Source organism: Shewanella mytili, from assembly GCF_046765975.1.
In the GTDB taxonomy this organism is placed as follows: Bacteria; Pseudomonadota; Gammaproteobacteria; order Enterobacterales; family Shewanellaceae; genus Shewanella; species Shewanella mytili.
The window spans coordinates 1-206,098 of record NZ_JBKOUD010000005.1 but is presented as its reverse complement, the minus strand read 5'-3'; the positions used below and the strand labels follow the sequence as shown (position 1 = coordinate 206,098).

At 51.8% G+C, this 206,098-nt stretch carries 158 protein-coding genes, 3 tRNA genes, 2 other RNA genes and 4 pseudogenes; 52 read left to right on the top strand and 115 right to left on the bottom strand.

Annotation, left to right across the window (positions count from 1 at the left end):
* Positions 1 to 158, bottom strand: a 158-nt coding sequence (locus ACIDEJ_RS07530; protein ID WP_411987472.1) for a transposase, incomplete at its 3' end; no start/stop codon positions are given.
* A 73-nt stretch (positions 159 to 231) separates the two neighbouring features.
* On the opposite strand from ACIDEJ_RS07530, the pseudogene ACIDEJ_RS07525 reads away from it, so the two are divergent.
* Positions 232 to 597, top strand: a pseudogene (locus ACIDEJ_RS07525) (integrase core domain-containing protein); the annotation flags it as partial.
* Between the two features lie 562 nt (positions 598 to 1,159).
* On the opposite strand, the gene ACIDEJ_RS07520 reads toward ACIDEJ_RS07525, so the two are convergent.
* The 13 genes and pseudogenes from ACIDEJ_RS07520 to ACIDEJ_RS07460 all read right to left on the bottom strand — a co-directional run bounded on the left by ACIDEJ_RS07520 (position 1,160) and on the right by ACIDEJ_RS07460 (position 24,291).
* On the bottom strand, positions 1,160 to 7,834 hold the full coding sequence (locus ACIDEJ_RS07520; protein WP_411987466.1) for an FG-GAP-like repeat-containing protein: 6,675 nt from the start codon (positions 7,832 to 7,834) through the stop codon (positions 1,160 to 1,162).
* A 197-nt stretch (positions 7,835 to 8,031) separates the two neighbouring features.
* Positions 8,032 to 8,628 (bottom strand): tyrosine-type recombinase/integrase, encoded by a 597-nt coding sequence (locus ACIDEJ_RS07515; protein WP_011790002.1) that lies wholly within the window; start codon positions 8,626 to 8,628, stop codon positions 8,032 to 8,034.
* A 469-nt stretch (positions 8,629 to 9,097) separates the two neighbouring features.
* Positions 9,098 to 10,070 (bottom strand): annotated as a pseudogene (locus tag ACIDEJ_RS07510) (IS5 family transposase).
* A 407-nt stretch (positions 10,071 to 10,477) separates the two neighbouring features.
* Positions 10,478 to 11,722 carry a tetratricopeptide repeat protein gene (locus ACIDEJ_RS07505; RefSeq protein WP_411987465.1) on the bottom strand — a complete coding sequence of 415 codons (1,245 nt, stop codon included), beginning with the start codon at positions 11,720 to 11,722 and terminating at the stop codon, positions 10,478 to 10,480.
* 1 nt (position 11,723) lies between these two features.
* Positions 11,724 to 12,341 carry an energy transducer TonB gene (locus ACIDEJ_RS07500; RefSeq protein ID WP_411987464.1) on the bottom strand — a complete coding sequence of 206 codons (618 nt, stop codon included), beginning with the start codon at positions 12,339 to 12,341 and terminating at the stop codon, positions 11,724 to 11,726.
* Between the two features lies 1 nt (position 12,342).
* Positions 12,343 to 12,747 (bottom strand): ExbD/TolR family protein, encoded by a 405-nt coding sequence (locus ACIDEJ_RS07495; RefSeq protein ID WP_411987463.1) that lies wholly within the window; start codon positions 12,745 to 12,747, stop codon positions 12,343 to 12,345.
* Between the two features lie 13 nt (positions 12,748 to 12,760).
* Positions 12,761 to 13,288 (bottom strand): MotA/TolQ/ExbB proton channel family protein, encoded by a 528-nt coding sequence (locus ACIDEJ_RS07490; protein WP_411987462.1) that lies wholly within the window; start codon positions 13,286 to 13,288, stop codon positions 12,761 to 12,763.
* Positions 13,288 to 14,643: a MotA/TolQ/ExbB proton channel family protein gene (locus tag ACIDEJ_RS07485; RefSeq protein WP_411987461.1), complete on the bottom strand. Its 1,356-nt coding sequence runs from the start codon at positions 14,641 to 14,643 to the stop codon at positions 13,288 to 13,290. The genes ACIDEJ_RS07490 and ACIDEJ_RS07485 overlap by 1 nt, the downstream gene beginning before the upstream one ends.
* Positions 14,643 to 15,425: a DUF3450 domain-containing protein gene (locus ACIDEJ_RS07480; RefSeq protein WP_411987460.1), complete on the bottom strand. Its 783-nt coding sequence runs from the start codon at positions 15,423 to 15,425 to the stop codon at positions 14,643 to 14,645. Before ACIDEJ_RS07480 ends, ACIDEJ_RS07485 begins: the two co-directional genes overlap by 1 nt.
* Positions 15,426 to 15,880: 455 nt before the next feature.
* Positions 15,881 to 17,821 carry an alpha/beta hydrolase family protein gene (locus tag ACIDEJ_RS07475; protein ID WP_411987459.1) on the bottom strand — a complete coding sequence of 647 codons (1,941 nt, stop codon included), beginning with the start codon at positions 17,819 to 17,821 and terminating at the stop codon, positions 15,881 to 15,883.
* 19 nt (positions 17,822 to 17,840) lie between these two features.
* Positions 17,841 to 18,806 carry a class I SAM-dependent methyltransferase gene (locus ACIDEJ_RS07470; RefSeq protein WP_411987458.1) on the bottom strand — a complete coding sequence of 322 codons (966 nt, stop codon included), beginning with the start codon at positions 18,804 to 18,806 and terminating at the stop codon, positions 17,841 to 17,843.
* 46 nt (positions 18,807 to 18,852) lie between these two features.
* Positions 18,853 to 21,510, bottom strand: a complete 2,658-nt coding sequence (locus ACIDEJ_RS07465) for a TonB-dependent receptor plug domain-containing protein (protein WP_411987457.1) — start codon at positions 21,508 to 21,510, stop codon at positions 18,853 to 18,855.
* A gap of 420 nt (positions 21,511 to 21,930) precedes the next feature.
* The gene (locus tag ACIDEJ_RS07460) at positions 21,931 to 24,291 is read right to left on the bottom strand and encodes a DNA polymerase II (protein ID WP_411987456.1); all 2,361 of its coding nucleotides are present in this window, start codon (positions 24,289 to 24,291) and stop codon (positions 21,931 to 21,933) included.
* 84 nt (positions 24,292 to 24,375) lie between these two features.
* On the opposite strand from ACIDEJ_RS07460, the gene dinG reads away from it, so the two are divergent.
* The 5 genes from dinG to ACIDEJ_RS07435 all read left to right on the top strand — a co-directional run bounded on the left by dinG (position 24,376) and on the right by ACIDEJ_RS07435 (position 29,178).
* Positions 24,376 to 26,448: an ATP-dependent DNA helicase DinG gene (gene dinG / locus ACIDEJ_RS07455; RefSeq protein ID WP_411987455.1), complete on the top strand. Its 2,073-nt coding sequence runs from the start codon at positions 24,376 to 24,378 to the stop codon at positions 26,446 to 26,448.
* 12 nt (positions 26,449 to 26,460) lie between these two features.
* Positions 26,461 to 27,231 (top strand): sulfite exporter TauE/SafE family protein, encoded by a 771-nt coding sequence (locus ACIDEJ_RS07450; protein ID WP_411987454.1) that lies wholly within the window; start codon positions 26,461 to 26,463, stop codon positions 27,229 to 27,231.
* Entirely contained in the window at positions 27,228 to 27,890 is a 663-nt protein-coding gene (locus ACIDEJ_RS07445; RefSeq protein ID WP_411987453.1) for a primosomal replication protein, read from the top strand. Before ACIDEJ_RS07450 ends, ACIDEJ_RS07445 begins: the two co-directional genes overlap by 4 nt.
* A 9-nt stretch (positions 27,891 to 27,899) precedes the next feature.
* On the top strand, positions 27,900 to 28,568 hold the full coding sequence (locus ACIDEJ_RS07440; RefSeq protein ID WP_411987452.1) for a DUF2057 domain-containing protein: 669 nt from the start codon (positions 27,900 to 27,902) through the stop codon (positions 28,566 to 28,568).
* 328 nt (positions 28,569 to 28,896) lie between these two features.
* A complete protein-coding gene (locus ACIDEJ_RS07435) occupies positions 28,897 to 29,178 on the top strand; it encodes a late competence development ComFB family protein (protein ID WP_411987451.1) in 282 nt (93 codons plus the stop codon).
* A 99-nt stretch (positions 29,179 to 29,277) separates the two neighbouring features.
* Here ACIDEJ_RS07435 and ffs read toward each other — a convergent pair.
* The 7 genes from ffs to pspA all read right to left on the bottom strand — a co-directional run bounded on the left by ffs (position 29,278) and on the right by pspA (position 33,867).
* Positions 29,278 to 29,375: signal recognition particle sRNA small type (gene ffs / locus ACIDEJ_RS07430), an RNA gene on the bottom strand.
* Positions 29,376 to 29,538: 163 nt separating this feature from the next.
* Positions 29,539 to 29,847: a ComEA family DNA-binding protein gene (locus tag ACIDEJ_RS07425; RefSeq protein WP_411987450.1), complete on the bottom strand. Its 309-nt coding sequence runs from the start codon at positions 29,845 to 29,847 to the stop codon at positions 29,539 to 29,541.
* 110 nt (positions 29,848 to 29,957) lie between these two features.
* A complete protein-coding gene (locus ACIDEJ_RS07420; RefSeq protein WP_411987449.1) occupies positions 29,958 to 31,073 on the bottom strand; it encodes a TIGR01620 family protein in 1,116 nt (371 codons plus the stop codon).
* The gene (locus ACIDEJ_RS07415) at positions 31,070 to 32,491 is read right to left on the bottom strand and encodes a YcjX family GTP-binding protein (protein WP_411987448.1); all 1,422 of its coding nucleotides are present in this window, start codon (positions 32,489 to 32,491) and stop codon (positions 31,070 to 31,072) included. The genes ACIDEJ_RS07420 and ACIDEJ_RS07415 overlap by 4 nt, the downstream gene beginning before the upstream one ends.
* Before the next feature lie 55 nt (positions 32,492 to 32,546).
* Positions 32,547 to 32,936, bottom strand: a complete 390-nt coding sequence (gene pspC / locus ACIDEJ_RS07410; protein ID WP_411987447.1) for an envelope stress response membrane protein PspC — start codon at positions 32,934 to 32,936, stop codon at positions 32,547 to 32,549.
* Positions 32,926 to 33,162, bottom strand: coding sequence for an envelope stress response membrane protein PspB (gene pspB, locus ACIDEJ_RS07405; RefSeq protein ID WP_411987446.1), 237 nt, complete (start codon positions 33,160 to 33,162; stop codon positions 32,926 to 32,928). Before pspB ends, pspC begins: the two co-directional genes overlap by 11 nt.
* A 21-nt stretch (positions 33,163 to 33,183) precedes the next feature.
* The gene (gene pspA / locus ACIDEJ_RS07400; protein ID WP_411987445.1) at positions 33,184 to 33,867 is read right to left on the bottom strand and encodes a phage shock protein PspA; all 684 of its coding nucleotides are present in this window, start codon (positions 33,865 to 33,867) and stop codon (positions 33,184 to 33,186) included.
* A gap of 178 nt (positions 33,868 to 34,045) precedes the next feature.
* Here pspA and pspF point away from each other — a divergent pair, with 178 nt between their 5' ends.
* The 8 genes from pspF to ung all read left to right on the top strand — a co-directional run bounded on the left by pspF (position 34,046) and on the right by ung (position 42,737).
* Positions 34,046 to 35,116 carry a phage shock protein operon transcriptional activator gene (gene pspF, locus ACIDEJ_RS07395; RefSeq protein WP_411987444.1) on the top strand — a complete coding sequence of 357 codons (1,071 nt, stop codon included), beginning with the start codon at positions 34,046 to 34,048 and terminating at the stop codon, positions 35,114 to 35,116.
* A 195-nt stretch (positions 35,117 to 35,311) separates the two neighbouring features.
* Positions 35,312 to 36,889, top strand: a complete 1,578-nt coding sequence (locus tag ACIDEJ_RS07390; protein WP_411987443.1) for an ABC transporter substrate-binding protein — start codon at positions 35,312 to 35,314, stop codon at positions 36,887 to 36,889.
* A complete protein-coding gene (locus tag ACIDEJ_RS07385; protein WP_411987442.1) occupies positions 36,889 to 37,920 on the top strand; it encodes an ABC transporter permease subunit in 1,032 nt (343 codons plus the stop codon). Before ACIDEJ_RS07390 ends, ACIDEJ_RS07385 begins: the two co-directional genes overlap by 1 nt.
* Entirely contained in the window at positions 37,907 to 38,797 is an 891-nt protein-coding gene (locus ACIDEJ_RS07380; protein ID WP_411987441.1) for an ABC transporter permease subunit, read from the top strand. The genes ACIDEJ_RS07385 and ACIDEJ_RS07380 overlap by 14 nt, the downstream gene beginning before the upstream one ends.
* 2 nt (positions 38,798 to 38,799) lie before the next feature.
* Entirely contained in the window at positions 38,800 to 39,807 is a 1,008-nt protein-coding gene (locus ACIDEJ_RS07375; RefSeq protein ID WP_411987440.1) for an oligopeptide/dipeptide ABC transporter ATP-binding protein, read from the top strand.
* Positions 39,791 to 40,576, top strand: a complete 786-nt coding sequence (locus ACIDEJ_RS07370; protein ID WP_411987439.1) for a peptide ABC transporter ATP-binding protein — start codon at positions 39,791 to 39,793, stop codon at positions 40,574 to 40,576. Before ACIDEJ_RS07375 ends, ACIDEJ_RS07370 begins: the two co-directional genes overlap by 17 nt.
* Positions 40,577 to 40,685: 109 nt before the next feature.
* Positions 40,686 to 41,888: an enoyl-ACP reductase FabV gene (gene fabV / locus ACIDEJ_RS07365; RefSeq protein WP_411987438.1), complete on the top strand. Its 1,203-nt coding sequence runs from the start codon at positions 40,686 to 40,688 to the stop codon at positions 41,886 to 41,888.
* 174 nt (positions 41,889 to 42,062) lie between these two features.
* Entirely contained in the window at positions 42,063 to 42,737 is a 675-nt protein-coding gene (ung, locus tag ACIDEJ_RS07360) for a uracil-DNA glycosylase (protein WP_411987437.1), read from the top strand.
* A gap of 182 nt (positions 42,738 to 42,919) precedes the next feature.
* Here ung and ACIDEJ_RS07355 read toward each other — a convergent pair whose 3' ends face one another.
* The 9 genes from ACIDEJ_RS07355 to ACIDEJ_RS07315 all read right to left on the bottom strand — a co-directional run bounded on the left by ACIDEJ_RS07355 (position 42,920) and on the right by ACIDEJ_RS07315 (position 51,935).
* Positions 42,920 to 44,773 carry a SurA N-terminal domain-containing protein gene (locus tag ACIDEJ_RS07355; RefSeq protein ID WP_411987436.1) on the bottom strand — a complete coding sequence of 618 codons (1,854 nt, stop codon included), beginning with the start codon at positions 44,771 to 44,773 and terminating at the stop codon, positions 42,920 to 42,922.
* A 211-nt stretch (positions 44,774 to 44,984) separates the two neighbouring features.
* Complete coding sequence (hupB, locus tag ACIDEJ_RS07350; protein ID WP_411987435.1) at positions 44,985 to 45,257, bottom strand: nucleoid-associated protein HU-beta; 273 nt, start codon at positions 45,255 to 45,257, stop codon at positions 44,985 to 44,987.
* 258 nt (positions 45,258 to 45,515) lie between these two features.
* Positions 45,516 to 47,873 carry an endopeptidase La gene (gene lon / locus ACIDEJ_RS07345; RefSeq protein ID WP_411987434.1) on the bottom strand — a complete coding sequence of 786 codons (2,358 nt, stop codon included), beginning with the start codon at positions 47,871 to 47,873 and terminating at the stop codon, positions 45,516 to 45,518.
* A 123-nt stretch (positions 47,874 to 47,996) separates the two neighbouring features.
* Entirely contained in the window at positions 47,997 to 49,277 is a 1,281-nt protein-coding gene (gene clpX / locus ACIDEJ_RS07340) for an ATP-dependent protease ATP-binding subunit ClpX (RefSeq protein WP_411987433.1), read from the bottom strand.
* A 101-nt stretch (positions 49,278 to 49,378) separates the two neighbouring features.
* Positions 49,379 to 49,990, bottom strand: coding sequence for an ATP-dependent Clp endopeptidase proteolytic subunit ClpP (gene clpP, locus ACIDEJ_RS07335; protein WP_411987432.1), 612 nt, complete (start codon positions 49,988 to 49,990; stop codon positions 49,379 to 49,381).
* A gap of 90 nt (positions 49,991 to 50,080) precedes the next feature.
* Positions 50,081 to 51,385, bottom strand: coding sequence for a trigger factor (tig, locus tag ACIDEJ_RS07330; RefSeq protein ID WP_411987431.1), 1,305 nt, complete (start codon positions 51,383 to 51,385; stop codon positions 50,081 to 50,083).
* 244 nt (positions 51,386 to 51,629) lie between these two features.
* Positions 51,630 to 51,705: transfer RNA gene (locus ACIDEJ_RS07325), tRNA-His, on the bottom strand.
* A 9-nt stretch (positions 51,706 to 51,714) separates the two neighbouring features.
* Positions 51,715 to 51,791 (bottom strand) — tRNA-Arg (locus ACIDEJ_RS07320).
* 67 nt (positions 51,792 to 51,858) lie between these two features.
* Positions 51,859 to 51,935 (bottom strand) — tRNA-Pro (locus tag ACIDEJ_RS07315).
* A gap of 289 nt (positions 51,936 to 52,224) precedes the next feature.
* Between ACIDEJ_RS07315 and folD the strand changes: the two genes are divergently transcribed.
* The gene (gene folD, locus ACIDEJ_RS07310) at positions 52,225 to 53,082 is read left to right on the top strand and encodes a bifunctional methylenetetrahydrofolate dehydrogenase/methenyltetrahydrofolate cyclohydrolase FolD (protein ID WP_411987430.1); all 858 of its coding nucleotides are present in this window, start codon (positions 52,225 to 52,227) and stop codon (positions 53,080 to 53,082) included.
* A gap of 96 nt (positions 53,083 to 53,178) precedes the next feature.
* On the opposite strand, the gene cysS is transcribed toward folD, so the two are convergent.
* Positions 53,179 to 54,558 carry a cysteine--tRNA ligase gene (cysS, locus tag ACIDEJ_RS07305; protein WP_411987429.1) on the bottom strand — a complete coding sequence of 460 codons (1,380 nt, stop codon included), beginning with the start codon at positions 54,556 to 54,558 and terminating at the stop codon, positions 53,179 to 53,181.
* Positions 54,559 to 54,699: 141 nt separating this feature from the next.
* On the opposite strand from cysS, the gene ACIDEJ_RS07300 reads away from it, so the two are divergent.
* Both ACIDEJ_RS07300 and ACIDEJ_RS07295 read left to right on the top strand, forming a co-directional pair.
* Positions 54,700 to 55,194, top strand: coding sequence for a peptidylprolyl isomerase (locus ACIDEJ_RS07300; protein WP_411987428.1), 495 nt, complete (start codon positions 54,700 to 54,702; stop codon positions 55,192 to 55,194).
* Positions 55,195 to 55,200: 6 nt separating this feature from the next.
* Positions 55,201 to 55,914, top strand: a complete 714-nt coding sequence (locus ACIDEJ_RS07295) for a UDP-2,3-diacylglucosamine diphosphatase (protein WP_411987427.1) — start codon at positions 55,201 to 55,203, stop codon at positions 55,912 to 55,914.
* A gap of 21 nt (positions 55,915 to 55,935) precedes the next feature.
* Here the strand turns inward: ACIDEJ_RS07295 and miaE are convergent, their stop codons facing one another.
* Entirely contained in the window at positions 55,936 to 56,898 is a 963-nt protein-coding gene (gene miaE / locus ACIDEJ_RS07290; protein WP_411987426.1) for a tRNA isopentenyl-2-thiomethyl-A-37 hydroxylase MiaE, read from the bottom strand.
* A gap of 1,087 nt (positions 56,899 to 57,985) precedes the next feature.
* On the opposite strand from miaE, the gene ACIDEJ_RS07285 reads away from it, so the two are divergent.
* Entirely contained in the window at positions 57,986 to 60,838 is a 2,853-nt protein-coding gene (locus ACIDEJ_RS07285; protein WP_411987425.1) for a TonB-dependent receptor domain-containing protein, read from the top strand.
* Between the two features lie 620 nt (positions 60,839 to 61,458).
* Here ACIDEJ_RS07285 and ACIDEJ_RS07280 read toward each other — a convergent pair.
* From ACIDEJ_RS07280 to ACIDEJ_RS07245, 8 genes are all read right to left on the bottom strand, one after another.
* Complete coding sequence (locus ACIDEJ_RS07280) at positions 61,459 to 63,015, bottom strand: peptide MFS transporter (RefSeq protein ID WP_411987424.1); 1,557 nt, start codon at positions 63,013 to 63,015, stop codon at positions 61,459 to 61,461.
* Positions 63,016 to 63,238: 223 nt separating this feature from the next.
* Complete coding sequence (locus ACIDEJ_RS07275) at positions 63,239 to 63,598, bottom strand: YajD family HNH nuclease (protein WP_411987423.1); 360 nt, start codon at positions 63,596 to 63,598, stop codon at positions 63,239 to 63,241.
* Positions 63,599 to 63,634: 36 nt separating this feature from the next.
* A complete protein-coding gene (locus ACIDEJ_RS07270; protein ID WP_411987422.1) occupies positions 63,635 to 65,602 on the bottom strand; it encodes a BCCT family transporter in 1,968 nt (655 codons plus the stop codon).
* 301 nt (positions 65,603 to 65,903) lie between these two features.
* A complete protein-coding gene (locus tag ACIDEJ_RS07265; RefSeq protein WP_411987421.1) occupies positions 65,904 to 66,539 on the bottom strand; it encodes a DUF502 domain-containing protein in 636 nt (211 codons plus the stop codon).
* Between the two features lie 154 nt (positions 66,540 to 66,693).
* Entirely contained in the window at positions 66,694 to 67,395 is a 702-nt protein-coding gene (phoU, locus tag ACIDEJ_RS07260) for a phosphate signaling complex protein PhoU (RefSeq protein WP_411987420.1), read from the bottom strand.
* A 28-nt stretch (positions 67,396 to 67,423) separates the two neighbouring features.
* Positions 67,424 to 68,245, bottom strand: a complete 822-nt coding sequence (gene pstB, locus ACIDEJ_RS07255; protein WP_411987419.1) for a phosphate ABC transporter ATP-binding protein PstB — start codon at positions 68,243 to 68,245, stop codon at positions 67,424 to 67,426.
* A gap of 32 nt (positions 68,246 to 68,277) precedes the next feature.
* Entirely contained in the window at positions 68,278 to 69,933 is a 1,656-nt protein-coding gene (gene pstA, locus ACIDEJ_RS07250) for a phosphate ABC transporter permease PstA (protein WP_411987418.1), read from the bottom strand.
* A 38-nt stretch (positions 69,934 to 69,971) separates the two neighbouring features.
* Positions 69,972 to 72,224: an ABC transporter permease subunit gene (locus tag ACIDEJ_RS07245; RefSeq protein ID WP_411987417.1), complete on the bottom strand. Its 2,253-nt coding sequence runs from the start codon at positions 72,222 to 72,224 to the stop codon at positions 69,972 to 69,974.
* Between the two features lie 188 nt (positions 72,225 to 72,412).
* On the opposite strand from ACIDEJ_RS07245, the gene ACIDEJ_RS07240 reads away from it, so the two are divergent.
* The 5 genes from ACIDEJ_RS07240 (at position 72,413) to ACIDEJ_RS07220 (ending at position 76,964) form a co-directional block, all read left to right on the top strand.
* Positions 72,413 to 72,916 carry a glycine cleavage system transcriptional repressor gene (locus ACIDEJ_RS07240; protein ID WP_411987416.1) on the top strand — a complete coding sequence of 168 codons (504 nt, stop codon included), beginning with the start codon at positions 72,413 to 72,415 and terminating at the stop codon, positions 72,914 to 72,916.
* 80 nt (positions 72,917 to 72,996) lie between these two features.
* The gene (locus ACIDEJ_RS07235) at positions 72,997 to 73,812 is read left to right on the top strand and encodes a DUF2797 domain-containing protein (protein WP_411987415.1); all 816 of its coding nucleotides are present in this window, start codon (positions 72,997 to 72,999) and stop codon (positions 73,810 to 73,812) included.
* Positions 73,813 to 73,985: 173 nt separating this feature from the next.
* Complete coding sequence (locus ACIDEJ_RS07230) at positions 73,986 to 75,665, top strand: carbon starvation CstA family protein (RefSeq protein WP_411987414.1); 1,680 nt, start codon at positions 73,986 to 73,988, stop codon at positions 75,663 to 75,665.
* Complete coding sequence (locus ACIDEJ_RS07225) at positions 75,665 to 75,937, top strand: cory-CC-star protein (protein WP_411987413.1); 273 nt, start codon at positions 75,665 to 75,667, stop codon at positions 75,935 to 75,937. The genes ACIDEJ_RS07230 and ACIDEJ_RS07225 overlap by 1 nt, the downstream gene beginning before the upstream one ends.
* A gap of 19 nt (positions 75,938 to 75,956) precedes the next feature.
* Complete coding sequence (locus tag ACIDEJ_RS07220) at positions 75,957 to 76,964, top strand: ArsA family ATPase (protein WP_411987412.1); 1,008 nt, start codon at positions 75,957 to 75,959, stop codon at positions 76,962 to 76,964.
* A 99-nt stretch (positions 76,965 to 77,063) separates the two neighbouring features.
* Here ACIDEJ_RS07220 and ACIDEJ_RS07215 read toward each other — a convergent pair whose 3' ends face one another.
* The 3 genes and pseudogenes from ACIDEJ_RS07215 to ACIDEJ_RS07205 all read right to left on the bottom strand — a co-directional run.
* Positions 77,064 to 78,656 carry an ABC-F family ATPase gene (locus tag ACIDEJ_RS07215; protein WP_411987411.1) on the bottom strand — a complete coding sequence of 531 codons (1,593 nt, stop codon included), beginning with the start codon at positions 78,654 to 78,656 and terminating at the stop codon, positions 77,064 to 77,066.
* A gap of 173 nt (positions 78,657 to 78,829) precedes the next feature.
* Positions 78,830 to 81,055, bottom strand: coding sequence for a heavy metal translocating P-type ATPase (locus tag ACIDEJ_RS07210; protein WP_411987471.1), 2,226 nt, complete (start codon positions 81,053 to 81,055; stop codon positions 78,830 to 78,832).
* A gap of 153 nt (positions 81,056 to 81,208) precedes the next feature.
* Positions 81,209 to 81,607: pseudogene (locus ACIDEJ_RS07205) on the bottom strand (heavy-metal-associated domain-containing protein); the annotation flags it as partial.
* Positions 81,608 to 81,745: 138 nt separating this feature from the next.
* On the opposite strand from ACIDEJ_RS07205, the gene cueR reads away from it, so the two are divergent.
* Positions 81,746 to 82,147, top strand: coding sequence for a Cu(I)-responsive transcriptional regulator (cueR, locus tag ACIDEJ_RS07200; RefSeq protein WP_411987410.1), 402 nt, complete (start codon positions 81,746 to 81,748; stop codon positions 82,145 to 82,147).
* Here the strand turns inward: cueR and ACIDEJ_RS07195 are convergent.
* The 10 genes from ACIDEJ_RS07195 to metA all read right to left on the bottom strand — a co-directional run bounded on the left by ACIDEJ_RS07195 (position 82,144) and on the right by metA (position 93,551).
* Positions 82,144 to 84,201, bottom strand: a complete 2,058-nt coding sequence (locus tag ACIDEJ_RS07195; RefSeq protein WP_411987470.1) for a S9 family peptidase — start codon at positions 84,199 to 84,201, stop codon at positions 82,144 to 82,146. The two genes, cueR and ACIDEJ_RS07195, sit on opposite strands and share 4 nt — an antisense overlap.
* Before the next feature lie 45 nt (positions 84,202 to 84,246).
* Complete coding sequence (locus tag ACIDEJ_RS07190) at positions 84,247 to 84,453, bottom strand: hypothetical protein (RefSeq protein WP_411987409.1); 207 nt, start codon at positions 84,451 to 84,453, stop codon at positions 84,247 to 84,249.
* A gap of 262 nt (positions 84,454 to 84,715) precedes the next feature.
* Positions 84,716 to 85,471: an SDR family oxidoreductase gene (locus tag ACIDEJ_RS07185; RefSeq protein WP_411987408.1), complete on the bottom strand. Its 756-nt coding sequence runs from the start codon at positions 85,469 to 85,471 to the stop codon at positions 84,716 to 84,718.
* A gap of 16 nt (positions 85,472 to 85,487) precedes the next feature.
* Positions 85,488 to 86,390, bottom strand: coding sequence for a 3-hydroxyisobutyrate dehydrogenase (gene mmsB, locus ACIDEJ_RS07180; RefSeq protein ID WP_411987407.1), 903 nt, complete (start codon positions 86,388 to 86,390; stop codon positions 85,488 to 85,490).
* 30 nt (positions 86,391 to 86,420) lie between these two features.
* The gene (locus ACIDEJ_RS07175; RefSeq protein WP_411987406.1) at positions 86,421 to 87,530 is read right to left on the bottom strand and encodes an enoyl-CoA hydratase/isomerase family protein; all 1,110 of its coding nucleotides are present in this window, start codon (positions 87,528 to 87,530) and stop codon (positions 86,421 to 86,423) included.
* A gap of 11 nt (positions 87,531 to 87,541) precedes the next feature.
* Entirely contained in the window at positions 87,542 to 88,315 is a 774-nt protein-coding gene (locus ACIDEJ_RS07170; RefSeq protein WP_411987405.1) for an enoyl-CoA hydratase, read from the bottom strand.
* An 11-nt stretch (positions 88,316 to 88,326) separates the two neighbouring features.
* The gene (locus ACIDEJ_RS07165) at positions 88,327 to 89,484 is read right to left on the bottom strand and encodes an acyl-CoA dehydrogenase family protein (protein WP_411987404.1); all 1,158 of its coding nucleotides are present in this window, start codon (positions 89,482 to 89,484) and stop codon (positions 88,327 to 88,329) included.
* Positions 89,485 to 89,573: 89 nt separating this feature from the next.
* On the bottom strand, positions 89,574 to 91,070 hold the full coding sequence (locus ACIDEJ_RS07160) for a CoA-acylating methylmalonate-semialdehyde dehydrogenase (RefSeq protein WP_411987403.1): 1,497 nt from the start codon (positions 91,068 to 91,070) through the stop codon (positions 89,574 to 89,576).
* A gap of 29 nt (positions 91,071 to 91,099) precedes the next feature.
* A complete protein-coding gene (locus ACIDEJ_RS07155; RefSeq protein ID WP_411987402.1) occupies positions 91,100 to 92,287 on the bottom strand; it encodes a thiolase family protein in 1,188 nt (395 codons plus the stop codon).
* Positions 92,288 to 92,600: 313 nt separating this feature from the next.
* Positions 92,601 to 93,551 carry a homoserine O-succinyltransferase MetA gene (metA, locus tag ACIDEJ_RS07150; RefSeq protein ID WP_411987401.1) on the bottom strand — a complete coding sequence of 317 codons (951 nt, stop codon included), beginning with the start codon at positions 93,549 to 93,551 and terminating at the stop codon, positions 92,601 to 92,603.
* A gap of 217 nt (positions 93,552 to 93,768) precedes the next feature.
* Here metA and ACIDEJ_RS07145 point away from each other — a divergent pair, with 217 nt between their 5' ends.
* Positions 93,769 to 94,506 (top strand): SDR family NAD(P)-dependent oxidoreductase, encoded by a 738-nt coding sequence (locus tag ACIDEJ_RS07145; protein ID WP_411987400.1) that lies wholly within the window; start codon positions 93,769 to 93,771, stop codon positions 94,504 to 94,506.
* Positions 94,507 to 94,569: 63 nt separating this feature from the next.
* Here ACIDEJ_RS07145 and ompW read toward each other — a convergent pair whose 3' ends face one another.
* The 5 genes from ompW to purL all read right to left on the bottom strand — a co-directional run bounded on the left by ompW (position 94,570) and on the right by purL (position 103,653).
* Positions 94,570 to 95,208 (bottom strand): outer membrane protein OmpW, encoded by a 639-nt coding sequence (ompW, locus tag ACIDEJ_RS07140; protein WP_411987399.1) that lies wholly within the window; start codon positions 95,206 to 95,208, stop codon positions 94,570 to 94,572.
* Positions 95,209 to 95,754: 546 nt separating this feature from the next.
* Positions 95,755 to 95,868 (bottom strand): cytochrome bd-I oxidase subunit CydX, encoded by a 114-nt coding sequence (cydX, locus tag ACIDEJ_RS07135; protein WP_411987398.1) that lies wholly within the window; start codon positions 95,866 to 95,868, stop codon positions 95,755 to 95,757.
* A 12-nt stretch (positions 95,869 to 95,880) separates the two neighbouring features.
* Entirely contained in the window at positions 95,881 to 97,041 is a 1,161-nt protein-coding gene (gene cydB / locus ACIDEJ_RS07130; protein WP_411987397.1) for a cytochrome d ubiquinol oxidase subunit II, read from the bottom strand.
* A gap of 16 nt (positions 97,042 to 97,057) precedes the next feature.
* Positions 97,058 to 98,632, bottom strand: a complete 1,575-nt coding sequence (locus ACIDEJ_RS07125) for a cytochrome ubiquinol oxidase subunit I (protein WP_411987396.1) — start codon at positions 98,630 to 98,632, stop codon at positions 97,058 to 97,060.
* Between the two features lie 1,139 nt (positions 98,633 to 99,771).
* Positions 99,772 to 103,653 (bottom strand): phosphoribosylformylglycinamidine synthase, encoded by a 3,882-nt coding sequence (gene purL / locus ACIDEJ_RS07120; RefSeq protein WP_411987469.1) that lies wholly within the window; start codon positions 103,651 to 103,653, stop codon positions 99,772 to 99,774.
* 294 nt (positions 103,654 to 103,947) lie between these two features.
* Between purL and mltF the strand changes: the two genes are divergently transcribed.
* Positions 103,948 to 105,399 (top strand): membrane-bound lytic murein transglycosylase MltF, encoded by a 1,452-nt coding sequence (gene mltF, locus ACIDEJ_RS07115; protein ID WP_411987395.1) that lies wholly within the window; start codon positions 103,948 to 103,950, stop codon positions 105,397 to 105,399.
* 199 nt (positions 105,400 to 105,598) lie between these two features.
* On the opposite strand, the gene tadA is transcribed toward mltF, so the two are convergent.
* A complete protein-coding gene (gene tadA / locus ACIDEJ_RS07110; RefSeq protein WP_411987394.1) occupies positions 105,599 to 106,105 on the bottom strand; it encodes a tRNA adenosine(34) deaminase TadA in 507 nt (168 codons plus the stop codon).
* A gap of 328 nt (positions 106,106 to 106,433) precedes the next feature.
* On the opposite strand from tadA, the gene ACIDEJ_RS07105 reads away from it, so the two are divergent.
* Positions 106,434 to 107,120 (top strand): hypothetical protein, encoded by a 687-nt coding sequence (locus ACIDEJ_RS07105; protein ID WP_411987393.1) that lies wholly within the window; start codon positions 106,434 to 106,436, stop codon positions 107,118 to 107,120.
* Between the two features lie 111 nt (positions 107,121 to 107,231).
* On the opposite strand, the gene ACIDEJ_RS07100 is transcribed toward ACIDEJ_RS07105, so the two are convergent.
* Entirely contained in the window at positions 107,232 to 107,744 is a 513-nt protein-coding gene (locus ACIDEJ_RS07100; RefSeq protein ID WP_411987392.1) for a hypothetical protein, read from the bottom strand.
* A 662-nt stretch (positions 107,745 to 108,406) separates the two neighbouring features.
* Here ACIDEJ_RS07100 and ACIDEJ_RS07095 point away from each other — a divergent pair.
* Together ACIDEJ_RS07095 and ACIDEJ_RS07090 are read left to right on the top strand one after the other, a co-directional pair.
* Positions 108,407 to 108,952 carry a hypothetical protein gene (locus ACIDEJ_RS07095; protein ID WP_411987391.1) on the top strand — a complete coding sequence of 182 codons (546 nt, stop codon included), beginning with the start codon at positions 108,407 to 108,409 and terminating at the stop codon, positions 108,950 to 108,952.
* Positions 108,953 to 109,030: 78 nt separating this feature from the next.
* Complete coding sequence (locus tag ACIDEJ_RS07090; protein WP_411987390.1) at positions 109,031 to 110,386, top strand: AAA family ATPase; 1,356 nt, start codon at positions 109,031 to 109,033, stop codon at positions 110,384 to 110,386.
* Between the two features lie 272 nt (positions 110,387 to 110,658).
* On the opposite strand, the gene guaA is transcribed toward ACIDEJ_RS07090, so the two are convergent.
* Complete coding sequence (gene guaA, locus ACIDEJ_RS07085; RefSeq protein ID WP_411987389.1) at positions 110,659 to 112,236, bottom strand: glutamine-hydrolyzing GMP synthase; 1,578 nt, start codon at positions 112,234 to 112,236, stop codon at positions 110,659 to 110,661.
* Positions 112,237 to 112,326: 90 nt separating this feature from the next.
* Entirely contained in the window at positions 112,327 to 113,793 is a 1,467-nt protein-coding gene (gene guaB, locus ACIDEJ_RS07080; protein ID WP_411987388.1) for an IMP dehydrogenase, read from the bottom strand.
* 122 nt (positions 113,794 to 113,915) lie between these two features.
* On the opposite strand from guaB, the gene xseA reads away from it, so the two are divergent.
* Positions 113,916 to 115,259, top strand: a complete 1,344-nt coding sequence (xseA, locus tag ACIDEJ_RS07075) for an exodeoxyribonuclease VII large subunit (RefSeq protein ID WP_411987387.1) — start codon at positions 113,916 to 113,918, stop codon at positions 115,257 to 115,259.
* A gap of 146 nt (positions 115,260 to 115,405) precedes the next feature.
* On the opposite strand, the gene sucD is transcribed toward xseA, so the two are convergent.
* The 8 genes from sucD to sdhC all read right to left on the bottom strand — a co-directional run bounded on the left by sucD (position 115,406) and on the right by sdhC (position 124,982).
* On the bottom strand, positions 115,406 to 116,278 hold the full coding sequence (gene sucD / locus ACIDEJ_RS07070; protein WP_411987386.1) for a succinate--CoA ligase subunit alpha: 873 nt from the start codon (positions 116,276 to 116,278) through the stop codon (positions 115,406 to 115,408).
* On the bottom strand, positions 116,278 to 117,444 hold the full coding sequence (sucC, locus tag ACIDEJ_RS07065; protein ID WP_411987385.1) for an ADP-forming succinate--CoA ligase subunit beta: 1,167 nt from the start codon (positions 117,442 to 117,444) through the stop codon (positions 116,278 to 116,280). The genes sucD and sucC overlap by 1 nt, the downstream gene beginning before the upstream one ends.
* 79 nt (positions 117,445 to 117,523) lie before the next feature.
* On the bottom strand, positions 117,524 to 118,717 hold the full coding sequence (gene odhB, locus ACIDEJ_RS07060) for a 2-oxoglutarate dehydrogenase complex dihydrolipoyllysine-residue succinyltransferase (RefSeq protein WP_411987384.1): 1,194 nt from the start codon (positions 118,715 to 118,717) through the stop codon (positions 117,524 to 117,526).
* A gap of 26 nt (positions 118,718 to 118,743) precedes the next feature.
* On the bottom strand, positions 118,744 to 121,566 hold the full coding sequence (sucA, locus tag ACIDEJ_RS07055) for a 2-oxoglutarate dehydrogenase E1 component (RefSeq protein ID WP_411987383.1): 2,823 nt from the start codon (positions 121,564 to 121,566) through the stop codon (positions 118,744 to 118,746).
* Between the two features lie 189 nt (positions 121,567 to 121,755).
* Positions 121,756 to 122,463 carry a succinate dehydrogenase iron-sulfur subunit gene (locus ACIDEJ_RS07050; protein WP_411987382.1) on the bottom strand — a complete coding sequence of 236 codons (708 nt, stop codon included), beginning with the start codon at positions 122,461 to 122,463 and terminating at the stop codon, positions 121,756 to 121,758.
* A 12-nt stretch (positions 122,464 to 122,475) separates the two neighbouring features.
* Positions 122,476 to 124,245 (bottom strand): succinate dehydrogenase flavoprotein subunit, encoded by a 1,770-nt coding sequence (sdhA, locus tag ACIDEJ_RS07045; RefSeq protein ID WP_411987381.1) that lies wholly within the window; start codon positions 124,243 to 124,245, stop codon positions 122,476 to 122,478.
* Positions 124,246 to 124,593, bottom strand: a complete 348-nt coding sequence (gene sdhD / locus ACIDEJ_RS07040) for a succinate dehydrogenase, hydrophobic membrane anchor protein (RefSeq protein WP_411987380.1) — start codon at positions 124,591 to 124,593, stop codon at positions 124,246 to 124,248. It abuts the gene before it with no gap.
* On the bottom strand, positions 124,587 to 124,982 hold the full coding sequence (gene sdhC, locus ACIDEJ_RS07035; RefSeq protein ID WP_411987379.1) for a succinate dehydrogenase cytochrome b556 subunit: 396 nt from the start codon (positions 124,980 to 124,982) through the stop codon (positions 124,587 to 124,589). Before sdhC ends, sdhD begins: the two co-directional genes overlap by 7 nt.
* Positions 124,983 to 125,391: 409 nt before the next feature.
* Between sdhC and ACIDEJ_RS07030 the strand changes: the two genes are divergently transcribed.
* The 4 genes from ACIDEJ_RS07030 to ACIDEJ_RS07015 all read left to right on the top strand — a co-directional run bounded on the left by ACIDEJ_RS07030 (position 125,392) and on the right by ACIDEJ_RS07015 (position 134,359).
* The gene (locus ACIDEJ_RS07030) at positions 125,392 to 126,678 is read left to right on the top strand and encodes a citrate synthase (RefSeq protein ID WP_411987378.1); all 1,287 of its coding nucleotides are present in this window, start codon (positions 125,392 to 125,394) and stop codon (positions 126,676 to 126,678) included.
* 288 nt (positions 126,679 to 126,966) lie between these two features.
* The gene (locus ACIDEJ_RS07025) at positions 126,967 to 128,028 is read left to right on the top strand and encodes an efflux RND transporter periplasmic adaptor subunit (RefSeq protein ID WP_411987377.1); all 1,062 of its coding nucleotides are present in this window, start codon (positions 126,967 to 126,969) and stop codon (positions 128,026 to 128,028) included.
* 17 nt (positions 128,029 to 128,045) lie between these two features.
* Positions 128,046 to 131,321, top strand: coding sequence for an efflux RND transporter permease subunit (locus tag ACIDEJ_RS07020; RefSeq protein ID WP_411987376.1), 3,276 nt, complete (start codon positions 128,046 to 128,048; stop codon positions 131,319 to 131,321).
* On the top strand, positions 131,318 to 134,359 hold the full coding sequence (locus tag ACIDEJ_RS07015) for an efflux RND transporter permease subunit (RefSeq protein WP_411987375.1): 3,042 nt from the start codon (positions 131,318 to 131,320) through the stop codon (positions 134,357 to 134,359). Before ACIDEJ_RS07020 ends, ACIDEJ_RS07015 begins: the two co-directional genes overlap by 4 nt.
* A gap of 74 nt (positions 134,360 to 134,433) precedes the next feature.
* Here ACIDEJ_RS07015 and ACIDEJ_RS07010 read toward each other — a convergent pair whose 3' ends face one another.
* From ACIDEJ_RS07010 to ACIDEJ_RS06995, 4 genes are read right to left on the bottom strand one after another with little or no spacing between them, the layout of a single operon-like run.
* Positions 134,434 to 134,616 (bottom strand): Trm112 family protein, encoded by a 183-nt coding sequence (locus tag ACIDEJ_RS07010; RefSeq protein ID WP_411987374.1) that lies wholly within the window; start codon positions 134,614 to 134,616, stop codon positions 134,434 to 134,436.
* Between the two features lie 17 nt (positions 134,617 to 134,633).
* Positions 134,634 to 135,629, bottom strand: coding sequence for a tetraacyldisaccharide 4'-kinase (gene lpxK / locus ACIDEJ_RS07005; protein ID WP_411987373.1), 996 nt, complete (start codon positions 135,627 to 135,629; stop codon positions 134,634 to 134,636).
* A gap of 5 nt (positions 135,630 to 135,634) precedes the next feature.
* Positions 135,635 to 137,437 (bottom strand): lipid A export permease/ATP-binding protein MsbA, encoded by a 1,803-nt coding sequence (gene msbA, locus ACIDEJ_RS07000; protein WP_411987372.1) that lies wholly within the window; start codon positions 137,435 to 137,437, stop codon positions 135,635 to 135,637.
* A 39-nt stretch (positions 137,438 to 137,476) separates the two neighbouring features.
* Complete coding sequence (locus tag ACIDEJ_RS06995) at positions 137,477 to 139,858, bottom strand: DNA internalization-related competence protein ComEC/Rec2 (protein ID WP_411987371.1); 2,382 nt, start codon at positions 139,856 to 139,858, stop codon at positions 137,477 to 137,479.
* Positions 139,859 to 139,887: 29 nt separating this feature from the next.
* Here ACIDEJ_RS06995 and ACIDEJ_RS06990 point away from each other — a divergent pair, with 29 nt between their 5' ends.
* Positions 139,888 to 140,397, top strand: coding sequence for a DUF2062 domain-containing protein (locus ACIDEJ_RS06990; protein WP_411987370.1), 510 nt, complete (start codon positions 139,888 to 139,890; stop codon positions 140,395 to 140,397).
* 69 nt (positions 140,398 to 140,466) lie between these two features.
* Here the strand turns inward: ACIDEJ_RS06990 and lolE are convergent, their stop codons facing one another.
* From lolE to ACIDEJ_RS06975, 3 genes are read right to left on the bottom strand one after another with little or no spacing between them, the layout of a single operon-like run.
* Positions 140,467 to 141,720, bottom strand: coding sequence for a lipoprotein-releasing ABC transporter permease subunit LolE (gene lolE / locus ACIDEJ_RS06985; protein ID WP_411987369.1), 1,254 nt, complete (start codon positions 141,718 to 141,720; stop codon positions 140,467 to 140,469).
* The gene (gene lolD, locus ACIDEJ_RS06980; protein ID WP_411987368.1) at positions 141,717 to 142,436 is read right to left on the bottom strand and encodes a lipoprotein-releasing ABC transporter ATP-binding protein LolD; all 720 of its coding nucleotides are present in this window, start codon (positions 142,434 to 142,436) and stop codon (positions 141,717 to 141,719) included. The genes lolE and lolD overlap by 4 nt, the downstream gene beginning before the upstream one ends.
* The gene (locus ACIDEJ_RS06975) at positions 142,429 to 143,661 is read right to left on the bottom strand and encodes a lipoprotein-releasing ABC transporter permease subunit (protein ID WP_411987367.1); all 1,233 of its coding nucleotides are present in this window, start codon (positions 143,659 to 143,661) and stop codon (positions 142,429 to 142,431) included. Before ACIDEJ_RS06975 ends, lolD begins: the two co-directional genes overlap by 8 nt.
* Positions 143,662 to 143,777: 116 nt before the next feature.
* On the opposite strand from ACIDEJ_RS06975, the gene ACIDEJ_RS06970 reads away from it, so the two are divergent.
* From ACIDEJ_RS06970 to ACIDEJ_RS06960, 3 genes are all read left to right on the top strand, one after another.
* The gene (locus tag ACIDEJ_RS06970; RefSeq protein ID WP_411987366.1) at positions 143,778 to 144,350 is read left to right on the top strand and encodes a hypothetical protein; all 573 of its coding nucleotides are present in this window, start codon (positions 143,778 to 143,780) and stop codon (positions 144,348 to 144,350) included.
* A gap of 74 nt (positions 144,351 to 144,424) precedes the next feature.
* On the top strand, positions 144,425 to 147,889 hold the full coding sequence (gene mfd / locus ACIDEJ_RS06965; protein ID WP_411987365.1) for a transcription-repair coupling factor: 3,465 nt from the start codon (positions 144,425 to 144,427) through the stop codon (positions 147,887 to 147,889).
* Positions 147,889 to 148,872, top strand: a complete 984-nt coding sequence (locus ACIDEJ_RS06960; RefSeq protein ID WP_411987364.1) for a peptidoglycan binding protein CsiV — start codon at positions 147,889 to 147,891, stop codon at positions 148,870 to 148,872. Before mfd ends, ACIDEJ_RS06960 begins: the two co-directional genes overlap by 1 nt.
* A 6-nt stretch (positions 148,873 to 148,878) precedes the next feature.
* Here the strand turns inward: ACIDEJ_RS06960 and ACIDEJ_RS06955 are convergent, their stop codons facing one another.
* From ACIDEJ_RS06955 to nagZ, 3 genes are all read right to left on the bottom strand, one after another.
* Entirely contained in the window at positions 148,879 to 149,151 is a 273-nt protein-coding gene (locus ACIDEJ_RS06955) for an acylphosphatase (protein WP_411987363.1), read from the bottom strand.
* Positions 149,152 to 149,296: 145 nt separating this feature from the next.
* Positions 149,297 to 149,839 carry an alpha/beta hydrolase YcfP gene (gene ycfP, locus ACIDEJ_RS06950; protein ID WP_411987362.1) on the bottom strand — a complete coding sequence of 181 codons (543 nt, stop codon included), beginning with the start codon at positions 149,837 to 149,839 and terminating at the stop codon, positions 149,297 to 149,299.
* A gap of 79 nt (positions 149,840 to 149,918) precedes the next feature.
* Positions 149,919 to 150,923, bottom strand: coding sequence for a beta-N-acetylhexosaminidase (gene nagZ, locus ACIDEJ_RS06945; protein WP_411987361.1), 1,005 nt, complete (start codon positions 150,921 to 150,923; stop codon positions 149,919 to 149,921).
* Positions 150,924 to 151,209: 286 nt separating this feature from the next.
* Here nagZ and ACIDEJ_RS06940 point away from each other — a divergent pair, with 286 nt between their 5' ends.
* Positions 151,210 to 152,586 (top strand): L-serine ammonia-lyase, encoded by a 1,377-nt coding sequence (locus ACIDEJ_RS06940; protein ID WP_411987360.1) that lies wholly within the window; start codon positions 151,210 to 151,212, stop codon positions 152,584 to 152,586.
* 136 nt (positions 152,587 to 152,722) lie between these two features.
* On the opposite strand, the gene cysB is transcribed toward ACIDEJ_RS06940, so the two are convergent.
* Positions 152,723 to 153,697, bottom strand: coding sequence for an HTH-type transcriptional regulator CysB (gene cysB, locus ACIDEJ_RS06935; protein WP_411987359.1), 975 nt, complete (start codon positions 153,695 to 153,697; stop codon positions 152,723 to 152,725).
* A 226-nt stretch (positions 153,698 to 153,923) separates the two neighbouring features.
* Here cysB and ACIDEJ_RS06930 point away from each other — a divergent pair, with 226 nt between their 5' ends.
* Positions 153,924 to 154,700, top strand: a complete 777-nt coding sequence (locus ACIDEJ_RS06930; RefSeq protein WP_411987358.1) for a hypothetical protein — start codon at positions 153,924 to 153,926, stop codon at positions 154,698 to 154,700.
* 297 nt (positions 154,701 to 154,997) lie between these two features.
* Here ACIDEJ_RS06930 and ACIDEJ_RS06925 read toward each other — a convergent pair whose 3' ends face one another.
* The 3 genes from ACIDEJ_RS06925 to htpX all read right to left on the bottom strand — a co-directional run bounded on the left by ACIDEJ_RS06925 (position 154,998) and on the right by htpX (position 157,002).
* Positions 154,998 to 155,345, bottom strand: a complete 348-nt coding sequence (locus tag ACIDEJ_RS06925) for a hypothetical protein (RefSeq protein WP_411987357.1) — start codon at positions 155,343 to 155,345, stop codon at positions 154,998 to 155,000.
* 123 nt (positions 155,346 to 155,468) lie between these two features.
* Positions 155,469 to 155,819, bottom strand: a complete 351-nt coding sequence (gene cctA / locus ACIDEJ_RS06920; protein ID WP_411987356.1) for a tetraheme c-type cytochrome CctA — start codon at positions 155,817 to 155,819, stop codon at positions 155,469 to 155,471.
* 316 nt (positions 155,820 to 156,135) lie between these two features.
* A complete protein-coding gene (gene htpX, locus ACIDEJ_RS06915; RefSeq protein ID WP_411987355.1) occupies positions 156,136 to 157,002 on the bottom strand; it encodes a protease HtpX in 867 nt (288 codons plus the stop codon).
* A gap of 274 nt (positions 157,003 to 157,276) precedes the next feature.
* On the opposite strand from htpX, the gene pepE reads away from it, so the two are divergent.
* The gene (gene pepE / locus ACIDEJ_RS06910) at positions 157,277 to 157,996 is read left to right on the top strand and encodes a dipeptidase PepE (RefSeq protein ID WP_411987354.1); all 720 of its coding nucleotides are present in this window, start codon (positions 157,277 to 157,279) and stop codon (positions 157,994 to 157,996) included.
* 92 nt (positions 157,997 to 158,088) lie between these two features.
* On the opposite strand, the gene bioD is transcribed toward pepE, so the two are convergent.
* Genes bioD through bioB form a run of 4 tightly spaced genes read right to left on the bottom strand, consistent with a single transcriptional unit; the run spans position 158,089 to position 161,752 of the window.
* Positions 158,089 to 158,772: a dethiobiotin synthase gene (bioD, locus tag ACIDEJ_RS06905; protein ID WP_411987468.1), complete on the bottom strand. Its 684-nt coding sequence runs from the start codon at positions 158,770 to 158,772 to the stop codon at positions 158,089 to 158,091.
* 30 nt (positions 158,773 to 158,802) lie between these two features.
* Positions 158,803 to 159,531, bottom strand: coding sequence for a methyltransferase domain-containing protein (locus tag ACIDEJ_RS06900; RefSeq protein ID WP_411987353.1), 729 nt, complete (start codon positions 159,529 to 159,531; stop codon positions 158,803 to 158,805).
* Positions 159,521 to 160,666 (bottom strand): aminotransferase class I/II-fold pyridoxal phosphate-dependent enzyme, encoded by a 1,146-nt coding sequence (locus tag ACIDEJ_RS06895; RefSeq protein WP_411987352.1) that lies wholly within the window; start codon positions 160,664 to 160,666, stop codon positions 159,521 to 159,523. Before ACIDEJ_RS06895 ends, ACIDEJ_RS06900 begins: the two co-directional genes overlap by 11 nt.
* Positions 160,667 to 160,687: 21 nt before the next feature.
* On the bottom strand, positions 160,688 to 161,752 hold the full coding sequence (gene bioB, locus ACIDEJ_RS06890) for a biotin synthase BioB (RefSeq protein WP_411987351.1): 1,065 nt from the start codon (positions 161,750 to 161,752) through the stop codon (positions 160,688 to 160,690).
* Positions 161,753 to 161,885: 133 nt separating this feature from the next.
* Between bioB and bioA the strand changes: the two genes are divergently transcribed.
* Entirely contained in the window at positions 161,886 to 163,202 is a 1,317-nt protein-coding gene (gene bioA, locus ACIDEJ_RS06885) for an adenosylmethionine--8-amino-7-oxononanoate transaminase (protein WP_411987350.1), read from the top strand.
* A 179-nt stretch (positions 163,203 to 163,381) separates the two neighbouring features.
* Here the strand turns inward: bioA and ACIDEJ_RS06880 are convergent, their stop codons facing one another.
* Positions 163,382 to 165,295: a multiheme c-type cytochrome gene (locus ACIDEJ_RS06880; RefSeq protein ID WP_411987349.1), complete on the bottom strand. Its 1,914-nt coding sequence runs from the start codon at positions 165,293 to 165,295 to the stop codon at positions 163,382 to 163,384.
* A 466-nt stretch (positions 165,296 to 165,761) separates the two neighbouring features.
* A complete protein-coding gene (gene cobB / locus ACIDEJ_RS06875) occupies positions 165,762 to 166,481 on the bottom strand; it encodes a Sir2 family NAD+-dependent deacetylase (protein WP_411987348.1) in 720 nt (239 codons plus the stop codon).
* A 252-nt stretch (positions 166,482 to 166,733) separates the two neighbouring features.
* Here cobB and fur point away from each other — a divergent pair, with 252 nt between their 5' ends.
* Positions 166,734 to 167,165 carry a ferric iron uptake transcriptional regulator gene (fur, locus tag ACIDEJ_RS06870; RefSeq protein WP_411987347.1) on the top strand — a complete coding sequence of 144 codons (432 nt, stop codon included), beginning with the start codon at positions 166,734 to 166,736 and terminating at the stop codon, positions 167,163 to 167,165.
* Positions 167,166 to 167,338: 173 nt separating this feature from the next.
* Here the strand turns inward: fur and der are convergent, their stop codons facing one another.
* The 8 genes from der to ACIDEJ_RS06830 all read right to left on the bottom strand — a co-directional run bounded on the left by der (position 167,339) and on the right by ACIDEJ_RS06830 (position 176,207).
* Positions 167,339 to 168,805, bottom strand: a complete 1,467-nt coding sequence (der, locus tag ACIDEJ_RS06865) for a ribosome biogenesis GTPase Der (RefSeq protein WP_411987346.1) — start codon at positions 168,803 to 168,805, stop codon at positions 167,339 to 167,341.
* Positions 168,806 to 168,885: 80 nt separating this feature from the next.
* Positions 168,886 to 170,073: an outer membrane protein assembly factor BamB gene (gene bamB / locus ACIDEJ_RS06860; RefSeq protein WP_411987345.1), complete on the bottom strand. Its 1,188-nt coding sequence runs from the start codon at positions 170,071 to 170,073 to the stop codon at positions 168,886 to 168,888.
* 11 nt (positions 170,074 to 170,084) lie between these two features.
* Positions 170,085 to 170,705, bottom strand: coding sequence for a YfgM family protein (locus tag ACIDEJ_RS06855; protein ID WP_411987344.1), 621 nt, complete (start codon positions 170,703 to 170,705; stop codon positions 170,085 to 170,087).
* Positions 170,706 to 170,720: 15 nt separating this feature from the next.
* Positions 170,721 to 172,001: a histidine--tRNA ligase gene (gene hisS, locus ACIDEJ_RS06850; RefSeq protein WP_411987343.1), complete on the bottom strand. Its 1,281-nt coding sequence runs from the start codon at positions 171,999 to 172,001 to the stop codon at positions 170,721 to 170,723.
* A gap of 106 nt (positions 172,002 to 172,107) precedes the next feature.
* A complete protein-coding gene (gene ispG / locus ACIDEJ_RS06845) occupies positions 172,108 to 173,220 on the bottom strand; it encodes a flavodoxin-dependent (E)-4-hydroxy-3-methylbut-2-enyl-diphosphate synthase (protein ID WP_411987342.1) in 1,113 nt (370 codons plus the stop codon).
* A gap of 61 nt (positions 173,221 to 173,281) precedes the next feature.
* Positions 173,282 to 174,268 (bottom strand): cytoskeleton protein RodZ, encoded by a 987-nt coding sequence (gene rodZ, locus ACIDEJ_RS06840; protein WP_411987341.1) that lies wholly within the window; start codon positions 174,266 to 174,268, stop codon positions 173,282 to 173,284.
* The gene (gene pilW / locus ACIDEJ_RS06835) at positions 174,268 to 175,053 is read right to left on the bottom strand and encodes a type IV pilus biogenesis/stability protein PilW (RefSeq protein ID WP_411987340.1); all 786 of its coding nucleotides are present in this window, start codon (positions 175,051 to 175,053) and stop codon (positions 174,268 to 174,270) included. Before pilW ends, rodZ begins: the two co-directional genes overlap by 1 nt.
* A 32-nt stretch (positions 175,054 to 175,085) precedes the next feature.
* Entirely contained in the window at positions 175,086 to 176,207 is a 1,122-nt protein-coding gene (locus tag ACIDEJ_RS06830) for a bifunctional tRNA (adenosine(37)-C2)-methyltransferase TrmG/ribosomal RNA large subunit methyltransferase RlmN (protein ID WP_411987339.1), read from the bottom strand.
* 214 nt (positions 176,208 to 176,421) lie between these two features.
* Here ACIDEJ_RS06830 and ACIDEJ_RS06825 point away from each other — a divergent pair, with 214 nt between their 5' ends.
* Together ACIDEJ_RS06825 and ACIDEJ_RS06820 are read left to right on the top strand one after the other, a co-directional pair.
* Positions 176,422 to 177,489 (top strand): CNNM domain-containing protein, encoded by a 1,068-nt coding sequence (locus ACIDEJ_RS06825; RefSeq protein WP_411987338.1) that lies wholly within the window; start codon positions 176,422 to 176,424, stop codon positions 177,487 to 177,489.
* Positions 177,490 to 177,600: 111 nt separating this feature from the next.
* A complete protein-coding gene (locus ACIDEJ_RS06820; RefSeq protein ID WP_411987337.1) occupies positions 177,601 to 179,346 on the top strand; it encodes a bifunctional metallophosphatase/5'-nucleotidase in 1,746 nt (581 codons plus the stop codon).
* 65 nt (positions 179,347 to 179,411) lie between these two features.
* On the opposite strand, the gene ACIDEJ_RS06815 is transcribed toward ACIDEJ_RS06820, so the two are convergent.
* The 5 genes from ACIDEJ_RS06815 to ACIDEJ_RS06795 form a co-directional block, all read right to left on the bottom strand.
* On the bottom strand, positions 179,412 to 179,936 hold the full coding sequence (locus ACIDEJ_RS06815) for a GNAT family N-acetyltransferase (RefSeq protein WP_411987336.1): 525 nt from the start codon (positions 179,934 to 179,936) through the stop codon (positions 179,412 to 179,414).
* A gap of 180 nt (positions 179,937 to 180,116) precedes the next feature.
* Complete coding sequence (locus tag ACIDEJ_RS06810) at positions 180,117 to 181,406, bottom strand: c-type cytochrome (RefSeq protein ID WP_411987335.1); 1,290 nt, start codon at positions 181,404 to 181,406, stop codon at positions 180,117 to 180,119.
* Between the two features lie 10 nt (positions 181,407 to 181,416).
* Positions 181,417 to 183,189: a GMC family oxidoreductase gene (locus ACIDEJ_RS06805; protein WP_411987334.1), complete on the bottom strand. Its 1,773-nt coding sequence runs from the start codon at positions 183,187 to 183,189 to the stop codon at positions 181,417 to 181,419.
* A gap of 4 nt (positions 183,190 to 183,193) precedes the next feature.
* Entirely contained in the window at positions 183,194 to 183,901 is a 708-nt protein-coding gene (locus ACIDEJ_RS06800) for a gluconate 2-dehydrogenase subunit 3 family protein (protein WP_411987333.1), read from the bottom strand.
* A gap of 808 nt (positions 183,902 to 184,709) precedes the next feature.
* On the bottom strand, positions 184,710 to 185,660 hold the full coding sequence (locus tag ACIDEJ_RS06795) for an IS30 family transposase (RefSeq protein WP_411987332.1): 951 nt from the start codon (positions 185,658 to 185,660) through the stop codon (positions 184,710 to 184,712).
* A 131-nt stretch (positions 185,661 to 185,791) separates the two neighbouring features.
* Between ACIDEJ_RS06795 and ACIDEJ_RS06790 the strand changes: the two genes are divergently transcribed.
* Entirely contained in the window at positions 185,792 to 189,706 is a 3,915-nt protein-coding gene (locus ACIDEJ_RS06790; protein ID WP_411987331.1) for a hypothetical protein, read from the top strand.
* A 385-nt stretch (positions 189,707 to 190,091) separates the two neighbouring features.
* On the opposite strand, the gene ACIDEJ_RS06785 is transcribed toward ACIDEJ_RS06790, so the two are convergent.
* Both ACIDEJ_RS06785 and ACIDEJ_RS06780 read right to left on the bottom strand, forming a co-directional pair.
* On the bottom strand, positions 190,092 to 190,394 hold the full coding sequence (locus ACIDEJ_RS06785) for an NrfJ (protein ID WP_411987330.1): 303 nt from the start codon (positions 190,392 to 190,394) through the stop codon (positions 190,092 to 190,094).
* A 103-nt stretch (positions 190,395 to 190,497) separates the two neighbouring features.
* Complete coding sequence (locus ACIDEJ_RS06780) at positions 190,498 to 190,713, bottom strand: DUF3820 family protein (RefSeq protein WP_411987329.1); 216 nt, start codon at positions 190,711 to 190,713, stop codon at positions 190,498 to 190,500.
* Positions 190,714 to 191,153: 440 nt separating this feature from the next.
* Here ACIDEJ_RS06780 and ACIDEJ_RS06775 point away from each other — a divergent pair, with 440 nt between their 5' ends.
* The 3 genes from ACIDEJ_RS06775 (at position 191,154) to ACIDEJ_RS06765 (ending at position 192,945) form a co-directional block, all read left to right on the top strand.
* The gene (locus tag ACIDEJ_RS06775) at positions 191,154 to 191,897 is read left to right on the top strand and encodes an AAA family ATPase (RefSeq protein WP_411987328.1); all 744 of its coding nucleotides are present in this window, start codon (positions 191,154 to 191,156) and stop codon (positions 191,895 to 191,897) included.
* Between the two features lie 13 nt (positions 191,898 to 191,910).
* A complete protein-coding gene (locus ACIDEJ_RS06770; protein WP_411987327.1) occupies positions 191,911 to 192,252 on the top strand; it encodes a hypothetical protein in 342 nt (113 codons plus the stop codon).
* Between the two features lie 168 nt (positions 192,253 to 192,420).
* Positions 192,421 to 192,945, top strand: coding sequence for a nuclear transport factor 2 family protein (locus ACIDEJ_RS06765; RefSeq protein WP_411987326.1), 525 nt, complete (start codon positions 192,421 to 192,423; stop codon positions 192,943 to 192,945).
* Here the strand turns inward: ACIDEJ_RS06765 and ACIDEJ_RS06760 are convergent.
* The 7 genes from ACIDEJ_RS06760 to ACIDEJ_RS06730 form a co-directional block, all read right to left on the bottom strand.
* A complete protein-coding gene (locus tag ACIDEJ_RS06760) occupies positions 192,932 to 194,305 on the bottom strand; it encodes an HDOD domain-containing protein (RefSeq protein WP_411987467.1) in 1,374 nt (457 codons plus the stop codon). The two genes, ACIDEJ_RS06765 and ACIDEJ_RS06760, sit on opposite strands and share 14 nt — an antisense overlap.
* 226 nt (positions 194,306 to 194,531) lie before the next feature.
* Complete coding sequence (aceA, locus tag ACIDEJ_RS06755) at positions 194,532 to 195,854, bottom strand: isocitrate lyase (RefSeq protein WP_411987325.1); 1,323 nt, start codon at positions 195,852 to 195,854, stop codon at positions 194,532 to 194,534.
* Positions 195,855 to 195,920: 66 nt separating this feature from the next.
* A complete protein-coding gene (gene aceB / locus ACIDEJ_RS06750) occupies positions 195,921 to 197,555 on the bottom strand; it encodes a malate synthase A (RefSeq protein WP_411987324.1) in 1,635 nt (544 codons plus the stop codon).
* A 630-nt stretch (positions 197,556 to 198,185) separates the two neighbouring features.
* Entirely contained in the window at positions 198,186 to 199,958 is a 1,773-nt protein-coding gene (locus ACIDEJ_RS06745) for a monovalent cation:proton antiporter-2 (CPA2) family protein (RefSeq protein WP_411987323.1), read from the bottom strand.
* Positions 199,959 to 200,195: 237 nt separating this feature from the next.
* Positions 200,196 to 201,977, bottom strand: a complete 1,782-nt coding sequence (locus ACIDEJ_RS06740; protein WP_411987322.1) for a tetratricopeptide repeat-containing diguanylate cyclase — start codon at positions 201,975 to 201,977, stop codon at positions 200,196 to 200,198.
* Positions 201,961 to 202,173, bottom strand: coding sequence for a hypothetical protein (locus ACIDEJ_RS06735; protein ID WP_411987321.1), 213 nt, complete (start codon positions 202,171 to 202,173; stop codon positions 201,961 to 201,963). The genes ACIDEJ_RS06740 and ACIDEJ_RS06735 overlap by 17 nt, the downstream gene beginning before the upstream one ends.
* Positions 202,174 to 202,192: 19 nt before the next feature.
* Positions 202,193 to 202,990 (bottom strand): SAM-dependent methyltransferase, encoded by a 798-nt coding sequence (locus ACIDEJ_RS06730; RefSeq protein ID WP_411987320.1) that lies wholly within the window; start codon positions 202,988 to 202,990, stop codon positions 202,193 to 202,195.
* Positions 202,991 to 203,278: 288 nt separating this feature from the next.
* Between ACIDEJ_RS06730 and ACIDEJ_RS06725 the strand changes: the two genes are divergently transcribed.
* Positions 203,279 to 203,695, top strand: a complete 417-nt coding sequence (locus ACIDEJ_RS06725; RefSeq protein WP_411987319.1) for an outer membrane protein assembly factor BamE — start codon at positions 203,279 to 203,281, stop codon at positions 203,693 to 203,695.
* A 63-nt stretch (positions 203,696 to 203,758) separates the two neighbouring features.
* On the opposite strand, the gene ACIDEJ_RS06720 is transcribed toward ACIDEJ_RS06725, so the two are convergent.
* The gene (locus ACIDEJ_RS06720) at positions 203,759 to 204,094 is read right to left on the bottom strand and encodes an RnfH family protein (protein WP_411987318.1); all 336 of its coding nucleotides are present in this window, start codon (positions 204,092 to 204,094) and stop codon (positions 203,759 to 203,761) included.
* A complete protein-coding gene (locus tag ACIDEJ_RS06715) occupies positions 204,084 to 204,521 on the bottom strand; it encodes an SRPBCC family protein (RefSeq protein ID WP_411987317.1) in 438 nt (145 codons plus the stop codon). The genes ACIDEJ_RS06720 and ACIDEJ_RS06715 overlap by 11 nt, the downstream gene beginning before the upstream one ends.
* A gap of 199 nt (positions 204,522 to 204,720) precedes the next feature.
* On the opposite strand from ACIDEJ_RS06715, the gene smpB reads away from it, so the two are divergent.
* Positions 204,721 to 205,203 carry an SsrA-binding protein SmpB gene (gene smpB / locus ACIDEJ_RS06710; protein WP_411987316.1) on the top strand — a complete coding sequence of 161 codons (483 nt, stop codon included), beginning with the start codon at positions 204,721 to 204,723 and terminating at the stop codon, positions 205,201 to 205,203.
* 104 nt (positions 205,204 to 205,307) lie between these two features.
* Positions 205,308 to 205,662, top strand: a transfer-messenger RNA (tmRNA) gene (gene ssrA, locus ACIDEJ_RS06705).
* A 263-nt stretch (positions 205,663 to 205,925) separates the two neighbouring features.
* Here the strand turns inward: ssrA and ACIDEJ_RS06700 are convergent.
* Positions 205,926 to 206,098, bottom strand: a pseudogene (locus ACIDEJ_RS06700) (IS3 family transposase); the annotation flags it as partial.

Here is a 206,098-nt window from a genome sequence, read left to right as displayed (position 1 = left end):
CGTTCTTCTCGCAATTGTTTAACCCATTTGCCCAGAGTTGAATAACCAACTCCCATGGCTTCGGCCGCTTCTCTATTCGTATAACCTTGGTCAACAACCAGTTGTGCTGTTTCCAGTCTGAATTCAGGGCTGAAATTCGGGCCTTGTTTCTTTGTCATTTTGTCACCTAACTTTCTAATGCCGCCATCATAGCAGCTCTAATTAGATGGCCAAATTCAGTATGCCACTACAGTTCAAGATATTTTGGTTGAAAGCATGGAACAGCGCTTCGGAGATGTCCGAGAGTTGCCACATACCGTTGAATGGTTAACCGATAATGGCAGTTGTTATATCGCCGATGAAACACGGCAGTTTGCCAAATCACTTGGTTTTAAGGTGTGCACGACGCCAGTTAGAAGCCCGCAAAGCAACGGCATGGCAGAAGCTTTCGTGAAGACGTTCAAACGAGATTATGTATACCTGAATGACCGTCTAGATGCAGCTACAGTGCTTGTAAAGCTCGCCGAATGGTTTGACGATTACAACAATTACCACCCACACAGTGGATTGAAAATGATGTCACCTAGAGAGTATCGAGCTCTTAAAGTGGCGAGTTAAGCTGTCCGTTTTAGTGGGGGCAACTACATTCAGGTTCTCCGTAACTTTCGAGATTATAACCCAAAGCGGGAATGTTTTGGAGATGGTGAAGATTGCTAGTAATGCTGAAGTAGGTGTGAAGTTGTGATGATGTAAATATTGAAACGGGTGAAAATGATCAAATTACCAGCTTTGCTGGTAATTTGATCATTTTTAAATATTTGAAGGTTATGGAGATGTAAAGGACTCTATCACCTCAGACTTTGTGAAGTTTTTTTGCCCATCCACATACAGATAAATTATGATTGCAGAATCTACCTGCTTGTTACTCGATGTGTCCCTGATGATGCACTGGTATCGATTCGCATACTTATCATAGGTAAACATTATCTTGTTTTCCTTTAAAAAGGACTCTATTTCTGCGCTTGAATCACCCAGCGTAAGATGTTCTTTTATTAACTTTTCAACCTGTGCGGTGGTCACTTGGTCATCTCCCTTGCAAGAAGTCAGTAGTAGACAAACAGTGATGATGCAGCCAAGCAAGCGGTGTCTTATATTACACATATCTTATCCTTTTCAATTGCTACTTTAAGTACGACAATTTTTTCGTATCAGCCCTTCCAGATTCCCATCCGGGCGACCACACTTTAGGTGTTGGCCTTTTAAACCCAAGGCTTTCAACAAACGTAAAGGCATAAGAATTACTGTTAAAACTCGGCTTGTAGGGAATTGAGTTGCTATTCGTTACTTTGGCAAATTCATGCATTCGAGAAACAGCTTCAGCAAATGTTATCTTTATTTTACCAACATGTTGCGTCGTATGGACCTTATCAGGGCTATCTCGGAAAGTCTTATCGTAAACACCCGATTCTGCCCTTATAGTCCCAAGACCCACTCCTGAACCGCCCTCATCAGTTTTAAACAAGCTAGGCCCTGCGCGAGTGGCGTATTGCTCTCCTGTTAAAGGGTCGGTAACTATAACCAGAGCATGATTGGTTCCCATTCCGACAGGAGTATCTGTATAACCTAACGAGATGTTAACCGACTGGCTTGAAGGGGTGCATGCTGCACCTCCCCCAACACAGGCGGTTTCGGTTCCATTGAACTCTACCGCTTCTCTATTTGTGGAGTCGACTGAAGGATTGTTTCCTCCACTGGTACCACTGCCCCAACTCTTATTCGCATTCTGCTTCGGAGAACCTATAGCCTCGGTTTTTTGTGTGCCTTTTGCTAAGCTCGATTGCCGATTTGAACCATTACCGCTTATATCGTAAATGACTGTCCAGCCTGAGCCACGGCCACTGCCGTCCATTCGCCTCTTTTTCTCTTCTGGCTTAGGACATCCATTGATGTTATTAGGGCATTCGGCATAATACCCCGTTGGGTCTATGCCTGCGAGGGGGTTGTTCATAATGTAGCTGTAGGGGTTGACACTCTGGGTTGAGGTCGGACTCTGTATAAACGGGTCCACGCTCATAAATCTGCCAAGGTTGTAGTCGTAAATCCGCCCGTTCATATGAATTAACTGCTGTTCATTCAGGTGCTCGTGGTTGGTGAAGCCGCGGCGGTTTTTATTGTTGATATCCAAATCCTGCAGCTTTGATTGCAGTGTATTTTTATTCGCCATATCAGTACGATGCCCACCGCCTGTCGATGCGGTTCGACCAAAGGGGTCAAAATAGCGTTGACTAACGATATTGCCATTTTGGTCCGCTAGAGTAGTGGCACTGCCCAATCTGTCTTTGAGGGTAAATTGCAGTAAATGACCACGCTGTGGGGTATAACTGAGTACCGCGATATCATCAAGGTAGGCACGCCAACTGCCATCACTGTCGGCTTCGTAGTACTTATCGACATAATAGGTAGTTGTCGTCGTGTTACCAACAGTGCGGTTTTGCTTGGCGCGAATATTATCGCTGCCATAGACAAAGCTTGTGGTGGCCCCACGGCCAGAGACACTCAAGGGTTTATCCATGGCGTTGTAGGTCATGGATAAGCCATCACCCACACGTAAATTACCGCGATTATCGTATTGAAAACTCACCGTCGTGCCATTGAGTTTAGTTAGCTGACATACGGCATTGGGGCCGGCATTATTGCCCGCAGCACAGCTGGCGCTGCCGCCATAACGGTAGGCCGTGGTGCTATTGGCGCTGTAGTCGGTTTTCTTAAGGAAGTTACCGACCTTATCGTAGGCATAGTTAACCGTGGCGCTAAAGGTCGGGTTGGTATTGTTAAACTGATACTCCGTTAGGCGATTAAGTGTGTCATAACGGTAGCTTTTGTTGAGCCCTGTGACGCCATTACGCTCACTGATGAGGTTCATAAACTCATCATAGCCGTCATAGTAGTGCGCATGAATCCGCCCCAGCGGGCCATCCACTTCGACACTTGCCATGGTGCCTTCGCTGTAATAGCTACGAGATTCTGACATCGCCCGGTTAGCAAGGTCTGCGCCCGTGATATGGCCCGCTTCATCCATGGCAGTGATGTGACGATACACATAGCCAGAGGCAGCATTACTGGTCTGCTCAAGGTAACCGTAATCGTTATAGACATATTTGAGGGTTAAGCCGTTCGGATACTCCATGGCTTTTGGTCTGCCATAGAAGCCATCGTACTGATGCTTAACTGTGCGACTAGTGCTATCGACTGTGACCGTGGTTTGTGCCAGTTGCAGTGCAGTTGTGTAGGCATAAGTGCGAGCGACGCCGTTTTCAGTTTCAGAAGTGAGTAAGCCTTGTTTGAGCGTGTCCCACACAAAGGTCGCTGTACTTGGTGCACTGCCGCCCGTGGTGGTTTTACTGGTGACACGCCCCAGCACATCCAGTACATAGGTCTGTACCACGCCATTGGCATCGGTTTGCTTATCCAGTTCGCCTACACTGTTGTAACCGAAGACTGTGGTGCCCTGGTTAGGGTCGATAACTTGGGTTTTATGGCCAAAACCGTTGTAAGTTGCTTTGATATCACTATTGTTAGCATCGCGGATAACTAACGGTCTGCCCGCGCTATCGTAGGCAAAGCGGTTAGTCCCATTTTGGGCATCCACCGTTTCATACAGCCAGCCTTGACTGCCATAGGTACGTGACATCAAGCGTCCTTCGACATTGATATCCGTGGTTAACCCGTTATAGGTGTATAGGGACTCTAGCCCACCGGAGCGCCCATTAGGAATTGTGCGTCTGCCGGGTCTATCGAGTGCGTCAAAATCACTGAACTCGGTATAGTCTGCCGCCGTGCCGTTACCATAGGGCGTCGATTCTCGGATTAAGCGCCCAAGTGCATCATAATGCTTATCCTGATACTGATACCCCCCATCAAAGCCTTGGGTTGCCGTGCGCAGTAAGCGACCTTGACCGTCAACATATTGCTCCGTTTCGGGGATACCGGCACCACTGGTGCGGGTCATCACCACAGGAATATTGTCGTTGTCCTGCGGCGGATTATTGCCCTCATTGGCGAGTAAATAGCGCAAATAGCGGGTTGGGCTACCCGTCTGTTTAACCTGCACCGGACGACCAATACCATCGTACTCGGTTTGAGTGATGATATTGTTGGGCGCTATCACTTTGGTGGGGAGTCCTAGCCCCATATCGTATTCGGTTGTGGTGATATGGCCCTTGGCATTGGTGACCTTGTAAGGCAGATAGCCATCGTCAGCCTGAGTTGTACCGTCTTTGGTGTAAGTAAAGCTGGTTTGCCTTGCCGGCAAGGAGCTGCACGTACTGCTTTGCCCTGTGGTTTTAGTCCACAGTGGCAGACCGTAACTGTTTAATCCAGTTTCTTCGATGCGATTGCAACTGCTATTACTGGCGGTATAGGTCATCTTGATGGGGAGGCGATGCACACTATCCCAGGTACTGACCGTTTGCAATTGCCACTGCGCTTTATCCATCGTGCCAACCGGGTCGTCCCCCCAGTTACGCTGCGCAGCATTGTGGGTCGTGCGTGTCCAGTTGAACTTATTCAGCCACCAGTTATTCACATCAACGGCAAAGCTGGTTTCAATCATACTGCTGTAAGTGTTGGCTTGCCCTTTAATGTAATCAGTCACGGTTTGAGTTTGCTTACTAATATTGCCCCATGCGTCCACATCACTAGGATTGACTTGGGTTTCGGTCTTGGACAGGGGTATCCCCTGTAAATCCCACCGCTGCTTCACCGCAGACACAGGGTAAACCCACTGCGTCCCTGTTGGAGTGGTGACTAAGGTGTCATAGTCAATCTGCTCGCGGACCAACGGTGTCTGCTTACAAGCATATTCCGGTTCACTACTGAGGCACACTCGAGACTCTTGCAGTTTTCCGGTTAAAGGAAATAATTGATGGTATTCGTGAATGCTGCGCAGGCCGCGGTCAACATCATCGGCAATGATGGCTCGAAACCCTTGAAAGCCTCTGCCTGCGCGATTATAGATGGCCTCTCTATAGTGGTATTGCGTCTGCCGCGTGCCTCCGCGCCCGTTATCACTAAAGCTGTCGCTCACCACATACATCGATGACGTAAAGTAAAAATGCGTTCTGCTTGGGTCGTTATCAATATACCGCTCTGAGGGGACTTGATAAAACGGCGTACTCTCAATGCGCCCTGTGAGCACCCGCGACAAAGGGGCGTAATCCCATCGATAGGATTTGCCGAGACCATCTTGGACTTCATACACAGTATCAACTAACTTGCCGCGGTCTGTCCCTTCGCCCGCCTGATTGTATTGCTCAAAATACCCACCGGCATAGGGTGGCGAACCGCTCGCAAAGTACATCGACAAGTTCGCATAATAGTAAGGTTGGCCCGCGACATTGATGTACTGGCCCCTACCTGCGATTTGGTTGTAGTTAGTTATCATTTGATAACTAAAATCAGCAAAACCATTGTTATCAATATCGTTAATCATCAAGCCGAGTGAACGGTCACCGTTTCGAATAAATAACGACTGGATGGGCGCATAAACCACATTGGGTATTTCGCGACCGATAGTGGCGCCTACACTACTGTCTTTAAAATCGAGTACCGTCCAATGAAAGCGCCTAGCGTCATAGCGAGACCAGTCAATGTCAATTTCAAGCCATGGATGGCTACTCAAGTTGACTTCACTGCGGTGCAAATCATCGTTGCAAACCGTGACATGATAGGGCTCTTGCGAGCCACTATTGCTAGGATTACCTGAAAATCTCACGCACACATTGTCTTGACTGTGCGTGGCAACCAGCAGTTCATCCACGCCGTCACTGTCAATATCGGCAACGCGCAGCCCGCCCCAGCGTGATTGTATTCGTGTGGTGCCATTTTGGTAGGCTTGGTAGGCATGAATACCCGTCCCTGTTCCTAAGCTGCGTTCTGGAGAAAAGGTGCGATTACCGCGATTTTCCCGTACCTGCCAACTGAAGCTGCTGCCCACTTGTAGTGCGCGAATATAATCAGATAAACCATCACCATTGATATCAGCAAACACATACTCATTGTTAACATGATTGGTGGGTAGTCCTAGCGTTGCACTGGATACCGCGGTCCCAAGGGTTAACAAGCCGCTGGATGAAATACTGCCAAACTGGACACTGATTTGCTCGGAGGCGTTAGCAAGACGCAAGGTCTTGACCACATCCATCACACCATCACCGTCCATATCCATATAGCGTATCTGCTCAAGATAGCTCTTGCCCTCATAGGTTGTCTTGCTGCGCGTTGTGAGTAAGTGAGGGCCTGAAAAACTCGGTGTCACTCCACCTTGATGTTGGTAGTAATAAACCTTGTGGTCAGCCCCGATAAAGGCAAAATCTTGCTGACCATCACCATTCAAATCTAAAATCTGTAGCGTGGCCCCTACACCAGAGGGGTTAGTCCAAAAGGCGCTCGGCAGTATGACATTCGTGGGAATGAGGGGTTGCGGGACTAAGTCCTGGTTAAATTGGAACAGGCTTACTTGCCCACTTGTGCGATTGACGATGAAAAAATCACTAATGCCATCACCATTCAGGTCTCCTTGTGGGTAATAAAAGATACCGTTAGCAATATCACTTGACTGCGCCGAGGCGTCATAGGCTAGGGTGTAATCACCACTCGCTTGTCGTTGGTAAATCTTCACCAAATAGCTGATTAATTTATCTGTCCTATCGTATTGCGCACTCAGGTGAACGAGCTCTTGAATACCATCACCGTTTAAATCCATCTGACGCGTCTGGTCGTGGCGACCATTACCCGCGACAGGGCTGATAACGCGATGGGCACTACTGCTGGAATCCCGGCTATCCCACGCTAACAGCGGGGCGTAGCTCCGTAAATCCGTTGCGGCTTTACACTGACCTTGGTAACACTCTTTTATTGATTGCAGCAACGAGCGTTGAGTGTGTGAACTCGTGTCATACGCCAATTCATATCGGCGTAGTGGGATACTATCTAGCTGTGACTCAATCGCCTTAAGGCGTAGGGTGGAGCGGATAAGTCCGCCGGCGAGATAATGGCGAGCTTGGTCTGGCCGCGTTTCATACTGAAATGCCACTTTGCGATTACCGACACTTGACTGATACCCGGTGTAATCAATCGCGCTGAGTACATACTCACCACTGCCTGCATTGAGATAGGTATAAGTGAGGGTGTTGCCCGCACGGTCTTGTTGTTTATTGATGGCCCACGTCATGGGTAACGTGTGCCCTAGGGCAATATGCCGACTGTCGGTTGTCCCGCCATAAGTTGCCACGATATTGTCTTTACGCTCGACGACAAAGTAGGTTGTTGCACTGGTTAACGCGCCGTATTGGGTGACTCTGACAAATTGATCTAACTCGGTACGATATTGCGCGCCTGATGTGCCATATTGGCCACTGACAGCCATTAACTTTTGCCCATCGAGACACAAACGGTCGCTGGCGCTCATGATAACTGCACGACTCTGCCCCTCTTGAGCAACCGTGGTATCACAACGGTGCAACGCAGAACCCGCCGTCACTGACCAGCCTACACCCGCAATCCCCGGTCCCGAGCGTGAGGAATAATCAAGACTCACCGCTGGCTGCATCCCATTGCGCCCAGGTGGAATGTCGATAGGCACAGAAAAAACAGCGGCGCCACCGGAGACGCTCGCCTGCCCATTAACCGCCGACGCTCGAAAATCAATGGTCTCAGAAGGCGCGCGGTCACTGCCGCCTGCATCAGCAACCGTCACCCGCGATAGGTTTTTCCAATCACTGCCAAGCGCAGGTAAGCTAACTGCGAATAAGGCTATAAAAATAGTAAAAACTGATTTACGTCGCTGTGGCAACATGGCATTCCTTTGGATTAAGTTTTCTTTTTTGTCAAATCAAAATACAAAAATGAATACATGATTGCAACACATCAAAAACAAACAACTAACTTAAGTGTTTGCGAATCAAAGTTGCAATGGGGCTGACTTCGGTAAATTGGGGATGTTTTTTGAAAACCAAGGCAATGGTGCTGAATATGGCCACTGCCTTTATCCATTTATACCTCAATGGATTCCGATATGCGCAGTGCATCTTCAATCTCAACACCTAAATAGCGGACGGTGTTATCTAACTTGACATGGCCAAGTAATATTTGAATAGCTCGAATATCTTTTGTTCTACGGTAAATCAGCGTGGCTTTGGTTCGGCGCAGTGAATGCGTGCCGTACAATTCACTATTTTGGCCTAACTGACGCGCCCAGTTTTTGACTATCGCGCGGTAATAGCTATAACTCATCGGTTGATGAGCACACCTTGGGCTGGGAAATAAGTAATCCTCTGCGATGAGCCGCTTTTCAAGTAACCAAGAAGTCAAACAATGTTGGGTTGGTGGTGTAATTTCAAACTGCACTTCACGGTGGGTTTTACGTTGCGTTAAGCGCACGCGCGGATTAATGATGCCTGCTGAGGTAATGTCTTGAACTTTCAAATGCAGTAAGTCACAAGCGCGCAATTTTGAATCAATCGCTAAATTAAGTAACGCTAACTCTGCAATATTATGCTCTAACTCTAACCGAGTGCGAATGCGCCAAATCTCTTCCAATTTAAAAGGTCGTTTTTGTCCCATGGGATGACCTTTATTCCAAGCGTCCATACAAACCTCCTCAGGTTGTGATGAATAGACACTTAAATTTTAGGAAACGGTGCGCTTAATTGGACACATATGGATTATAAAATCTCATGCATAAATGAAATTAAAGCGGTGTCTAAAAATGGAGTGCTGAATTGCTTTGGGCATTTTCGATTTAGAAATGGCAGCTGTGGGATAACAAAATAGTTCTAAAGTAAATCAGCTGTTACGCCCGATTCTTTGCCTCTGCCTTCACAAAAAATGACAATTTAGTTCTAAATTAAATCAGTTCAACTCAAAACAGATGAGCTAAATTTATGACAAAAAAGTTCTAAAATGAACACTAAGGAAACTGCGAACAAGTCCTGCAATTTAGGTATCGAGCGAGGTTTTGAGCGGCCCGCCTGATTTTTGAACGCTAAGTGTTCAATTTTAGCCAACATACTGCCGTTTTACGCCGAATTTCGACCTAATTCCAAGCTGTTCCCGGATTTCAGACAGATCTTGGCTGTCGTCGTAACATCTGGTCTACTTTAAACAGGTTCGCCAAGGTGAATAGCATGGCTAACTGTGAGTCATTTTTCGTCAGCCCTTTATAGCGTGCTTTGATAAAGCCGAACTGACATTTGATGATCCGGAACGGGTGTTCTACCTTCGCCCGAATACTGGCTTTTAAATACTCGATGTTGATAGCGGTTTTATTCTTGCGGGGATGCTTCTTCAGCACCCGAACTTTGCCGGGACGCTCTGCTATCAGCCATTCCACATTAGTATCTTTCAGCTCTTCGCGTTTTTCCGCGCCTTGATAACCAGCATCACCAGAGATGAATTCCTCGTCGCCATGCAACAGATTTTTCAACTGGTTCAAGTCATGTTCATTGGCGGCGGTTGTCACCAGCGTATGGGTGAGGCCACTCTTTGCATCCACGCCAATGTGAGCTTTCATACCGAAGTGCCATTCATTGCCTTTTTTAGTCGGGTCACGTTCATTCTTTTTATTTTTAGTGGAGCTGGGTGCTTGAATAATCGTTGCATCTACCAATGTTCCTTGCGTCATCATCACACCGCAATCCGACAGCCATTGATTGACCGTTTGGAATAACTTACGAGTGAGTTTGTGTTTTTCCAGCAAGTGCCGGAAATTCATAATGGTAGTGCGGTCAGGAATGGCTTTATCCAGTGACAGTTGTGCAAACTGACGCATCGAAGCAATCTCGTAAAGCGCATCTTCCATCGCCTCATCACTCAGACTGTACCATTGCTGCATACATACAGTGAATGCGGAACATCGTTTCTAGTGGATACGGACGACGACCATTGCCCGCTTTTGGATAAAAGGGCTCAATCACTTCCTGCAGTTGAGTCCATGGTAACAGGTTGTCCATCCGAGATAAGAAAATCTCTTTACGGGTCTGGCGGCGCTTGCTGGAAAACTCACTATCGGCAAAAGTTAACTGTTGGCTCATGGGCGGTAATGGCTGTGATTTACTATGTAGCTATGATCTCACATCAGGGACTTATTCGCATCTTCCCTAACAAGGTTTTGTCCAGAAACGTGTTTCAGCGGGTGGTCAAGAAAAATCATAAATGCCTAGCGAGTAGTGAGCTGTGCGAGCGTAAGGAGTGGCTTTATTATTTTACTTTACCATCACTTCCCTTAAATACCCTTTTGGCAGGGTGATGGTTTCACGCAGTGATGCCATCGCCTTGCTAAGCCTTCAGGGATAAAAAGCGTACACACCAATATACATAGTATGTACGCTTTACATATCAACAAGAAGTGTTGCCAGTAAAGGGCTGTCACTCACTCACGCGCAAATAGACATGGTTTTTACTGTATACTCCTTTCGGGGCTTTTTGAGGTCAATCGCATTTACAACGAAACGTTATGAATGCGCGCCTTGTCTTTAATATAGGCAATATAGTTGTTGGCACTCTTGGCGGTTTTTTTATCCTTGGCAGCAAGCCCGGCATAACGATATGCCTGCTTGTACTGCTTCAGGCTCAAGTATGACAACATCAGCTCGTACTGCGCTTCACCGGGATTGTCCAGACCTGATTTCAATGCCTGTTCAAACACGGGAATAGATGCCTTGTATTTCTGCTGCATGGACAACAACCGCCCCTGCTTCAAATACAATTTGCCGTCATTTGCCATTGCCGCTGCCTGACCATAATAATCGGCCGCTTTTTTCAGCTCTTTCGCCTGATGGAAAAAGCCGGCAATCATGTTCAGGTGTTTTTCATCCTTGGGGATCAAGCCACTCTTGATATGCTTTTCAAAAATGACCGCACCGCGATACGGCGCCCCTTTAGATGACAACAACTGACACAGACGTATGATGTTATCCGGTTTTTCCAAGAAACCGCCTTCGTAGGCAATTTCATAGGTGGCCAGAGAACGATCATAATCTTCCGTTAACAGATAAAGCTGGGCCAACTGGATCCACAAACGTTTATCTTCGGGAAACAGCGGCACCATGGTTTCCAGTACCCCAACAGCTTTTTTGTACTGTTTCAAGTTAAACAGTGACTGAAATTTCAGCTGATACAGACCTTTGTCCGGTTTTTCCATCAAGGAAATACCTTCATCCACGGTCTTGAGTACATTGTCCCATTGCTGCATTTCTGTGTAGGCAATCGCCATGCGACGGTATACAACCGCATCTTTTTTACAGGTGAAAGCCATCCATTTACGATAATAGACAATGGCTTCCTTGAATTTCTTTTCCTGCAATAACAGATCGGAGTACAACCGCAAGGTAGAGGCATGATCAACGCCACCGAGTACATCAGCATCCACCGCCACTTTCAGGAACTTGATGGCTTTATCCATCTGCCCTTTTTCAGCGTAGAAGTTACCCAGCATGCGATCGACATACGCTTTGTCAAATTCGCCGCGTGGAGATGCTTCCAGCAAAATGGCAATGGCATCATCCAGCTTGCTGGCCTGATAGGCTTCAAAAGCCTTCTGTACTTTTCGTGCCGATGATTCACCCACAGCCTTGGACTGCCTTAAATCAATGGGGCACTTTTCTGCTGCAACAGCGGTATTCATCACCACACTGCCAGAAAATGTCAGCAATAAAGCTGCAGCAAGTTTTGTGACTTTATGCATCTTAGTTGCCTCCATTCAGTTTAAAGTCCAACTGAACTTTCTGACCAGGTTGTCTACGTGGCTTGCCGTCAACAATCTTTGGTTTGTATTTCCACTTCCTCAGCGCGCGAATCGCTTCACGGTCAAAGATGCGCTTAGGTTCTGCCGCTATCACTTTTACATCATCCACACTACCGGTTTCTGTAATGGTGAAACTCAACTGAACCCAACCCTCTTTGCCATCACGAGCTGCGGCAACAGGATACTGTGGTTCGATACGCACAATAGGTGTGGCATCGCCATCACGAGTCATCATGTTACCCAGCTTGAAGCCTGTGCTCGCTGGGCCAGAAGCTACCGAGCCAAAACTGAAACTCATAGAAGTATCAATGTTGGACGAACTATCAGGTGGAATCTCTTCCATCTGAGGCGGTTGCTCTGGTGGTGGTGGTGGTTTAGGGGTTTCTCTGACCTTCTTCTGCGCCTGTGAGTCCTGCTTATCCATTGTGATCTCAATGACCGGCGAGTCAGTGGAGGTTTCAGCGCGCTTAGCGCCTCCACCCACCAGAGTAGCCATAAACCAAAACAGACCAAATGTAACAGCAGCACCAATAAGTATCGATACTAGTGCTCTAAACATATCAGTCTTTCCCCGCAGATACCGAGATCTTGTCTACGCCAGCGGCTTTGACCTGATCCATGACCCGAATAACCAAACCATGTTTGGCTTCTTTGTCAGCCTGGATCAATACCGCAGCTTCTGGCGCTTCTGCCAGCATACGTTCAACGTTTGCTGACACCCGTTCAATATCAACCTGCCGGTTTTCCATCATGATCAGACCAGTTTTGCTGATGCCGATAAAGATGTTAGCCGAAGGTTTAGATGTCGCATGTGCCGCTTCAGGCTTGTTGTACTCCAATCCTGACGGTTTCACAAACGACGTAGTCACAATGAAGAAGATCAACATAATGAACACGATGTCGAGCATCGGGGTCATATCGATCTGTGCTTCTTCATCCACACTGGAATGTTTCTTACGTGCCATGTTCAATCTCTCTCTAGTGCTGAGGCAGTCTGTCTTTCAACTTTTCCATACGGATTTTCATCTTGGCATCGAGACGAGTGCTAAAAAACACCCCAGACAACGCTGCTACCATTCCCGCCATTGTCGGCATGGTGGCTAATGAAATACCCGCAGCCATCAGACGAGCATTACTCGTCCCCTGAACTGCCATCACGTCGAACACTGATACCATCCCAGTAACCGTACCTAACAGCCCGATCATCGGACAGATAGCGACCAAGGTCTTAATAATCAGCATACGAGCAGTCATCTCTTGACTTGCCTGGGACACCCAGGCTTCACGGATGCGGTGTGCATACCAAGAGTGTCTATCTTCTCTGGCATTCCATGTGGCAATGATCTGCTTATGAGCTTTCGGCGCTACCCAATTCACATACCAGTAGCGTTCAAGCATCAATACCCACATGAGAAACAGCACCGCGGCTACCAGCCAGAGAATATCTCCCCCGGCAGCCATGAAGCCCCTGACGGATGCCCAAATGTCCATCAGGTATAGCATCATCAGTCAGCCCTCTTCTCTGCGTGTTCAGCAATCAAACCAGCACTTTGTTCTTCAAGGATTTGAACCACGGATTTACTACGTGCAACCACAATGGCATGTACCAGCATCAGTGGCAGTGCCGCAATCAGACCCTGCACGGTAGTGACCAATGCCATGGAAATACCACCGGCCATCAGTTTTGGATCGCCAGTACCAAACAGCTGAATGGTTTGGAAGGTTGCAATCATACCGGTTACCGTACCCAACAGACCCATCATAGGCGCGATGGCGGCCATCACTTTAATGATGGAGATGCGGGCTTCCAGTGCTGGCGTTTCTTTCAGGATGGCTTCATCCAGTTTCAGTTCCAGCGTTTCTACATCGATATCCTTGTTATCGAAGTAAACTTTCAGCACGCGACCCAGCGGGTTATTACCGGGTTTATCAATGTGTTTTGCCTGAGATTTCACTTTTGCGGCAACGATGGTCAAGGTGATCAAGCGCTCAAGAGAGATCAACAGACCCAGAGCCAGAATCCCCATGATGATGTAACCAATCACGCCACCGGCTTCGATACGGTCTTCAATGCTGGCTTTCTGGGTGAAGATGTTCAGCAGTGCACCACGACCCGGATCGATATAGACCTTGGCAGCACCAGAAGCGGTGTTCTCGAAGGAGGCAGCGGCACTTACCATGTAACCTTCAGGCTGCTGTGACAGTTCCTGAATCAAGTTCAGATTGGAATTCCACACCACATATTTGCCATCGGCAATCAGGTTGAAGGCACCGATACGGGTAATGGCGGTGTTGTGCACATTGCCATCGATATCGGTTACGGAAGCATCAAACTTCACAACCTTACCGCTTTGGTTCATTTCAAACAGTTCTTCTTCCCAGAACTTTTCCAGTTCTTCGATTTTCGGCAACTGTTTGCGTGAACCCAGATCAGAGATGAATTTGTCACGGCCAGGATACTGTGCACTCACATTGGAGTTGATCAGTTTGCCGGCGAAATCACCCGCTTCGCCTTTGACCACACCAAACATTTCACCCAAGTCACCTTGAGCTGTTTTCAGGTCATCTTCCAACTGGGCGATTTTGTGCTCGTTGTCGGTGAAACGCTGGTTTAAATCTTCACCGCGTTTTTTCTCTGCGGCCAACGCATTTTTTTCACGTTGCAACAGTGCGGCTTTATCACCACGTTCGGCACGGAATTCAGCTTCACGCTGAGTATTAACCTTACCCTGAGCGGCTCTTTCAGTTTTGATTTGTTGCAGCAACTGATCAATGGTTTTAGGGGCGTCAGCAGCGCTAACCATACCAGAGGCCAGGGAGAAACTTGCAGCAACCAGCGCTGTAGTGATTAACTTCTTCATTATTTAGCAGCCTCCGCAGCTGGAATTGGTAACGCAAACAGATCCATTGCCCCTTGTTTACGGGCAATACGAATGCCTTTGGTGATGTCACGCAGATAGCTGTCGTCCAGCTTTTCCCAAGCTTTGGTTTCAGCGTTGTACATCCAGGCAGTTTTCTGATCCAGACTCTGTGCATACAGAGCCACACGTCCCAAACGGAAGAAGTCAACCAGCACTTCTTTGCCATCCAGATTCAGCTTGCCGGTTTCCACATCCACGAAGTTACCGTAATCACGTTCGATGCTGTAAGCATCCAGGATCATACGGAATTTTTCTGCGAGGGTAACATCGGCGCTGTTAAGCAGGTTTTTGAGGTTTTCCACACGTTCGTGGCGATCTTCGGTTCTGAAAGGAAGATCTAACGCAACAAACTTCTCCAGTGCGCTCACCATTTTGAACATCAAAGGCACAACACCCTGACGCAGTTTGTCTACGCCATTAATGTCATCCTGAATACCTTTCATGGTGCTTTCCTGGTCTGCAACCAGGGTCGCCAGATAATCGTTATAGGCTTTCAGCGATTCTCTTTGATCTGCCACGCCAGAGTACTCAAACAGCATGTCTTGAGCCTGATCGAAATATTTATCGATCTTATTCTGAGACGCTGCTGCATCTGTATGTACCTTTACGGCTGCTTTTTGGGCATCGGCAAGAGGATCGGCAACAACGAAGTTGCTACTCGCTAACGCCAGCGCGCCAACAAGCGCAGAAGCGATTTTGGTTCTATTGCTTACCTTGGACATAGTTCCCAACCAATTTGAAGTGAATAAATAGGTCAACTTATCGACAATTATTGCTTTTATCCAGCGTTTGTCATCTATAAGTACATCTTTCTCTTGTGATTGTTAGATTTTCTTCCCTTTCTGTACCCCAATAAAGGCACAGATCCGCTGGAATCATTTCATAAAATGTTGACTGGTGTCAACAATCCTAACGGCAAGAAATCACGGAAAAGTGACACCCTATAAACCACTGGTAACGTCCTCAAAAAACCGGCTTTAGTGGCAGTAATGACCTTTAATTAGGCAAGAAACCGCATACACTTAGCGGTTACGCGCTGACCCTAAAACACGATACGTGCCCCTCAGCCGCTGATCTCAACAAAAACCGTGCTTTATTGTTCACATAAAAAAACAGCCAGACTAAAAACGAATGGCTGTTTTTTATTATAAACTTAATGATTTACAGTATGTTACTACTACTTCCCACCGATATTATCATCAATGAATTTTATCATTTTATTGTAGAGTTCCACTTTGTTCTTCATATGGTAGTAACCGTGTCCTTCAGGTTTTACCATCCATTGGAACTGCTTGCCGTTTTTCTCCAGGGCCGCTTTCATCCGTTCACCATGCACAAGTGTCACCCGCACATCATCCGCACCATGGGCAAGAAACACCGGCACTTTAATTTTATCGGCATTATGAACCGGTGAGATGGATTTCAAATACGCTTCCCCGACCCCAATACTACTTTCCAGGTAATGTGTTATCGAGTCATTCCTGCTGGCATCAGAGCCGTCACCATTGAAAAAGATTGTCATGTCGTAAGCACCAACATAACCTACGCTGCAACGGTACAGATCAGGCTCCTTAATGACCCCCCACAATGCGGCATAGCCACCATAGCTTCCGCCGTAAATGCAAATGCGGTTCGGATCGGCAATCCCTTGTGAAATGGCCCATTTAGTGGCATCAGTGACATCGTCCTGCATGGCCTTGCCCCACTGCAGTCGTCCCAGTTTTTCAAAATCTTCACCGAAACCGCCTGACCCACGATAATTGACCTGTAATGTGGCGTATCCGTGGCTGGCAAAAAACTGTGTTTCAGGATTAAAGCCCCATTCATCATAAACACCAAAAGGGCCACCATGGACATTGACAATCAAGGGTAGGTTTTTGTTTTGCCCCTGAGGTAGGGTCAGCCAACCTTTCAGCGGTACACCATCTCTGGCAGTTAACGCAACGGGAAGCATGGGTACCAAATCCGATTTTTTCAATTCAGGTAACGCTGCCGCCATGAATCTTGCACTTTTTTTCTCTTTATCATAGAGGAAAAATGTGCCCGGATTGCGATCACTGTACACTTTGAATATTGATAATTTTTTATCTTTAGAATGGGACTGGAAATATACCATTTCGCCTGGAAATGACTTTTTCAACCCCGCTAATAACAAAGCATCAGGAGAGTCTGGCGTAATGTAGTCATACTCCAATGGTGAGGTGAGATAACTTATTGCAAGTAACTCCCTGTCTGCGCCGAAAAATTGATTTACAATGTCTGATGCTTCACCACGTGCTAACAATGTAATCTTTTTATTTTCATAGTTGTATGAAAACAAGCCTGCTTTATCATTGTCTTCGGGACTGACATCAAAGTTAGACGTAAAGTACGCTTTTGTATTATCGGCAGAAAACCCTACAGGAGAAACATCAGGATTTTCACGTTGGGAAGGCAAAGACAGCTTTTCCCAAGCATCTCCATTTTTCAGATGAATATAAACTTTATTTTCTTTTAATTTTTCATCTTCTTCAACTTCCACGGCCAAACGCAGCTTTCCTGTGTTATCGGCCAAGAAGCTGGCTAATTTCCCTTTAGGCTGATCGTTGGAAAAATATTCTTCCCCTCGATTAATGTCAAAGGAAAAGACCCTGGCGCCATTTTTTTCAGCCCAATGCCACTTTTCAATCAAAATCTTATTTTTGTCATCTGGCAACAAGCTGATGATACGATAGGTCGAGCGACCGGATTTCAACAATAAGTCCCGCTTTGTCCCATCAATATTGGCCGCATACAAATCTCTGGCATTCCCATTAAAACTAATAAGATGCCCTTTTACTTCGGCCACTTCCATCAATACACGCTTATCATTTGCCCAATAAAAGTTCACAACATGCTGATTTTCGCCAAATGTAAAACTGCTTAATATTTTAGATGTCTTGAGGCTCATGACAGCCAATCTTACTTCAGAGTCACTTTCAAATGTAAAAGCTATGTTTTCTCCATTAGGAGAAAGCTTCATCACTTTTACCTGAGCACTGGCAAAGATTTTTTCTACCGGTAACTCTGCCGCCTTCAGCGTTGTATGCGCACTAAAGACAAACATGCACATTAATAAGTATAAGACTTTAAACTTCATAACCTGATCTCACTTATTGTTAAGACAATTTAATTGCAATCATTGCAATGCCTACTTGATTACCATCCATATACATAGGTGTGAATGACACCTCAAATCCATTTGCCATTAAGGCCACCCTTAGTGCTGTCACTTTGCGATGATCCATTGAAGCATGAATTTGATCTTTTAATCTATGCCGATAAAGTGTTAAATCATGGAAATATTGCGCACAACAACGATGGCTGTCTTGCGAAACCCGATACAGGAATGGTGTTATTTTTGATAAGAAACTGTCAAACCATAACCTTTCATTAGAGTCACTAAAATGGTCAATATCATGTTTAGCGGTATCCAAGAGTTGCTTATTCAACGTTTGAAATAACGCATCATCATGAATGCTTCCACCTTTTCCCAAAAGGTCACGAGCATGCGCCAACAAAGCCATACACTGTGTATGAAAACCGTTTTTAGCAAACAGATGCTCAAGTACTCTTAAGCCCGCCTTTGAATCTTTTACAATCACGGAATCAGTATGATGCATTAAGGCGCATAAACGCCCACCGGCTTTCAATACTCTTGCACACTCAATCAGTGAACGATTTAACTCACTGTACTCCAAACCGTATTGGCTAATCAAAAGATCCGCTGATGCATCATCAAAGGGCATGTTTTCTATAAATGTATTACTGTGGAATGCTATGTTGGCCAGCGCATCTGCAACAGATGAAGGAAAGGATGTCAAACGACCAGCCACACCAACATCAGATGCATCTACTGCATGAATATTGAAATTATAACGATGTGACACCCCATATTGATATGCCAATACGGCTAGTGCGCCATTACCCGATGCTAAATCGATGATTGTAGAATGTTGGGGGGTATCTTTTAATATTCGCTCCCAAAAATGCAAAATATCTCCCTGATAGTTTGTTGAATATTCACCTTCTGCAAAACTATTCAAGGCATTTGTCGTATTCCAATAACGCGTCCAATGTTCCATATAAAAATAAAGCGGGGTTACCCCCGCTTTTTTCTAACCAATTATCTTAGAATTTCTGAGTGTAACGTACGTAGGTTTGACGTCCCCAACCATTATACAGGTTGTAGTTATATTCACGTCCGTCATAACCAATCAACTGAGGTTGTTTCTCAAATGCGTTTTCAGCACCGACAGACAACTTGCCATCCCAAGGAGTGTTGTAGGTCAACTGAATGTCATGAGTGACATAAGTACCGATATGCCCTTCCTGTTTACCATCAACCACATCTTCGTACTGATCGCCAATCAGGTTGACGTTCCAAGCAATATCAAAGTCGCTGATGGTGTAAACGTTACCAAAGGTCACACGGTGCTGTGGTACACCTGGGTCTTCCACCAAGTCACGGCCGCCGTCAATGCTGTAGTCCAGCATGTAACTGATCTGCAGTGTCTGGTGCAATGCGCCAAACTCATTAAAGTCAAAACTGGTTCTGGCATTGAAATCTAGACCGGAAGTTTCCAGCGTACCTTCGTTACCATAACCGGTGAGGATCTTATCAATACCACCATTGGCACGACGTGTAATACCCAAACCAGTAGGGATAGGATCCCCGGCTTCTTCACGGTCCAACAAATTCTGGGCGCTGAAGAAAGCAATACGGTTGTCTACTTTGATGTTGTAATAATCAACGGCAAAGTTGAACCATTCTGCTGGCTGATACGCAATACCGGCAGCGATTTGAGTAGAACTTTCTGATTCCAAATCCGGGTTGGCAATACGATATGCATCAATCTGAATACCGTTACTTGGGCAGCCATCGGTATAGCCAAACAGTGCACAAGTTGCTGGGTCATCAACAGAGTCAGCAGAGAAGGATGTTTTCTGAGTCAGAATATCCAATGTTGGCGCACGGAAGCCTTTACCGTAAGAAGCACGCAGTACCAAGCCATCTAATGGTTCATAACGTACAGAGACTTTTGGCGAGAAATCTGAACCATAGTCAGAGTACTTGTCGTAACGCCCTGCCAAAGACAGTTCCAAATCTTCCAGTACGGGTACCAGGAACTCGAAGTAAGCAGCTTTCACGTTACGATCGCCACCGGCAGAGTTACCGGAAGAGCCCCCCACCAAACCGGCTTCAGACTGTGCATCGTAAGTATCGATATAGGTTTCTTTACGATACTCGCCACCCACAAAGCCCTGAACCATGCCTGCTGGCAGTTCAAACACATCAAATGAAGCATTGGCGTACGCTTCATCAATATTGAACTCGCCAATACGCACTGTGGTGATGGATGAACCTTTGAGCACATCATCAGGGTTGGAGCTTGGATTCTGAATGTCATACCCATAACGGCAATTAGTCGCATCGAATGAACCATCAGCACAATAACCGGGGTTAAATTCGTCCACATAACGCCATGCAGTACCCGCCGCCAGATAACCGCTACCGTTTTCTACGGTTTTGTTACGCACACGACGAGCACCGGTTTCAACTTCAACATTACCGATCATACCGCTGACACCCAGCAGGAAGTCGATATTTTCATTGTTTACAGTGTTATCACGGTTACCCAAAGCCGCAAAGCGGTGGAACATATAAACACCCTGCTGCGCACCAATTGCTGGATCATAAGTTACCGCATTGGGATTATTCGCATCATAGAACCAAGCGTTAGGGTTGGTTGGGTTGTTATAACTATTCTCATCAATGGCATAGCCTTGATAGTAGTTGGTATCAGGTACAGGCGCGTAACGACCAAAAGACTTGGTCTTGGCCACACTGGCATTGGAGAAAATCTTCCAGTCATCATTAATTTGATGCTCGGCCTTCAAGAACAATGACTGGTTTTCTGTAGAAGCTTCATTCGCATTGGTCGCATTGTAGTTAAAAGTACATGCGCCAGAGTCAGTCAAATTGTAATTATCTTCGGTACAACCACCAGGAATAGATGTGTAGTTATTGCTGAAATCACTATACAAGAAGTTGTTACCATAGATAGATGCACCAGGTTCTGTCCATGGATAGTCACGTGCATAAACAATATCGCGTTTGTTCCAAGACACACCACCCAACAGACGAGTAGTGTCACCGGAAGAACCAAACAGCACGCTACCGGCACTGGTATCGCCACCATCAGCAGGAATGCTTGGGCTACCTTTGGTCAAACTGATCTGGGCACCGTTAAAGTCTTTACGGGTAATAACGTTAACCACACCGCCAATGGCATCAGAGCCGTAGATTGCAGAGGCGCCATCTGTCAGAATTTCAATACGCTCAACCGCGCCCAATGGGATGGCGTTCAAATCCTGGCTAGAACCGGTAGAAGGTGACATGGTCAAACGCTTGCCATCAACCAAGATCAAGGTACGGCTTGCACCCAGACCACGCAGGTCAAGAGATGCGGTACCCTGAGCACTAGAACCTGACTGAGGACGGAAAGAACCGGTACTGTTGAAAGTGGTATTACGTAACAAATCAGTTACAGAAGTCTGACCAGACATGTCAATGGCATCACGGTCAATCACGGTTACTGGCACAGAGCCTTCCAAATCCGTACGTTTGATGCGAGAGCCTGTGACTTCAATGCGTTCAACTTTGGCTTGCTTATCCTTATCGGTATCATCAGCTGCCGCGGCAAAACCGCTGGCAAAAACACCCGTTACCACGCTACCCAACAATGCGAACCGTATTGATTTCGCAAGGATACTTCTGTTGTTCATACTATTCTCCCTTCACGTTTTTCACTTTTTATAGCCGCAGAGATGCCCGCGAACTTGTTATACAAAACGATAAAACACCCAAACCCTCGACGGATGTTCCTCTTTTCACAGAAATAAAATCACATTGAGAACATTTTATCAACGCAAATAAAACATCAACCAACAATTAATGACAATAAAAAAACATTGAGGAAACGATGATTGTGGAACCAAAGTCACTAAAAAGTAAAAAAAAGTGATTTTTTATTCTGTTTTTCATCATTTAACAGAAAAAAAAACCAAATATTGTTGTTTTTCTCCATTGAACACACCAAAAGCGTCTGCGCAAAAAACAAACTGACGATCACACTTTTAGGTGCATACACCCGAAGAAAAGTTAATAACAGGTAAATTTGGTCAAGGAATTAGGCAAAACGCCCACTAAATTAGCGATATCTGCTTTATGGCAATCTGTTCAAAGGATAATTGCAGTTGCGTGAGTACCGGCTCGGCGACCGGCCGGATCTGTTTTTCAAGATAATATTGATAGTCTGGCGTCCCATGGGATAGCAAGACGGGTTCAGGGCCATTGGAAGTGATCACGTATTCAATCCGTGCGCCCTTTTTCCCGTAGTCAGGATTTTGCAAGCCCGTGATCAGGCGTTGTGCCGCTTTTACGTGGGGAGCATGAGCTTTGTACGCCGCTAAGGCTCGGCGCAACCGCTTGCTGAAAACCAACTCCCCATCCAAGGCGCCTTGTTGTAGCAATGTGATCTGGGTTGTCAGGTATGCCTTTACGTCACCTCCATTGAACAGACGCTGATACAGCTCATACTGAATGCGTTTTGCCAATGGGCTCCAGTCACTGCGCACCTGCTCCATGCCCTTGAATACCAGCTGCAATGTGCCATCGGCTTGAGGTATCGCCCCCACATAACGTTTTTTGGAGCCTTGAGCAGAGCCTCTTAAGGTAGGCATTAGAAAATGTTGGTAATGATTGTCAAACTCCAGCTCAAGAGCACTCTCCAGCGCAAAGTGTTGCTGGATGTACTGCTGCCAACGTTCAGTGATGTTAGCCGCCAATGCTCGGCCAAAGGCCTCCGGATTTTGGATGTCATGTTGTTTTCCCAGCCACACGAATGTGGAATCCGTATCGCCATAAATCACACACAACCCCTGCGCCTCTATCCACGCTTTTGTCTGCTGCATAATCCAGTGTCCACGCATGGTGATGGAGCTGGCAAGCCTGGCATCATGGAACACGCAGCCCCGCGAGCCCAACACTCCATAGAGGGAGTTCATAATGATCTTGATGGCCTGAGACAGGGGAGCATCCGCTTGCTGTTTGGCCTGCTCTCGTGCTTCTGCCAGTTTTGCCACCAGCGTAGGCAGGATATGCCCGGTTCTGGAAAATTGCGCCCCCAGATAGCCAGGTACAGTGCGGTTTTCCGGTTGTTGTCTCCCTAATACCAATCCCAGCGGATCGATGAGGAATGTGCGGATAATGGACGGATAAAGGCTTTTGAAATCAAGCACGATAATATCGCGGTACAAACCGGGAACAGAATCCATCACGTAACCGCCGGGGCTTTCCAGCCCGTCACTTAATGGCGCGGCAGGTGCCACATACCCTGCCCGGTGCAAATGCGGCAGATACAGGTGATTAAAGGCCGCCACCGAGGCCCCTACCCGGCCAAACTCCAATCCGGTCAGTTGAGCCCTGGCAATGGCAAACGCCAAAAGATGGGTCCTTTGGAAAATGTCCCAAACCAAACGGCAATCTTGCAGGTTGTATTGGGCAAGCGCTAATTTATCCTCCTGGAACAGGCGGGTAATTTCGTCAAGGCGGTTGTTTGCATCATGGATAAGCTTGCCCTCTGACAACAGCTGTTGCGCCACATATTGCAGGGTATAACGCTCAAACTTGTAAAAAGCGGCTTTAAGCCAGTCGATACCATCCAACACCACGATGCCCGGCAACAGCAGCGTTTCCGGGCGGAATTTATCTGCCACGAGCCATGCCAGCAAGGCTCCATTTCTGCCGATGGCTGCGGGGATCCGGTGCCATGCAAACCGTTTTGAAAGCAATGCCAAATCAAAGGTCACCACTGACCAGCCCAGCAGCACATCCGGTTGCCAGCCGGCAAACCAGTCAACAACCGCCAACAACAACTGCCGTTCATCTGCCACCCATTCAATCCATGCGGTTTCAGGCTGGCAGGCGCCCACCATGAACACTTTACGTAAAAGCGTGCCCTGTTCATCCTCGCCATAGAGGCCGACTGAATACAGCTCGCCATCGGCGCTGCACTCCACATCAAGGGATACCACCCGCAATGGCACATCCGCCAATACGGCTGAGCGCGCTTTGCTGGCCACAAAGCGGGTTTGCGCGTCATCGGCAAACACGCCCTGAAACTCTACGTCCAGCGCAATAAAACGCTCAATCAGATAACGTTGATGGGGGCGAATGTCGGCCTCATGAAGGGCGATGTGCCGTGCGTTGGCCCATGTCTGCAATTGCCTGAAAAGTTTGCGATTATGGCAATACACCGCCGCCATGGGCTGCTGCTGAAAATCCTGCAGTGAAAGATTGCGCCATACAATGGCCGGAAAACGCTGACACAGCTGGGTTTGGGCAGACTGGGGCACAAATGCCATTTGGGCCACGTCCGGCATATCCACGGTGACCGGGCCATCAGGGGTTTTCAAACAATAACGCAGACACATGCCGGTGTCGGATGTTAAGGTTTGTCGGGTCAGTATTCTGCCTTTCACTGTGGTGCAGCCGCTGCTCGGCATGAAATGTATCCCCTGACATTAAAGGTTTATTAGCATAAGAAATTACTGTTAATATATACAGGACTATTTTTCAGGTTCCCACGCATGTTAACTGCCCAGACAAAAACACAGATCCGCGATACGTATAAAGCGATCTCCACCGCCCTGCCCAATTTTCGCTCCCGCCGGGAACAAAACTACATGGTGGCCGAGATTTCTAAAACGCTGGCTGGGGAATATGATAAGCAACGCCGCATCATTGCCATTGAAGCCGGCACCGGCATCGGCAAATCCCTTGCCTACATCCTCGGTACCATTCCGTTGGCGTTGGCATCTCAAAAAAAGGTGTGCATCTCCACCGCTACCGTTGCCTTGCAAGAGCAGCTGCTGCATAAAGATCTGCCCTTTTTCTTGCAACACTCCGGGATAGATTTCCGCTTTGGGCTGGTAAAAGGCCGGCAACGCTACGTGTGTTTGGCCAAGCTGGAGATGCTCATTGGTGAAAGCAACAGTAACCAAATGGCCATGTGGCAAACCAAACCGGATCAATCGCAGATTGAGACGTTACAAAAGTTGCTGGATGATTATCGTGCCGGGCGCTGGAATGGGGAACTCGATAGCCTGGATACGCCACTGCCGGATCACCTGTGGCAACAAATCGCCTCCGACAAGCACAGCTGTCACAAACAGTTGGCCAACCACGCCAATTGCCCCTTCCATAAAGCCAGGGAAGCCCTGGATGACTGGGATGTGCTGATTGCCAACCACAGCCTGTTGCTGGCGGATTTGGAACTGGGGGGAGGCGTCATTCTGCCAGAACCTGAAAGCCTCTTTTACGTTATCGATGAAGCCCATCACCTGCCCATTGTGGCCCGGGATTTTTCCAGTGCCCAGGCAACGGTTCGTGGCGCGGCCGACTGGCTCGACAAAGTCGGCAAGCTCGCCGGCAAACTCCAGGCACAGCTGAAAAGCAATCATATCATCGCACCGGCCCAAGCCATGCTGGATCGGGTAGAAGAGTTGACTTCACTGCTTAACAGCGTGGCGCATTTTTGTGAAACCCAACCCAAGTTTTTTGCCAACGAAGAGCATCGCTGGCGTTTTGAACACGGCAAATTACCCGGGCCGCTGCTGATCCTTGCCGAAAACCTGAGCACGGCCTCAGGCGATGCCGTCAAACAGTTCAACAAAATGCAGCTGTTGCTCAATGAAAGCGTCAAGGACGGTGAACTGCCCAAACATCAAGCGGAAGCATTGCTCACCGAGTGCGGCTTCATGCAGCAGCGGCTCGAAAACCTCCATAAGCTCTGGAAAATGATGGCCCGGGAAGATAATCCCAAAGGTGCCCCCCTGGCCCGCTGGATAGAAGCCTTTACCGGCAAGCAAGGGGATTACCTGTGCAGCGCATCGCCCATTGAAGTGGGTTTTATGCTGGAAAAAATGCTGTGGGAAAAAGCCGCCGGGGTGGTACTGTGCAGTGCCACCCTCCGGGCATTGAACAGCTTTGAACATTTCACCTATCAGGTGGGGCTGTCATTACACGATGGCAGCCGTTATCTGGCGCTGCAGTCTCCTTTTGACTTTGCCCATAACGCCACGCTGTTTCTGCCCCAGATGCAAACAGAACCCGCGGATGATGCCTATACCAATGAACTGGCCACACAAATCAAAGCACTGGTTGAAGATGAACAAGCCACCTTGGTGCTGTTTGCCTCTTATTGGCAAATGGAGAAAGTGGCCGAGCTGCTCACCGACAAACTGGCTGTTGCCCCATTAATCCAAGGCTCGGCGCCCCGCCAGCTGTTACTGAACACTCACAAGCAGCGCTGTGATGACGGACAGCCCAGCATCCTGTTTGGCACCGGCAGTTTTTCTGAAGGCCTTGACTTGCCGGGTGATTACCTAACCAACCTGATTGTCACCAAACTGCCCTTTGCCGTACCGACCTCCCCCGTGGAGCAAGCCCATTCTGAATATATCAAGCTCAAAGGGGGCAATCCGTTTCTACAATTGACCATCCCGGACGCCAGTCGCAAACTCATCCAAAGCTGCGGCCGTTTATTACGCAAGGAAGATGATTATGGACGCATCACCATTTTGGATCGCCGCCTGGTGAGCAAACGCTATGGTAAAGCCCTGCTGGATGCCTTACCCCCCTTTCGCCGCGTCATTGAATAAAACAGGATGATTGTGGACATCATGACAAATGCCGACAGCTGGTTATTGCTGGCAGGGGTAGGATTAATTGCCGGGTTCATTGATGCGGTAGTCGGCGGCGGCGGATTATTATCCATTCCGGCGTTACTCACATTAGGCATGCCACCGCACCTGGCACTAGGCACCAACAAACTGGCGGCATGCTTTGGCTCTTCCACGGCAACGTACACTTACTACAAAAAGCACCTGTTGCAACCCGGCTTATGGCGCTCCTGTTTTATCAGCACCGCCATTGGCGCACTGGGTGGCAGCGTGCTGGTATATCTTGTCGACACCCACTGGCTGGAAAAACTGCTGCCATTATTGATTATTACCATGGCGCTCTACAGCTTGGTCAACAAGCAGGCATTGCAAGACCCGGTTACCCCGGCACAAAAGCCTCCCAAGCGCACCCATAAAATATGGCAAGGGTTGATACTGGGCGGTTACGACGGCTTTGCCGGCCCGGGCATCGGTGCCATCTGGATAGTCAGTGCCAAAGCGCTGCATAAATTGTCATTTTTGAAAAGTTGCGCCCTATCCCGCGCCATGACCTTTACCAGCAACACCACGGCATTGATGGTTTTTTTACTTTTGGGGCAAGTGGATTGGGCGATTGGCATCCTTTTAGGCGTCAGCATGATGCTGGGATCTTTTATCGGGGCTCATTCCGCCATCCGCTTTGGGTTACCCTTTATCAGACCGCTATTTATCACCATGGTGGTGGCAATAGCGTTACACCTTACATGGAATGCCTGGTTATGAACCAACAACAGCTCATTGCCAAACTGCGCATGCAGTTACAACTGCTGGAACAACAGGTACTGCAGCACGATGCCTCGCTGGCAGCCCGGGAACAAAAACTGCTGGCCCACACTGAACGTTTCAACGATGAGCTGTTTCATCAGCACGGTGCCAAACTTGCTCCCTGCGTGCAGCAACTGCGAGACTCCATCAACCAGTTAGAACGGCAATTACAGCGGCAGATATCGGCGGCAACCGTGACCAAGACCTGCGAAAAAATCCAGGACAGGTTTGTGGCCCTCAAGCGTGCCATGGCCACCACCAACATAGACGTGAAAGAACAACAAGCCCAAAAACTGCAAAAACAGCGTTATTTCCGGCAAAAGCAATCCCAACGCCATCAACAAAGCGGGTTTAGCTGGATAGCCAACCAGGTGATGCAAAGCAGCCATCGACTGTACCAGGAACTGGACAAGCACCTGAATTGGGAGAAAAAAATTTTATTAAAGATCGAACAATTGCAATATCAACTAGATACCTGTCATAGTACTGCAAAAATTGCGATTCAGAATGACCTGCTTTCAATGCACCGCCGTTTAGGAAAATGCCGACAGGCCATCAGTTATATTGAGGATCGCATTCAAGTGTTTGAACATCCGCAGCAAAATAACCGTCGTTAAGGAGCCCCAATGAAATCAACCGTAACCGCTTCAGCGCTGTTTGCGCTTCTTAGCTCGTCTTCTGTATTTGCAGCCAACCTCAATATTCCCATGTCGTTCGAATATCTGGCCGTGGACGGGCAAGAGGTGGAAACCAATAACTTTACCCACAAAGCCAACCTGCCACTGACCGAAGGTGAGCATAAAATTGCCGTACGCTACAGCGACATGTATGAAGATGACATCAGCGACAGCCCTAACTTTGCCACATCGTCACCTTTGATTGTCACCCTGAATGTCAGCGGCGATCATCAATACCTGCTGGCGCCCAAAAGTGACGTGATAGATCCCAAAGGTTACGCTAAAGCCCCTGAAATCGTCATTACCCGAAAAGATGGCGGCAATGTGCATTACAGCGTTACTCATACCCAGCTCAAGGAAACCTCACTGGTAAGCAAGCTGTTTGGCAACGATAACGGCGTAAATTTGGATGAAGCCACCGCAGCGGTAACCGCCGATAAAGCCATTCCCAGTGCGCCAGCCCAAAAAGCAACCGCGGTAGAAACCATGACAGCGCCAGCACCGGCCAACACCGCAGACAGCAGCGCCCATGCCAAGCAGATGCTGCAATACTGGTGGATGAATGCTGATGAAGCCACCCGCAAAGAGTTCATGAGCTGGGCCATTAAACAGCTGTAACCCCGTTCAGTACCCCCCATAACGCCAGCCTGTCGGTTGGCGTTTTTTATTCAATTTCGTTCGTCATGCGCTTCATCATTTGATAGTGCGGCCACTCCCCATTTGAGCCAAAGATTACCAAGGCCAAATGACAACGCTTAGATGGCAATCCTTTTCATGAGGGGCATTAATCAGAAGGATGCCTGCCAAGAGGCTTTGCCCACACTGACAATCAGGCAGAGTTGGCATCTGCCTCCTACACTGGATGGATACCCCAGTTAAAACCAGGAGCCGGTGCATTCCCGATTAACCGGCACAGCGAACGCTTATCCTTTAAGGAGTATGCCCCATGCAACTGGATATTCGTAACTACTATGAAATATTACTCATGGAAATCTTGTCTGATGAAGGACTGCTCAATGAACTGCCGGAAAATTATGTGGCCGATCTTGCCTGCATAACCCTCAACCAGGTGCCGCCCCGTTATATCCATCATCTTGTGGATACCTACTTTTACGAAGATGCCCAAGAGCAAGAGCAGATGCGCCGTGAATTATATCTGGCACTGGAAAAATCCCGCGCTTTTCTCAAATCAAAACTGCCCGCCAGCGATAATGAAACCACGTCTTAAGGCTGCTTTATGCGTGACACAAGTAAAATCCGTTTATTGATAACTGACTGACGACAAACGAAAGAAAATAGAAAGGGACAAGGAAGATTTTTGGAGGTTCCCCCAGAGCCGACACCCCGGCACATGAGTCGCTTGCTGCGGTTGCTTCCTTCCGGACCTGGCCGAGTTCACAAGTTATCATTGCGGGGGGACCCTGGGGTCACCATTGACTTGCAATATCATTGCAACGGCATTAATTATCCCCGAAGGATTATAAGGGATCAAGGAGAAATGCCACTCTGAAGGAAGTAACCAACGCAACTGCGCATTTGATAAACAAAAAAGTCCGCAAAACGGACTTTTCACCAACAACCATCAACACTATAGCGATAGCATCCCGGCATTTTTTTCCAGCAATTTGGGGCCAATGCCCTTCACTTTGGTCAGTTCTTCCAGCGAGGTGAACTTGCCATTGGCTTCGCGGTATTCCACTATCGCCTGGGCTTTTGCCTCACCAATGCCGTTCAGCATCTGCAGTTCTGCCGCCGTAGCGGTATTGATGTTGATTTTCTGCATGTGCATTTGCTGCATGCCCATGTCGGTTTTGGCCGGCTCGGCAACAGCAAGGGTACTCCATGCAGGTAATAACAGCGCTGCCGCCATGGCCATGGCTTTGAGGTAATGTTTCATAACTCTCTCCTTTTTCTTCCTGATAATGAGCCCGACTCCCTTACATCCTTGGCTCTGGAAAAAGTGTAGTTAATGCTTAAAAATTAGCCAAACCTGAAATATAGCCTGATTCATTCCCCTTTATCATCGGTGCCAGCCGTTTGTTTGGCCTGTTGACGCAGTTGCTGAAGCTCCTGCAATAAGGCTTTATGGATCCCGGATAACCTGGGACGCGACTGTTCATCAAATGCGAGGGGGCGGCACAAGGACATGGCCTGATAGCCCAATCTGGCAGTTAATAATCCGGCACCCAGCCCCTGGCCAAGACGAGCCGACAGCTTGCCGGTAAGCTCCACGGACAGCAGCTGATGGCCAATATCCAACGCCAGCTCCGTTGTGCCGGCATATACAATGTTAAGCATGATGCCACGCAGTAACCGGATACGGCTCCAATACCCCAGTTTGATGCCATAACATGCAGCAATCTGGCTGATCATTTTTTGGTGACGCCATAGCACCAATGCCATATCCAGTACGGCAAACGGGCTGATGGCCAACAGCAAGGCTGATTCTGCTGCAAAATGGCGCACAATTTTTTTAGCGGCGGCATCCTGTTGCCGCAGAACCAAGGACTCAAACAAACGCACCTGCTCTGCATCATTTTGCTCGGCAGATAATGCCTGCTCCAATCGGCGGATGGCCGCTGTGGCTGAAGCCGGCATGGCAGCAGTAATATTGCGAATGAAAGGCGTGGCCTCCCCCATCTGCATACTGCCCAGCAAACGCTCCCCCTGCACCCTGGCATCTTCCATCTGCCGCAATTTTTTGAGTTGCCTAAATTCCACCCAGCACGCTTGCCCGGCCCAGACCAGCACCAGGGCTATCACTGCGCTGTAAAAGCCAAAAAGCCATGGGCTTTGTTGCCAGGCATCTGCCAATGCCAAACCGGTTTGCAATAACGCGGCAGCCACTAGCCCCGATAATGCCCACTTGGCCAGGCTTGATATTCTTTTGGGACGCAGCAGTGCCCCTAATGACACCTCATTGGCATCATGCTCCCGGGCCAATTTGGCTTCAATTTCGGCGTCGCTGGTGTCTGATAATAAAGAGGGTGCCGGCGCTTCAAATTGCACGGCCGTGGTTGCGTGATATTCCCGAAAAGGTTTCAGCTTGTCGGTATTGTCCTCTGACAGCCGCGCTCCATTTACGGCGTCATCATCAACACCTTTGGCCACATGGCGACTCATTGCAGTTTGTCTCCCAGTAAAAAGTCCAGCAGATGATCCAGACGAATGTGCTCAAACCCCTGTGCCGCAGCAAGATCAGGCGGCGCAAAATCACAAAACTGAAACCCTTGCTTGGTCCAGAAATCAGCATCGGGTAGTTGTCTGGGTACTTGTCCGGGATAAAGGGTTACCGGTTGCCTATCCTGCAGACGGAGCCCCGTTACCACTTCCTGGGCACCGTACTGGGCATCATTCACCATGCCCGGGCGGGTAGCGCGAATGGCACTGACCGCCATGGTTTCCACCAGGCATCCGCTGCTGTCGGCAAAATGCCGCCCCGGTGCCAGCATGGCGTTGAGCAGCGCCAGTACGTTGCCTTGCTGATCCCGGGTAATCTGATCCACTTTACTGGCCGCAAACAATAAGCGATCAATTTTCGGCGCAAACAAGCGCCGCAACAAATTGCTGTTACCAAAGCGAAAACTCTGGGTGATGGCATTGAGCGCTTTGGTCATGTCCTCAAACTGTGCCTTGCCCCGGTTAAGTGCCGTAAAGCAGTCCACCAGCACCAGTTGCCGATCAAACCCGGCAAAATAATCAAAATAAAAAGGCCGCACCACTTTGGCCACGTATTCCCGGTAACGGTGCTCCAGTACCCGATAAATGCTATGGCGTGAATAATCGCCAAGTGCCGCATGCTGCGCTGGCGGCAACGGGAAAAAACTGAGAATGGGAGCACCCGCCAAATCACCTGGCAACAGCATCCGTCCTGGCTGCACCAGATAAAAGCCCTGTTTTTGTACCATGTCCTGCAACAGTTGCTGATAACTGGCGGCAATATCCGCCAGTTGTTCATCACTGGCATCCGCAGACGGCGTTAATGCCGCCACTTTGGCTGCAAACGGGCTGAAAAAAGGCGATTGTTTAAAATTATCAATAGCCTGCCAGATCCCGTCGCACCATTGCTGATAGGTTTGTTCCAGCATGGGCAAATCCAGCAGCCATTCACCGGGGTAATCCACAATATCCAGTAATAACCTGGCACTGCGGGCATCCAGCAGTTTGGCCCTGATACCGTTGACGGGACGATACTGGATGGCTAAACGCAGTTCGCTGATATTGGTGGTGGACGTGGGCCATTGTGGCGGATTTCCCCGCAAGGTGGCCAAAGCATTTTCATAGCCGAAACTCGCCAGTTGCAGATCCGGCTGCAGCACCCGCTTGCTTTGCAGCAATCGCTGCTCCCGGCACACGGTAAACAGGGGTAACTGGCCATTACTATCAGGGGTGATGCTTAACAGCTTATTGATAAGCGCGGTGATAAATGCGGTTTTGCCGGCACCGGACAATCCGGTAACGGCCAAGCGCAGATGTTGGTCAGCAGCGCGGTAGCTTAACTCCAGTGCCTTGTGTTTCAGTTGTTGCCAGTGGTCTGTCATAATGCCCCGATAACAAACACCAATAACAAAAGGGTGGCTTGGCCACCCATGAGGATTACAGGTTATTAATCTGACGCTTCAGTTCAAACTGTTCTGAGGTGACATAGGTTTCCAAATCTCTCAATTTGGTTTCCAGCGTGGTAAAACGCCGTTGCAAATCCCTTAACGCCTGTGTTGCCGGTTCCCCTGCCTGCCAGACCTTTTTCTTGATGCCGATTTCCCGGTCATCGGTGGCGATGTTTTGCGGTTTTTTATCGAGGATCATCCACAATGCCACATAAGCCACCACCACGACCGCCGAAGCCCCCAGTAAAAAGAACGAGACCACCGCCACCCGTACCAGCCAGGTTTCCAGATTGAAGTAGTCGGCAATACCGGCACACACACCGGCGAGTTTGCCATTGCGCGGATCCCGGTACAGTGTTTTTTTGTCTTTATCTGTCATGACGTTGCCTCCACTCCGGTGACTCGGCATCCAAAATGGACTCAAGCGTGTCAATCCGCTGGCTCATTTTGTCAGCCTTGTCAATCAGCTCATTAAGCTGCTTGAACTCTTCATCAGACAATCCCTGCCCTATCTGGCGCTTGCTGCGATAATGAAGAATCAACCAGATGGGCGCCACAAATATGATGAACAGTATCAGTGGTGCCATCAACAGATCCATATCCATAATTCACCTCAGCGTTAATCGTTATTCTTTGGATTGACTGGTTTTGCCTTTGATTTTGGCTTTCAATGCCGCCAGTTCTTCGCTGACTTCATCATCCGCTTTCAACGCGGCAAACTCCTCATCCAGACTGTTTTTCTTACCGCCTAACTCGTAAGCTTCCACTTCGGCTTCCAGCCCTTCAATGCGACGCTCATACTGCTCGAATTTCAGCATGGCATTGTCGATTTTGCTGGAGTCCAGCTGTTTTTTGACTTCCAGTCGTGAAGAGGCCGATTGCTTGCGGATGATGATGGTTTTCTGCCGCGCCTTGGCATCCGCCAGTTTTTCCTGCAGCTGTGCCACTTCCTCTTTCAAGCGGGCGATGTGCTCTTCAACCACCTCCAGCTCATGGGCCAGGCTCTCAACGGTAGCCGCCACTTTTTGTTTTTCAATCAGCGCGGCCTTAGCCAAATCTTCCCGTTCCTTGGTAAGCGCCAGTTCAGCTTTGTCCTGCCAATCACGCACCTGTGCCTGCATTTTGGCAATCCGGCGCTGCAGCTCTTTTTTCTCAGCCAACACTTTGGCAGAGGTGGAGCGCACTTCCACCAATGTATCTTCCATTTCCTGAATAATCAGGCGTACCATTTTTTCCGGGTCTTCGGCCTTGTCCAACAGGGCACTGATGTTGGAATTAATGATATCAGCGAAACGCGTAAAAATTCCCATAATCCTGTCCTCAAAAATAATTGCGAGTTGCATGTCTCATAATACAGATATCGTGCCAACTCTTGTATATCATTATTTATCAATCAGTTAAGTGGTTTAAAAGTTTTTCTTTATTTCTTTTTGGTTCCCACATATCATGATTTTCACCACTTATTAGCGTTAAAGACTAACAATTACCGTGAACAGTTCCTATCAACAAGACAATCTCATCGGCCAGTCTAATGCTTTTTTAGAAGTGTTGGAGCATGTATCTCAACTTGCCCCGTTATCAAAACCGGTGTTGATTATCGGTGAACGCGGCACGGGTAAAGAGCTGATTGCTGAACGCCTGCATTTTTTGTCCCAACGCTGGGAGCAGAATTTCGTGAAACTCAACTGCTCCTCCTTAAGTGAGAATTTACTTGAAAGTGAACTGTTTGGCCATGAGGCCGGTGCATTTACCGGCGCCCGCGCCCGCCATGAAGGGCGCTTTGAACGGGCCGATGGCGGTACGCTGTTTCTTGACGAGCTGGCCAATACCTCCGGACTCATCCAGGAGAAATTACTGCGCGTCATTGAATACGGGGAATATGAACGCGTAGGCGGCAGCAAAACCCTGAAGGCGGACGTGCGGCTTATCTGCGCCGCCAATGAAGATTTACCCTCCCTGGCAGAGGCCGGAGAGTTTCGCGCCGACTTACTGGATCGTCTGGCGTTTGATGTGGTCACCCTGCCACCGCTGCGCTACCGCCAAGAGGATATTCTGCCCTTGGCTGAGCATTTTGCCTTGGGGATGGCAAAACAGCTCAAGTTAACGCTATTTCCGGGCTTTACCAACAGTGCAGTGCACACCCTGCTGCACTATCAGTGGCCGGGCAACATCCGTGAGTTAAAAAACACCATTGAGCGCAGCGTCTATCGCCATGGCAGTGAAGATAAACCCATCCGTGAAATTGTATTGGACCCCTTTGACTCCCCTTACCGCCCGCAGCAACGGGTTAAAACCCTGTCCCGCCAGGCGCCGCCCTGCCAACCCACGACGGAGCCGGACACAGAGGAACACGCAGAAGCCAGCCCCGTCAGCGATGGATATCATTTTGAGTTTCCACTGGACTTCAAACAGCATTGCGAGACCTTTGAAGTGGCGTTAATTCAAAAGGCATTGGCTGCCAGCCAATTTAACCAGAAGAAAACCGCAGAGCTGCTGCAGCTTAGCTATCACCAGCTCAGGGGCATTCTCAAAAAGTACAATTTGCTGGATAAAAATTGAGGGAATTGCCCAAAACCGCCAGAGGCTGATAGAATGGCCGGTCTAGATACAGATAATTAACAACGTGCCATGACTCTGCTGATGTTCCACACCAGGCCAACAACTGTTGCAGTTAGCGGCAACATGCCGGCGAAAAAATCGTTGCTGGGGCGACGCCAACCTATTGGACAAGCAGGGTATCGGCAAGTGGGATGCATGTTGTTTGGCCTGTGCTTGATGGGATGCGGCCCGCAACCGGTTCCGCCAGGCCTGGTGTATTGCTCTGAAGGCAATCCCGAGTCTTTCAATCCGCAAACGGTGACATCAGGCACCACCGTGGATGCCACCTCCCACCAGATTTACGATCAACTGATTAACGACAGCCCTTACACTGGTGAATTCACACCGGCATTAGCCACCGCATGGCAGATAAGCCAGGATGGGCTGACCTACGACTTTGAGTTGCGACAGGGCGTTAATTTTCAAAACCTTCCTTATTTTCACCCCAGCCGCCAATTTAATGCCGACGATGTCGTGTTCTCTTTTAGCCGCATTATCGATAAACAGCATCCGTTTCATGGGGTTTCCCGCTCCGGCTATCCTTTTTTCGAAAGTGTGGGTTTTGACAAGCTGATAAAACGCATTGAAAAAATCAATCCCTACAAAGTGCGCTTTGAGCTGAACTATCCGGATGCCTCCTTTATGGCCAACCTGGCCACCGACTTTGCCGCCATTTTGTCCAAAGAGTATGCCGATCAGTTGCGTGCCAACGGGCAGATGGTAGATATTGACCGAAAAGCCGTGGGCACGGGCCCGTTCATGCTGGTGAATTACATCAAGAACGAATATATCCGTTATCGCCGCCATCCCGGCTATTGGGGAAAAATTCCGTCAGCTGATCAACTGGTGTTTGACATCACCCCGCGCAGCACCATCCGCCTGTCAAAACTGATTGTGGGCGACTGCAGCATTTCGGCCTTGCCCAAAGCCGGCGAGCTGCCGGCAGTGGCTGCGCACGACAACCTGACGGTGGAAAGCCAGCCGGGCATGAACGTTTCCTATTGGGCGTTTAACACTCGCAAGCCGCCATTTGACAACGTCAAAGTGCGCCAGGCATTGGCCTATGCCATTGACAAACAAAACTTGCTGCGGGCGGTGTACCAGGATACGGCCATAGAAGCTTCCGGCCTGTTGCCCCCGTCATCCTGGGCCTACACCGGCATCAGCGGCAGCTACCCGTACAATCCTGAAAAATCCCGTGAGTTATTGCAAAAAGCCGGGGTTTACAATCTGAGTATTGATATCTGGGCCATGCCGGTAGCGCGCATCTATAACCCTAACTCCCAGAAAACGGCCGAGCTTATCCAGGCGGATTTGGCCGCCGTGGGGGTCAAGGCCAATATTGTCAGTTATGACTGGAGCGTGTTTACCCGCCGTCTGTCTGCCAGCGATTATGACTCCGTGCTGATTGGCTGGAGCGCCGACAACAGCGATCCGGATAATTTTTACACACCGTTATTGGGCTGTGATTCAGTGGCCGCCAAGAGTAACCGCTCCAACTGGTGTAACGGGAAATACGACAAACTCATTACCCAAGCCAAGATTTTCACCGACAAGGGCGAACGAACCGAGCTTTATCGCCAGGCGGAAGAGCTCATCGACACCGAGGTGCCATTGGTGCCGCTGGCATACGCCAAACGCATGTTGCTCAAGCATACCGATGCCCCGCCGCTGCTGTTTCGGCCCTTCGGGGGCATCGGCTTTAACGACATTCCCGATAAGGGGCAAGAATAATGGCTACCTACCTTATCCGGCGCCTTAACCTGTTTATTGCCACATCACTGCTGCTGATTGGCATTTTGTTTTATGCCACAAGGCTGTTTCCGGTGGATTTGGGCTATGCCCTCAGCGGCATTCAATATCCTTCAGAAGCACAGGCCGCACAGATTGTTGATGACTATCATCTGGATAAAGGCGATGTCAGCCAATATATTGCCTACGCCAGAGAGCGGCTTAGCGGTAATTTGGGGCTGTCTGTCACCTCCAAGCGCCCGGTGGCAGAAGAGCTGTTCATGGTCTTGCCCGCCTCTTTTGAACTGGCACTGGTGGCAGGTTGCATTGCGCTGGCTTTCGGCATTCCGCTGGGGCTGGTAGCCGCCCTCAGTCATCATCAGGCCCTGAAAAAGTTCATCATGGCAGGCACCCTTACCGGTTACTCCATTCCGGTATTCTGGTTGGGATTGACCTTGTCCCTGTGGTTTGGCGTAAAATTGGGCTGGCTGCCGATTTCCGGCCAAATCAACCTGTTGTATGACATCCGGCCGGTAACTGGATTAATGCTGCTGGACACCCTGTTATCTGATTCACCCTACCGGATTGCCGCCTTCAGGGATGCGCTGATGCACATCATCATGCCCGCCATTACCCTGGCGGTGCTGCCTTTCACGGTAGTGGTGCGCATTACCCGCGCCGCCATGACCAACGTGATGAACCAGACCTACATCCGTGCAGCAGAGGCACGAGGGCTGCCCTATTCCAAGATTGTGTTGCACCATGCATTGCCTAACGCCCTCATCCCGCTGCTTAAGCATATCGGCTTGATGTTGGGGCCTTTTGCCAGTTATGCCATCATGGTAGAGGTGATTTTTTCCTGGCCGGGCATTGGCGCCTGGTTGGTGTCTGGCATCTACCAGCGTGATTATACCGTCATCCAAAGCGGCATTTTAACGGTAGCCTTGATCATCATCTTTTTAAGTATTCTGATTGAAGTGTTCTATACCTTAGCCAACCCATTCAGTCGCAAGGAATTTTATGGCTCCAACTAAAATCTATCTGGATGAGGCCATTCCCGTCCCGGCAGTGAAAGTCTGGCGCACCTTTGCATCCAAGCCTCAATCACTGGCCGGGCTCTGGGGCGTGGTGGCTCTGCTGCTGCTAACGCTTTTCGGGCAATATTTCGCGCCTTTTGCCGCGGAGTTTCAGGATCCTGACGCACTGCTGTTACCCCCCTCCTGGCACAGTGACGGGGTGGTAGAGCACTTTCTGGGCACCGACGATTTGGGCCGCGACATTTTCAGCCGTTTGCTCTATGGCGTGCGCCTGACGTTTGGCACCGCCTTGGGCATTGTCAGCTCCGCCTTGGTTGTGGGGGTGATTATCGGCTCCATCTCCGGCATGATGAGTGGCCTCAAGTCCAGCATTCTCGGCCACTTACTGGATGCGCTGCTGTCCATTCCCTCCCTGCTGATGGCCATTTTGGTGGTTGCTGTCGCAGGCCCCGGACTGGATAACGTTTTCTGGGCGGTGGGAATTTCACTCACGCCGCAGTTTGTGCGCGCCATCCATCAAACCGTGCATGAAGAGTTGCAAAAAGAGTATGTGACCGCGGCCCGGCTGGACGGTGCCAACTCCCTGCAAATTTTCTGGTATGTGATTATGCCTAACGTCTGGGAAACGGTGATTATCCAAACCACCTTGGCGGTATCGGCAGCCATTTTGGACATTGCGGCACTGGGGTTCTTGAACCTGGGCGCCCAGGCACCCCAGCCGGAATGGGGGGCGATGGTGCTGCAAGGGCTGGATAGCTTTTTGACGGCACCCTGGACCGTCACCATTCCCGGCTTGGCCATTTTGCTAAGCGTATTATCGGTGAATTTGGTGGGCGACGGTTTGCGTGCTGCACTCTCGCCCGTGAGGAGCTGACCATGCCATTACTTGACATTCGCAACCTGACCATTGAACTCAGCACCCCCCACGGGCCGGTAAACGCGCTGGAAAAAGTCAGCCTTACCATTAACGCCGGGGAAGTGCACGGGTTGATTGGCGAGTCCGGCTCAGGGCGCAGCATGCTGGCCCGGGCCATTTTGGGGTTGTATGAATCCAACTGGACCATCACGGCCGATCGCATGATGTGGGATGGGCAAAACCTGATGGACATGAGCCGCAAACAGCGCCGAAGCCTGATGGGTGATGATATCTCGATGATTTTCCAGGACCCGTCCGGCAGCTTTGACCCTGCATTCACGGTAGGAAAACAGCTGTTAGAGGCCATTCCCCTCAATAAAAAGCTGCCCTTTTGGAAACGTCTACCGGAAAAACAGTATCTGGCACAAAAATGGCTGCATAAAGTGGGCATTAAACATCCGCGAAAAGTGCTGTCCAGTTACTCCTGGGAGTTGTCAGAAGGCGAATGCCAGAAAGTGATGATTGCCATGGCACTGGCCAAACAGCCGCGGCTGTTGATTGCCGATGAGCCCACTGCCTCCATGGAGCCCAGTACCCAGGCGCAAATCTACCGGCTGCTGACCCAGCTCAATCAGCTGCAAAACGTCACCATCCTATTGATAAGCCATGAGCTGGACACCCTCTCCAACTGGTGTAACCGCATGACAGTGCTCTATTGTGGCCAGGTGATGGAGTCAGGGCCTACCGTGGATTTATTGGCTAAACCCAACCACCCTTACACCAAGGCGCTGTTGGATAACATGCCCGATTATACCAATCCGAAAATTCATAAAATCCTCATGCCCACATTGCCGGGCTCCGTGCCGGCACTACAGCATCTGCCCATTGGTTGCCGTTTGGGCCCACGCTGCCCGGAAGCCCGGCGCAAGTGTGTGACCCAGCCATTACTGTCCCACTACAAGGACAGATATTTTGCCTGTCATTTCCCTTACCAGAGCGAGCCCCTAGACGATGACCTCCTTGCTTAAAGTCCAAGACCTCAGCAAAACCTATGTCACGGGCTATCGCGGTTTCAAGCGCGAGTATACCGAGGTGTTAAAGCCCGTCTCCTTTGAGCTCAATGCCGGAGAAACCCTGGCCATTGTGGGAGAAGCGGGTTCAGGCAAAAGCACCCTTGCCCGCATTCTGGTAGGCGCCGAGTGTCGCAGTGGCGGCAGCATATTTTATCAGGGGCAAGCGTGGGATAAGAAAAACCTCAAGCAACGCTGCCGTTTGATCCGCATGATTTTCCAAGATCCCAACACCTCCATGAACCCGCGGCTAACCATCAATGAACTGCTCAATGAACCGCTGCGGTTTAATACCAAGCTGTCAAAGCATGAACGACACGAACTGGTGGCAGAAACCTTGCGCAAGGTGGGATTATTACCAGAGCACGGGGATTTTTACCCCAACATGATTTCGGAAGGGCAAAAACAGCGGGTAGCGGTGGCGCGGGCACTGATGCTAAGCCCCAAAATCATCATTGCCGATGAAGCTCTTAGCGCACTGGATTTGTCGGTACGCGCCCAAATTCTCAACCTGTTGTTGAAGTTGCAGCGGGAAATGGGACTGGCATACATTTTTGTCAGCCACAACCTCAATGTGGTACGCCACATCAGCGATAAAGTGCTGGTGCTACATAAAGGCGCCATTGTTGAATCCGCCAACACTGAAGAACTGTTTAACAACCCCCAACATGAATACACTCAAAGGTTGCTCCAGGAGCAAGCCCAGCTCAACCGCCGTAAAGGGTGACTGAACTGCTCCAACCACTGCCGGACAACCCTGATTTCCGCAAAAATCAGTACCAATTGCAGCGGAAATATTTATCCTAATACCAATTTTGCTGGAAGAAGTTAACAATATGATCATCAAACCCAAAATTCGCGGTTTTATTTGCACCACCACCCATCCCCTTGGCTGTGAGGCCAATGTACTGGAACAGATCAACTACACCAAGGCCAAAGGACAGATTAACAACGGCCCGAAAAGAGTATTGGTGGTAGGGGCTTCCAGTGGTTATGGGCTGTCATCCAGAATTGCCGCCGCATTCGGCGCCGGTGCTGCCACCATCGGGGTTTTCTTCGAAAAGCCCGGCACGGAAACCAAACCGGGCACCGCTGGCTGGTACAACTCTGCCGCCTTTGACAAATTTGCCAAAGCCGATGGCCTGTATGCCAAAAGCATTAACGGCGACGCCTTCAGCCATGAAGCAAAAGCCAAGGTGATTGAGCTTATCAAACAGGATTTGGGGCAGATTGACCTGGTGGTCTATTCACTGGCCTCGCCGGTGCGCAAATTGCCCGACAGCGGCGAGCTGGTACGCTCTTCCCTCAAGCCCATTGGCGAGCCTTACACCTCCACCGCGGTGGATACCAATAAAGACACCATCATTGAAGCCACTGTGGAGCCGGCTACCGAGCAGGAAATCCAGGATACCGTTACCGTGATGGGCGGCCAGGACTGGGAGCTGTGGTTGCAAGCCCTGCAAGATGCCAACGTACTGGCTGATGGCTGCAAAACCGTAGCCTACAGCTATATCGGCACCGAACTTACCTGGCCCATTTACTGGCATGGTGCCTTGGGCAAGGCCAAGATGGATCTGGACCGCGCCGCCCATGCACTGGACAGCACCCTGGCCCAAACCGGTGGCAGCGCCAATGTGGCGGTATTGAAAAGCGTCATCACCCAGGCCAGCTCCGCCATTCCGGTGATGCCGTTGTACATCGCCATGGTCTTCAAGAAAATGCGCGAAGAAGGCCTGCATGAAGGCTGTATGGAGCAGATTTACCGCCTGTTCTCCGAGCGCCTGTATCGGGCGGACGGCCAACAACCCGCCACCGACGATGATAATCGCCTGCGCCTGGATGACTGGGAATTGCGCGCCGACATCCAGCAACACTGCCAGGAACTGTGGCCGAAAATCACTACCGAGAATCTCAGTGAACTGACCGATTACCGGGAATATAAAGCCGAATTCCTGAAACTTTTCGGTTTCGGCGTGGATGGCATTGATTATGCCGAGGACGTTAACCCGCTGGTAACCTTTGACGTCAGCGAACTGTAACGCCATTTGCCATAAGTTGCTAAATGCCACCCATTGAGGTGGCATTTTCATATGGGTATCGCCCCGCCATCAAAAGCGCCCTGACACATTGGCGAACAAGTGCCATTTCAGTATCATGGGCCGGGAAACACCGTCAACAGGAAAGCGACGTGCCACAGCGCCGTGACATTGCATATGAACCAAATCCCTAGCTGGGCCGATGTCCTGGGCCCGGAAAAACACCAAGCCTATTTCGTCAATACACTGCGCTACCTTGATGCCGAGCGCGCTCACCACAAACATGTTTATCCCCCGCAAGCCGATACCTTTAATGCCCTGCGCTATACGCCCCTGGACAAGGTCAAGGTGGTGATCCTGGGGCAAGACCCCTACCATGGCCCTGGACAAGCCCACGGATTGTGTTTTTCCGTACAGGACGGCGTACCATTTCCGCCCTCACTACAAAACATCTTTCAGGAGCTGTGCCACACGGTACCGGGATTCCAGTACCCTGCCAGCGGCAATCTGAGCCACTGGGCCAGGCAAGGAGTCTTACTACTCAACACAGTGCTGAGCGTTGAAGAAGGGAAAGCCCACTCCCATGCCCATCTTGGCTGGGAGCCATTTACCGATAAAATCGTCGAGGCGGTGGATTGCTGGCAACAGGGCGTGGCCTTCTTGCTCTGGGGCCGCCATGCCGGTAATAAAGCCCAACAGGTGGATCACCATAAACATCTGGTACTGAAAGCCGCCCATCCCTCACCGTTATCTGCCAATCGGGGATTTTTCGGCTGCAATCACTTTAATCTGGCCAATCAATACCTTTTGTCCCAGGGTAAAAGCCCTATCGACTGGTGCCTGCCCCGATAATGCCTGTGGGAGCACAGACCATTGGCCCTGGCCTTCTCAATGCGGCTGCCAATACCCACAACAATGCACCCCAAAATGAACCAAAACGAAAAAGCCCCGTCAGTTTGACGGGGCTTGCTAACACGGAGCGATCTTACAGTCTCTGGCGCGAGTGACCGCGCCAGACCATTAGCACTGCAGACTTAATCTGCGGTGTGATAAACGATTTCGGCATCCGCTTTCAGCATTTCCACCAACGCGCGGTAATCCGCTTCGCTGTACTGGCTGGATAAACGCTGCTGCACGGCACCCAACTGCTCAGCGGGCACATCCTGCACATTATGGATGTTATCCAGCACAACCACCGCATAACCCTTTGCCAAGGCCACAGTGTCCACGCTCATGCCTTCGCCTTTCGCCATTTCAAAGGCTTTGGTCACGATGGCGGCATCCACGTCCCGAGAGTTGCGGCTCAGCCCGGCGTGAGCGGTCAATGTATGTCCGCTAGCACCTTGCTTGAGTTCGGCGGCCAGCGCTTGAGCTTTGTCCTTGGCCAATTCATTGGCTTTTTGCAGTTTCAGGCGCTGCTCAATATCCTGTTTTACCGCATCAAATGCCATTAAACCGGCAGGCTCATGCTGTTTAAGGCGCACAACCATCACATCATTATTGGCAATATCCAGTACGTTACTGTTCATGCCTGACAATACGTCACCGGAAAATGCGGCCTTTAATACGGCAGGCTCATTAAACGGCGCTGGCGCGGCATCGCGGCTGAAAAGCGCGGTGGATTTTACTTCCGCATTAATGGCCTTGGCCGCTTCGGTCAATGTGTCAGGAACTTCATAGCTGGTATCGGCCAGCTTCTGCTGCAGGCTATAGAACTGGCTAACAGCCTTATCCATCTTGAGCTTGTCGAGGATTTTACCTTTCACTTCAGCAAAAGCGGCAACCACACTGGGTTGAGTGTCCAGCACTTTAATGATGTGATAACCGTAAGTGGTATGCACCACGTCAGACACATCGCCTTTGTTCAGGGCGAATAACGCCTTGTCAAACTCTGGGGCCATCACGCCGGGTTCAAACCAGCCAAGCTCACCACCCTTTTCAGCGCTTAAGGTGTCTTGTGAATTCTCTTTGGCCAGCGCGGCAAAATCCGCCCCGTTTTGCAGCTGCTGATGCAAATCTTCAGCCTTGGCTTTGGCCGCATCATCATTACCGGTAATAAGAATGTGGGCCGCCAGACGTTTTTCAACGGTCTTATACTCGGTTTTATGCTCATCATAATAGGCTTGCGTTGCATCATCACTGATATCAATGGCAGCTGCCAGCGCTTGGGCGCTCAACCGAACATATTCCAGGCTCACCATTTCCGGCCGCTGGAATTGCTCCGGATTGGCCTGATAAAACTGCGACAGCTCTTCTTCTGTAACGCTCACATCCCCAAGGAATGGCTCGGCAGCCACGTTCAAGAATTGAATGTCCCGGGTCTGGGCCTGCAATTTGGCCACCTGAGCGCTTTCACCCGGCAACACGAATTCACTGCCAATCAGAGCGTTGATCAGTTGGCTACGGCTCATGTCCCCGCGCATGGTTTCACGGAAACTGGCGGGAGTGAACCCTAACTGCTGCAATAATGCCAGATAACGATCGTTGCTGAATTTCCCGTCTATCTGAAAGGCGGGTTCATTGCGGATGGCTTCTTTTATCTGTTCGTCTGAAACGCGCAAGCCCATGTTTTTGGCGGATTGGTCCAGCAGGCGTTGCGCAATCAGGCGCTGCAACACCCCTTGCTTCACGTTGGCCAGATAAGCATCGTTGCCGGACAGCGCACCGAACATGTCACCTAGCTGTTGTTGCAGACGATTTTTCTCATTCTGAAATGCCTGTTCCAGTTCAGATTGGGTAATGTCTTCCCCATTTACCGTGGCAGCGGCAGGTTGTGAAGAACTTCCCAAATAACTGCTGACACCAGCAAAGGCAAAAGACAGGATCACCAATACCAATATGACCTTGGCGATGACGCCTTGTGATCCGTCGCGGATTTTATCTAACATCAGTGCTCTCGCTTATGCGATAGATTCTAAAAAAAAGACGCATCACTGAAGGGATGCGCCTATCTGTAATGATTATTGGAGTGTATCGCAAGACGCTGTACCAGCTTCATAACACTCCGGACGCGATGTTGCTCGCTATCCTTAGTCCGTAAAAAGCACTGCGGCTGCAGTGCTAATTGCAGAAGCCTTACTAATAAGGCTGCTATAACAATTAATTAACTGCGTCTTTCAATGCTTTACCAGCTTTGAACGCAGGGATTTTGGCGGCTGCAATCTTGATCTCTTTCCCTGTCTGTGGATTGCGACCAGTACGTTCAGCGCGCTCACGTACTTCAAAAGTACCGAAACCAACAAGAGAAATCTTTTCACCGTCTTTCAAGCCTTCAGTCACGGCGTCAATAAATGAATCCAGTGCACGACCAGCAGCGGCTTTGGAAATATCGGCACCAGAAGCGATTTTCTCGATTAGTTCAGATTTATTCATGTCATCCCCTTGAATGTAATTTTATGCGCCGCAACCAAGTCCTTATCTAGAGCGGTCTGCGGAGGCTTTTATAACAAGCTTGATTTGAAAGTTCAAGCCCCGTAGGAAAACCAAAATTATGAAATCGGATACAGCTCAAAGCCAGTCACCCCAAGGGATTGGTGCGACTGGCTCTCCACGAACCTAGGCTACCACAGCTCCAGCCTTTGTTAAGCACCTTTTTTCATTTTTTTTCAAATGGCTGGACAATTTTTTGCGTCAGTCCATATTTTTTACAACTTCAAAGCCTTCAACGGGTCTTTCCAGTGCCAGCTTCAGTACATCGTCAATCCAGCGTACCGGTTTTATCTGCAAATCCGCCACCACATTGGCCGGAATTTCTTCCAAATCCCGTTCGTTTTCTTGCGGGATCAGCACGAGTTTAATGCCGCCACGGTGCGCTGCCAGCAGTTTTTCCTTCAAACCGCCGATGGGTAACACTTCGCCGCGCAAGGTGATTTCCCCGGTCATGGCCACATCGGCTCGTACCGGATTGCCAGTCAGGCTGGACACCAGTGCGGTGCACATGGCAGCCCCGGCAGACGGGCCATCTTTGGGTGTCGCTCCTTCAGGCACGTGCACATGGATATCCCGTTTTTCGTAGAAATCCTTGTTGATGCCCAGCTGCTCAGAACGGGCTCGCACAACGGTGAGTGCGGCCTGAATGGACTCTTGCATCACATCGCCCAGTGAGCCGGTATAGGTCAGTTTGCCTTTGCCCGGCACCGAGGTGGCTTCAATGGTGAGCAAATCACCACCAACCTCGGTCCACGCCAGACCGGTTACCTGGCCTACCTGGTTATGGGATTCCGCCTTGCCATAGTCAAAACGTTGCACGCCCAGGAATGACTTGAGGTTATCCTGGTTCACATCCACGTGTTTAAGGTCTTTATCCAGCAGGATTTGCTTCACGACCTTACGGCAGATTTTCGACAGTTCCCGCTCCAGTGCCCGCACCCCGGCCTCGCGGGTGTAATAACGGATAATGCCCACAATGGCACTGTCTTCCACATTGATTTCATGTGGCTTCAAACCATTACGGGTAATCTGTTTGGGCAACAGATGCTGCTTGGCGATGTTGAGTTTTTCATCTTCCGTATAGCCGGACAAACGGATCACTTCCATACGATCCAGCAATGGCCCGGGAATGTTCATGGAGTTTGAAGTCGCCACAAACATGACGTCAGACAGGTCGTAGTCCACTTCCAGATAGTGATCGTTGAAGGTGGAGTTCTGCTCCGGATCCAGCACTTCCAACAAGGCGGATGCCGGATCGCCGCGCATGTCTGCGCTCATTTTGTCAATTTCATCCAGCAGGAACAGCGGGTTTTTCACGCCCACCTTGGACATTTTCTGGATGATTTTGCCGGGCATGGAGCCGATATAGGTACGGCGATGGCCGCGGATTTCCGCTTCGTCCCGCACCCCACCAAGCGCCACCCGCACATATTTACGGCCAGTGGCTTTGGCAATGGACTGCCCCAGAGAGGTTTTACCTACCCCTGGTGGTCCCACCAAACACAAAATGGGGCCTTTGAGCTGTTTTACACGGCTCTGCACTGCCAGGTATTCCAAAATCCGCTCTTTGACTTTTTCCAGACCATAGTGGTCGGTATCCAGTACCACTTCGGCTTTGGAAAGGTCGCGTTTTATCTTGGAGCGCTGTTTCCAGGGTACGGAAGTCATCCAGTCCACGTAACTGCGCACCACGGTGGCCTCGGCGGACATGGGTGACATCATCCGCAGTTTGTTCAGCTCCGCAGAGGCCTTCTCTTTGGCTTCTGCAGGCATGCCGGCATCTTCTATCTTGCGGCTGAGGGTTTCAAATTCATCATGGCCTTCATCCAGGTCGCCCAGTTCTTTCTGAATGGCTTTCATCTGCTCATTCAGATAGTACTCGCGCTGGCTTTTTTCCATCTGTTTTTTCACCCGGGAACGGATGCGCTTTTCCACCTGCAACAGGTCGATTTCCGATTCCATGGTGGCCATCAGGTATTCCAGCCGCTCGCCCACGTTCACCATTTCAAGCACGGCTTGCTTGTCCTGCAATTTAAGGGGCATGTGCGCTGCCATGGTATCGGCAAGACGTTCAGCTTCTTCAATACCGCTAAGGGAGGTCAACACTTCTGGCGGGATTTTCTTGTTGAGTTTGATATAGCCTTCAAACTGACCGATAGCGCTGCGAACCAGCACCTCTTCTTCCCGTTCGTCCAACGATTCAGATGTCAGGTAATGGGCCGTAGCAACAAAGAATTCCTCTTCCTGTACGTAACGCTCAAGCTTGGCGCGGCGACCACCTTCTACCAGCACCTTGACGGTGCCGTCGGGTAATTTCAGCAACTGCAATATGGTTGCCACCGTGCCCACATCAAAGATATCGTCACTGGTGGGTTCATCAAGTTCCGCATCCCGCTGAGCTACCAGGATAATCTGTTTATCCTGCGCCATTGCCGATTCCAGACAACGGATGGACTTTTCTCGTCCGACGAATAACGGAATTACCATATGGGGATATACCACCACGTCTCTCAATGGCAGCACGGGTAATTCGATTCGCGCTTCACGCTCTATGGTCATAGTTCGATTCCGTTTCAGTTAACTATATTAGTTTGAGTATATTGGGGCGAGTTGGCGCCTTTCAATGGCAAATATGAAAAAAGGAGCCTGTGCAGGCTCCTTTTTATGATGCATCACGTTAACTTAGTGTTCGCCAGACGCCGCCTGGGACTCACTGTTTTCATAGATGAGTATGGGAGCGGACTCCCCTTTGACCACGGACTCGTCCACCACCACTTTGGCCACATTTTTCAGTGATGGCAGTTCATACATGGTGTCCAGCAAAATGGCTTCCACAATGGAGCGCAAGCCACGGGCACCGGTCTTTCTTTTCATGGCTTTCTGGGCTATCGCTTTCAAGGCATCTTCACGAAACTCCAGTTCCACGTGTTCCATCTCAAACAAGGCGGCAAATTGTTTGGTGATGGCGTTTTTCGGCTCTGACAGAATTTGCACCAGTGCGGCCTCATCAAGCTCTGACAACGTGGCCACCACCGGCAAACGGCCGATAAATTCAGGGATCAGCCCGTATTTCACCAAATCTTCCGGCTCTACGGCCAACAGGGTATCGCTGATGCTCTTCTTGTCAGCCTCCCCTTTCACCTTGGCACCAAAACCGATGCCGCTGCCGACGTGACGGCGCTGCTCAATCACTTTTTCCAGACCGGCAAAGGCACCGCCACAGATGAACAGGATGCGGGAGGTGTCTACCTGCAAAAACTCCTGCTGTGGATGCTTGCGCCCGCCTTGAGGCGGTACGGCGGCAACTGTGCCCTCAATCAGTTTCAATAAGGCTTGCTGCACCCCTTCGCCGGAAACGTCACGGGTAATGGACGGGTTATCAGACTTGCGACTGATTTTATCAATTTCGTCAATGTAGACGATGCCGCGCTGGGCTTTTTCCACATCGTAATCGCATTTCTGCAGCAGCTTCTGGATGATGTTTTCCACATCTTCACCCACATAGCCGGCTTCGGTAAGGGTGGTGGCATCCGCCATGGTAAACGGCACATCAAGAAAGCGCGCCATGGTTTCTGCCAGCAAGGTTTTACCGCTACCGGTGGGACCAATCAGCAAGATGTTACTCTTACCCAGCTCAACACCCTCTTTGGGCGCAGAGTGCTTCAGGCGTTTATAGTGGTTGTATACCGCTACAGAGAGGACTTTCTTCGCTTTTTCCTGACCGATGACATAATCATCGAGATGTTCCCGCAACTCTTTGGGAGTGGGCAGCTTGTCATGATCCCTTTTTGGTAAGATATCCTTGATCTCTTCACGAATGATGTCGTTACACAGCTCAACGCATTCGTCACATACATATACTGAAGGACCGGCAATAAGTTTACGTACTTCATGCTGACTCTTACCACAGAAGGAGCAGTACAGCAGTTTACCGTTATCGCCGTTGCCTTTATTGTCACCCATTACTTTTCCTCATCTGCAGTGCCACGTTATACACTGCTTGTCGCCACTCCCTGAGCATAGCCCAGCCAGTTGCAAAATTCAGCCTAAAGCTCGGTCAGCAATCAATCGCGCTTGCTGATCACTGAGTCCACCAGACCATATTCCATCGCCTGGGTCGCACTCATAAAATTATCCCGGTCAGTGTCACGCTCAATCACTTCCAGTGGCTGGCCTGTATGTTCTGACAGGATCTGGTTCAACTTGCCTTTAATGCCCAGGATTTCCTGTGCATGAATGGCGATGTCTGAAGCCTGCCCCTGGAAACCACCCAGAGGTTGGTGGATCATAACACGCGCATTTGGCAAACAATGACGTTTTCCCTTGGCGCCGCCAGCCAGCAAGAATGCGCCCATACTAGCCGCCTGGCCGATACAAACGGTACTGACATCCGGTTTGATAAACTGCATGGTGTCGTAAATGGCCATGCCAGCGGTAACAGAGCCACCAGGAGAGTTGATATACAGGGAGATTTCTTTATCCGGATTTTCAGACTCCAGAAACAGCAACTGGGCCACAATCAGGTTCGCCATATGCTCTTCCACCTGACCGACCAGAAAAATCACCCGTTCCTTCAACAAACGAGAGTAGATGTCATAAGAACGTTCCCCTTTGGCGGTTTGTTCAACCACCATGGGCACTAACGCATTCATAATGGACTCCGGTGCTTTGTGCATTCCTGATTTTCCCTAATAAAAAATGGCCCGCATGAGGGACCTCATACAGGCCATTATAAATGGCTAACAGCTTAGCAAGTCAAGCGCAGCTTAGGCTCGGCCGGCAGCCTTGTTCATAAAATCTTCAAAAGCGACCTGCTTTTCAGTGACTTTGGCAGATTTCAAAAGCACTTCAACAGCTTGCTCTTCCAGGGCCAGATTGCGCATGCTCTGCATCAGCTCTTTATTACCGTTGTAGTACTCGATCACTTCTTTAGGATCTTCATAAGCTGACGCCATGGATTCAATCAGTGCCTGCACGCGTTCATCTTCGGCTTGCAGATTGTTACTGTTAATCACTTCACCCAGCAACAGGCCTACTTTCACGCGGCGTTCAGCCTGTTCGGTGAACAGTTCTGCTGGCAGTTCTGGCATCTGGGCATTGTTACCACCAAAGCGTTGCAGTGCCTGGCGACGCAGTGCGTCCACTTCACCGTCAATCAGTGCTTTTGGCAGTTCCACTTCATTGCTTTCCACCAGACCGTTCAACACCTGTTCTTTGATGTTGCTTTTCAGGGCCTGCTGCAGTTCCCGCTCCATGTTCTTGCGGATTTCGGCTTTCAATGCCTCAATGCCACCTTCGGCGATGCCGAAACGGGTAGCGAATTCGTCATTGATTTCTGGCAGTTCGGCGCCCTGAACCTCTTTGACGGTAATGGCGAACTTGGCAGATTTACCTTTCAGGTTTTCTGCGTGATATTCTTCAGGGAAGGTCACGTCGATATCGAATTCTTCACCGGCTTTGTGGCCTTTGATGCCTTCTTCAAAGCCAGGGATCATGCGACCGCTACCCAGTTGCAGTTCAAAATCTTCAGCTTTGCCGCCTTCAAATTCTTCACCGTCAATGCTGCCAACAAAGTTGATGATCACTTTGTCGCCATCTTCAGCAGCGCGCTCAACCGCTGCGTAGGTAGCATTTTGCTTGCGCAGGGTTTCAATCATGTTATCAACGTCAGCATCCTGCACTTCAGCAACGGGCTGTTCTACTTCAATCGCGTCCAGCGCTTTGAGTTCCACATCTGGATATACTTCGAAAGTCGCGGTGAATTCAAAGTGCTCTGCAGTGGTGGCGCCTGGCACCAACGTAGGGGCACCGGCAGGATTCAGTTTTTCAGCCACAATGGCTTCAACGAAATTGCGTTGCATCACTTCACCGGTGATGTCCTGGCGAATTGCCTTGCCGTAACGTTTTTCAATCACACTTGCAGGGACTTTACCTGGGCGGAAACCGGGAATACGGGCGCGTTTGGCTTCACGGTGCAAACTGTCTTTAACCAATTTCTCGATCTGCTCGGCAGGAACAGAAATGGTCAGGCGACGCTCCAGGCCTTGGGTTGTTTCAACAGAAACTTGCATTGTTTTACCTCGAAATGTGTCTAACGTCCTTTTAATAGCCGAATGCATCAACTATTCAGGTATTCGTCTCTTGATCTTGTATTTGACTGGCATGCCCATCAGAACTGAATTCCGGCACCGGTCGCACAATGTTCATGGTTATCAAGACGCAGCATTATATCGACGGTTATCTAATGAGTCGAGCCACAATGCGGAGGAAAAGGCATAAAAAAAGCGACCTATGGCCGCTTTTTTTAAAAGTAAATGGGGTGACTGATGGGGCTCGAACCCACGACAACCGGAATCACAATCCGGGACTCTACCAACTGAGCTACAGTCACCACTGAAAATGGTACGCCCGGCAGGATTCGAACCTGCGACCATCCGCTTAGAAGGCGGATGCTCTATCCAACTGAGCTACGGGCGCAGGGACTGCAGGCAATGGCCTGCATCCTAACCAGGCTGGATAACGCATAATGCATTATCTGAAAATTTGGTCGGTGATAGAGGATTCGAACCTCTGACCCTCTGGTCCCAAACCAGATGCGCTACCGGGCTGCGCTAATCACCGAGATGTTCCGTTAACATTCACAACCATTGCCGTTATTGCAGGCGCATGGTGACGTTAACCGACGCCAATCTGTGGCGTGCCTTAAGAACGGTGCGCATCTTAGCGATTCACCCTATTAGCGTCAATCATTTTTTTGAGCGATTATCCTGGCTGCTGTTTTTTAACGCGTCATGACGGAAATTCTGTGTTCGCGGTCGCGTTTCGCCATGACACCCCTCGGCCCCGCTGCTAAAATAGCCGCACTTTCCATTTCATATCATCGCGCCATATAAAAGGATATTCGACACCCATGACCGCTCAATTAATTGATGGCAAAGCGATAGCGCAATCCATAAGAAAAGAACTGCACCGTAAGGTGGCTGATCGCCAGGCCGCAGGCAAACGCCTGCCGGGGCTGGCGGTGGTATTGGTAGGCAATGATCCTGCCTCCCAGGTTTACGTGGGCAATAAACGCCGGGCATGTGAAGAGGTGGGGTACATCTCCCGCTCCTATGACATGCCGGAGTCAACCTCGGAAGCCGAGCTGCTGGAGCTGATTGACAATCTGAATGATGACAAAAGCATTGATGGCATATTGGTGCAGTTGCCCCTGCCTGAGCAGATTGAAGATGCCAAAGTGATTGAGCGCATCCGCCCGGACAAGGATGTGGATGGTTTTCACCCTTATAATGTAGGCCGGCTGGCACAGCGCATTCCCCAACTACGGGCCTGTACCCCCATGGGGATCATGACGCTAATCAAATCCACCGGGATTGATTTGCACGGTGTGGATGCCGTTGTGGTGGGCGCATCCAATATTGTGGGGCGCCCCATGACGTTGGAATTACTGCTGGCAGGCTGCACCACCACCACTTGTCACCGCTTTACCCATGACTTGCAAGAAAAGGTCAGCCGTGCAGATTTGTTGGTGGTGGCGGTGGGAAAACCCGGATTCATCCCCGGCGAATGGATTAAGCCAGGCGCCGTTGTGATTGACGTGGGCATCAACCGCCTGGAAGACGGGCACCTGGTGGGCGATGTACAGTTTGACAAAGCCGCTGAGCGTGCAGGCTTCATCACGCCGGTTCCCGGTGGCGTGGGCCCAATGACCATTGCCAGCTTGCTGGAAAACACCCTGTACGCGGCAGAACGTTACCACGACCGGTAATTCGCGCCTCCATGGCTGTATATCGGATGCCCAGACATTAAAGACAAAAGCCAGCATGACGCTGGCTTTTTCATTGGTTTATGGCTCACCGTAATACTACTTCTTGCGCCAAGTGGTGCCATTGGCCCCATCTTCCAAAACCACCCCCAGTTCATTGAGGCGATCCCGCGCTTTGTCCGCCGCCGGCCAGTCTTTCTCTTTGCGAGCCCGGTTACGCTCGATGATCAATGCTTCGATTTCCGCCACTTCTTCATCGCTGCCCTGCCCCTGCAAAAAAGCTTCCGGTGTAGAGCTGAGAATGCCCAGCACATCGGCAAGCTGTTTCATCGCTGCCGCCAGTGCCGCTGCCGCCATCATGTCGCTGGCTTTCAGGCGGTTAATCTCGCGTACCATGTCAAACAGTACGGAATAGGCTTCCGGGGTATTGAAATCGTCATCCATCGCCGCATTGAAACGTTGCACGTATTCGGTTGCCGCCGCCGGCGTCACGCCAAGGTCCAGGCCCTTTAACGCCGTATACATCCGCTCCAGTGCCGCGTGCGCCTGCTTGAGGTTATCTTCCGAATAGTTCAACTGGCTGCGGTAATGGCCGGACAACAAGAAATAACGCACGGTTTCCGCATCATAATGTGCCAGTACGTCCCGGATGGTGAAAAAGTTGCCCAATGATTTGGACATTTTTTCCCGATCAACCATCACCATGCCGGAGTGCATCCAGTAGTTCACATATTGGGAATCATGGGCGCAGCAAGACTGGGCAATTTCGTTTTCATGATGGGGGAACATCAGATCGGAGCCGCCGCCATGAATGTCAAAGTGATCGCCAAGATGCTTGCTGTTCATGGCCGAGCATTCAATGTGCCAACCGGGACGGCCAGCGCCCCAAGGGGAATCCCAGGTAGGCTCGCCGGGTTTGGACATTTTCCACAACACAAAATCCATGGGGTTTTGCTTGTTCTCATCCACTTCCACCCGGGCACCGGCCTGCAGCTGCTCCAGATCCTGGCCGGACAAACGGCCGTATTCCGGGAAAGAGGCCACGCTGAACAACACATCACCATCGGCAGCTACGTAAGCATGACCGCGGTCAATGAGTTGCTGCACCATCTCGATAATGTCAGCAATGTGCAGGGTGGCACGGGGTTCAAAATCCGGCCGCAAAATATTCAGTGCGTCAAAATCGGCGTGCATATCGCCAATCAGGCGCTCGGTGAGAGACTCGCAACTTTCGCCATTTTCGTTAGCCCGCTTGATGATTTTGTCATCCACATCGGTAATGTTACGCAAAAAGGTGACGTCATAACCGGCATGTCGCAGATAACGCACAATCATGTCAAATGCCACAAACGTCCTGCCATGACCAATATGACACAAGTCATAAATGGTCACGCCACACACATACATGCCCACTTTACCGGGGACAATGGGTTTGAATTCCTCTTTCTGGCGACTCAGACTGTTGTAGATCTTCAACATTGACGTTCTCTTAAGCAAAATAACGAAAAGAATAAACAGGCCCAAGAGTTTAACATTGGCACCGACGCTTGAATACCGCCCTTTAACGGCATACCAGGATAAGTTAGAATCCGCCCACTAAATTTGTCTAAAGGTAAAATTATGATCACTTTGCATACCAATCACGGCGACATCAAACTGGCGCTGAATGAAGAAAAAGCCCCACAAACCGCTGCCAACTTTGCCCAGTACGCCCAGGATGGTTTTTTTGACGGCACCATTTTTCACCGTGTGATTGATGGTTTCATGATCCAGGGTGGCGGTTTTACCGCTGAAATGCAGCAAAAACCCACCAATGCCCCCATCAAGAATGAAGCCAATAACGGCCTGTCCAACAAGACCGGTACCATCGCCATGGCCCGCACCTCGGATCCACATTCGGCAACTGCCCAGTTTTTCATCAATGTGAACGATAACACCTTCCTGGATTTCAAAAACGAGTCCATGCAAGGCTGGGGTTACTGTGTCTTTGGTGAAGTGGTAGAAGGCATGGACGTGGTTAACAAAATCAAGGGTGTCAGCACCGGTAATCGCGGCATGCATCAGGATGTGCCGCTGGAAGCCGTTGTTATCGAAAAAGTGACCATCAGCGACTAAGCGCAGATGCACACGCTGTTTATTGGCGATCTGCACCTCAGTGCCGATCGCCCCGACATCACCCAAGCGTTCATCCGCTTTCTGGATAACGACCTGGCACATGCCGATGCCCTGTACATTCTCGGGGATCTGTTTGAAGTCTGGGTGGGTGATGATCTGGCGGAGCCTTTTGCACTGGCACTGGCGGCAAAGCTGCATGATGTCAGCCAGAAACTGCCGCTGTACTTTGTGCACGGTAACCGGGATTTCCTGTTGGGGCAGCACTATGCCCGCAAAGCCGGAATGCAACTGCTGCCGGAACTCAGTTGCATCAACCTGTACGGCCGAAAAACCCTGATCCTGCATGGGGACACACTGTGCACCCTGGATGCGGATTATCAAAAATTTCGCCGCTTTCGTAATCGCCCTGTTATCCAGTGGTGTTACCGTCATCTGCCCCGGCGGTTACGGCTGAAGATTGCCGCCAAGCTGCGCCATAACAGCCAACAGCAAAATCAGCAAAAATCCCAGCAGATCATGGATGTTACGCCCGATGAGGTTTGCACCTTACTGGCAGAGCAGCACGCATCACTGATGATCCACGGGCACACTCACCGCCCGGCCATTCATCAATTGGCCAACGGACAGCAACGCGCCGTGGTGGGCGACTGGTATGAGCAAGGCAGCGTATTGCAAGTCAGTGCCGACGCCATGACCTTGCATCAACTGCCCTTTGCTTAACCCACTGATGTTAGCGTGTGCCTAGTGGCTAATGCCCGCAGCAACCGGGCACCCACTGTGAAAACGAAACTCCCCATCCGGCGACAATATCAGTGCGGCTTCCGCGGCCGCCAACGCTGCCACTCGCTCACGGATATCCGCTCCGGCAACAGATTGGGCCAACTGCAGATAATCCTGGTAATGGCGCGCTTCTGAGCGTAACAGCGACACATAAAAATGCCCCAATTCATCATCCAGATAAGGCGCCAGTTTGGCAAAACGCTCACAAGAGCGGGCTTCAATCAGCGCCCCGACAATCAGTGTGTCTACCAGGGTCTGTGGCTCATGGGTTGTCACATGCCCCATCAGTGATTTGGCATAACGTCCTGCCGACACATGATGATATGTCAGTTGCCGCTGGGCCATGATTTCCAGCACCTGCTCAAAATGATGCAACTCTTCTTTAATCAAACGCCACAGTTTGGCAATCAAATCCTCTGCCGGTAAAAAACCGTCACGGGGCTGCAACGCTTTATGGGCATAAACCCCCAATGAACTGGCAGCAGCTTCTGACGCAATCACATCAGGCGCCAGCCATTGCTGACAATACTGTAGTCCCCAGTTCACCACGGCCACCGCCTGTTCATTGTCTGCGGCATACTTGCTTAATAACCCCAAGGCCTGCTGCGCCGCTTTCACATCGCTGTCAGCAGCCTCAGCCAAGGTGGAGGGGAAAAACCATTGCTGAAATTCGGCAATTGACCATTTGCCAAACCGGAACAGGAAAAATTCGTAAGGTTTTAAGGTGTTGACCACCACATCTTGCGAAGCTACGGCATATTTGCGCAACAACTTGCCGGCAGTGGCTGCCGCTTTCCATTCACAATGGCAATGATCAATCAGCAGTGCGGACAGATTTTCAGGTTTTCGTGCTTCATCAATCCAGCTGTCCGGCGTGGGACAACCCAGAAACTGATGAATGGGCAGAAGTAATTGTGTATACATAAGTGCTGAAAATGGGGAAATCTGGCAAAATTCTCCCTTGAGGAATCCCTAGCGTCAACTCATATCCGTATTTTCTAACCATCAGCACTTGCCATGACATAAACCTCTGTTGCGCTGCGCTTGCCCTACTCCGCATTGGCAAGACGATAACAGACGCACCATTGTTAAAGAGCAACAGCATTAAAGTGAGTACTGATGCCATATGCACCATATTTGCAATGGGTATTGCATGGTTGACCGGTTTCATTTGTCCGCATTCATTTTTCAGCATACTTTTCATACCCATTAATTTTACAGGATTGCATCAAAAACAAAACAATATAAAAATAATGTAAATACAATTTTTATATATAATGTTTTAATAGGACACTGTCCTAATTAAAAACGTGACATTGCCAACCATGCACGATTCATTACACTTGAACAATAAATAGTCATTAATAAAGTGCATTATTTAACAGGATATTCTAATACTGCTCAAATAATGTTCGACCGATTATTTTTATAAAAATGAACAGCAATAAATTAACTCAAAAAAATTTCAGCACCTGCCGTAATATCACCCTATGGTGACACTGGGGATTAGCACTTTGCGTTTTAAAACATAAACAATGGACATACACTATCCATATGATTTTACTTCGAATTATTTTAATTCCACTTGAGATATTTAATGTTTTTAATGATCTATAAAACAATGATAAAACTTAGTCGGGTCTCCCATTTTTCAGAAGTAAATCTGAAATCAATATCTTAAACAATACCAAAGCTAACCGTAATCACCCACAAAAGAAACATATTGTTAAACTTTTAATTTTATTGGTGTAACAATTCGAGCGATGCATGCAATCATTTTGCATAATAAAACACTTGTCATTTGCTCATTACCTTTTATATGCTATTCAGTCAATATTGATATTCAAAAGCAAAACTTAACATTAAGGAAATTTGTAACAGATACGTTGTGATTTTAACTCTGAATGATATATTCCAAGACTTGCCACCTAATTATAGGTGCATAGCTAAACGTTAACCATAAAATTAACAATTATTATCAAATCAATAACAACATTTAAAAGGGAGAAATATGCCGACTAAAACCAAATTGGCAGAATGGGTCGCTTTGTCGTTAATCGGCGGCGCTGTCATTTCTATCCCAGCTCAGGCTGCTGATACCGAAAAAGACGCTGACACTCAAAATTACGAGCATATTCAAGTCACCGGTTCTCATATTGTCAGGGAAAGTGCCTATGCCCCCACCCCTGTTACCGTAGTCACCGGTGAAGAGCTGTTGGGCACTGGCGTGACCAACATCGGTGAAGCCCTGAACCAACTGCCAGCACTTGGCAGCACTTACTCTCTGGCCAACTCTGGTGGCAGCTCCATTGGTACTGCTGGCCTGAACATTCTTGACCTGCGCAACCTGGGCACCTCCAGAACACTGGTACTGGTAAATGGCAAACGCCATGTGTCCAGTGAAGCCGGTACTGCTGCGGTGGACGTAAACACCATTCCCAGTGCCTGGGTAGATAAAGTGGAAATCATCACCGGTGGCGCTTCTGCCATTTATGGTGCGGATGCGGTCACCGGTGTGGTGAACTTCATCCTGAAGAAAAACATCAATGGCCTGGAATTCAATGCCTCCATCGGCAGTGCTGACGACACTGACTTCAGCAAGAAACGGGCATCTTTCTCTTACGGTACCGACATTGACAACGGTCGCGGTAATATCGCGTTCTCCGCTGAATATTCTGGTCAGAATAGCCTGCACGCAATGGACAGGGAACAGACCAGCGGCTCCTACGCCTCTATGAAAAACAATGCCGTAGGCCGTGTGGATGACAATAACCCTAATAACCCGGATAAAATTTACACGCCTAATTCAGGTTATTATGCCATCGCCAATGACGGTCGTTTCCAGTTGGGCGATGTATGGAAAAAAATCAATGCTGACGGCACCATCAGTGACGTTAACCTGGGCAGTAACGTATATAACTATTACTGTACTGATTGTGACAGCATCAACCTGAACCAGTTTGATGAGCTGCAGCCCAAGTTTGAACGCTACAATGTCAACTTCAAGGGTAACTACGATGTCACGGCAGATGACTCCGTATACTTTGAAGCCAAATATGTGCGCAGTGATGCCACCAACAACTCACAGCCGGCATTTTTCTTCTTCAATCCCAAAAATACTGTCTCCATCGATAACGCCTTTATGGATCCGATGCTGAAACAGATGATGCAGGATGAAGGTGTTACTTCATTAACCATCAACCGCTTCATGACCGACACCGGGCTGCGCGTTGAAAATGACACCCGCGAAACCCAACGTTACGTGCTGGGCATGGAAGGGACGGTTGCCACTGACTGGAACTATGATGTTTACGCGGTATATGGCCAGACTGACCTGACCCGTGAAAACCAGAACAACCTGATTTATGACAACTACATTAATGCACTTGATGCCATTAAAGATGCTGATGGCAACATTGTATGCCGTAGTGAAGATGCCCGCAGCGAAGGCTGCGCCCCCATCAACATCTTTGGTTATGGCGCCCCTAGCCAGTCAGCCATCAACTACATCAATGTAGACCTGACCGGTACATCGGTTATCAAGCAAACCGTACTGGGCGGTAACATCACCAACTCCGGCATTTATGAGCTGCCTGCAGGTTATGTGGGGTTCTCTACCGGTGTTGAATACCGTAAAGAAGAAAGTGCCATCCACGAGCCGGATTATCCGAAAGAAACCTTCTTTAACTCCCTTGGGGAAGACAAAGGCTCCTTCAACGTAAAAGAAGTGTATGCCGAGCTGTCAATTCCACTGCTGGCCGATCTGCCATTAATCCGCCAGTTGGATCTGGATGTGGCTGCCCGCTATGCAGACTACAGTTCCATTGGCTCTGCCACCACCTGGAAAACCGGCCTGAACTGGGAAGTGTCTGACGAGCTGCGGATGCGTACCACCTATTCACGGGCAATCCGCGCACCTAACATCAGCGAATTGTATGGCGCTGCCAGTCAAACTTATTTTGGCATTTCAGACTCCTGTAAACTGGAGAACCTGAACCAATTGGCAGACTCTGCTACCCGCCGTAAAAACTGTGCGGATTTGGGGATCCCTGCTGACTTTGACTCCGATTATGACGGAGCTTACGTTGAAGGTCTGCAAAGCGGTAACCATGACTTGGCGCCTGAAAAATCCACCAGTTATACACTGGGTGCGGTATTCCAGCCTAACGCCGTTTCCGGGCTGTCCATTTCTGTAGACTACTGGAACATCAGCATTGATGATGCCATCAGCAGCATTGGCGCACAGGACATCATTGATAAATGTCTGGACTCTGAAACCGGCATTGATAACCAGTACTGCCAGCTTATCACCCGTGACAGCAGCAGCCATGAGATCACCTTAATCCAGCGCCACTCTCTGAACCTGGCAAAACTGGAAGCCTCCGGGGTAGATTTGGATCTGGGTTACGAAATGGATTTGGGTAAAGGCACACTGTTTACCAGCCTGATTGCCACCAAGCAAATCCGTAACCGTAAATACAGCTTCCAGGATGATCCTAGCCAGTATGAAGATTACGTTGGGGTAGTGGGCACACCGGAATGGGAAGCCAACATCGACCTGAAATACAGCCTGGATAACTGGCAGGCCAACTGGCGTACCCGCGTGATTGACAGCGTCAGCCTGTATACACCACAGGAAATTGATCGCAACGCTAACCCCAACACCCTGATGAGTTATGCCACTTATGCCATCAGTGACATGTCTGTGGGTTATAAGTTTGATAACGGTCTGGGCCTGAAGGTGGGTGTGGATAACGTATTCGATCGTGACCTGCCATTTGGCACCAGCGGTACCGGCAGCGGTTCTGCCATGTATGACAACGTTGGCCGTTACTACTTCGCGACCATAAGCTTTAAGATGTAAGCGTTAACGCATACATCTGACAGTCCCCTCGGGGAGCCATGCCGCTCATGTTCAAAATGAGCGGCATTTTTTTACATGGCTGAAAACAAGCTCTCTCTCAGACCGACAAGGCTGAGGGGACTTCTCACTTAAGGTGTCGCCCCATTTAGCTTTTACAGCCCGCCCATGCCATTACTGTCCATAACGCTGCCCATAATGCTGTCCCATAAACGCCGGGACACCACGGCAGATACCGTAATGCCTCATTATCAAAGATGGTGGAAACACCAAAGGGCATCATGGATAGAGCACCATGGGGGAAACGCTTGCGCTGCTTCATGGCGAGCTTGGTGGCATTGCGGCTACAAAGCCTCTAAAAGCCCCTAAAAGACCGCAACGACAAGCCAACCGATAAATAGGACATGCATATTCCCTGACAATGACCTACAGCTCTTTTTCATGGCGATGCACACGCTCATCCATGCACTCAACGTGACAATCCTTGAATGACGTACAACCAAAAGAGCTCAGATTGACAGACGGGACATGCAAACAGCAAAAAGCCGGAGAGAACTCCGGCTTTCAGGTTGGCACTTATTTGGCCCTTACATTGTGCCATTGGCTATTGGCACTGACGGTGATTACTGCTCTTTTTTCACATCACCTAAAGTGGCAGCCGCATCTTCACCGTAACCATTGCCGTTGTGGGCATGGTGGGTTTCAGTGAGGCGACGCATCAGCGGCAATACGGCCAAGGCAATCAGCGTACAGATAACGGCGGCAATCCCCAGTTTATTGAACAGACTGGTATAGATGGGCAACGTCAGCACGGGATCTTTAATATCTTCCGGTACGCTGGCAAAGTTAGCCACCACACCACCCAGATACTGAGAAATACCGGATGCCACGAAATAAGCCCCCATCATGAAGCCACCCATCCGGGCCGGCACATAACGGGCAATCATCGCCAGCCCCAGACCACTTACCAGCAGCTCGCCCAAAGAGTATGAACCGTAACCCCAGATCATCACCCAAGAGGAGGTTTTACCGTTGACGGCAAACTGGCCGGCAAAGCTGTAAATGAAGAAACCCAGCGCCACTACCGCAAAGCCCAAGGCAAATTTTCCGGCAATGGAGAAATCCTTGTTATTGCGACCGGCCCAGGAATAGGTCCAGGCCAGGATGGGGCTCAACACCATAATCCAGATGGGGTTCAGCGCCTGGAACTGTGCAGGAGACCATGTCCACAGATGCACGCCAAACATGTTGAAGTCCCAGTCCACATTACGCAATGCAAACAATGCCAGTGATGTGGACATCTGCTGGTAGAACACGAAGAAGAACACGGTTTGCACAGTCAATACCAGCGCGGCAATCAACCCGGCACGCTCACTGGCTTCACTGTTGCGAATGAGGAATGCAAAAATGGCCAGTACGGCAATACCAGCGGCGTATACAAAGATACGGGCCACTGTTTGATATTCCAGAATGATGGCGGACAACACCACTGAGGCGGCAGCGGCAGCCAATACAATGGCCAATTTGCTTTTATCCACCGGGCGGGTATCAGGCTCAGAACCAAACTGGCTCAGCGTCTTGCGCATCAAGGCATAGTTGCCCAGCCCCACCAGCAAACCCACACAACATACGGCAAATGCGGCATGCCAGCCAAATTCGTTGCCATAGGTGGCATTGACGTAATCTTTGATCCATGGCGTCAGCAGCATGGAGAACGTGGAACCCACGTTAACCGCCATATAATAGATGGTAAAGGCGGAGTCGATTTTGGAATCATCGCCTTCATAAATCTTGCGGACCAGGTTACCGGCATTGGGTTTGAACAAACCGTTACCGACAACGATTACCCCTAACGCGGCAAACAGGAACCAGGTATTTTCGGTGGGTACCGTCATCAATGCGTAACCTACCGACAACACCCCGGCACCCAGTAACATGGTGCGTTTTGTGCCGAGGATTTTGTCCCCGACCCATCCGCCAATTGCGGGTGATACGTAAATCAGTGCCGCACAGGCACTCCAAACCAAGTTCGCACGGCTATCATCAAAGCCTAGACGCTGTACCATAAAGTACACGATCAACGCCTGCATGCCGTAATAGCCAAAACGTTCCCAGAGTTCAATCAGGGACACCGTCATAAACGAGTGTGTCTTGTTTATCTTAGCTGAGCCAAGAGTCATATTGCTTGCTTCCATCATTGTTGTAGTAATGTTTAAGGACACGAGTATAAGTCGAGAACTGATGTAAACCAATGCTGTACATCAGCAAAACAGACTTTGTTACAAAAGCCCTGGGTATTTTTATGCTGCAAAAGGCGCGGATACAACCACCAAAGTAACGTGCTTGTGATGCACGTCAAACACCAAAACACACCGGCAAGACCGGTGTGTTATTAAGTGCTTGCTAACCTTTTTTAGCCATCATTGCCTTGAGATCGGCAAAAGGATTAAATGTTGCAGGTGCCTGTTTGGCATCACGGGTATCGCCATAGGATACCAGCTCCTCAAAACGCGCATGCTCATTGTCATGACAATACAGACACAACAGTTCCCAATTGGAACCGTCCGATGGGTTGTTATCGTGGTTATGATCCCGATGATGCACAGTGAGCTCACTCAAATTTTTATGGGTGAACTCACGGGCACAACGACCACACACCCAAGGATAGAGTTTTAATGCCTGTTCCCGATAGCCCTTTTCCCGGTTAGCCCGGTACTCTCTGGCCTCCGCCAGTACCCGATCCAATTTGCTCGGTGTTGTCATGATAATAATTCCTACGCACCTTACGACACTGCAACGTTAATTACTCACATACTCCGCATTTGAAAGATGCAGATAATGCAGGTATTTCTCGTATTGGGTTACCACATCCGCCTGTAGCTGTTCAGCGGTATACCCCATGACATCATAATACTGACCGCCATGTTCAAGAAACACTTCTACCCGATAATAGTGCCTATCGTCGGTTTCAGGCAATCCTGGCAAGGTATAACTGCGGATCCGCAATGCGTATACAAAGGTTTGCAGTTCGGGAATGTCATCAATCACCAAGCGCACCCGCTCCAATTCATACTGCAACTTGGCGTGGATCCCCCGCTGCACGAATTCTCGGCCCACATTGGACAATGCCGGCTCCGCCACTTCATCCAGGTATTTGCGGGCTTCTTTATAGGAAGGTTGCGATACCAGCACATCCAAATGAGTTTGCCAGGACACACTGGTTTGGGTGTATTGCACACTGGTGTTGTGCAGGCGCACACTCATCAGTTTTAACCTGTCATCCTTAAGCGCCTTGAACAGGCCGATGCACATCAACAGCATCACGATTAAAAAAGGCATGGCACTGGCAATGGAGGCGGTTTGCAATGCTTTAAGCCCCCCAGCCAACAGCAATACCGAGGCCACTATCCCTTCCGATAAAGCCCAAAACACCCGCTGCCAAACCGGCGTGTTTTCATCGCCGCCAGAGGTCAGGTTATCCACCACCAATGAACCGGAGTCAGATGACGTCACAAAGAAAGTCACCACCAGACACACCCCCAGGATTGAAAGCAACCCTGACCAAGGAAGATGCTGGAAAAAGGTGAACAAGGCCACGGAGACATCGGATGAAACCGCATCGGCCAGATACTGGGCACCATGGTTGGCAATGGCATCAATGGCCGAATTGCCAAACACGGTCATCCATAAAAAAGTGAAACCGGTTGGCACAAACATCACACCGACCAAAAACTCACGAATGGTGCGACCACGGGAAACACGGGCAATAAAGGTCCCCACGAAAGGTGACCAGGAAATCCACCAACCCCAGTAGAACAGGGTCCAACCGCCCAACCAGTCATTTTTCTGCTGATAGGCATAAAGGTTGAATGTCTTGTTAACGATGTCACTGAGATAAGCCCCGGTGTTTTGCACAAAATGCTGCAGCAAATCCACGGTGGGCCCAACCAGCAGCACGAACATCATCAGCACGAATGCCAGGGCCATGTTGAGTTCGCTGAGAATTTTAATCCCTTTATTCACCCCGGATACCACAGAGATGGTGGCCAAAAGGGTAATAACGGTAATCAGCCCCACCTGCACCCAAGGTGATATGGGGAAGTTATCCCCCATCAAGAAATGCAGGCCGGAGTTCACCTGAGCCACCCCGAAGCCCAGCGAGGTAGCCACCCCTAACACTGTGCCCAATACTGCAAGTGTATCAACGGCATGGCCAATGGGCCCGTAAATGCGGTTACCAATGAGCGGATACAAGGCACTGCGGGGCAGCAGGGGCAACTTGTGGCGATAACTGAAATAGGCAAGGCTCAACGCCACTATCGCGTAAATGGCCCAAGCGTGCAGTCCCCAGTGGAAGAAAGTGATTTTCATCGCCTCTCTGGCGGCCGCCAGGGTTTGGGGGTCCGCATCAGGGGGTGCCAGATAATGCATGACCGGCTCACCAATGCCGAAAAACATCAAGCCAATCCCCATCCCGGCAGAAAACAGCATGGCAATCCAGGTTTTATAGCTGAAATCCGGCTCCGAGTGATCCGGCCCCAGTTTGATATCGCCGTAGCGACTGAGCATGATGAACACAACAAACACTAAAAAGATGGCCACCGCCATCACATAAAGCCAACCGGCTTTTATTTGCAACCAACTCTGCACACTATTGAACAGGCTTTGGGATTCTACCGGCCAGGCGGCTGCAATAAACACCAATGCCGCCAAACAAAAAACTGACGCAAAAAACACTGGTGGATTAATACTCGCTTTTTTAGACATATATGCTCCCATCAGATGGCAGGCCGCTGCTAGATCAACCCATTACCGACGATACGTTGTTGTTATCGGCTGCAGCAGCCAAAACATTGCCAATGGGCGACAGCATAGGTAACACAGCAACATAGTGGCTCCGCGGACAAGGTGTCTCACCCTGGGATATGGCGCCACAAGTCCACGCCGGCTTCAGGGGCGAAGACAAAGGTCACCGGGGGAAAACTAACCGGCTGACCGACTGCGATTACTACTGTTTTGGCAACAATTCACGGCGATTATACACAAAAACAGCCATATTGGGGAGGGCTTATTCCGTTTTGTTCGGTACGCCGTACTTTTTATCTTGTGATCCCGCCGTGGCGGATTCTGACGTTTGGGAGATCCCCGCCGTCAGATTAAAACGCATAGCCTCTTCAAAAGACCAATCCACCTTGATTAAATCTTCCCGTTTCACAAGGCTGGTAACCCCGGCCATTTGATAGGACAACTGGAACAACACGGGTACCCACTCCCCTGCTGGCAAGGCATCCAGCAACGGCTGTGGCGGGGTGTCGGTCATGATAAACCCCACCACATAGCCGCCGTTTGCCTGGCGTACCAATACGGTTTGTTGCGAGTTGGGCCTGGATGGGTCACGGTTCATCAAAGACGCAATATCCCGAATGCTGCCATACACCGACTTGAACAGCGGAAAGCGCATGAGTTGCCGCTCAATCCAGCTCCACAGCCACACGACCGGACTGACAGAAAACAATAATCCGGCAATGAACACCAACGCCACCACCAGTAAAAAACCCGCGCCCGGAAATAATGTCGGGGCTTGCACCAACGCCAACAACTGTTGTCCCAAGGCGTCCAATGAAGCAAATAGCGAGGCAAACAGCCATAAACTCAAGGCCATGGGCAAAAGATTGAGCAATCCACGGATCAACGTTTTTTTCATAAAGTCCTGCTCCCGAATGGCCGTTAAACACGGCGTGACATCACCGCTGCGAATGGCGTCGCCGCTTTGGGGCTGACGTGATGCCGCGCCTATCCGGCTGTCAGCCCAAAGAAAAAACGCCAACAATTGTCGGCGTTTTCACAGTGCATGTAGCTTAGTCTTTTTCCATCTCTTCATAAGAGACATGGCGTACATCGCGGCCTTTTACGTAGTAAATCACGTATTCGCATATGTTCTTGCAGCGATCCCCTACCCGCTCAACCGCTCTTGCCGCCCACAAGACGTCCAGAATGCCGGGGATGGAGCGGGGATCTTCCATCATGTAGGTCATCAACTGGCGGATGATGCCTTCATATTCCTTGTCCAGCTTGGCATCTTCTTTATGCAGTTCGATGGCGGATTCCGCATCCATGCGTGCCAAGGCGTCCAGCGTGGCATGCAGCAAGCGGGTGGCATGGCGCCCCATGCTTTCAATGCTCACCAGCAAGGGTTGCTGGTTGTTGTTGCGTTTTTCCAGCGCCGCCTTGGCAATGCGCACGCAAGCATCGCCGATACGTTCCAGATCCGCAATGGTTTTGGAAATGGCAATCACCAGGCGCAAATCGCTGGCAGTAGGCTGGCGCTTGGCAATGATGCGGGTGCACTCTTCGTCAATGTCCACTTCCATGCCATTGACCCGGTGATCCCCGTCAATCACTTCCTGTGCCAGCTCCATGTCCAGTGAACCCAGCGCATCCAGGGATTGCTCCAGCTGCTGCTCCACCAGCCCGCCCATGGCCAGCACCTTATTGCGAATATCTTCCAGTTCGGCACTGAACTGACCGGAAATATGTTTATTGAGAGTCTTGCTTTCCATTACATCTGCCCTTGTTCAGTGACGACCGTTAACCATAACGACCGGTAATATAATCTTCGGTTTTACTCTGTTTGGGAGTGGTAAAAATGGTGTTGGTGTCGCCATATTCCACCAGCTCGCCCATGTACATGAAAGCGGTCTGATCCGATACCCGCGCAGCCTGCTGCATGTTGTGGGTCACAATCACCACGGTAAAGCGGGTTTTCAGCTCGCTTATAAGCTCTTCAATGGTCAAGGTGGAGATGGGGTCCAGCGCGGAGGTGGGTTCATCAAGCAGCAAGACTTCAGGCTCGATGGCAATGGCCCGGGCGATAACCAAACGCTGCTGCTGACCGCCGGACAATCCAAAAGCGTTATCGTGCAGGCGATCTTTCACCTCATCCCAAATGGCCGCGCCCCGTAGTGAACGCTCACAAGCTTCATCCAGCTGGCGACGGTTATTAATCCCCTGCAAACGCAAGCCGTAGACAACGTTTTCGTAAATGGATTTTGGGAAGGGGTTGGGCCGCTGGAACACCATGCCCACATTGCGGCGCAATTTGGCCACATCCACTTTTTTGTCGTAGATGTTTTGCCCTTTCAACAGTATTTCGCCGTCAATGCGGCAGTTATCCACCAGATCATTCATGCGGTTGATACAGCGCAACAACGTGGATTTACCACAACCGCTGGGGCCGATGAAAGCCGTGACTTTTTTCTGGGGGATTTTCATCGATACATTAAACAGTGCCTGCTTGTCACCGTAGTGCAAGTTAAGGTCGCAAATTTCCAGCGCCGTCTGTTCCGGCGGCAGATTTTGCAAATCCACTTTGGCAGCAGAGGTCATTACCGAGGCGTCTATCGAGATCATATGTTTATCTGTCCTGTCTCTTGCACTGGTGCCTAGTTTTCCAGCGAGCGATATTTTTCACGTAAATGGTTACGCACGCTAATCGCCGTCAGGTTAAGCGCCACAATCACTGTTACCAACAGGAAAGAGGTGGCGTATACCAATGGCCGTGCGGCCTCCACATTGGGACTTTGGAAGCCCACATCATAGATATGGAACCCCAAATGCATGAACTTACGTTCCAGATGCACAAAGGGGAAATTTATATCCACCGGCAGGTTGGGTGCCAGCTTGACCACCCCCACCAGCATCAATGGCGCCACTTCCCCGGCGGCGCGGGCAACCGCCAGGATCAGCCCGGTCATAATCGCCGGGCTGGCCATGGGAATGATGATGCGCCATAACGTTTCCGCCTTGGTGGCACCCAGCGCCAGGCTGCCTTGGCGCACCGCGCTGGGAATGCGCGACAAGCCCTCTTCGGTGGAAACAATCACCACGGGCAAGGTCAATATGGCCAGGGTCAAGGCCGACCAAATCACCCCGGGTGAGCCAAAGGTCGGCGATGGCAGTGCTTCCGGATACAACAGTTTGTCGATGGAGCCCCCCACCATGTAAACAAAAAAGCCCAAGCCAAACACCCCGTATACAATCGAGGGCACACCGGCAAGATTGATCACCGCAATCCGGATAATCTTGGTCAGCGGCCCTTTGCGGGCATATTCGTGCAGATAGATGGCGGCAATCACGCCAAACGGCGTCACGATAATGGCCATCAACAACACCATGAATACCGTGCCGAAAATGGCCGGGAACACGCCGCCTTCCGTATTGGCCTCCCGGGGATCTTCGCTGACAAAGCGCCCGACACGCACGCACCAGGTACCCAGTTTCTGCCAGAAATTCATCCGGTTGACATAATCCGCATCCAGCACGGTATCCAGAGACAGGGTGACTTCCTGGCCGCGCATGTCCTTCAGGATGACAGCATCCTGTGCCGCTTGTTCACGCAGGGCAAACAGTTGTTTTTCCAGCAGTTGATACTGTTGCTGCAACTGTTCACTTTGCCGGGCCAATTCTGCCTGGCGTTCTGGGGTGAATGCGCCTTCGAGCTCCCATTTGCGGCCTTTCAGGCGCAAACGCTCCAGTTCATAGTTAACTGAGCCAATGTCCTGTTTTTGCAGTTTGTTGGCTTGTTCATTCAAATCCACCGCCCGCTGGATATGCTGCTGCAACACTTCGGCAATATCATCGGTGGCAGGCAAACGTTTGCCCGCTTCCAGCACCGCTACCGGATAACCGTAAAAGTTACCGTTTTTACTGCGCTCCACCAGTGCCAATGCTGCCGGTGCAGTGCGGGACTGAATATCCGTTGACAAAATCCAGCGAAAATCCAGGCTGACAAATTCACGGTTGCCGGTTTTTACCAAAAAGCGTTCCACGAATTCACCGGGATCGGTTTTAAACTGATGACCGGCGGCCTGCAAACGCTCCGTAGGCACCTGTTCCCGATCGTGAATTTCACCAATCAGGGTGTACGGTTTGCCGTTTTCGTCCAGCATCTGCCACTGATAGATTGTCGCCGGCCAGAAATAACTCAGTCCCCGCCAGGCAATCAGCAGTAGCAACCCCAGCACGGCAATCAAACTGATACTCACCGCACCACCTGTCATCCAGATCCACGGCGCCCCGGATTTAAACCATTTGTTCATTGCGCCCCTCGCACCCATATATCATCTGCACAATCCGGTTACAGCGAACTGTAACGTTCACGCAGGCGCTGCCGTACCACTTCGGCAACCGTGTTAAAAATGAAAGTGAAGACAAACAGCACAAAGGCGGCCAGAAACAGTACTCGGTAGTGAGAACTCCCGATGGCTGACTCTGGCATTTCCACTGCAATGTTTGCCGCCAGGGTTCGCATGCCCTGGAACACACTCCAATCCATAATGGCCGTATTCCCGGTTGCCATCAGTACAATCATGGTTTCGCCCACGGCGCGGCCAAGGCCCATCATCACCGCGGAAAAAATCCCCGGGCTGGCGGTCAATAACACCACGCGGGTCAGGGTTTGCCAACGGGTGGCCCCCAGCGCCAGGCTGCCGTTGGACAAATGCCGCGGCACGGAAAAAATGGCATCTTCGGCAATGGAGAAAATGGTCGGGATCACCGCAAAACCCATGGCAATGCCAACTACCAGCGCATTACGCTGATCAAAATTAATCCCCAACACGTTGGTAATGTACTGCCGGGTATCGCCGTGGAACAGCCACAGTTCGATGCTGGGGCTGATGGCAAATGCCAGCCATCCCACAAAACAGATGACCGGCACCAATAGCAACTCTTGGTAAGTGTCGGGCAGTATCAGCTTGATGCGGGCGGGCAAGTGGGACCAGGCAAAAGCACTCAACAATATGGTGACCGGTAGCATAAGCAATAACACCAACAAGCCCGGCAAATGCTCCTCAATCAGCGGTGCCAGCCACAATCCGGCAAGAAAGCCCAAAATCACCGTGGGTAGCGCTTCCATGATTTCAATGGTGGGTTTTACCAAGGAGCGCACTTTGGATGACATGAAGTAAGCCGTGTAAATGGCCCCGGCAATGGCAAGGGGTACCGCAAACAACATGGCATAAAACGCCGCCTTGATGGTGCCAAACGCCAGAGGCATGAGGCTCAGTTTGGCTTCGAAATCATCAGAGCCGGAGGTGGACTGCCACACATACTGGGGTTCTGGGTAGCCTTCATACCACACCTTGTTCCACAGGGCGCTCCAGGACACTTCTGGATGGGCGTTATCCACGGCAAACAGTTGCAATTGGTCACCAGCCTGTACAACCAAGGCATTGGCACGGGGACTGAAAGCCATGGCAGAGGGGCGTTGTAAATCAAATTTGTGGGAATACAGCTCCCGCTGACTGGTGGTGTACAGCAGCTCCAAGGTGCCGTCATGACTGATGGAGGCAAAACTCTTGCGATAATATTCACCGGCCAAGGCGCTGATGTTCCCCAACCCCTGAAACTCCCGGATATACTGATACAAGCGGCCGTGCTCACTGGCCACCTGAAAATACTGCGCCACCACCCCGGTGTTATAGCTCACCAGCAGGGAGCTGGCCCCTGCCAGCAAACTGATATTGCTCACCTTGGCTTTACTGCGCTCCAGATCCAGCACTTGCAGCAGGCTGATATCATCAACTTCATTCACGTCATAGATGAAAACCTTGTTACCGGCGTGCAATAACAGCTGGCGCTGATCCGGTGTTAGCAGGGAATGCTCCACCTTGGCAGGCGTATTGGGCAGGTTGACATGGTGCTGTTGCCATTCCACCTCTTCAGTCAGCATGTTTTGCTCACCATCAAGGCGGGTCAGAAACCATTGCTGTGCCGCGTTGCGATAGGCAAACGTTACCTTGTCACTGCTGAGGGCAAACGCCAACTGCAGCAAAGGGGTACCATCCTGTGCCACTTTGATTAACGGCTCACCCAAAGGATAACGCACCCCAGGGGTGATAAGCCTTTTGTTATCGGGATAACTCACCCCGAAACCAGGGCCGGCCACCAGCGCCTGGCCATTATCCAGCCCCAGGGCAAACAGCTGCTGATTGGGCATGGATACCGCACTGCTGACCACCTTTACATCCGCAGGCAATGGCAAGGGTTTGGTTTGGGTGGAGCCATCGGCAATCCGGTGAAAATCCACGGCGCCTTGTTCACTGACCCGGTAAACCAGCTCATTTTGCTCATCGGCACCCACCATCAGGGAGAGACTGTCAGATGCCAGGGTAATGCGGTGCAGCGGTGTCACTTTGGCAGGATCAAATACCGGCTTGATGACATACAACAGATAGAAAAATATCAGCAGCAGCGCCACAAACACCATCACGCCACCCACAGTGACACCCCACCTGGCCAGCACATCGGTGAGCGCCCGCCGGTTGCCACGTTTCTCCATCAAGAAATCATGGGATGCTGAAGCAGGTTTAGCGACCTGACTTTCCATCGAAAACCTCTATTATTTAAACTGTAGCGCGTGTCACTGAATAAGTGTCAGGCAAGGGTTTATGGCCCATATTACAACCTGCTCACCCGGTTCGCTGCCATCCATATGGTAATTTGCGAATTATATGACGCAAAAATGACAGCAATGTTACACCGGCAACTTTTAACTGGATACAGGAGCCCGGCAACATGCACAGATATCTCCTCACATTACAGGTACCAGACCGCCCCGGACTGGTAGAACAGATTGCCAATGCCATCAGTCATCACGGTGGTAACTGGCTGGACTCCGAGCTGCGCCATATTGACGGCATTTTTGCCGCCATTCTCTTGTTGGAAATCGCGCCCCAGCAGTGGGATGACTTGCAAGAATCCCTTGAGTCCATTGATGGCCTTAGCCTCACGGTGGCCAAAGCCTCCGCCTTCCAGCCACCGCGGCAACGCCTGACTTACAATCTGGTGGCTTATGACCGTCCCGGATTGGTCAAAGAGATCTCCAACAAGCTCAGCAGCCTGGGGATTAACATTGAACGCTTCAGCAGCAAATACGAAAGTGCCAGCCATACGGGCATTGCGCTGTTTCGTGCCACCATCAGTTTAGGGCTCAGTGACCCCCACCAGGAAGAATTACTGGCTGAAGCCCTTTACGAGATTGGTGATGATGTGGTGATTGACAAAGTGCGCAGCCGTTAAGGAAACACTTGTGTCACAAGCGGCATCCAGGGCCCAGACCTGTTACACTGCCGGTAAAATCACGCGCATCATTAAACACTATGTTAGGAACACTGGATAAAATGGCCGTCACACTGGATGACAACGGCCAGGCGCAGTACGCACTGCGTGTAGGTGAGCAGCAATTGCCCCTTAACCCGCTTATCGGCCAACCGTTATCACTGCATTTCACCGGCAACATCCGCTGCTGCCATTGTGGCCGTGCCACTAAAAAAAGTTACTCCCAGGGCCATTGTTACGTCTGCATGCAAAAACTGGCCAGCTGCGACATGTGCATCATGAAGCCGGAAACCTGTCATTTTGCCCAAGGGACCTGCCGCGAGCCCCAGTGGGGAGAAGATCACTGCTTTGTGCCCCACTATGTTTATCTGGCCAATACCTCGGCCATCAAGGTCGGCATTACCCGCCATACGCAACTGCCCACCCGCTGGCTGGATCAAGGCGCCACCCAGGGAATGCCGCTGTTTCGGGTGAATTCCCGCTATCTTTCCGGGCTTATTGAAGTGGCATTGGCGCAGTTGATTGCCGATAAAACCAACTGGCGCGCCATGCTCAAGGGAGATAATCCGCCACTGGATTTGAAAGCGGAAGCCCGCTTACTGTTGCCCCAAATTCAGCAAAAGCTGCAAGCGCTGGATAATGGCCGCTCCTTCATCATTGAAACCCTGGATGCCCCCATCACCCAAATTCGTTATCCGGTAAGCCAATATCCCACCAAGATTGTTTCCCACAATTTTGACAAAAACGCCACCGTCACAGGAACATTGCTAGGGATAAAAGGGCAATATTTACTCTTTGATACCGGCGTGATTAACATCCGCAAATTCACCGCCTATGAAGTGGCGGTGGAGCTGTAGCCCGATAGTGCCTTCCCACGTTCTGTTCCCAGTTGGCGTTTTCCCTCCGGCTGGGACATCCCTCTAGCCGTTTTTTGCCTGCCCTGCTTTAGACATTGGTCGCATATTAGCCAATTTTGCAATCATTTAACATTCATTAAATATACCGATAACACAACACCCAGAGGTGATGCATGAATGCTATCTTTTTGATGTTAATGGGGTTAGGCGCAATGGCCTTGGGCTATTTCGTTTATTCCAAATTCATCTGCGAGAAAATTTTCAAGGTGGATCCCAATTTTGTCACCCCTGCCCACGCCATGCAGGATGGCGTGGATTATGTTCCCACCAATAAATATGTGTTGTGGGGACACCATTTCACCTCGGTGGCAGGCGCCGCCCCCATCATTGGGCCGGCCATTGCCGTTATCTGGGGCTGGGTGCCGGCTTTTTTATGGGTAACCCTTGGCACCATCTTTTTTGCCGGGGTGCATGATGCCGGCGCCATCTGGGCCAGTAACCGCAATAAAGCCAAATCCATAGGCGCGGTGACCGGTGACGTGATTGGCACCCGGGCGCGTTCCATTTTCATGGTGGTTATTTTTCTGGTATTGCTGATGGTGAACGCGGTATTTGCCGTGGTGATTGCCAAGCAGCTGATTAACTTTCCCAGTGCCACACTGCCGGTATGGGGCGCCATTGTGGTGGCCCTGATTGTGGGCCAGCTCATCTACCGGCGCCTGATCAACCTGCTACTGGTTTCCATCATCGGTGTGGGTGCGCTGTATGCCATGATTTATGTGGGACCCATGGTGCCCATTTCCCTGCCGGAGATGCTGGGACCGCTGACAGACAATGAAAGCTGGATCATCATCCTGTTTGTTTATGCTGCCATTGCATCCCTGTTACCGGTATGGATGTTGCTGCAACCGAGGGATTACATCAACGGCATCCAGTTGTTTATCGGCTTGGGGTTATTGTATGGTGCGGTGATCATCTCTGGGCCGGAGATTGTGGCACCCGCATTCAATACCGATGTACCGGAAGGCACGCCCTCCCTGGTGCCATTGCTGTTTGTGACCATCGCCTGCGGGGCCATTTCCGGTTTCCACGGTTTGGTGGCCAGCGGCACCACCTCCAAGCAGCTGGATAAAGAACCCGACCTGCGTTTTGTAGGCTACTTTGGCGCCATTGGTGAGGGGTCACTGGCACTGGCGGCCATTATTGCCACTACCGCCGGTTTTGCCACGCTGGCTGACTGGCAAAGCATCTATCACTCCTTCGGCCAGGGAGGCGTGGGTGCCTTTATCCGGGGCGGCGCCAATATTCTGGAATCGGGTCTGGGACTGGATGAAACCATGGCACAAACCCTGCTCACGGTAATGGTGGTGTTGTTTGCCGGCACCACCATGGATACCGGGTTACGCTTGCAACGTTACATTTTTCAGGAATGGGGCCACATCTACAAACTGAACTGGATGAGCAACGGCACCATTGCCACATTACTGGCCGTAGGATCCTGTTTGCTGCTGGCCTTTGGTGCTGGTGGCGACGGCGCCGGCGGTTTGCTGATTTGGCCACTGTTTGGCACCACCAACCAGTTGCTGGGCGGATTGACCTTATTGGTGATCACCGTGATGCTGGTAAAACTGGGACGGCCCATGATCTACACGCTGGCTCCCTTGGTATTCCTGCTGGTGATGACCATTGCCGGGCTGGTCATTCAGCTCAAGGGCTTCTATGTGAAAGAGGATTGGTTCCTGTTCACGCTGGATCTGATTGTGCTGATTGCGGCAATCATCATTACCCTTGAGTGTGTGTCCACCCTCAGCAAAACCATTAAAGACCGCAAAATCACAGCCACAGGTGAATAATGAAACTGGAAAAAATTCGTCGACTGTTCCGTGATGTCAGCCAGCTGGCCGAAGAGGCCTACAATGCACCGTTTCGTTCGGCAATTGCCAGAGCCAGGCGGGAACAGGACGATCTTTTCATGCTGCTGATTTTTTCCGAAATGATGGGCGTGCCGAATCCTGCCGGTTATTACACCCTGGAGCTGCAGCCCATCATGCTGGAAAAATTCCACGACTGGCATGTGCGCATGGGCATGCCCCACTCGCCCCTTGACCAGTTCAAATGCTGTTAACAAAGGATGGTATCGCCCCATGGCACAATTAACCGACAAGCAGGTCATCTGGGTAGGCGGCAAGGGCGGTGTGGGCAAAACCACGGTGTCATCGGCACTGGCCTTGCTGGCCGCTGGCCGCAACAAGCGGGTACTGTTGGTGTCCACCGATCCGGCCCATAGTCTGTCTGACGCCTTTGCCAGGCAAATTGGTGACAGCATCACCCGCTTGGCGCCCAATCTGGATGCACTGGAGATTGACCCGGATCAGGAAGTACAACGGCATCTGGAACAGGTGACCCGTCAGTTGCAGCGTTTTACCCGCCCGGAGATGTACGGGGAAATCGAGCGGCAAATGCGCTTGACCCGCCAATCACCAGGCGCTCAGGAAGCCGCACTGCTCGAGCGCATAGCCCACACCATAGAATTGGGGCAGCAACACTATGATCTGGTGATTTTCGATACGGCGCCCACGGGCCATACCCTGCGCCTGCTGAGCCTGCCAGAAGCCATTGCCGCTTGGACCCAGGGCCTGCTCAAGGCCAATGAACGCTCTGAAAAACTGGGGGCGGTACTGGAACACCTGACGCCCAAAGCCGGACGGGATATTGACAACCCGTTTGATGATCCCGCAGAACACGCCACCGCCGGCATGGACCCGCGCAACAAAGAGATTGCCAACACCCTGTTGACCCGGCAACGCCTGTTGCAACGCACCCGGGAAATTTTGCTGGATCAGCAGCGAACCGCCCTGCTGTTTGTACTCACCCCGGAAAAACTGCCGATTTTGGAAACCCGCCGTGCCGTGGCCAGCTTGCAGGCTGAAAAACTGCCCTTGGCCGGTTTGGTGATTAACCGGATTTTACCGGAGAGCGCCGACGGTGAGTTTCTGGCCCAGCGCCGGGCGCAGGAACACAAGCATTTACAGGAAATAACCCAACGTTTTGCCGACCTGCCGCTATTTCGCCTGCCATTGCAGCCTACGGACATAGAAGGATTAAGCGGGCTGGAGCAGATGGCCGCAAGATTACAGCAAGCGGGGCTGTAAGGCTTACTGTAATGTACAAAAAAGCCCGCATTGGCGGGCTTTTTGATGACGCGGATGTGTCTTTTAGACCGTAAGACTTGCCGATTTCCTGTCAGTCTTCTAGCCTTCAATCCCCTTGCTGGCAAGAAACTCATCATAAGAGCCCTTGAAGTCTGTAACGCCGTTGGCGGAAACTTCAAGAATGCGGGTGGCCAGTGATGACACGAATGCACGGTCATGGGATACGAAGAACAACGTGCCTTCATACAGTTCCAACGCATTGTTCAATGACTCAATGGACTCCATATCCAGATGGTTGGTGGGTTCGTCCATCACCAAAATATTGGGCTTTTGCAACATCAGTTTGCCAAACAGCATGCGTCCCTGTTCACCACCTGAGAGCACTTTGACGGACTTTTTAATATCATCGGCGCTAAACAGCATGCGCCCCAGTACCGCCCGCACGGCCTGATCATCGTCCCCTTCCCGGCGCCACTGGCTCATCCAGTCAAACAGGTTCATGTCGTTTTCAAAATCATCGGCATGATCCTGGGCGTAATAACCGATACTGCTGTTTTCTGACCATTGAATGGTGCCTGACTGCTGGGGCAGTTCATGGATTAAGGTGCGCACCAGCGTGGTTTTACCGGCACCGTTTTCCCCCAGGATGGCAATGCGCTCACCCACTTCGGCAATCAGGTTCACGTCTTTGAACAGCGGGCTGTCGTAACCGTTGCTGAGGTTTTCCACAATCAGTGCATTACGGAACAGTTTCTTGTCCTGTTCAAAACGGATATAGGGGTTAACCCGGCTGGAAGCCTTCACTTCATCCAGCTTGATTTTATCAATCTGGCGGGCGCGGGAAGTGGCCTGCTTGGCCTTGGAGGCGTTGGCCGAAAAACGGGCAACGAAGGTCTGCAACTCGGCAATCTGCGCTTTCTTCTTGGCATTTTCCGCCAGCAGGCGCTCACGGGCCTGGGAAGCTGCCGTCATGTATTCATCGTAGTTGCCGGGATAAATCCGCAATTCACCGTAATCCAGATCCGCCATGTGGGTACACACGGAGTTAAGGAAATAACGGTCATGGGAGATGATGATCATGGTGCTGTTACGCTGGTTCAGGGTTTCCTGCAACCAGCGAATGGTGTCAATGTCCAGGTTGTTGGTGGGTTCATCCAGTAACAGGATGTCCGGATCGGCAAACAACGCCTGAGCCAGCAGCACCCGCAGTTTCCAACCGGGCGCTACGGCGCTCATGGGGCCAAAATGCTGCTCCAGCCCGATGCCTACCCCCAACAGCAACTCACCGGCACGGGACTCGGCGGTGTAACCGTCCATCTCGGCAAATTCCATCTCCAGCTCGGCAACCTTGATGCCGTCCTCTTCGCTCATTTCCGGCAAAGAATAGATGCGATCCCGCTCCTGCTTTACTTTCCACAGTTCCTTGTGACCCATGATGACAGTGTCAATCACACTGAACTCTTCGTAGGCAAACTGATCCTGATTCAATTTCCCCAAGCGTTCGTTCACATCCAGCGACACGTTGCCAGAGGTGGGTTCCAGCTCACTGGACAGGATTTTCATGAAAGTGGACTTACCGCACCCATTGGCCCCAATCAGGCCATAGCGGTTACCGTCACCGAATTTGACGGAGATGTTTTCAAACAGTGGCTTAACGCCGAACTGCATGGTGATGTTCGCGGTTGTGATCACGTCAGGATTTCCAAATCTGTAGCTGAATGAGTAAGGCATCGGCCAGCATCAATGCCAACCGACAAAGCGCGTCACTATAAACAGCCACGGCGGATTTATCAACCACACCGCCATGACACTTGCCCCGGCTTCCCCGCCCATCACGACAACGCCGCGGGCGGAAAAGGCACCAATTACAGCTTTTGATGGCGCAGCCGGTTGGCGTTACTGACCACGGTTAATGAGGACAAGGCCATGGCGGCACCGGCAATCACCGGGCTTAGCAATACGCCGAACACCGGGTATAACACGCCGGCGGCCAGCGGAATGCCGCAGCTGTTATAAACAAAGGCGCCAAAGAGATTCTGCTTGATGTTCTGCAAGGTGGCCCTGGACAAGGCAAATGCCTGGGCCAGATTTTCCAATCGGGGGCTTAGCAGCGTTAAATCCGCGCTTTCTATGGCCACGTCCGTACCGCTGCCCATTGCCACCCCCACATCTGCCGCCGCCAGTGCCGGGGCATCATTAATGCCGTCGCCCACCATGGCCACCACTTCACCTTGCTGTTGCAGTTTTTTAATCCACGCCTGTTTTTCATCCGGCAACACGTCGGCAATCACCTGGCTGATACCCAACTGCCGGGCCACGGCCCTCGCGGTTTGTTGATTGTCCCCCGAGAGCAACACCAGCTTTTTCCCCTGCTGTTGCAAGGCGGCCAATGCGGCTTTGGCACCTGCCCGCACCGGATCGCTAATGGCCAGCATGGCCACCAGCTTACCGTTGCAGGCGGCCAGTACTGGTGTTTGCCCAAGGCGCGCGGCGCCATCCAGCACGGATGACAGCCTTGAGGGCTCAACACCTGCCAATGTTGCCATCAGTTGCTGATTGCCGATGTGCCATTGCTGGCCATCCACGCGGCCGATAATGCCTTGCCCGCGGCGATACTCAAAGGCTTCAGGGGTTTTCAGTCCGATGCTGCGCTGGGCTGCTGCCGCCATGAAGGCCTGGGCCAACGGATGCCCGGATTGCCGCTCCAGTGAAGCCACGGCAGTCAGTAAGGCCGTTTCATCCACGGATGCATCAAATGGCTCAATGGCCACCAGCTGCGGTTTGCCCTCGGTAACCGTGCCGGTTTTATCCAGCACCACGCAACTCACTTTGCTGGCGGTTTGCAACGCTTCACCGTTTTTAATCAACACCCCCATGCGGGCCGCTCGCCCCACTGCCACCATGATGGACATGGGCGTTGCCAGCCCCAAAGCGCAGGGACAGGCAATGATCAGTACACTGGTCAGCACCACCAGTGCATGGGACAACTGAGGCGCCGGCCCGGCCACATACCAGATAATGGCGGCCACCAGGGCAATCACCACCACCACAGGCACAAACACCCCGGCAATTTTATCCGTCAGCCGCCCAATGGGCATTTTGGAGGTTTGCGCTTCTTGTACCAACGCAATGATTTTTGCCAGGCGAGTGTCTTTCGCTCCGGCGGTCACCCGGTAAGTCAGGCTGCCGTCACCATTGATGGTACCGGCGCTGACACGCCCCCCGGCTTGTTTATTCACCGGCATGGGCTCGCCGGTGAGCATGGACTCATCCAGCAATGACTCACCGCTTGTTACCTCGCCATCCAGCGCCACTTTATCCCCTGGGCGTAAGCGCAGCACATCACCGGTTTGCAGGGTGTGAATGGGCACCTGTTCATCGCCGTTATCGGTCACTTTCCAGGCACTGCTGGCTTGCAGGCCGATTAACTGCTGCACCGCTTCACTGGTTTTGCCCCGGGCCCGCAGCTCCAGGGCATGTCCTAAGTTAATCAGGCCGATAATCATCACGCTGGCTTCAAAATAAACATGACGAGTACCGGCCGGAAACCACTGGGGAAACAGCACCACCGCGGAAGAATAAAGCCAGGCACACCCGGTGCCCAAGGCGATAAGGGTATCCATGTTGGCGCTTTTGGCTTTCAAGGCGCGCCACATGCCCCGGTAAAAATGGCCACCGCAACTTACCAGCAGCAGCAAACACAACAAGGCCACCAATCCCCAGCCCCAGCGTGAGCCATCGCTGTGCACTGTCATGTCACCGCCGGCCATACCCCAAACCATCAACGGGACGCCCACGGCCAGCGTCACCACAGACTGGATGATACGGGTGCGGTATTCCCGTTTGTCATGGGTGGCCTTATCCGCCATGGCATGAGCGGCATTGTCCACCACCTCACCGTGAAAACCCGCCGCTGCAAGCAGCTGCTGAGCCTTGCCAACCGCCATCTTTCCGGCAACGCTCACCTGCTTGTCGGCCAGATTGACCCGCGCATCCGCTCCGGCCTTAGCAAAGGCCTTCTCAATTTTTGCCACGCAGCTGGCGCAGCTCATATCCGGGACAAACAGCAATAGCGGCGCAGATGGAGACATCGGTGCCGTACTGCCTGCGGCTTCACTTATCTCTGTTGCCGGGGTGGGAATATGGCATGATGAAGGAGCCGCAGCGACCACTGAGGCTCCATCAGCTTTTGGGCAAATGGCGTTTTCCTCCTGGGTCCACAGCGCTGGACTAAAGCCCGCGTCACGGATAATCTCAAGCAAGCCTGCATCATCCATGGCACTTAAAACCGAGACCTTTTTCTCGGCCAGCGCCACCACTATCGCCCCGTCATTTTGCGTATCAACCCCCCGTTCATTGAGCGCCCGGCGGATCTTGGCTTCGCAGTGGCCGCAGTTCATGTCCGCCACATTAAAGGCATGCCAGCGGGCAGGAGCGTCAGCCACCTGATAACCGGCCTGTTGTAACTGGCTCACGGCCTGGGCCTTGGCAAGCGACGCGCCGCTATCCACATTCAGCGTCAAGGTTTTGCTGGGTACGTCTGTTTTGCACGCCACACCCGGCGTGGCGGCAAACAACCCCTGAATTTTGCGGGCACAGCCGGCGCACTGCATGTTTTGGATATGAAATTGATAAATGGCCATAAAATTTCCCCGATACCGATGGCACACCTGGCGGTGGCATCCTGATGGAAGACAGGGTAAAGTCTCCTGTTACTGGAGAGTCAAGCGCGGCTTGCCAGACAAGCATCAAACTTCAGCGATGGATCACGGGAGCAGCTCATGAAAATAGGCGAAGTGGCCAAAATGACCGGACTCAGCATTAAAAGCATCCGTTATTATCACGATATCGGGCTGGTGCAGGCAGAGCGGGGGGCTAATGGTTACCGGGAATACACTCACGGGCAACTGGCATCGCTGCAGTTTGTGCAACATTGCCGCGAGCTGGGGTTCAGCATTGAAGAGTGCAAGGACTTGCTGCAGCTCAAGCATAATCCCAAGCGCTGTGCCAGTGATGTGAAACGCCTGGCCAGCGAACACCTGAAAGCGCTGGAGCAGCGCATGGCAAGCCTTGCGGCATTGCATCATGAATTAAGCGAACTGGTGGCTCAATGCCATGGCGGCGACTCGCCGGACTGCCCCATTATTGACGGACTGTCTGGCAAAAGCGCTTGCCATCACTAAGGGGATACGGGCTTTGCCGCCATCACGGGTAATGCACCGGCATTTTCCAGCGCCAACGGCGGCAACGGGCCTGCCGGAGTGAAGCCCAGCACTTTTGCATAAAAGGCCAGCTCCGACTGCAGTGCCATCACCTGATTGCCCAGCTGCTGAAATCCATGCCCCTCTCCGGCGAAGCTCAGCAAGGCGGTAGGCACGCCTTTGCGTTTGAGTGCCTGGTAAATTTTCTCCGATTGTGCCGGTGCCACCACCTTGTCAGCCAGGCCCTGCAGCAACAGTAACGGTTCATTCAGCCCTTGAAGATGGTACAGTGGCGAGCGCTCACCATATTGCGCCGCAGCATCCGGGTACGGACCAATCAACTGTTCCAGATAACGGGATTCAAATTTATGGGTTTGCTGCATCAGGGAGGTCACATCGCTGATGCCATAATAACTGGTTCCGGCTTTAAACATATCGTGAAACGCCAGGGCAGACAACACGCTAAACCCTCCGGCACTGCTGCCCCGGATAAGCAGCCGCTCCGGGTCCACCCAGCCGGATTGCACCAGATAACGGGCGGCACCGAGCGCATCGTCTACCTCGGCAATGCCCCACTGACCATACAAACATTGGCGATAGGCGCGGCCATACCCGGAGCTGCCCCGATAATTGAGGTTAAATACTGCAAACCCCCTGCTGGTCCAGAATTGGATCTCCCGATTGTAGGCACTGCTGGCTTCGGCACTCGGGCCGCCATGCAACAGCATGATAAGCGGTGGCAGACTGTGCTTTGGTGGTACGTACAGGGGGTTTTTCGGCCCATAAAAATAGCCGTGGATCTGCACGCCATGGCCGTTATTGAAGCTCAGCGCCTGGGGCTGGGAAATATACTCCGGCTCCAGCCCTTTAATGGGCGGCGCATACACCAGTTCGGCGCCGCGGCCATAAACCCGGTAAATGCCCTGCTCCGGCGTGGTTTTGGCGCCAACGAAATACACGCCGTTATCGGCACTTATCACCTGGCCGACCCGGGCAAAATCCGCCGCTAGGGTTTCGCTGATACCGGTGTTCACATCCTGGCGCCACAGCTGTACCTTGCCGTTATGGCGCCAACTGAAAATCACACTGTGCGCATTTTCAAAGGCGTAGGCATGTTGCCCCAAACGCCATGCAGGAGCGCCAATCTCCCCTTCCAGCCGGGTTACCTGCTCAATGCTGCCGTCAGGTCGTACCCGGTACAGGTTCCACCAATTGTCGTAATCGGCAATGAAATACAACTGCCCGTCCGGGGCGTACAGTGGCTGCATTACCGCGCCTTGGCGCTCGCTGGCAATCTGCCGGATATTGCTGATTTGCCCTTTACGGTTAAGATCGCCCACCCACAGCTGCGTGTTATCCCAAGGCATGTTGGGATGATCCCAGGCAATCCAGGCCAGCTGGCTATTGTCGGCATTAATGGTGGGCGAGCTGAAAAAGTCATGCCCATCAACAAAGGTGTCGCCCTCACCGGCCACATTCAAATTGATGGTAACCAGGCTCGCCTTGGGTTCACCGCTCACGCGATGATCTTCCCGTACACAGATAATGCGCGAGCCTTTGGGATAAGAGATGCAGTCGGCATGGCGCGTGCCGGCAGGCGTGAGGGCAACGGCGTCCTGATTGGGGGCAATGCGATAAAACAACTGATCCGCTTTGCGGGTGGCAAACACGCTGTTGCCAATGGCCAGATAGGCTCCTCCGCCGTATTCATGCACCCGGCTGCCCAGTCCGAAACCTGCGGCCACCACCTGGGAGACCTGATTGTGATCATCCAGCTTGTTAATGGCCCACTGGCCTTGCTGCTGCGGTGTTGACTCACTGAAATACAGCGCCCCGTCCACCCGTTGCAACTGGCCAAGATGCACGCTTTGGGCAAAGACATCTTCAGCGCTTAAGGGAGAAACCCATGCACCAAAGGCGGCAGTGGTCACTTTGGGCGCATTGCTGTGGCTGGCGGTGTCAGACTGACGCTCGCAGCCACTTAGCCACAGCAGCGCCGTCAGTACCGCAATTTTTACCCCTAGCCCCACGCGCATCATCTACTGTCCCTCAACAAATGGCATCCGCTGGCCGCGGCATGATTACTTGCTTTTGAATTTTCGCAAAAACCAGTGCAGCACCTGTTGTTGCTGCAGCTTTGACAACCCGAAAAAGATACACAACCAGGGGGACAATAGATAGTACCAGCGGATTGGCGCAACAGAGCGCCCACTCAGCAACAGGTAAAAGAAACCACCGTATATCACCATGATCCCTAAGCATCCCAGCACCAGCATAAAGCGTTTCATTCCTGTTTCCAGCCAGTGCATCACGCTGCCTAACCCCTAAGTAGATTGCCACAATAAGCGCGAATTGTTCAATCTAACAGGCGGCATGTCAATTCAGGCTTGCGGTTTTTGGCAACAGACGGTGCCGGAATGGTGCCGGAACAATGAAAAATCCCGACACCTCCGCTGACCTGAGATAATGGTCTGGGGAGGTTATTCGGGATTTTTGCAGTCACTGGGCACATGGCGCCAAGACAAGCGCCGACGCCGCAAGTGGCGTGACTTACAGGTTCAAGCCGCCATCCACTTCAATCACCCGGCCATTGATGTAATCATTTTCAATGACGAATTTCACCGTGGCGGCCACTTCATCGGCTTGCCCCAAGCGGCCCACGGGAATGGCCTTTTCCAAGCGGGCCATGGCTTCAGGCTTCATGGTGGCGGTCATGTCAGTGGCAATCACCCCAGGGGCAATGGCCACCGCACGAATTTGGTGGCGGGCCAGCTCTCTGGCCCAGCCGACGGCCATGGCAGCCACGCCGGCTTTGGACGCCGAGTAGTTACTCTGCCCGATGTTGCCATGACGAGCCAGGCTGGAGATGTTGATAATCAGTCCCGGCTGCGCCGATTCAATCATGGCTGCGGCGGCTTCCCGTCCACACAAAAAACTGCCGCTGAGATTAACGTTAATCACCGCCTGGAATTGTGCCAGCGACATCCGTTCGGTTACCTGCCCGTCTTTGGCTTTCAACAACATGCCATCCAGCAAGATGCCGGCGCTGTTAACCAGTACGTTAAGCTGCCCGAAATCTTCCAGTATGAAACGGAAAGTGGCCATCACGTCCTCTTCATCGGTGATGTCTACCGCATACCCTTGCACCTCGGCTTCGCCCAACATGGCACAGGCCTGTTCCAGCTTCTGCTGATCCAAATCGATAAGTGCCAGCCTGGCACCGGCAGCGGCCAGTTGCTGTGCCATTGCGAACCCAAGGCCACCGGCACCGCCGGTGATTGCCACCACCTTATCTTTAATCTCCATCAAGTTTTCCTTGTGATTATGTTTGCTTGTTGCTGAACAGTTCGAAAATGCTGGAAAAATCCCGGCGCCCGTTGCCTTTGCGGCCATGAGAGACGAACAACGCCTGTGCCAATGCCCCCATGGGAATGCTGGAACGGCTTTTCTGGGCGGTCTCCTGGCTCAAACCGAGGTCTTTTACCATGAGATCCACCATAAAACCACCCTGGTAGCCGTTGGATGACGGCACACTGACCATCACCCCCGGGCAGGGGTTGTATTTATCCAGTGCCCAGTTGGCGCCACTGCTGGCTTTCATGATATCCGACAGCACTGCGGGATCCAAACCGTTATCAATTCCCAGACTCAAGGCTTCACTGGTGCCCGCCATCAATATGGACAGCAGCATGTTGTTGCAGATTTTCGCCGTTTGACCACAACCCGGGCCACCGGCATGAAAAATCGTGCTGCCCATGGCATTTAACACGATTTTCGCGCGTTCAACGGCTGCCACATTGCCGCCACAGATAAACGTCAAAGTGCCGGCCGCCGCGCCGGCGGTGCCGCCGGAAACCGGTGCATCCACGAAGTCGAACCCTTTGGCTTCAGCAGCCAACGACACCTCTTTGGCCGTGGCCGCATCAATGGTGGAGCAATCAATCAGCAAAGTGTCTTCCGACACGGTTTGCAGCAACCCGGTGGTGTCTGAATCGCCCAGATATAACGCCCGGCTGTGTTTGCCGGACGGCAACATGGACACCACCACATCGGCGCCGGTGGCCGCATCAATGGCGCTGCGACAGGCAACCGCCCCTTTGGCTTCCAGTGCGGCTACCGCCTCTGGCACCAGATCAAACGCCCTGACATGAAACCCTTTGTGCAACAGGTTAACCGCCATTGGCAAGCCCATGTTGCCCAGTCCAATAAACGCTACAGTGCTCATATTGCACGCTCCTGTGTAAATTTGATTCGGTTAAAGATCCGCCAGGGGATGCTCCTCGGGGAACGGGTCGGCCAGCAGGGCATTCACGGCTTCTTGCGGTGGCACACTGCCTTTGCCATAACGCCATTGGGGCGAGCGGTCCTTGTCCACCAGCAATGCCCTCACCCCCTCACAAAAATCACCGAAGGCGCAGCAGTTAAGGCTCCAGCCAAGCTCCATGCGAAAACAGTCCGCCAGTGACAGCGAGCGGCCAAGACTGGCTTGCTCCCAAGCCAGTGCCCAACTAAGGGGGCTGCCATTGAGCATGGTGTCCCGGGTTTTGAGCAGCCAGGAATGCTCACTGCTGAGCCCCTGCATTTTTTCGAGGATTTGCGCCAACTCGCCCGACATCAGCTCATCTATCAATGACTGATGGGATTTCAGCTGGCTATGCCCGGGATGCTCGCTGCTGTTGGCCTCAAGCATGGTCAGGGCATCGTGCAGTTTCTGGTGGTTCAGGGTGTGGTTATCACCCCAATTCAGTATGGTCATGGCATCCAGCAGTCGCGCTTTGTCGGCCGACCCCAGAAAATGGTTGGCAAAGCCGCAATAGCGGGCATCGGCCCCATTGAGATTATAGGCGGTAAGGCCAAGAAACAGCCCCATTTTGCCCGGCAGGCGGCCAAGAAAATAACTGCCCCCCACATCCGGATACAACCCGATGGTGACCTCTGGCATGGCAATGCGGGAGCGCTCGGTGACTATCCGGTGACTGGCGCCCATCATCAGCCCCAGCCCGCCGCCCATCACAATGCCGTCACCCCACAACAACACCGGCTTGCCAAAGGTGTGCAGCAGATAATCCAGCCGGTACTCCTCCTCAAAGAAAACCCTGGCTTCAGGCGTAAAGCCCCCGGGGTTTTGCTGCTGCGCCTGATACAGCGCCCGCACGTCGCCACCGGCGCAAAAGGCTTTATCGCCGCAGCCCTCGAGCATGATGGCCGCAATGTGCCCATCTTGTTGCCAGCGCTGCAATTGTTTGGTCAGGGCGCGAACCATCGGCAAATTCAAGGCATTGAGCGACTTTTGTGCATTGAGCGTGGCAACGCCAATCTGCTTGCCACTGGCGGTTTCCAGCGTATTAAACAGCACCTGTTCCACGGCAGTTCTCCTTAGACGTTGCGCCAATTAGCCGGACGTTTTTCCAAAAAGGCATTTACGCCCTCTTGCTGATCTTCTGTGTCAAACAACGCCACAAACCACTCCCGCTCCAAGGGTAATGCCTGCGTGCGCGGCATGCTGCGCCCGGCCTGAATCAACCGCTTGCAGGCCGTCACGCTGGCGGGGCTTTGCTTGGTGACCTTTTCAGCCAATGCCAAGGCGTGAGACAGGGCACTGCCGCTGGCAACCACCTCTTCCACCAGCCCGATGGCGAGCGCCTTGGCGGCAGTGAGCCGCTCTCCGCAGAGGATCATCCGCGTGGCCCAGCCTTCCCCCACCAGCGCGGTAAGATTCTGGGTGCCTCCGGCGCAGGGCAGCAACCCCACGCTGGCTTCCGGCAGCGCCAGTTGCGCCTGCTCTTCGGCAATGCGGATATCACAGGCCAGAGCCACTTCCAGGCCGCCGCCCATGGCATAGCCGTTAATGGCGGCAATGGACACGCCGCGAAAATGACTCAGTGCCTCAAATGCAGCACCAAAAGCGGCCGCCACGGTGGCCCCATGCCCTTTATCGCCATTGGCAAACTGCTTGAGATCCGCCCCGGCAGAAAAAAACTTGTCGCCGGCACCGGTCAGCACCAGCGCGCGCACCTCAGGCATGGCATTCAGCTGCAAAACACAATCCTGCAACTGCTGCAAACTGGCCACGGTCCAGGTGTTGGCCGGAGGGTTATTGATGGTGATGATGGCGCAGTGGCCTTCAATTTTGACAATTGACGGTAACATAAGCTCTCCGGTTACAGGGATTGATGGCTGTGTTGTTCCAGCAGGCGCCGGGCGATAATCAACCGCATGATTTCATTGGTGCCTTCCAGGATTTGGTGCACCCGCACATCACGGAAATGGCGCTCCAGCGGGTACTCACGAATGTAGCCGTAACCACCGTGAACTTGCAGTGCGCTGTCGCAAATGGCAAAGCCCGCATCGGTGGCAAAGCGTTTTGCCATGGCGCAATAGGTGGTGGCTTCCGGTGATTGCTCATCCAGTTTGGCGGCGGCCAGATACATCATCTGCCTTGCGGCCACAAGCTCGGTTGCCATGTCTGCCAATTTGAACTGCAACGCCTGAAATGCCGCCAACGGTTTGCCAAACTGCTGCCGCTCATGCATGTAAGTGAGCGCCTGCGCCATGGCGGCCGCCGCGGTGCCCACCGAGCAGGCGGCAATGTTGATGCGTCCGCCATCAAGCCCTTTCATGGCCATGCTGAAACCCTGGCCCTCTTCGCCCAGGCGATAACTGGCAGGAATGCGGACCTTGTCAAAACTAATCTGCCGGGTAGGCTGTGCATTCCAGCCCAGTTTGTCCTCGGCCTTGCCGTAGCTGATCCCCGCGCTGTCCGCAGGCACGGCAAACGCAGAAATGCCCTTGGGGCCGGCATCGCCGCTACGGGCCATCACAATCAGCAGCTCGGTGGCGCCCGCACCGGAAATGAAGCATTTGTTACCGGTGATCACATACTCGTCGCCTTCCCGTTTGGCACGGGTGGTAAGGGATGCCGCATCACTGCCAGCACCCGGTTCGGTCAGGCAGTATGATGCCAGTTTCTGACCTGAGGTCAGGGCTTCTGCCCAATCGTTTTTAAGCCCATCACCGCCCCATTTGCACAGCATCCAGGTGGCCATGTTATGGATGGTGATCATGGCGGTGGTAGTGGTGCAGCCCTTGGCCAACTGTTCAAAAATCAGCGCGGCGTCCAGCCGTGACAATCCAAGGCCGCCACAGTCTTCTGCGGCATACAAGCCACACAGGCCCAGTTCGCCGGCACGCTGGATAACCTCTTTCGGGAAATAATGCTCCGCATCCCAGCGGGCAGCATTGGGTGCCAGTTCATCAGCGGCAAACTGGCTGGCCATTTCCACAAACTGGCGCTGTTCTTCATTCAGATTAAAATTCATCGGTTACTCCTGACCGCGGTTTCCCGCGGTTATCTCAACACATCCAACACACGGCAACGGCGCACCGTTGCCTTGTTGCTATCCGGCGCTTATTTGAGGTTGATGGTCATATTGGGGCCAGAATGGGACATGTCATCCTCAAACCAACGGCTGGTGATGGTTTTGGTTTCGGTATAAAACCGCACCGCCTGCTTGCCATAGGCGTGCTGATCCCCATAGAAACTCCCTTTCCAGCCGGTGAAAGAGAAAAACGGCAAGGGGACGGGAATGGGAATGTTAATGCCCACCTGCCCCACTTCGATTTCATGCTGGAACTTGCGGGCCACGGCGCCGCTGCCGGTAAACAGTGATGTGCCATTGCCATAAGGATTGCGGTTGATGAGGGCGATGGCCTCTTCCAGGGACTCGGCTTCCATGCAGATAAGCACCGGGCCGAAAATCTCCTCTTTGTAGAGGGTCATCTCTTCGGTCACCCCCGTGAATAAGGTTGGCCCCACCCAGTTACCGGCCTCATGGCCCGGCACGCTGGCATCTGAGCCGTCGAGCAAACACTGCGCCCCTTCCTGTTTGCCTTGGGCAATCAGCCCGAGCACCCGCTGTTTTGCCTGAGGGCTTATCAAGGGCCCGAAGCCGGCATCGGGGTCATCCCATAAGCCGGGACGCACGCTGGCCATGGCATCACGCAGCTCCGGTATCCAGTGTTTGGTATCCCCCACAAAAACCGCCACCGAAATGGCCATGCAGCGTTGGCCGGCAGCGCCCACAGAAGCCCCCACCAACTGGTTAATAACCTGCTGCTTGTTGGCATCTGGCATAATCACGCTGTGGTTTTTGGCGCCGGCAAACGCCTGTACCCGTTTCATGTGCTCGGTCCCCGTCTGGTACACGTGACGCCCTACGGCAACGGAGCCCACAAACGAGATGGCCTTGATTTGCGGATGACACAGCAGGGTGTCCACCACGTCCCGATCGCCGTGCAGCAACTGCAACACGCCCTTGGGGGCACCGGCTTCATCAAACAGCTCTGCCAGTCGCTGCGCGGTCATCGGGTCCTGCTCGGAAGGCTTGAGGATAAAGGTGTTACCGCAAGCGATGGCCAACGGGAACATCCACAACGGGATCATGGCCGGGAAGTTGAACGGGGTGATGCCGGTACACACCCCCAAGGGCTGGATCATGCTGTAGGTGTCGATGCCGCGAGCGACGTTTTCCACGGTTTCCCCCATCAGCAGTGACGGAATGTTGCAGGCATGTTCCACCACCTCGATGCCGCGCCAGACATCGCCTTTGGCATCGGCAAAGGTTTTACCGGTTTCTTTGGCCAGAATGGTAGCCAGCTCATCATGATGGGCCTTGAGCAAATGCTGATAACGCAGCATTAACCGCGCCCGCTCCGGCACGGCAACCTGGCGCCAGCTTTTAAACGCGTCGGCCGCATTGCTGATGGCCTGTTCGATTTCTGCGGCTGTGGCGCAATTCACCTGCGCTATTGGCTGGTTATCCGCCGGATTGGTCACGCTGATGCAACGGCTGCCGTTTCCGGTGGTAAATTCACCGGCAATAAAATGCTTTACTTGAGTTGTCATAAAATTGGGATCCTGTTGTGACAGCCGTTTCAGACTTCTACGGCAATAGCTGTTGCTTCACCGCCACCGATACACAGTGTGGCAATGCCGCGTTTGAGACCTCGTTGCTGCAAGGCATGAATGAGCGTGACCACAATGCGGGCACCGGAGCAACCGATGGGATGGCCAAGGGCGCAGGCGCCGCCATTCACGTTCACTTTGGCAGGGTCCAGCCCCATTTCGCTGATGGCCAGCATGGTGACCATGGCAAATGCTTCGTTGATTTCAAACAGATCCACATCGCTCACCGACCATTGCAGTTTTTGCAGCAATTTATTGACCGCCCCGATGGGAGCCGTAGTGAATTCTGCCGGAGCCTGGGCATGGCTGCTGTGGGCCTTGATGGTGGCCAATACGGGCAATTGCAGCGCTTGGGCACGGGCGCGGGTCATCAGCATCAACGCCGCGGCGCCATCAGAAATGGAACTGGAATTGGCCGCGGTAATGGTGCCGTCTTTGGTAAAGGCAGGCCTTAAGGTGGGGATTTTTTCCGGTTTGGCATTGCCCGGTTGCTCATCGGTCTCCATCAGATACTCGCCTCGGCGCTCACTGACGGTCACCGGTACGATTTCATTCACGAATGCACCCGAGCTGATGGCGGCCTTGGCACGTTCCAGTGAGGTCAAAGCCCAGGCATCCATATCCCGGCGGCTCAGCCCGAACTCATCGGCGGTTTGCTGGGCAAAGCTTCCCATGGAACCACCGGTGTAGGCATCTTCCAGGCCATCGGTCAGCATGTGATCCACCAAACGGCCATGCCCCATCCGCTGCCCGGCGCGGGCTTTGTCAAGCAAATACGGTGCCCGGCTCATGCTTTCCATGCCTCCGGCAATCACCACCTGAGCGGTTTCAGCGCGGATCATGTCATGAGCCAACATCACGGCTTTCATGCCGGAGCCGCAAACTTTGTTCAGTGTGGTAGCACCGGTGGCAAGCGACAGCCCGGCACCCAAAGCCGCCTGACGCGCGGGAGCCTGCCCGACCCCAGCAGGCAACACGCACCCCAGCAGGACTTCTGACACCTCTCCGGCAGGTAACGCTGTGCTGTGTAACAGCTCCCGAATCACCGTGGCAGCCAGCTGTGGCCCGGCCACCGGCGCCAGGCTCCCCAAAAATCCCCCCATTGGTGTTCGCCGCGCCGCAACGATTACCACATCGTCCGTGATAGTCACGCCCATTTTCGCCCCCTCTGCTAGTGATAAATCCTGGCTCAACCGCAAAATGGCCAAGTTTGATATTGATCACAAGAATTACGTTTACGCTAACGTAAAGCAACTAGCCGTTAGTCTAACTTTAGCGCATGATGAAGTAATTAAGGGGGTACAAAGCGCGGATTAAGGCACAAGCGACTGATGATAAAAAAGGGGGGATAACAGCGGGGCGGTGGCCGTTTTGCCATGATTACCCTCGCCTTGCGCGGCAATGCGCCGCACACAAAACAAGGGCCACGGTTAAGTGGCCCACTGTCAAACAGCAGATAACGCGGCAGCATTAGCCACCATTGGCGCGCTCCCAGGGGGTAATGGCACTGATATCGTCCAAATCATAGGGCGTCAACTGGTACACGTAATAGTTAAGCCAGTTGCTTATCAGTAAATTGCCGTGACCAAACCAGCGGGCAACGGGTTCTTCGTCCGGGTCGTCATTATAGAAATAATTTTGCGGCACCGGCGGGTTGATCCCGGCAGCCACATCCCGCAAATACTCATCCCGCAAGGTGCCCTTACGGTATTCCGGGTGACCGGTTACAAACAGGTTCCGATGATCATGACTGATCACCAGATATGCCCCGGCCTGTGCCGATTCGGCCAACACCGACAACTGGGGATGCGCTTTTATCTCTGCCACATCCATCTGTGCATAACGGGAATGGGGAGCATAGAACACATCATCAAAGCCCCGGAGCAAAGGCACATGGGCATTGATGCGCCGATGTTCAAATACCCCGGAACATTTCACCTCCAGCAACTGCCGCTTGAGGCCGTACAGATGAAACAATCCCGCATGGGCCGCCCAGCACAAAAACAGTACTGACGTGACATGGGTCTGGGACCAGTCAATGATTTCCTTGATGTGTTCCCAATACGTGACCTCTTCAAAATCCAGCTGCCCTAACGGAGCACCGGTAATGATAAGTCCGTCAAAATTACGCCCTTTCACTTCGTCAAAGTCCCGATAGAAGGTGTTGAGATGATCCATCGGTGTGTGTTTGGACGCCTTGTCATGGATGCGCAATAACTCAATATCCACCTGCAACGGCGTGTTACTCAGCAACCGCAACAACTGGGTTTCGGTTTCGATTTTATTGGGCATCAGATTCAGGATCAGCACCCGGATAGGCCGGATATCCTGCATGGCAGCCCGGCTTTCCGACATCACGAAAATATTCTCGGATTCCAGAATATCCGTGGCCGGTAAATTATCAGGGATTTTTACAGGCATTATCCGTCCCTTTCTGTTAATTGGAGCATAGCAATTCTCCCATGAACCACGTTGTCTGCATGTACAGCGCCACGCTGATGACGCGCGTTACACTACAGACGGATAGATAGAATCATACATAAAGACTTCTAGATGTCCACACATCCAACAGCTAAATCTTGAGAAGGCCGGGCTATCATCCTATTATAAAGCCCGATTTTCTCAGCAGAGCCGCACTATGACCCGTACCTCCGCCATCATCGTGGGCGCCAGTTCCATGTTAAGTAAAGAGATTGCCAAGCAGTTGTCTGCCCAGGGCATCGAATTGGCTCTTCTGGCACACGATGCGAATACCATCAGCGAATTTGCCGCCACCTTGCCCACACCGGCTCACGTTTATGACTTGACCATTGAAACGCCCCAACGGCTCATCGCCCAGTTGGAAAGCGTCTGGCAAGAGATGGGCGATGTACGGCTGGTGCTGATTAACACGGGCCTTAACTCCTATCATCCCGACCTGCCCTGGACACTGGAGCAGGAGATTATTGACGTGGATGTCAGGGGCTTTGCGGCCGTGTGTAATACCGCTTTTCGTTTGTTCCGTACCCAAGGCATTGGGCAGATAGCGGTGATTAACTCCATTGCCGGGCAACGTGGCGGCCCCAGCGTGGCCTTTCATGCCGCCAAGGCATTTGCCCAGAATTATCTGGAAGGCTTGTCCATGCACGCACAGCGGCTGAAATTGCCGATAACCATTACCGACATCCAACTGGGGCTGCTGGATAAAGCCGCACTGCAACGCAGCCGTTTGTGGTTATCGCCGGTGGATGAAGTGGCGCGGCAAGTGGTCAGCGCCATTATCAAAGGCAAACGCCGGGTGTATGTCACCAAACGCTGGCGCCTGGTGGCCTGGCTGATAAGGATGTTGCCCGAATACATTTACAACACCCGTCACTGGCAAAACAAGAAACACTGATGGCTGCATTCATGCAATAAAAAAGGTGCCCATGGCACCTTTTTTATTGCATGAATGCAGCGGTTAGAACTTGTAACCCACGCTAATCATGTAAACCCATGGGTCAATGTCGGTTTCAACAACCTGTTTGGCACCACCCATGTTGAATTTCACATCTGTGCTGATCTGGGCATACCAAACAGAGGCATTCACCAACCAGTTTTTATCAACCTGATAATCAATCCCCGCTTGAGCTGCCCATCCCCAAGAGTTACTCAAGCTCAAATCGGTTAAGGCCCCATCCAGATCGTTGGTGAAGTCATTATCAAAGAAGTTGGTGTAGTTAACACCGGCACCTACGTAAGGACGCACTTTGGAGTTGGCATTACCAAAATAATACTGGGCAACCAGCGTAGGTGGCAGCTGTTTGGTTTCGGCAATCTTACCCAGGTCTCCCAACGATACATCATGGCTAAATGGTGTAGCCGCCAGCAATTCAACACCCACGTTGTCAGTCAGCATATAGCCAAAGTTCAGCCCCAGCTGCGTGTTGTTATCAACCCCAAATTCAGCAACATTAGCAACCACAGGACTGGACTCATTAGGTGCTACCATCACCGCCCCCGCGCGAACGATAATATCACCAGCCTGGTGAGCCATAACTGGCGCAGTGGCAGAAAACAGTGCAGCAACCATCAATCCTGACAGAATATTCTTTTTCATTTACTCACTCCATAGCGACTTGATACCGCATCAATTTTTGTGTTTCTTATAACTTCCGCGTCTACCCTGCCATTATGACTGTCATAAAACTTTGACTTGTATCAATTTTTTAAGGTCAGACCACCATTTATCAGCATCATTGAATATGTGATCACAGATTTAATAAGCGATATCTTTTTTGCTTGTTTCATCACATTACAAAAACAGATTTAAACTTTGATTTTAAATCTTTAAAAAAGATTGCAATTGATATGAATTTTAGAAATCAACTCTTGGATATTAATAGAATTTTTTTATGAATACAGGATATGCAGGGCTGCTGATGCCGGATGGATTTTGCGGTAAAAAGGCCCCTTGCGTTGCATCGCCTTTGCCTTTATCTGCATTTACATTCTCATGCAAAAGTCCTGATGCGCATCAGGCATACAGATAACAGGGCATGGTGGCAACAGGACGGAAAAGCATTGCCCAGTCACCACCATGCACAAACAAAACGCCCCTGAGCACAAAGGCACCAGGGGCGTTTTTTAGCGGGTAATCTGCTGTTTATTTGTCAGCTTCTTCCCTATCCATGTTTTCTGTGTTTTCCAACCAGAGAGCATTGATAATACCGAAGGCACAAGCCAGCAGCAGACCGAGTACCCAAGTGAAATACCACATAACTGCAGCTCCTTAGTAAAGTGATGTACTGTTGGTTTCAATGTGCTGGCGACCGATACGGCCATACATCTTGAAGTAAGTGTACAGGGTGTAGCCCAGTACAATAGGTACCAAGATGATGGCAACCCAAGTCATCACGAACAGTGTCAGATGGCTTGCTGTCGCATCCCACATGGTCAGGCTCACATTTGGATCCAGTGATGATGGCATCACAAATGGGAACATGGAAACACCACAGGTCAGGATCACACCGGCAATGGTCAGTGAGCTGAACAGGAATGCCAGACCAGAACGTCCCATACGGCTAGTGATCACCACCAATAATGGTGATACCAGACCCAGTACCGGGAAGATGATGGTCAGAGGATATTCGCTGTAGTTGGTCAACCAGGCACCGGCTTCAACCGCAACTTGCTTGGTTGTCGGGTCTGAGGCTGCGTGGGTATCCAGTACGGATTTCACCACATAACCGTCAATACCATATGCCAGCCAAACACCCGCGGCGGCAAACAGCACCACAATCACCAGAGACAGTAACTGAGCGGCACCGGCAACACGGTGGTGCAGTTCACCTTCGGTCTTCATCTGCAACCAGCAAGCGCCCTGGTTCATGAACATGGCCACACTGATAAGCCCGGCCAGCAGGCCATAAGGGTTCAACAGGTAGATGAGGTTCAACAACCAGTTGCTGTCTTCTGTGCCGTAGTATGGACGCAGGTATTCGTCAAACTGGAACGGCACGCCCTGCAGCAGGTTACCAAAGGCAACACCAATCACCAGTGGCGGAATGAAGCCACCGATAAACAGGCACCAGTCCCAGGTTTTACGCCATTTTGGATTGGCGATCTTGGAGCGGTAGTCAAAACCTACCGGACGCAACCACAAGGCTGCCAGCACCAAGAACATGGCCACATAAAAGCCGGAGAAAGATACCGCGTAAACAGTTGGCCAAGAGGCAAACAGCGCGCCACCGGCAGTGATCAACCATACCTGGTTGCCATCCCAGTGGGGGGCAACGGTGTTAATCATCACACGGCGCTCGGTGTCATCCTTGCCCACAAAAGGAAGCAAGGCACCAACCCCCATATCAAAGCCGTCTGTTACCGCGAAGCCAATCAGCAGTACGCCAACCAGCGCCCACCAGACAAATCTTAATATTTCGTAATCAAACATGGTCTAATCCCTCTGCTCAGGCTTCCAATTTTTCGAAGTGATAACGGCCTGTCTTCAGACTGCTGGGGCCACGACGTGCAAACTTGATCATCAAGAACAACTCGATTACCAGCAACACGGTGTAAATCAGGGTAGCAGTAATGATACTGAACCACAGATCACCAGCACTCAAGGATGATGCAGACATGTAAGTGGGCAGCACTTCAGAGATGGTCCAAGGCTGACGGCCATACTCTGCCACAAACCAACCACATTCAATGGCAATCCATGGCAATGGCAAGCTGTACAGTGCAGTTTTGAGCACCCAGGGTTTTTCTTCAACCTTGTGGCGTGTGCTCTGCCAGAACGCAGCGGCAAACACCAACAGCATGAAGAAGCCCAGACCCACCATGATGCGGAAGGTATAGAACAGCGGTGCTACGTTAGGAATGGAATCCTTCGCGGCAGCGGCAACCATCTCATCGGTGGCGTCCACAATCTTGGCAGTATAAGGTTTCAGCAGCAGGCCATAGCCCAAATCCACTTTCATCTCTTCAAATGCGGCTCTTTCAGCATCGGTAACCACCACGCTCGGATCTTTTTTGGCGGCACGCAGTTTTTCAAGCAGCGCATAAGCCTTCATGCCGTTACGGATACGAACTTCATGGTCAGCAATCAAATCATGGATACCGGTTACCTGATCGCTCAGAGAACGGGTAGCGATAATCCCCATGGCATATGGGATTTTGATGGCGAAGTCGGTTTCCATGGTTTCCTGGTTGGGATAACCAAACGCGGTAAAGGAAGCTGGTGCCGGCTCAGTGTGCCATTCCGCTTCAACCGCAGCCAGTTTCACGCGCTGCACTTCACCCATGCGATAACCGGATTCGTCACCCAGTACAATCACTGACAAAATGGAGGCCATACCGAAGCTGGCAGCAACGGCAAATGAACGGCGGGCAAAAGGCAAATCACGTTTTTTGAGGATGTAGTAAGCACTGATGGCCAGTACGAACATGGAACCTGCCACATAACCGGATGCCACAGTATGAACAAATTTCACCTGCGCAACAGGGTTGAAGATCACCTCTGCAAAGCTGGTCATTTCCATACGCATGGTTTCATAGTTAAACACGGAACCCACTGGGTTCTGCATCCAACCGTTGGCCACCAAAATCCACAGGGCTGACAAGTTGGTCCCTAAAGCCACCAACCAGGTTGCCGCCAGATGCTGGCGTTTGGACATGCGATCCCAACCAAAGAAGAACATCCCGACGAATGTTGATTCAAGGAAGAATGCCATCAGGCCTTCAATGGCCAGAGGTGCCCCGAAGATATCCCCTACATAGTGGGAATAGTAAGACCAGTTAGTCCCGAACTGGAACTCCATGGTCAGGCCCGTGGCCACCCCAAGTGCAAAGTTGATACCGAACAACTTACCCCAAAACTTGGTCATGTCCTTATACACTTGCTTATTGGTCATCACATACAGTGACTCCATAATAGCCAGCAAAAAGGTCATGCCCAGAGTGAGGGGAACAAACAAGAAGTGATACATGGCTGTCAGCGCAAACTGAAAGCGCGATAGCTCAACAACCTCTTCAATTATCATTTGTGACTCCTTACATGGTGTTCCATCTACCCGTTTTAATCCCCATTAAAACGACAGGATGAAGAGTAGGATAGCGTTAGTAAATTTCTATCCGATGTAGATTCATCAGATAAACCATCCAAATGATTCCCGAACTGCATTTCGACAACGCTAACCTCATAAATTAGGTTTTTGCTATCTTTTTGTGACGCGAATCACATTTATTAGAATTTTGCGTTACATTTCAAAGCTAACTCTATTCATTTCGCTAACAAAACATTAAATATCAGCGACTTGAATGATTTCACCTGTCAAAATTCGACATCATTTTATACCACCAGACTTTGACCCAAATCAATCAAACCCTTGGATTTAAGCGGTTTTTGAGGTGAGCGGCACACTCGACAAAACACCTTATTGACGAATTAATAAATGTGTGCTAGGAATTGGCGTGATTTTGCCATTATTATATTTTTTTACTCGTTTAATAACAAAATTAATTTAATCCAATAAAAGTATTAGTTATCAGTTTTTTATATTTATATTTTTTATTAACTACATAATCAATTTATTGATTTTATTTGATATTTATAAATTTAATCACATCTATGCATTATATTTTATTATGTGATTTTTCATTTTTAGCTAAAAACACCTCCACAAGGTAACGAAAAACTTTCCAGCCAAAACGGTGCCATCTTTACCCGACAACCCCACCACAAGCCCTCTGAACAGCCCGCCAAAACCATGACTAGCGGGGATAAACCCCTGTGGCGACCGGGTGTTTCACCCCTTGAAGATTCAATCTATTATATTGTTTTTATTATTAAAGTTTATTTACAAACCAGGCAAAATACCAGTAAAGCCCTGCCGGGCAACTGCCGACATAAACTGTCATGGTGCAACACGCCGCATCTGACCAAGATACTTAGCAAAGATTGGGGGAAATCCCCGTGAAAACATTAACAAGGCTTAAGGTGATAAAACCATTTACATTGTGGCAAGATAGAACTTTTGTTCACTTCAGCAACCGCGAAAGTAAAAACAAATAGTTAATTAAATGAATTTAAAGCATTTTTTAAGAATGGAATTGTCATAAAAAAAAGCGGGCATTAAATTTACCCGCTTTTTTACATCAGAAAAAATTCATATGAGGGGCGTTACCCCACATTTACCCGAGCATTACGGAACATGCGCATCCACGGGCTGTCTTCTCCCCATTGATCGGGATGCCAAGAGTTGGCCACAGTGCGGAACACCCTCTCAGGATGCGGCATCATGATGGTGACCCGGCCATCGGCAGAGGCAATCCCTGCCAGCCCCTGCGGAGAACCGTTGGGGTTTTGCGGATAACGGGTGGCAATCTCGCCGCTGCCGGTCACATAACGCAGGGCGACCGTACCACTTTGCTCTGCCTGCTGCTGGGCTGCCACCGAGGTGAATTCGGCGCGCCCTTCCCCGTGGGACACCGCAATCGGCATTCTGGAACCGGCCATGCCCTGGAAGAACAAGGACGGGCTTTGCTGAATTTCCACCAGACTGAAGCGAGCCTCAAAACGTTCCGAGCGGTTACGCACAAAACGTGGCCAATGCTCGGCGCCGGGGATGATCTCCTTGAGGTTTGATAACATCTGACAACCATTGCATACCCCGAGGGCAAAGCTGTCCTCACGGGCAAAGAACTGGCTGAATTCATCCCGGGCACGGGGGTTGAACAAAATGGATTTTGCCCAGCCCTCACCGGCGCCCAACACGTCACCGTAAGAGAAGCCGCCGCAAGCCACCAGCCCCTGGAACTGCTGTAACTGGATGCGCCCTGACAGCACATCCGACATGTGCACATCGATGCTTTCAAAACCTGCCCGGTCAAAGGCCGCTGCCATTTCAGTCTGGGAGTTCACCCCTTGCTCACGCAAAATGGCCATTTTCGGTGCAGCACCTTTCAGGATATAAGGCGCGGCAACATCTTCCGCGGGATCAAAGCCCAGTTTTACGGTCAAGCCAGGATCCGTTGCATCCTGTTTCAGCTGGAACTCTTCCAGCGCACATTGCGGATTATCCCGCAGCGCCTGCATGCGATAGGTGGTTTCAGACCAAAGGGTGCGCAGCTCGGTGCGACTGGCGCTAAACACGTCACGATTGCCATCTGCAATGCGCAGCACATCTTCATCATTCAATGTTGCCACCGGCACACAGCTGACGCCCGCAGCCTGATAGGCAGCCATCACCTCGGCAGCATCAGCAGCGGCCACCTGCACCACGGCGCCAAGTTCTTCATTGAACAGGCGGGCAATGTCGCTGCCTGGCAGTCCGCTTAGCTCCACATTCAGCCCGGTATGGCCGGCAAAGGCCATTTCAGCCAAAGTCACCAGCAAACCGCCATCACTGCGATCGTGATAGGCCAGCAATTTGCGTTCTGCCACCAGCGCCTGGGTCACGTTGAAGAACCCTTTCAGCACAGCGGCGTTATCTGCATCCGGGGCGTTATCCCCCAGCTCGCCATACACCTGAGCCAAACAGGAACCGCCCAAACGCTGCTGCCCATTGGCCACATCCACCAATAACAATGCGGTATCGCCTTTGTCAGTGCGCAGCTCCGGCGTTACGGTGTTGCGAACATCACGCACGGCCGCGAATGCCGTGATGATCAGAGACAACGGCGCGGTAACGGTTTTCTGTCCGTCACTGTCTTCCCAAGCGGTTTTCATGGACATGGAGTCCTTGCCCACCGGAATGGTCAGCTCCAGCTCAGGGCACAACTCTTCGCCCACCGCTTTCACGGCTGCGTACAAGCCAGCGTCTTCGCCGGGGTGACCGGCTGCCGACATCCAGTTGGCAGACAGTTTAATCCGTTTCAAATCGCCAATGTCCGTCCCGGCAATATTCAGCAGTGACTCAGCCACCGCCATGCGGGCAGAAGCGGCAAAATCCAGCAAAGCCAGCGGCGTGCGCTCGCCAATGGACATGGCTTCGCCGGCGTAGGTGTCAAAGGTGGCGGCGGTGACGGCGCAATCCGCCACCGGCACCTGCCAAGGGCCAACCATTTGATCCCGATTGACCAGCCCGGTCACGCTGCGATCGCCAATGGTGATAAGGAAGGTTTTATCCGCCACAGCGGGCAAGTTCAGTATCCGTTTCACCGCTTCCGGCAGGGCAATGCGGTCCTGCGCCAACGGTGTGCCGCTAACCTGCTGTGTGGTTACGTCACGGCTCATTTTGGGCGCTTTGCCCAGCAGCACTTCCAGCGGCAAATCGATGGGTTTATTGTCAAAGTGCTCATCATGCAGGCTGAGGTGCTCTTCTGCCGTTGCTTCCCCTACCACGGCAAAAGGTGCCCGCTCCCGTTCACAAATGGCGGTAAAGGTGGCCAGTTTTTCAGCGGCCACGGATAGCACATAACGCTCTTGCGACTCGTTACACCAGATTTCCAGCGGGCTCATGCCCGGTTCATCCGATGGCACATTGCGCAGCTCAAACTTGCCGCCACGGCCGGCATCGCTCACCAGCTCAGGGAAGGCATTCGACAAACCGCCGGCGCCCACATCGTGAATAAACTGGATGGGGTTGTCTTCACCCAACTGCCAGCAGCGGTCAATCACTTCCTGACAGCGGCGCTCCATTTCCGGGTTGTCGCGCTGTACTGAGGCAAAATCCAGATCTTCGCTGGACTGCCCGGACGCCATGGAGGATGCGGCACCGCCGCCAAGGCCAATGTTCATGGCTGGGCCACCCAGCACAATCAGCTTGGCGCCAAGGGAGATTTCCCCTTTTTGTACGTGTTCTTCGCGAATATTGCCAAGGCCGCCGGCCAGCATGATGGGTTTGTGGTAACCACGGACTTCCACACCGTTATGGCTGCACACCTGCTGCTCGTAGGTACGGAAATACCCCAGCAGTGCCGGGCGTCCGAATTCGTTGTTAAAGGCAGCGCCGCCCAGCGGGCCATCCATCATGATGTCAAAGGCACTGACAATCCGCTCCGGCTTGCCATAATCCCCTTCCCATGGCTGCACAAAGCCCGGAATTTTCAGGTTGGATACGCTAAAGCCCGTCAGGCCGGCCTTGGGTTTTGAGCCGCGGCCGGTGGCGCCTTCATCACGGATTTCGCCGCCGGAGCCGGTGGCCGCACCGGGATAAGGGCTGATGGCGGTGGGATGATTGTGGGTTTCCACCTTCATCAGGATATGCACCGGCTCAGTGTGATAACGATAAACGCCGTCAGTATCCGGGAAGAAACGGCCGGCATCGCATCCGGTCATGACCGCCGCGTTGTCTTTGTAAGCAGACAGCACGTAATCCGGTGTATTTTCAAAGGTGTTCTTGATCATCTTGAACAATGATTTGGGCTGCACCTCATCATCAATGGTCCAATCCGCATTGAAAATCTTGTGACGGCAGTGCTCAGAGTTGGCCTGGGCAAACATCATCAGCTCAATGTCATTGGGGTTGCGCCCCAGCTTGATGAAGTTTTCCACCAGATAATCGATTTCGTCCTCAGCCAGAGCCAAACCCAACTGCCGGTTGGCCACTTCCAGTGCACGGCGGCCTTCGGCGAGAATATTCACGCTGACAAACGGTTTGGGCTGTGCTTTCTGGAACAGGCAGGCCGCGGCATCAAAACCGTCCAGTACCACTTCCATCATGCGATCATGGAGCAAGCCTTTAAGCTGTTGCTGTTGTTGCCCGTCCATGGCATCACCCTGCACGTAATAGGCAATGCCCCGCTCCAGGCGGCTTATCTGTTGCAGGCCGCAGTTATGGGCAATATCGGTGGCTTTGGAAGACCAGGGAGAAATCGTGCCAGGCCGCGGCGTCACAAATAAAAGCTGACCCTGAGGCTCATGGGATTCAATGGCCGGGCCATAAGTGAGGAGCTTTTCCAGCTGCATTTTATCGGCATCGGCCAATGGGGTTGTCACGTCGGCCAAATGCACATATTCAGCGTAGATATCCTTGACTGGCAGCCCGGCAGCACGACAGGCTTGTAACAATTTTTGCACTCTGAAATCTGAGAGTGCCGGGGCTCCGCGGATGATTTCCATCACGTCTTATCACCTTTTTAGATAGGAATACAGGGTCAGAAGTGCCGATATTATAGGGAAATACCGTGGGTAAATCACCTCGCAGTTAGCGCAATTAACCACCATCTATGGTATAAACTTATGCAATAAGAGGAACATAGCGTTCAGCACACCAAACAACGCCATTCACGGACAAGGGAATAAGGCTGCCAACAAAGGCAACAGGCTGAAATATAGACGTAAATTATCCGGCAGTTCACTTTGCTGTCCATGTTGACTGATAACACCTGTTAAACGCTCAATTAGACAACACCCATGAAAAAACTGACTGCTGTATTCATCGCCCTGTTATGGCTGGCGGGTTGCCAAAAACCGCCGCCAATCGAGATGCCGCCGTCCACGCCCCGCTGGCAAACAGCGCCCCTGCGGGTAGGTACCCTCTACAGCCCGCAAATTTACGTCTCATCCCCACGGGGCGATAGCGGATTTGATTACGAGCTGGCCAGCCGTTTTGCAGATTTTTTGAATGTACCGCTGCACATCACCCCTTATGGCAATATCCAGGAGTTGTACCAGGCGCTCCAGCGCGATGAGATAGACCTGATTGCCGCAGGGCTTGGCGACACCTCGTCCCGGCGAGCGCAGTTTCGTTTAGGCCCGCCCCTTTATTATGTGGATCAACTGCTGGTATACCGGGAAGGCTCACCGCCGCCAGCGGATTTGTCCCAACTTGGCGCACCACTGGAAATTATTGCCAACTCGGCCTTTGTAGAAACCCTGCAAACATTGCAGGCACAATATCCCGCACTGCAATGGCACGAGGTGCAGGACAAAGACAACGAAGAGCTGCTCTCACAGATAGCCAACAATGAGTTGCCATATACCATCACCAATTCCACCACTCTGGAGATCACCCGCCGCTTTATGCCCGAGCTGCGCGCGGACAGGGTACTGAAAGCGCACCAAGCGGTGGTATGGCTGTTACCGCCCAATCACAGCGATAGCCTGATGAGTGCCCTGCTGCGCTTTTGGCATCAGGAAAAAAGTGACGGCACACTGGAGCACCTGGTGGAGAAATATTTCGGCCATGTAAAACGTTTTGATTACGTGGATACCCGCGCCTTTATCCGCGCCGTTAAAAACCGCCTGCCCCGGTACGAGCAATGGTTTAAAGACTACGCCGGCGAACTGGACTGGCGCAAACTGGCGGCCACCAGTTATCAGGAATCCCACTGGAACCCTCGCGCCCGCTCGCCCACCGGTGTGCGCGGCATGATGATGCTGACCATTCCCACCGCCCAGCAGCTGGGCGTGCAAGACCGGCTCGACCCGCAACAAAGCATTCGCGGCGGCGCGCAATATCTCGCCCAAATGCTGGAAACCCTGCCCGCATCCATCCCGTCGGAAGAACGCATGTGGTTTGCCTTGGCATCCTATAACGTGGGTTTTGGGCATGTGGAAGATGCCAGGGTACTGGCAGAAAGGCTCGGGAAAAATCCCAGTGCCTGGAAAGACGTGAAACAAGTGCTGCCATTACTGCAAAAGCGTAAATATTATCAAGCCACCAAGTACGGGTATGCCCGAGGCAGTGAAGCCGTGCAGTATGTGGACAATATCCGCCGCTATTACGACACGCTGGTATGGCTCGATAACCAGCAAAACCAGCCTGAACTGGCAGAGAACGACACCGACAACCGCGCCGCCATCCGTCCCGTACCGCCACAGTCTCCCGTGACGGAGCCTGAAACGGCAGTGCAACCTCACTGAGTTGCACGCAACATCAGGCCATATTCCTGATGGCGAAAACCCTCATAACCTGCTAAGTTGAATGCGAATTTACTGCCGGGATCCCCCATGAAAGCACTTTCTATCAATCGTAACGCCGCCCACAGACGCCGCCTTATCAAAAAAGTCCACCGTAAACGCATTTTTGCCAGAGAACGTTTATTCTCAGGTTTTTATTATACTAATCAGCATCATAATCATTACAGCTGCTTACTCTCAGCTGTTTCTTTTCCCGGCGACGACGACGAAAAAAACTGCTGAGGAGCTCCCCGCATTCAGCGGCCATTACGCCGCCAGTCACCAACACCTGATGATTGAATAATGGTTGCTGCAACAAATCCAATACGGAACCGGCCGCGCCGGTTTTAGGGTCGGCAGCGCCATACACCAAACGCCCTACCCGGCTGTGCACCATGGCACCGGCACACATGGCGCAAGGCTCCAGCGTCACATACAAGGTGGTATCCAGCAAACGATAATTTTGCAGGATTTGCCCGGCCTGGCGTAAACAAAGAATTTCTGCATGGGCACAAGGATCATGGCTGCCAATGGGTTGGTTGCGACCACTGGCAATCAACTGGTTATCCCTTACCAGCACGGCCCCTACCGGTACTTCACCGGCAGCTTCAGCCGCTTTTGCCAATAGCAAAGCCTGCTGCATCCAATAATCATCCTGTTGCACTGTCATAAGGTGTCTCATGGCGCCGATTAAACACAACAAAGGCGCGGGTGCGCCTCTTTTAATCTCTGGCCAATAACGCGGCCAGACGCTGATTTTAACATACCTTGTCCGCGAAACGCCTCCTCAATGACCGGACGAATTAAAGAAGATGACATTCCCGGTAATCCCCCCAGATACGCCATGTCACCGGTCATAAAAACCCCATGCCTAACGTTCAATTATTGAGCAAACAAAATGCCTGACGCATTTTGAATATCAAGGTCTTGTTTCTTAACGGAAACTAGGTTTAACTACGTCGAAAACATGATGGGTGTTCAAGTAATAAAGGTATGGCATGCGTTTTTTAAAACGAATTTTGACGGGTATTGGCAGTTTCATTGAGTACATTACTTGCAAACCTGTATTTTATATAATAATACTACCTTTTTTTCTCTTTACTTTATTCGTATATTTATATATCAGACCAACCCCGGGTGCTCATAACATTAAAGATCTGGAAACACCATATTCATTAAGAATTTCTCATTACGCTGCCCTAAACCAAAAAGGCTTGTGTAAAACCTACAAGAATTTTGTGAATGACTATGTCATATACCGGCAATCTGAACGTATGAAACGATTTCCGTATGATAAAAACATCCAATATTACATGAAAAGAAAGTTAAGCCATAAGAGCCAGTCATTATTAAATAACAGCTCATACGGCTATCTTTTCAGAAATGCCAAAGAAGCATTTGACACTGTCAAAGTGCGGCATTCTGATGTGGGTAATGACTATTACACCAAACAATTTATTGCATCTAACGTGACAGATAAAGATCGTTTCTTCTTGGATGTGATGACCTCTGGCAGTACCTATGGCGGGAAATATCAACCCGAGATATTTTCTACCATTGAATACAGCCGTTGCACCCGTTTAGAAAAACAGTTTGGTTTAATCGACAACCTCATCTATAAGGTTGAAAAGAAATATCATGAATTAATGTATAAATTCAAAGGCTGGTTAAACATAAGCCAGTAGTGCAAAACAATAACATCATTAAAAATGGCGAGCCATCAATGCATCATGTTTGATGGCTCGCATCATTTAAACGGTCAATTAGCATTGACCGATGTTCAATCACGCAAGATATTATTTCAACAAACTTGCTACCGTACTGATGGCATCAACCGCTTTCGAAGCTGTTTGAGTGGTATCCATAGCCTTACCCAACACACTATCATCCGCATACTTCTTCTGAATTAACACGGTCACTGAGCCGGATACTGGCTCCTCTGCCATAAAATCAACAAACTCTGCACCACTACCCAGAGCTAAATTGATGATAATCACATAGGTACAACGCACCTCATCCATGATTGTTGATGTTCTTAAGGTAACGGGTTTTGGCGATGTAAAACATTCATCATCAAAATCGCAAAGACGCAATAACTTGATGAGATCGCCCTGAGTGATGGTCGGCAGATTACTCAACATGGGCTTTGATGTAACATCACAAGTGCCCGCTTTGCATGTAATGGCAAACGCTGATGCATTACCAGAAAGGTACTGATTTACCCAGTCAATTTTTTTTGCATCCACAAATGTGGATTTTAAATTTTTCACTTGCTGATTAATGATGTTTTTAACTTTATTAGCCGTCATTAATATCCCTTTACCCGTATCGTAATTGTGTCAAACTCACGCTAATGAAACTGGCATATTGCCACAATATCCCATCATGTTGCCATCTCCAGCGGCAACGTGACAATAAAAAATGCAAGAAACCCGCCACGCCCAAAGCCGAGTACATCCTCGGCCAATTCACGCCAACACTCCCCGCCTGATATGACATCAGCGGTACAGGCTATTGCTCTAACCTGTCACACACTGTTGCCCCAATGTCACTGACCAAATCCATTGAGCCATTACACGTGAAGTGAAAATGAATTTTTGGCTAAATCGATCCCGAGAGTGATGGTATTCATAGTATGGCCTCATTTGGTGTCTACTCCGTAAGTATGACAACGGAGGAGAGGTGGAGCGTCCATACCATTAACAAGGCCCTGATAAGCAGTCCGGTTATCCAACCAGTAAAAATATTATTATTTTTTAATATCAGCAGTTTAAAGATTTGTTATCGTGAGATAGTGTGCGATATCCAGGGAGATAACAAGTATGCTCATTTTCATCGTAAATTTATCTGGACAAAATGGCGTAACTTGATAATTATTAAAACAATTCACATGCTCGCTTTACACTGGTCAGAGGTGCTAAATGAGCATTCTCATTATTAAAATGTTAAATTTTTCAGAGAGATTCGTGCGATGAATAAGAGGAAATTTCCGAACAAAGAGAGTCTGAAAAAATGGCTGATTTCTGCAACTGGCATTGTACTTACATCTGTTTCTCTGATGAGTGATGTTCAAGATTTGGAGTTTCAATTTTCAAATCCAAAGGCTCTGGTTACGGTGATGGAAGGAGCTCCTACTTATTTCCCTGACGGGCAATACATCATTACCTATTCCAACAGTTCAGATCTGGATTCTGATAATCTCGATTATTCAAAAATGGCAATGGTAATATCTCTTGAGGCAAAGTTGGCTAAATCGGATACATTAATTGGTGGTCTAAGACCATTACTTACTGCACTAGCCGACTTTGAATATTGCTGCACCATAGATCGAACCAATCCAGCCTACGTAACTGCAGGCATCTGGGTAGTAGAGCCTAGTAATCCCGCTGAACTTGAGAATTTGAAACAAGTTTTGCACGAAAATTCTGTATTTTATGCTTTTAACGATGGTTCTGGCTTTGTCACACTTAACAACGCAAGGATGGGTAACGGTGTGCAGAAGCTGGTCAAAATTTAACAAGCAAAGTCAGGGCGACGCCAAAAAGCGGCGCGCCTGCTTTGGGCGTTAGTGTACAAAGATAAGAATCGAGCAAATATGAAAATAATCGAAGTTAAGTGGAAAAACCATCCGGTATTAGGAGATTTACATTTAGATTTTTCTAATGTGTCTACACATAAACCTTACAGTACAATAGTGTTCGCTGGCGAAAATGGTACAGGTAAATCAACAATACTTGAGGAAATTAGTAATTTTCTTAACCTTGGCTCTTTTGAGTATTTTGAATATATATCTTATGTAACAGAGGTTGATAATAAGCTTTTTAAAGCAGTTCCAACTAATGATGGAACTACCCATGTCAATTTCTTTGATCTCATTGATGAAAATGAGCAACGAATCAAAATACGTGAAGATAGGTATAACAATAGAGTAAAGCTTGATGAAAACACTACGGATTTAAGACACTATGGTTGTGTTTATTCTAAAGCGAGAGCTGATTATAAAACCCAGAAGATATCAACCACAACAACAAGTTCTTTAGATAAAGAGAAGTACGATGTTGATGGCAACGATGATTTTACTTCTTTGAAACAGCTAATAGTTGATGTGGTTAATCAAGATAATAATAAATATGCAGAGATGAATAAGACTTTAGGAACATCACCTAAATCTTGGGGTGAGTTCTATCCAGAGTCAAATTTGTTCCGATTCAAGAACTCTTTTGATAATTTCTTTGAAAAATTAGAATACGAAAAAGTAACAGATATTGATTCGGAAAAAACTATTACTTTCCTAAAGAATGGGATTTCAATCCCTTTAGATGAGTTAAGTACAGGTGAAAAACAAATTGTGTTTAGAGGGATCTATCTTCTTCGCAATAGTAACTTGTTGTCAGGTTCTGCTATTTTGGTAGATGAGCCGGAGTTAAGTATGCACCCCAAATGGCAACAGAAGATATTAAACTATTATAAAGGATTATTTACAGAAAATGATTCACTCAAAGTACAGATGTTTTTTGCCACGCACTCTGATCATGTTATTAAAGAGGCATTATCTGACAAAGTTGATAATATAGTTATTACGCTGGAAGAAATAAATGGTATAATTCAAGTCAAAAAAATTGACTCGCCATCAGTTTTACCTTCTGTAACAAGTGCAGAAACAAATTATTTAGCTTTCGATATTACTTCTAATGACTATCACATTGAGCTTTATGGCTGGCTCCAAGATAAAGAATCCAAAAACAGTGTAAAATCATGCGATACATACATTAGATCTCATCCATGTTTTGATTTATCAAAGCATCAGAAAAGTTCTGGTTTCGGTTCAACTACATATGAAACGCTTCCTACATATATTCGAAATGCTATCCATCACCCAGACTCTGGGAATGTATTCACAGAAGATGAACTGAGAATTTCTACGGAGTTATTAATCGAATTATGTCGCTAAGTGTACACTAACAAGCATTTAAGAGTGATTCGCAACGCTTGGCGCTTTCGCTTCTCTCAAGTATAGCCAAGCGCCGCTCACACCTTAATGCGGCGTTAGTTGCCAACGAGGAAACGCAGCTTATACAGAATGTTTAGAGTTAAAGTCAGTGTGTTTTTGGTGGGATTACCGGATTACCAAAACATCAAGATCACCATAAAAAATGCCAGTCAGGCATACTGACTGGCATTTCCTTACGTTATCAAGAGCAGGTTAGCCGTTGATAACTTGGCCTATTCCCACTCAATGGTGGCGGGTGGTTTGCCGGAGATGTCGTAAACCACGCGGGAGATGCCGTCGATTTCATTGATGATGCGGTTGGATACCCGTCCCAGGAAATCATATGGCAGGTGTGCCCAGTGTGCGGTCATGAAATCGATGGTTTCCACTGCGCGCAGTGATACCACCCAATCGTATTTACGGCCGTCACCCATAACGCCCACGCTGCGTACCGGTAAGAATACGGTAAAGGCCTGGCTGACTTTCTGGTACAAGTCGGCTTTATGCAGCTCTTCAATGAAGATGGCATCCGCCCGGCGCAGCAAGTCGCAGTATTCTTTTTTCACTTCGCCAAGCACCCGCACGCCCAGACCGGGGCCGGGGAATGGATGGCGGAACAGCATGTCGTAGGGCAGGCCCAGTTCCAGGCCAATCCGGCGGACCTCGTCCTTGAACAGTTCCCGCAGCGGCTCTACCAGCCCCAATTCCATATCTTCCGGCAGGCCACCCACGTTGTGGTGAGACTTGATCACATGGGCTTTGCCGGTGGCGCTGCCTGCGGATTCAATCACATCCGGATAGATGGTGCCTTGGGCCAGCCATTTGGCATTGACCCGTTTTGAGGCTTCTTCATCGAAGATTTCCACAAATACGCGACCGATGATTTTGCGTTTGGCTTCCGGATCATCCACGCCTTTAAGGGCATCGAGGAAACGCGTTTCACCGTCTACGTGCACAATGTTCAGGCCGAAATGATCGCCGAACATTTCCAGCACTTGCTGTGCTTCGTTCAAGCGCAGCAGGCCGTTGTCCACGAACACGCAGGTCAGCTTGTTGCCAATGGCGCGGTGCAGCAGCATGGCGGTGACGGAGGAATCCACGCCACCAGAAAGGCCGAGAATGACTTCATCATCGCCCACCTGGGCTTTAATGCGTGCCACGGCATCTTCAATGATGGAGGCCGGTTGCCATTTGTTGTCGCACCCGCTGATATCCAGTACGAAATGCTCCAGAATGCGCTGTCCCTGACGGGTGTGGGTCACTTCCGGATGGAACTGTACGCCGTAAAATTGCTTGTCTTCGTTGGCCATGGCGGCAAACGGACAGGTATCGGTGCTGGCTACCGCCACAAAACCTTGCGGAATGGCGGCCACTTTGTCGCCATGACTCATCCAGACATCCAGCAGCGGTTTGCCGTCAGGGTTTACCGCATCCTGAATGTCACGGAACAAGGGGGAAGTTTGCAGCATTTCCACCTGGGCATAACCGAATTCACCTTCGCCGATGCCTTTGATCACCTTGCCGCCCAGCTGTTCACTCATGGTCTGCATGCCGTAGCAGATCCCCAATACGGGCACGCCCGCATTGAAGACGTATTCGGGGGCGCGGGGAGAGGCGGCTTCAGTCACACTTTCAGGGCCACCTGAAAGGATAATGCCGTTAGGGGCAAATTCCCGGATCTGCTGTTCGCTGACATCCCAGGCCCACAGTTCGCAATACACGCCGATTTCACGAATGCGGCGGGCAATCAACTGGGTGTACTGGGAGCCAAAATCCAGAATGAGTATCTTGTGCTCATGAATATTGCTCATGGAAAACCTTTATTTCTTGTGCAAATGCCGCCACAAGTGGCGACATGAAAGAAGACAACGGCAGCCACAAAGGCCGCCACTTAATTATTATCAGCCACGAACGTTGTAGTTCGGGGCTTCTTTGGTAATTGTCACATCATGCACGTGAGATTCGCCCATGCCGGCAGAGGTCACTTTCACGAATTGGGCTTTTTCGTTCAGCTCCTCGATGGTGGCGCAGCCTGTCAGCCCCATGCAAGAGCGCAGCCCGCCCATGTGCTGATGGATAAGCTCTTTGATTTTGCCTTTGTAAGGTACGCGGCCTTCAATACCTTCCGGTACCAGTTTGTCAGCGGCGTTATCGCTCTGGAAGTAACGGTCTGAAGAACCTTTGGACATGGCGCCCAAAGACCCCATGCCACGATAGGATTTGTAAGCACGCCCCTGGTAAAGTTCCACTTCGCCGGGAGCTTCATCGGTACCGGCAAACATGGAGCCTGCCATGATGCAGGATGCCCCGGCAGCCAGCGCCTTGGCCAAATCCCCGGAGTAACGGATACCGCCATCGGCAATTACCGGAATGCCCAAAGGTTTGACGGCTTCAACGGCATCAGATACGGCGGTGATTTGCGGTACACCAACGCCGGTCACGATGCGGGTGGTACAGATGGAGCCGGGGCCGATGCCCACTTTCACTGCGTTAACACCCGCTTCCACCAGGGCCAATGCCCCGTCGGCAGTGGCCACGTTACCGCCCACAATCTGGATGTCCGGATATTTGGCACGGGTTTCACGAATGCGCTGCAATACCCCTTCGGAGTGGCCGTGGGAAGAGTCAATCAGCAGTACGTCAGCGCCGGCTTTCACCAGTGCGTCAACACGCTCTTCGTTGCCGGCACCCGCGCCCACAGCGGCACCCACCCGCAAACGGCCCAATTCGTCTTTACAGGCGTTGGGTTTGCGCTCGGCCTTTTTAAAGTCTTTAACGGTGATGAGGCCTTTGAGTTTAAAGTCGTCATCCACTACCAGCACTTTTTCAATGCGGTTGCTGTGCATCAGTTTTTGTACCTGATCGTGCTTGGTGCCCTCTTTTACGGTTACCAGGCGCTCTTTTGGCGTCATCACTTCTTGCACGGTTTTGCTATGATCGGTCACGAAACGTACGTCACGACCGGTGATAATTCCCACCAATTCATTGGCTTCGGTGACTACCGGATAACCGGCAAAGCCATTGCGTTGAGTCAGCACGTGCAGTTCAGCGATGGTGGTAGATGGTGTGACGGTTACCGGATCGGCCACCACGCCAGCTTCATAGCTTTTCACTTTGCGCACTTCTTCGGCCTGAGCTTCAATGCTCATGTTTTTGTGGATAAAGCCAATACCGCCTTCTTGTGCCATGGCAATGGCCAGACGGGCTTCGGTTACAGTGTCCATGGCAGCGGACAGCAACGGAATATTAAGCTCAATCTTTTGGGTCAGCCGGGTTTTCAGGCTTGCGGTATTAGGGAGGACAGTGGAGTGCGCAGGTACCAGTAATACATCGTCAAAGGTAAGCGCTTCTTTAATTAAACGTAACATTTGCAACATCTCCCCTTAGGGTAGGAATCAAATAGAGGTGAAATATTGCGGCGGCATTATACCTTGCAAGCAAGAATGGGTAAATGGGAAAATAAGGAAAAATTCAGTCAGGAATGTGTTCCATGTCAACTGCCGAGCACCAAGTGTATACCGTCTCCCGCCTTAATGGTGAGGTAAGGCAACTGCTGGAAGGTGAATTTGGCCGTATCTGGCTTAATGGCGAAATTTCCAATTTTGCCAGCCCCTCCTCCGGCCACTGGTATCTGACCCTCAAAGACAGCCGCTCACAGATCCGCTGCGCCATGTTCCGCAGCCGCAACCAGCAAGTACGCTTTACGCCGGTCAATGGTCAGCAAGTGCTGGTGCGGGCCAATATCAGCGTGTACGAGCCACGGGGGGATTATCAGCTGATTATTGAAACCATGCTGCCCGCCGGTGACGGTGTGCTGGCCCAGCAATATGAAGTGCTGAAAATGAAACTGGCCGCAGCGGGGCTTTTTGCCAGCGACACCAAACGGGTGCTGCCGCGGCACATTCAGCGCATTGGGGTTATCACCTCCCCGACCGGCGCTGCCATTCGGGATGTGTTGCAGGTATTGGCGCGCCGCGACCCCGGCATTGAGGTGATTGTCTATCCGGCGGCGGTGCAGGGAGAACAGTCCCCAGGGCAGCTTGTCCGGGCGCTGGATCTGGCCAATGCCCGCCAAGAGGTGGATGTGCTGCTGTTGACCCGTGGCGGCGGCAGTCTGGAAGATCTCTGGAGCTTTAACAATGAAGCCCTGGCTTATGCCATTTTCAACAGCGAATTGCCGGTTGTCAGCGCCGTGGGCCATGAGGTGGATACCTGCATCAGTGACTATGTGGCCGATTTGCGGGCCCCCACCCCGTCGGCAGCCGCTGAAATGTTGTCCCGGGATGCGGGCGATAAACGCCAGCAGCTGCAAGCCCTGCGCGGGCGCTTATGGCAAAGCTGGCAGCATCGCCAGTTATTGCTGCGCCAGCGCCTGCAGGAATGGGATCATCGCTTGCAACGCCAGGATCCCCAGCGGCAGCTGCAACAGCTCAGCCAGCGGTTTGATGAACAGCAACTGCGTTTGGGCGCGGCCATCTTGCAGTTCATACAGCAAAAACAACAGCAAGGATTAAGCCTTAGCGGCAGGCTGAATGCCCAGCACCCCCAGCACCGCTTAACGCTGGAAAGCCGGCGCCTTGGCTATTTAAGCCAGCAACTGCAACAACAGATGCGGGGCAAACTGCAGCAAAGCCAGCAACGCATGGCCAACGCAAGCCATGGGCTGGAAAGTGTCAGCCCGTTAGCCACCCTCAGCCGGGGATACAGCATTACCAAAAATGCCAACGGCCAAGTTGTGGAAGATGCCCGTGAACTGCAACCGGGGCAGAAATTGCTCACCCAGCTCAAGCAGGGCAAGGTGGTGTCCTTGGTGGAAAAAGTGGAACTGCCCTAACCTTCATGACTGCCATGGCCGCCACAAGCCCCATGGTCTGCCCGAGATTCAAGCTAAAAAAATCCCCCGCTATCAAGCGAGGGATTTTCAGTCACGGGTATGGATGTTGCAAAATAAACTGAACGCAGGCCAGTTTATACAACCCCTTACCAGCCGGTTTTTTCACGCAGGGCTTTGCCGATATCGGCCAAAGAGCGCACGGTAGTCACACCGGCAGCTTCCAGTGCGGCAAATTTATCTGCCGCAGTGCCCTTACCACCGGCAATGATGGCGCCGGCATGGCCCATGCGCTTACCTGCCGGGGCGGTAACCCCTGCAATGTAAGACACAACAGGCTTGGTCACGTTAGCCTTGATATAGGCTGCCGCTTCTTCTTCCGCTGTACCGCCGATTTCACCAATCATGACGATGGCTTCGGTCAAGGGATCGTTCTGGAACATTTCCAGCACGTCGATGAAGTTGGTACCAGGGATTGGGTCGCCACCAATACCGACACAGGTAGACTGGCCAAAGCCTTCGTCAGTGGTCTGTTTTACCGCTTCATAGGTCAGTGTGCCTGAACGGGAAACAATCCCCACTTTACCGGCTTTATGAATGTGACCTGGCATGATGCCAATCTTACATTCATCCGGGGTGATAACCCCTGGGCAGTTAGGGCCAATCATGCGTACGCCGGTCTGCTCCAGTTTTACTTTCACCTGCAGCATGTCCAGTGTAGGGATGCCTTCAGTGATGCAGACAATCAGCTCAATACCGCTGTCGATGGCTTCCAGAATGGCGTCTTTACAAAAAGGCGCGGGTACGTAAATCACGGAGGCAGTGGCGCCAGTGGCCGCTACCGCGTCTTTTACGGTGTTGAATACCGGCAATCCCAGATGGGTGGTGCCGCCCTTGCCCGGAGATACCCCGCCAACCAGCTGCGTGCCATAGGCCAGCGCCTGTTCGGAGTGGAATGTCCCCTGACCGCCAGTGAAACCCTGACAGATTACCTTGGTATCTTTATTGACTAAAATCGACATTATTTGCCCTCCACAGCTTTAACCACTTGCTGAGCCGCGTCGGTCAGACTCTTAGCCGCAATAATGTCCAGACCGGATTCAGCCAGTACCTTGGCACCCAATTCGGCGTTGGTACCTTCCAGACGCACAACAACCGGTACGTTAACACCCACTTCTTTTACCGCACCGATGATGCCTTCGGCAATCATGTCGCAACGTACAATGCCGCCGAAAATGTTCACCAGTACCGCTTTTACGTGGCTGTCTGACAAAATGATCTTGAACGCTTCAGACACGCGCTCTTTGGTGGCACCGCCGCCCACGTCCAGGAAGTTGGCAGGTTTGCCGCCGTGCAGGTTAACGATGTCCATGGTGCCCATGGCCAGACCGGCACCGTTCACCATGCAACCTACGTTACCGTCCAGTGCCACGTAGTTCAGTTCAAACTTGGCGGCATGGGCTTCACGGGCGTCATCCTGTGACGGGTCATGCATGTCCTTGATTTTGGGCTGACGGAACAGCGCGTTGCTGTCGACGCCAATCTTGCCGTCAAGGCAATGCAGGTTGCCTTCAGAGGTGATCACCAATGGGTTGATTTCCAACAGGGCAAAGTCGTAATCCAGGAACATGGTTGCCAGCCCCATGAAAATCTTGGTGAACTGTTTTACCTGGGCTGAGTTCAACCCCAGTTTGAATGCCAGATCACGGCCCTGGAAAGGCTGTGGGCCGGTGATTGGGTCAATCACCGCTTTGTGGATAAGCTCCGGTGTTTCTTCGGCAACTTTTTCAATTTCCACGCCGCCTTCGGTAGAGGCCATGAACACTACGCGACGGGAAGCACGGTCAACCACCGCGCCCAGATACAGTTCGTTGGCAATATCGGTGCAGCTTTCCACCAAAATCTTGGCCACGGGCTGGCCTTTTTCATCAGTCTGGTAAGTGACCAGATTCTTGCCCAGCCATTTTTCGGCAAAGGCGCGTATCTCTTCTTTGTCTCCGGTTACTTTCACACCACCGGCCTTACCACGGCCACCGGCATGCACCTGACATTTCACGACCCACTTGTCGCCGCCAATGTGCCCTGCAGCTTCCACAGCTGCCTGAGGGGTATCGCAAGCGATACCTTCAGAGACTGGCAAACCATATTCAGCAAATAAGGCTTTTGCCTGATACTCATGCAAATTCATGATGATTTATCCGTTTACAACGTTTCAGTCCAGCTGGCCCGCTTGGGGCCAGCCACGAGATCACTGCCTGTATTCCCCCTTACAGGTCAAGCAGCAGACGGGTTGGGTCTTCCAGCAGATCCTTAATGGTCACCAGGAAACCGACTGACTCACGACCATCAATGATGCGGTGGTCATAGGAAAGAGCCAGGTACATCATGGGCAGGATTTCCACCTGACCATTTACAGCCATCGGCCGATCTTTGATCGCATGCATACCCAGAATCGCACTCTGTGGCAGGTTCAGGATAGGCGTAGACATCAGGGAACCGAACACACCACCATTGGTGATGGTGAAGTTGCCGCCCATCATGTCGTCGACTGTCAGCTTGCCGTCACGGCCTTTAATGGCCAGTTCGCGGATGGCTTTCTCCATATCTGCCAGCGTCATTGTATCGGTGTCACGCAGCACTGGGGTGACCAGTCCACGAGGGGTTGATACAGCAATGCTGACATCAAAATAGTTGTGGTAAGCCAGTTCATCACCGTCCAGCGAGGCGTTCACTTCCGGATAGCGCTTCAGCGCTTCGGTAACCGCTTTCACGTAGAAAGACATGAAGCCAAGGCGGATGCCGTGTTTTTTCTCAAACACGTCCTGGTATTTCTTGCGAATATCCATGATGGGCTTCATGTTGACCTCGTTAAAGGTGGTCAGCATGGCGGTGGAGTTTTTGGCTTCCAGCAAACGGGTGGCAATGGTTTTACGCAGACGAGTCATCGGCACGCGTTTTTCACTGCGATCACCCGCCAGTGCCACAGGGGCAGGCGCGGCAGCAGGTGCCGCTTTGGCGGCGGATTTCACAAAGGCTTCCACATCTTCCTTGGTGATGCGACCGCCCACACCTGTGCCTTTAATCTTGCTTGGGTCCACATTGTGTTCTGCCACCAAACGGCGCACAGAAGGACTCAAGGCATCGCTGCTTTCTTCTGCGTCAGGCGCTTCTTTGGCCGCACCGGCTTCAGCCTGTTCCTTGGTCAGTTCCTGACCTGCCACCACACCGGCAGTGAATTGTGCAATCACCTGCTCGGCCAGCACGGTGTCGCCTTCTTGTGCCAGCAATTCGCTGATGGCACCGTCTTCAGGTGCAACCACTTCCAGTACAACCTTATCGGTTTCGATGTCCACCAGATTCTGATCACGGGTCACCGCCTCACCGGGCTTCACATGCCAGGTGGCAATAGTCGCATCGGCTACGGATTCTGGCAGAACTGGTACCTTGATTTCGATACTCATGGAACGCTTTCCTTTTAAAAAATTTATTACTTCAAATTTAACGCGCTGACGATCAGAGATTCCTGCTGGTGTCGGTGCAGTTCAGGGTAACCACAGGCAGGTGCGGCTGACGCTTCACGACCGGCATAGCTGAGCTGTGCCCCTTTGGGGATGGCCATCCAGAAATGGTGCTGGCTGCAATACCAGGCGCCTTGGTTCTGCGGCTCTTCCTGACACCAGACAAAATCTTTCACATGCTGGTAAGCGGCCAGCACTTTGGCCATTTCTTCGTGAGGGAACGGATATAGCTGTTCGATACGGATGATGGCCACATTCTGGCATTCTTCTTTACGGCGGCGCTCCAGCAGTTCGTAATAGACTTTACCGCTACAGAAAACCACCCGCTCAACCTGTGCAGGATCCAGAGCGTCCACTTCGCCGATGACATTCTGGAAAGTGCCCTGTGCCAGCTCTTCCAGTGAAGAAACCGCCAGGGGATGACGCAGCAATGACTTGGGCGACATGACCACCAACGGACGACGCATGGGGCGCACCACCTGACGGCGCAGCATGTGGTACACCTGCGCGGGAGTGGACGGTACGCATACCTGCATGTTGTGGTTGGCACAAAGCTGCAGGAAGCGTTCCAGACGGGCACTGGAGTGTTCCGGCCCCTGGCCTTCATAGCCGTGAGGCAACAGCATGGTCAAGCCGCACAAACGGCCCCATTTCTGCTCGCCGGATGACAGGAACTGGTCAATCACCACCTGGGCGCAGTTGGCAAAGTCACCGAATTGGGCTTCCCAAATGCCCAAGCCTTCAGGCTCGGCAGTGGCATAACCGTATTCAAAGGCCAGTACCGAGGCTTCTGACAATACGGAGTCGTTGATGTCAAATGAGCCCTGTTTGTCCGCCACATTGCGCAGTGGCAGGTAGGTAGTGCCATCATTTTGATTATGCAGTACCGCATGGCGATGGAAGAAGGTGCCACGACCTGAGTCCTGACCACTGATCCGCACCCGTTTGCGCTGTTCCAAAATGGTGGCGTACGCCAGGGTTTCTGCCGCGCCCCAGTCCAGCGCCTTTTCACCTGCGGCCATGGTGCTGCGGTCTGTGTATATTTTGGCTACACGGGATTGCAGTTTGAAGCCTTCCGGCACGTAACTGATTTTGGCTGCCAGCTCTTTGAGGTGCTCAAGTGGCACGGCCGCTGCGTAGTCCTCATCCCATTCGTGATTCAGGTAAGGCGTCCAGTCCACGGTGTGCAGCGTCATGGGGCGCCATTCCTTGACCACGCAATCGCCTTTATCCAGCGCATCCCGGTAGTTGTTGACCATGGCGGTCACTTCTTCCGCGGAAATGCCCTGCTGGCTTATCAGCTGATCGGCGTAAATCTTGCGGGTGGTGGGATGTTTCTTGATTTGGCTGTACATCAGCGGCTGGGTGGCACTTGGCTCATCCGCCTCGTTATGGCCATGGCGACGATAACAGACCAAATCCACCAGGATGTCCCGCTTGAAGGTGTTACGGAAATCCACGGCCAGCTGGGCGATGAACGCCACGGCTTCCGGGTCGTCGGCATTCACATGGAAAATCGGCGCTTGCACCATTTTGGCGATATCGGTGGAGTATTCTGTAGAACGCACATCCTGATGATTGGAGGTGGTGAAGCCCACCTGGTTGTTCACCACGATGCGGATGGAGCCACCGACTTTATATGCCCGGGTCTGGGACATATTGAAGGTTTCCTGCACAATCCCCTGCCCGGTAATGGCCGAATCACCATGAATGGTGATCGGCATTACCTGCAAGCCGTCAGTGCAGCCTCGGCGATCCTGCCGTGCCCGAACCGAGCCCATGACCACCGGATTGACAATCTCCAGATGGGATGGGTTAAAGGCCAGCGCCAGATGCACGTTGCCCCCCGGGGTTTCAAAATCGGAGGAGAAGCCCTGGTGGTACTTCACGTCACCAGACCCCAGATTGTCATGATGCTTGCCGGCAAACTCGTCAAACAGCTCTGCCGGGCGCTTGCCCAGAATGTTCACCAGTACGTTGAGGCGACCACGGTGCGCCATGCCGATGACAATCTCTTTGGTGCCGGCATCCCCGGCACGGTAGATGATTTCCCGCAGCATGGGCACCAGGGTATCGCCGCCTTCCAGCGAGAAGCGCTTGGCGCCGGGGAACTTGGCCCCCAGGTATTTTTCCATGCCTTCTGCCGCATTCAGGCCATCCAGAATGCGGTGTTTCATGGCTTGGTCATAGCTGGCCTTACCGAGCGTGGGTTCCAGACGGTGCTGGATCCAGCGTTTTTCTTCGGTATCGGTAATGTGCATGTATTCAGCACCGATGGAGCCACAATAGGTGGCTTTCAGTGCTGCCAGCAAATCGGCCAGTTTCATGGTGTCGCCACCATGATCAAACGAGCCGGTATTGAATTCTCGTTGCATGTCCTCGGCAGTCAAGCCGTGGAATGCAGGGTCCAGTTCTGCCACGGTATCGCGCTTCCACAGACCCAGAGGGTCAAGGCGGGCGTTCTGATGGCCACGGAACCGATAAGCGTTAATGAGCTGCAAAACCTTAACCTGTTTCGCATCGACTTCAGGATCGGTTACCCGGGCGACGCCTTTGTGTCGTCCTTCCATAGCCAAAGCTCGGAAATAGTCGCGGATCTTGGAGTGGGTGGCTTCTGGTATGTCCGCAGACGTACCATTAACGGGAGGCAGGTTATCAAAGACGGCGCGCCAGTCTTCAGTGACTGACTCGGGGTCTTCCTGATAGGCTTCATACATCTCTTCTACATAGGTCGAGTTTGCCCCGTTCAGGTGAGAGGACTCGAGCCAAGCTTTCATGATGCCTTGGTGCATTTCTATTCCTTTCAATCTTGGTATACGTGCATTGCCTGATGTTTCATCAGATAAAGACCGCCAGAGAAATCTCCGTATTGCGCGGCAAGTTGTTGTCCCTTACATACAAAAGAGAGCCACCTCCTGCTCTTCAGGAAGTGACTCCAGACGAGCCTATTCATGTACGAATGATTGGCCGTCTCCTCGCATTTATACCGCCCGTTTCAACAACATGGACTTGATGTGACCAATGGCTTTGGTCGGGTTCAGCCCTTTAGGACAAACATCGACACAGTTCATGATGCCATGGCAACGGAATACGCTGTAAGCATCATCAAGTGCATCCAGGCGCTCTTCGGTTGCATTGTCGCGACTGTCAATCAGGAAGCGATAGGCATGCAACAAGCCGCTGGGGCCGATGAATTTGTCCGGGTTCCACCAGAATGACGGACAAGCGGTAGAACAGCAAGCACACATGATACACTCGTACAGACCATCCAAATGTGCGCGCTCCTGCGGAGATTGCAAGTGCTCCCGGATGGGCTGTTTGCCGTCATTGATAAGATAGGGCTTGATTTTTTCGTACTGCTTGTAGAACTGGGTCAAATCGACCACCAAATCACGCACTACCGGCATGCCGGGCAATGGCCGGATTTCCAGTTTCTTGCCGTTGAAGGAAGACACGTGGGTAATACAGGCCAAGCCGTTTTTACCGTTCAGGTTCATGCCATCGGAGCCGCAAACCCCTTCGCGGCATGAACGGCGAAACGCCAAGGACGGATCCTGCTCTTTCAGCTTCAACAGTACATCCAGTACCATCAAATCGGAACCGTCAGGAATTTCCAGGCTGTAATCCTGCATGTAGGGTTTGTTGTCCACATCAGGATTGTAACGATAAACTGCAATATCCAATTTCATCTGTACAACTCCTTAGTAGGTACGTTTCTTAGGTGGAAACGCTTCGCGGAACTTGGGTGCCATATTCACCGGACGACGGTTCATGCTCTCGCTGACCGGGTCAAACAGGCTGTGACACAACCAGTTGGCATCATCACGTTCCGGATAATCTTCACGGCTGTGGGCACCGCGGCTTTCGGTACGGTAGTTGGCCGCATAAGCCGAGGCAATGGCCGTAGCCATCAGATTATCGAGTTCCAGACATTCAATACGCTGAGTGTTGAATTCTTTGGAGTTGTCAGACAATTTGGCATTGGCCAGACGCTGGCGGATCTGCTGCAGCTCTTCCAGGCCTTCGGCCATGGCTTCACCGGTACGGAATACCGAGAAGTGCATCTGCATGCACATTTGCAAATCCTTGCGGATTTTGAAAGGGTCTTCCCCGTCTTTGTTGCTTTCCCAACGGTTGAGGCGATCCAGGGACTTGGCAATTTCCGCTTCGGTAGCGGCCAGAGGCGCTTCACCATCCTTGAGCACTTCGCCAAGATGATGCCCGGCGGCGCGACCAAAGACCACCAAGTCCAGCAGGGAGTTACCGCCCAAGCGGTTGGCACCGTGCACGGATACGCAGGCAATTTCCCCAACGGCAAACAGGCCTTTCACATCCTGCTCCACGCCGTCTTCATTGCGATGGATAACCTGTCCGGTCACGCGGGTAGGCACGCCGCCCATCATGTAATGGCAGGTAGGGATAACCGGAATTGGGCCGTCAGCCGGGTCGATATGGGCAAACGTACGGGAAAGTTCGCATACTCCGGGCAGGCGGGCTTCCAGGGTTTCCTTGCCCAGATGATCCAGTTTCAGTTTCAAGTGCGGGCCCAAATCGCCTTCAACACAACCGCGGCCTTCGCGGATTTCGGTCATCATGGCGCGGGCAACCACATCACGGGAGGCCAGGTCTTTGGCGTTGGGCGCATAACGTTCCATAAAACGCTCGCCGTCTTTATTCAGCAGGTAGCCGCCTTCACCACGGCAACCTTCCGTTACCAGCACCCCGGCGCCGGCAATGCCGGTGGGGTGGAACTGCCACATTTCCATGTCTTGCAGTTGTACGCCGGCGCGGGCAGCCATGCCCACACCATCACCGGTATTAATGTGTGCGTTGGTGGTCGACGCAAAAATGCGTCCGGCGCCACCGGTAGCCAATACGGTGGCTTTGGCCTTGAAATACACGATGTCACCGGTTTCAATTTCCAGCGCGGTACAGCCCACAATCACGCCTTCGGCATTTTTCACCAGATCCAGCGCATACCATTCTGAGAATACCTGGGTTTTGTTTTTTACGTTCTGCTGGTACAAACAGTGCAGCAAGGCATGGCCGGTACGGTCTGCAGCCGCGGCAGTACGTGCCGCCTGTTCACCGCCGAAATCCCTGGACTGGCCACCAAAAGGACGCTGATAAATCTTGCCGTTGTCAAAACGGGAAAAAGGCAGCCCCATGTGTTCCAGCTCAATGACCGCTTCAGGGCCGGTCTGGCACATGTACTCAATGGCATCCTGGTCACCGATAAAGTCAGACCCCTTGACGGTGTCATACATATGGTACTGCCAGTTGTCTTCGTGGGCGTTGCCCAGCGCTACCGTAATGCCCCCTTGGGCCGATACGGTATGAGAACGGGTTGGAAATACTTTAGACAACAGCGCACAGCTTTTGCCTTCCTTAGAAATCTGTAGTGCAGCGCGCATGCCGGCACCACCGGCACCAATTACCACTGCATCGAACTCGCGAACTGGAATAGCCACTTATACCCCCCAGACAATCAGGATGCCGGCTGCCAGATAAACCAAGGCAGTCACCACAAATACGAACTGCAATACACCGCGCAGCGAGACGTTTTTGACGTAATCGGTCAGCACCTGCCAGACACCAATCCAGGCATGGATTAACAGTGCAATCAAAGCCAGCAGCGTGAACACCTTCATGGGCAGGGTCGCAAACAGGCCATGCCATACGTCATAGGTGAGAGGAGAACTTACCGCCGCAAACACCACCAAGAAGATGGTATAAGCCGCCAGTATTACAGCGCTCGCGCGCAACATAATGAAATCATGAACGCCGCTGCGTCCGAAACTTGCTGCGTTGGTTACCATATCCACACTCCTGCCAATACAGATAAAACAATCGCCAGTACAAAAATTGCGTTGGCGGAGGCTTTACCGGATGCCAGCTCTTCCCAACGGCCGGTATCCATCACCAAGTGGCGCAAGCCGCCCAGCAGATGGTAACCAAGTACGGTGAGAATGCCCCACAAAATGAACTTCACCACGAAGCCATCCAACAGGGTCTGAACCTGGTTGAAGCTTTCGGCGGATTGTAGGGAAGCGTTGAGCAACCACAGCAAAATGCCGACAGCGAACAACATAATGACACCAGATACACGGTGGAGAATGGATGCGATTGCAGTCGCCGGAAAGCGAATGGTCTGCAAATCTAGATGGACAGGTCTTTGCTTTTTCACGTTCTGCTCACTCAGCTCCATTGAGCATTTTTGTTATATGAACTGATTTTGACAAAAAATCAGTTTGTGACGCAAGTCACGTTTTGACTTTTGCAAACGGACTGCTGTTTACAAACAGGTAACTAATTGACCCAATTCATATTTATGGAATATACAAAGAGAGATATAAGCGTCCTGTTTATAGCCCCCAAGGACCGCAGCAAGTATACTCGCCGTAAAAGTCAAATACAAACATCACATTCTGCAAATTTTATTTTTTCGGCATATTTTTACCGTAACCCATAGAGTTAACAGGGAAATTGGTCTTACCTATACCAATGTCTAACGGATTTAAACGCGTATTTAAATTGAAATGTGATCCAGATTACTTGTAAAGTAATGGCCGTTTGATAAGCCGCACTCACATTATTGAAGTTAAGGAGATTGGGGTATGGCTGATTTAAAAGCCAAATTGGAACTTCCAGGGAACGAATCAATAGAACTGCCAGTAAAACAAGGAACCGCTGGCTTCGATGTGATTGATATCAGTACATTGGGCAGTAAAGGTTACTTTACTTTCGACCCTGGCTTTCTTGCCACCGCCTCATGTGAATCAGCAATTACATTTATAGATGGTGACAAAGGCGTACTGCTGCACCGGGGATATCCCATCGAACAACTGGCCGTAGAGTCCAGTTATATGGATGTGTGTTACCTGCTGTTATACGGCGAGTTACCCAACAAGAGTCAGTACGAAAAGTTTGCCAAGACTGTCCGCAACCACACCATGGTGCATGAACAACTGGCATCTTTCTTCCGCGGTTTCCGTCGTGACGCTCACCCAATGGCCATGTTATGTGGGGTAACAGGTGCCTTGTCCTCTTTTTATCAGGACTCTCTGGATGTTGCCGATGCCCGTCACCGTGAAGTGGCTGCCTACCGGCTGGTATCCAAAATGCCGACCATTGCTGCCATGTGTTACAAATATTCCGTGGGGCAACCTTTCCAGTACCCTCGCAATGAACTGAGCTATGCCGGCAATTTCCTGCAGATGATGTTTGGTGTGCCTTGCGAAGAATACAAGGTGAACCCGATTGTGGAACGGGCCATGGATCGCATCTTCATTCTGCATGCGGATCATGAACAGAACGCGTCCACCTCCACTGTGCGCCTGGCCGGTTCATCCGGTGCCAATCCCTTTGCCTGTGTGGCGGCGGGTATCGCTTCCCTGTGGGGCCCTGCCCATGGCGGCGCTAACGAAGCCTGCCTGCGCATGCTGGAAGAGATTGGTTCCGTGGATCGCATTCCTGAATTCATTGAAAAAGCCAAAGACAAGAATGACCCATTCCGTCTGATGGGCTTTGGTCACCGGGTTTACAAGAACTTTGACCCTCGTGCCAAAGTGATGCGTGAAACCTGTCATGAAGTGCTCAGCGAACTGAAAATCGATGATCCGCTCATGGATGTTGCCATGGAGCTGGAACGCATTGCCCTTGAAGATGAATATTTCATCTCCAAGAAGCTGTATCCGAACGTGGATTTCTACTCCGGGATCATCATGAAGGCCATTGGCATTCCTAGCAGCATGTTCACCGTGATTTTTGCCCTCTCCCGCACTGTGGGTTGGGTATCACACTGGAAAGAGATGCTGGATCAACCCGGTCACAAGATCAGCCGGCCACGCCAGCTGTATACCGGTTACGCTTCCCGTGACTTTGTGGCACTGGACAAGCGTTAATTATCCCATGCCACTTTATTAAAGGCGCCTGATGGCGCCTTTATTATTTGATGCCCTTCCAACCTTTTTATCCCCTCTGCTCGTCTAATCTCACACGCCCTTGTACAAGAAACATACTGTTAACTGATTTAGCAAAATTCACCAATTAATAAACAGTTTCGCGACATTCCGAGGTAAATCTAGGCTTTTTCATCCAAAAATAAACATAACCAATTGTATTAAAACAATATTAATTTATGGCATCAGTTTTGCTTTAAGTGGTTTAGTCTGAATGATAAGGATTTTTCAATGAAATTTTCATCCACACACATAAGCGCTATTGCCGTTGCCGGCATCATGACACTCATGCTCAGCGGCTGCGGCGAAGAACAAACCACAAAAAAAGAAGAAGCCTTCGCCATACCGGTTGAGGTCACAACAGTCACAACAGGCCAGGTCTCCTCTTACTACAACACCACCGCCACACTGGAAGCCCCCGAAGAGGCCAATGTTGCCACCCGCATTGCCGGCGTCATCGAGCAGATTTACGTGGAAGAAGGTGACCGGGTGAAAAAAGGCCAGTTATTGGCACAAATTGATGCCCGCCAGCAGCGTTACCAGCTGGCGCACTCCGAAGCGGAGGTCAAAATCCTCTCCCAGGAGTTAGCCCGCTATCGCAAAATGAAAAATCCTGAATTCATCAGTGCCGACAGTGTCTCCAAACTGGAATACAGCCTGCAATCCGCCATTGCCCAGCGGGATCTGGCCGCCTTGCAGGTTACCGAGAGCGAAATCCGCTCCCCCATTGACGGAGTGATTGCCGGCCGCTTCATCAAGGAAGGCAATATGGCCAAAGAGTTTGATAAGCTGTTTTATGTAGTACAGCAAGACGAGCTTTACGGCATCATGCACTTGCCGGAGCAGCAGCTTGCCAGTTTGAAAACCGGTCAGGAAGCGCAGGTTTTTCGCAATAAAAACGATTATGCCGCCGCCAGCGTACTGAGAATAAGCCCGGTGATAGACAGCACCAGCGGCACCTTTAAGGTCACCCTGCTGGTACCCAACCACCAGCAACAGCTCAAGGCCGGCATGTTCACCCGGGTGCAGCTGAAATATGACACCCACAGCAATGTACTGGTGGTGCCCTACAATGCGGTGGTGAATCAGGATGACCGCCAGGCGCTGTACATCATCAAGGAAGGCAAGGCCCAGTACCGGGATGTCACACTGGGGTATCGCCAAAACGATCAGGTCGAAGTGATCAGCGGCATTAACCCCGGGGAACAGGTGGTCATTCGCGGCCAACATAACCTGAAAGACCAGTCATTGGTGGATGTTCTATCCCCATTAACCCTCACCGCCGCCAAATAACCCCAAGGGACTTGCACATGTCAATAATTAACACCTCGGTGCAGCGCCCGGTCACCGTGTGGATGTTCATGCTGGCAATCATGATGTTCGGCATGGTGGGGTTTTCCCGGTTGGCGGTAAAACTGCTGCCGGATCTCAGTTATCCCACCCTCACCATTCGTACCGCCTATAACGGTGCAGCACCGGTGGAAGTGGAGCAACTGGTCAGCAAACCCATTGAAGAAGCGGTGGGAATTGTGAAAGGCTTGCGCAAAATCAGCTCTGTTTCCCGTGCAGGTTCCTCGGATGTCACGCTGGAATTTGAATGGGGCACCCAGATGGATTTGGCGGGGCTGGAAGTGCGGGAGAAACTCGACACCATTGAGCTGCCACTGGATGTGGACAAGCCGCTGTTACTGCGCTTTAACCCCAATCTTGACCCCATCATGCGCTTGGCATTACCCGCCAAAGACGGCAGCGAAAAGGAGCTCAAACGGCTGCGCACCTATGCAGAAGAGGAGCTGAAGCGGGAGCTGGAAACCCTGCCAGGCATCGCGTCGGTCAGGTTGTCCGGCGGACTGGAGCAGGAAATCCACATTCTGCTTAACCAGCAAAAGCTGTCCCAGTTGAACCTGAGCAGCGAGCTTATCAAGCAACGCATTGCCGAAGAGAACATCAACCTCTCCGCCGGCAAAGTGGTACAAGGCGACAAGGAATACCTGGTCAGAACCGTCAACCAGTTTCGCAATCTCAATGAGCTGTCGCAGATCATCATTTACCGCCATGACGCAACGCTGGTGCGCTTGGGGGATATTGCCACGGTAACCGATGGATTCAAGGAACGCTCGGACATCACCCGCATCGGCGGCAAAGAGTCCATTGAACTGGCCATTTACAAGGAGGGTGATGCCAACACGGTTGCGGTTGCCCAGAAACTACAGCAACGGCTGCAACACATGAAAGCCCAGGCGGCGACTACTGCCGCGCCGGTTCCGGAGGTAATTTACGATCAGTCCGCCTTTATTGAAAGCGCCGTGAGTGAAGTGACCTCAGCCGCCTTAATCGGCAGTTTGCTGGCCATGCTGGTCATTTACCTGTTCTTGCGGGACATCGTTCCCACCCTGATTATCTCCCTCTCCATTCCGTTTTCGGTGATTGCCACCTTTAACATGATGTATTTTGCCGGCCTCAGCCTGAACATCATGTCCCTTGGCGGCATAGCCCTGGCGGTGGGATTGTTGGTGGATAATGCCATTGTGGTACTGGAAAACATCGACCGCTGCAAAGCCTCGGGCATAACCCGGCAACAAGCCGCCATTAGCGGCACCCGGGAAGTGGCCGGAGCCATTACCGCCTCCACCCTCACAACCCTGGCCGTGTTCGTGCCGTTGATTTTTGTGGACGGCATTGCCGGTGCCCTGTTCAAGGATCAGGCCCTTACCGTCACCTTTGCACTGCTGGCCTCACTGCTGGTGGCACTGACATCCATCCCCATGCTGGCTTCACGCAAAGGCTTTACCCCGTTATCGGCCGAGGAGCCGCCACAGCCCCCGTCCCCGCTGGCAACAGATCGCTGGGGGAAAATCCGCCACCATGCGGCCATGCTACTGCGCCTGCCGTTCCGGTTACTGTTTAACTGGCTGCCAAGAGGCTTGATGACACTAACCCTGCTGCTGGCAAGGCTGGGCAGCTGGTTGCTGGGGTTATTCATGCGACCACTGGCAGCGCTGTTTAACGCCGGTTACCGGTTATTGGCACGGATTTACCAGCCACTGCTGGAAGGTGCCCTGCAACATAAAACGCTTACCTTGGCCATTGCGCTGCTGTTTACCGCCTCGGCGGGATTACTGCTAAGCCGCCTGGGAATGCAGCTGATCCCGCCCATGAACCAAGGGGAGTTCTACGTGGAAATTCTGCTCCCGCCAGGCACGGCGGTAAAGCGCACGGATCAGGTACTGCAGCAACTCAATGCTGCCATTGCCGATGACGATGCGGTGCAGCACGCCTACAGCCAAGCCGGTAGCGGCGGCCTGATGACCGCCGACACCAGCCGCGGCGGTGAGAACTGGGGACGCTTGCAAGTAGTACTGAAAGATCATCATGCCTTTGAGTCGGTTGCGGAAAAATTACGTGCCCGCGCCCGCACCATTGCGGAGTTGGAAGCCCATGTGAAGTTTCCCGAGCTTTTCAGCTTCAAGACCCCGTTGGAGATTGAGCTGAGCGGTTATGAGCTCAAGCCGTTGAAACAAAGTGCGGATGCACTCATGGCGCTTCTGGCCAGCGATCCCACGTTTACTGACATTAACAGCACCCTGCGCGACGGCCAGCCGGAAATCACCATTCATTTCGACCATGCAAGGATTGCTGCGCTGGGGTTGGATGCCCCTACCATTGCCACCCGAATCGCCCAGCGGGTAGGCGGCACCGTTGCCAGCAAATACACCCTACGCGAGCGCAAGATTGACATACTGGTACGCAGCCAGGCCGATGAGCGGCGCCATATCAGCGATATTGGTGCCATGCTGGTCAATCCGGACAGCCCTCACCCATTGCCGTTAAATGCCGTGGCAGAAGTGCAGCTGACGGTTGGCCCCTCGGCCATCAACCGCATCAGCCAGCAACGGGTTGCCATTGTCTCGGCCAACCTGGCCCAGGGTGACTTGAACCAGGCCGTGGCCAGCGCCCGCCAGTTACTGACCCAGCTCCCCTTGCCCGCTTCCGTGCAAGTGCGCTTTGGCGGCCAGAATGAAGAGATGGAAAGCTCGTTCAACTCCCTTAAAATTGCGCTGCTGCTGGCGGTGTTTCTGGTGTATATCGTCATGGCCAGCCAGTTTGAATCCTTGCTGCACCCCCTGCTTATCCTGATGGCCGTTCCCATGGCCCTCAGTGGCAGCGTTTACGGCTTGTGGCTGACCCACAGCCAGTTATCCGTGGTGGTGTTTATCGGCCTTATCATGCTGGCGGGCATTGTGGTCAATAACGCCATTGTGTTGGTGGATCGCATCAATCAGCAACGCATCGCCGGTGTGAACAAACTCGATGCCATCCGCGATGCCGCAGCATCACGGCTTCGCCCCATCCTGATGACCACCCTGACCACCACGTTGGGGCTGCTACCCATGGCCATCGGTTTGGGTGATGGCGCCGAAGTGCGAGCGCCCATGGCCATTACGGTCATTTTCGGATTGAGCCTGTCAACCCTGCTGACCCTGGTGGTCATACCGGTGCTGTATGCCCTGTTTGATCAAAAAACCTTTGATGGCGCTGATGACACCCATGCCGACGCCCTCAACGGGACGGGAGTCAACCCATGAATCTAACCGCATTGGCATTAAAGCGTCCGGTCACCACCAGCATGTTTTTTGTGGCGATTTTACTCTTTGGGCTGGCATCCGCGCGCTTGCTGCCCCTGGAGATGTTGCCCGGCATCGACATTCCGCAAATTTACGTGCAGGTGCCATACAAGGGCTCATCCCCAGCGGAGGTGGAGCGGGATATCACCAATGTACTGGAGGAGTCCCTTGCCACCATGGGCGGTGTGGATGAACTGCTGTCCAAATCCTCCCAGGATGGCAGCGAAATTGAAATCAGGATGAAATGGGGCGAAAGTGTCGCCACCCGCAGTCTGGAAGCCCGGGAAAAAATCGATGCGGTGCGCCACCTCCTGCCCGATGATGTGGAGCGGGTGCAGTTGCTGCAGTTTTCCACCGCCGACATGCCGGTGCTCACCATCCGCATCTCCAGTGAGCGGGAGCTTTCCGCCGCCTTTGATCTGTTGGACAAACAGTTGCGCCGGCCACTGGAGCGGGTAGCGGGCGTATCCCAGGTAACCCTGTACGGGGTTGATCAAAAACGGATTGAAATCCGCATTGATGCCCAGAAGCTCACGGCCAGCGGCATCACCTTGCCAGCGTTACGCCAGCAGCTGCTGCGGGAAAACTTTGTTATCAGCGGTGGTGCCCTGCGAGACAACAATGTGCTGTATCAGGTATCCCCCAAGGGCGAGTTTCGCCAACTGGATGACATCCGCGCGTTGAGCATTGGGCCGGGGTTACAACTTAAGGATGTGGCCGACATCCGCTTTGCCCTCCCAGAAGCCACCGCCGGGCGCCATCTTGACAAGAAATATGCCGTGGGACTGGACATCTTCAAGGAGTCCGGGGCCAATCTGGTGCAGGTGTCCGACAACGTCATCAAGGTGATTGATGCGGTCAAGCAGGACAAACAGTTTCAGGGGATCAAGTTGTTCGTGATGGATAATCAGGGACTGGAAGTGGAATCCTCGCTGCATGAACTGCTGATGTCAGGGTTGATTGGCGCCTTGCTGTCCTTTGTGGTGCTGTACCTGTTTTTACGCAATCTGCCCATGACGCTGATTGTGGTGTCATCGGTTCCCATCTCCATCTGCATGACGCTGGCCGGCATGTACCTTCTGGGTTACAGCCTCAATATCCTGTCCATGATGGGATTGCTGCTGGCCATCGGCATGCTGATTGACAATGCGGTGGTGGTGTCAGAAAGCGTGCTGCAAGAGCAACAGCACCATCATGGCGGAATACACGGCATTATTGCCGGGGTGGACAAGGTGTCGCTGGCGGTACTGGCGGGCACCCTGACCACGGCGATTGTGTTCCTGCCCAATATTTTCGGCGTGAAAGTCCAGCTCACCGTGATGCTGGAGCACGTAGCGGTGGCCATCTGCATCTCATTGGCAGCATCACTGCTGGTTGCCAAAACGCTCATTCCCTTGCTGCTGAGCCGCATCCACCTGCAACCAGACCTTGTGGATGCACCGCCCCCCAAACTGCAGCGGCATTATCAGCAGTCGCTGGCCTGGGTGCTCCATCACCCGCGGATTTCCACATTGCTGGCCGCCTTGGTGCTGTCATCCACCGCCATACCGCTGCAACTGGTGCAAAAGGACAATGAAGACAGCAACAGCACCCAGCGGATGTATATTGACTATCGGGTGGAAGGGCGCCACAACCTGCAACTGACCGAAGCCATGGTCAATCAGATGGAGCATTACCTGTATGCCAATCAGGCAAAATTCCATATTGATGCGGTATACAGTTACTACGCGCCTGACAACGCCAGCTCGGTGATTTTGTTAAAACCGGATTTGCCCATGCCACTGGCCACCCTGAAACAGGAAATCCGCGAAGGTTTTCCCAAATACGCCTTCGCCAAGCCCCAGTTTGGCTGGGGTGACAGCGCATCAGGGGTACGGCTCACCCTTACCGGCCGCTCCACCAGCGAGCTTATTCGCCTCAGCCAACAGGTGATCCCTTTATTGTCCCACATCAAGGGGCTGGCGGATGTACGCTCAGAGCTTAACGGCGCCCAGCAGGAAGTGGTCATTCACATCAACCGGGAGCTGGCGGCCCGCCTTGGCCTGAAACTGAGCGATATTGCCACCACCATCAGCACGGCGCTGCGGGGCACCCAGTTACGCTCTTTTCGCCACGACCCCAGCGGCGAGCTGCGCATCGCCTTGTTGTATGACAAGCAGTGGCAGCAATCGCTGGACACCCTGAAACGACTCCCAGTGGCCCGTCTTGACGACAAAGTCTTTACACTGGGTACGGTGGCCCAGATCCAGATTGTGCCCCGGTTTGACGTTATCCGCCATTACAACCGGGAAACGGCCCTGTCCATTGGTGCCAACCTGGAGGGGATCACCATGGAGCAGGCGCAAAAGGAGATCTCCCGAGCCATGCAACAGGTGAGTTTGCCCGATGGTTACCGCTCATCGCTCACCGGCGGTTTTGAAAAACAGGATGAAGAGCAATCGGTCATGCTGATTAATATGCTGCTGGCCGTCGCCATGATTTACATCGTGATGGCCGCCTTGTTTGAGTCGCTGTTACTGCCAAGCGCCATTATCACCAGCATATTGTTTTCCATCACCGGCGTGTTTTGGGCCTTGCTGCTTACCCATACGCCCATGTCCATCATGGCTATGATTGGCATTCTGGTACTGATGGGCATTGTGGTGAATAACGGCATTGTGCTGGTGGATCAGATTAATCAGATGACGCCTGGCCTGGAGCAACTGCCCCAGGTCATTACCCGGGTGTGCATCACCCGCCTGCGGCCGGTGCTGATGACCGTTGCCACCACCATATTGGGGCTGGTGCCGTTAGCTGTCGGCCAAACCCAGGTAGGTTCCGGCGGCCCGGAATATGCCCCCATGGCCATTGCCATCATCGGCGGTCTGGGCTTTTCCACCGTGACCAGTTTGTATCTGGTGCCCTTGTGTTACCAGGGCTTTTACCGCCTGCGCCATGCCAGCGCCCGGCACTTTGCCAAGGCGTTGCAACAGAGCAAAACCCTGTTGCCCTGGATTTGACCCCAAAAATGGCAACAAAAAAGCACCACGCCATGGCGTGGTGCTTTTTCATTTCACCGTAACACGGACAGTCTTCAGTCCTGCGTTTCCTGCCAGTTGCTGGCTTTGTCGGCCAGCAACACCGGAATGCCGTCATCAATGGGATACACCAGACGGTCTGCTTTACAGATCAGCTGCTGGTGCGCTTTGTCGTACTCCAGTTTGCCTTTACAAACCGGGCACGCCACTATATCCAGGAGTTTTTTATCAAATGCCATCTGACTGTCCTTTCTGTTTAGTCATGTCTGTGACTCATTACCGCCCGAACCCGGGCCAGTAACTGGGATTCAAATTGTGCCGAAAATGCTGCGTCCACGGCCAGATACCACCAATGCCTGCCGGCAAATGCCCGGCACTTGATGGCATCCTTTTCAGTCATCACCAGTGGCTGCTGGGCCACGAATGCAAAATCTGCTGCATTGTAGGGGTGATGATCCGCAAATACCATGGTTTGTGTCAGGGAATAGCCCTCTGCCTGCAAAGTATCAAAAAAACGCTGAGGATTCCCAATGCCGGCTACCGCCACCAGCGGTTGTGTTTTAGCCGGAGGGAGCCCCTCAGACGTCTCGGCTACCGGTTTGAGGCCGCCAACCTGCAACTGCATGGCAAAACCGTCACGGCTATCTTGCCGAGCGCCGTTCGCCACCACAAAATCCACGGTATCAAGGCGCCAAGCCCCTTCCCGCAACGGACCGGCCGGTAACAGCATGCCGTTGCCCAGCCCCCGACTGGCATCCAGCACCAGCAGCTCGATATCCCGGGCAAGGCGGTAATGCTGCAAGCCATCATCACTGATGATGATATCCACCTCAGCGGACTGCAGCAGCAAGCGGGCACTGGCAATGCGATCGGAGCCTACCGCCATGGGCACGCCGGTACGCTGCACTATCATTGCCGGTTCATCCCCGACCTCTGCCGCTGAAGATGAGGGTAACACCAATCGTGAATGGGTTTGGCCGCTACCGTAGCCACGGCTGATAACACCGGGATGATAGCCCTGACGGCGCAGCCACTGCACCAGATAGATCACTACCGGCGTTTTGCCGCTGCCGCCTACAGTGATGTTGCCCACCAGTATCACCGGCACCGGCAGTTTGACCTGTTGCTTCAGTCCCAGACGGAATGCCAGACGGCGACAACCACTGAGCAGGGCAAACAGCCAGGACAATGGCCATAACAGCCAGCGCCCCCAGTGATGCCCATACCACACGCGATTCAGCCAGTTTTCCACGGGGCTTAGCTCCCGAACTGCATCTGGTACAGCTTGGCATACATGCCATCTTGTGCCAGCAGCGTCTGATGATTGCCCCGCTCCACTATCTGCCCCTGATCCACCACCAAAATCTCGTCGGCATTCTCGATGGTGGACAGACGATGGGCAATCACGATGGAGGTGCGGTTGCGGCGCAGGTTATCCAGCCCTTTCTGAATGGCTTTTTCAGATTCCGTATCCAGCGCCGAGGTGGCTTCATCCAGAATGAGCACCGGTGCATTACGCAAAATGGCGCGGGCAATGGCAATGCGCTGGCGCTGACCACCCGAGAGGGTCACCCCGTTTTCACCGATTTCCGTATCCAGCCCGTTGGGGAGCTTGTCAATGAACTCCATGGCATAGGCCAGTTGGGCGGCTTCTTCTATCTGTTGCCGGCTCACCTCTCCCGGATAGGCGTAGGCAATGTTATTGGCAATGGTGTCGTTAAACAGCATCACCTGCTGGGACACCAGCGCTACCTGGCTGCGCAGGCATTTCAGCGAATAATCGTAAATGCTCACGTCATCCAGCAGAATGTCGCCACCATCCAGCTCGCCGTAAAAACGGCTGAGCAAACTGGCAATGGTGGATTTACCGGAACCGGAGCGGCCCACCAATGCCAGGGTATGGCCTGGTTGCACGTGAAAATCCACCTGTTGCAGCGCTTGCTTTTCCTGCCCCGGATAGTGAAAGCTCACATTGTTAAAGCGCACATCGCCCCGGACCCGTTCCACTTCATGCTGACCGCGGTCTTGCTCCGGTGCGGTATCCAGCAGTTCGAAGATGGTGGTACAAGCGGTGATGCCCCGCTGGAACTCCGCATTTACCCGGGTGAGGTTCTTGATGGGTTGCAGCATGGACAGCATGCAGGCCAGTACCGTGGTGAAAATGCCGGCGGTCAGTTCACTGCGCATGCTGTCAAGACTGGCGGCAAAAATCACCGCGCCCAAGGCAAAGGAGCCGATAATCATCACCAGCGGCTGGCTGATGGACTGGGTGGTGGCCAGCTTCATGTTCTGATAACGGTTAAAATCATTGGCGCGGGAAAAACGCTCGGCTTCGGTGCGTTGTCCGCCAAACGACAGCACGTTTTTATGCCCCTTGATCATCTGTTCGGTCACCGTGGTCACCGAACCCATGGCGCCCTGAATTTGCCGGGACACTTTACGAAAACGCTTGCTGACAATGGAAATCACCAAGCCGATGAGCGGCGCAATCACCAGAATGAAAATGGACAGTTTCCAGGAGTACCAAAACATCACCGCCAACATGCCGATGACCGTCACGCCGTCACGCACGATGGTGATGAGCGCATTACCGGAAGCCCGGGCCACCTGCTCGGTATCGTAGGTGACTTTGGAGATAAGGTTGCCGGAGTTTTGCTGTTCCATGTAACTCACGGGCAGTTTCAGCAAATGCTCGAACACCTGCTGGCGCATCTCCTGCACCACCTTGGCGCTCATGTAAGAGATACCGTAAGTGGAGATGAAGTTGCACAGGCCGCGCAGCACAAACAACCCCACAATCACGAATGGCGCCATGGCCAACACATCATTACCCGACTGGAACCCCTGGGTGGTCACCACTTCAAGATGGGTGTCCACCGGTGGTTGGGCAGAAAAACCTTCATCCACAAACGGCTTGATGAACATCATGAACGTGACGTCCACCGCGCCGTAACCCAACAAACCCAGCACCGAGATGACAAACACGCGCCTCAAATGCTGTACATAAGAGACTAACCGTTTGAATATCGCCCAGGTTTCATTTTTTGACGTATGAGGCATCGAGACCATAATTTCAGTAAAATTCACGAAGTCCGCATTCTACTCTGGATTGCGGGTGTAACCAAATCCAAACAAGCGGTTATACCAGTAAGGTGCCAGTTGCTGGCGATAGGTGCGCACCCGAATTCCCCGGTCATCCAGCATGAAGCTTATCTGCCCCTGCTCACCGCTGACCAGTTGCCGGGCATGGACCGCCTGATAACGCTGACGGACCTCCTCTTTTGGAAAATGCCAGCGATTGGCAAAGCCTGCCGGAAATACCACCCACTCAGGGTTTACCGCCCCGATGAAATCTGCGCTGGATGAGGTTTTGCTGCCATGGTGAGGTGCCAGCAAAATCTGGGCATGCAGCGGCACGCCCTGGCGCAGCAGCGCCACTTCTCCGGCCAATTCGATATCTCCCGGCAACAATACCCGGTGCACGCCGTCATCCAGTAACAGTACACAGGAGCCATTGTTGCCGGCCTGTGGCTGCGCGGGTCCAAGAAGCGTCAAGGTCAATTGCTGCCAGCGCCATTGCCTTGGACGGCAATCGGCCGATGCGGGCAACCAGGGCGTGTCGGTGATAAGCAAAGTACCGGGAAACGCCTCATGAAGCACCCTGAAGCCACCGGCGTGATCATTATCGCCATGACTTATCAGCAGGTAATCCAGGTGACGTACTCCTGCCGATGCCAAAAATGGCAAAATCACCCGTTCGGCATAACTGAAACCTGAGGGAAATGCCGCGCCGGTATCAAACAACAAGGCCCGGGTGCCCTGCTGGGCCACCACCGCCAGCCCCTGCCCTACATCTAGCACATGCAGTTGCCAACCTTTGAGGGGCAGTTCGGCGCGCCACTGGACAACCTGCAACAATGCCGGCAGCAGTAAAAACAGGGGGATGACCACATGCCAAGGCCTTGGGCGCCATAACCAGATAACGCCGGCCAATAATCCGAACCCCAGGCTCAACGTCAGCATGCTGGGCAAAAGCACCCAGTTGCCCGGCAAGGTGTCGCTAAGTTGCCACAGCCAGTTGGCCGGTAATAGTGCCCAGTCGGCCAGTTCCCAAGGCCATGACATCGGCATGGATGCCACCTGGGGTACAGCCTCAAGCACACGCCAGAGAGTCAGCGCCAACAAGCTTAACGGGATCACCACCACACTGAACCAGGGCACCAACAACAGGTTTATCCAAAAACTGTGCAGGGTCATCCCGCCAAACAGCATGGCCTGCACCAGGGTCAGCCCCAGGCATAACCGCCATTGAACGCGCCAGAACTGGCGGCACCAGCGTAATGTTGCCGCCCGCCAGGACAATTCTTCGGCGGGTAACGGCCGCTGCCACTCCAGCAAAATGAGCGCCAATGCGAGAAACGACAACCAGAAACCGCCACTGAGCGGTGCCAAAGGGTCCATCAGCAGCACCAGTGCCATGGCCCATAACCAACGTTCCCAAGCCGATACGTTACGCATGGACCAACTGACCAGCACCAGGGCCAACAGCATGAGCAAGGCCCGTTGCACCGGAATGGCAAAACCCGCCAACCAGGCATAAACCCCAGCGCCCAGCAAGGCCAGCAGTTGGGCAGTCAGCAACCCCCATCGCCCTTGCCCGGGCCAGCACCGGCTCAACCCTCTTGCCAAGGCGTACAGCCACAGTGCCACCACTGACAGGTGCAAGCCCGAAATGGCCACCAAATGCCCGGTGCCGGTCTGCCGGAGTTGCTGCCAGCGGCGCTCGCCGATAAGGCCCCGCTCCCCCATGGTCAGTGCCAGCAACATGTCGCCGTTGGGCAAGGTTTGCAGTAACGGCATCAGTTGCGCCAGCAAGCGTGAGCGCACATCCTGGGCCGCAGCCAAACGCTTGGCGTTTATTACCGTGCCTTTGGCTGTCACGTGTTGTGCCAGTAGATACTGCTGCTGGTTAAAGCCGCCCTGATTCAATACCGAGACAAAAGCCCGCGGGCGCACCTCAAACAGCCACACTTCCCCGATTTGAGGCAATGTGCCAACCTCGGCATTATCGGCGGCCATGGCGGACACATCCCAGCCCAGACGCCAACGCCGGGGTGGCTGCCAACGGGATGACGTTCGGGATTCCGCCACTTCCAGATTAATCCAGTCGCCATGGGGCGCAACCAGTGATATGATTTTGCCCCGCACGGTCAGGGGTGTCGTCTGTCCCCGAAGCGATGAATATTCGTCTACTTCTCGCAACGACAATACGACGTGGCAAAACACCATCATCCACAACACGCCTGCAAGCGCGCCACACAGCAGTGCCTTGATTGGATAATGGTGTTTGGGAACTTGCCACAGTGCGCACAGGAGTAAAGTCCCTGCAATAATTAACGGTGACAATAATGATGACGGCATGGCTGGCCATACTCTGGCTGACACCAGCGCCAGACAAAAGCCGCTCAGAATGTAATTCATCAGCTAAGTTAAGACAGCAATCAAACCTTATGCCAAAGAAACTGATTAAAAAGTTCCTGCCAAAACCTGAAGTGCTGCGGGAACACAAATACCTGCGTATGTTCGGTGATTTGCTGAATAATCCCAATCTGTGGGCGCTCACCCGTCGCTCAGCGCCGGGCGCGTTTGCCGTGGGACTGTTTGTGGCCTGGGTGCCCATGCCGTTTCAAATGGTGCTGGCCGCGGCGCTGGCCATTGCGTTTAACGTCAACCTGCCGGTGTCGGTGGCCTTGGTGTGGATCACCAACCCGGTGACCATGCCCCCCATGTTTTATCTGGCCTATATTGCCGGGGCCAAGCTATTGCACCACCCCACCGAGCAGTTCTCGTTCGAGCTATCCTGGCATTGGGTGGAAACCTCATTCGCCACCATTGCACCGCCTTTTTTGCTGGGTTGTCTGGTGTTTGGGATCATCAGCGCCATTGTGGGCTATGTGGCGGTGCGCAGTTTGTGGCAGTACTCCATTTACAGTCAGTGGCAAAAGCGCCGCCGCAAATAGCGCTCACCATAAAATACAGGCCGCAATATCGCGGCCTGTATCGTTTTTGCATCACATTTTCATCTGGCGTTATCTCGCTGCTAGGGCTCTGGCCGGCGCAATGCAGCTGGCGCGATAGGCCGGATACAGTGTTGCCAGCAAACTCATCAGCAATGCCATCAGCAGTACCCAGAGCACATCTTGCCATTCCAGGCGCGACGGCAAAAAATCAATGAAGTACACATCGGCCGATAAAAATTTATGTCCGGTCAGCCCTTCGATTGAGGCCGCAATCGCCGACAGGTTTTGCGCAAAGAAAACACCGATGGCCACCCCCAGCACGCTGCCTACCACCCCGTTCAGCCCGCCCTGCACAATGAACACCAGCATCATGGCCCGACGGCGCAAGCCCATGGTCATCAAAATGGCTATCTCGGCGGCTTTATCGCGCACGGCCATCACCAAGGTGGAGACGATATTGAAACAGGCCACGGCAATCACCAGCGCCAGCACCAGATACATGATGGTGCGCACCATCTGGATATCCTGATACAGATGCCCCTGACTACGGGTCCAGTCATTGATGTACAACATCTGTTGCTGCTGGTAGCCCAATTGGCGGATAAGTGACGGCGCCTCAAACACCCGGGCCACTTTGATGCGAACGGCATTGACCCCGTCCCCCAGCCCCAGCAATTGTTGGGCATAAGCCAAAGGCACGTATGCCTGGCTGTAATCCAGCTCGCCGCCCACACTGAAACTGCCGCTGATGACCAGCGTATGACTGCGAGCCCGGCCAATGTCAGCCGCACTGTGCCGTGCCCGGGCCGGCGGCAAATACAGGGTGATGGAATCGCCCACGGCCAACCCAAGTTTTGTCAGTAGCCCCTGGCCCATCACGATATGGTTGCTGTCACCTTCCAGACTTTGCCAGCCTTCAGCCGACAGGTAATCTCCCAGGGTTGACACCTGTTGCTCCAGTACCGGGTCCACGCCGGTCACCTGCACGCCCACAAAACCGCCGGGCTTTTGCACCAGCCCTTGCAGTTTCACCATGGGCGCAGCGCCGGTAATGCCAGCGATGGCATGGGCCTCGGTGAGCATCTGCTGCCAATTGTTGATGGGTTGCCCCGCCGAGAGCAACTCCCCTTGGGGCACCACCCCCAACAGCCGTTTTTCCAGCTCACTTTCAAAGCCGTTCATGGCCGACAAGACCAAAATGAGTACCGCCACGCCCAAGGCAATGCCCGCCGTGGAAGCAAACGAGATAAAACTGACAAAGCCGTTGTGTTGCCTGGCCCTGTAAAAACGCCAGCCAATCAATACCGGCAACCATTGCTTCATAACGGGGCTCCTGCAACCGTCAGGCGACCGTCCACCATTTGCAGTTGCCGGTCCATCCGGGCCGCCAGTTGATGATCATGGGTCACCACCACAAACGCCGTTCCCAGCTGGGCCGCCAACTCGCGGATCAGCTCATACACGGTTTCCCCGCTGCTGGCATCCAGATTGCCGGTGGGTTCATCCGCCAGCACCAGTCGCGGATTGTTGATTAACGCCCGGGCAATGGCCACCCGTTGCCGCTCACCGCCGGACAATTCCGCCGGCAAGTGCTGTAACCTGTGCTGCAAGCCTACCCGGGTCAGCAGTTGCTGTGCCTGCTGCTGCACTTGTTGCTTGTTGCGCCCGGCAATCCAGCCGGGCATGGAGACATTTTCCAGCGCCGTAAATTCTGGCAACAGATGATGAAACTGGTAGATGAATCCCAACTTCTGATTACGGATCTGCGCCTGGCGCGTGGCCGGCACCTGATACAAATCCTCCCCGTCCAGCAACACCTGCCCGCTGCTGGGACAATCCAGCGTGCCAAGTATATGCAACAGCGTACTTTTGCCGGAGCCGGAGCTGCCCACAATGGCCAACTGCTCACCGGCCACCACGGTCAATGCCACATCATGCAATACCGGCGTACTGAGACTGCCTTCCTGATAACTTTTGCTGACCCCTCGGACCTGCAGTAATGGCGTATTCTGCATCTGCTCTCTCTTTGATTCATTCATAACTAAGGGCTTGTGCCGGCTGTACCGCCGCCGCCCGCAGCGCCGGATATAACGTGGCCAGCAACGTAATGGCAATGGTGCCCACGGTAATGCCCAGCAACTGGCCGTAATCCAGCATCACCGGCAACTGTTGCCCGGCGCCCAGAATGCTGATCCCCAATGCACTGAGCAGCGGATTGATGTAAACGGTAGCCAAACTGCCCAAGGTCAACCCCAGCAGCAGCCCCAAAAAGGCGTTCAGCGATCCTTGGGACACGAACACCAGCATGATGTCGCCCCGGCCAAGCCCCTGGGTTTTGAGCACCGCCACATCGGTGGTTTTATCCACCACCATCATCACCAATGCCGAAACGATGTTGAATGCGGCCACGGCAATGATCAGGCTCAGCATCAGCGACATCATGTTTTTTTCCATTTTCACCGCCGCAAACAAGTGGCCATAGCTGTCGCGCCAGTCACTTACCTGCACCTTGAGCCCTTGGGCTGTCAGTAGTCTGGCCACCTCGGGAGTTAACTGGGGCGCACGAAAAGGGTCGGTCAGGAACAGCCGTAAATCTTCAATGTCGTCTGCGGCCTTGCGCATGAGCCTGCGCGCGTCGGCATAATGCAGATAGGCCACATTGGCATCCACCTGCGAGCCCATTTCAAACACGCCCGCCACCGTAAAAGTGCGCTGACTGGGCACAGGCCCCAGCGGCGAATACACCACTCCATCACCGCTGATTAGCCGCACCTTGTCGTTTTGCGTCACATTCAACCGCCGGGCCAGTTCAGCCCCCAGCAACACCTGGTAACGGCCGGATTGCAGCGCATCATAGCCATTGCCCAGGGTGTGTGATGCCAGCGGCGACAGCGCGCTGTCGGCCTCGGGCAAAATGCCGTACAACTGCACGGCGCTGATGTTGTCCTGTGACTGCACCATGGCCTGAATGGTGACACCGGGCGCTGCGCCGCGCACGCCCGGCAAGGTTTGCAACAGCGATGCCTGTTGTTGCCAGTGGGGCAAAGGCGCTGCGCTGTGTACGGTAAGTTGCGGCACGGCCCCCAAAATGCGCTGTTTCAGTTGCCCTTCCAGCCCGTTCATTACCGAGCTCACCATGATCAATGCCGCCACGCCCAGAAAAATGCCGCTGACCGCAAAAAAGGTGATGAACGAGGCAAACGCATTGGACTTGCGCGCCCGCCAGTAACGGTAACCGATAAAAAAGGAAAGGGCCGGATTCATGGGCAGAACAATCGCTCCTCAATCCCGGCATGGGTAATATTGCGCCAGGCTTGCTAAATCATTGAAGTGGGCACGATAATAGGTGGATTAGCCGACTAAATACAAGGGGCAGCGCCTTGTTTCCAGAATCCAGCGCCTATTTCAGTGTTCCGCATCCGTTTGATGCCTATGTGTCATTGTGGCCAAAAGATCAGCCACTGCCAGATGAAACGCTGCTGCAAAGCATGAAATCCAAAGGCATGCAGCTGATGAGTGAGGTTAAGGCCCTGGAGGGCAACTGCCTTATCCATCTGCGGCAAATGGGCGATGACGGCCGAGCCATTGTGGAATACCTGAAACTGCAATCCCGTAAAATCGATTTGGTACTGCAACACCTGCTGGAGCAGGAAGCCCGCGACGGCGAGCACTGCATCGGTTTGCAGTTTGGCGGCAGCGGGGTGCGCCTCAAAAGCGCGCAGTCACTGGCGCGGGGCCAGCAAGTGAAACTGTTGCTGTTTGTCCGTGAGGAAATCCTCTCGGTATTATGCCTGGCCCAGGTGAGCGATTGCCGGGAGGATCCGGATGAGCCGGGCTGTTTCCTGCTGGATTTGCAGTTCAGCGTGATTACGGATGCCGAAGTGGAACAACTGGTGAAAGCCAGTCTGGTGGTGCAGCAAAAACAGCTCAAGCATCGAAAAACCAACAACTGACGGCACTGGTACTCATCGGCGCAAATCTCTACAATGTGCCCCAACTCTTTTCCCATAAATCCATTTGCCGCTCAATGACCGCTTTTTCCGTTCTCGCACCGCAGGGTGCCACCAAGGCTGCGGATGTACGCTACCTTGGCCTAGATGAAGGTGTTGCCCGCGCCCTGACATTAGCCTCCCTGGCATCCAGCCACCCCGGCATCAGCTTGCTGGTAACACCGGATACCCCAACGGCGCTGACCCTGGAAGCGGAACTGCAGCACCTGTTGGCGGACAAACTGCCGGTGTGGTTGTTTCCGGACCGGGAAACCCTGCCCTATGACAGCTTTTCACCGCATCAGGATTTGATATCACAACGGCTGGAAACCCTCTCGCGCCTGCCAAGTGCCAAACAGGCACTGGTCATTGTGCCCCTGACCACCTTGATGGTTAAACTGCCGCCGGTGGCATTTCTCAGCGCCAATGTCATGCTGCTGAAAAAAGGTGACCATTACCCACTGCAGGAGATGCGGCAGCATCTGGTCAACGCCGGTTATCATCTGGTGGGGCAAGTGTATGAACACGGCGAATTTGCCATCCGCGGCTCCATTCTGGACATTTTCCCCATGGGCTGCGTCAAACCGCTGCGCATTGAGCTGTTTGACGATGAAGTGGAGTCCATCCGCTATTTTGAGGCGGATACCCAGTTGTCCCAAGAGCCGGTGGACCAAATCCGCATGTTGCCCGCCCGGGAATTTCCCACCGATGACAGCGCCATTGAAGGCTTTCGTCAGCGTTACCGGCGCTATTTTGAAGTGGTGGTCAAAGAGCCTGAATCCGTCTACCAGCAGGTAAGTCGCCATTTGATGCCCGCCGGGATTGAAAACTATCTGCCGCTGTTTTTTGACGCCACCGCCACCCTGTTTGATTATCTTGGCAACAAGGCGCAACTGTTCACCATTGGCGATTTAGCACATGCCGCCGATGAACATCTGGCCCAGGTGCAGCATCGTTATGAAGACCGCAAGGTTGACCCGCTGCGGCCGCTTTTGGCCCCCCAAGAGCTGTACCTGTTAACGGATCAGTTATTTGCCGCCTTCAAACAGTTGCCACGGGTGCACATTGATGCGCCCGGCAGCCACAAGCATCAGCTGATGGCGGCAACCGCCCCATTGCCGGAACTGACGGTCAACCACAAGCAAAAACAGCCGCTGGCTGCACTGGCGGCATTTGTGGCCGCCAAAAACAAAGTGCTGTTCAGTGCCGAGTCGGAAGGCCGCCGGGAAGCCTTGCTGGAAATGCTGGCCAAAATCGACCTCAAGCCGCGGCTTTTTAACGGTATTGAGCCGTTTCTGCAAAGCCCTGACAACATCGGGCTGATGGTTTCCCCCTTGTCCCAAGGGTGCGAGCTCACCAATCCTGCGCTGTGCATCATTTGCGAAACCGAACTGTTCGGTGCCCGCATTGCCCAGCAGCGGCGCCGGGACAAACAGCGCCAGGTCAGCCAGGATGCGCTCATCCGGGATTTGGCCGAACTGAAAGTGGGGCAACCCATCGTGCACCTGGAGCACGGGGTGGCCCTGTATCTGGGGCTGGAAACCCTGGATGCCGGCGGCATGGTGGCCGAATACCTCAAGCTGGAATACGCCGGCGGCGACAAACTGTATGTGCCGGTATCATCGCTGCACCTGATCAGCCGTTACACCGTGGGGCCGGATCAGCAACCCTCCCTCAACAAGTTGGGTAACGACACCTGGGAGAAAGCCCGCAAAAAAGCCATTGAGCGCATCCGCGATGTGGCGGCCGAGCTGCTGGACATCTACGCCCGGCGCCAGTCACGGCCGGGCATTGCCGCCAAAATGGAGGCAGAGGATTACGCCCTGTTTGCCCAGAGCTTCCCGTTTGAGGAAACCGTGGATCAGGAGACCGCCATTGATGCGGTGCTCAGTGACATGCAATCCCCCATTGCCATGGACAGGCTGGTATGCGGTGACGTGGGTTTTGGCAAAACGGAAGTGGCCATGCGCGCGGCCTTTGTGGCTGTGAATGCAGGCAAGCAAGTGGTGATGTTAGTGCCCACCACCCTGCTGGCCCAGCAGCATTATGAAAACTTCAAGGACCGTTTTGCCGATTGGCCGGTACAGATTGAAGTGATGTCGCGTTTTCGCACCGCCAAAGAGCAGCAACAGGTCATGGACGCACTGGCCCAAGGCAAAGTGGATATCGTGATTGGCACCCACAAGCTGCTGAATTCAGAAGTGAAGTTTGAAAATCTTGGCCTGCTGGTCATAGATGAAGAACACCGTTTCGGCGTGCGCCAGAAAGAGAAAATCAAGGCGCTGCGCGCCAATGTGGACATTCTCACCCTCACCGCCACGCCGATCCCGCGAACCCTTAACATGGCCATGTCCGGCATGCGGGATCTGTCGATTATCGCCACGCCACCGGCCAAACGGCTGGCGGTGAAAACCTTTGTCCGGGAATACGATAAAAACAGCATCCGTGAAGCCATTCAGCGGGAAATCTTGCGTGGCGGCCAGGTGTATTACCTGCACAACAATGTGGAAACCATTGAAAAAGCGGCGGAAGATATTCGCCAGTTGGTACCGCAGGCACGGGTGGTGGTGGCCCACGGCCAGATGCGGGAGCGGGAGCTGGAACGGGTGATGTCAGACTTCTACCATCGCCGCTATAACGTGCTGGTGTGTACCACCATCATCGAAACCGGCATTGATGTGCCCAGCGCCAACACCATCATCATTGAACGGGCCGACATGTTCGGACTGGCCCAATTGCACCAGTTGCGCGGGCGGGTTGGCCGCTCCCACCACCAGGCTTATGCCTATCTGATGACGCCCCATCCCAAACGCATGACCAGCGATGCCCGCAAACGCCTTGAGGCCATTGATGCCCTGGAAGACCTCGGCGCCGGCTTCATGCTGGCCACCCAGGATCTGGAGATCCGCGGCGCCGGTGAATTGCTGGGCGAGGAGCAAAGCGGCCATATTTCCAAAATCGGCTTCAGCCTGTACATGGACATGCTGGAATCGGCGGTAAATGCCCTGAAACAGGGCAAGGAGCCATCGCTGGCGCAAATGCTCAATGAACAGTGCGAGATGGAGCTGCGAGTCCCGGCCTTGCTGCCAGAGGATTATGTGGGAGATGTGAATATCCGCCTGTCACTTTACAAGCGCATTGCCAACTGCCGCACTGAAGCCGCACTGGATGAGCTTAAAGTCGAGCTCATTGACCGTTTTGGCATGCTGCCTGACGCCACCCGCCACCTGATGCAACTGACGCTGCTGAAGCATCAGGCCACCACCTTGGGACTTAAAAAGCTGGAAATGCACAGCCGGGGCGGTAGCCTGGAATTTTGTGACGATCATAAGGTGGACCCGGGATTCATCATCGGGTTGCTGCAATCCCAGCCACAAATCTATCGAATGGACGGACCGAATAAGTTAAAGTTCACCATGGTAACGGAAAACAGCAAGCAACGGCTGGAACTGGCATCACTGCTGCTGGAGCAGTTGGCCCAACACACTGTGGGAGAGCGATAGTGTTTAACAAATTTCTGCTGGCAACCCTTACAACATGCCTGCTGAGCGCCAGCTTACATGCAGTGGCCGCCCCTTGGTACGAGGTGGAAATCTACCTGTTCCAGCGTCCGTTGCAAACCCAACAGGAGCATTGGCCGGATACCCCGTTGCCGCTGGATACCCGCAATGCCATCGATTTGCTCACCCCGCAAGTGGCCAGCGACATCACGGGGGTCAGCATGGCCCTCAATGACTGCAACAGTCAGTGGAATGGCCTTAACACCACCTCGCAACCCTGTGACAACACACTTGAAAGCGCCAAGACACTGGTAATGCCTCAGGTAATGCCGGTGGACGTACTGCCAAAAGATCCCCAAAGCGCCACCCTGCCCCATGCCGTGCTGGAGGATGCAGACAGCGCCCAGTTCGGCGAGATTATTGCCCGATTACAACGCCAGTCCGGCGCAGAGCCGCTATTGCATATCACTTGGCGCCAGGAGATGAAACCCCGGCGCCAATCCCGGCCCTTACACCTGTTTGCCGGCCGCAACTTTGCCGAACAATTCCAGCACAACGGCTTGCCGGTCAGCCAGCAGGTTGCCGTAAAAGACCGGTTTGCCACCTTTGATGCCCTGAAACTGGAAGAAAAAACCACGCCTGTATGGCAGTTTGACGGTCTGCTGAATATCTATCTCAGCCATTACCTTTATGTGGAAACCCGCTTTAACCTGCGCCAACCCGGCCAAAAAAGCATTGCCATTGAAGGGCACCCGGCAACCGAGATGCCATACCTTTACAGTATGCCCATGGAGCAAAACCGCCGTATTCGCAGCACTGAAATCCATTATTTTGACCACCCGGCGATGGGCATGATTTTGCAGGTGCGCCGCATTCAGCAACCGGATGACACCACAACAGAAACGCCTACTGATGCCGAGGAGCCCGCAGCAACATCACCGGCGGCAGACAATCCGCCCGACATTCCCCTGCCCCAGGCGGATTAACGGCACCTAGGCGGTAATGGAAAAATCGAGGTAGATTTCATCTGCCTCGTCTTCTTCCACAAAAACGCTGTCGACCTGTGCAGTCACCGGCCCGATTTCGCACCAGTGGATTAATTGATCCACCGCCGGAAAAGCCCCTTGGGCGAGAATGCGCACCCGGCCATCATCCAGATTGCACACATAGCCCGTCACCCCCAGCGCCTGGGCTTTTTGCAGCGCGCTGCGACGCAACCCCACGCCCTGCACCTTGCCACTCATGGTGATCATCACCCTTTTCATGTCCCGCCCCCATTGTCATTACTCTTATAAATCAAGCACTGAACGTGCAAATTGCAACGTCAACAACTGATAAATCTGCAACACAAGCAAACAAGGTCAGATACAACGCCATGGCACCGAAGGCTCTGTTGCCATCACGCTTCGGCTAAGGCTGCTTTTTAAACGCTTTAATCGACACCATGTGGCTGGACAGGGACGGAAATTTATGGGGCTGCTGCTTATCCCAAATCACGTCATAATACTGACTCAGCAAAGTGCCACTGCGCTGGCTGTCGAGCACCTCGTCATGCAAGGACAATAAGCACAAGGCCCTGCCACGATTCTTGGCGCGAAAATCCGTCACGCATTTCTGGGAGATGTCTTCGTATTCTTCCGGCCGGTCGATTTTGCCGGGCATGTTTTCTTCCGGCCACAAATTGGGATTCACCAGCACGGTCTTGACCCCGGCCAAAAAGCCAATCCGCTCCGCCCAGTAGCCCCCTAACCCCACGCCCACCAGCAATGGCTGTTTGTCACTGGTCAACTTCAGGTGCCTGCAGGCATCATTGAGCAGGTGGCGCATGTCATGCTTGGGATACAGGGTGCTGTAGCTAAGCAAACGCACATCGTCATCAATAAACTGCAGTTGCCTGATTTTTTCATGGTTGCCAGGGCTGGTCGCGTCAAATCCGTGCAGATATAAAATCATGTTTGCGATCTCCTATACTGGCGCAATCAACATTACGTTAACCAAGGTGCCACTCCAGTGTTTTGTGCTAGGTCAATGATTAACCAAGAAGCCTGGCTGCCAACGCCGATGCCTGTTGCCAGCGCGTTTCATTTTGTAATGCCTGCAACAGTCGTGAAGGTTGAGGTTTTAAACGTGCCAATAAATCCGGGGCAGATGCCGGCCAGCTAAAATCCTGCAGCAGGGTGCGGGCGCCTTCCGGTTCGTTACATACCAACACCATATCACAACCGGCAGCAATTGCAGCGCTGGCACGTTGGCGAAAATCACCGGCCATCGCGGCGCCTTTCATCCCCAGGTCATCGGAAAAAATCACGCCATCAAAGCCTAACTTCCCCCGCAACACCTGCTGTAGCCAACGGGATGAAAAACCGGCAGGCTGAGGGTCTACCTGCGCATAAATCACATGGGCGGGCATGACGCCCTGCAAGGCCCCCGCCTCGATTAATGCCGCAAAAGGCGGCATATCCTGGGCAGCAATCTCATCATAGCTGCGGTTATCAATGGCCTGGGCATGATGGGTATCAGCCGCCACGCTGCCATGGCCGGGGAAGTGCTTGCCAATGGCCACCATGCCGGCCTCGTGCATCCCTTCAATAAAACTGCGGGCCAGCGGAATCACCTCATCCGCCGTCGCCGCAAAACTGCGTTTGCCTATCACTTCACTCACGCCGTTAATGTCCAGCACCGGCGCAAAGCTCACATCAATGTCACAGGCCAGCAGCTCCAGCGCCATTAAAAAACCCAGCTCTTTGGCCCATTCAATCGCCAGCGGCATATTGCCGGCTGCTGGCAGAATGTCGCCCATGGCCGGCAGTTCACTGAACCCCTCACGAAAACGCTGTACCCGCCCGCCTTCGTGATCCACCGCTATCACGATATCCTGTCGCAGGACCCGAATGGATTGCACCAGTTCAATGAGCTGGGCGCGGTGCTGATAATTGCGGCTGAATAAAATCACGCCGCCCACTGCCGGATGCCGTAATACGTCTGCCTCATCGCCCTGCAATTGGGTTCCGGCAATATCCAGCATTAGATAACTCATAAACCTTCCTTATAAAATTTATACCTGGAGCGGCCCAGCCCCGCTGGTAACATTTGGCATACAACACACTATAATACTTAAACACCGCCGCGCAGACGCATGCTTTAATGCAGCTAATGCGAAACCATAACGATAAAAATAACTAATGATATGACAACTGCAAAATGTGGGATACTTAGCGCCATTTACAGTACGCCCACGGGGCTAAGATACCTGTAATTTCCACTGAGAGCGAGCAAGGCTCTCAGGATGTACAACAAGAGCAAGCACTATCAGGGTTAACTACATGATCAGCGTATTTGACATGTTCAAAATTGGCATTGGCCCCTCCAGCTCCCACACTGTAGGGCCGATGAAAGCCGGCAAAATTTTTATTGAAAAACTGTCCCAGGACGGCCTGTTAACCGCCACTGACGAGATAAGGGCGGAACTGTTCGGCTCGTTGGGGCAGACGGGCAAAGGCCACGGCACCGGCAAGGCCGTTATCTTGGGTTTGATGGGGGAAGACCCGCAAACCGTTGATACCGACGCCATCGATGCGGTACTGCAGCAAGTGCATGATACCCAATCACTACAACTGGCAAATGGCCAAAGGGTCATCTTCACCCGGGAAAGCGGCATTACCTACCATCGGCGCAAAACCCTTCCGGCCCACGCCAATGCCATGACCCTTTCAGCCTGGCACGACAATCATTGCCTGCAACAACGCACTTATTATTCAGTGGGGGGCGGTTTCATCCTGAATGAAGAGGAAATCCGGCAGCATGATGCCTCACCGGCCACCCCGCTGTTAAGCGTGCCCTATGACTTCAACAGCGCTACCCAGCTGGTCAATCTGTGTCTGGATAATGGCTTGAGCATTTCATCATTGATGCTGGCCAATGAGCGCACCATTTGTGCTGAGAGCCAGATCAAAGAGCAGCTATGGCACATCTGGCAAACCATGAAGCAATGCGTTGAAAAAGGCTGTCACCGGGAGGGCATTTTACCCGGAGGGTTAAAGCTAAGACGCCGGGCACCAGCACTGTACCGGCGCCTTAAGGCCGAGAGCAAAAACACCATTGACCCGTTGAATGCCATGGACTGGGTGGATCTGTTTGCCATGGCGGTCAATGAACAAAATGCTGCCGGGGAGCGGGTTGTGACAGCGCCCACCAACGGAGCTGCGGGCATTATCCCGGCGGTATTGTGTTACTACGACACCTTCGTGGAAGCCGTCGACAAGGAAAGCTGCGCCCGCTTTTTGCTGACCGCGGCCGCCATCGGCATCCTGTATAAAAAAAATGCCTCCATTTCCGGGGCGGAAGTGGGCTGTCAGGGCGAGGTCGGCGTGGCCTGCTCCATGGCCGCTGCGGCCTTAACCGAGCTGATGGGTGGCACGGTGGAACATGTGGAAAATGCCGCTGAAATCGGCATGGAACACAACCTGGGGCTGACCTGCGATCCCGTTGGCGGTTTGGTACAAGTGCCTTGTATTGAGCGTAATGCCATGGGGGCGGTAAAGGCCATCAATGCCTCCCGGCTGGCCTTGCGGGGGGATGGCAATCATAAGGTATCGCTGGATAAAGTCATCAAGACCATGATGGATACCGGCAAGGACATGCGCAGTAAATACAAGGAAACCGCCAAAGGCGGCCTGGCCGTTAATATCGTGGAATGTTAATGCCACCACAGCCGGATAATCTCCGGCTGTGAATTTTGATGGCGATTTCACGGGCAACGCCATAGCACATCTATCCGGCGCTGATTGCGAAGGGGTGAACAACCCTACTGGGCAAAAGTCTTGAACGTAAAAGAGCCTAGCGCACCGGCAGCGTTATATCCGCAAACATCGCTTCAATCAGCTGGGCATCTTTCAGCGCTTCGGCTTTTTCTACCACGTCACGGGTTAGATGGGGCGCAAAATTCTGGATGAAGTCATACATATAACCCCGCAAAAAGTTTCCTTTTCGAAAACCGATTTTCGTGGTGCTATGGGCAAACAGGTGGCTTACATCAATTGCCACCAGATCATTGTCAATCTGGGGGTCAACCGCCATGGACGCGATAATGCCCACACCGAGTCCCAACCGCACGTAGGTTTTCAATACATCGGCGCTAGTGGCACTGAACACCACACGGGGTTCCACTCCGGCCTTTTTAAACCCTTTTTCAATCTCTGACGCCTTATCAAAACCGAATACATAGGTGACCAAAGGGAAACGCCCCAGCTCTTCAATGCCAATATGGCTACGAGAAGCCAGGGGATGGTCTTTTTTCACCACCACCGAACGGTTCCAGTGGTAGCAAGGCAACATGATTAAATCCGTATACAGATGCATCGCCTCCGTGGCAATGGCAAAATCTGCCACGCCATGGGCGGCAGACTCGCTTATCTGTGCCGGGCTTCCCTGATGCATGTGCAAATTCACCTTGGGGTAACGGGCAATGAATTGCTGAATGATTTTGGGTAAGGCATAACGCGCCTGGGTATCGGTGGTGGCTAAAATCAGCTCGCCCTGATCCGGCTTGGTGTATTCCTCAGAAACTTTCTTGATGCTTTCCACTTTGCCAAGAATGTCATTGGCAATGCGGATAACCTGCTCACCTGCGGGGGTTACATGGGTTAAGTGTTTGCCACTACGACCAAAAATCTGGATCCCCAACTCATCTTCCAGCATCCGTACCTGCTTGCTTATCCCCGGTTGGGAGGTATACAGGTTTTCAGCAGTCGCGGAAACGTTCAGGTTGTGATTGACTACCTCGGCAATATAACGCAATTGCTGTAGCTTCATGGGATAAGTCCTTGATTTTCTGTGCCGCCAAGTGACAGAATGTGGGGGTAGAGGCCTCTATCTATAATCAAACGTTATAGTACAACGCCAGATTCAAATCAAACAGGAATATATTGATTTTCCTGTCCAAGATCTACAACACCAGCGTCAAGCTAAGCTATGATCGCTAGGTTAGTTTGTTGATTTATTGTAGCATTACTCAAATTATAAAATTATCGGAACGACTATGGCATTTACCCTGGTACTGGTGCTAATCGGTGCGTTGCTGTTGTTGGTCATTGGCATCAATGCCCTGCAACAGCAAAAACAACGTGCTGAAGCGTTGCGCCGCACGGAGCTGGCCCGTCAACGCGCCATTTTGGACGAAACAGAAGAGGTGCTGGCCAATACCGGCATGTTCCCCTGTACCAGCCATGTCAATCTGGTGCTCTACAAACGCATCAAGGAAGCAGCGCAACAAGCCAGGTTGCTGTCCAATCCTTCCCAAAAAAGCGATTATGAACGCCGGGTGCTGGATCTGGATGCCATGATCGCCAACCTGCAAAAAAATCCCCCCCAGCAGCCTTCCATCGAAAATTTTCGCCTGCCCGATAATGACCGGCAAATACTGGTGCTGGTGCAAACCTTGAAAAAACTGCGGGCCATTATTCGCGATGAACACAACAAGGGGAAAATGGATCCGGCCATTTTTGCCAATGAAGAAACCCGCATCAGCAGTTTGCAGTTGCGCATTAATGTGGACAGCATGTTATCCCGGGCCCGCAGCAGCTGTTACATGAAACAGTATGGTTCGTCCCGGCAAATGGTGACCAAGGCGCTAGCCACACTCAATACCATCAAGGGGCAAACGCCGAATGATCCTTTTATCAGCCGCAAAGTGGAAGAGGCCAAACAGCTGCTGGAAGAGATAAACAATGCGGTTAAAATGGCGCAGCCCGCACCGGCCAAGGCCAAGGAAGAAGACGACATCGACATGTTGTTCCAGCCAAAAAAGAAATGGTAATGCGCTGTCAGCCGATGCCCAGTGCTTTGGCATCATGATGTGCCAGCAGGCATGAGTGGTTGCCCATGGTCAGCGTTCAATCCGTTATTTCTCCATGGTCGGCACAAAAACCACCTTCGGTGACGATGATCAGGTTGAACTTACATTACCGAAATGAAGACAACTCTCGCGATAAAAGCCATTAACTGCGCCGAATTCAGATAATAAGTGTGCTGCCCATGCCTAAATCAGTGGCATCTTGTTGGCACTGTTTTGGTGAAATCCTTATAAAAAAGAACCATCATTATGTACTTGGTACTATGACGGAAAAGCAACCAGCATTCCCCTAAGCAACAGTATAAAAACCCCATACCCAAGGAAAACAATCGAACGCCTACGGCGCTTGGGCAATAATTCTTTAACCAACAGCGCATCATTATCGCTCAATTTGGCTCCCCATAAGAGAAACCGATAAACCTTGAGCAAATAATCACCGCCACCCATGTTAATGACCGCACGATGTTTGGGCCAACACCAAAGGTATTTCGAATAGACAACACTGCCATCGGCCCTGAGTTCAAATTTGGTGGTAAGGCGATCATATGAAACATCAAGTATGCTGCCAGCAATATTGTGTTGATGGGTTTGAAACCGTTCGAAATGCATATTCCGCCATATTCAGTGAAGCGTTACATCACCCACATTCTATCTAATAAATACCATTGAAAAACAGGCATAAAAAATGCCGGCATTGCTGCCGGCATTGTTACTCATACAATCACTGACTGCTTATTTACCCATGGGGTTTTCAGCAGTACGACCATCATCATGGCAGCTGTCACAAGTGGGCTTCTGACCTACGTTCATATCATGCACAGCATGACAATCGGCGCATTTCAGCATACCGTCATGGGGTTTGTGAACCGCATCCATGTCAGCCAAGCCACCGTGGCAACTCTGGCACTGCTGGAACTCATACTCGCCATCAGCAGATGGTGAACCATCCTTATGGCAAGATTCGCATCCGCCCATATCCACGTGGAAATCAGAAATCTTCTGATCTGCCGCGAATGAAGCAGATGACATTGCCAGAGCAGCCAGACCCGCACCAAACAATGCACTTAACAGTTTATTGCTCACAATCAATATCCTCCGGTTTTGACAGCTACTGGGAATTCTTATCTCAGGGTTGACCCCCATCCAGCCGCCGGGAAATAGCACGACGTTAAATTAAATTAGTCAAGCTTTAACCACTTAGCAAACTAAATTTAATTTGTACTACTTTAACAATATCGGAATGGGCAAAATGTGCGCTAAATCAAGTTAAATACTTACCGCCAACAAGTTTTTTAAAAAATTTTTCTGATAAAACAGTTACTAATAAAGTCCATACAAAAGATAAGACAATAAAAAAGGGGGCTGACACAAGCCCCCTGACAGATCACAAACCGTGTGATTATGCGGCATTGCGCAAGGCTGCGATGCGTTTTTCCAATGGTGGATGGCTCATGAAAAGCTCCGCCATGGAACGCTTGCCGTTAATCCCGAATGCAGACATGGTGGCGGGCATATCCCCCACTGCCGGGCCTTGACTCAAGCGTTGCAAGGCACTGATCATCTTCTGCGGGCCTACCAATTTGGCCGCACCGGCATCGGCACGAAATTCCCGTACCCGGGAAAAATACGCCACAATCAGCGATGCCAGAATGCCAAACAACATTTCCATGACAAACACTACGCCCATGTAGGCAAAGGTGCCCAATCCTTCACCCTCTTCATCGTTACTGGACATCACGTTACTCACAATCCCGGCAACAACCCTGGCGGCGAAAATAACGAAGGTATTCACCACCCCCTGAATAAGGGTCAGTGTCACCATGTCACCATTGGCAACGTGGCTCATTTCATGGCCCAGCACCGCTTCCACTTCCTCGGCGTTCATGCCGTAAAGTAAGCCGGTACTGACGGCCACCAACGAGTTGTCCTTGCTGGGACCGGTGGCAAACGCATTCATTTCCGGTGACTGATAAATGGCCACTTCCGGCATTTTCAGCCCCAACTGCTGCGCCTGGCGGGCAACGGTTTCCAGCAACCAGCGTTCCGTATTGTCCCGTGGCTGGGTGATGACCTCACATCCCATGGCGCGCTTGGCCATCCATTTGGAAATGGCCAGACTGACAAATGCCCCACCAAAACCAAATATTGCTGCAAATACCAACAAGCCTTCCATTGAACGGCTATTGACGCCGAGCAACGACATCACGATGGATGCCACGGCAAGAATGGCCAGGTTTGTTGCAATCAACAGAATTACACGCTTCATATCAGCTCCTATGCATGAAATCCGCTACATCGATAATTTTGATAAAGACATAATATGTCTATCACTGCACTTTTCAAGGGGCATGCAGATTAATTTATGTTTATCTGCTGTGCTTCCCTACTATCCCAAGCAGAAGGCTGCAGTCTAGAAACGACGGATTAAAACAGGATTAATAACATATCAGCAATGACTAAAATATGAAAAAACAGAAAATTATGGCTGGCGGGCGCTTTTTGCTAGTATGGTCTGACACATTAACCAGCTGGATGATGACATGGCTATTCAAGCATTGCTGCTGAGCAGCTCCCGCGCCGGTAACACCCCTTATCTGGAGCATACGCTACCCTTTATTGCACCATTAACCGCCACGGCACGTAAATGGCTATTTATCCCCTATGCGGGTGTCAGCATGAGTTACGACACCTATCTGGAAGCCGTGGTCAATGGCCTGGCACCATTGCAGCTGGATATCAGCGCCATCCACCAACATGGCGATCCCAAACAGGCCATTCGCGATGCCGAGGGGATTATTGTCGGGGGAGGCAATACCTTCCACCTGCTCCATGAGTTGTATCGTTACGATTTGCTACACCTCATCCGCGAGCAAACCGAAGCAGGCAAGCCATACATTGGCTGGAGCGCCGGTGCCAACATTGCCGGTAAAAGCATCCGGACCACCAATGACATGCCGATTATTGAGCCGCCCTCCTTTACCGCACTGGGGCTGGTGCCTTTTCAAGTCAATCCCCATTACAGCAATGCCACCTTGGCCGGGCACAATGGGGAATCCAGGGCGCAGCGCATTCTGGAATTCACCTGCGTTGACCCGCTGACACCGGTGCTGGGCATTCAAGAAGGCACCGCCTTGTACCGGCAGGATGACAGCTTGTCACTGCAAGGAGACAAGGAAGCCTATCTGTTCAGCGGCGTGGAGCAAGAGATACCGGTGCCCGTTGGCAGCGACCTCTCCCATATGTTAAGCGCTCAGGCCTGACCGTCATAGGCGGCCCAAAGAGACTCAGGGACAAAAAAACGCCCGACCATGGCATGGGCGAGCGTCAGGAGGCATGAGTCAGCAGGCCGTTATCAGCTGGCGCGCAACAAGGGCGTCAAGTCCAGATATTCTGCCATTGCCGATACCGGTGCATCCTGCAGGTGCGGAATGCACCCAAGGCATGGCGACTGCATCATCTGCTGCAAGCTTGCCAGGTTTTCATCAAAACGCGCCATATCCGCCTGCGCCCGGTTGGCCACCCAACCGGCCACCCGCAAGCCGTCAGCCCGAATAAGCTCTTCGGTCATCACCGCATGATTAAGGCAGCCAAGCTTCATGCCCACTACCACAATCACCGGCATGGCCAACGCCGCGACCGTTTCGGATAAATAGCGGTTTTGCCCCAGCGGTAAACGCCAGCCGCCAGCCCCTTCCATCAAACAGAAATCTGCCATGGCATACTGGGTCAAATCCAGACGGGACAGCACAGACTCAGGGCTAAGCTCCAGACCAATGTCAGCTGCCGCCACATGGGGAGCAATGGCCGGGGCAAAGGTGAAGGGATTGATTTTCTCATAATCCAGCTGCAGGGTGGATTCCGCCATCAACATCAACGCATCCGAATTGCGCAGCCCTTGCGCCGTACTCTCGCATCCCGAGGCAATGGGTTTTACGCCCACGGTTTTCATGTGATAAGTGGTTCTGGCCTTGTGCAGCAATGCCGCGGCCACATGGGTTTTACCACTGTCGGTATCCGTACCTGTGACAAAAAAAATCATAATTAAAACCCTCAATACACCACGGCGCTAACTGCGGGCGGTAATAAACACGATGTGATAGTCCAGCGGCAATCCGTCAGCAGTGCGCAGCCGCTCTGCACGCGCCGCCAGCCCCCGCCAGTAGCTACGCCCCCGCAACCCTTGTGAAGGTGCGGCCATGGAGGCTCCCACGCCTTTCAACGAATACAAAAGGTCACGCAACTCACTAAAATAACAGCGAATAGTTTGCTGTTCCAGCGCGATTTCCTGCCAGGGGAATGCCGCAAATTGCTGCCGGATATGGGCCAGTCCAGCAAAGCGGTGACAAGACAAGCCCAGTGTTTGCAGCTGAGGCAAGACCTCCACCATCATGGCAATACGCACCTCGCCGCCAGGACGCAGCACCCGTTTCAACTCGCCAATCACCGATCCCAACTCGCCACACCATTGCAAGGCCAGGTTCGAGTACACCATGTCAAACATATGGCTTGGCAGCGCCAATTTCTGTGCATCAGTACAAATTGTCTGATAATGGGGAAACCTGTTACGCACCTGCTGCAACATGGCCGGTGCAATATCCACCGCCGTCACCCCTGCCGGATGAAAACGGGCAAACTCAGTGCCGGGGCCACAGCCCACATCCAGCCAGTTGCCGCCATTCACAGTGCAGCCATCGAGCAAGAGTGATGAAGTGCGCCGCTGCAGGCAGTCATGCTGCTGGTAACCACTGGCGGCTTTGGCAAAACGGACGGCAACCTGTTGTGCATCAACCGGCATCACAGCACTCCCTGATGGCGGTTGCCAAGGCTTGCAACTGCGTTGGCTGATGGCTGGCACTAAGGGTGATCCTTAAGCGCCCCTGCCCTTGCGGCACGGTAGGCGGCCGAATAGCTCCCACCAGGAAGCCTTGTTGCAGCAGCTCGCCAGCCACCTGCATCACCCGCTCGCTACTGCCAAGCAGCAATGGCTGAATGGCGGTTGCCGAAGGCATCAGGCGAATGCCAAGGCGTTGGCATTCCTGGCGGAACAGTTCGATATTCTGCTTGAGCCGTTGTTGTAAGTGCCCACTTGCAGCCAATTGCAGCGCCTGCGTGACGCCGGCACAGCTGGCCGGCGCCAAGGCGGTGGAATAAATGTATTCCCGGGCATTGGCCGCCAGAAAATCAATCAAGGCACGGGCGCCAAGAATGGCCGCGCCCTGTCCGCCTAAGGCCTTGCCAAACGTTACCAACCGGGCAAAGGGCTGCACGGTCAGGGAGTCGCTCAATAAAAAGCCGTGGGCATCATCGATGATCAGCGGGCTGTCAAACTGTTGGCATAATGCCGCTAGCGCAGTTAACGGCGCGCTGTCGCCATCCATGCTGAAGACGGATTCCGTCACCAGGGCACTTCCCGGAAAACGGGCCAACAGCTTGGCGGCGGCATCAAGATTGTTATGGGGAAAACGCCTGAGCTTAACCTGATGATCCTTGAGGGCATCTATCATGGAGGCGTGAATAAGTTTGTCGGCAATCACCGTATCAGCAGCGCTGAACAGGGTCTTGAGCAATGCACTGTTGCCGGCAAAACCGCTGGGCAGCAACAAGGCGGCCTCATGACCCGACAAACGGCACAATTGCTGCTCCAGCAGCGCATGGGCCTCACTGTAACCACTCACTAACGGCGATGCGGTACTGCCGCAGCCATAACGTTGCAGCGCCTGTTGCTGGGCGGCAATCACCTGGGGATGAAAAGACAGGCCGAGATAGTCGTTGCCGGCAAAATCCACCAGTATCCTGCCCTGGCGCTGCACGGTTCTGGGCATGATGTTTTGAGCATCCTGCCCTGGCAAGCGCTGCTCGGTCAGCACCCGGCGACGCAGCAGCCCGGCGGCCTGTTGCTGCTGTTGCCTGATGGCAATACGCTGCAACAATGAAGTACTCCCGGTCACCGTTTACAGTGCCCCCGCATCATAAAACTGGCCACTGGCTTTGTCGGCAACGGCGTTGGCATGATTGACCGCATGTTGCAGCTCATTGCCTTCCTCTTCCACCATGGCGGCTTGCCCCTGTTCCGGTTTTACCCCCAAACGCCGGAACAGGCTCATGTCATCGCCCTCTTCCGGGTTAATGGTGGTCAGCAGTTTGCAACCGTAAAAAATGGAATTTGCTCCGGCAAAAAAGCACATGGCTTGCAACTCATCGCTCATTTTTTCCCGGCCGGCAGACAAGCGCACCCGCGACAACGGCATCATGATGCGGGCAACAGCGATGGTTTTGACAAATTCCAGCGGATCCAAATCCTGCTGTTCAGCCAGCGGGGTTCCGGCCACTTTCACCAGCATGTTAATCGGTACGGAGTCGGGATGTTTGGGCATATTGGCCAACTGCTGCAATAACCCGGCACGGTCGGTAACGGTTTCGCCCATGCCGACAATGCCGCCGGAGCACACTTTCATGCCTGCGGCGCGCACATGAGCCAGCGTGTCCAGGCGATCCTGATAGGTGCGGGTGGTAATGATGTCGCCGTAAAATTCCGGTGAGGTGTCCAGATTATGGTTGTAATAATCAAGCCCGGCCGCTGCCAGCTCATTGGCTTGCTGCTGGTTCAGCATGCCCAGCGTCATGCAGGTTTCCATCCCAAGGGCTTTCACCTCTTTGACCATCTCTGTCAGGTAGGGCATGTCCCGGGCTTTAGGGTTTCGCCAAGCGGCACCCATGCAAAAACGCGTGGCACCGGCAGCCTTGGCGCTGCGCGCTTCTGTCAGCACCTTTTCCATTTCCAGCAGCCGCTCCTGCTCCAGGCCGGTATCGTAACGGGCGCTTTGGGGGCAGTATTTGCAATCTTCCGGACAAGCGCCGGTTTTTATCGACAGCAAGCGGCTTACCTGGATTTCATTAGGATTGAAATGTTGCCGATGCAACGTGTGCGCCTGAAACAATAAATCATTCATTGGCAAGGCAAAAAGCGCTTCAATCTCTTCCCGTTGCCAATCATGGCGTAATTCTGTCTGCAACATTCCCGCGCGTCCTGTTAAATGCATGCCCTTGTCAGCAAAGTCGCTTGAAGGGGATTTTTAATTTGGCTAGCATACCTCTGCGCCGACATCAGTCAACGCCAATGAATATTATCAGTTTACAATTGGTTGATTTATGAACAATATTGATTATGCATTTGATCGGCAACACGTGTGGCACCCTTACAGCTCCATGGCGCATCCCAATCAGATGTACGGCATCACCGCCGCCAAGGGCGCCAGATTAACCCAGGCTAACGGACAGGAACTGATAGACGGTACCAGCTCCTGGTGGGCCTGCATTCACGGGTATCAGCATCCCCGCATCCTCAACGCCATGCAGCAGCAGTTGCAACAGTTAAGCCACGTGATGTTTGGCGGCATCACCCACGAAGGCGCCATCGAACTCAGCCGACAACTGCTGGCATTGCTGCCCGCCGGGCTAAGCAAGGTGTTTCTGGCAGATTCCGGCTCCATTGCCGTGGAGGTGGCGCTGAAAATGGCGCTGCAATACTGGCAAGGGCGCAATGCGCCGCAAAAACAGCGGATCATGACCATTCGCCACGGCTACCATGGAGACACCTTTGCCGCCATGAGCGTGTGCGATCCTGATGAAGGGATGCACACCATGTTTGGCAGTAACGTAACGCCGCAGCTCTTTGCCCCGGCCCCCACAAGCCGTTTCGGCGAAGATGCCAGCCAAGACATTGAGGGATTGGAGCAATTGCTGGCACAGCATCATGAGCAGATTGCCGCGCTGATCCTGGAACCCATCATGCAAGGTGCCGGAGCCATGTGGTTTTACAGCGCCGATTATTTACGGGCGGCACGGCAACTGTGCGATCGCTATCAGGTGTTATTGATTGCCGATGAAATTGCCAGCGGCTTTGGCCGTACCGGCGCACTGTTTGCCTGTGATCACGCCGGGATAAGCCCGGATATCATGTGTGTGGGCAAAGCCCTGACCGGCGGCTACATTAGCCTGGCCGCCACCGTCTGCAGCGATGAAGTGGCCAGTGGCATCAGCGACTCGCCCGCCGGTGTCTTCATGCACGGCCCCACCTTCATGGCCAATCCCCTTGCCTGCAGCGCAGCAAGGGCCAGTCTGGCATTAATTGCCGAAGGCCACTGGCATCAGCAGGTAGCCGCCATTGAGCAGCAGATGCGTGCTGAGCTCAAAGATGCCATTCACCTGCCGGCAGTCAAGGATGTTCGGGTGTTGGGTGCAGTGGGCGTGTTGGAGATGCACCACGCTGTTGACACCAATCTGCTGCAACGTGAATTTGTGCAGCGAGGGGTATGGGTACGCCCCTTCAGCCGATTTGTCTACATCATGCCGCCTTACATCATTAGCCCGCAAGAGCTGCACCAACTCACCAGTGCCATGCTGGCGGTGGCACAAACCCTGCCAGCCCTCCATGGCAACGATACGCCCAGCATCAGTTTTGGTTAACCCAGGGGCCACATAAAAAAACGGCCTGCAAAACAGGCCGCCAAAAGGATTGAAACAAGGGATTAATGCCAAACTACTCAATTGCATCAGGCGCTGTTAAAACGCCTGGTTACAGCTTTTTAGGGGAGTAACGCCCCCATGTGTCCGGCAGTCACCACTGCCGGACAACGCTTTTACCATCAGAACTTGTGATATTTGTCGATACCGTACGCCTTGCCGGTTTCATGACAAACGGCACAAGCCTCTGTGGTGCTGTCCATGTACCAGGTGTCGGTAACATCTCGGTCAATTTCACCACCATTTTGCTGCATGTGGCTCAATGCGGCAGCACCGGTATGGCAAGCGTAACAGTTGGCGGTAATGGGGCTGGCCATCTTGTTGCTGGTGCCATAAGCGCGGGCCTTGATGAATTGGTTCGGAATGTCATTCAGGCTCACACCATCAGCATGACAGGCAACACAACTGCTTTGCGGATTGATGGCGCTGGCAGCATTGGCATTGCCTTCACCATCCACACTCCCCACCCCCCAGTGCATACTGTGTACCATGGGACCGAATCCCGGCGCACTGGACCCTGCACGGCGATCCTGCCCATTGTTATGACAGCCGATGCAACCTATACCGCCCTCGGAGAAACTGCCCGCGCGATGGAAATCGGTGCCGCTGTTATGACAGGTAGCGCAAGCGCTGTCAGACACGACATGGCGCCGGTCAAAACCCGCCACGCTGAGACTGTTGGGGTCAACCACATCGGTATATCCCTGAATGGACGCAAGATCGGATGTATCCGTGGCATAATTTTTTCCGGTAAAGGTCAGCCGCAGGGATGCAACCAGCGACACGCCCGGGTAAGCGGTCAGATCAACATTGTTAAAACACATGGTTTTATTGCCGTCTGCATCATAACTGGCATCATATCGATTGGAGATACGGGCACCAAAACTGCTGTTGTAATAAGCATGAATATAAGCGCTGGTAGACCTCACCGGCTTATCCGCATTATGTGCTGTCTGGTCTTCATCCGTCATGGCTTGCAGGTTCAGCAAGGTTTCACCATTTTCATCCACGCCGTAAAGTGACATGGTGGTGCACCACTGCCCCGCCGCATTTTGTGCTAATGGCGTGCCACTGATTTTATAGCGGTTAACAATGGAAGTGTTATAGCTGATACCGGCAGCGGCTTCATGCATTTTACGTAAATCCAGCCCATTGGCAGGTAAAATGTCGCCGGCCGCTGTGGCACCCGCGTCATGGCAATCAATGCAACCCGGTCCCACAATATTGATATTGGCCGTCACGTCCACGTGGCAACTGCTACAGTTCATCACGCTGAAATTGGTGGTAAAGGCCTGATGGTTGATATGGCCGATTTTGGACAGCGTATTGGAGGCATAACTCCCCCCTTCCATCGTACGGCTCACCGAGCCATGGCACACCAGACAGCCAGCGACAAAATCGATATTGCCATCCATGCCTTCGGCCACATAACTGGAGTGACGACGGGGACTTAACGAATAGTCCACATGGCAGGAATAACAGCTTTCAGTGGTGGTGGAAAAACTGCCTTCGGGTTTATTCACCACTAAAGCGCTTGAGCGTGCAATGGCCGTATTACGCGAACCGCCCACACGTAACCAGACAATGCCATCAGTCCCGGCATTCACCGCCGGCATGGGAGCAATAAAGCGGTAATGACCATCGCCCAAGACTTCCAGCACCGCGCCTTCGGTGCTCATGGTGGCAGCACCGCCATTCATGCCATCACGGTTATTGATAAACCCTTTATCCGTGGCAGCGGCCACTTTTGCCTCGGCACTTTCCAGACCGTTAATCAGATTGCCATTTTCATCTGTAATTTCAAATTCGTAACTGATTGAGCCTTCATCAAAACGATAATCAATCACCTCAAGGTGGGTGGTTAAAGAGCTGGTCACCGGGGTATGGGTCAAATCCTGCCCCGGTTTCCCCGGCTCTCCCGGAGTGCCAGGGGCACCGGGAGCGCCATCAGCCCCGTCTTTACCATCTGAGCCACAAGCGCCTAGCACCAAGGCCCCTAATAACAATGCCAGTTTGCGGTATTGCATGTTCATCATTTACTCCTGCTCAGTAAACTCACAAGCAGTAATCACCTGTAACGATACCAAACCGTGACAAGAAAATTTCTGCCAGTTTTCTTAATTTAATTAATATTGTGTTGTGGGTTTAATTATCAATAAGGAGTATTAATTAATTATCGGCGGATAAAATTGACCTAAAACAAATTCTATTCCGAGATAAAAATTTATCGCTTTTATTTATTAAATAGGAATTAATATTTTCTTCAAAAATTAAATTTGAATTAAATATCTATTATCAAGGATTAATTAAGTCGAGAAATTAAAACCGTATGAATAACAACTTAAAAACAAGGCTGTTGAATACGCTACCTAATACAAGGGTAATATGTCATAAAATAACCCTTTATATATTCATGGTCATTAATCAGAAAAAATAGCAGTGCATTATTTTTTTAATGGAAGATGAAAAAGGCACTTATGTAAAGTGCCTTCTGCCAATACCTTATTTTGCAAAAAGACTGCCCTTCAAAATTTTATCCACCAGTTGGGGAACCGCCTCACTGGCCATTTTTTGATAATGCAGGTGAAACAGACTGTGGGGATCCTTTTCGGCAATATTCACCTCGGCGGTCAATGCGCCGTGGTGGCTGGCAATTTCCACAAAACCGGCAGCCGGATACACGGTACCCGAGGTGCCAATGGCAATGAACAGATCGCAGCGCTCCAACTCATCATGGATTCTGTCCATTCCCAGCGGCATTTCACCAAACCACACAATATGGGGGCGCAAACGCTGGGCAGGAATACAGCAAGTACAGCAGTTATCCGGTCCAAAAGGCTCGTGCAGGGTAAATATTTGCCGTGACCGGGGACAACGTCCCTTACCCAGTTCACCATGCATGTGCAGCAGTTGCCGATTGCCGGCGCGCTCATGGAGGTTATCCACATTCTGGGTCACCACCAATAGCTTTCCGGGAAATTCCCGCTCCAATTTTGCCAGTGCCTCATGAGCCGCATTGGGCACAACTGACGGATCATTTAGCTGTTGCCAGCGATGGTTGTAAAATTGTTCAACCATGACGGGATCACGCTGGTACCCCTCGGGCGTCGCCACGTCTTCAATGCGATGCTCTTCCCATAAACCATCCTGGTCCCGAAATGTTTTCAAGCCAGACTCTGCCGAAATCCCGGCGCCGGTCAGTACAACAATATGATGGTACATCCGCTACCTCGTTTGTTGTTTTTGGGCCATCTTGCCTGTAGCCGCCTTAAGAGACAATTGTGCCTTGGTATAACCACATCCTGAACAATGTTAATAATTTGTTTTTACCACAAAGCGCGCTAAATGGGTAACGGATGCGGACAAAAACCGCATCAGAGGTTTAAGTTTTTGAATAACCCCCATATAATGAAACTCATTAACCAATTCCGAACCATCTGGTGCTGTCCAGGGTTCCGCCAAAAGAGATATGCCATGACCGATGGAAATCAAGCACTGAAAAAAGCAGGATTAAAAGTGACCCTGCCTCGGGTCAAGATCCTGGAACTCATGCAGTCGCCTGAAAATCAGCATATCAGTGCTGAAGATCTGTATAAAAAGCTGCTGGATATAGGTGAAGAGATTGGCCTGGCGACCGTATACCGGGTATTGAACCAATTTGATGATGCAGGGATTGTCACCCGTCATCACTTTGAAAGTGGCAAAGCGGTGTTCGAACTGGCCACACAAGAGCATCATGATCATCTGGTATGCCTTACCTGCGGCAAGGTGATGGAATTTACCGATGAACTGATTGAGCGCCGCCAGAATGAGATTGCCAGCCAACACAATATCAAGCTGACCAATCACAGTTTGTATCTGTACGGTGTCTGCACCGATGATAAATGCAATCACGGGGATGACTAACCGCGATGCAATGACAAAAAGACCGGCAGTAGCCGGTTTTTTTGTGCATCAATCAAGGCCAACTCAATGATAATGTCTTGCACGGATGCCGCTAAAGATGCTGGCCATCTGCCTCTTCATTCCATAAAAAATCCCCCACTGCTTGGTGGAGGATTTTGGTATTTCACCGGCGGTTACTGACGGTTTTTGATATGGGCCATCATGCGCTTGCGTCGCCGCTCCTGACTCAGGGTCAGTTTTTCCGTTTTGCCTTCAAACGGATTGGCCCCTTCCTGGAAACGCAGCTGGATGGGGGTACCCACAATGTTCAAGGTGCGCCGATAGTAGTTCATCATGTAACGCTTGTATGAGTCCGGCAAACGGGACACCTGGTTACCGTGCACCACGATAATCGGCGGATTGTACCCACCGGCATGGGCATATTTCAGCTTCACCCGGCGACCGTTAATCAGTGGCGGCTGGTGATCATCCTGGGCCATCTGCATGATTTTGGTCAGCATGGAGGTGCCCACACGGCGGGTGGCACTGGCATAGGCTTCTTCAATGGACTCAAACAGGTGCCCAACGCCTGTACCGTGCAAGGCCGAGATAAAGTGAATCCGGGCAAAGTCGATAAAGCCCAGACGACGGTCCAGCTCCGCTTTTACCCGTTCCTTGATGTCAGTATCGATGCCATCCCACTTATTCACCGCAATCACCAAGGCGCGCCCGGCATTAATGGCAAAACCCAGCAAGCCCAGATCCTGCTCGGCAATGCCTTCTCGGGCATCCACAACCAGCAGCACCACATTGGCGTCTTCTACGGCTTTCAGGGTTTTGATCACGGAAAATTTTTCGACCACATCGTGCACTTTCGTCCGGCGGCGCACCCCGGCGGTATCAATCAGCACATATTCCCGGCCGTCCCGCTCCATGGGAATGTAAACCGAATCCCGGGTAGTGCCGGGTTGATCGTAGACCACCACCCGCTCTTCACCCAAGATGCGGTTGGTGAGCGTGGATTTGCCCACATTGGGCTTGCCGATAATCGCCAGTTTGATGGGCAACTCCTGCAACCTGGCTTGCTCGGCTTCCGCTTCCGCTTCGGTGTATTCCCGCAGGGGCTTGTTTGGCTCCCCGTCGGCATCATCGTCATCTTCTGCCATCTCTTTGGCAAAAGGTGCCAGTGCATTATCAATCAGGCTGGAAACACCCCGCCCTTGAGCGGCGGCTATCTGATAAATTTCGCCAAGGCCCAAGGCCCAGAATTCCGCCACGGCGGAATCGCCATCAATGCCGTCAACCTTATTGGCCACCACAAAGGTGGTTTTTTCCCGGGAGCGCAAATAGCTGGCAATGGCTTCATCGGCAGCAGTCAGACCGGCGCGGGCATCGGTGAGAAACAGCACCACATCCGCCTCGGCAATGGCCGCCAGGGACTGCTCGGCCATTTTGGTTTCAATGCCTTCCTCACTGCCGTCAATACCACCGGTATCCACCACAATGAATTCATGGCCGGAGAGAAAGGCTCGGCCATACTTACGGTCCCTGGTCAGGCCCGGATAATCCGCCACCAACGCATCGCGGGTACGGGTAAGCCGGTTAAACAGGGTCGATTTACCCACATTGGGTCGCCCCACCAGGGCCACGACAGGAATCATGTTTTTCCTCTTGAAATTCTTAAACAACAAAAAGCCTCCAGGTAGAGTCCCAGAGGCTTCACAAACCGATATTCTAGCGTTTATGGGAGCGAAATGGCAGCTACCTTGCCATCACGGGCCTGTACATAGATTTTATCATCAACCACCTGGGGCTGACTGAATAATCCTGAACCGTCAACCTTGATACGCCCCGCAAGGGAGCCGTCTTCCCGGCTGATGAAGTGCAGGTAGCCTTCAAAATCGCCCACCACCACGTAACCGCGATAAACGGCCGGTGATGTTAACTGGCGATTGGTCAGCTCACTGTTGCTCCACAGCTCCAGCCCGTTGCGGCGATCCACCGCATAAATGCGGCCGTGATCATCCACCAGATAAAGATGCAAACCGCCGGCGGCCAGTTCATTGAAACTGGAATACTTGCGTGACCACACTACCCGGCCGCTGCGCATTTCCAAACTGACCAGATTGCCGTTGTAGCTGACGGCATACAGGTTGTCACCCTGCAGTAACGGGGTAACATCCACATCGGCCATACGGCTGAATTCGTTGCCGCCTTTGGGCACGTAAATCGGTTGCTCCCAGGCCACTTGCCCGTTGTTTTTAATCACAACCGCCACTTTGCCATCAGCGGTGCCGACAAAAAAACCGCCTTCAGCGTAGGCTGCAGCGCCAGTGCCCCGCAGGGTCAGCGTGGGCAATGCCGACTCATAGCTCCACAGTTTTTCGCCGCTGTCCACGTTAAAGGCATCCAGACTCCCGGTGGAGCTGTTTACCACAACCGTGTCTTCCGCCACGGTGGGGGCTGACAACAGCTCGCCATTGGTCATGGTTTGCCAAACGGCGTTGCCTGTGTCTGCATCCAATGCTGCCAGCAACCCGTTTTCACTGCCGATGAACACCTTGTTTTGGGCAACGGTAATGCCCGCTGACAAACTGACGCCACTGGATTCTTTTTGCAGGGCGTCACTGAACAGTTCATTCACGTCCACCTGCCACAGTTCATCGCCGCTTTTTTCATCAAAAGCCGCCACTTTGCCATCGCGGGAAGCGGCAAAAATCTTGCCGTAACGTACCGCCGGATGCAGTCTGGAATAATATTCACCCACGCCATCCCCGACAGAATCTTCCCAGCTCACTGCCGGCGCCACCACCGGTGAAATTTCCGGTAACGGACTTACAGGCATCTCTTCCACATCACTGGAAGCACATCCTGTTAATGCGCCCATGGCCAAACCACAGGCAACAAGCGTTTTGCACCACAACTTCATCCGGTGATTCCTTATGCCTGATTGAGGTTATCAAGTTTCATCTGCAACGCCGGGCTCAAGGCCGCACCGCCTTTTTCGATGGCCAGTGCATAAGCGCTTCTGGCTTTTTCCCCATCACCCTTGCGAGCATAAAAGTCGCCTTCAAGTTCCGCTTTTTCAGCCGCAAAGGCCTCGTCAGCCACCTTGGACAGCGTGGTCAAAGCCGCATCCAGCTGGCCTTGCTCTGCCTGCAGCCGCGCCATGCGCAAGCTGGCAATGGCAGCCACTGCCGCAGAAGGCTTGTTATCCAGCACCTGCTGCAGTGCGGTTACGGCTTTGTCGAAATTGCCGGCTTCCGCAGCCGCTTTGGCCACCACCAGCTGCATCAACGCTGAGTAACCTGGCTGGGCGTGGTCCTTGTCAAACGCCGCTGCAGCGGCCAAGGTTGCAGCTTCATCGGTACTTTTTGACAACGCCACATTAAATGCTTCAGAGGCAGCTTCGGTTTGGTCAATCTTGTACTGGGAATAGTAATTCCAGCCATAGAGCGCACCCAAGCCAATCACGGCACCGGCCAGGATTGAAGTTCCATAGTCTTTCCAAAAGCGTTTAATCGCTTCAACCTGTTGTTCTTCTGTGCTGTAAATTTCCACCTGCGCTTCCCCTTGTTATTTTTTGAGTTGTTCCGCAAGATAGGCGGCCAGTGCATCACGCGCTACCAGCTGTTGTTCGCTGCTGTCGCGCAAAGGTTTTACGGCTACCTTGTTATCCGCCAATTCACTTTCACCAATAATCAGTGCATAAGCCGCACCGCTCTTATCGGCCCGTTTAATCTGTTTTTTGAAGTTGCCGCCACCGCAGTGGCTCATCACCCGTAACGAAGGCAATGCCTGGCGCAGTGACTGGGCGATTTTAATGGCCTCAGCCACGCATTCATCCCCCATGGCGGTCACATACACATCCACGGGAGCTGCCACATCCGCAGTCAGTTCCAGGGTCTCCAGCAGCAACACAATGCGCTCCAGCCCCATGGCAAAACCCACGGCTGGGGTGTCTTTGCCGCCCAGTTGCCCCACCAGACCATCATAACGGCCGCCGGCCAGTACGGTGCCCTGAGCGCCCAGGCTGTCAGTCACCCATTCAAAAACGGTGCGATTATAATAATCGAGCCCGCGAACCAAGCGGGGATTGACCTGGTATTGGATGCCTACGGCTTCCAGTAGTTCACACAAGCGGGAAAAATGTGCTTTTGAGTCTTCGCCAAGGTAATCCATCAACACTGGCGCATTGGCCAGCAGGGCCTGTACTTGGGGATCCTTGCTGTCCAGCACCCGCAGTGGGTTGCTGTACATCCGGCGCTGGCTGTCTTCATCCAGCACCTCTTTATGCTGTTCAAGGAACTGCACCAGGGCATCGCGGTACGCCGCCCGTTCGTCATTATCCCCTAGGGTGTTGAGTTCCAGTGACACATGCTCGCGCATGCCCAGCTTGTCCCACAGGGACGCGGACAACATCAGCACTTCGGCATCAATCTCGGCGCTGGCGATGCCGTACACTTCCACCCCGAACTGGTGGAACTGGCGATAACGCCCTTTTTGTGGCCGCTCGTGACGGAACATGGGGCCGATATACCACAGGCGTTGCTCCTGATTGTACAGCAGGCCATGTTCATTACCGGCACGCACGGTGGAAGCGGTCCCCTCTGGGCGCAATGTCAGGCTGTCGCCATTGCGGTCGGCAAAGGTGTACATCTCTTTTTCAACGATGTCGGTCACTTCACCAATGGAGCGCTTGAAAAGATCGGTATTCTCCACAATTGGAGTACGGATTTCACTGTAACCGAATGACGCCACTGAGGCGCGCAATACCGCCTCAACTTTTTGCCACACGGGGCTTTGGTCGGGCAGAATGTCGTTCATGCCGCGAATCGCTTGGATCTGTTTTGCCACTGTTAGACTCGTTTGTTCCAGGCCGAAAAGTTAAAAATTGCCAGCATTATAAGCGGTTCGGTGATGAACACCAAACCGCCGGTGATATGTGGCTCGCACTGTGGAATTATTCTTCCGCTTTGACATCGATGCGCTGTCCCAGCATTGCCGCCTTGGCACGAATGCGGGCCTCCAGTGCATCGATAAGATTGGTATTGTCCAGCCGTTCTTTCTGGCGTACGCCATCTTCGTACAGGCCGCTTTTATTGTGCCCGCCGGCCAGCCCCAAATCGGAAACCAGCGCTTCACCCGGGCCGTTTACCACACAGCCGATAATGGAAACGTCCATGGCGGTTGTCACGTCCTCAAGACGTTGCTCCAGTGCATTGACGGTACCAATCACGTCAAACTCCTGCCGGGAGCAGGAAGGACAGGCAATGAAGTTAATGCCACGGGAGCGGATGCGTAACGATTTCAGGATATCGAACGCCACTTTGATCTCTTCCACCGGATCCGCCGCCAAGGATACCCGGATGGTATCGCCAATGCCTTCAGCCAGCAGCATGCCCAGGCCTACGGCAGATTTGACCGCACCGGAGCGGGCACCACCGGCTTCAGTGATCCCCAAATGCAGCGGTTGTTTAATCTGTTTGGCCAGCAAACGGTAAGCATCAACCGCCAAAAAGACATCCGAGGCTTTTACCGACACCTTGAACTGATCAAAATTCATGCGGTCCAGAATGTCCACATGGCGCATAGCCGACTCCACCAGCGCTTCTGGTGTGGGTTCGCCATATTTGTCCATCAGGTCTTTTTCCAGACTGCCGCCATTCACCCCAATGCGGATAGGGATCTGCTTGTCACGGGCGGTTTCCACCACCTGGCGGATGCGCTCTTCATTACCGATATTCCCGGGATTGATACGCAGGCAGTCCACGCCATATTCGGCAACCTTGAGAGCAATGCGGTAATCAAAATGTATGTCCGCCACCAGCGGTACATGCACCTGCTGTTTAATCAACTTGAATGCTTCTGCCGCGTCCATGGTGGGCACGGAGACCCGCACGATATCGGCCCCTACCCGCTCCAGCGCATGAATTTGTTGCAAGGTTGCAGCCACATCGGTGGTGCGGGTGTTGGTCATTGACTGTACGGCAATCGGCGCACCATCGCCGATAGGCACATTGCCCACGTAAATCCGGGTGGATGGGCGACGTTTGATGGGAGATTCAGTGTACATCGTATTTTTACTCTGTCTCTTAAGCCGCGACTCACGCGGCCGGAATGAATTTTGGCATGTGTCAGGCTTGTGGCAATGTCAGCCGGGCCACCCGACCATTGGCAAAACGGGAAAGATCCACAGCGGTGCCGTTATAGTTCAGACTGACGCTTTGCGGAGCCCCCAGCACCAGGTTAATCGGGGGCTTGCCACTGACATCCACTTGATGACCGGCAGATTTAAGACCGTCCACCAAGGTATTGCCCTCGGCATCGGTAGCCTGGATCCAGCAATCGCCACTTAACACGATGCGCAAGACCCCGCTGTTGGCTGCATCTTGAGTGCTGGCCGGGGTTGCAGCAGATTGCGTTGCCAACGCCTGAGGTTCCAAGTCCTGAGGTTCCAAGCCCTGCGCTGCCCTCTGGCTCAGGGCATCTTCCGCATCATTATCGCCGCCGGTGACAACGGGACTTTCATCCTGGGCGGTCACGGCATCTGCCGCCACAATGCCGGTCTCAAGTGCAGAAACATCACCGCCGTTTTGCGCCGGATGCCCATCAAGGGCCATTACCGGTGCAGAGGCCGCTTCAGGTTGCAGCTCTTCTGCCGTGGGTTGGGAAAAGTTTTCGGTCACTGCGGCAGGTTTTTGCCACCACCACAACACCAGTAATGCCAGCGACACGATGATGATCAGGTAGGTGATGATCATCAACCAGTTGTCACGACTTTTTTGGGTGGTTTTACGGGAGAAACTCTGCATCACCGGGGCGCTCACCACCGGGACCTGCCGCGTAAGACAGGCTTCAATGCGCGACGATTCAATCTCTAAAAAACGTGCGTAATTGCGCACATAACCGCGAATGTAGGTATTGGAGCTGATATTGCGAAAGTCGTCTTGCTCAATTTCGTCAATAACGGACACCCGCAGATGTAAGCGGGTGGAGACTTCCTGCTGGCTCAGCCCTTTTTGCTCGCGCGCCTGTTTCAGTACGGCGCCGAGTGTCTCTTCCTGTGCTGCTGCATAGTTTTTGTCATCATCCTTGCTGACGTCATTATTCATGTCTGTCATCAGTGCATACTTGCCCGGTATTCTTGTGCCTGAGGTGATTGTGGGAATTTAGCCAATAGCAATACGCCAAAACGTTTGGCAGCTTCAATATCATGTAACCCACGTGCAATTTTAACCGCCAGTGCCAAACTCATTGCGGAATCCACGGCGACTTTGTGATAACGATCCAGCTGTGTCTGGGCGGCCTGAAAATCATGCTGTTCCAGCGCCATTTCGGTCAGTTCCAGCAATGATACCTGTCTGGTCGGCTCATACTTTAACGCCATCTCAAAATACTGTCTCGCTTTTTCTATGTTGCCGCCCTTTCGCTGGCAAATCCCCAGGTTTTCATAGCTGGAAGCCGTGCGGGTATATTTGGGATTATCGATGGCGCGCAGAAACATCTGTTCCGCTTTGGCGTATTGCCCTTCCTGGCATAAAAACACGCCAAAGTTGTTGGCGGCATCGCCGGTGGCATTGCTGGTATTGATCGCCTGTTGGTAAATGTCCGCCGCTTTTTGTTTTTCACCAACGGTTTGATAGTAATAAGCCATGGCAACATTGACCTCCTCCAAATCGGGAGCGTAACCCATGGCTTTATCCAGATTGAATTTTGCCTGCTCGCTGTTGCCTTTTTGCAGATAGGTCAGCCCTAGCTGCATCCGTTCCAAGGCGGCGGCATTTTTGTCAAATTTGTGTGACACCACCGGAATGTCGGTGCCGGCGTAGGTTTTTTCCGTCACACATCCCGGCAACGAGGAACAGATGGCTGCCAGCATCGCCAAACCCCACAATCCATGCTTCATTGGCAAACCCTTTAATGTTAACAAACAAGGTGTTAACTCATTGTGACTGATATTTGATTCTGTTGCATGCGTTTTTTTGCCAAACGCTTAGTACGATCACGGATATCACCGGCCAGCTGGCCACAGGCTGCATCAATGTCATCGCCGCGAGTCTTGCGCACAATCACGGTTAACCCGTAATCCATCAGTACCTTGGCAAAGCGATCGATTCTGGAATTGGAAGCCCGGCCATAAGGCGACCCCGGATAGGGGTTAAAGGGGATCAGGTTGACCTTGCAGGGAGTGTCCTTCATCACCTGTGCCAGCTCATGGGCCTGTTCCGTGCTGTCATTGACATGATCCAGCATGACATATTCCACGGTCACGCGACCGCGGTTGGCATTGGATTTGGCCAAATAGCGGCGAATGCCCGCCAGGAATTCCTGCAGCGGATACTTTTTGTTGATGGGGACCAGTTCGTTGCGCAATTCATCATTGGCCGCATGAATGCTCACCGCCAACGCCACATCCAGCACATCGCCCAGTTTGTCCAGCGCCGGCACCACGCCGGAGGTGGATACGGTCACCCGGCGTTTTGACAGGCCAAACCCAAAGTCGTCCAGCATGATGTCAATGGCTGGCACCAGATTGGCCATGTTCAGTAGCGGCTCGCCCATACCCATCATCACTACATTGGAGATGGGACGATCGCCGGTTTGGTTTTTCAGCCCCAGAAAGCGGGAAACCCGCCAGATTTGGCCGACGATTTCAGACACGGTCAAATTGCGGTTGAAGCCCTGCTGCGCAGTGGAGCAAAAAGTACAGGCCAGCGCACATCCCACCTGGGATGACACGCATAGCGTGGCGCGGTCATCTTCCGGGATGTACACGGTTTCCACTTCCTGCCCCTCGCCCACATTAATGGCAAACTTGATGGTGCCATCGGAGGATTTCTGGTAGCCGGAGATTTGCGGCGCCGTGATTTCAGCCTTGGCGGCCAATTTTTCCTGCAGCTTTTTGTTGATGTTGGTCATCTGTGCAAAATCATCAATACCGAAATGGTATATCCACTGCATTACCTGATCGGCACGAAACGGTTTTTCACCCCATTCGGCAAACAACGCCCGCATACTTTTACGATCAAGATCCAGTAGATTGATCTTTTTCTCGTCCATCTGACTCACCTCACTGCAAACCCCACAACAGGGCGGCGAATTATACCGATCATGACCCGTTTTAGCCAGTGCCGCCCCCAAATAACACCTGCGCTTGCCCTGGCATTCGGCGACCTGTTGCACATGAAGATCATCATGACAGATTCTGTTAATATCCACTATAGGTTAGCTTATCGCTATCATGTGTTATTTCAGGGAGCCACGGTATCCATCCATGTTCGCCTTATTTATCACCATTGTGCTGGCCATTAGCATCTCTTTTTTATGCAGCGTGTTTGAAGCCGTGCTGCTCTCGGTCACCCCCAGCTATATCGTCAACCTTAAAAAAGCCGCCCCCCAAGCAGCCCGGCGCCTCAAACAACAAAAAGAGCAGGTGGAATCCCCCCTGATAGCCATTTTGACCCTCAATACCATTGCCCATACTGTGGGTGCGGCAGTGGCCGGTGCCCAGGCAGCCAAGGTGTTCGGCAACGATTTGGTGGGGGTATTTTCCGCGGTACTCACCTTTTTGATCCTGTTTTTTTCCGAAATCATCCCGAAAACCATTGGCGCCAATTATTGGCGGGCCCTGGCTCCCGGAGTGTCTTTGGTGCTGCTATGGCTTGAACGCTTGTGTTATCCGCTGATTTGGGCCTCAAAGAACGTGACCAGGCTAATAGGAAAAGGGGATGCCAGCCCCTATATCCGCCAGGAAATCAGCGCCATGGCCAAAGCGGGGGTGGAGTCCGGCGAGCTGGACAGCCAGGAAAGCCACATTCTGACCCAAATGATGAAAGCCCGGGACATGTCGGCCAATGACATCATGACCCCGCGTATCGTGATGTTTACCCTGCCAGCGGAAATGAGCCAGCACACCTTTGTGCAAAAGCATCGCCATGAGCCGTTTACCCGCATACCGGTCTATCAGGGCGAACATGACAATATCATCGGTTATATTAACCGTACCGATGTGCTGCTGGCAGAGCGTTACACACCGGATGCCGCCATTGGCAATGTCATCCGCCAGTTGTTGGTGGTACCGGATTCCGCCAGAATCCTGCCTTTGTTCGAATTGATGACCCGCCGCAAAACCCAAATCGCCATGGTGGTGGATGAATACGGCAGCATCCGCGGACTTATTTCACTGGAAGATATTATTGAATCGCTGCTGGGGCATGAAATTGTGGACATTAATGATCCGGCCATTGACATGCAGCAACTGGCACGACAATTATGGGCCAAGCGCATGCAGGACAAAGGGATCCGTCAATCTGACGATGACGCCCAACCGCCTTCTCCGTAAGCCTTTTCCCATCAATACGCCCGGCACCAGGCATTTCTCGGCATCCGTTAAAACTCGTTTTGTGGCCTCGCCACTCAGGTGTACAATCCCGAGTCAGCCGCAGAGGATGCCATGAATTACCATTTAACACTCGCCCATATCAACGATACCCACTCCCATTTTGATCCCAGCTTGGTGCAGTTCAAGGTGCAACTGCCGGGAGGCATGTTTACCCTGGCCAGCCACAGTGGCGGCTACAGCCGCATTGCGGCTCAAGTGAACCGCTTGCGGGAACAAGCCCGGCAGCAACAGCGGGAGATGTTGTTTTTGCATGCCGGCGACAGCTTTCACGGCACATTGTATTACAGCGAGTTCAAAGGACGGGCAAACGCCAGACTGCTGCAGTTGTTGCAACCTGACGCCATGACCATTGGCAATCATGACATTGATGATGGTAACAAGGTACTGGCAGATTTCATTCAACAAGTATCCTTCCCGGTAATGGCCATCAACATGGATATCAGCCAGGAACTGCCCGGCAAATCCGGCAGTTTTCAGGGACTGGACAATCTTTATTGCTGGCAGCCGCAAACCGCTATCGGCCGTTACTATCTGCGACCGTTTTATGACCGGAAAATGGCGATTATCGGCGTGACTCTGGATCAGATGAAAAAGGTGGCAAGGCCCGATGCTGACACCCATTTTCTAGATGCCATTGCCAGCACAAGAGCCACCGTCAACCATCTGCGCCAGCAAGGCATTCGCCATATTCTGGTACTCAGCCATCTGGGGCTGGATCAAGACCGGCAACTGGCCATGGAAATTCCGGAAATCAGCCTGATCATTGGCGGTCACACCCATACCCTGATGGGCGATTTTGCCGATTTGGGCCTGCCCTGCCGCCCCTATGGCGAAATCGTGAATACCGTGCCCATTGTACATGCGGGCAAACATGCCGAAACCTTGGGCATTGCTGACGTGACATTTAATGAACACGGCCAGGTGACCCAATTGCAAGGCACCAGCCACTTCATGCTGGACCGCCATTTCATGCTCAGTGGCGAAACCACCGCCCAGGCCAGCGATTACCAGCAAGCCCAGACCTTGCTGGCACAACACAGCGGCATTTTATGGGATGAGCAGGATGAACCGACCCGCCACCTCATTGATACCGCATTCCGGCCGGCCATCAGCAACATGGAAAAACAGGTACTGGCATTTGTGCCCAAAACATTGCTGCATACCCGGCTGCCCAGCCACAACCTGCCCCATGGCAGCGAAATTGCCCCTTGGGTCAGTCAAAGCATGTTTCTGGCCGCCAAGGCCCAGGACCCGCGGGTGAACTTTGCCCTGCACAATGCCGGTGGCGTACGTCAGTCACTGGTGCAGGGACAAGTGACCCTCGCGGATGTCATGGGGCGGTTATTACCCTTCGAGCTGCCTTTGGTGAAATATGAAATCGCCGGTGATGCGCTGTTTCGGGCATTGGAGTCTGCCATTAATGCGGCCACCAACAACAGCGTAGTGGGCACCGGGGCGGGCAGCTTCCCCTATACATACGGGTTACGCTATTACTACGATGGCAGGCTGACACTGGGCCGGCGCCTGTTCCGAATGGAGCTGCAAAATGCCTTTGGGCAGTGGCAAACCCTAGAGCGGGATGATTTGTATGTAGGGGTATCCACCAGCTATACCGCCAGCGGCAAAGAGGGTTACGATGCCCTGCTGGAAGCCCGCTGGCAGCAACCGTTGCCGGAAGTCACCCTGCCCAGCGCCTTTATCCGACTGCTGCAACAGGCCCAAGCTTTTGAAGCCCAATTGCAGCCCATGGTGTACTACACCAGTCATCTGGCCGGGCTGGCCGATAACAAGCGCTAACGGCCCATCAGTAAGCTGTTGTCCAAGAGGCCACAGCCACTTGTTAGGCTAACCTGCCGCGTCATTCACGGGTTTTCTGGCAACGGCGGCAGTGGCGTTAACGGGCGATGCATTAAAAAACTGATGAGCTGCTGACCGGATTTTTCCTGATAACAGCGATGGTGGCGGCGAAAGCCCAAACGCTCAAACAGCGCTTTTGATTGCATGGACGCATGAGTGGTAAGCCGGGGCAACTCCCGCTGCTGCGCCCACTGCAAAACCTCACGGACAAGTGCACTGGCAATGCCCTGGCGCTGCCAAGCCGGTAATACGTACAAACAGCTGATATACCCGGCTTCGCCATATTGCCGCTCAACCTGCACAAACCCCACGCACTGCTGATTAGCATCCATCGCCAGCCAGGTGGTGCTGTGACGCAAACGCAATTGCCAGTATTTGCTGGAGCGCGGTGCCCGGGACCAGGCTTGGCACTGGGCAGGTGAATAATGCCCCCCGGCCATTGCCGTTACCGCCAGATGATAGATTTGGGCAATCGAACCTGCCAGATGCCGATGTTGCCCATGAGAATAAAGCACAAGCACCGCTGCCATACAGCGAAACCTTCCGCCCTGTGAATGATGAACCCGCAAAATCTTGCCACTTGTGGGTAATAAAGCAAGCGCTTTTAGCCAAAGCCCCCATGCTGTCCCATAAAAATGCCGGGCAGCAAAGCTGTCCGGCATTCTGTTCAGAGAGCCTCTGTAAGGCGTTAACCCATTAACGCTGCCCGGTTAGGGGCGCGTGGCGTTAAGCACCTCTTCCGGTATGGTCTGGCGCACCTTGGCTACATCCTGCGCACTGACGGCAGCGGCACGGTTATTCCATGCCTGACGCAGGAAAGTGGTTAAGGTGGCCACTTCCTCATCACTGAGCCGCCAGCCAAATGCGGGCATAGCCAAATCTTCTGGCGCCCCTTTGGTGGAAGGCATTCTGGCTCCGGCCAAAATCACATGAATAAGGCCGCTGGGGTCTTGTGCATTAATCAGGGCATTGCCGTCCAGTTTCGGGAACACCCGCGCCGCGCCTTGTCCGGCAGTAAAGTGACAAGCCCCACAGTTATCCAGGTAAATCCTGGCACCGGAATCCTTGTCCATTTTGGCACTGTCCAGCAGCGCGGTGGTTTTCTGGGTGGCCGCCGCACTCATGGGTAATGCCGCGCCCTGTCCTGGCAGGGATTTCAGGTAATGGGCGATGGCAGCCAAATCATCCCGGGTCAGGTGACTCAAGCTGTGCTGGATAACCGCCGTCATCTCACCGGCCACCGCGGTTTTGTCATTACGGCCATTGGCCAGATAGTCAATCAGCTCTTCCTGGCTCCAGTCTGCCAATGCGCCCTGGGCGCCCCCCCGAATGCCGGGGACTTCCCACATGCCCACTTTACCGCCACTCAAAAAGTTATCGGCAGAATCCTCATAACTTTTTTCCTGGAAGGCCACACCCCTTGGGGTATGGCAACTGCCACAGTGACCGGGGCCCAGCACCAGATAGGCACCGCGGTTAAACAGTGCGGACTGCTGCGTATCTGGCTGAAAACGGTCATCATTGGCAAACATCCAGTTCCAGAAGCTAATGCCCCAACGCTGATTAAAGGGAAACCCCAAGTCCGTTTCCGGGCCGGATTTGTCGACAGCCGGCACGCCTTCCATGAAGTACGCATATAACGCTTTTACGTCTTCATCGGTCAACATGGCGTAATCAGGATACGGCATGGCCGGATACAGATTGCCGCCATCGGCGCGCACGCCGTGGCGCAGGGCATCGTCAAACTGCTGTAAGGTATAATTGCCAATCCCCGCGGTTTTGCTGGGGGTGATATTGGTGGAGTAAATTTTGCCAAACGGGCTGTCAATGGCCAAACCGCCGGCATAGGGTTCGCCACCGGCAACGGAGTGGCACGCCACACAGTCCCCCGCTCTTGATAGATATTCCCCTTTGGCAATGGTTGCCTTGTCAAACGCCTGTACTTCAGTTGCTGCCAACATGGCGAGCGGCAACAGCATCATGCTCAGATTCGGTTTCATCTGCTGCTCCTTATGCCTGTACCAATGGACCTGGATGTTTAAGATATTGCTCGCGAATGGCCTTGGCAGACCAGTAGGCCAACGCCCCAACCAGCATGGTGGGGTTATACTGGATGTTTTGCGGGAAGGAGCTGGCACCCAGCACGAATACATTGTGTACGTCCCAGCTCTGCTGATAGCGGTTCACCGCACTGGTATTGGGATTGGTGCCCATGATGGCGCCACCCACATTATGGGTCGACTGATAAGGCCGCACATCATAATGACTGCCAAGCTCCCTGAACGCCACCTTCAGCGCATCCGGTGAGAGTCCTTGTGCCAGCGAGGTCACTTTCCGCTTCATGAACTGGGTCATGCGCAAGTCATTGTCTTTCCAGTCAAAGGTCAGGCGCAATAACGGCAGGCCGTAATCATCGGTGTAATTGGGGTCAAGGCTCAGATAACAATCACGGTATGACATGTTGGAGCCGTGAGAGCTGATGCTCATGGAATGGCCGTAATAATCCTTGGCCGCTTTTTTCCAACCGGCGCCCCAGCTTGGCGTGCCGGGAGGCAACGGCAGATTGCGGATGGGCTGGCCATTGGTTTGTGCCGCCAGCAGATAAGAACCGCCAATAAACCCTTCTTTGGCAAAATCAATCTGGTTAATGGCAAAATCGTCCACTGTGGTGGCATTACTGCCGGCACCAATAAACGGATTAAAGATTTTGTCTTTGAAAAACAGGGTGGCGCCGCCCATCATCTGGTAGGCATAGTTACGCCCCACCGTGCCGGTATTGGTGACGGGATCGTAAGGTTTGCCAATGCCGGACAGCAGCATCAGCCGCGCATTGTTATAGGCAAAGGTGCCCAAAACCACCAATTTGGCGGGCTGAAAGACCTCTTCGCCCTTAGCGTCAATGTAAGTCACGCCAATGGCGGTTTTCTTGTCATCGGCCAGTTCCACCTTCAGCACATCGCAACCTGTGCGGTAGGCAAAGTTTTTATGCTGTTTCAGCGCCCCCAGAATACAGGTTTGAGGGGAGGCCTTGGAGTAGTTCAAACACCCGTAGCGCTCACAAAAACCGCAGAAATTACAAGGGCCAAGCTGCATGCCATATGGATTGGTATAAGCCTCGGAAGCATTGGATGATGGCAGCGGGAACGGATGCAATCCCTGGGCTTTGGCCGCCTGGGTAAACAGATCGTCGTTCAAGGTGCGTTTCAATGGGGGCAGCGGATATTCGTTACTGCGCGGGCCTTCAAACGGGTTACCGCCCTCCTGGATTTTGCCGTTCAGGTTGCCGGCCTTACCGGACACGCCCATCACTTTATCAAAGAAATCAAAGTGGGGTTCCAGCTCTTCATAGGTCACCCCATAGTCCTGAATAGTCATGTCTTCAGGGATGATGTGCTTGCCGAACGTTTCTTCCACGTAACTGCGCAGCCGCAGCTCTTCCGGCATGGGACGCCAGGTGTGACCATTCCAGTGGGTACCGGCCCCGCCAACGCCTTCACCGGGTAAAAACGAGCCAAGATGCCGATAGGGCACGGCGGTTTCTGTCAGGCTGTGACGCACGGTCATGGTGCTTTTGGCCGGTTTGGCCATCAGTTTGTAGCGCACCCCGTATGACAGTTCATCCGCCATTTTGGGGTAGGCAAAATCCGGTACGGTATCCCGATCCGGTCCGCGCTCCAGCGCCAGCACATCCAATCCTTCCTGCGCCAGCTCCATGCCCATGATGGAGTTGGTCCAGCCCAGCCCCACCAATACCACATCTACAGGTTTTTCTTGCCGAGCCATATCCTTACCCCCTATCTCCATTAATGCTTACAGGCCCCATCGGATAGGGAACATTGTGTAAATCCACCCACTCAAGATAAGAAGCGCGGGCACCGGGGAAACCAATCATCTTCCAGGCCGCCATGTCCTTGTTGCCGCCATGAATGGGATCGGCAAAGTAGCCTTCCTTGGTGTTTTGCAGCAGGAAATCGAAAAACTGTTTGCCACTCACGCCGCTCAAGGGCAATTTATCCTCTTGCAGCTGGGTCAGTACCTGCTCTTGCTGCTGGTGGGTCAAATCCGCAAACTGCTGGCCCAAGTGTTGCTGGCAATAAGCATTGGTAGCCCCAATCCCTTTTTGGTAGGTTTGCGCCGGGGTAAGAGGTGACTGATAACCGTACTCCGCAGGCAGGTTTTCAAAAAACGGCCCTTTCATGTACCAATCTTTGGCCTGGCCAAAATCGCCCTGCATCTGCAAATCGATGAAGACAGGCACATTGGTTTGCAATGCGCCTGGGCCGTTATCATCCGCCGGGATCAGCCGGTCGCAGGCCGCCAAGATAAAGCGCCATTCATCCTGGGTGAAAAACACGGGCTGGTATTGTGATAGTTCGGGGGCATTGCTGGCGCTGGCCGACAGCATGACGCCAGTCCCCAGTGTTGAGGCGGAGATCATCCACATCGCCCCTTTGACAAAGCGGCGACGGGAATCATCGGTTAAATTGGGATCCATAGGAACTCCTGCATATCCTGAAACGACCTCGTATTTGCCTATACACATCAGGCAAACGCTCTTAAAACAGTCACGCAGGGCAGAAAACCCGTAGGCTCCCGTCATGAAAAATGGCTGAAACTCTGCTCGGAACAGCAGGCAAACGTTTGTCTGACCAAGCGAGGCCAATACAACTGTTACGCACTATGCGGACGTGATAAAGGATGTCGTTTCTTTTTAACGAACGGCGAAGGGAAACGCGTACTGCCGTGCGTTGCCCCAAAAAGATGACATGCTTCAAGAAAATGAACACCACATCCTTTCACATCTTGATGTTATTGAGTGCGCATGTATTATCTGATGCAGCATGACCCCAGCACAACCTGCGGCAGCATGAAAAAATGTTATTACATGATTTCCTAAAACGAATAACTGGTGTTTTACGGGGGTTGTAGTCAATCGATGGCTAAAAAATGTTATTTCCAACAGATTAAAAAGTCGGCATAACGGCTTGCCTCAGCGTTTTTTCTCCTCCCCATCACGCATCCTGAATGGCGTTTTTGTGGGAGAGTAATAAAGTCTCATATTAAGTAATAAAGAATCATACTCATACTGAAAGGCAGCGATCACATCGGTGTACTGCCTTTTCTAAATCGTTTATGCCCCTAAGCTAGTTACAATCAAACTTGCCCAAGCGATCTAGTTAGATCAAGTTGACCAAATTTAAGTTATGCTACAGAGTGTCGAAAGATATCAGGCCGTACCAGTATGTTGTCACTCAAACATATCTTAGGCGCGAATTCAACTCCGAAGTGCACCACTCAACAAATTAAGCAGTCCTGCGTAATTCTTCAAACACGACTGCGGGTTGCTTAAATCCCAAACACTTTCTTGGCCTTGCATTTAGTGCTCGCTCAACATCAGCAATCTGCTTATCTGTTACTGTGCGTAAATCAGTGCCTTTGCGGATGTACTGACGCAACAGACCATTGAAATTCTCATTTAATCCCCGCTCCCATGATGAGTACGGGTTAGCAAAATAGATATCTGTTTTCAGCTTCTCGGCAACCCATTCATGCTCACAGAACTCACTGCCGTTGTCTGCTGTTATGGTCCGGACGTGACGGCGATAGCGCCACAGCATACCCACCATTGCCTGGCTAACCTCAGCAGCGCTTTTTGCTGGCACTTTACGTATCAGATACAACTTACTTTTGCGCTCAACTAGGCTGACTATGGCGCCGGTTCCCTGTTGACCTAGCACTGTATCGACTTCCCAGTCGCCAAACCGCTTTTTCTCATCAACGATGCTGGGGCGGTGCTCAATGCCCACTCTGTTAGGGATTATCATGCGCTTTACTCGATTGCCTTTGCGGTACTTTCGGCGACTCTGACGTAACTGCTTATGCAGCTTGCCACCGCGTAATTTATCGCGTTGTACATAGCGATAAATCCACTCATGACTCACTGGATAACCGATGATTTTGCCCACGCCAGCAATTTGTTCTGGGCTCCATTTCTGGTTCAATCCAAACTCAACAAATATCATCGTCATTTCAGGGATACCATATTTTGCAGCCTGACATTGTCTTTTAACCGCCTTAGCCTGCGCCACTTCTGGCAAGTAATGGCAATCGCGAAGGCGATTACGGCGAATTTCCCGACTGATGGTGCTATGGCTCACATTCAGGCGTTTGCCTATTTCCCGGTAACTGAAACCCTCGCGTAAGTAGGCTTCGATCTGGTATCTTTGTCCTGCGATCAACTGCTTGTAACTCATGGTATCTACTTCTGTTTTTTGGCGATTACAGAATACCACCTACAGGCAGTTGATCTCTTCTCACCGTTTAACCATGAGTGGTGCACTTATTATCTGAATTCGGGGGGAGCATTTAATTAAAGGAGTAACTGATGAGTAAGTTTATAATTTTTGTCCATGGCTTAGGTGGACAGGTAGACAGAACATGGGGGAATTTTCCAAAGTATATAATTGATGACCCAGATATAGAGCATAAAGTCATTGAGTATGGATACACATCACCCCATTTCATAAAACAATTCTATAAGCCAGCCCCTACAATTTTAAACATTGCAAACGGCCTGCTGAGCGATTTAAAAGCTCGATGTGACCTTACGAATGATGAAATCATTTTAGTTGGCCATAGTATGGGGGGATTGGTTATTAAGCGTCTTCTCATCAGACTCAGTAAACTAGGAACTATACATAACATCAAAAAGGTATGTTTCTTCGATGTCCCTCACGGCGGATCAAGCTTAGCAAATATAGGTAAATTCATTGCTTTTAATAACAGACATTTGAAGTCGCTTGTTAATAACTCTAGTGATTTAGACGCCTTAGATGAAGATTGGGTAGATCAGAAATTAAGTGACAAACTGAACATACTTAGCATTATCGATGCAAATGAAACAGTTGTATCTTCCGTTAGTTCAAAAAGCCTATTTAGATATCACCCTATCGAAACAATAAATGGAGTAAATCATAGCTCCATTGTGAAGCCTAACTCAGAAAGTGACACACAGGTTTTATTGCTAAAGTCATTTATTAAAAATTCACCTTCCATCGGCAAGCTCAATTTAGACGCAGCTAAGCCCATTAAAGAGTGGCTTAAATATGATGAACGTAAGCATGAGCTTGCATATGAAGAAGATGAACCAAGAAAAGTAGCATTTTCGGCGTTATCAGAAGCAATAAACTCTAATAGCTGTTTTGTCAGACTTACTGGTTTATCTGGTTTAGGAAAATCTCGACTATTGATTGAATATAAAAATAGAAATAATTTGAAAGATAGTGATTTTATTATTTTTAGCGGTGCTGAAAATGTACACACTGTTAAAAATTCAGTAAAAACAGCAGCCGAAAATGGAGCTGAAGGGTTTATTATAATAGACAACTGTTCAGTCGAATTACACAACTTCGCGACGAATGCTATTGAGGTTAACAACTCACCGCTAAAACTAATTACTACTTACTTCTATCACGAAGAAGGGAAGAAGTTAACAAATAGTATTCGTATTAAATTAGAAAAATTAGAATCTGAGCAAATTTCAAATATTATCGACGCTCGACTTCCAGATCTTGAGCCTTCATCAAAAAAACAGTTAGAAAAGTTTATTGAGGGGTTTCCTCTGCTGGCACAATTGACCACCAAGGAATTACAGCAAGATGGGCGTGTTACTACTAAATTTGATGAATCCAACCTTGTAGAAAAGTTAATAAATGGTGACGGTACTCTGAGTGACCAAGCTAGAGAGTTACTAAAAGTCTTTTCTCTTTTCGATTATTTTAGATTTCAGAAAGGGGTTAGAGATGAAGTTAATGAAGATGCTGAATTTTTAAAGCATATCGCAGGAACAGACCAGATTACCTTCGAAAATACAATTATGACCTTCAACGAGAAAGAGTTGATTAATTGTACTGGAAGCTTAGCTCGTGTTGTCCCTAAACCATTAGCTTTAAACTTGGCTATGGAGTGGTGGAATACAAGTGCATTTGATAGACAAAATGAGATTGTCTCCAATCTGCCTACTATGCTGCACGATAGTTTTTGCGATCAAATAAGATACTTAGACTCTTCGATAAATGTGCAATCGTTTGTTGAAACTTTTTGTGCTGCCAATAACCCTTTCGGCCAAGCGGAATTGTTGCTGTCTAAGCAGGGTTCAAGACTTTTCCGCGCATTAGTTGAAGTGAACCCTGCCGTTACAAATAATCAGTTACACAGAGTTATTTCGCAATTAACTGATAGAGAAATACTCGATATAAATGGCGATGTAAGACGAAACTTAGTATGGGCGTTGGAGATGCTTGTTTTTCATAAATCCTGCTTTGATAAAAGTGCATGGACTTTATTTAAATTTGCGCAGTTTGAAAACGAAAATTATAGCAATAATGCATTGGGGCAATTCTCGCAATTATTTCGCTTGCAATTATCTGGTACTGAGGCTGATTTTGACGAAAGACTGGCAGTTTTGAATAAAGCTATTGCCCTGGAATTAGAAAGTGCAGATATTGTAATAATTGACGCAATTAAAACAGCAATGGACACTCATGGCGGCACCAGAACAATAGGGGCAGAGTTTCAAGGCACTAAGCCAGAATTAAAAGAATGGCATCCAAAAACATATCAAGAAATTTACAATTATTGGCAGTATTTATTAGATATACTACTTGTGATTATTAAACGTGGACACTTGGTTGAACAGGTTAAAGATGCATTAGGTCATGAAATTAGAGGGTTAATCCGATACAAAATACTGGAGAAACTGGACATTTTTGTTAAAGAAGTAATCAAGCTTACAGGTAAATACTGGCCTGCCGCAGCCCAATCGATAACTCATGCTTTACTTTATGATGCTAAAGGAATGAATGAAGAACAAATCGATCTTTTGAAGTCATGGGAAAAGTTATTGTCCCCCGATGAAGATAGCATTGAAGAACAGTTGAAATTAGTCGTACTTAATCCATCAAGAGAACATGTAAAAGACGACAATGGTCACTATATTGATATGGCAGCAGAAGATGCCAAGAAACTAGCAATAGCTCTTAAAAATAGGCTTGCTGATTTGTATCAACATTTTGAACTCTTGATGAACTTTCCTGAGCAGAAACAAAGTTTGGTTTTTGCAAAACATTTAATTCTAGAAACAGATAATACAGTGGAACTAGTCAATGCAACCCTCGACTATTTGCGTAAGCATAACATTATTAATACTCAGTTCCTTTCTGGTTTATTGTACGGACTTAATATAAAGGAACCTGCTGAATGGAAAGAAATAATCGAGTTAATAGGTTCAGATAAAATGCTTATTGAATATTATCCAGAAGCGATACGTACTGGTCGCTTTGAGATTTCTCATTTAGATGTTTTTATTAGATTGATAGCTGAAGAAAAACTCCCTAGTTATTCAGCCTCCACACTTGCTTATGGATGTGCAACTGAGCATTTAACTGAAAAGGAAATATCTCGATTTTGCATGTCACTGAGCAAAATTGATGCAACAGCAAATTGGGTAGCACTGGATAATATGAACATGTACACACATGGTCGTAATGATTTGGATTTTACTCAGTTAAAAGAGACTTTAGCCCATTTAGTCCTTAATGTTTCTTTCAAAAAAGAAGATAAGACTCGCCATTCGGATAGTTACCATTGGTTAAATTCCGTTGAACGATTATTAAAGTCGGAAGACGCTGAATTCGCATTGCAACTATGTTTGCATATTATTGAACAAGTTGGCGGAAATAAGATCCATTATTCTGATTTATGGGATTACTTAAGTAATGCTTTCTATAGAGCTTTCGAAGTGCACGGTGATTATATCTGGCCTGAGATTTCTAATAAGTTTACTGATGGAAATGCAATTAATCCGTATCATTTAATTGACTTACTTGGTAGTGGTAAATCTTATAAAAAAAGAGATCGCAGTATTTTTGATATAATAGATCCAGAGGTTGTTGTTGCTTGGTGTAAAGATGATGTTGCTCTTCTTATAGTTGGCCGAGCAATTTCGATGTTTATCTCGCATGGTGAAGAACGCGTAGTAAACCCGTTAATGATTGAATTATTGAATGAGTATTCTGATAGCAAGCCATTTCTAAGTGAAATATCTGCCAATTTTTCAAGTAGATCATGGTCTGGTTCTTTAATCCCATATTTAGAAGCTGATAAAAAAATACTTCAAACTTTGACCGAACATACGAATATCAAAGTGAGAAATTGGGCAATAGGTTTCATAGAGAATATTGACCATCAAATTGAATATGAAGAAAAGCGAGACGCTGAAGAGCATATGTTAAGAAGCTAATGATGAACTATTCGAAGTACACTTTATGTTTTAGTAAAGTGTTGTGGCCAAAAGTTCGCAACAGGATTATTGCTTCGATACTTTTGATAATCCGAAATCACTAAATTAGAGTAAAGGGTCTATCACGTTTATGTCCCGAAGTAAGCCACAAGGAGTATGATACTTTAATACTCGGTTGTGGCACGGTTCGGACTAAGTTGTGGCAATTAGTATGAATCTTTATTTTTGGTCATATTTAATCTAGAACGGTACGAGCTGGAGTTCTTGGTTGTTCAGTATGTAACTTTATTCCTCTCCAACAGTTTTTTCTACCGTTTTCCTTAAAAATGCCCAGTAACGACGCTGAGATCATTACCGGGCATTTGGGATATTTTCGTACTAAAACTTATTTCTTCGCGATTTCGCCAACAAACATCAGTTTGTCAAAAGTGCGCTTCAGGGTTTTGCTGGTGAAGTTGGTCATCCACATCTGTTCAACCACTTGCACTTTATCGCCCTTGTCGACTTTCACCTGCGGACCGGCAGCCCAGAAAGTGTTGTCACCTTCTTGCACCTGGACATAGGTGTAACCACCGCTGTTCATTGTGTCAACAATGGTGCCTTCATGCACTTTGCCCATTGCCCATGCAGACATTGAAATACCGAAGATCATCGCGGCAGTTGCCAGGACTTTTGCCAGTTTTACCATGTGAATCAATTCCTGTTGTCAATAAAACCGAAAGCCATTAAAGCATGGCTTACATTATAAATCACTCATGGGGGTCACACTTTCATTGCGCTTGTGTTGCCACTTACGGCCGCAGCAAAGGGCGTAACATGCCCTCCAGCCCATTGAGTTTCACCTCATACACCAATGCGAGCTGTTGCCCCAGTTTGCCAGCCGGAAAACCTTGGCCATGCATCCATACCAGGTAGGGCTCAGGTAACGCCAGCAGTTTTCTGCCGGCATATTTGCCAAAAGGCATTGTCTGGTTAATCGCTTCCACCAGCAATTGCTGCTGCTCCATCTGTCACCCTTCACCTTAACCAACATATCGCCGGATTGGAGACTAAAGCGTTAGACGCCAATCTCCGGTTTTTTTACATATTTTTTATATAATATTTTATTTCTTATATTTTGTTTTTATTCCATAAAGAATTAAACAAAACCAAGACTCGTTGCATTTTTACCGAAAAAGGGCACAACAACAACTTTATGGCGATTCAAGCCATATTAAGTGACTGATTAAAATTACTAATTTCACAAAAAATTAACGCGTCACAAAAACGGCACCATTTAGCGATTTGCCAAAAAAATGACAGAGGAGAACCTCTAATTCACATAAAAATCATATAGTTGACTATAACCCATTCACCTTTAACAATAATGGTGACAAACATAAAACGACCGCTGCTTTTGGCAGCGGCCAACACCATGTTGCCAATAAATACAGCAGAGGAATAAGCCATGATCATATTGGTTGGAGGCGAAAAAGGCGGTAGCGGCAAAAGCTGCATCGCCCAGAATATCGCCGTATTTTTGGCAAGGGACTGCGGCGCGGCGGTGATTATGGTGGATTGTGACCCGCAACGCACCACGTCTGACTGGATACAGGCGCGCAATCAGCAAACGGAACTGGCCAGCATCAACTGTGTGCAGCTGTACGGTAAAATTCGTAACGACCTGTTAAGTCTGGAGCAGCATTACGATGTGGTGATTGTTGACTGCGGTGGTCAGGACAACCTTGCCCTGCGAGCCACCATGTCAGTGGCATCTCATGTCCTCATGCCATTGCGCCCCAAACGCCGGGATCTTAAAACCGTCAGCCACATGGATGACGTGGTGGCCACCTGCATGATGATCAACCCCAAAATGCAGGCCTCGTTTGTGATCACCCAATGCCCGAGTTTGCCCAATCAGGCAGGACGCATAGAGGAAGCCAAAGAGGTTTGCCGTACCTACGACATCCATGTGCTGGACGGGGTCACTTACAGCCGCAATATTTATGATGACAGCGAAGAGTCAGGCCGTTCCGTGCTGGAAATCGACCCCAGCGGCAAAGCGGCTGATGAAATTCGCGCCATTGCCTGCGAAATGTTACAGGCACAGGATGCCAGCGCACTGCGCAAACAATTTATGGACATGAAAGTCACAGCTATGGGGGCGCCGTATGGGACTGGCCGATCTAAAGAAAAACGCTACACCATGTAATCGCGGTGCAACCATGGCGCAGCTATCAGTGGATGATTTCATTGAAGATGCACTGTTTTATGCCTTTGGCACCACTCGCAGCGCAGTGCCTGACAAAACTGCCGACAACGGCAATATCATCAGCCTGCACCGTCACGGAGCAACCGCCGGCACCCCATTGCCATTTTCCGGTAGGCATGTGCCGTTAAGACGGGCCACCTTTACCCTGGGTGAGATAAGCATTGGGCAATTGTCAATCCTGGCAGAGGATGCCGGCGTGTCAAAGTCGCGGATGTTACGCTTTTTAACCCATTATTTTGAACAACTGAGCACACAACAACGCCATCTGTTATATCAACAATTTATGGTGGAGTAAGACTTTTTCCTCCCTTGAGTTCATATTGGCTCCTACCAATCCGCTGACAGCCCATCATCATTTGCTGTCAGCTTTTTTTTGCCCGAAACACGACTAACCGCGTATTGCGCACTGGTATCCGCAGCGTAACCTGCCTAAACTTGAGATAAAAAATTAAGGATAATTATTATGTTAGGTTTCAGAAAGTTAACCCAAGCCCTGCTCTTGGGCGCCATGTTCACCCAAGGGGTTATTGTCAGTGCCCACGCCAACCAAACGCCCCTGCAGCAAGTGACCCGCAATCCACAGACCGCGCCGGCCGATGCGGTGCTGGAGCAACTGCATCAGAGCGCCGCGGCAGCAGACTGGCAACAGTATTTCAGGTTATTTACCGAAGATGCCGGTTTCATTGGCACCGACATTACCGAGCATTGGAACATGAAAGACTTTTACGATTACGCCAAGCGCAGCCAAGGATGGCATTACCTCCCCCAATCCCGCACCTTGGTGCGTCATGGCGATGTGGTGGTGTTTGATGAACTGTTGCAAAACAGCAATTACGGTTTGTGCCGCGGCACGGGCACCATTGTATTAACCCCCGATGGCTGGAAAATCCTGCAATACCATTTAAGTTTTCCCATTCCCAATAACTTGGTGCCCCGAATTACCGATCAGATAAAGGTGTTTCGCAAAAAAGCGGCTAAAAGCTCCTGAATGCCAGCGAAAAGCAGAGATTTGCCAACAGCGCCACATGGGTAAAGCTATCAAGCTCCGCTTGCGACACACTGCGACCGCTGCTCTGGCGGTCGCCGTAAAAAATCCCCACACTTTTGTTTTCCACACACAACGGCGCCATCAGGTAGCCGCTAACAGGCAACAAACCATGGGCATCTTTGGGTGCGGCGTCATGCCCTGGCCAACTGCCCAAGGGCTGGCTCAGGCAAGTGGTTAGCATTTGCTCGGGCAATGACAGCACAAAATGTTGCCGCATGTCATCCGCAGCGTCCCCAAGGGTGACCCGCGGTTGCAACCGTTGCCGATTGGGCGACAACAGCAATACTGCGCACCTATCAAGCCCCACCCCATCCAGCATCCCTTGCAACGCCAAATGGATAACCTGATTGAAATCGGGTTTGTGCTGCGCCAGTGCGGTCAACTGCCGCAAGCCCTCCAGCAAGGCGGAAGTGTCCGCCTCTTTGGGGGCGGCGGGTGCCGATTGCATCGCCGCCTCCAGCGATTGGGCCTGGGGCAGATGCTTGATTAACGCCGTGGCCCCGTAATCCACCGTAAGCCGTTTGGTGGCGTCCAGACATTCTTGCAAGCGTTGCTGAAACTCAGCCGCAGGCAGTTGCATCAAGGCGGCGCATTGCTGTAAACGCTGCTGTAATTCTGCTGCGGGCAAATGGGGATCACTCATGGCCTCGCTGAGCTTGTTGGCCAGAAAAATGGTGCGGACTTCCGGAGTACGCTCGTTGGGATGTTGCAGGGATTTCATCAGCAGCTCACCCAACCCCCAATTGCGAGCAAGCCCTTGGGTAAGCTGGTTGAAAGACAACCCCAGAAAATCCCGGGATACCTGCAAACGCGCCAGGCTGTCGTGACTGTCGGCCAACAGGGCATCCAGTTCATCGGCGGCGGCTCCCGCCACGCTCCAAAAGGCGCTTTCACCCAGATGGTAAAGCAGTGAGGCGATAAAGGCTTCTTCCTGCAACTCTTCATCATGATCCGCCAGCATCATCTTGGTGAGCATGGCGGACTGGAATGACTGCGCCATCAGCTTCAACAAACGCTGATACACCGCTGCTGACATATTATGGTTTTCCAGCAAGCTGGTAAGCAGCTTGGCGGTAATGCAGATGTTGCGAATGACATCAAACCCCAGTACCACGGCGGCACGGCTGAGGGTTGTCACCTGGCTTATCCCTTTGTTGTAGATGGCGCTATTGGCAACCCGCAGCACCCGTGACGTGAGCGCATTGTCGTGCATGATGCTGCGGCCCAGCACCCCCATGGATGACACGTCATCTTTTGCCAACTGCTCCAGGGTACGGATCATCGAGCCCAAGGCCGGCATCTCCTGCTCGCTGATACGACGCACCCAATGATCTGCACCTTGTAAGTTTGTTTTCAACCCCTCACCTTCAACTGGTTGTTGTCTGATAAAAAGCGTATGGCGTGGCTGAGCAACCTTCTCCCATATGGTTAATTTTACATGTTTTTAACACCTTGTTACCGGCGTTTTGTCGTCCAGCCACAAAAAAACGGCGCAAATGCGCCGTTTTTCATCAATCACGACCGACTCAGAACTGATCTTCTTCAGTGGACCCGGTCAATGCGGTAACGGAAGACATCCCGCCCTGAATAACATTGGTCACCTTATCAAAGTAACCGGTTCCCACCTCCTGCTGATGTGCCACAAAGGTGTAGCCTTTCTCGGCGGCGGCAAATTCCGGCTGCTGCACTTTTTCCACATAGTGCTTCATCCCTTCGCCCTGGGCATATTCGTAAGCCAAATCGAACATGTTAAACCACATGTTATGGATGCCAGCCAACGTAATGAACTGGTACTTATAGCCCATGTCCGACAACTCCTGCTGGAAGCGGGCAATGGTGGCGTCATCCAGATTTTTCTTCCAGTTAAAGGATGGCGAGCAGTTATAGGCCAGCAATTTCCCGGGGAACTTGGCATGAATGGCTTCAGCAAAGCGGCGGGCTTCTGCCAAATCAGGCTTGGCGGTTTCACACCACACCATGTCCGCATACGGACAGTACGCCAAACCACGGGCAATGGCCTGATCCAGCCCGGCACGCACCCGGTAAAAACCTTCGGCAGTGCGCTCGCCGGTAATGAAATCACTGTCGTACGGGTCGCAATCGGAGGTGAGCAAATCGGCAGCGTTGGCATCCGTACGGGCAACCACCAGCGTATTGACCCCTGCCACGTCTGCTGCCAGGCGCGCCGCAACCAGTTTTTGCACCGCTTCCTGGGTTGGCACCAACACCTTGCCGCCCATGTGACCGCATTTTTTGACTGACGCCAGCTGATCTTCAAAATGCACCCCGGCGGCGCCGGCTTCAATCATTGATTTCATCAGTTCATAAGCGTTCAGTACCCCGCCGAATCCTGCTTCGGCATCAGCGATGATGGGCAAGAAATAATCGGTGAAAGCTTCGTTTTCAGCATCAATGCCCTGACTCCACTGAATTTGGTCAGCACGGCGAAAGGCGTTGTTGATGCGCGATACCACGGCAGGCACCGAATTGGCCGGATACAAGGATTGATCCGGATACATGGCACCGGCCAGGTTGGCGTCGGCAGCCACCTGCCAGCCCGACAGATAAATGGCCTCAATGCCGGCCTTGGCCTGCTGCACGGCCTGGCCGCCAGTCAAGGCGCCCAGAGAATTCACATACCCCTTGCGCGCCGCACCGTTTATCAGCGACCACAATTTTTCGGCGCCCATGCTGGCAATGGTGTTTTCCGGTACTACAGAGCCCCGCAATGCCACTACTTCTTCAGCAGAATAGGGTCTGCGAATGCCTTCCCAACGTGGATTTTCAGCCCAATCCTGTTTCAGGGCAGCAATCTGCTGCTGGCGATTCATTTGGCTTGCCTCAGTCATCGTTATACTCCTCACAAGTTACGCATCGGCCCCAACCGATGGTTAAAATTTACAGATGGCGTCCTGTCAATGGATGCTGGACTCTTCGTTTAACAGCCGGTAACCCGGCAAGGTGAGAAAATCCACCAGCTCATCAGCCGTGGTAATTTCTTCCAGTAATGCCGCAGCCTGAATAAACCGGCCATGGCTAAAACGCTGCTCTCCCACTTCCTGCTTTACGCCGGCCAGTTCCTCTGTGAGCATGTCGCGAAACAGGGCCTTGGTGACCGGTTTGCCATTGCTCAGCGACTTGCCGTGGCGTATCCATTGCCAGATGGAGGTACGGCTAATTTCCGCGGTGGCCGCATCTTCCATCAGCCCATAAATGGGCACGCAACCATTGCCGCCAATCCAGGCTTCAATATATTGCAAGGCGATGCGGATATTCAGCCGCATCCCTTCTTCGGTACGGGTGCCGTCACAAGGTGCCAGCAGCTCTGAGGCCAGAATGGGTGCATCCACATCACGGGTGATATGCCGTTGGTTTGGCCTGTCTTTCCCCATGTAATCATCAAAAATTTCCAGGGCAATCTGCGCCAGACCGGGATGGGCAATCCAGGTGCCATCGTGTCCGTTACGGGCCTCCAGCTCTTTATCCGCCCGTACCCGCTCCAGCACTTTGGCATTCACCTGTGGATCCTTTGCCGGAATGAAAGCCGCCATGCCGCCCATCGCCAAGGCACCGCGTTTATGGCAGGTTTTAATCAACAGCCGTGAATAGGCACTGAGAAACGGCTTGTCCATGCCTAGCTGCTGACGGTCAGGCAACACCCTGTCCGGATGGTTTTTAAGGGTTTTGATGTAGCTGAAAATGTAATCCCAACGGCCGCAGTTAAGGGCCACGATATTGGAGCGCAGCTCATAGAGGATTTCGTCCATCTCGAACACTGCCGGTAAGGTTTCAATCAGGCAGGTGCACTTAATGGTGCCGGGCTGCAAACAAAAACGCTCTTCCACAAAGGCAAACACCTTTGCCCACCAGCGGGCCTCCAGATGGCTCTCCAGTTTGGGAATGTAAAAGTAAGGACCACTGCCCTTGGCTAACAACGGCCGGTAGTTATGGAAGAAATACATGGCAAAATCGAACAGGCACCCGGGAATGGGTTTGCCGTTAAACAGCAGATGATCTTCTGGCAAGTGCAAGCCACGAACCCGGGCCACCAATACGGACGGGTTATCGCACAGCTGATAATGCTTGCCCGTTTCGGGGGCGGTGTATTCAATTTCACCACGCACGGCATCTTGCAGGTTCACCTGTCCCTGGATCAGTTTTTCCCAGCTCGGTGCCAAAGAATCCTCAAAATCCGCCATGAAAACCTTCACCCCGGCATTCAGGGCGTTGATGATCATCTTGCGATCCACTGGACCTGTGATCTCTACCCGTCGGTCCTGCAAATCATCGGGGATCCCGCGGATTTGCCAATCACCATCACGTATGGCTTGGGTATGAGGCAAAAAGTCAGGCAACTCACCATCATCAATCCGTTGCTGGCGCTGTTTACGCTGTGCCAGTAATGTCTCGACTTCAGCAGCAAACTCCTGACACAACGCCTGTAGTAACGCATGGGCACCTTCTGTTAATACCCGCTCTTGTCCATTAATAGGATTCCCTTTCATTTCCAATCCACCCGTGGTGGTTGGGCGTTCAGCAGTCTCTTGCATGGCAGCCTCCTGGTTTAAAAAGTCGTTGAAACAAATTTTTCACATGTTCTTTTAAAACCAAAACCTATCGACAAAAAATAAACAATGCAATAGCCAAAAGGTCACATGAAAGTGTGACTGCTTGCTAAAAAATTGGTATTACCAAACGATAAATTTATTTTCAATATTATGTTTTATAATGATTTTTTAAAATAAATCATGTTTTACTCATACTCTTGCTGAAATTTGTCAGACATCTTGACCAAAAATAATGAAATGTAATTAATTACGTAAATTTATTACGTGTGTTGGGATTTTTTGACAGCAAATTAATGTGATATGGTGCAAAGAAAAAAATGTATGGCGTTACAGTCTCACCTGGCAGTCAAACCATAAAGGCGTTTAAAAACAAAAGATTAAAATAATCTTCTGGCATTAAAAAACAATACGAGCGTTTTAAACTTACGTTGACGTAAACTTAAGGCAAGAGTAGTGCGGTAACAGATGAATAACGGCTGAGATAAGTTGAACAACAAACCCTGCCGCGCTGGTCAATCTGGAAAATTTTTAAACTTTTTATCGGAAAAATAAAAAAACCGCCATGAAATGCTGCATAACGGCTTTTTTCAGCAAACGTCCTGCGACAAAAGGCTAGATCCCTTTATCACGGTCGGCACGCATCAATGACGCCAACTCGGCCTTACCCTTGTTGGACAAGCGGATCAGCGCCTTGAAATCGTCTTTATGCTCAGCCCCGGCGACAACCTGTGCCTTATCGTGCTCGGCAAAAATCCGCACCCGCTCCGCCGCCAGCACCTGTGACATGCCCAAGGTTTGCAGCACACTTTCGCTGGCATTTAATGCCGAGCCAAAGGTTTCCCGAAATACTCGGGTAACCCCCAGGCTCATCAAGCGGTAAGCGTGGTTGCGATCTCGCGCCCTGGCCACAATGGTCACATGGGGAAAATGTGTTTGTACCTGACTGACAATCTGCAATGAGTCTTCCACGGTATCAACGGTTATCAACACCACCCGGGCTTTGGTCAGCCCGGCAGAGAGCAACATGTCCAGCCGTTTGGCATCGCCGAAATAGACCTCCCCGCCAAACTGCCTGACCACATCCACGTGGCGTGCATCTTTATCCAGTGCCACAAAAGGGATCCCGGAAGACGCCAATATGCGCCCGGTAATTTGCCCCATACGGCCAAAACCGGCAATCACCACTTCACTTTCACCGGGTTCAATCACATCCGCCAGGCGTTGCGGCTCTTCGGCAGCGGTAGCCCTGGCGCGAAATGCGCGCAACAGATAAGGCGTGACCGCCATTGACAACCCTATCACCAGCACCAGGGTTTGGCTCAGCTGTTGCGACAACAATCCGGAAAGATGCGCCTGGGATAACAACACAAAGGCAAACTCTCCCCCTTCAGCCAAAATCAGCCCCAGTGCCACACTGCTGCGCCATGAATGACGCCGGAGTTTTCCCAGCACCACCAGTACTAGGGTTTTTACCGTCAGCATGCCAATGAGCAGCCCTACCAGTAAAAAGGGTTCTTTCAACAACAGGCTTAAGTCCATGCTCATGCCAACAGCCATGAAAAACAGTCCCAACAACAAGCCTTTAAAAGGTTCGATATCCGTTTCCAACTGATGGCGGTAACTGGAGTTCGCCAACAGGACACCGGCCAAAAAAGCCCCCATGCCCGAAGACAGCCCCAACCAGGCCATCAGGGCCGCACTGCCCATCACCAACAACAGGGCAAAAGCGGTGAGCACCTCCCGAACGCCACAGGTTGCCACCAACTGCAATAATTTGGGGAGCCAGTATTTTCCCATTAACAAGAAGCCCAAAAGCGCCAGACACGTCCAGTACCAGGGCACGGCCCGGTGGCTGACATCCGCGGAATTGGGGTCGAGGTACACCGTGAGCAATAACATGGGGATAACGGCCAAATCTTGCATTAACAGCACCCCGAAAGCGTCACGGCCGATGGGCGTGGTCATTAACCGTTGCTCTGACATCAATTGCACTGCAAACGCGGTGGATGACAGCGATAACGCAGCGCCCACAATGATGGCTGACGGCCAGGGCAACCCCACATAAGCAGAAAAAACCGCAACCGCAGCCCATGACAACAGCAACTGGCTGCTGCCAAGCCCAAAAATGGCACTGCGCAGCTCCCACAATTTCCCGGGGCTTAATTGCAACCCCATGATAAACAGCATGAGCACCACGCCGAATTCGGCAAAATGCAACACTGAACCCGGCTCAGAAACCACCCCGATGCCTGTTGGCCCCAACATAACGCCAGCGGCCAGATAAGATAAAATCGGCCCGATACCAAAGCGTTTTCCAAGCGGCACCAACACCACCGCTGCCAGTAAAAACAGCAGGGTTGAAACGAATATATTGTCCTGTTCCATCAGGATTCCTTAACCAGCAGATAAAATGATAGGGCGATTTTTCAGGGCGGATGGCGACCGAAATCCGGCAGGTTGCCAATGAGCAAACAGCAGATGGGGAACATCACAACATGTGGTTAACCTGGCCAATGGGGGATGTCAGTCGCGGCCTTTAGGGGAGTTCAGTATAAACAAAACAGCATCTGATAATAAATGCTTATCTTAACTTTTCACGGCAATCCGTTATCCGTTCAATCATCATTCAGCATCGGCTTTTGCAGGGCGGGTTTCCGGTGCTGAACACACCTGATTTCCACCGGCGGATTTTGCCTGTTGCAATGCTTTGTCAGCCCGGTTAAGCAGCGGCTCTACGCTTAAGTCATCCGGGGTGCGGCTACTCACTCCGAAACTGGCATTAAACACGAATTGATGGCCACTGTGACGACTGGAGATCTCGGCAATGGCACGGCGCAAGGCGGTGGCCAGCGACAATGCAGCCAAAGCGTTAATATGGGGCATAACCACCATGAACTCTTCGCCACCGGAACGCCCAAAGATGTGTTTGCGCGGTAACAGCGGCTGCACCGTGGCCACAACCCGGCTCAAAGCCCAATCTCCGCAACCATAGCCAAAACGATCATTAATCTGTTTGAAGTTATCCATATCAAACAGAATGACACTGAAAGCGGCATCACGACTCATGGCCTGCACAAACTGCTCATCCGCCATCCGTTGTGCCGTCGCACGGTTGAAAATCCCCGTTAGCGGATCATACAGCGACAGCTTCATGAATTTTCGTTTTTGCTGCCAGCCCCAGTAAGCAAAAAAAGTCAGCAGCATAATCACGATGCTGAGGAAACTGGCCAGCATCACCATATCGTTGTGCTCTTGCTCCCGGAGCGCTTCCCGGGTTAACAGTAACTCCCGCTCTTTATTGAGCAGTTTGAGCTCCTGCTCCCGTTCATTGGTACTGAATTTTGCCGCCTGGTATGCCAACGCCTTCACCCGGCGCTCATTAAACAACTTGCTGCTCAGCGCCACATACTGCTGTTGATAATGGTATGCGCTTGCAAAATCGGCACGGTTTGCCGAGAGCTGCGCCATGACATTGAAAGCATCGCGCCTAGAGGCAAAATAATGGCTGCTGTGTTCCGTTTCCAGTACCTGCCGGGCCATTGCCTCCGCCTGAACATGATCCCCAAGCGCCAGTGACACTTTCGCCAATAAGGCCCGGGTGCTCACCAGTTCGGTGACAAAATTGAATTGTTGATACTGCTCAAGAGCCGTGTGCAAATAATGCTGGGCGCTCTGATAATCGGCCAGTTGCCTGGCGGTATCCCCCAATGCCTTATTCATCATGGCGCTCATCAGTGAATAACCATGCTCGGTGCAATATGCCAGGCCATGTTTCAAGCCCGCTTCCGCCTGCTTCAAGCGCCCTCGTCCGTTTTGCGAGACGGATAACAGAAAAATGCCATAGCAGCGTGCTTTGCTGTCTTGTTGCTCATCGGCCAAACTCAGCACCCGATTGGCATACAACCCCATTTCGTCATAGGCTTCCAGCTCATCATAAAGGTTGGCAACACGCAGATAGGCATCCCGTTTTTCTATGGGATCATCAAGTTTTTCCAGCAAATTAAGATTGCGGTTCATCTCAATGAGCGCGTCCTGATAACGGCGCAAACCAATAAGACAAGTAGCACGATAATTATATATTTGAATTAAATAGCGATAACTGCTGGCTTTGGTTTCAGCGCGTGTGAGGAGTTGCAGCGCATTGTCAAACTCCCCATTAAAAATGTGGCTGATGGCAGACGCAATCAGTAGCCTGGCGGCCTGCTCCGAAGTAAACGATGCCAGTTGGGGCGTTAGCATCTCTATTTGCAAACGTGCGGCAGACACATCCCGTTTTAGCAGGTTTTCCAACTCTTCCAACGAGATGTCGATGTCATCCACCGGGGCGGCAAACAGTTTACCGCCCCCTAGAAGCAGTAAAAGAACAATGATGCCACAACGAAAAAAACTACAGTTTATTACCATGATTAACAATTAAGAACGGCATGTGATCATCCCCCATCAGTGCCTTGATTGCAGCACAATCTTGACGTTGTACGGCATCGGCATATTCGGCGCACAAACCACTTTGCTTTAAAATGAGTTGAGGGTTTTGATAAAACGCGGCACAAAATCCGGCATCTTCACCCATTTTGGTTAAAAACGTCTGTAAAGCTTCCATCACATCTCCTTATGTGGCGTTATCCAAGATCCGCAGGGGTTAATCCCAATTGCTGTAACACCTGCAGGTTATATTGCAATTGTCTCACTGGCGGGATCACCAAGGTGGTAATGGCATTGAGTGTTGCCGCTGGCAATTCTTCTAAACCAATCCATTGTGCCCGACATGTGCCTATGGGCAAGTTGGCAGCTTCATATAAACATACTTGATGATCAAGGGGATACCATTTCTGTAGCAACTTAACCAAAATGGCCAAGCGTGCCGCTGTGGTAGAAAATCCCGTCAGGGTATGCTCTCCTGCCAGGGCAATTTGCCACAATAGAACATAACCCACATTATCCAACTGATGCGCAAAAAACATCAACTGGCTGGCTTCCAGGCTCTGGCAGCCATAATTGCCCGGATCAATGCCCAAATCCGCCCAGAGACAGTCCTCTGCAGAAATGCCAGGCTCCATGGTGGCTCGATACCCCTCCTCGCGCGCTTGTGCAATGGCCATGTGCGGCACACAGGCAAATACACCAGGATGCCCATAAAACACGCCAACCACCCGTTTGCCTGCACGCACCGAGGCCATTATGGCTGCCACCATTTGCGCGTAAGTTATGCGGCGGTTTTTGACTTCACCCGGCTTGGCATAAAACTGCTGGAGATCCACAACATGGTCATTCAAGGTGGTCAGCCAGCGCTGGCTGAAGCCATCCGGCATCAAGGAGAAAATCTGTTGCGCCTGTTCGATATGGCTTTTGGCCATCACGGTCACCTGACCCGCCAGTTGCAGGCCGGTACCCACACACACGAGACTTCCTTTTCCCATCTACTTACACCAATCCTTTATTAGCAAAAACATGGCCGCGTTCAATTCTGAGAAGTTAACCCGGTTTTTGCAAGCAATAGTCAAACACATGCATGATTTGGCAAATTACCATTATGTTATTACAAAATAATAAAAAATTTGGCCCTTAATTTTGATTGTTCTGCAATGGAACTAATCGTCCATCGTCCAGTCAAATCTTGGGTGAACTTTCCCCGGTCAATAATCCTTGTGTTTGATATTGCGGCTTGGTTATCATGAGCCGCAGTTTTTCAGGAAGCAGCCATCCAAATGTCAATTAAGAAACAGAGCCTTACTCTTATGGGCGCCGCAGCCCTCTCCCTGTCACTCAGCGCCTGTGGTGTGATGGACTGGTTGGTCTATAAGCCAGATATCCCCCAGGGCAATTACATGGAAACCCAACAGGTTGAAAAACTGCGTATAGACATGACCAAGGCCCAGGTTGAATACGTATTGGGGCGACCGGTGTTACGGGACAGCTTTGCCGATGACACCTGGTACTATGTGTACTATTACAAGAGCGGCCGCGATGCCAGCATCAGCCATAAAGAACTCATTGCCCATTTCAACAATGACAAATTGGTATCGGTAACGGGAGACTACAAGCTGAGTGACGAGTTCAAAACGCCACTGGATAAAAGTGCCCTGCCAGGTAGCGTAACCACCGGCGCCGAGCACGGGAAATAATCCCCGCTTAGCTTCACCCAAAAGCAAACAAGCGCCTTAATGGCGCTTGTTGTTCATGTTCCATCAGGAAATTTTAGCCCCGGTAATTTTATTCAGCCGACCTTCCTCTTTGGCTTTTTCCGCGCGCTTACGCCGTACATCTTTAGGATCGGCAATTAATGCGCGATAAATTTCCACACGCTGTCCCGGCTGCAGCACATCTCCCGGTTTCACCTGATGGCTGAAACAACCGAGTTTGATATGCTCCAAATCGATCTCCGGAAAAAACTCCGCTATGCGGCTCTTTTTTACCGCATCAAAAAACGTTGCCCCAGGCAGTACGGAAACCGGGATCACCTTCTGTTGATGCGGCAATGCATAAATGACCTCAACCGTAAATGCTGCTGTCTCATCTGACACCGTAAACCTCCTTTGCCCGCGCGGTAAAAGCTGACACCATGGACGTTACCAACTCGCGAAATACCCGGCCAAAGGCCATACCCACCAGACTATTGGAAAATTCAAAATCCAGTTCAAATTCCACTTTGCAGGCATCTTCTGCCAACTCAATGAATTTCCAGCTGCCGTTAAGATGTTTAAAGGGGCCATTTTCCAAACGCAGCTCAATACTCTTGCCCGGCACCACCTGATTGCGAGTGGTAAACGTTTTGCTGATCCCGGCTTTACTGATATCCACCGATGCCACCATCGTCCGGCCATCAAACTCTAATACCTTGCCACCCACACACCCGGGTAAAAATGCCTTGTAGGACTCAACATCATTTACCAATTCATACATCTGTTGGGCACTGTAACGCACCAAAATATTACGAGATACATGCGCCATCCGTTTATCTTTCCCCTGATGGATAAAAATCAGGGGAGAAGTTTAACACGCCGTTGAGAAAACGCACCCACGCGGCAATACCAGCACACCGCTTGTTGTTCAAAAACCATCCAGACAACAAACAGATTGGTAAACTCCCCACGAAAATCGCCTTGTCCCTAATTCCAAAAAGATTTCGGCTGCGTATAATAGCGGGCATATGGCTAAGAAGAATGCAAAAAATAAAGGCGCTCAGCCGGCAACCATTGCCCGCAACAAACGCGCCACCTTTGAATTCCGTTTCGATGAAAAAATCGAAGCGGGTTTATCCCTTTTGGGCTGGGAAGTGAAATCCATCAGAGCCGGGAAAATCAACCTCACGGAAAGCTTTGTGCAGATGAAAAACGGCGAAGCCTACCTGCATAATTGCACCATTACCCCGCTCAATACCGCATCAACCCACGTGATATGCGACCCAACCCGCCCGCGCAAACTGTTATTGAACCGGCGCGAGCTGGACAGGCTCGCCGGCCAGGTGGAGCGCCAGGGGTATGCGATTGTGCCCATCTCCATGTACTGGCGTAAAGGCGCCTGGGTGAAAGTGGAAATTGGCCTGGGTAAAGGCAAAAAAGCACACGACAAGCGTGAAGACATTAAACAGCGTGACTGGGCTATCGAAAAAGCCCGCATGATGAAAAAGTGATGTCTTCGCTTTTAAAAGTTGTTCGGATAAACAGCAAATAGTTGTAAGCAGGGCTTGAAACCTTGGTGTCATGCCCCAATTAAGGTTACAATGAACACTATCACGGGGGCGATTCTGGATTCGACGGGATTCGCGAAACTCCGGGAGCATGCCGAGGGGCGGTTGGCCTCGTAAAAAGCCGCAAAGTTATAGTTGCAAACGACGATAACTACGCTCTAGCAGCCTAAGGCCGCTAGCCATCTACCACACGTTTCGCACATGGGCAGTGGATTTGATGGTCACCTTACATCGTGCTAGCGAGGGAACCTTGTTCGGGGGTGAACCGCGAAACAGTACCGGACTCACCGTTAGGAATCCTGTCTTTCGGAGTTCGACCGGTTAAATAAAAGAGAGACTAAGCATGTAGCGCCTTGAGCGTAGGTTTTTCGGACGCGGGTTCAAGTCCCGCCGCCTCCACCAATTCAAAGTAAAAAGACGTCTCCGGACGTCTTTTTTATTTTAAAAATCACTTAAATTCAAACAGTTGAGGTACCCACTGGTATCCAACAGGATCTTACAATCTCAAGAATTTTGCCCCCCAAATAGTATTCCATCAAAATTTGACCATTCTTTGGAATACTTGCTATAACACTCATGTCACTTAACTACTGTGAGTGTTTCCTATGCCAAAAATCGTTAAGCCCCTCACTGATACGAAAATCAGAAATATAAAACTGTAGTGGTCAAGTCATTTTGGCCACATCGTTGTAGCTATTCCAGTAACGTTTTTCCGATTCATTTGGCGTTAAACCACCGTTGTACGAATGCGGTCTCAGTCGGCTGTAATAGCCATGAATATAATCACCTATCTTCTGCTTTGCTGCCGTGAAGCTCCCGTAACCTGTCGTTGGGATCC

Coding starts and splice junctions, on each gene's coding strand:
- ACIDEJ_RS07520 (WP_411987466.1), bottom strand. CDS start 7,834: ATGTTGCCACAGCGACGTAAATCAGTTTTTACTATTTTTATAGCCTTA.
- ACIDEJ_RS07515 (WP_011790002.1), bottom strand. CDS start 8,628: ATGGACGCTTGGAATAAAGGTCATCCCATGGGACAAAAACGACCTTTT.
- ACIDEJ_RS07505 (WP_411987465.1), bottom strand. CDS start 11,722: ATGCATAAAGTCACAAAACTTGCTGCAGCTTTATTGCTGACATTTTCT.
- ACIDEJ_RS07500 (WP_411987464.1), bottom strand. CDS start 12,341: ATGTTTAGAGCACTAGTATCGATACTTATTGGTGCTGCTGTTACATTT.
- ACIDEJ_RS07495 (WP_411987463.1), bottom strand. CDS start 12,747: ATGGCACGTAAGAAACATTCCAGTGTGGATGAAGAAGCACAGATCGAT.
- ACIDEJ_RS07490 (WP_411987462.1), bottom strand. CDS start 13,288: ATGATGCTATACCTGATGGACATTTGGGCATCCGTCAGGGGCTTCATG.
- ACIDEJ_RS07485 (WP_411987461.1), bottom strand. CDS start 14,643: ATGAAGAAGTTAATCACTACAGCGCTGGTTGCTGCAAGTTTCTCCCTG.
- ACIDEJ_RS07480 (WP_411987460.1), bottom strand. CDS start 15,425: ATGTCCAAGGTAAGCAATAGAACCAAAATCGCTTCTGCGCTTGTTGGC.
- ACIDEJ_RS07475 (WP_411987459.1), bottom strand. CDS start 17,821: ATGAAGTTTAAAGTCTTATACTTATTAATGTGCATGTTTGTCTTTAGT.
- ACIDEJ_RS07470 (WP_411987458.1), bottom strand. CDS start 18,806: ATGGAACATTGGACGCGTTATTGGAATACGACAAATGCCTTGAATAGT.
- ACIDEJ_RS07465 (WP_411987457.1), bottom strand. CDS start 21,510: ATGAACAACAGAAGTATCCTTGCGAAATCAATACGGTTCGCATTGTTG.
- ACIDEJ_RS07460 (WP_411987456.1), bottom strand. CDS start 24,291: ATGCCGAGCAGCGGCTGCACCACAGTGAAAGGCAGAATACTGACCCGA.
- dinG (WP_411987455.1), top strand. CDS start 24,376: ATGTTAACTGCCCAGACAAAAACACAGATCCGCGATACGTATAAAGCG.
- ACIDEJ_RS07445 (WP_411987453.1), top strand. CDS start 27,228: ATGAACCAACAACAGCTCATTGCCAAACTGCGCATGCAGTTACAACTG.
- ACIDEJ_RS07440 (WP_411987452.1), top strand. CDS start 27,900: ATGAAATCAACCGTAACCGCTTCAGCGCTGTTTGCGCTTCTTAGCTCG.
- ACIDEJ_RS07435 (WP_411987451.1), top strand. CDS start 28,897: ATGCAACTGGATATTCGTAACTACTATGAAATATTACTCATGGAAATC.
- ACIDEJ_RS07425 (WP_411987450.1), bottom strand. CDS start 29,847: ATGAAACATTACCTCAAAGCCATGGCCATGGCGGCAGCGCTGTTATTA.
- ACIDEJ_RS07420 (WP_411987449.1), bottom strand. CDS start 31,073: ATGAGTCGCCATGTGGCCAAAGGTGTTGATGATGACGCCGTAAATGGA.
- ACIDEJ_RS07415 (WP_411987448.1), bottom strand. CDS start 32,491: ATGACAGACCACTGGCAACAACTGAAACACAAGGCACTGGAGTTAAGC.
- pspC (WP_411987447.1), bottom strand. CDS start 32,936: ATGACAGATAAAGACAAAAAAACACTGTACCGGGATCCGCGCAATGGC.
- pspB (WP_411987446.1), bottom strand. CDS start 33,162: ATGGATATGGATCTGTTGATGGCACCACTGATACTGTTCATCATATTT.
- pspA (WP_411987445.1), bottom strand. CDS start 33,867: ATGGGAATTTTTACGCGTTTCGCTGATATCATTAATTCCAACATCAGT.
- ACIDEJ_RS07390 (WP_411987443.1), top strand. CDS start 35,312: ATGTTGTTTGGCCTGTGCTTGATGGGATGCGGCCCGCAACCGGTTCCG.
- ACIDEJ_RS07385 (WP_411987442.1), top strand. CDS start 36,889: ATGGCTACCTACCTTATCCGGCGCCTTAACCTGTTTATTGCCACATCA.
- ACIDEJ_RS07380 (WP_411987441.1), top strand. CDS start 37,907: ATGGCTCCAACTAAAATCTATCTGGATGAGGCCATTCCCGTCCCGGCA.
- ACIDEJ_RS07375 (WP_411987440.1), top strand. CDS start 38,800: ATGCCATTACTTGACATTCGCAACCTGACCATTGAACTCAGCACCCCC.
- ACIDEJ_RS07370 (WP_411987439.1), top strand. CDS start 39,791: ATGACCTCCTTGCTTAAAGTCCAAGACCTCAGCAAAACCTATGTCACG.
- fabV (WP_411987438.1), top strand. CDS start 40,686: ATGATCATCAAACCCAAAATTCGCGGTTTTATTTGCACCACCACCCAT.
- ung (WP_411987437.1), top strand. CDS start 42,063: ATGAACCAAATCCCTAGCTGGGCCGATGTCCTGGGCCCGGAAAAACAC.
- ACIDEJ_RS07355 (WP_411987436.1), bottom strand. CDS start 44,773: ATGTTAGATAAAATCCGCGACGGATCACAAGGCGTCATCGCCAAGGTC.
- hupB (WP_411987435.1), bottom strand. CDS start 45,257: ATGAATAAATCTGAACTAATCGAGAAAATCGCTTCTGGTGCCGATATT.
- lon (WP_411987434.1), bottom strand. CDS start 47,873: ATGACCATAGAGCGTGAAGCGCGAATCGAATTACCCGTGCTGCCATTG.
- clpX (WP_411987433.1), bottom strand. CDS start 49,277: ATGGGTGACAATAAAGGCAACGGCGATAACGGTAAACTGCTGTACTGC.
- clpP (WP_411987432.1), bottom strand. CDS start 49,990: ATGCACAAAGCACCGGAGTCCATTATGAATGCGTTAGTGCCCATGGTG.
- tig (WP_411987431.1), bottom strand. CDS start 51,385: ATGCAAGTTTCTGTTGAAACAACCCAAGGCCTGGAGCGTCGCCTGACC.
- folD (WP_411987430.1), top strand. CDS start 52,225: ATGACCGCTCAATTAATTGATGGCAAAGCGATAGCGCAATCCATAAGA.
- cysS (WP_411987429.1), bottom strand. CDS start 54,558: ATGTTGAAGATCTACAACAGTCTGAGTCGCCAGAAAGAGGAATTCAAA.
- ACIDEJ_RS07300 (WP_411987428.1), top strand. CDS start 54,700: ATGATCACTTTGCATACCAATCACGGCGACATCAAACTGGCGCTGAAT.
- ACIDEJ_RS07295 (WP_411987427.1), top strand. CDS start 55,201: ATGCACACGCTGTTTATTGGCGATCTGCACCTCAGTGCCGATCGCCCC.
- miaE (WP_411987426.1), bottom strand. CDS start 56,898: ATGTATACACAATTACTTCTGCCCATTCATCAGTTTCTGGGTTGTCCC.
- ACIDEJ_RS07285 (WP_411987425.1), top strand. CDS start 57,986: ATGCCGACTAAAACCAAATTGGCAGAATGGGTCGCTTTGTCGTTAATC.
- ACIDEJ_RS07280 (WP_411987424.1), bottom strand. CDS start 63,015: ATGACTCTTGGCTCAGCTAAGATAAACAAGACACACTCGTTTATGACG.
- ACIDEJ_RS07275 (WP_411987423.1), bottom strand. CDS start 63,598: ATGACAACACCGAGCAAATTGGATCGGGTACTGGCGGAGGCCAGAGAG.
- ACIDEJ_RS07270 (WP_411987422.1), bottom strand. CDS start 65,602: ATGTCTAAAAAAGCGAGTATTAATCCACCAGTGTTTTTTGCGTCAGTT.
- ACIDEJ_RS07265 (WP_411987421.1), bottom strand. CDS start 66,539: ATGAAAAAAACGTTGATCCGTGGATTGCTCAATCTTTTGCCCATGGCC.
- phoU (WP_411987420.1), bottom strand. CDS start 67,395: ATGGAAAGCAAGACTCTCAATAAACATATTTCCGGTCAGTTCAGTGCC.
- pstB (WP_411987419.1), bottom strand. CDS start 68,245: ATGATCTCGATAGACGCCTCGGTAATGACCTCTGCTGCCAAAGTGGAT.
- pstA (WP_411987418.1), bottom strand. CDS start 69,933: ATGAACAAATGGTTTAAATCCGGGGCGCCGTGGATCTGGATGACAGGT.
- ACIDEJ_RS07245 (WP_411987417.1), bottom strand. CDS start 72,224: ATGGAAAGTCAGGTCGCTAAACCTGCTTCAGCATCCCATGATTTCTTG.
- ACIDEJ_RS07240 (WP_411987416.1), top strand. CDS start 72,413: ATGCACAGATATCTCCTCACATTACAGGTACCAGACCGCCCCGGACTG.
- ACIDEJ_RS07235 (WP_411987415.1), top strand. CDS start 72,997: ATGTTAGGAACACTGGATAAAATGGCCGTCACACTGGATGACAACGGC.
- ACIDEJ_RS07230 (WP_411987414.1), top strand. CDS start 73,986: ATGAATGCTATCTTTTTGATGTTAATGGGGTTAGGCGCAATGGCCTTG.
- ACIDEJ_RS07225 (WP_411987413.1), top strand. CDS start 75,665: ATGAAACTGGAAAAAATTCGTCGACTGTTCCGTGATGTCAGCCAGCTG.
- ACIDEJ_RS07220 (WP_411987412.1), top strand. CDS start 75,957: ATGGCACAATTAACCGACAAGCAGGTCATCTGGGTAGGCGGCAAGGGC.
- ACIDEJ_RS07210 (WP_411987471.1), bottom strand. CDS start 81,055: ATGTCTCCATCTGCGCCGCTATTGCTGTTTGTCCCGGATATGAGCTGC.
- cueR (WP_411987410.1), top strand. CDS start 81,746: ATGAAAATAGGCGAAGTGGCCAAAATGACCGGACTCAGCATTAAAAGC.
- ACIDEJ_RS07195 (WP_411987470.1), bottom strand. CDS start 84,201: ATGCGCGTGGGGCTAGGGGTAAAAATTGCGGTACTGACGGCGCTGCTG.
- ACIDEJ_RS07190 (WP_411987409.1), bottom strand. CDS start 84,453: ATGAAACGCTTTATGCTGGTGCTGGGATGCTTAGGGATCATGGTGATA.
- ACIDEJ_RS07185 (WP_411987408.1), bottom strand. CDS start 85,471: ATGGAGATTAAAGATAAGGTGGTGGCAATCACCGGCGGTGCCGGTGGC.
- mmsB (WP_411987407.1), bottom strand. CDS start 86,390: ATGAGCACTGTAGCGTTTATTGGACTGGGCAACATGGGCTTGCCAATG.
- ACIDEJ_RS07170 (WP_411987405.1), bottom strand. CDS start 88,315: ATGTTACCGTCAATTGTCAAAATTGAAGGCCACTGCGCCATCATCACC.
- ACIDEJ_RS07165 (WP_411987404.1), bottom strand. CDS start 89,484: ATGAATTTTAATCTGAATGAAGAACAGCGCCAGTTTGTGGAAATGGCC.
- ACIDEJ_RS07160 (WP_411987403.1), bottom strand. CDS start 91,070: ATGACAACTCAAGTAAAGCATTTTATTGCCGGTGAATTTACCACCGGA.
- ACIDEJ_RS07155 (WP_411987402.1), bottom strand. CDS start 92,287: ATGGGCGTGACTATCACGGACGATGTGGTAATCGTTGCGGCGCGGCGA.
- metA (WP_411987401.1), bottom strand. CDS start 93,551: ATGCCTGTAAAAATCCCTGATAATTTACCGGCCACGGATATTCTGGAA.
- ACIDEJ_RS07145 (WP_411987400.1), top strand. CDS start 93,769: ATGACCCGTACCTCCGCCATCATCGTGGGCGCCAGTTCCATGTTAAGT.
- ompW (WP_411987399.1), bottom strand. CDS start 95,208: ATGAAAAAGAATATTCTGTCAGGATTGATGGTTGCTGCACTGTTTTCT.
- cydX (WP_411987398.1), bottom strand. CDS start 95,868: ATGTGGTATTTCACTTGGGTACTCGGTCTGCTGCTGGCTTGTGCCTTC.
- cydB (WP_411987397.1), bottom strand. CDS start 97,041: ATGTTTGATTACGAAATATTAAGATTTGTCTGGTGGGCGCTGGTTGGC.
- ACIDEJ_RS07125 (WP_411987396.1), bottom strand. CDS start 98,632: ATGATAATTGAAGAGGTTGTTGAGCTATCGCGCTTTCAGTTTGCGCTG.
- purL (WP_411987469.1), bottom strand. CDS start 103,653: ATGGAAATCATCCGCGGAGCCCCGGCACTCTCAGATTTCAGAGTGCAA.
- mltF (WP_411987395.1), top strand. CDS start 103,948: ATGAAAAAACTGACTGCTGTATTCATCGCCCTGTTATGGCTGGCGGGT.
- tadA (WP_411987394.1), bottom strand. CDS start 106,105: ATGACAGTGCAACAGGATGATTATTGGATGCAGCAGGCTTTGCTATTG.
- ACIDEJ_RS07105 (WP_411987393.1), top strand. CDS start 106,434: ATGCGTTTTTTAAAACGAATTTTGACGGGTATTGGCAGTTTCATTGAG.
- ACIDEJ_RS07100 (WP_411987392.1), bottom strand. CDS start 107,744: ATGACGGCTAATAAAGTTAAAAACATCATTAATCAGCAAGTGAAAAAT.
- ACIDEJ_RS07095 (WP_411987391.1), top strand. CDS start 108,407: ATGAATAAGAGGAAATTTCCGAACAAAGAGAGTCTGAAAAAATGGCTG.
- ACIDEJ_RS07090 (WP_411987390.1), top strand. CDS start 109,031: ATGAAAATAATCGAAGTTAAGTGGAAAAACCATCCGGTATTAGGAGAT.
- guaA (WP_411987389.1), bottom strand. CDS start 112,236: ATGAGCAATATTCATGAGCACAAGATACTCATTCTGGATTTTGGCTCC.
- guaB (WP_411987388.1), bottom strand. CDS start 113,793: ATGTTACGTTTAATTAAAGAAGCGCTTACCTTTGACGATGTATTACTG.
- xseA (WP_411987387.1), top strand. CDS start 113,916: ATGTCAACTGCCGAGCACCAAGTGTATACCGTCTCCCGCCTTAATGGT.
- sucD (WP_411987386.1), bottom strand. CDS start 116,278: ATGTCGATTTTAGTCAATAAAGATACCAAGGTAATCTGTCAGGGTTTC.
- sucC (WP_411987385.1), bottom strand. CDS start 117,444: ATGAATTTGCATGAGTATCAGGCAAAAGCCTTATTTGCTGAATATGGT.
- odhB (WP_411987384.1), bottom strand. CDS start 118,717: ATGAGTATCGAAATCAAGGTACCAGTTCTGCCAGAATCCGTAGCCGAT.
- sucA (WP_411987383.1), bottom strand. CDS start 121,566: ATGCACCAAGGCATCATGAAAGCTTGGCTCGAGTCCTCTCACCTGAAC.
- ACIDEJ_RS07050 (WP_411987382.1), bottom strand. CDS start 122,463: ATGAAATTGGATATTGCAGTTTATCGTTACAATCCTGATGTGGACAAC.
- sdhD (WP_411987380.1), bottom strand. CDS start 124,593: ATGGTAACCAACGCAGCAAGTTTCGGACGCAGCGGCGTTCATGATTTC.
- sdhC (WP_411987379.1), bottom strand. CDS start 124,982: ATGGAGCTGAGTGAGCAGAACGTGAAAAAGCAAAGACCTGTCCATCTA.
- ACIDEJ_RS07030 (WP_411987378.1), top strand. CDS start 125,392: ATGGCTGATTTAAAAGCCAAATTGGAACTTCCAGGGAACGAATCAATA.
- ACIDEJ_RS07025 (WP_411987377.1), top strand. CDS start 126,967: ATGAAATTTTCATCCACACACATAAGCGCTATTGCCGTTGCCGGCATC.
- ACIDEJ_RS07020 (WP_411987376.1), top strand. CDS start 128,046: ATGTCAATAATTAACACCTCGGTGCAGCGCCCGGTCACCGTGTGGATG.
- ACIDEJ_RS07015 (WP_411987375.1), top strand. CDS start 131,318: ATGAATCTAACCGCATTGGCATTAAAGCGTCCGGTCACCACCAGCATG.
- ACIDEJ_RS07010 (WP_411987374.1), bottom strand. CDS start 134,616: ATGGCATTTGATAAAAAACTCCTGGATATAGTGGCGTGCCCGGTTTGT.
- msbA (WP_411987372.1), bottom strand. CDS start 137,437: ATGCCTCATACGTCAAAAAATGAAACCTGGGCGATATTCAAACGGTTA.
- ACIDEJ_RS06995 (WP_411987371.1), bottom strand. CDS start 139,858: ATGAATTACATTCTGAGCGGCTTTTGTCTGGCGCTGGTGTCAGCCAGA.
- ACIDEJ_RS06990 (WP_411987370.1), top strand. CDS start 139,888: ATGCCAAAGAAACTGATTAAAAAGTTCCTGCCAAAACCTGAAGTGCTG.
- lolE (WP_411987369.1), bottom strand. CDS start 141,720: ATGAAGCAATGGTTGCCGGTATTGATTGGCTGGCGTTTTTACAGGGCC.
- lolD (WP_411987368.1), bottom strand. CDS start 142,436: ATGAATGAATCAAAGAGAGAGCAGATGCAGAATACGCCATTACTGCAG.
- ACIDEJ_RS06975 (WP_411987367.1), bottom strand. CDS start 143,661: ATGAATCCGGCCCTTTCCTTTTTTATCGGTTACCGTTACTGGCGGGCG.
- mfd (WP_411987365.1), top strand. CDS start 144,425: ATGACCGCTTTTTCCGTTCTCGCACCGCAGGGTGCCACCAAGGCTGCG.
- ACIDEJ_RS06955 (WP_411987363.1), bottom strand. CDS start 149,151: ATGAAAAGGGTGATGATCACCATGAGTGGCAAGGTGCAGGGCGTGGGG.
- ycfP (WP_411987362.1), bottom strand. CDS start 149,839: ATGATTTTATATCTGCACGGATTTGACGCGACCAGCCCTGGCAACCAT.
- nagZ (WP_411987361.1), bottom strand. CDS start 150,923: ATGAGTTATCTAATGCTGGATATTGCCGGAACCCAATTGCAGGGCGAT.
- ACIDEJ_RS06940 (WP_411987360.1), top strand. CDS start 151,210: ATGATCAGCGTATTTGACATGTTCAAAATTGGCATTGGCCCCTCCAGC.
- cysB (WP_411987359.1), bottom strand. CDS start 153,697: ATGAAGCTACAGCAATTGCGTTATATTGCCGAGGTAGTCAATCACAAC.
- ACIDEJ_RS06930 (WP_411987358.1), top strand. CDS start 153,924: ATGGCATTTACCCTGGTACTGGTGCTAATCGGTGCGTTGCTGTTGTTG.
- ACIDEJ_RS06925 (WP_411987357.1), bottom strand. CDS start 155,345: ATGCATTTCGAACGGTTTCAAACCCATCAACACAATATTGCTGGCAGC.
- htpX (WP_411987355.1), bottom strand. CDS start 157,002: ATGAAGCGTGTAATTCTGTTGATTGCAACAAACCTGGCCATTCTTGCC.
- pepE (WP_411987354.1), top strand. CDS start 157,277: ATGGCTATTCAAGCATTGCTGCTGAGCAGCTCCCGCGCCGGTAACACC.
- ACIDEJ_RS06900 (WP_411987353.1), bottom strand. CDS start 159,531: ATGCCGGTTGATGCACAACAGGTTGCCGTCCGTTTTGCCAAAGCCGCC.
- bioB (WP_411987351.1), bottom strand. CDS start 161,752: ATGTTGCAGACAGAATTACGCCATGATTGGCAACGGGAAGAGATTGAA.
- bioA (WP_411987350.1), top strand. CDS start 161,886: ATGAACAATATTGATTATGCATTTGATCGGCAACACGTGTGGCACCCT.
- ACIDEJ_RS06880 (WP_411987349.1), bottom strand. CDS start 165,295: ATGATGAACATGCAATACCGCAAACTGGCATTGTTATTAGGGGCCTTG.
- cobB (WP_411987348.1), bottom strand. CDS start 166,481: ATGTACCATCATATTGTTGTACTGACCGGCGCCGGGATTTCGGCAGAG.
- fur (WP_411987347.1), top strand. CDS start 166,734: ATGACCGATGGAAATCAAGCACTGAAAAAAGCAGGATTAAAAGTGACC.
- der (WP_411987346.1), bottom strand. CDS start 168,805: ATGATTCCTGTCGTGGCCCTGGTGGGGCGACCCAATGTGGGTAAATCG.
- bamB (WP_411987345.1), bottom strand. CDS start 170,073: ATGAAGTTGTGGTGCAAAACGCTTGTTGCCTGTGGTTTGGCCATGGGC.
- ispG (WP_411987342.1), bottom strand. CDS start 173,220: ATGTACACTGAATCTCCCATCAAACGTCGCCCATCCACCCGGATTTAC.
- rodZ (WP_411987341.1), bottom strand. CDS start 174,268: ATGACAGACATGAATAATGACGTCAGCAAGGATGATGACAAAAACTAT.
- pilW (WP_411987340.1), bottom strand. CDS start 175,053: ATGAAGCATGGATTGTGGGGTTTGGCGATGCTGGCAGCCATCTGTTCC.
- ACIDEJ_RS06830 (WP_411987339.1), bottom strand. CDS start 176,207: ATGGACGAGAAAAAGATCAATCTACTGGATCTTGATCGTAAAAGTATG.
- ACIDEJ_RS06825 (WP_411987338.1), top strand. CDS start 176,422: ATGTTCGCCTTATTTATCACCATTGTGCTGGCCATTAGCATCTCTTTT.
- ACIDEJ_RS06820 (WP_411987337.1), top strand. CDS start 177,601: ATGAATTACCATTTAACACTCGCCCATATCAACGATACCCACTCCCAT.
- ACIDEJ_RS06815 (WP_411987336.1), bottom strand. CDS start 179,936: ATGGCAGCGGTGCTTGTGCTTTATTCTCATGGGCAACATCGGCATCTG.
- ACIDEJ_RS06810 (WP_411987335.1), bottom strand. CDS start 181,406: ATGAAACCGAATCTGAGCATGATGCTGTTGCCGCTCGCCATGTTGGCA.
- ACIDEJ_RS06805 (WP_411987334.1), bottom strand. CDS start 183,189: ATGGCTCGGCAAGAAAAACCTGTAGATGTGGTATTGGTGGGGCTGGGC.
- ACIDEJ_RS06800 (WP_411987333.1), bottom strand. CDS start 183,901: ATGGATCCCAATTTAACCGATGATTCCCGTCGCCGCTTTGTCAAAGGG.
- ACIDEJ_RS06795 (WP_411987332.1), bottom strand. CDS start 185,660: ATGAGTTACAAGCAGTTGATCGCAGGACAAAGATACCAGATCGAAGCC.
- ACIDEJ_RS06790 (WP_411987331.1), top strand. CDS start 185,792: ATGAGTAAGTTTATAATTTTTGTCCATGGCTTAGGTGGACAGGTAGAC.
- ACIDEJ_RS06785 (WP_411987330.1), bottom strand. CDS start 190,394: ATGGTAAAACTGGCAAAAGTCCTGGCAACTGCCGCGATGATCTTCGGT.
- ACIDEJ_RS06780 (WP_411987329.1), bottom strand. CDS start 190,713: ATGGAGCAGCAGCAATTGCTGGTGGAAGCGATTAACCAGACAATGCCT.
- ACIDEJ_RS06775 (WP_411987328.1), top strand. CDS start 191,154: ATGATCATATTGGTTGGAGGCGAAAAAGGCGGTAGCGGCAAAAGCTGC.
- ACIDEJ_RS06770 (WP_411987327.1), top strand. CDS start 191,911: ATGGCGCAGCTATCAGTGGATGATTTCATTGAAGATGCACTGTTTTAT.
- ACIDEJ_RS06765 (WP_411987326.1), top strand. CDS start 192,421: ATGTTAGGTTTCAGAAAGTTAACCCAAGCCCTGCTCTTGGGCGCCATG.
- ACIDEJ_RS06760 (WP_411987467.1), bottom strand. CDS start 194,305: ATGCCGGCCTTGGGCTCGATGATCCGTACCCTGGAGCAGTTGGCAAAA.
- aceA (WP_411987325.1), bottom strand. CDS start 195,854: ATGACTGAGGCAAGCCAAATGAATCGCCAGCAGCAGATTGCTGCCCTG.
- aceB (WP_411987324.1), bottom strand. CDS start 197,555: ATGCAAGAGACTGCTGAACGCCCAACCACCACGGGTGGATTGGAAATG.
- ACIDEJ_RS06745 (WP_411987323.1), bottom strand. CDS start 199,958: ATGGAACAGGACAATATATTCGTTTCAACCCTGCTGTTTTTACTGGCA.
- ACIDEJ_RS06740 (WP_411987322.1), bottom strand. CDS start 201,977: ATGGTAATAAACTGTAGTTTTTTTCGTTGTGGCATCATTGTTCTTTTA.
- ACIDEJ_RS06735 (WP_411987321.1), bottom strand. CDS start 202,173: ATGGAAGCTTTACAGACGTTTTTAACCAAAATGGGTGAAGATGCCGGA.
- ACIDEJ_RS06730 (WP_411987320.1), bottom strand. CDS start 202,990: ATGGGAAAAGGAAGTCTCGTGTGTGTGGGTACCGGCCTGCAACTGGCG.
- ACIDEJ_RS06725 (WP_411987319.1), top strand. CDS start 203,279: ATGTCAATTAAGAAACAGAGCCTTACTCTTATGGGCGCCGCAGCCCTC.
- ACIDEJ_RS06715 (WP_411987317.1), bottom strand. CDS start 204,521: ATGGCGCATGTATCTCGTAATATTTTGGTGCGTTACAGTGCCCAACAG.
- smpB (WP_411987316.1), top strand. CDS start 204,721: ATGGCTAAGAAGAATGCAAAAAATAAAGGCGCTCAGCCGGCAACCATT.